205 protein-coding genes, 2 pseudogenes and 1 riboswitch (2 of these 208 only partly in view) are annotated in these 224516 nt (G+C 71.9%); of the genes and pseudogenes, 99 read left to right on the forward strand and 108 right to left on the reverse strand.

The annotated features are described in order from the left end of the window. A protein-coding gene (locus ACQP2Y_RS29485; protein ID WP_360824521.1) for a LacI family DNA-binding transcriptional regulator crosses the window boundary here: on the reverse strand, positions 1-835 show its 5' portion. The gene continues 179 nt to the left of window position 1, outside the view; only the first 835 of its 1014 coding nucleotides appear in the window; its start codon is at positions 833-835; its stop codon lies beyond the left edge, outside the window. Between the two features lie 131 nt (positions 836-966). Here ACQP2Y_RS29485 and ACQP2Y_RS29490 point away from each other — a divergent pair, with 131 nt between their 5' ends. Then, positions 967-2397 (forward strand): DUF2252 domain-containing protein, encoded by a 1431-nt coding sequence (locus tag ACQP2Y_RS29490; RefSeq protein ID WP_433718351.1) that lies wholly within the window; start codon positions 967-969, stop codon positions 2395-2397. After that, on the forward strand, positions 2394-2828 hold the full coding sequence (locus tag ACQP2Y_RS29495) for a pyridoxamine 5'-phosphate oxidase family protein (RefSeq protein ID WP_433718353.1): 435 nt from the start codon (positions 2394-2396) through the stop codon (positions 2826-2828). Before ACQP2Y_RS29490 ends, ACQP2Y_RS29495 begins: the two co-directional genes overlap by 4 nt. On the opposite strand, the gene ACQP2Y_RS29500 is transcribed toward ACQP2Y_RS29495, so the two are convergent. After that, positions 2794-3711: a hypothetical protein gene (locus tag ACQP2Y_RS29500; protein WP_433718355.1), complete on the reverse strand. Its 918-nt coding sequence runs from the start codon at positions 3709-3711 to the stop codon at positions 2794-2796. The genes ACQP2Y_RS29495 and ACQP2Y_RS29500 overlap by 35 nt on opposite strands. 129 nt (positions 3712-3840) lie before the next feature. Between ACQP2Y_RS29500 and ACQP2Y_RS29505 the strand changes: the two genes are divergently transcribed. The 4 genes from ACQP2Y_RS29505 to ACQP2Y_RS29520 all read left to right on the forward strand — a co-directional run bounded on the left by ACQP2Y_RS29505 (position 3841) and on the right by ACQP2Y_RS29520 (position 12446). Beyond that, a complete protein-coding gene (locus tag ACQP2Y_RS29505) occupies positions 3841-5181 on the forward strand; it encodes an acyltransferase family protein (protein ID WP_433718357.1) in 1341 nt (446 codons plus the stop codon). Positions 5182-5190: 9 nt separating this feature from the next. Next, entirely contained in the window at positions 5191-6135 is a 945-nt protein-coding gene (locus ACQP2Y_RS29510; RefSeq protein ID WP_433718359.1) for a pirin family protein, read from the forward strand. Between the two features lie 106 nt (positions 6136-6241). Further along, positions 6242-6679, forward strand: a complete 438-nt coding sequence (locus ACQP2Y_RS29515) for a hypothetical protein (RefSeq protein WP_433718360.1) — start codon at positions 6242-6244, stop codon at positions 6677-6679. Positions 6680-7766: 1087 nt separating this feature from the next. Next, complete coding sequence (locus ACQP2Y_RS29520) at positions 7767-12446, forward strand: hypothetical protein (protein WP_433718361.1); 4680 nt, start codon at positions 7767-7769, stop codon at positions 12444-12446. Here ACQP2Y_RS29520 and ACQP2Y_RS29525 read toward each other — a convergent pair. Genes ACQP2Y_RS29525 through ACQP2Y_RS29545 form a run of 5 tightly spaced genes read right to left on the reverse strand, consistent with a single transcriptional unit; the run spans position 12418 to position 17657 of the window. Then, a complete protein-coding gene (locus ACQP2Y_RS29525; protein ID WP_433718363.1) occupies positions 12418-13491 on the reverse strand; it encodes a diguanylate cyclase in 1074 nt (357 codons plus the stop codon). The two genes, ACQP2Y_RS29520 and ACQP2Y_RS29525, sit on opposite strands and share 29 nt — an antisense overlap. Positions 13492-13541: 50 nt before the next feature. Next, positions 13542-14423: an EamA family transporter gene (locus ACQP2Y_RS29530; protein ID WP_433718364.1), complete on the reverse strand. Its 882-nt coding sequence runs from the start codon at positions 14421-14423 to the stop codon at positions 13542-13544. After that, on the reverse strand, positions 14420-15604 hold the full coding sequence (locus ACQP2Y_RS29535; protein ID WP_433718365.1) for an ABC transporter permease: 1185 nt from the start codon (positions 15602-15604) through the stop codon (positions 14420-14422). Before ACQP2Y_RS29535 ends, ACQP2Y_RS29530 begins: the two co-directional genes overlap by 4 nt. Further along, positions 15601-16308, reverse strand: a complete 708-nt coding sequence (locus ACQP2Y_RS29540; protein ID WP_433732114.1) for an ABC transporter ATP-binding protein — start codon at positions 16306-16308, stop codon at positions 15601-15603. The genes ACQP2Y_RS29535 and ACQP2Y_RS29540 overlap by 4 nt, the downstream gene beginning before the upstream one ends. A gap of 5 nt (positions 16309-16313) precedes the next feature. Next, positions 16314-17657: an efflux RND transporter periplasmic adaptor subunit gene (locus tag ACQP2Y_RS29545; protein ID WP_433718367.1), complete on the reverse strand. Its 1344-nt coding sequence runs from the start codon at positions 17655-17657 to the stop codon at positions 16314-16316. Between the two features lie 279 nt (positions 17658-17936). Between ACQP2Y_RS29545 and ACQP2Y_RS29550 the strand changes: the two genes are divergently transcribed. Continuing rightward, positions 17937-18125, forward strand: coding sequence for a hypothetical protein (locus tag ACQP2Y_RS29550; RefSeq protein ID WP_360833394.1), 189 nt, complete (start codon positions 17937-17939; stop codon positions 18123-18125). Positions 18126-18196: 71 nt separating this feature from the next. On the opposite strand, the gene ACQP2Y_RS29555 is transcribed toward ACQP2Y_RS29550, so the two are convergent. Continuing rightward, on the reverse strand, positions 18197-18952 hold the full coding sequence (locus tag ACQP2Y_RS29555; RefSeq protein ID WP_360833396.1) for a L,D-transpeptidase family protein: 756 nt from the start codon (positions 18950-18952) through the stop codon (positions 18197-18199). Positions 18953-19087: 135 nt separating this feature from the next. Further along, positions 19088-20005 carry a CAP domain-containing protein gene (locus ACQP2Y_RS29560; protein ID WP_433718370.1) on the reverse strand — a complete coding sequence of 306 codons (918 nt, stop codon included), beginning with the start codon at positions 20003-20005 and terminating at the stop codon, positions 19088-19090. A gap of 289 nt (positions 20006-20294) precedes the next feature. Between ACQP2Y_RS29560 and ACQP2Y_RS29565 the strand changes: the two genes are divergently transcribed. After that, complete coding sequence (locus tag ACQP2Y_RS29565) at positions 20295-22247, forward strand: acyltransferase family protein (protein ID WP_433718371.1); 1953 nt, start codon at positions 20295-20297, stop codon at positions 22245-22247. A gap of 204 nt (positions 22248-22451) precedes the next feature. Here ACQP2Y_RS29565 and ACQP2Y_RS29570 read toward each other — a convergent pair whose 3' ends face one another. The 5 genes from ACQP2Y_RS29570 to ACQP2Y_RS29590 form a co-directional block, all read right to left on the reverse strand. After that, on the reverse strand, positions 22452-23390 hold the full coding sequence (locus ACQP2Y_RS29570) for a M64 family metallopeptidase (protein ID WP_433718372.1): 939 nt from the start codon (positions 23388-23390) through the stop codon (positions 22452-22454). Between the two features lie 85 nt (positions 23391-23475). Continuing rightward, entirely contained in the window at positions 23476-24126 is a 651-nt protein-coding gene (locus ACQP2Y_RS29575) for a response regulator (protein ID WP_433718373.1), read from the reverse strand. A 67-nt stretch (positions 24127-24193) separates the two neighbouring features. After that, positions 24194-25510, reverse strand: a complete 1317-nt coding sequence (locus ACQP2Y_RS29580; protein ID WP_433718374.1) for a sensor histidine kinase — start codon at positions 25508-25510, stop codon at positions 24194-24196. Between the two features lie 20 nt (positions 25511-25530). Continuing rightward, a complete protein-coding gene (locus tag ACQP2Y_RS29585) occupies positions 25531-27990 on the reverse strand; it encodes an ABC transporter permease (protein ID WP_433718375.1) in 2460 nt (819 codons plus the stop codon). A 1-nt stretch (position 27991) separates the two neighbouring features. Then, entirely contained in the window at positions 27992-28723 is a 732-nt protein-coding gene (locus tag ACQP2Y_RS29590) for an ABC transporter ATP-binding protein (RefSeq protein ID WP_433718376.1), read from the reverse strand. A 336-nt stretch (positions 28724-29059) separates the two neighbouring features. On the opposite strand from ACQP2Y_RS29590, the gene ACQP2Y_RS29595 reads away from it, so the two are divergent. From ACQP2Y_RS29595 to ACQP2Y_RS29615, 5 genes and pseudogenes are all read left to right on the forward strand, one after another. Further along, positions 29060-29533, forward strand: a complete 474-nt coding sequence (locus ACQP2Y_RS29595; protein WP_360543635.1) for a chemotaxis protein CheW — start codon at positions 29060-29062, stop codon at positions 29531-29533. After that, a complete protein-coding gene (locus tag ACQP2Y_RS29600) occupies positions 29530-30930 on the forward strand; it encodes a CheR family methyltransferase (protein WP_433718377.1) in 1401 nt (466 codons plus the stop codon). Before ACQP2Y_RS29595 ends, ACQP2Y_RS29600 begins: the two co-directional genes overlap by 4 nt. Further along, positions 30927-31466 carry a chemotaxis protein CheW gene (locus tag ACQP2Y_RS29605; RefSeq protein ID WP_433718378.1) on the forward strand — a complete coding sequence of 180 codons (540 nt, stop codon included), beginning with the start codon at positions 30927-30929 and terminating at the stop codon, positions 31464-31466. The genes ACQP2Y_RS29600 and ACQP2Y_RS29605 overlap by 4 nt, the downstream gene beginning before the upstream one ends. Positions 31467-31471: 5 nt before the next feature. Continuing rightward, on the forward strand, positions 31472-32938 hold the full coding sequence (locus ACQP2Y_RS29610) for a methyl-accepting chemotaxis protein (RefSeq protein ID WP_433718380.1): 1467 nt from the start codon (positions 31472-31474) through the stop codon (positions 32936-32938). Further along, positions 32938-33162: pseudogene (locus tag ACQP2Y_RS29615) on the forward strand (Hpt domain-containing protein); the annotation flags it as partial. The gene ACQP2Y_RS29610 and the pseudogene ACQP2Y_RS29615, both read left to right, overlap by 1 nt. Before the next feature lie 291 nt (positions 33163-33453). On the opposite strand, the gene ACQP2Y_RS29620 reads toward ACQP2Y_RS29615, so the two are convergent. Beyond that, positions 33454-34257: a hypothetical protein gene (locus ACQP2Y_RS29620; RefSeq protein ID WP_433732429.1), complete on the reverse strand. Its 804-nt coding sequence runs from the start codon at positions 34255-34257 to the stop codon at positions 33454-33456. Between the two features lie 45 nt (positions 34258-34302). On the opposite strand from ACQP2Y_RS29620, the gene ACQP2Y_RS29625 reads away from it, so the two are divergent. The 3 genes from ACQP2Y_RS29625 to ACQP2Y_RS29635 all read left to right on the forward strand — a co-directional run bounded on the left by ACQP2Y_RS29625 (position 34303) and on the right by ACQP2Y_RS29635 (position 39102). Further along, positions 34303-35871 carry a response regulator gene (locus tag ACQP2Y_RS29625; RefSeq protein ID WP_433732116.1) on the forward strand — a complete coding sequence of 523 codons (1569 nt, stop codon included), beginning with the start codon at positions 34303-34305 and terminating at the stop codon, positions 35869-35871. Between the two features lie 67 nt (positions 35872-35938). Continuing rightward, positions 35939-37021, forward strand: coding sequence for a chemotaxis-specific protein-glutamate methyltransferase CheB (gene cheB, locus ACQP2Y_RS29630; protein WP_433718381.1), 1083 nt, complete (start codon positions 35939-35941; stop codon positions 37019-37021). Next, positions 37018-39102 (forward strand): response regulator, encoded by a 2085-nt coding sequence (locus ACQP2Y_RS29635; protein ID WP_433718383.1) that lies wholly within the window; start codon positions 37018-37020, stop codon positions 39100-39102. The genes cheB and ACQP2Y_RS29635 overlap by 4 nt, the downstream gene beginning before the upstream one ends. A gap of 2 nt (positions 39103-39104) precedes the next feature. On the opposite strand, the gene ACQP2Y_RS29640 is transcribed toward ACQP2Y_RS29635, so the two are convergent. After that, positions 39105-39755, reverse strand: a complete 651-nt coding sequence (locus ACQP2Y_RS29640; protein WP_433718386.1) for a GNAT family N-acetyltransferase — start codon at positions 39753-39755, stop codon at positions 39105-39107. Between the two features lie 326 nt (positions 39756-40081). Then, on the reverse strand, positions 40082-40573 hold the full coding sequence (locus ACQP2Y_RS29645) for an AAA family ATPase (protein WP_433718388.1): 492 nt from the start codon (positions 40571-40573) through the stop codon (positions 40082-40084). A 54-nt stretch (positions 40574-40627) separates the two neighbouring features. Here ACQP2Y_RS29645 and ACQP2Y_RS29650 point away from each other — a divergent pair, with 54 nt between their 5' ends. Next, a complete protein-coding gene (locus ACQP2Y_RS29650) occupies positions 40628-41374 on the forward strand; it encodes a TetR family transcriptional regulator (RefSeq protein WP_433718389.1) in 747 nt (248 codons plus the stop codon). Beyond that, positions 41371-41670 (forward strand): antibiotic biosynthesis monooxygenase family protein, encoded by a 300-nt coding sequence (locus ACQP2Y_RS29655; protein WP_360820131.1) that lies wholly within the window; start codon positions 41371-41373, stop codon positions 41668-41670. The genes ACQP2Y_RS29650 and ACQP2Y_RS29655 overlap by 4 nt, the downstream gene beginning before the upstream one ends. Here ACQP2Y_RS29655 and ACQP2Y_RS29660 read toward each other — a convergent pair. From ACQP2Y_RS29660 to ACQP2Y_RS29670, 3 genes are all read right to left on the reverse strand, one after another. After that, positions 41655-42656: an alpha/beta hydrolase gene (locus tag ACQP2Y_RS29660; protein ID WP_433718390.1), complete on the reverse strand. Its 1002-nt coding sequence runs from the start codon at positions 42654-42656 to the stop codon at positions 41655-41657. The two genes, ACQP2Y_RS29655 and ACQP2Y_RS29660, sit on opposite strands and share 16 nt — an antisense overlap. 294 nt (positions 42657-42950) lie before the next feature. Continuing rightward, positions 42951-45512 (reverse strand): ABC transporter permease, encoded by a 2562-nt coding sequence (locus ACQP2Y_RS29665; protein WP_433718391.1) that lies wholly within the window; start codon positions 45510-45512, stop codon positions 42951-42953. Then, positions 45509-46297, reverse strand: a complete 789-nt coding sequence (locus ACQP2Y_RS29670) for an ABC transporter ATP-binding protein (protein ID WP_433718392.1) — start codon at positions 46295-46297, stop codon at positions 45509-45511. Before ACQP2Y_RS29670 ends, ACQP2Y_RS29665 begins: the two co-directional genes overlap by 4 nt. A 149-nt stretch (positions 46298-46446) precedes the next feature. On the opposite strand from ACQP2Y_RS29670, the gene ACQP2Y_RS29675 reads away from it, so the two are divergent. Beyond that, a complete protein-coding gene (locus ACQP2Y_RS29675; protein WP_433718393.1) occupies positions 46447-47622 on the forward strand; it encodes a sensor histidine kinase in 1176 nt (391 codons plus the stop codon). Then, entirely contained in the window at positions 47619-48257 is a 639-nt protein-coding gene (locus ACQP2Y_RS29680; RefSeq protein ID WP_212989301.1) for a response regulator, read from the forward strand. The genes ACQP2Y_RS29675 and ACQP2Y_RS29680 overlap by 4 nt, the downstream gene beginning before the upstream one ends. Positions 48258-48259: 2 nt before the next feature. On the opposite strand, the gene ACQP2Y_RS29685 is transcribed toward ACQP2Y_RS29680, so the two are convergent. From ACQP2Y_RS29685 to ACQP2Y_RS29705, 5 genes are all read right to left on the reverse strand, one after another. Continuing rightward, entirely contained in the window at positions 48260-48796 is a 537-nt protein-coding gene (locus ACQP2Y_RS29685; RefSeq protein WP_433718394.1) for a GNAT family N-acetyltransferase, read from the reverse strand. Positions 48797-48821: 25 nt separating this feature from the next. Next, entirely contained in the window at positions 48822-49310 is a 489-nt protein-coding gene (locus ACQP2Y_RS29690) for a MarR family winged helix-turn-helix transcriptional regulator (RefSeq protein WP_360816019.1), read from the reverse strand. Positions 49311-49357: 47 nt separating this feature from the next. After that, positions 49358-49900, reverse strand: coding sequence for a DUF305 domain-containing protein (locus ACQP2Y_RS29695; RefSeq protein ID WP_433718395.1), 543 nt, complete (start codon positions 49898-49900; stop codon positions 49358-49360). A gap of 71 nt (positions 49901-49971) precedes the next feature. Next, positions 49972-50718 carry a lytic polysaccharide monooxygenase gene (locus ACQP2Y_RS29700; RefSeq protein WP_360543672.1) on the reverse strand — a complete coding sequence of 249 codons (747 nt, stop codon included), beginning with the start codon at positions 50716-50718 and terminating at the stop codon, positions 49972-49974. Between the two features lie 220 nt (positions 50719-50938). Further along, on the reverse strand, positions 50939-51892 hold the full coding sequence (locus ACQP2Y_RS29705; protein WP_433718396.1) for a hypothetical protein: 954 nt from the start codon (positions 51890-51892) through the stop codon (positions 50939-50941). A 114-nt stretch (positions 51893-52006) separates the two neighbouring features. On the opposite strand from ACQP2Y_RS29705, the gene ACQP2Y_RS29710 reads away from it, so the two are divergent. The 4 genes from ACQP2Y_RS29710 (at position 52007) to ACQP2Y_RS29725 (ending at position 55053) form a co-directional block, all read left to right on the forward strand. After that, on the forward strand, positions 52007-53266 hold the full coding sequence (locus ACQP2Y_RS29710) for a sensor domain-containing phosphodiesterase (RefSeq protein WP_433718397.1): 1260 nt from the start codon (positions 52007-52009) through the stop codon (positions 53264-53266). Between the two features lie 83 nt (positions 53267-53349). After that, positions 53350-54183 carry a polysaccharide deacetylase family protein gene (locus ACQP2Y_RS29715; RefSeq protein WP_433718399.1) on the forward strand — a complete coding sequence of 278 codons (834 nt, stop codon included), beginning with the start codon at positions 53350-53352 and terminating at the stop codon, positions 54181-54183. 76 nt (positions 54184-54259) lie between these two features. Then, complete coding sequence (locus ACQP2Y_RS29720) at positions 54260-54445, forward strand: hypothetical protein (RefSeq protein WP_433718400.1); 186 nt, start codon at positions 54260-54262, stop codon at positions 54443-54445. Then, entirely contained in the window at positions 54442-55053 is a 612-nt protein-coding gene (locus ACQP2Y_RS29725; RefSeq protein ID WP_433718402.1) for a hypothetical protein, read from the forward strand. The genes ACQP2Y_RS29720 and ACQP2Y_RS29725 overlap by 4 nt, the downstream gene beginning before the upstream one ends. 21 nt (positions 55054-55074) lie before the next feature. On the opposite strand, the gene ACQP2Y_RS29730 is transcribed toward ACQP2Y_RS29725, so the two are convergent. Both ACQP2Y_RS29730 and ACQP2Y_RS29735 read right to left on the reverse strand, forming a co-directional pair. Next, complete coding sequence (locus ACQP2Y_RS29730; RefSeq protein WP_433718404.1) at positions 55075-56445, reverse strand: MFS transporter; 1371 nt, start codon at positions 56443-56445, stop codon at positions 55075-55077. Continuing rightward, positions 56442-56921, reverse strand: a complete 480-nt coding sequence (locus tag ACQP2Y_RS29735; RefSeq protein ID WP_433718405.1) for a cupin domain-containing protein — start codon at positions 56919-56921, stop codon at positions 56442-56444. Before ACQP2Y_RS29735 ends, ACQP2Y_RS29730 begins: the two co-directional genes overlap by 4 nt. A 72-nt stretch (positions 56922-56993) precedes the next feature. Between ACQP2Y_RS29735 and ACQP2Y_RS29740 the strand changes: the two genes are divergently transcribed. Beyond that, positions 56994-57470, forward strand: a complete 477-nt coding sequence (locus ACQP2Y_RS29740) for an RrF2 family transcriptional regulator (RefSeq protein ID WP_433718406.1) — start codon at positions 56994-56996, stop codon at positions 57468-57470. Between the two features lie 23 nt (positions 57471-57493). Here ACQP2Y_RS29740 and ACQP2Y_RS29745 read toward each other — a convergent pair whose 3' ends face one another. Next, a complete protein-coding gene (locus tag ACQP2Y_RS29745) occupies positions 57494-57670 on the reverse strand; it encodes a hypothetical protein (protein WP_433718408.1) in 177 nt (58 codons plus the stop codon). 131 nt (positions 57671-57801) lie between these two features. After that, on the reverse strand, positions 57802-59253 hold the full coding sequence (locus tag ACQP2Y_RS29750) for a helix-turn-helix domain-containing protein (RefSeq protein WP_433718410.1): 1452 nt from the start codon (positions 59251-59253) through the stop codon (positions 57802-57804). Between the two features lie 111 nt (positions 59254-59364). On the opposite strand from ACQP2Y_RS29750, the gene aceA reads away from it, so the two are divergent. From aceA to ACQP2Y_RS29765, 3 genes are all read left to right on the forward strand, one after another. Next, positions 59365-60654 carry an isocitrate lyase gene (aceA, locus tag ACQP2Y_RS29755; protein WP_433718412.1) on the forward strand — a complete coding sequence of 430 codons (1290 nt, stop codon included), beginning with the start codon at positions 59365-59367 and terminating at the stop codon, positions 60652-60654. Next, a complete protein-coding gene (gene aceB, locus ACQP2Y_RS29760; protein WP_433718414.1) occupies positions 60654-62255 on the forward strand; it encodes a malate synthase A in 1602 nt (533 codons plus the stop codon). The genes aceA and aceB overlap by 1 nt, the downstream gene beginning before the upstream one ends. A 181-nt stretch (positions 62256-62436) precedes the next feature. Further along, positions 62437-63915, forward strand: a complete 1479-nt coding sequence (locus tag ACQP2Y_RS29765) for a mannitol dehydrogenase family protein (protein ID WP_433718416.1) — start codon at positions 62437-62439, stop codon at positions 63913-63915. Here the strand turns inward: ACQP2Y_RS29765 and ACQP2Y_RS29770 are convergent. Then, a complete protein-coding gene (locus tag ACQP2Y_RS29770) occupies positions 63869-65053 on the reverse strand; it encodes an MFS transporter (RefSeq protein WP_433718417.1) in 1185 nt (394 codons plus the stop codon). The two genes, ACQP2Y_RS29765 and ACQP2Y_RS29770, sit on opposite strands and share 47 nt — an antisense overlap. Positions 65054-65135: 82 nt before the next feature. On the opposite strand from ACQP2Y_RS29770, the gene ACQP2Y_RS29775 reads away from it, so the two are divergent. Continuing rightward, positions 65136-65951 (forward strand): pectate lyase, encoded by an 816-nt coding sequence (locus ACQP2Y_RS29775; protein WP_433718419.1) that lies wholly within the window; start codon positions 65136-65138, stop codon positions 65949-65951. A 308-nt stretch (positions 65952-66259) separates the two neighbouring features. Beyond that, a complete protein-coding gene (locus tag ACQP2Y_RS29780) occupies positions 66260-68572 on the forward strand; it encodes a non-reducing end alpha-L-arabinofuranosidase family hydrolase (protein WP_433718420.1) in 2313 nt (770 codons plus the stop codon). A gap of 139 nt (positions 68573-68711) precedes the next feature. On the opposite strand, the gene ACQP2Y_RS29785 is transcribed toward ACQP2Y_RS29780, so the two are convergent. Beyond that, on the reverse strand, positions 68712-69272 hold the full coding sequence (locus ACQP2Y_RS29785) for a hypothetical protein (protein WP_433718422.1): 561 nt from the start codon (positions 69270-69272) through the stop codon (positions 68712-68714). 10 nt (positions 69273-69282) lie between these two features. Next, complete coding sequence (locus ACQP2Y_RS29790; protein WP_433718423.1) at positions 69283-71526, reverse strand: glycoside hydrolase family 9 protein; 2244 nt, start codon at positions 71524-71526, stop codon at positions 69283-69285. Between the two features lie 351 nt (positions 71527-71877). Between ACQP2Y_RS29790 and ACQP2Y_RS29795 the strand changes: the two genes are divergently transcribed. Next, positions 71878-72441, forward strand: a complete 564-nt coding sequence (locus ACQP2Y_RS29795; protein ID WP_433718425.1) for an NUDIX domain-containing protein — start codon at positions 71878-71880, stop codon at positions 72439-72441. Positions 72442-72522: 81 nt separating this feature from the next. Beyond that, on the forward strand, positions 72523-75225 hold the full coding sequence (locus ACQP2Y_RS29800; RefSeq protein WP_433718427.1) for an Hsp70 family protein: 2703 nt from the start codon (positions 72523-72525) through the stop codon (positions 75223-75225). Here the strand turns inward: ACQP2Y_RS29800 and ACQP2Y_RS29805 are convergent. Further along, the gene (locus tag ACQP2Y_RS29805; protein ID WP_433718428.1) at positions 75207-75782 is read right to left on the reverse strand and encodes a GNAT family N-acetyltransferase; all 576 of its coding nucleotides are present in this window, start codon (positions 75780-75782) and stop codon (positions 75207-75209) included. The two genes, ACQP2Y_RS29800 and ACQP2Y_RS29805, sit on opposite strands and share 19 nt — an antisense overlap. A gap of 132 nt (positions 75783-75914) precedes the next feature. Here ACQP2Y_RS29805 and ACQP2Y_RS29810 point away from each other — a divergent pair, with 132 nt between their 5' ends. Next, positions 75915-76712, forward strand: coding sequence for a hypothetical protein (locus tag ACQP2Y_RS29810; RefSeq protein WP_433718430.1), 798 nt, complete (start codon positions 75915-75917; stop codon positions 76710-76712). A 10-nt stretch (positions 76713-76722) separates the two neighbouring features. Here the strand turns inward: ACQP2Y_RS29810 and ACQP2Y_RS29815 are convergent, their stop codons facing one another. Next, positions 76723-77112, reverse strand: coding sequence for a YccF domain-containing protein (locus ACQP2Y_RS29815; RefSeq protein ID WP_433718431.1), 390 nt, complete (start codon positions 77110-77112; stop codon positions 76723-76725). Between the two features lie 190 nt (positions 77113-77302). Between ACQP2Y_RS29815 and ACQP2Y_RS29820 the strand changes: the two genes are divergently transcribed. After that, entirely contained in the window at positions 77303-80083 is a 2781-nt protein-coding gene (locus ACQP2Y_RS29820; RefSeq protein ID WP_433718433.1) for a BTAD domain-containing putative transcriptional regulator, read from the forward strand. 6 nt (positions 80084-80089) lie between these two features. On the opposite strand, the gene ACQP2Y_RS29825 is transcribed toward ACQP2Y_RS29820, so the two are convergent. Genes ACQP2Y_RS29825 through ACQP2Y_RS29835 form a run of 3 tightly spaced genes read right to left on the reverse strand, consistent with a single transcriptional unit; the run spans position 80090 to position 84369 of the window. Beyond that, on the reverse strand, positions 80090-81514 hold the full coding sequence (locus tag ACQP2Y_RS29825; protein ID WP_433718435.1) for a dynamin family protein: 1425 nt from the start codon (positions 81512-81514) through the stop codon (positions 80090-80092). After that, positions 81511-83274 carry a dynamin family protein gene (locus ACQP2Y_RS29830; RefSeq protein WP_433718436.1) on the reverse strand — a complete coding sequence of 588 codons (1764 nt, stop codon included), beginning with the start codon at positions 83272-83274 and terminating at the stop codon, positions 81511-81513. The genes ACQP2Y_RS29825 and ACQP2Y_RS29830 overlap by 4 nt, the downstream gene beginning before the upstream one ends. 27 nt (positions 83275-83301) lie before the next feature. Continuing rightward, positions 83302-84369, reverse strand: coding sequence for a TDT family transporter (locus ACQP2Y_RS29835; protein ID WP_433718437.1), 1068 nt, complete (start codon positions 84367-84369; stop codon positions 83302-83304). Between the two features lie 71 nt (positions 84370-84440). Between ACQP2Y_RS29835 and ACQP2Y_RS29840 the strand changes: the two genes are divergently transcribed. The 3 genes from ACQP2Y_RS29840 to ACQP2Y_RS29850 all read left to right on the forward strand — a co-directional run bounded on the left by ACQP2Y_RS29840 (position 84441) and on the right by ACQP2Y_RS29850 (position 89932). Further along, positions 84441-85340 carry a LysR family transcriptional regulator gene (locus ACQP2Y_RS29840; protein ID WP_433718439.1) on the forward strand — a complete coding sequence of 300 codons (900 nt, stop codon included), beginning with the start codon at positions 84441-84443 and terminating at the stop codon, positions 85338-85340. A 214-nt stretch (positions 85341-85554) separates the two neighbouring features. Beyond that, complete coding sequence (locus ACQP2Y_RS29845) at positions 85555-88509, forward strand: Ig-like domain-containing protein (RefSeq protein ID WP_433718441.1); 2955 nt, start codon at positions 85555-85557, stop codon at positions 88507-88509. Between the two features lie 133 nt (positions 88510-88642). Continuing rightward, positions 88643-89932: a helix-hairpin-helix domain-containing protein gene (locus tag ACQP2Y_RS29850; protein ID WP_433718442.1), complete on the forward strand. Its 1290-nt coding sequence runs from the start codon at positions 88643-88645 to the stop codon at positions 89930-89932. An 88-nt stretch (positions 89933-90020) separates the two neighbouring features. Here the strand turns inward: ACQP2Y_RS29850 and ACQP2Y_RS29855 are convergent, their stop codons facing one another. Beyond that, positions 90021-91946 carry a S8 family serine peptidase gene (locus ACQP2Y_RS29855; protein ID WP_433718444.1) on the reverse strand — a complete coding sequence of 642 codons (1926 nt, stop codon included), beginning with the start codon at positions 91944-91946 and terminating at the stop codon, positions 90021-90023. Between the two features lie 254 nt (positions 91947-92200). On the opposite strand from ACQP2Y_RS29855, the gene ACQP2Y_RS29860 reads away from it, so the two are divergent. The 6 genes from ACQP2Y_RS29860 (at position 92201) to ACQP2Y_RS29885 (ending at position 100881) form a co-directional block, all read left to right on the forward strand. Further along, positions 92201-92929, forward strand: coding sequence for an alpha/beta hydrolase (locus tag ACQP2Y_RS29860; RefSeq protein WP_433718446.1), 729 nt, complete (start codon positions 92201-92203; stop codon positions 92927-92929). Positions 92930-92938: 9 nt separating this feature from the next. Beyond that, complete coding sequence (locus tag ACQP2Y_RS29865) at positions 92939-94567, forward strand: acyl-CoA dehydrogenase family protein (protein ID WP_433718448.1); 1629 nt, start codon at positions 92939-92941, stop codon at positions 94565-94567. A gap of 74 nt (positions 94568-94641) precedes the next feature. After that, positions 94642-96885, forward strand: a complete 2244-nt coding sequence (locus tag ACQP2Y_RS29870; protein ID WP_433718451.1) for a putative bifunctional diguanylate cyclase/phosphodiesterase — start codon at positions 94642-94644, stop codon at positions 96883-96885. A 46-nt stretch (positions 96886-96931) separates the two neighbouring features. Further along, the gene (locus ACQP2Y_RS29875; RefSeq protein ID WP_433718453.1) at positions 96932-99172 is read left to right on the forward strand and encodes a putative bifunctional diguanylate cyclase/phosphodiesterase; all 2241 of its coding nucleotides are present in this window, start codon (positions 96932-96934) and stop codon (positions 99170-99172) included. Positions 99173-99181: 9 nt separating this feature from the next. Then, positions 99182-100411, forward strand: coding sequence for an MFS transporter (locus ACQP2Y_RS29880; RefSeq protein WP_433718455.1), 1230 nt, complete (start codon positions 99182-99184; stop codon positions 100409-100411). Then, a complete protein-coding gene (locus ACQP2Y_RS29885; protein ID WP_433718457.1) occupies positions 100408-100881 on the forward strand; it encodes a GNAT family N-acetyltransferase in 474 nt (157 codons plus the stop codon). The genes ACQP2Y_RS29880 and ACQP2Y_RS29885 overlap by 4 nt, the downstream gene beginning before the upstream one ends. Here ACQP2Y_RS29885 and ACQP2Y_RS29890 read toward each other — a convergent pair. Beyond that, a complete protein-coding gene (locus ACQP2Y_RS29890; protein ID WP_433718459.1) occupies positions 100856-102313 on the reverse strand; it encodes an ATP-binding protein in 1458 nt (485 codons plus the stop codon). The genes ACQP2Y_RS29885 and ACQP2Y_RS29890 overlap by 26 nt on opposite strands. 154 nt (positions 102314-102467) lie before the next feature. On the opposite strand from ACQP2Y_RS29890, the gene ACQP2Y_RS29895 reads away from it, so the two are divergent. Next, a complete protein-coding gene (locus ACQP2Y_RS29895; RefSeq protein ID WP_433718461.1) occupies positions 102468-104453 on the forward strand; it encodes a metallophosphoesterase in 1986 nt (661 codons plus the stop codon). Here the strand turns inward: ACQP2Y_RS29895 and ACQP2Y_RS29900 are convergent. Next, positions 104416-104760: a helix-turn-helix domain-containing protein gene (locus ACQP2Y_RS29900; RefSeq protein WP_433718463.1), complete on the reverse strand. Its 345-nt coding sequence runs from the start codon at positions 104758-104760 to the stop codon at positions 104416-104418. The two genes, ACQP2Y_RS29895 and ACQP2Y_RS29900, sit on opposite strands and share 38 nt — an antisense overlap. Positions 104761-104875: 115 nt before the next feature. On the opposite strand from ACQP2Y_RS29900, the gene ACQP2Y_RS29905 reads away from it, so the two are divergent. Next, entirely contained in the window at positions 104876-105361 is a 486-nt protein-coding gene (locus ACQP2Y_RS29905; protein ID WP_433718464.1) for a GNAT family N-acetyltransferase, read from the forward strand. Between the two features lie 61 nt (positions 105362-105422). Here ACQP2Y_RS29905 and ACQP2Y_RS29910 read toward each other — a convergent pair whose 3' ends face one another. Next, positions 105423-106568 (reverse strand): cellulose-binding domain-containing protein, encoded by a 1146-nt coding sequence (locus tag ACQP2Y_RS29910; protein ID WP_433718465.1) that lies wholly within the window; start codon positions 106566-106568, stop codon positions 105423-105425. Next, positions 106562-107944 carry a glycoside hydrolase family 6 protein gene (locus ACQP2Y_RS29915; protein ID WP_433718466.1) on the reverse strand — a complete coding sequence of 461 codons (1383 nt, stop codon included), beginning with the start codon at positions 107942-107944 and terminating at the stop codon, positions 106562-106564. The genes ACQP2Y_RS29910 and ACQP2Y_RS29915 overlap by 7 nt, the downstream gene beginning before the upstream one ends. Positions 107945-108043: 99 nt before the next feature. Here ACQP2Y_RS29915 and ACQP2Y_RS29920 point away from each other — a divergent pair, with 99 nt between their 5' ends. Beyond that, the gene (locus tag ACQP2Y_RS29920) at positions 108044-108460 is read left to right on the forward strand and encodes a nitroreductase/quinone reductase family protein (RefSeq protein WP_433718467.1); all 417 of its coding nucleotides are present in this window, start codon (positions 108044-108046) and stop codon (positions 108458-108460) included. Positions 108461-108466: 6 nt separating this feature from the next. Here ACQP2Y_RS29920 and ACQP2Y_RS29925 read toward each other — a convergent pair whose 3' ends face one another. After that, positions 108467-109150: a response regulator gene (locus ACQP2Y_RS29925; protein WP_433718468.1), complete on the reverse strand. Its 684-nt coding sequence runs from the start codon at positions 109148-109150 to the stop codon at positions 108467-108469. Beyond that, entirely contained in the window at positions 109147-110340 is a 1194-nt protein-coding gene (locus ACQP2Y_RS29930) for a sensor histidine kinase (protein ID WP_433718469.1), read from the reverse strand. Before ACQP2Y_RS29930 ends, ACQP2Y_RS29925 begins: the two co-directional genes overlap by 4 nt. A 174-nt stretch (positions 110341-110514) precedes the next feature. Between ACQP2Y_RS29930 and ACQP2Y_RS29935 the strand changes: the two genes are divergently transcribed. Both ACQP2Y_RS29935 and ACQP2Y_RS29940 read left to right on the forward strand, forming a co-directional pair. Then, the gene (locus tag ACQP2Y_RS29935) at positions 110515-112716 is read left to right on the forward strand and encodes an MMPL family transporter (RefSeq protein ID WP_433718470.1); all 2202 of its coding nucleotides are present in this window, start codon (positions 110515-110517) and stop codon (positions 112714-112716) included. Between the two features lie 60 nt (positions 112717-112776). Continuing rightward, positions 112777-113712, forward strand: coding sequence for a phosphatase PAP2 family protein (locus ACQP2Y_RS29940; protein WP_433718471.1), 936 nt, complete (start codon positions 112777-112779; stop codon positions 113710-113712). A 13-nt stretch (positions 113713-113725) separates the two neighbouring features. Here the strand turns inward: ACQP2Y_RS29940 and ACQP2Y_RS29945 are convergent, their stop codons facing one another. Next, entirely contained in the window at positions 113726-114256 is a 531-nt protein-coding gene (locus ACQP2Y_RS29945) for a hypothetical protein (RefSeq protein WP_433718472.1), read from the reverse strand. A gap of 158 nt (positions 114257-114414) precedes the next feature. Here ACQP2Y_RS29945 and ACQP2Y_RS29950 point away from each other — a divergent pair, with 158 nt between their 5' ends. Continuing rightward, a complete protein-coding gene (locus tag ACQP2Y_RS29950) occupies positions 114415-114978 on the forward strand; it encodes a dihydrofolate reductase family protein (protein WP_433718473.1) in 564 nt (187 codons plus the stop codon). Between the two features lie 25 nt (positions 114979-115003). On the opposite strand, the gene ACQP2Y_RS29955 is transcribed toward ACQP2Y_RS29950, so the two are convergent. After that, positions 115004-115570 (reverse strand): LysE family translocator, encoded by a 567-nt coding sequence (locus tag ACQP2Y_RS29955; RefSeq protein ID WP_433718474.1) that lies wholly within the window; start codon positions 115568-115570, stop codon positions 115004-115006. A 142-nt stretch (positions 115571-115712) separates the two neighbouring features. Here ACQP2Y_RS29955 and ACQP2Y_RS29960 point away from each other — a divergent pair, with 142 nt between their 5' ends. Then, positions 115713-116864: a DUF2786 domain-containing protein gene (locus ACQP2Y_RS29960; protein WP_433718475.1), complete on the forward strand. Its 1152-nt coding sequence runs from the start codon at positions 115713-115715 to the stop codon at positions 116862-116864. A 52-nt stretch (positions 116865-116916) separates the two neighbouring features. Here ACQP2Y_RS29960 and ACQP2Y_RS29965 read toward each other — a convergent pair whose 3' ends face one another. Then, positions 116917-118407, reverse strand: coding sequence for a M1 family metallopeptidase (locus tag ACQP2Y_RS29965; protein WP_433718476.1), 1491 nt, complete (start codon positions 118405-118407; stop codon positions 116917-116919). A 146-nt stretch (positions 118408-118553) separates the two neighbouring features. On the opposite strand from ACQP2Y_RS29965, the gene ACQP2Y_RS29970 reads away from it, so the two are divergent. Further along, on the forward strand, positions 118554-119297 hold the full coding sequence (locus ACQP2Y_RS29970) for a sugar phosphate isomerase/epimerase family protein (RefSeq protein ID WP_433718477.1): 744 nt from the start codon (positions 118554-118556) through the stop codon (positions 119295-119297). Between the two features lie 71 nt (positions 119298-119368). Here the strand turns inward: ACQP2Y_RS29970 and ACQP2Y_RS29975 are convergent, their stop codons facing one another. Then, positions 119369-119602, reverse strand: a complete 234-nt coding sequence (locus ACQP2Y_RS29975; RefSeq protein WP_360823652.1) for a TM2 domain-containing protein — start codon at positions 119600-119602, stop codon at positions 119369-119371. Positions 119603-119932: 330 nt separating this feature from the next. Between ACQP2Y_RS29975 and ACQP2Y_RS29980 the strand changes: the two genes are divergently transcribed. Beyond that, the gene (locus ACQP2Y_RS29980; protein WP_433718479.1) at positions 119933-120337 is read left to right on the forward strand and encodes a hypothetical protein; all 405 of its coding nucleotides are present in this window, start codon (positions 119933-119935) and stop codon (positions 120335-120337) included. A 219-nt stretch (positions 120338-120556) separates the two neighbouring features. After that, positions 120557-121705: a Fic family protein gene (locus ACQP2Y_RS29985; protein ID WP_433718480.1), complete on the forward strand. Its 1149-nt coding sequence runs from the start codon at positions 120557-120559 to the stop codon at positions 121703-121705. Between the two features lie 83 nt (positions 121706-121788). Here ACQP2Y_RS29985 and ACQP2Y_RS29990 read toward each other — a convergent pair whose 3' ends face one another. Genes ACQP2Y_RS29990 through ACQP2Y_RS30010 form a run of 5 tightly spaced genes read right to left on the reverse strand, consistent with a single transcriptional unit; the run spans position 121789 to position 127301 of the window. Beyond that, a complete protein-coding gene (locus tag ACQP2Y_RS29990) occupies positions 121789-122892 on the reverse strand; it encodes a hypothetical protein (protein WP_433718481.1) in 1104 nt (367 codons plus the stop codon). Beyond that, positions 122886-124154, reverse strand: a complete 1269-nt coding sequence (locus tag ACQP2Y_RS29995; protein WP_433718482.1) for a glucarate dehydratase family protein — start codon at positions 124152-124154, stop codon at positions 122886-122888. Before ACQP2Y_RS29995 ends, ACQP2Y_RS29990 begins: the two co-directional genes overlap by 7 nt. Beyond that, entirely contained in the window at positions 124151-125032 is an 882-nt protein-coding gene (locus tag ACQP2Y_RS30000; protein WP_433718483.1) for a carbohydrate ABC transporter permease, read from the reverse strand. Before ACQP2Y_RS30000 ends, ACQP2Y_RS29995 begins: the two co-directional genes overlap by 4 nt. Further along, a complete protein-coding gene (locus ACQP2Y_RS30005; protein ID WP_433718484.1) occupies positions 125032-125979 on the reverse strand; it encodes a carbohydrate ABC transporter permease in 948 nt (315 codons plus the stop codon). The genes ACQP2Y_RS30000 and ACQP2Y_RS30005 overlap by 1 nt, the downstream gene beginning before the upstream one ends. Further along, the gene (locus ACQP2Y_RS30010; RefSeq protein ID WP_433718485.1) at positions 125976-127301 is read right to left on the reverse strand and encodes a sugar ABC transporter substrate-binding protein; all 1326 of its coding nucleotides are present in this window, start codon (positions 127299-127301) and stop codon (positions 125976-125978) included. The genes ACQP2Y_RS30005 and ACQP2Y_RS30010 overlap by 4 nt, the downstream gene beginning before the upstream one ends. A 125-nt stretch (positions 127302-127426) precedes the next feature. Here ACQP2Y_RS30010 and ACQP2Y_RS30015 point away from each other — a divergent pair, with 125 nt between their 5' ends. Next, positions 127427-128239 (forward strand): IclR family transcriptional regulator, encoded by an 813-nt coding sequence (locus ACQP2Y_RS30015; protein ID WP_433718487.1) that lies wholly within the window; start codon positions 127427-127429, stop codon positions 128237-128239. A 4-nt stretch (positions 128240-128243) separates the two neighbouring features. On the opposite strand, the gene ACQP2Y_RS30020 is transcribed toward ACQP2Y_RS30015, so the two are convergent. Continuing rightward, positions 128244-129068, reverse strand: coding sequence for an NAD-dependent epimerase/dehydratase family protein (locus tag ACQP2Y_RS30020; RefSeq protein WP_433718488.1), 825 nt, complete (start codon positions 129066-129068; stop codon positions 128244-128246). 157 nt (positions 129069-129225) lie between these two features. Between ACQP2Y_RS30020 and ACQP2Y_RS30025 the strand changes: the two genes are divergently transcribed. Together ACQP2Y_RS30025 and ACQP2Y_RS30030 are read left to right on the forward strand one after the other, a co-directional pair. Beyond that, complete coding sequence (locus tag ACQP2Y_RS30025) at positions 129226-130113, forward strand: 2-hydroxy-3-oxopropionate reductase (RefSeq protein WP_433718489.1); 888 nt, start codon at positions 129226-129228, stop codon at positions 130111-130113. Then, a complete protein-coding gene (locus ACQP2Y_RS30030) occupies positions 130106-130864 on the forward strand; it encodes an HpcH/HpaI aldolase family protein (RefSeq protein WP_433718490.1) in 759 nt (252 codons plus the stop codon). The genes ACQP2Y_RS30025 and ACQP2Y_RS30030 overlap by 8 nt, the downstream gene beginning before the upstream one ends. Positions 130865-130942: 78 nt before the next feature. Here the strand turns inward: ACQP2Y_RS30030 and ACQP2Y_RS30035 are convergent, their stop codons facing one another. Next, positions 130943-131377 (reverse strand): MarR family winged helix-turn-helix transcriptional regulator, encoded by a 435-nt coding sequence (locus ACQP2Y_RS30035; protein ID WP_433718492.1) that lies wholly within the window; start codon positions 131375-131377, stop codon positions 130943-130945. 76 nt (positions 131378-131453) lie between these two features. On the opposite strand from ACQP2Y_RS30035, the gene ACQP2Y_RS30040 reads away from it, so the two are divergent. The 3 genes from ACQP2Y_RS30040 (at position 131454) to ACQP2Y_RS30050 (ending at position 133474) form a co-directional block, all read left to right on the forward strand. Continuing rightward, positions 131454-132098 carry a maleylpyruvate isomerase family mycothiol-dependent enzyme gene (locus ACQP2Y_RS30040; RefSeq protein WP_433718493.1) on the forward strand — a complete coding sequence of 215 codons (645 nt, stop codon included), beginning with the start codon at positions 131454-131456 and terminating at the stop codon, positions 132096-132098. 79 nt (positions 132099-132177) lie between these two features. Continuing rightward, entirely contained in the window at positions 132178-132381 is a 204-nt protein-coding gene (locus ACQP2Y_RS30045) for a hypothetical protein (RefSeq protein WP_360543819.1), read from the forward strand. Between the two features lie 250 nt (positions 132382-132631). After that, a complete protein-coding gene (locus ACQP2Y_RS30050; protein ID WP_433718494.1) occupies positions 132632-133474 on the forward strand; it encodes a DUF1028 domain-containing protein in 843 nt (280 codons plus the stop codon). A gap of 8 nt (positions 133475-133482) precedes the next feature. Here ACQP2Y_RS30050 and ACQP2Y_RS30055 read toward each other — a convergent pair whose 3' ends face one another. Continuing rightward, entirely contained in the window at positions 133483-134070 is a 588-nt protein-coding gene (locus ACQP2Y_RS30055; RefSeq protein ID WP_433732118.1) for a LuxR C-terminal-related transcriptional regulator, read from the reverse strand. Positions 134071-134111: 41 nt separating this feature from the next. Next, on the reverse strand, positions 134112-135350 hold the full coding sequence (locus ACQP2Y_RS30060; protein ID WP_433718496.1) for a sensor histidine kinase: 1239 nt from the start codon (positions 135348-135350) through the stop codon (positions 134112-134114). 111 nt (positions 135351-135461) lie between these two features. Between ACQP2Y_RS30060 and ACQP2Y_RS30065 the strand changes: the two genes are divergently transcribed. From ACQP2Y_RS30065 to ACQP2Y_RS30115, 11 genes are all read left to right on the forward strand, one after another. Next, on the forward strand, positions 135462-136208 hold the full coding sequence (locus ACQP2Y_RS30065; protein WP_433718497.1) for an ABC transporter ATP-binding protein: 747 nt from the start codon (positions 135462-135464) through the stop codon (positions 136206-136208). Next, the gene (locus ACQP2Y_RS30070) at positions 136205-138517 is read left to right on the forward strand and encodes an FtsX-like permease family protein (protein WP_433718499.1); all 2313 of its coding nucleotides are present in this window, start codon (positions 136205-136207) and stop codon (positions 138515-138517) included. Before ACQP2Y_RS30065 ends, ACQP2Y_RS30070 begins: the two co-directional genes overlap by 4 nt. Before the next feature lie 90 nt (positions 138518-138607). Then, positions 138608-140155, forward strand: coding sequence for a long-chain-fatty-acid--CoA ligase (locus ACQP2Y_RS30075; protein ID WP_360825412.1), 1548 nt, complete (start codon positions 138608-138610; stop codon positions 140153-140155). A 170-nt stretch (positions 140156-140325) separates the two neighbouring features. Beyond that, positions 140326-141648 (forward strand): hypothetical protein, encoded by a 1323-nt coding sequence (locus tag ACQP2Y_RS30080; protein ID WP_433718500.1) that lies wholly within the window; start codon positions 140326-140328, stop codon positions 141646-141648. Next, a complete protein-coding gene (locus tag ACQP2Y_RS30085; protein ID WP_433718501.1) occupies positions 141648-142604 on the forward strand; it encodes a glutamate ABC transporter substrate-binding protein in 957 nt (318 codons plus the stop codon). The genes ACQP2Y_RS30080 and ACQP2Y_RS30085 overlap by 1 nt, the downstream gene beginning before the upstream one ends. A gap of 6 nt (positions 142605-142610) precedes the next feature. Then, positions 142611-143810 (forward strand): hypothetical protein, encoded by a 1200-nt coding sequence (locus tag ACQP2Y_RS30090; protein WP_433718503.1) that lies wholly within the window; start codon positions 142611-142613, stop codon positions 143808-143810. Then, positions 143807-146026, forward strand: coding sequence for a tetratricopeptide repeat protein (locus tag ACQP2Y_RS30095; protein ID WP_433718504.1), 2220 nt, complete (start codon positions 143807-143809; stop codon positions 146024-146026). Before ACQP2Y_RS30090 ends, ACQP2Y_RS30095 begins: the two co-directional genes overlap by 4 nt. A 52-nt stretch (positions 146027-146078) precedes the next feature. Then, positions 146079-147053 carry a PP2C family serine/threonine-protein phosphatase gene (locus ACQP2Y_RS30100; RefSeq protein ID WP_433718506.1) on the forward strand — a complete coding sequence of 325 codons (975 nt, stop codon included), beginning with the start codon at positions 146079-146081 and terminating at the stop codon, positions 147051-147053. 10 nt (positions 147054-147063) lie between these two features. Further along, positions 147064-148329, forward strand: coding sequence for a VWA domain-containing protein (locus tag ACQP2Y_RS30105; RefSeq protein WP_433718508.1), 1266 nt, complete (start codon positions 147064-147066; stop codon positions 148327-148329). Then, positions 148326-148973, forward strand: a complete 648-nt coding sequence (locus tag ACQP2Y_RS30110; RefSeq protein ID WP_433718510.1) for an FHA domain-containing protein — start codon at positions 148326-148328, stop codon at positions 148971-148973. The genes ACQP2Y_RS30105 and ACQP2Y_RS30110 overlap by 4 nt, the downstream gene beginning before the upstream one ends. Positions 148974-149044: 71 nt before the next feature. Then, complete coding sequence (locus ACQP2Y_RS30115; RefSeq protein ID WP_433718512.1) at positions 149045-149497, forward strand: DUF1707 domain-containing protein; 453 nt, start codon at positions 149045-149047, stop codon at positions 149495-149497. A 6-nt stretch (positions 149498-149503) separates the two neighbouring features. Here ACQP2Y_RS30115 and ACQP2Y_RS30120 read toward each other — a convergent pair whose 3' ends face one another. Then, positions 149504-150295, reverse strand: coding sequence for an inositol monophosphatase family protein (locus tag ACQP2Y_RS30120; protein ID WP_433718515.1), 792 nt, complete (start codon positions 150293-150295; stop codon positions 149504-149506). Continuing rightward, a complete protein-coding gene (locus ACQP2Y_RS30125; protein ID WP_433718517.1) occupies positions 150276-151193 on the reverse strand; it encodes an RNA polymerase subunit sigma-70 in 918 nt (305 codons plus the stop codon). Before ACQP2Y_RS30125 ends, ACQP2Y_RS30120 begins: the two co-directional genes overlap by 20 nt. A gap of 35 nt (positions 151194-151228) precedes the next feature. Here ACQP2Y_RS30125 and ACQP2Y_RS30130 point away from each other — a divergent pair, with 35 nt between their 5' ends. Then, positions 151229-151609, forward strand: coding sequence for a VOC family protein (locus ACQP2Y_RS30130; protein ID WP_433718518.1), 381 nt, complete (start codon positions 151229-151231; stop codon positions 151607-151609). A gap of 188 nt (positions 151610-151797) precedes the next feature. Continuing rightward, positions 151798-153126, forward strand: coding sequence for a pectate lyase family protein (locus tag ACQP2Y_RS30135; RefSeq protein ID WP_433718519.1), 1329 nt, complete (start codon positions 151798-151800; stop codon positions 153124-153126). A gap of 47 nt (positions 153127-153173) precedes the next feature. Here the strand turns inward: ACQP2Y_RS30135 and ACQP2Y_RS30140 are convergent, their stop codons facing one another. Next, on the reverse strand, positions 153174-153992 hold the full coding sequence (locus ACQP2Y_RS30140) for a phytanoyl-CoA dioxygenase family protein (RefSeq protein WP_433718521.1): 819 nt from the start codon (positions 153990-153992) through the stop codon (positions 153174-153176). A gap of 74 nt (positions 153993-154066) precedes the next feature. On the opposite strand from ACQP2Y_RS30140, the gene ACQP2Y_RS30145 reads away from it, so the two are divergent. Further along, on the forward strand, positions 154067-155089 hold the full coding sequence (locus tag ACQP2Y_RS30145; protein WP_433718522.1) for a LacI family DNA-binding transcriptional regulator: 1023 nt from the start codon (positions 154067-154069) through the stop codon (positions 155087-155089). On the opposite strand, the gene ACQP2Y_RS30150 is transcribed toward ACQP2Y_RS30145, so the two are convergent. Then, entirely contained in the window at positions 155072-155536 is a 465-nt protein-coding gene (locus tag ACQP2Y_RS30150) for a YfbM family protein (RefSeq protein WP_433732120.1), read from the reverse strand. The genes ACQP2Y_RS30145 and ACQP2Y_RS30150 overlap by 18 nt on opposite strands. Before the next feature lie 29 nt (positions 155537-155565). Continuing rightward, complete coding sequence (locus tag ACQP2Y_RS30155) at positions 155566-158364, reverse strand: DEAD/DEAH box helicase (protein ID WP_433718523.1); 2799 nt, start codon at positions 158362-158364, stop codon at positions 155566-155568. Positions 158365-158450: 86 nt separating this feature from the next. Here ACQP2Y_RS30155 and ACQP2Y_RS30160 point away from each other — a divergent pair, with 86 nt between their 5' ends. Then, on the forward strand, positions 158451-159197 hold the full coding sequence (locus ACQP2Y_RS30160) for an HAD family hydrolase (protein WP_433718525.1): 747 nt from the start codon (positions 158451-158453) through the stop codon (positions 159195-159197). Between the two features lie 94 nt (positions 159198-159291). Here ACQP2Y_RS30160 and ACQP2Y_RS30165 read toward each other — a convergent pair whose 3' ends face one another. The 7 genes from ACQP2Y_RS30165 to ACQP2Y_RS30195 all read right to left on the reverse strand — a co-directional run bounded on the left by ACQP2Y_RS30165 (position 159292) and on the right by ACQP2Y_RS30195 (position 164240). Continuing rightward, entirely contained in the window at positions 159292-159486 is a 195-nt protein-coding gene (locus ACQP2Y_RS30165) for a hypothetical protein (RefSeq protein WP_433718528.1), read from the reverse strand. 68 nt (positions 159487-159554) lie between these two features. Then, a complete protein-coding gene (locus tag ACQP2Y_RS30170; protein ID WP_433718530.1) occupies positions 159555-160454 on the reverse strand; it encodes a diacylglycerol kinase family protein in 900 nt (299 codons plus the stop codon). 24 nt (positions 160455-160478) lie between these two features. Beyond that, positions 160479-161441, reverse strand: a complete 963-nt coding sequence (gene tatC / locus ACQP2Y_RS30175; RefSeq protein ID WP_433718532.1) for a twin-arginine translocase subunit TatC — start codon at positions 161439-161441, stop codon at positions 160479-160481. Positions 161442-161447: 6 nt separating this feature from the next. After that, the gene (gene tatA / locus ACQP2Y_RS30180; protein WP_360815992.1) at positions 161448-161813 is read right to left on the reverse strand and encodes a Sec-independent protein translocase subunit TatA; all 366 of its coding nucleotides are present in this window, start codon (positions 161811-161813) and stop codon (positions 161448-161450) included. Between the two features lie 159 nt (positions 161814-161972). Continuing rightward, positions 161973-162251, reverse strand: coding sequence for a hypothetical protein (locus ACQP2Y_RS30185; protein ID WP_360815989.1), 279 nt, complete (start codon positions 162249-162251; stop codon positions 161973-161975). 10 nt (positions 162252-162261) lie between these two features. Beyond that, a complete protein-coding gene (locus ACQP2Y_RS30190; protein ID WP_433718534.1) occupies positions 162262-163248 on the reverse strand; it encodes a helix-turn-helix transcriptional regulator in 987 nt (328 codons plus the stop codon). After that, a complete protein-coding gene (locus ACQP2Y_RS30195) occupies positions 163245-164240 on the reverse strand; it encodes a helix-turn-helix transcriptional regulator (protein ID WP_360815983.1) in 996 nt (331 codons plus the stop codon). Before ACQP2Y_RS30195 ends, ACQP2Y_RS30190 begins: the two co-directional genes overlap by 4 nt. A 152-nt stretch (positions 164241-164392) precedes the next feature. Here ACQP2Y_RS30195 and ACQP2Y_RS30200 point away from each other — a divergent pair, with 152 nt between their 5' ends. Continuing rightward, positions 164393-165388: a cation diffusion facilitator family transporter gene (locus ACQP2Y_RS30200; protein ID WP_433732122.1), complete on the forward strand. Its 996-nt coding sequence runs from the start codon at positions 164393-164395 to the stop codon at positions 165386-165388. Between the two features lie 10 nt (positions 165389-165398). Next, positions 165399-166481, forward strand: a complete 1083-nt coding sequence (locus ACQP2Y_RS30205) for a DUF3866 family protein (RefSeq protein ID WP_433718536.1) — start codon at positions 165399-165401, stop codon at positions 166479-166481. Between the two features lie 597 nt (positions 166482-167078). Here ACQP2Y_RS30205 and ACQP2Y_RS30210 read toward each other — a convergent pair. The 3 genes from ACQP2Y_RS30210 to pafA are packed head-to-tail and all read right to left on the reverse strand — an operon-like array spanning position 167079 to position 169199. Then, complete coding sequence (locus ACQP2Y_RS30210; RefSeq protein WP_433718538.1) at positions 167079-167585, reverse strand: O-acetyl-ADP-ribose deacetylase; 507 nt, start codon at positions 167583-167585, stop codon at positions 167079-167081. A 10-nt stretch (positions 167586-167595) separates the two neighbouring features. After that, on the reverse strand, positions 167596-167817 hold the full coding sequence (locus ACQP2Y_RS30215) for a hypothetical protein (protein ID WP_433718540.1): 222 nt from the start codon (positions 167815-167817) through the stop codon (positions 167596-167598). A gap of 23 nt (positions 167818-167840) precedes the next feature. Next, on the reverse strand, positions 167841-169199 hold the full coding sequence (gene pafA / locus ACQP2Y_RS30220; RefSeq protein WP_433718542.1) for a Pup--protein ligase: 1359 nt from the start codon (positions 169197-169199) through the stop codon (positions 167841-167843). Between the two features lie 128 nt (positions 169200-169327). Between pafA and rfbB the strand changes: the two genes are divergently transcribed. Beyond that, a complete protein-coding gene (gene rfbB, locus ACQP2Y_RS30225; RefSeq protein ID WP_433718544.1) occupies positions 169328-170302 on the forward strand; it encodes a dTDP-glucose 4,6-dehydratase in 975 nt (324 codons plus the stop codon). 302 nt (positions 170303-170604) lie between these two features. Here the strand turns inward: rfbB and prcA are convergent, their stop codons facing one another. The 6 genes from prcA to arc all read right to left on the reverse strand — a co-directional run bounded on the left by prcA (position 170605) and on the right by arc (position 176773). Then, on the reverse strand, positions 170605-171462 hold the full coding sequence (gene prcA / locus ACQP2Y_RS30230) for a proteasome subunit alpha (protein WP_360815969.1): 858 nt from the start codon (positions 171460-171462) through the stop codon (positions 170605-170607). 61 nt (positions 171463-171523) lie between these two features. Beyond that, a complete protein-coding gene (gene prcB, locus ACQP2Y_RS30235) occupies positions 171524-172363 on the reverse strand; it encodes a proteasome subunit beta (RefSeq protein WP_433718547.1) in 840 nt (279 codons plus the stop codon). Next, the gene (locus ACQP2Y_RS30240) at positions 172282-172956 is read right to left on the reverse strand and encodes an endonuclease VII domain-containing protein (RefSeq protein WP_433718549.1); all 675 of its coding nucleotides are present in this window, start codon (positions 172954-172956) and stop codon (positions 172282-172284) included. The genes prcB and ACQP2Y_RS30240 overlap by 82 nt, the downstream gene beginning before the upstream one ends. A gap of 34 nt (positions 172957-172990) precedes the next feature. Further along, complete coding sequence (locus ACQP2Y_RS30245) at positions 172991-173206, reverse strand: ubiquitin-like protein Pup (RefSeq protein WP_106124861.1); 216 nt, start codon at positions 173204-173206, stop codon at positions 172991-172993. A gap of 95 nt (positions 173207-173301) precedes the next feature. After that, a complete protein-coding gene (gene dop, locus ACQP2Y_RS30250) occupies positions 173302-174819 on the reverse strand; it encodes a depupylase/deamidase Dop (protein ID WP_433718552.1) in 1518 nt (505 codons plus the stop codon). 175 nt (positions 174820-174994) lie between these two features. Then, positions 174995-176773 carry a proteasome ATPase gene (gene arc / locus ACQP2Y_RS30255; RefSeq protein ID WP_433718553.1) on the reverse strand — a complete coding sequence of 593 codons (1779 nt, stop codon included), beginning with the start codon at positions 176771-176773 and terminating at the stop codon, positions 174995-174997. Positions 176774-176948: 175 nt separating this feature from the next. Between arc and ACQP2Y_RS30260 the strand changes: the two genes are divergently transcribed. Beyond that, positions 176949-177242, forward strand: a complete 294-nt coding sequence (locus ACQP2Y_RS30260) for a ferredoxin (RefSeq protein WP_212989209.1) — start codon at positions 176949-176951, stop codon at positions 177240-177242. Positions 177243-177299: 57 nt separating this feature from the next. Here ACQP2Y_RS30260 and ACQP2Y_RS30265 read toward each other — a convergent pair whose 3' ends face one another. The 3 genes from ACQP2Y_RS30265 to ACQP2Y_RS30275 form a co-directional block, all read right to left on the reverse strand. Continuing rightward, positions 177300-177890 carry a hypothetical protein gene (locus tag ACQP2Y_RS30265; protein WP_212989208.1) on the reverse strand — a complete coding sequence of 197 codons (591 nt, stop codon included), beginning with the start codon at positions 177888-177890 and terminating at the stop codon, positions 177300-177302. Between the two features lie 75 nt (positions 177891-177965). Further along, a complete protein-coding gene (locus ACQP2Y_RS30270; protein ID WP_433718555.1) occupies positions 177966-178916 on the reverse strand; it encodes a tRNA (adenine-N1)-methyltransferase in 951 nt (316 codons plus the stop codon). Positions 178917-178945: 29 nt separating this feature from the next. Further along, positions 178946-180016, reverse strand: a complete 1071-nt coding sequence (locus tag ACQP2Y_RS30275) for a M50 family metallopeptidase (protein ID WP_433732124.1) — start codon at positions 180014-180016, stop codon at positions 178946-178948. A gap of 171 nt (positions 180017-180187) precedes the next feature. Here ACQP2Y_RS30275 and ACQP2Y_RS30280 point away from each other — a divergent pair, with 171 nt between their 5' ends. After that, positions 180188-181291 carry a RecB family exonuclease gene (locus ACQP2Y_RS30280; protein WP_433718557.1) on the forward strand — a complete coding sequence of 368 codons (1104 nt, stop codon included), beginning with the start codon at positions 180188-180190 and terminating at the stop codon, positions 181289-181291. A gap of 443 nt (positions 181292-181734) precedes the next feature. After that, the gene (locus ACQP2Y_RS30285) at positions 181735-182364 is read left to right on the forward strand and encodes a LuxR C-terminal-related transcriptional regulator (RefSeq protein WP_433732126.1); all 630 of its coding nucleotides are present in this window, start codon (positions 181735-181737) and stop codon (positions 182362-182364) included. 14 nt (positions 182365-182378) lie between these two features. Here ACQP2Y_RS30285 and ACQP2Y_RS30290 read toward each other — a convergent pair whose 3' ends face one another. Further along, entirely contained in the window at positions 182379-183176 is a 798-nt protein-coding gene (locus ACQP2Y_RS30290) for a DUF4097 family beta strand repeat-containing protein (RefSeq protein WP_433718558.1), read from the reverse strand. 29 nt (positions 183177-183205) lie between these two features. Then, positions 183206-183694 (reverse strand): hypothetical protein, encoded by a 489-nt coding sequence (locus ACQP2Y_RS30295; protein ID WP_433718559.1) that lies wholly within the window; start codon positions 183692-183694, stop codon positions 183206-183208. Between the two features lie 191 nt (positions 183695-183885). On the opposite strand from ACQP2Y_RS30295, the gene ACQP2Y_RS30300 reads away from it, so the two are divergent. Both ACQP2Y_RS30300 and ACQP2Y_RS30305 read left to right on the forward strand, forming a co-directional pair. Further along, positions 183886-184653, forward strand: a complete 768-nt coding sequence (locus ACQP2Y_RS30300; RefSeq protein ID WP_433718561.1) for an ABC transporter ATP-binding protein — start codon at positions 183886-183888, stop codon at positions 184651-184653. Further along, on the forward strand, positions 184653-187202 hold the full coding sequence (locus tag ACQP2Y_RS30305) for an ABC transporter permease (RefSeq protein WP_433718562.1): 2550 nt from the start codon (positions 184653-184655) through the stop codon (positions 187200-187202). The genes ACQP2Y_RS30300 and ACQP2Y_RS30305 overlap by 1 nt, the downstream gene beginning before the upstream one ends. Before the next feature lie 199 nt (positions 187203-187401). Here ACQP2Y_RS30305 and ACQP2Y_RS30310 read toward each other — a convergent pair whose 3' ends face one another. After that, positions 187402-188049: an HAD family hydrolase gene (locus ACQP2Y_RS30310; RefSeq protein WP_433718564.1), complete on the reverse strand. Its 648-nt coding sequence runs from the start codon at positions 188047-188049 to the stop codon at positions 187402-187404. Positions 188050-188152: 103 nt separating this feature from the next. Next, positions 188153-188875, reverse strand: a complete 723-nt coding sequence (locus tag ACQP2Y_RS30315; protein WP_433718566.1) for a neutral zinc metallopeptidase — start codon at positions 188873-188875, stop codon at positions 188153-188155. Between the two features lie 187 nt (positions 188876-189062). On the opposite strand from ACQP2Y_RS30315, the gene ACQP2Y_RS30320 reads away from it, so the two are divergent. Together ACQP2Y_RS30320 and ACQP2Y_RS30325 are read left to right on the forward strand one after the other, a co-directional pair. Beyond that, a complete protein-coding gene (locus ACQP2Y_RS30320; RefSeq protein WP_433718568.1) occupies positions 189063-189611 on the forward strand; it encodes a hypothetical protein in 549 nt (182 codons plus the stop codon). Positions 189612-189676: 65 nt separating this feature from the next. Continuing rightward, the gene (locus ACQP2Y_RS30325) at positions 189677-190423 is read left to right on the forward strand and encodes a YqjF family protein (protein ID WP_433718570.1); all 747 of its coding nucleotides are present in this window, start codon (positions 189677-189679) and stop codon (positions 190421-190423) included. On the opposite strand, the gene ACQP2Y_RS30330 is transcribed toward ACQP2Y_RS30325, so the two are convergent. From ACQP2Y_RS30330 to ACQP2Y_RS30355, 6 genes are all read right to left on the reverse strand, one after another. Next, entirely contained in the window at positions 190420-190872 is a 453-nt protein-coding gene (locus ACQP2Y_RS30330) for an SRPBCC family protein (RefSeq protein WP_360821278.1), read from the reverse strand. The two genes, ACQP2Y_RS30325 and ACQP2Y_RS30330, sit on opposite strands and share 4 nt — an antisense overlap. Further along, a complete protein-coding gene (locus ACQP2Y_RS30335; RefSeq protein WP_433718572.1) occupies positions 190869-191204 on the reverse strand; it encodes an ArsR/SmtB family transcription factor in 336 nt (111 codons plus the stop codon). Before ACQP2Y_RS30335 ends, ACQP2Y_RS30330 begins: the two co-directional genes overlap by 4 nt. 78 nt (positions 191205-191282) lie before the next feature. Beyond that, entirely contained in the window at positions 191283-191837 is a 555-nt protein-coding gene (locus ACQP2Y_RS30340; protein ID WP_433718575.1) for a hypothetical protein, read from the reverse strand. 9 nt (positions 191838-191846) lie between these two features. Then, complete coding sequence (locus ACQP2Y_RS30345) at positions 191847-192560, reverse strand: spermidine synthase (RefSeq protein WP_433718577.1); 714 nt, start codon at positions 192558-192560, stop codon at positions 191847-191849. Between the two features lie 161 nt (positions 192561-192721). Beyond that, entirely contained in the window at positions 192722-193699 is a 978-nt protein-coding gene (locus tag ACQP2Y_RS30350; RefSeq protein ID WP_433718579.1) for a CDP-alcohol phosphatidyltransferase family protein, read from the reverse strand. Between the two features lie 136 nt (positions 193700-193835). Further along, a complete protein-coding gene (locus ACQP2Y_RS30355) occupies positions 193836-194615 on the reverse strand; it encodes a hypothetical protein (protein WP_433718581.1) in 780 nt (259 codons plus the stop codon). Positions 194616-194764: 149 nt separating this feature from the next. Between ACQP2Y_RS30355 and hpt the strand changes: the two genes are divergently transcribed. From hpt to ACQP2Y_RS30370, 3 genes are read left to right on the forward strand one after another with little or no spacing between them, the layout of a single operon-like run. Next, positions 194765-195319 carry a hypoxanthine phosphoribosyltransferase gene (hpt, locus tag ACQP2Y_RS30360; protein WP_360834934.1) on the forward strand — a complete coding sequence of 185 codons (555 nt, stop codon included), beginning with the start codon at positions 194765-194767 and terminating at the stop codon, positions 195317-195319. Beyond that, positions 195316-196011 (forward strand): HAD family hydrolase, encoded by a 696-nt coding sequence (locus ACQP2Y_RS30365; protein WP_433718583.1) that lies wholly within the window; start codon positions 195316-195318, stop codon positions 196009-196011. The genes hpt and ACQP2Y_RS30365 overlap by 4 nt, the downstream gene beginning before the upstream one ends. After that, on the forward strand, positions 196002-196517 hold the full coding sequence (locus ACQP2Y_RS30370) for a pyridoxamine 5'-phosphate oxidase family protein (RefSeq protein WP_433718585.1): 516 nt from the start codon (positions 196002-196004) through the stop codon (positions 196515-196517). The genes ACQP2Y_RS30365 and ACQP2Y_RS30370 overlap by 10 nt, the downstream gene beginning before the upstream one ends. A gap of 114 nt (positions 196518-196631) precedes the next feature. Here the strand turns inward: ACQP2Y_RS30370 and ACQP2Y_RS30375 are convergent, their stop codons facing one another. Next, complete coding sequence (locus ACQP2Y_RS30375) at positions 196632-197246, reverse strand: LysE family translocator (RefSeq protein WP_433718587.1); 615 nt, start codon at positions 197244-197246, stop codon at positions 196632-196634. Positions 197247-197278: 32 nt separating this feature from the next. Here ACQP2Y_RS30375 and ACQP2Y_RS30380 point away from each other — a divergent pair, with 32 nt between their 5' ends. Continuing rightward, positions 197279-197761, forward strand: a complete 483-nt coding sequence (locus tag ACQP2Y_RS30380) for an AAA family ATPase (RefSeq protein ID WP_433718589.1) — start codon at positions 197279-197281, stop codon at positions 197759-197761. Here the strand turns inward: ACQP2Y_RS30380 and ACQP2Y_RS30385 are convergent. Beyond that, complete coding sequence (locus ACQP2Y_RS30385; protein ID WP_433718591.1) at positions 197758-198282, reverse strand: hypothetical protein; 525 nt, start codon at positions 198280-198282, stop codon at positions 197758-197760. The two genes, ACQP2Y_RS30380 and ACQP2Y_RS30385, sit on opposite strands and share 4 nt — an antisense overlap. A gap of 102 nt (positions 198283-198384) precedes the next feature. On the opposite strand from ACQP2Y_RS30385, the gene ACQP2Y_RS30390 reads away from it, so the two are divergent. Beyond that, positions 198385-199080 (forward strand): hypothetical protein, encoded by a 696-nt coding sequence (locus ACQP2Y_RS30390; protein ID WP_433718592.1) that lies wholly within the window; start codon positions 198385-198387, stop codon positions 199078-199080. Here the strand turns inward: ACQP2Y_RS30390 and ACQP2Y_RS30395 are convergent. Next, complete coding sequence (locus ACQP2Y_RS30395) at positions 199068-199361, reverse strand: hypothetical protein (protein ID WP_433718594.1); 294 nt, start codon at positions 199359-199361, stop codon at positions 199068-199070. The genes ACQP2Y_RS30390 and ACQP2Y_RS30395 overlap by 13 nt on opposite strands. Positions 199362-199687: 326 nt before the next feature. Then, positions 199688-199750, forward strand: a riboswitch (guanidine-III (ykkC-III) riboswitch). Positions 199751-199761: 11 nt separating this feature from the next. Between ACQP2Y_RS30395 and ACQP2Y_RS30400 the strand changes: the two genes are divergently transcribed. After that, a complete protein-coding gene (locus ACQP2Y_RS30400; protein WP_360543941.1) occupies positions 199762-200076 on the forward strand; it encodes a DMT family transporter in 315 nt (104 codons plus the stop codon). Between the two features lie 6 nt (positions 200077-200082). On the opposite strand, the pseudogene ACQP2Y_RS30405 reads toward ACQP2Y_RS30400, so the two are convergent. Next, positions 200083-200253: pseudogene (locus tag ACQP2Y_RS30405) on the reverse strand (haloacid dehalogenase); the annotation flags it as partial. Between the two features lie 46 nt (positions 200254-200299). Between ACQP2Y_RS30405 and ACQP2Y_RS30410 the strand changes: the two are divergent. Next, on the forward strand, positions 200300-201037 hold the full coding sequence (locus ACQP2Y_RS30410; RefSeq protein WP_433718595.1) for a phosphotransferase family protein: 738 nt from the start codon (positions 200300-200302) through the stop codon (positions 201035-201037). A gap of 93 nt (positions 201038-201130) precedes the next feature. Further along, positions 201131-202222: a hypothetical protein gene (locus tag ACQP2Y_RS30415; protein WP_433718596.1), complete on the forward strand. Its 1092-nt coding sequence runs from the start codon at positions 201131-201133 to the stop codon at positions 202220-202222. A gap of 278 nt (positions 202223-202500) precedes the next feature. Here the strand turns inward: ACQP2Y_RS30415 and metH are convergent, their stop codons facing one another. Next, on the reverse strand, positions 202501-205968 hold the full coding sequence (gene metH / locus ACQP2Y_RS30420; protein WP_433732128.1) for a methionine synthase: 3468 nt from the start codon (positions 205966-205968) through the stop codon (positions 202501-202503). Positions 205969-206192: 224 nt separating this feature from the next. On the opposite strand from metH, the gene ACQP2Y_RS30425 reads away from it, so the two are divergent. Beyond that, positions 206193-207062 (forward strand): PAC2 family protein, encoded by an 870-nt coding sequence (locus tag ACQP2Y_RS30425; protein ID WP_360543951.1) that lies wholly within the window; start codon positions 206193-206195, stop codon positions 207060-207062. Positions 207063-207171: 109 nt separating this feature from the next. Here ACQP2Y_RS30425 and ACQP2Y_RS30430 read toward each other — a convergent pair whose 3' ends face one another. Continuing rightward, positions 207172-208488, reverse strand: coding sequence for an FtsX-like permease family protein (locus tag ACQP2Y_RS30430; protein WP_433718597.1), 1317 nt, complete (start codon positions 208486-208488; stop codon positions 207172-207174). Further along, positions 208485-209240 (reverse strand): ABC transporter ATP-binding protein, encoded by a 756-nt coding sequence (locus ACQP2Y_RS30435; protein ID WP_433732131.1) that lies wholly within the window; start codon positions 209238-209240, stop codon positions 208485-208487. The genes ACQP2Y_RS30430 and ACQP2Y_RS30435 overlap by 4 nt, the downstream gene beginning before the upstream one ends. Positions 209241-209372: 132 nt before the next feature. Between ACQP2Y_RS30435 and ACQP2Y_RS30440 the strand changes: the two genes are divergently transcribed. After that, entirely contained in the window at positions 209373-210296 is a 924-nt protein-coding gene (locus ACQP2Y_RS30440) for a TetR/AcrR family transcriptional regulator C-terminal domain-containing protein (protein WP_433718598.1), read from the forward strand. A gap of 13 nt (positions 210297-210309) precedes the next feature. On the opposite strand, the gene ACQP2Y_RS30445 is transcribed toward ACQP2Y_RS30440, so the two are convergent. Beyond that, positions 210310-210657: a hypothetical protein gene (locus tag ACQP2Y_RS30445; RefSeq protein ID WP_360824773.1), complete on the reverse strand. Its 348-nt coding sequence runs from the start codon at positions 210655-210657 to the stop codon at positions 210310-210312. 10 nt (positions 210658-210667) lie between these two features. Beyond that, entirely contained in the window at positions 210668-211471 is an 804-nt protein-coding gene (locus tag ACQP2Y_RS30450) for a class I SAM-dependent methyltransferase (protein WP_433718599.1), read from the reverse strand. A 115-nt stretch (positions 211472-211586) separates the two neighbouring features. On the opposite strand from ACQP2Y_RS30450, the gene ACQP2Y_RS30455 reads away from it, so the two are divergent. Next, positions 211587-212378: a GntR family transcriptional regulator gene (locus ACQP2Y_RS30455; RefSeq protein ID WP_212994099.1), complete on the forward strand. Its 792-nt coding sequence runs from the start codon at positions 211587-211589 to the stop codon at positions 212376-212378. Between the two features lie 88 nt (positions 212379-212466). On the opposite strand, the gene ACQP2Y_RS30460 is transcribed toward ACQP2Y_RS30455, so the two are convergent. Then, positions 212467-213720, reverse strand: a complete 1254-nt coding sequence (locus tag ACQP2Y_RS30460) for a hypothetical protein (protein WP_433718601.1) — start codon at positions 213718-213720, stop codon at positions 212467-212469. A gap of 334 nt (positions 213721-214054) precedes the next feature. Between ACQP2Y_RS30460 and ACQP2Y_RS30465 the strand changes: the two genes are divergently transcribed. Both ACQP2Y_RS30465 and ACQP2Y_RS30470 read left to right on the forward strand, forming a co-directional pair. After that, complete coding sequence (locus tag ACQP2Y_RS30465) at positions 214055-215020, forward strand: sensor histidine kinase (RefSeq protein WP_433718602.1); 966 nt, start codon at positions 214055-214057, stop codon at positions 215018-215020. After that, complete coding sequence (locus ACQP2Y_RS30470) at positions 215017-215673, forward strand: response regulator (protein WP_433718604.1); 657 nt, start codon at positions 215017-215019, stop codon at positions 215671-215673. The genes ACQP2Y_RS30465 and ACQP2Y_RS30470 overlap by 4 nt, the downstream gene beginning before the upstream one ends. A 16-nt stretch (positions 215674-215689) precedes the next feature. On the opposite strand, the gene ACQP2Y_RS30475 is transcribed toward ACQP2Y_RS30470, so the two are convergent. Beyond that, positions 215690-216442 (reverse strand): class I SAM-dependent methyltransferase, encoded by a 753-nt coding sequence (locus ACQP2Y_RS30475; RefSeq protein ID WP_433718607.1) that lies wholly within the window; start codon positions 216440-216442, stop codon positions 215690-215692. Positions 216443-216505: 63 nt separating this feature from the next. Here ACQP2Y_RS30475 and ACQP2Y_RS30480 point away from each other — a divergent pair, with 63 nt between their 5' ends. Continuing rightward, entirely contained in the window at positions 216506-218254 is a 1749-nt protein-coding gene (locus ACQP2Y_RS30480; RefSeq protein WP_433732133.1) for an MOSC domain-containing protein, read from the forward strand. Here the strand turns inward: ACQP2Y_RS30480 and ACQP2Y_RS30485 are convergent. The 6 genes from ACQP2Y_RS30485 to ACQP2Y_RS30510 form a co-directional block, all read right to left on the reverse strand. After that, complete coding sequence (locus ACQP2Y_RS30485; RefSeq protein WP_433718609.1) at positions 218251-218589, reverse strand: hypothetical protein; 339 nt, start codon at positions 218587-218589, stop codon at positions 218251-218253. The two genes, ACQP2Y_RS30480 and ACQP2Y_RS30485, sit on opposite strands and share 4 nt — an antisense overlap. Before the next feature lie 205 nt (positions 218590-218794). Then, positions 218795-220033 (reverse strand): cysteine--1-D-myo-inosityl 2-amino-2-deoxy-alpha-D-glucopyranoside ligase, encoded by a 1239-nt coding sequence (mshC, locus tag ACQP2Y_RS30490; protein WP_433718611.1) that lies wholly within the window; start codon positions 220031-220033, stop codon positions 218795-218797. 55 nt (positions 220034-220088) lie between these two features. Next, on the reverse strand, positions 220089-220838 hold the full coding sequence (locus ACQP2Y_RS30495; RefSeq protein WP_433732135.1) for an SCO1664 family protein: 750 nt from the start codon (positions 220836-220838) through the stop codon (positions 220089-220091). A gap of 62 nt (positions 220839-220900) precedes the next feature. Continuing rightward, positions 220901-221500: a DUF3090 domain-containing protein gene (locus tag ACQP2Y_RS30500; protein WP_433718612.1), complete on the reverse strand. Its 600-nt coding sequence runs from the start codon at positions 221498-221500 to the stop codon at positions 220901-220903. 109 nt (positions 221501-221609) lie between these two features. Continuing rightward, complete coding sequence (locus ACQP2Y_RS30505; protein WP_433718613.1) at positions 221610-222299, reverse strand: histidine phosphatase family protein; 690 nt, start codon at positions 222297-222299, stop codon at positions 221610-221612. A gap of 2 nt (positions 222300-222301) precedes the next feature. Then, positions 222302-223354 carry an LLM class F420-dependent oxidoreductase gene (locus ACQP2Y_RS30510; RefSeq protein ID WP_433718616.1) on the reverse strand — a complete coding sequence of 351 codons (1053 nt, stop codon included), beginning with the start codon at positions 223352-223354 and terminating at the stop codon, positions 222302-222304. Positions 223355-223520: 166 nt separating this feature from the next. Between ACQP2Y_RS30510 and ACQP2Y_RS30515 the strand changes: the two genes are divergently transcribed. Continuing rightward, positions 223521-224516, forward strand: partial view of an aldo/keto reductase gene (locus ACQP2Y_RS30515; protein ID WP_212994108.1) — the 5' portion only. 21 nt of this gene lie beyond the right edge of the window; only the first 996 of its 1017 coding nucleotides appear in the window; the start codon lies at positions 223521-223523; the stop codon falls past the right edge of the window.

Here is a 224516-nt window from a genome sequence, read left to right on the forward strand (position 1 = left end):
CGTCGTCGAAGCCGACCACGCTCACGTCGTGCGGCACCCGGCGGCCGTGCTCACTGAACGCCCGCAGCAGACCGAGCGCCTGGTGGTCGTTGGCTGCGAAGACCGCGGTCACCTCGGGCATCCGCGCCAGCATCCGGCCCGCGTCGTAGCCGGAGGCCGCCGACCAGTCGGCGTTCACCAGCGGCGGCACCTCGGCGCCGGCTTCGTGCAGCGCGGCCCGCCAGCCCTCGATGCGCCAGGCCGCGTCGTACCACTCCGGCGGGCCGGAGATGTGCCAGACCGTACGGTGCCCGGCGGCGAGCAGATGCCGGGTCGCGGCGCGCGCCCCGGCCGCCTGGTCCACGGTCACCAGAGTGTGCGACCGCTGCGGATCACCGTCGATGGTCACCAGCGGCACCCCGGCGGGCATGCCCTCGAGGGCGTCGTCCGCGGACTTCACCGGCGCGATCACCACCAGGCCGGCGACCCGCTGGTCCAAATGCCGCTCGACGGCTCCCGCGATCGACTCCCGGTCCAGCCGTCCGACGCTGCCCACGCTGACCGCGAAGCCCGCCTCGGCCGCGGCCTGCTCGAAGGCCGCCAACAGCGAGGCCGGGCCGTAGAGGGTGCTGTTCTGCGCGACGATGCCGATCAGCTGGGAGCGGCCGGTGACCAGGGCCCGGGCCGCCCGGTTGGGCCGGTAACCCAGCTCGGCGATGGCCGCGCGTACCCGCAGGCGGGTCTGTTCGCGCACATTCGGATGGTCGTTGAGGACCCGGGAGACGGTCTGGTGCGAGACTCCGGCCAGCCGGGCGACATCGGTCATGGCGGGGCTGCGCGCCGCGTGCACATCCATCGCCGCACCTCGTCCCGTCGCGCACCACCATGGGCGTGGGTGTCCCGGAGGGTGGACCCGACGGTCATTGTTAGCGATAACAAGACCCTCGTCAACAGCCGGACCGGTGCGGACCCGTACGCTCGGCGGTGATGGAAGCAGCACCGGTTTCCCCGCCACCGGCCGGCCACGTCGTGCTCGACACCCGTCGTGACCACGGCTTCGCCTCGCTACGCAAGTCCGCACCGACGCGCGCGGAGCGGTACGAGCTCGGCCGCTCCCTGCGCGAGCGTTCGCCGCGTTCCGACCTCGCCCACTGGACCCCGGCGCCGGACCGGGTCGACCCCGTCCAGCAGATCGTCGACGCGCACGAGGGGCGGCTGCCCTGGCTCGTCCCGGTCCGCGTGGGCCGGATGATCGCCTCGCCGTACGCGTTCCTGCGTGGTTCGGCCAACATCATGGCCGACGACTTCGCTCCCCTGCCGCACACCGGCATCACCCCGGTCATCTGCGGCGACGCCCACCTGGGCAACTTCGGCTTCTACGCCTCCCCCGAGCGCGAGCTGGTCTTCGACCTCAACGACTTCGACGAGGCCCACCCCGGCGCCTGGGAATGGGACCTGCGCCGGCTGGTCACCAGCGTCTGGGTGGCCGGCCGGCAGAACGGCTTCCGCGAGCACGCCTGCGCCGACGCGGTGAAGCACTGCGTCGAGGAATACCGCGAGCAGATCGGGCACCTCGCCGAGCTGCCGCTGCTGGCCCGCTCGTTCGCCGCCCTCGACGTGGACGACCTGCGCAAGGCGGCCACCAAGCCCGGCTTCCGCGACGAGATCGAACGGGCCGCTCGCCGCGCCCGCCGGCGCACCAGCGACCGGGCGCTGCCGCGCTTCACCGAGCACCGCGACGGCACCGTACGGCTGGTGCAGGAGCCGCCGCTGATCACCCGGCCCAGCGACAAGGAGCTCGACCACCTCGCCGCGGCGCTGGACGGCTATCTGAACACGCTGCCACCGCACTGGGCGCGCATCCTGGCCGGCTACCGGATCGTCGACATCGCGCACAAGGTGGTCGGCGTCGGCTCGGTGGGGCTGCGGGCGTACGTCGCGCTGTGTGAGGGCAGCAGCCCCGACGACGTGGTGTTCCTCCAGCTCAAGCAGGCCCGCAGGTCGGTGATCGCGAAACACCAGCACGGCTCGGTGGCCTGGCACCGGCACCAGGGCCAGCGCGTGGTGGAGTACCAGCAGGCGCTGCAGACCGTCAGCGACCCGCTGCTGGGCTGGGCCACCGTGGGCGAGCTGCAGTTCTACGTGCGGCAGTTCCGCGACATGAAGGGCGCGATCCTGGTCGAGGACATCAACGCGGGCGCGCTGGCCGACTACGCCGGCATCTGCGGTTACCTGCTCGCCAAGAGCCACGCCCGGACCAGCGGCGCGTCCATGATCGCGGGCTACATCGGCAGCAGCGACAAGCTCGACGACATGCTGTGCAAGTTCGCCCGCGCGTACGCCGACCAGGTCGAGAGCGACCACCAACGCCTGGTCGCCGCGGTGCGCCAGGGTCACCTACCGGCGGAGCAAGCATGAGTGGTCGTTTGTCCCTGTCAGCCCCGGCAGTTCTGGAGTTCTGGACCGAGCGGCACCTCTGCACCCTGACCACGCTGCGCGCCGACGGCTCGCCGCACGTGGTGCCGGTCGGTGCCACCGTCGACCCGGCGGCGGGCCTGCTGCGGGTGATCGCCTCCGGCGGCTCGGCCAAGGTCCGCCAGGTCCGCGCGGGCGGTGACCGGGTGGCGATCTGCCAGGTCGACGGTCCACGCTGGAGCACGATCGAGGGCCGGGCCGTGGTCCGCGACGACCCGGAGTCGGTGGCCGAGGCCGAGCGCCGCTACGCCGAGCGCTACCGCCAGCCCCGGCCCAACCCGCAGCGGGTGGTCATCGAGGTCACCATCACGCGGGTGCTGGGCTCGGCCGGCCTGGGCGCTACTGGAAGCTCACCAGTTCGGGAACGGGCTTGAACTTGAGCACGTCGGCCGCCCGGTAGCGCTTGACGTCCTCGTCGTAGAACAGCTTGTAGCCGAGGTGGAACTGCTGCGGGCGGCGCAGCCTGTTCCAGGTGGCGTTCTTCTCCGAGCGGGTGCCGAAGCCGTCGACGTGCTGCACCAGGGCCAGCCCGGGCTGCTTCCTGATCCGGGTGATGTCCGGCAGCATCGACGCCCGGAACTGGTGCAGCACGAACAGCTTCTCCGGCAGCTTGTGCGCCCGGACCAGGCCGGACAGGTAGGCCGAGACGCGGTTGACCTCAGCGGCGCCGACCCGGCCGATGGTCTTGCCGGGCACCTTGCCCTTGGGCATCCGCCATTCCGGGTCCAGGGCCAGCCCGACGTGCGGCTGCACCAGGAAGCGTTCCAGCCGGCGGGCCTGCGGCAGGAAGTCGCCGCGGCCCGGCTGCAGGTCCAGGATGAGCAGGACCTTGTGCCGGCGGGCGTGCTCGACGTACTGCTGGATGCGGCTGAGCGGGATCATCCGGCTGTAGTTGCCGTCGGCGCCCGGGCCGGCCTGGGCGACGCTCGCGATCAACTCGTACGCGGGCTGCACCTTGCGGCCACCGGCGAACGGTTTCGCCGCGGCCCGCAGCTTCGGCAGCATCTTGTCCGGGCTGCCCTCGCCCAGCACCCCGAGCGTGCTGTTGCCCGCCGTGCCGTAGTAGGCGACGACCCGGTACGCCGGGAAGATCTTGGTACCGCCCTGCGGCAGCTGCGCCGGCGCCACGGGCCGGGCCGAGGATGTCGGCACGGCACTCGGTGCCGCGGCGCTGGGCGGGCTTTCCACGGGCTTCGGCTTGTCGGCGCTGCAACCGGCGAGAGCCGCGACGAGCAGGGCAGCGAGTACGGGACGCACGTCGACCTCCTGGTCCTGAAGCAGCGGCCACCGTACTGCCGGCAGCACCCGATGTCAGCGCCGGTACCCGGTCCGAGTTGAGTACGCGCACCCATCCGCCCAGGTCACCGCCCCGGCAGGGTATCCGGCATGACCTCCACCACCGTGCCCGGCGCCTCCGCCGCATCCCTGGCGGCCGCGACCCCGCCCGGCCGTGACCGCTACGTCGACCTGCTCCGCGTCGCCTCCCTCGGCGTGGTGATCGCCGGGCACTGGCTGATGGCCGTACCGGTGACCGGCGCCGACGGCGGCACCCGCGTCACCAACGTGCTGGCCCTGGTCCCCCGCTTGCAGCCGATCACCTGGCTGCTCCAGGTGATGCCGGTGTTCTTCCTGGTCGGCGGCTTCGCGCACGCGACCGCGCTGGCCTCGATCCGGCGCCGCGGCGGCGGCTACGCGGACTTCACCCGATCCCGTACGGCCCGGCTGCTGCGCCCGACCGCGGTCTTCCTCGCCGTCTGGCTGGCCCTGGCCCTCGGCGTGGCGCTGGCCGGCCAGGACCAGGGTCTGGTCCGGGTGGCGCTGCGGACGGCGGTGCAGCCGCTGTGGTTCCTCGCCGTCTACCTGGGACTCGTCGCGCTGGCACCGGCGATGTGGCGGCTGCACGAGCGCTTCGGCGCCAAGGTGCCGGTGCTGCTGCTGGCCGTGGCAATCGCCGTGGACGTGCTGCGCTTCGCCGGGCACCCGCAGATCGCCGTCCTGAACCTGCTGGTGGTCTGGGCCGGTGTGCACCAGCTCGGCTTCTTCTACGCCGACGGGACGCTGCAGCGCGGGGGCCGGCGGCTCGCCCTGCTGCTGGCCGGCGGCGGGATCGGCGCGGTGCTGCTGCTCACGACGGTGGGGCCGTACCCGGTGTCGATGGTCGGGGTGCCGGGCGAGACGGTGTCCAACATGTCGCCGCCGACGGTGGCGCTGGCCGCGCATGCGGTCTGGCTGATCGGTCTCGTCCTGCTGGTACGCAAGCCTGCTACCCGGCTGCTGAGGCGGGCCCGGGTGTGGCAGGCCGTGGTGGCGGCGAACGGGCTGGCCATGACGGCGTTCCTCTGGCACCTGACCGCCGCGTTCGTCGTCCTGGTCGCGGCCCGTGGCCTGACCGCCGGAGCACCCGGGTCGGCCGGTTGGTGGGCGACCCGGCCGCTCTGGCTGGCCGCTGCCGCACTGGTCACCGCCGTCCTGGTGCTGGTCTTCCGCCGCTTCGACACACCCCGGCCCACGGAGATCACCGCAGGATCGGCCGCGCGGGCCGCGGTCGGAGCGACGATGTGCACGCTGGGCGTCCTCGGCGTCTCGGTCGTCGGGTTCGGCGGGCTACTGGAGGGCCGGACGGCGACGCTGCTTGTCGTGCCAGTCACCGCGCCGCTCGCCCTGGCCCTGGTGGCGCTGGGCGCAAGCCTGCTGCGAGCCGCTCCGCTGAGCGCGGGACGGCGGTAGCTTTCAACGGTGAGCATTCCTGAGGCGACGACGTCCCCGGCCGGGGTGGAGATCCTCGAAGGCACCCCGGTCGCCCTCGGCGGGCCGCGCGGGCTGGAGGTGACCCGGACGCTGCCCAGCAAGCACCGGCGGATGGTCGGGGCGTGGTGTTTCCTGGACGCGTACGGGCCGCACCGGCTGGAGGGTTCGGCCGGGATGCGCGTCGGCCCGCACCCGCACATCGGGCTGCAGACGGTGAGCTGGCTGGTCGCCGGGGAGATCGTGCACCGCGACAGCCTCGGCAGCCTCCAGGAGATCCGGCCGGGCCAGCTCAACCTGATGACCGCCGGGCGCGGCATCTCCCACTCGGAGGAGACCCCGGGCACCAACAGCGGCGTACTCCAGGGGGTTCAGCTCTGGGTGGCCCTGCCGGACGCGACCCGCGGCGGACCGCCGGCCTTCACCCAGCACGCGGAGCTGCCGGTGCTCACCGACGGCGGCCTCACCGCGACCCTGCTGATGGGCGACCTGGCCGGGGCGGTCTCCCCCGCCCGCTGCGACACTCCCCTGCTGGGAGCGGAGATCACCCTGACTGCCGGGAGCACGGCCGCGCTGCCCCTGAGACCCGATTTCGAGTACGCGGTGCTGGTCATCGACGGCGCGGCGACCGTGGCGGACGTGCCGGTCGAGCCGGGACCGCTGCTCTACCTCGGCGAGGGTCGCACCGAGCTGCGCCTGGCCGCGGGACCGGCGACCAGGCTGATGCTGCTGGGCGGCGAACCGTTCACCGAACGGCTCGTGATGTGGTGGAACTTCGTGGGCCGCGACCACGACGAGATCGTGACGGCCCGCCAGGCCTGGGAGGACCGCGCCGGAGGAGGACCGTTCGGCGTCGTCCGCGGCTACGACGGCCCCGACATCCCGGCGCCGCCGATGCCGATCACCCGCCTGGTGAGCCGCGGCCGCACCCGCTGACCTGCGGAGATCCACTTCGGGCGTCGCACAAATCCGGCTTGACGGTGGTTGCGGGCGGGCGGATCGTCAGAGAGGTATCCATGCACGCGGGCTGAAGGAGCGCACCGTGAGCCTGCTCGACGTGGGGAAACTCGCCCTCATCACCGTAACGCCGACCCTGATCGGCGCGGTCGTCATCTACTCGCCGCGCTGGTGGGCTGCTGTGTCGCAGTCCTGGCCCGGCCGCCGGGCGGAACAGCCGCAGCCGCTCGGGCCGCCGATCGAACAGCTGGCCGCCGACCTGCGCCGGTTGCTGCGGCTGCACGAGGAACTGACCCGGTCGGCGCACATCGCGATGCTGGCCCAGCGGTTGTGGGCGGTCGAGGCGGCGATCGGGGCGCGGGCTGTGGAGGCGGCGCGGGCTCTGGACGTGCCGCATCGGGAGCCGGAGCAGTTGGAGATTCTGACTCGGGCGGAGCTTTCGCGGTTGCTGCACGATCTGTGCCGGGCGGGGTTGGCGTTGCCGGCGCTCACCGCACCGTTCAATAAGGACGGCCGCCTCTGAACGGCGGCAGTCGGCGGCCGACCTTTGCCGGTCGACTTTGAGCGGGCCACGCTCGGCGGCCGATCTCGAAGGCATGGCACCTCGCGGCGGCCGATCCTGATCGGCCGGCTTCGGATGGCCGACCGTGTCGGCGGCTGAGTCGCGGCCGCTGGGAGCAAGCGGACCGGCTCTCTCGTCGGCTGGCTTCTGAGTCCCACTTGGCCCACTTGCGGCGCGGGTCCGGACCGGATACGCCCGGGCGGGCAGGTGGGGGATCGAAACGGCGGCGGGTGCACCCGCCGCCGTTCCTGGGCCCCGGCGGGTGGCGGCTTAACGGGGGCGTCGGCCGCCGGCCGGGGAGTTCATCGTGGACAGGGTCCAGGAGTCCAGGCGGCGCAGCGCCACCCGGCAGGTGGCGCGTACGGCGCCGAGGTCGAGACGCGGCATGATCCGCTCCCCTTCGTTCGGTGTCGTGTTTCTGTCACTTCGCGGTCGCGCCGCCGGGATGGGTGGCGCGCCACGGGCCGGCACAGCGCCGGGCCGGCCCGTGCTTCCAACCGTGACATCCGGGGCGGCCATGATCCGTGGATACGCGACGTGTCCCTCGCCACGGTCACAGTGGGTGAGGACAAGATCGACCAGCGTCGGGCCATTCTTCGTTGCTTTCCTCAGCCAGCCATTAAGAATGGCTTAAATTCCGTGGCCGGCCACATCGCGGAAACAATGAGAGCGGTTCATGAATGGGGAACCGCCGCGCCGGCCGTCGTCACTCAACGTCAATTACCAAAAACCTTCTGTTTGCCCGCGCCGGAGAATGAACCGCTGGGCGTCCGCGTCCGTACTGTCTGTCGATGGAACTCTTCCGGCGGGCCGCGGCGCCGGGACGGCTCCCGGGGTCGGGGGACCCCCAGGGTCGGATGAAGCGCTCCCGCGGGCGGTAGCGCGCTACGCAAATCCGTGGTTAACCTTCCAACTCGTACGGCGGGGAAGGGCTACCGGGCGCGGGTGGGCGTGCGCGGCGGCGAGGACGGGGGGCACGGATGCGACAGCGGGCCGGCTCGGCGCAGCCACTGTCGTGCCCCTCCGCGGGTCGTGCCGGGGTGACCCGATGAGCTTCGAGGACGACGAATACTGGGAATCGGAGTACGACGACGACCCGAAACGGCCGTACGCGGACACCACCGCGACCGCCCGGGACCCGTACGCGGATGCAGTCGCGGCCCGCTGGGGCGCTGATACCCGCCGTCCCCCGACCCGCGCCCGATACGTCGAAGAAGACGAATTCGACGACATTCCGGAACCCCCGCAAAAGCCAGTGAACGCCCTCGATCCGGGCATCGACGAGCTGGCCGAACGCCGCCGCCAGCGCCGCCAGGACGGCTACCAACGGTCACCGAACCGCGACAAGCGCATCAAGCAGGCCTTCGACAGTGAGCGCCCCAGCTGGCTCGACGACCCTGAGTTCGCCCCGGCCGACCTCGACGCCACCCCCGTCTCACCGCCCGGCGCCGAGGGCTGGCAGCGCCGCAGCCTCGACTTCGACGAACTCGAGTACGACGACCGCGACTTCGACGAGCGGGACTGGGAGGAGCAGCAGCGCTACACCGCGTCCCGCCGCTCCCGGGTCATCGAGAGCTGGGACGACGCGCCGATCGACGAGCCGGTGCGCCGGGGCCGCCGCGACGACATGCCGCAGCCGGTCACCGGCCGCGCCCGGGTGTCGCCGCCGGTGCCGGCCGAGCCCGAGGAAGAGGTCGTGGCTGACCTCTACCGGCCGCGGCGTGATCAGGACTTCGACCCGCTCGTCGACGACCTGCGCGAGGAGGACCTGCTCCCGTACGAGCGTCGTCCGGTCCCGGGGCGGGACCGCCGGCCGTCGCGGACCACGTGGGATCTGCCGGCTGCGTCCGTACCGGATGAGGAGTCGCGGATCGCCCCGGCCGAGCCGTGGTCCGATCGGCCCGCCGCCGAGGCGCCTCGGCCGGCTGCGGCGGCCAAGGCCGAGGAACCGCAGACACCGGATGACGGCGAGGGCCCGCGGGTGCTGAGTAAGGCGCCACCGCCGGTGCCGCCGCGCGTGCTCAGCAAGGCCAAGCCGCCCGCGCCGCCACGGGTGATCAAGAAGGCTGACCCGCCGGCTACGCCGCGGGTGGTGAAGGCAGCGCCGTCGACGGCGACGCCTCGGGTGGTGACGCCGGCGCTGCCGAACGTGCCGAAGGCGCCGGCGGCTGCCGGGCCGGGTACGCGACGGCAGGGTGCGGCGCCGGCTGCGTTCGATCAGGGGCGGGCGGCGGGTCACGGCCAGGCGCCGGCTGGGGGTACGCGGAAGCCGCGGGTCGGGTTTGTCTCGCCGTCCGGGGTGACGGATGAGGCTCCGGGCAGTTCGGCCGCGCAGGGTGTCGCGGGACGGGCGCCAGTCAGTCCGGCCGCATTTGATTCCGCGCCGGGTGTCGCCGGGCGGGCGCCGGTCAGTCCGGCCGCGTTCGATGGCGCGCCGGGGGCCGCCGGGCGGGCGCCGGTCAGTCCGGCCGCGTTCGATTCCGCGCCAGGTGTCGCTGGGCGGGCGCCGGCAAGTCCGGCCGCGTTCGATTCCGCGCCGGGTGTCGCGGGGCAGGCTCCGACCGCGTTTGATCAGGGGCGGGATGCTCCCGGTGGTGCCGGGCGGGCTCCGGTCAGTCCGGCCGGGCCGGTTCCTGACGGTTTCCGGCCGGGGGTGATGCCCCCGCCGGATCGGCGCGCTGCGGAGGCGCCGCCCGTCAGTCCCGCTGGGCCGCGGAACCGGCCGCCCGTCATGCCGGCCGCTGCGCCTCCGCCGGTTCCGCCGTCCGCGCCCACGCCGATCCGGCGCCCTGCGGTCGGTGAGTCGCCGCAGAGCCCGGCGGCAGCGCAGGCTCCGGCGGCCTTCACCCCGTGGGCCAATGATGATCAGGCGCACGATCCTCGCGTCGCGTCCTCGCACGGCTTCCCGGCCGGGACCGATCCGCGTGGCGTTCCGGTGCACGATCCCCGGTTCTCGCCGCCGGGAGACCCGCGGGGTGCTGTGCCGGGGCAGGACCCGCGGCTCTTCCAGCCGCCTGCTCAGGACGCCTGGGCCGCTCAGCAGCCTGGGCAGGACGCCCGGCTCGCGCCGCCGCAGGGTGCCGACGCGCGGCTCGCGTCGCCGCAGGCGTTTCCGGCGGGCACGGATCCGCGTGGTGTGCCGGTGCACGATCCGCGGTTCTCGTCGCCGCAGGACACCGATCCGCGCCTTGCCGCACCTCGCGGTCGTCGTGGTGGGCCGGCTGCCCCGCCCGCGGCCAACGCTTCGCGCGGCCGGGCGTCGTTCGACGACGGGTCGACCGCTGAACGGCCGATCGTCGGTGGGCCGCGGACCGCGATGATTCTGTCCACGGGTACGCCGACCGCCGTGCCGCCTTCGCAGCGGCCGCCGTCTCGTACTGCTCCGACCGTTGGTTCGCCGCAGCCTGGGGTCACCGCGTACGACGTTCCCGCCCAGGTCCGGCCCGTTACGGGCGTGCCGGCCGCGCTCGAGGGCGAGATTCTTCCGGCCCGGCACGGCGCCGATGGCCCGGTTACCGGTGAACTGCCGCTCATCAGCCCTCAGCCGGAGATGCCAACGGTCGGCATGGTCCGGCCGGGTTCTCCCGCGCCCACCGGCGGCGAGCCGGTGGCCTACGCCGACGTACCGGGGCAGCACCGCAGCCCTCAGCAGCCTCCCGTCGACCGGGCGATCCAGGTGCCCGCTCAGCGGCCGGGCGAGGCGGACGGTTCGGGACAGGTTGCCCAGAGCTATCTCGCCGATCCCGGCGTTCAGGGCCGGCCGGGTCAGCCGCGGCACGGTGGTCCGGCTCAAGCGGAGCCCGTGCTTCCGGTGCGGCCGATGGGCGTGCCCGCGCAGCCGCGTCACGGCGATCCGGCGGATCAGCACCGGTCGGAAGAGGCAGCTCGGCGGGCCGCGGCACAGCAGGCGGAGGCTGCCCGCCAGGCCGAAGCCGCCCGACAAGCCGACGCTGCCCACCAAGCTGAAGCCGCACGCCAAGCCGAAGCCGCACGCCAAGCCGACGCCGCACGCCAAGCCGACGCCGTACGCCAAGCTGAAGCCGCCCGGCAGGCCGATGCAGCGCGCCAGGCGGAACAGGCTCGCCAGGCGGCAGCCGCGCGGCAGGCTGAAGCCGCCCGCCAAGCCGACGCCGCCCGCCAAGCTGAGGCCGCACATCAAGCCCAGCTGGCTGCCAGGCAGGCCGAGGCCGCCCGCCAAGCCGAAGCAGCACGCCAGGCCGAAGCCGCACGCCAGGCCGACGCCGCCCGCCAAGCGGAAGCCGCGCGGCAGGCCGAAGCGGCGCGCCAGGCAGAGATCGCAGCCCGCGAGGCTGAAGCGACCGCCCGCCAAGCCGAAGCCGCACGCCAGGCCGACGCCGCCCGCCGCGCCGAGGCCGCACGCAAGGCGGAGGAAGCCGACCGCCAGGCCGAAGCGACCCGCCAGGCAGCAATCGCAGCCCGTCAGCTCGAAGCCGAACAGCACGCCGAAGCAGCCCGGCAGGCCGAAGCCGCACGCCAGGCGGAAGAGGCCCGCCGCGCCGCGGAGCTAGCCCGCCAGGAACAAGCGAAGCAACTCGCCGAGGCCGCCTTCCGCACCGGCGGAGTGCCGACCACGCGGCCCACCGAAGCGCAGCAGGCCGCCGCCGCCCCCGCGGAGGCCAAGCCGCAGCACAGCCCGAAACCCGGCGCCGGCAGTGCCACGCCGATCTCCCCCGTTCCGCCGGCCACCCGGCCCGGCCCGAACCCCGCCGCGAATGCCGCGCCGATCGGGCGGCTGATCACGTCGGGGCCGTCGGAGCCGCGCAAGTACGCCGACTCGGATCTCGGGCCCACGTGGTTCGGGGGCAAGCCGAAAGCGGCCCAGGAGAGCACGGACGAGGCGAAGGCCGACGGGGTCGTGCTGAACCTGGACATCACCGGCCTGATGAACGGGATCGCCGGCGCCACGACCACGATGTCACCGGAGGAGGTCGCCGCCCCGGATCAGCCCGAGCCCATTGACGCTCAGCCGACCAGCGGCGCACCGGCACCTGGTGAGCCCTCGGAACTCGACGAGAAGGCCGAGGCTCTGCTCGTACCCGGGCCGGAGCCCACCGAGATCAAGCCCGCCGCCCCCGGCCGGCCCAAGCCCCTGGGTCCGGAGGATCTGGCCGCGATCCGGTGGCGGCTGGACGGTGCCACGCTGCGCGAAGTCGTGGATGACCGGGACGCGTTGCGGGAGCTCGGTGAGCGGCTCGACGGGCCGCTGGCCGACGAGCAGGACAACGTCGCCCGGGCCGGGCTGCTCAGTGTGCGGGCCGAGGTGTACCGGCTGCTGGACGAGCTCGGGATGGCTGCGGCCGCCAGCCGGCTGGCGCTCGCTCACGCCGAATCGGCTGGGGATGTGCAAGCCACCGTCATCGCGCAGGCCGAGCTGGCGCACGTGTTGCGGTTGCGGGGGGACTACGCCGAGGCCGATCGGCTGTTCGAGCAGGCCGCCAGTTCGGAGGCGCCGGAGCTGCTCCGCAGCGTTGTGCATGAGAACGCCGGTCGCAGTGCCTTTGATCAGGGGCGGCACATGGAGGCGCTCGATCACTTCGCCCGGGCTGTGCGGCTCGGGCTGGCTGATGATCAGGAGCTGGCGCAGCGGATCGAGGTGGCGCTCGAGGCGATCTACATCCATGTGTTGCGGGACGGCTGGGGCCCTTACCCGCGGATGCGCCGGGAGATTCTCGGGCTGGTCAAGGCCGCGGGTCCGGAACAAAGCTAGGCACCTGGTCGACGTTGTGCCGTTCGCCGGCGACGGACACCCGGCCGCGGCCCGACGTCTTCGCCTGGTAGAGCGCCGCGTCCGACGCCGCGACCAGGTCTTCCACCGTGCCGGCGTCGCCGGGCAGCACCGCGATGCCGATGCTCACGCCGGGCGGGCCGCCCAGCAGGTCGGTGCGGTCGGCGATCGCGGAACGCAGGGCGTCGGCGACGCCCACGGCGGCGCGGCCGCCCATCCGTAGCAGCATGACGAACTCGTCGCCGCCCAGCCGGGCCGCGACGCCGGTTTCGCCGACGACCTCGCGCATCGCGTCGGCGACCGCCTGCAGCACCCGGTCGCCCTCGGAGTGGCCGAAGGTGTCGTTGATCGCCTTGAAGTGGTCCAGGTCGACCGTGAGCAGGGCCAGGGAGCCGTCGGTGCGTCGGGCCCAGGCCGCCTCGGCGACCAGCGCGTCGTCGAAGTAGCGGCGGTTGGCCAGGCCGGTGAGGTGGTCCGCGTTCGCCTGCCGTTCCAGGACGTCGCGCAGCCGGTCGGCGCGGACCCGCAGGCTCTGCACCACCGTGGCGGCCATCGTCATGGCGATCACCATGGCGACCCAGTCGGAGGCGCCGCGCTGGGGTCCGAGGACGGCGAACACGGTGGCCGCGTCGCCTGCGTACACCAGGAGCAGGTTGAGGTAGAGGACGCGGCGGCTGAGGAAGTTCGCCGCGTACAGGATGGGCCAGAGGTAGAAGAGCTGCGAGCCGGTGGACGCGTCGTGGGTGGCGAAGTTCAGGCCGGCCACCACTGCGGTGGCCAGGATCGGGGCGACGAACCAGCCCGACCGGGGTACGGCGGTGGGCCGGCGCCAGCACAGCACACCCGTGAACGCCATCAGGACAGAGATCGCCGCGGACACGACCAGCGTGATCAGGTTGACGCCCGGGTCGATGTACGACGTCACGAACACGTAAGGCGACGCGGCCAGCGTGAGGTACGCGACCGCACGAGACGCTCCGTGCAGGTCGCGTAGCTCGTATGCGGGAGCGTGGACCCTGAGCGACACGTTCTTTGTTCGGCCTCCCGGGCCCGGACATGAGGTTTTGGCCGCGCCGGTCACGCCGGTGAGGTGGGTGGGGGTGCCGGTTCGCGCTGGGCCAGAGTGACGCCCAGGCTGGCCAGGCTCACCAGCAGCAGCGCCACGACCGCACGCAGGCCGAGCCGCTGGTGCAGCACCACGAGCCCGGCGATGGCCGCGGCGGCCGGCTCCAGGCTCATCAGGATGCCGAAGACCCGGGTGGGCATGCGCCGCAGCGCGTTGATCTCCAGGCCGTAGGACAGGACCGACGACAGCAGCGCGACCGCGGCCGCGCCGGCGAGCAGAGACGGATGATCCAGTACGGCGGAAGCACCGCTCGCGCCGAACGGCAGCACGAGCACCGCCGCCACCGCGAGCGCCACCGCCAGCCCGCCCGTGCCCGGGACCAGCGTGCCCAGGTGCGCACTCGCGAGGATGTAACCGGCCCAGCAGAGCCCGGCCGCGAACGCCAGCAGCAGTCCACCCAGCGGCGCCGTGAACCCGGAGCCGACGCCGAGCAGGGCGACTCCCCCGGCAGCCAGCAGGGCCCACAGCAGGTCGACCAGCCGCCGGGTCTGCACCAGCGTGAGCAGCAGCGGCCCGAGGAACTCGACCGTCACGCCGACGCCGAGCGGGACCGTGCGCAGGGCCAGGTAGAAGAGCAGATTCATGCCCGCCATGGCCACGCCGAGCAGCACGGCGGCCCGCCACGCGGCGGCGGACCAGCCACCGATCCGGGGCCGGAACACGACGCCGAGGATGACGGCCGCGATCAACAGGCGCAGCAGCGTGACGCCGGCCGCGCCGAGGTCGTCGAACAGCGTGCGGGCGACGGCGCTGCCGACCTGGACGGAAGCGATGGCGGTGAGGACGAGCAGGGGAGCCGGCACGGTGCGGCGCTCGCGGACGGTCGTGGTCATTCGGTCCGCAACGCGACGACGGGATCGAGGCGGCCGGCGCGTTGCGCGGGCACGACGCCGAAGACGATGCCGACCAGCGCCGACACCCCGAACGCCAGGGCCAGCGACCACCAGGTGACGGCGGCCGGCACCGGGGACAGCCGGTCGACGAGCAGCGCGGCGGAGATGCCCAGCGCCATGCCGATGACGCCGCCGATCGTGGTGAGCAGGACGGCTTCGAGCAGGAACTGCACGCCGATGTCGCGAGGCCGGGCGCCGACCGCCTTGCGCAGGCCGATCTCCCTGGTGCGTTCCCGCACCGACACCAGCATGATGTTGGAGACGCCGACGCCGCCGACCAGCAGGCTGATCCCGGCGATGGCGGCCAGGACGCCGGTCAGCACGCCCAGGATGTCGCCCAGCACGCCGAGGATCTGCTCCTGGGTGACCGCGCTGAAGTCGCTCTCGGGGTGGCGCTTGCTGAGGGCCGCGACGATGTCGGTGCCGAGGGTGTCGATGCGTTCCCGGTCGGGCGCGCGGATCGCCAGGGCGTCGATGCGGTCGGTGCCGAGCAGCCGCTGGGCGGCCGTGACGGGGATGTGCACCTCGCTGTCGCGGTCCACGCCGAGGCTCTGGCCGAGCGCCTCGAAGGTGCCGATCACCCGGAACCGGACACCGCCGATGGTGATCTGCCGGCCGATCGGATCCCGGTCGCCGAAGAGCTGGGTGGCCACGCCGGCGCCCAGGACCGCGACCCGGCGGGCGGTGTTGACGTCCGAGCGGGTCAGGTAGGTGCCCCGGTCGAGGCGCCGGACGAAGACGCTCGGGGTGGTCTCCAGGACGCCCTGCATGCTGGCGAACGAGCTGCGGCTGCCCGCGCGTACGGTCTCGCCGGAGGCCACCGTCACCGCGACCCGGTTGCGGTCGCCGACGACCCGGGAGACGGCGTCGACGTCGTCGAGCGACAGCGTCGACACCGACGGCGCGGAGCCGGCCTCGAGCCGGCCCGGCACGACGATGAGCAGGTTGGAGCCGAGGCCCTCGACCTGCTGCTCGATCTGCTGCTTGGTGCCCGTGCCGATGGCCACGAGCGCGACCACCGCGGCCACGCCGATGACCACGCCGAGCATGGTGAGCACGCTGCGCAGCCGGTTGGCGCGCAGCGCGTCGAGGGCGACCCGCCAGGCCTCGGCCACTCTCACGCGGGGCCGTCCCCGGGATCCGGCGCGGCCGGGGCGGGCTCGACGATCAGCCCGTCGCGCATCACGATCTGCCGGTGGGCACGCACGGCGACCTCCCGGTCGTGGGTGACCAGGACGACGGCCACGCCATCGGCGTTCAGCGACTCGAGCAGGGCCAGCACCGACTGGCCGGTGGTCGTGTCGAGATTGCCGGTGGGCTCGTCGGCCAGCAGCACCGACGGGCCGGTGACCAGCGCGCGGGCGATGGCCACCCGCTGCTGCTCACCGCCGGACATCTGGTTGGGCCGGTGGTCCATCCGGTGGGCCAGGCCGACGCGTTCCAGCATCTCGCCGGCCCGGGCCCGGCGTTCCCGGCGGCCGATGCCGCGGTAGACCAGCGGCAGGGCCACGTTGTCCCGGGCCGTGGTGCGGGTGAGCAGGTGGAACGACTGGAAGACGAAGCCGATGGTCTCGTTGCGCAGCCGGGCCATCTCGGGCGGCGACAGCGTGGCGACGTCGCGGCCGCCGATGAGCAGGGTGCCGCCGGTGGGCCGGTCGAGCCCGCCGAGCAGGTGCATGAGGGTGGACTTGCCGGAGCCGGACGTGCCGACGATGGCCAGGTAATCGCCGTCGTTCACGGTCAGGGAGACGCCGCGCAGGGCGGCGACGGAGACGCCGTCCAGCTCGTACGTGCGCGAGACGTCCGTGGCCACGATGGCCGGGATGTCGCTCACGGCACGGTCTGCCCGGGACTGACCTGGTCGGCACCGCCCACGATGATCTGCTGGCCGGCGCCGATGCCGGAGACCACCTGCACGACGTCCTCGCCCTGGACCCCGAGCGTGACCGGGACCCGCTCGGCCTTGCCACCGCGGACGGTCCAGATGGTGTCGCGGCCGTCGGCGGACACCACGGCGGACGCCGGCACGGTCACCGCGTCGTCGGCCTGGCGCACCTGGAGCCGGACGATGGCGCTCATGCCCGGCCGCGGCGTGGGCGCGGGCCGGCCGTCCGCATAGCGACCCTTGCCCAGGGTGAGCCGCACGCGGTAGGAGACGCCGCCGCGCGCGGAAGTGGTCGGCAGCAGGTCGACGGCGCGCACGCCGGCCTCGTAGGTCGCGCCGGTAGCGGCGTCGAGCTCGGCGGTCGCCTTGCCGCCGGCCTGCACCAGCAGCACGTCGGTCTCGTCGACCTCGGCGGCCAGGCCGAGCTTGCCGGTGTCGACGATGGTGAGGATCGGGGTGCCCGCGCCGACCGTCGCGCCCTGCGGCACGGCCGGATCGACCCCGGCCACGGGCGCCTGCGCCGGCGCACCGGCGGCGGCAGCCGAGGCCGGGTCGGCGAGCAGATCGGTGAGCGAGGACGTGCCGCCCGAGGCGGTGCCGCCGAGCTGAACGACGCCGGAGACGGGGGCGCGCAGGGTGAGCGCGTCGACGGCGGCCTCGGCCAGGTCGTATGCCTGCTGGGCCTGGAGCCGCTGTGCCGTGCCGAGGGCGTTGACCGCCTGGCCGAGGCCGGCGACGCCGCGCTGCACCGAGCGCAGGGCGGCGCCGGCCGCGTCCGAGGCAGCCTCGTATTGCTGCTGGGCGGCCTTCACCTGGGCCAGCAGGGCGGTTTTGAGCTCGGCGTCGGTGACCTTGTCGGCGGCTTTGCGGGCGTCGGTGAACGCCTTGTCGGCTCGCTGGTCGGTGCGGTGCTGGGCGGCGGTGAACGCCGCGGTGCCCCCGGTGGACGGCACGCCACCCGAGGAGGCCGCGTCGAGGGCCTGGGCGGCTTGCTCCAGGCGGCGCTCGGCGGCGGGTGAGTCGACCACGGCGACCACCTGGCCCTTGCGGACCTGGTCACCGGCGTCGAAGCGCAGCTCGGCAAGGGTGCCCTCGGCCGGCGAGGTGACCGTGGCGGCGGCGCGGGCGGTCACCGAGCCGGAGGCCTCGACGATCTCGGCGACCGTGCCCATCGCGGCGGCGCCGACCGTGAGGCCGGACGGCTCGTCGCCGCAGGAGGCCGCGGTCAGGGGTGGCAGCAGGACGAACGCGACCAGCAGGGTGCGGGCGCGGCGGTGGGGGCGGGACACGAGCGCCACTCTATGCCGGGGCACCGACGAAAAACCCGGGCCGATCGGACAGCTGATCTATATCGGTCGGAACGATTTGATACCAGGTGGGTGTCGGTAATCCGCCCGACGGCCGACCTGTGGTCGACTGCGCAGGTCAACGCGAGGCGCGAGGCTCAAAGACAGGCCTGGTCAATGGGCCTGCCGGAAGGCACAATCGGCCGACGGATTGAACCGGGGGCCTCACGGCAGCCGTAATCCAGGTCACGTGCCCCATCTGCGTACGCGAAGGACGGGACCATGCTCCGCGCCGACGAACTGACGATCGTGCACCACGACGACACGGTGAGCCACTTCACCGACGTCACGTACACGCTGACCCGGCAGGGCCTGCGGGTGTTCACCGCGACCGGCGACGAGAAGGCTTTCCCCGGTCACGACGTGCTCACCACGCACGCCCGGACGAGTCACCAGGAGCTCGCGGCCTGACCCCGTACCGGAAGAAGAAAGACGGCCCACCGGCTCATGCCGGCGGGCCGTCTCTGTGCTTGCCTACCTGATCAGGTGCCCGACCGACGGCCGATGACCTTGACCGTCATGCCGATCTTGCCGATCTTGTAGTACTTCTTGGCGTCCGCCGGCAGCAGGTTGACGCAGCCGTGCGAGCCCCGCCACGCATCGTGGATGTACGTGGTCGTCTGGTGGAAGCCCCGGCCGCCGATGAAGCGCTGCCAGTACGGCAGCCACACCTCGTACGGGTCGGACCATTCCTTCTTGGTGCGCTTGTTGATCTTGAAGGAGCCCGACGGCGTGCGGTACCCCTTCATGCCGGTCCGGGTGACCGTCGGCTTGGCGTAGACCTTGCCGTTCTTCATCACCCAGGTCGTCTGGTTCGTCAGGTCCACGCAGAACGTGTAGCCCGACTTCTTGGCCTTGCACTTCGACGTCTTCGTGGCGGCGAGCCGCTTGGCCACTCCGTACGTCGTCGGCCCGGCCAGGCCGGCGGCCGGCTTGATGCCGAAGCGGACCTGGAACTTCTTGATCGCGGCGCAGTCCTTGGCCGACTGCTTGCCGTCGACCGAGACCGTGCCGTAGCCGCCGATCTTCTTGAGGTAACCCTCGACCTGCTTCTGGTACTTGCCCGTCGAGCACGAAGCCGCGGCGGCCTTCGTGACGACGACGGCGGTAATCGGTGTGGCGCTGACCGTCCGGGTCGCGGCGCCGGCCGCGCCCGGGGACAGCACCACAGCGCCGAGCCCACCGCCGACCGCCACCGCCAGCACGGCGGTCGCGAGGCGTGCGGAAACCCGCTGCACTCCCAAAATCGTCCTCCCCAGGAGATGTGTCCGCACATCGAAGCACATCCGTGCACCTGGGAAGGTCCGCCGACCGACTGTGGCATCAATCCGGGACGTCAAACACAGGGGTCGTCGCTCAACGCTTTCTCACGGTCACTGCGGGGTCGCGAAGTCCTGCACCCAGTACGGCGTACGGTCGGCACTGAAGGCCAGCCCGACGCCCACCTCACGCAGACCACAGTCCATGATGTTCTCGCGGTGCTCAGGGCTCTTCATCCAGCCGTCGACGACCTCGGCGACGCTGTCCTGGCCGCGGGCGATGTTCTCGCCGTAACGCGACCACTGGTAGCCGGCGTCCTCGACCCGGTCACCGGCCCGCTGCCCGCGCGAGTCCTCGTGCGCGAAGTAGCCGCGCCGCGCCATCTCGGCGGCGTGCCGGTTCGCCGCCACGATCAGCCGCCGGTCGACGGTGAGCTTGTCGCAGCCGCCACGCCGCCGGTTCTCGTTGACCAGCGTCAACGCCTGCTGCTGGACGCTGCCGCCGGGGTCGGTGGAGAGGGCCTGGCTGGTGGTCACGTCCCGCTGGGCGGCCGAGAAGGCGTTCGGCTTGCCACCGCGGGTGGGCTTGTCGGCCGCCGGCTTCTCGTCGGCCCGGTCGTCGGCCTTGACATCGGGCTTGGCCGCCGCCGGGGCGCCGGCAGGCGGCCGGGTCGCCGCATCCGCAGCCGGGCGGGCAGCTGTGGTCGCAGCGCCGGGCGCGGCCGGCTGGTCCGCCGCCGGCTTCGCCGGATCGACAACACCCCCGGGCCGGGCGGGGGCATGAGCGCCGGAGGTGGGCGTCAGCTGACCGGCGGGAGCAGCCGGATCCCCGGGTACGGCGGGCAGCCCGGCAGTCGCGGGCACGCCACCGTCGGCCGGAAGTTGCGGGATGGCCGGCAGGTCGGGCAGAACCATCGACGGCGCCGCCGGCGTGGCCGGAGTCTCCTCCGCACCCGCGGTGGTGGCCACCATGATCCCGCCGGCCAGCACCGCCGAGACCGCGGCGGTCACTACGACAGCAGGCTTGCGCATCCCGTGTGTCTCCCTTTGCCTCGTGCGCCGCGCCTGTGCACGCCGCCTCCGAGGTGGACCAACGCCGGCACCACCCAACGGTGACTACCGCAAGTTTCGGCCAGTTCTCCCCCACAACCCGGCGACAGGCGTCCTGACCTGGCCTTTCGCGGCTCCGGACAGATCACCGGCGACGCACAATCGCACTGACAATCTGGACACTTCACCCCTTCGGGGTAACCCGCCCGGGCGTACTTGTGGACCGCTCCGGAGGTGCTGGAAGGGAGGTGGGCATCGCTAGCGTGCTCCGGTGCGCAACCGCTATCTGGACCTGCTCCGCGCCGCCGCCATCGTCCGGGTGATCGTCTACCACCTGTTCGGCTGGCCGTGGCTGTCGATCCTGCTGCCCGCGATGGGCATCATGTTCGCCCTGGCCGGATCACTGACGGCAGCCTCCCTGGACCGGCGCTCGGCGGGCTCGGTGATCACCTCGCGCCTGCGCCGGCTGCTGCCGCCACTGTGGCTGCTGGCGGTGATCGCGGTGCCGGCGATGCTGTACCTGGGCTGGACCGACGAGGACGGCGGGGACGAACCGCTGAGCTGGAAACTCGGCCTGTGGCTGCTGCCGATCGGAGACCCGCCGGGCAGCGAGAAGGGCATCGACGTCTGGGAGCCGCTCTGGTACATCCGGGCGTACCTGTGGTTCGTGGTGCTGTCGCCGTTGCTGTACCTGGCATACAAGAAGATCGGCTGGGCCGCGGTGGCGGCGCCGATCGTGCTGATCGCGGTCCTCGACAAGACGGACTTCTCGCTGCCGTTCGGGCGGGCGGACGCGGCTATGTGGGATTTCGCGACCTACGGCGCGTGCTGGATCGCCGGCTTCGCGCATCACGACGGCCGGCTGGCCCGGATCCGCCCTGGCCTGGTGGTCGCGGCCTCGGCGGTCATGGGGTTGGCGGCGTTGTACTGGCTGCGGGGGCACGCTTCGGAGTCGGGCTGGGACCTCAACGAGGTGTCGGAGTCGCAGGCGTTGTGGTCGCTGGCTTTCGTTCTGCTGGCGTTGCGGTGGCAGCCGGACATGTCGTGGCTCGAGCGTCGGCCGCGGGTGGACGGGGCGGTCAATCTGTTGAACGCGCGGGCGGTGACGATCTATCTGTGGCACAACATTGCGATCGCGGCTATCTGGCCGGTTCTGACGGTGCTGGCGCTGGATGATCTTGGGGAGTTGGACGGGCCTACGGATCTTGTTGCTTCGCTGGGGTTGACGTTGTTGGCGGTGGTGGCGTTCGGGTGGGTTGAGGATTTGGCGGCTCGGCGACGGCCTCGGTTGTGGCCTGTGGGGGGTGGGCGCCGGGGGGCTGCTGGGGGTGGGCTGGGGTCTGGGGCCGGGGCTGGGCTGGCGTCTTCGTCTGAGGTGGCGTCCGGGTCCGGGTCCGGGGCTGGGCTCGGCTCGCGGTCCGGGTCCGGGTCTCAGGAGCGGCCTGGGTCTGGGCTGGGATCTGGGTCTGGTTCCGGGCTGGCGTCTTCGTCTGAGCTCGCGACCGGGTCCGGGCTTGAAGCGGGCTCGCGGTCCGGGTCCGGGCTTGAGCCGGGCTCGCGGACCGAGTCCGGGTTGGACCAGCGGTCTCGGTCTGAGCTGGGGTCTGGGTCTGGGCTCAGGTCCGAATCCGGGCTGGAGTCCGGGTCTGGGCTGGAGTCCGAGTTTGGGCTGGGGTCCGGGTATGGGTCTGTCGTTTCGGATTCGGAGTTCGCTTCGCAGCCTACGGGTGATCTTTCTATGCCGGGCCAGGCCGGTTCGGGGTTGTCGGTTACTCGTCCTGCTTCTGGGTTCGGCGGCGGTGAGGTGCCGTGGGGGTCGGCCGGAGCCGCACCTGTCGTGGTGGGTGACGCGGGGTTCGGGTCTCGGCGGCGAGAGTCCGTGGCCGAATTCCCTGAGGCCGAGGTGTCATTCGGGTTGCCGGAGGTTGGGCGCGGATTCGGTGACCGGGAGGAGATTGCGGACGCCGGGCGGCATGCCGCCGTGTCTTCTGCGATAGCTCCCCCTCGTTCTCCTTCTCCTCCCCCTTCTGTCGCTAGGCCAACTCCCCCAGGTACCGACCTGACTTCCCCAGGTGCCTCGCCAACTTCTCCTGTTGCCGGGCCGACGCCGCCGGGGCCTTCTGCGGCAGGGCCTTCTGCGCCGGCGCAGGCGCGGAGGCACGGCGACGATGACCATGCGCCGGCCGGCTCGTGGTTCGGCGGGGAGCACGACGAACCGAAGTGAGGCAGTGCGTGCGGGCGGGCCTGCTCTCCCAGGCCCGCCCGCGCCCCACTCGCCCGCTGCCGCTCACACCCTCGTCCCGCTCTGCTCGCCCACTGCCGCTCACACCGTCGACGCGTCCTGCTCGCCCACCGCCGCTGACACCCGCGCAACGGCTTGGATCGGCCGCCATTTAGCCGCCCAAGACCTGTCACCAGGCCAGCCCGGTCAGCCGGTCTTGGCGAGGATCGCGGCGGTCAGCTGGTCGATCCCGATCAGGTTGAACTCGTTGCCCAGTGATCGCATCATCGAGTTCTCGCTCGGCCTGTACACGCCTCGGTCGTAGTAGGCGGCGCCCTCGAAGGTGCCGATCACGCCGCCGTCCGGGGTGGGTTTGCCCAGGTAGCTGAACCATTTGAGCCGCTGGGCGCGCATCGTCGCCTCGTTGGCCACCGAGGTGTTGGGCTCGCCCGGTTCGCCGCCGGGGTAGACGGTCGGGTCGCCGCCGTACTCGTCGGCCAGGCCACCGATCGAATGGCCCAGTTCGTGCACCACAATGTCGCCGGACAGCGCGTTGCCGCCGCTGGACACCGTCACGCTGCCGCCCGAGCCGCCGTAGGTGGTGCTGTTGACCAGGATGAGTGCCTGGTCGGCGCCCGGCGCCAGTTGGGCGTACTGCTCGGCCACCGTTTCGTCGACGCAGACCAGCCGGTCCAGGCCTCCGCACCAGAACTCGCCGTCGAGGGCGGTGTCCTTCTCGATGCCGAGGGTCGGATCGTTGTCCGATCCGGACTGGGCCGAGATCGCGTTGACCTGCCACACGTTGAAGCTGTTCTTCAGCGTCCGGAACGGCTCCACCGCACTGAGCTGGGCCCAGCGGGCGAGGACCTGGCTGTGGAACAACTCCTGCTCCGCGGCGGTGTAGCCGTCACCGACGAAGACGAGGTCGTAGCGGCTACCCGGCGCGCCGGTCTGCTGGATTGTCACCACCTCGGCCGTGACGTCGACAGACTTGTCGGTCCGCGGGAGATCGGCCACCCGGACGTTCTCCTTCCGGATCGAGCCGTTCGGCGCGAACACCTCCCGCACTTCCGTCCTGGTGTCCGCGGACGCCGGCAGCTGCACCAGCCCGTAGATCACCGCGGTCATCGCGACGGCTGCCGCCACCAAAGCCGCCCTTCGGCTTCGCACTCGTATCACGGGCGCCTCCTCGATCTCGGCAATGGAGGAACCAGGCTACATCTACCTTTATCTATGCTTTGGGTCGGACCAGACCGCTTTCGTAGGCGAGCACCACCGCCTGTACGCGGTCCCGCAGCTCGAGCTTCCCGAGAATCCGGCCGACGTGGGTTTTCACGGTGGTCTCGGCGACGTGCAACCGCTCAGCGATATCGGCGTTCGACCGGCCCTGAGCGACCAGCAGAAACACCTCGCGTTCACGCTCGGTGAGGGTCGCCAGCCGCTTGGCGGAGCTGTGCACCGCCGGGACCGCGGGCACCAGTTGCCCGGCGAAGCGATCGAGCAGCCGTCGGGTGACCCGGGGCGCAACAATGGCATCGCCGGCGGCGATGGACCGGATCGCCGAGAGCAGCTCGGCGGGCGGAGCGTTCTTGAGCAGGAAGCCACCGGCCCCGGCCTGCAGCGCCGCGAAGGCGTTCTCGTCGGTGTCGAACGTGGTGAGCGCGAGCACCCGGGCTCGGTTTCCCGACGCCACCAGCTCCTCGGTGGCGGCGACGCCGTCCATGACGGGCATCCAGATGTCCATCACCACGACGTCCGCGTCGACGTCCCGCAGCACCCGCAGTGCCTCGGCCCCGTCGGCGGCCTCACCGACGACCTCCATGTCGTCCTGCGCGGACAGAATCGACCGGAAACCGCGCCGGACGAGCTCCTGGTCGTCCACGACGACAACTCTGATCACCCGCCACCGCCCCGGGCACTGGCTGCGCCGTTCACCGTGTCGCCCCCGTTCATGCCGTGCTCTTTGCCGTCATCGTTCCACTCGACGTCCGTGGGATGGTCGCCACCACGCGCCAACCGCCATCCTCTCGCGGCCCGGCCTCCAAGGTGCCACCGTGCAGGGCGGCCCGTTCCCGCATCCCGGCCAGGCCGTGACCCGGCCGAGCCGTGACCGCCGTCGTGACTTGTTGCTTCCCCCCTCCGTCGTCGCTCACCTCGACACGCATGAACTTCGGCGTGAAGGCGAGACGCAGGGTCACCGCGGAGTCGGATCCGGCGTGCCGCAGGGTGTTGGTCAGGGACTCCTGGATGATCCGGTACGCCGCAATCTCCTGCGCCCGGCTGAGGCGACCCGGCGCGCCCGTGGTCTCGCGCACCACGTGCAGGCCGGACCGTGCCACAAGTCCGTCGATCTCCCTGAGCCCGATCGCTCTGCGCTCTGTCCCGTCGCCATTCGCGCGGTCCGCCTCGGCCAGTAGACCGTCGAATGCGGCGCCAGGACCTGCGCCATGTTGCCGTCGTTCCAACCTTCGAGCCACGGCAGCCCAGGATCGATCACTCGAATGCACTACGGGCTCGACCACTGCTTCGGGTGCCGGCAGCGACGCGCCACGTAACAGCTGGATCACCCGGCCCATGTCGTCGAGCGCTTCGCGGCCGGTCGAGGCGATCGTCTCCAAGGCTTCGCGGGCGGGCGTCTCGGATCCTTCGAGCGTGAAGCCGGCGGCATCGGCCTGGACGATCATCACGCTGAGGCTGTGCGCCACGACGTCGTGGATCTCCCGGGCGATGGCTGCCCGTTCTTCGGCAACGGCGAGCAGGGCCAGGTGGTCGCGCTCCCGTTCGAGGGTGGCGGCACGTTCCTCGAGCGTCTGCACGTACAGCCGCCGGGTGCGTACCCCGTAGGCGGTAACCCATGTCGCCACCGTCACCGCGCCCACGACCCAGAACACCACCCAGAAGTTGCCGGAACGGTTGTTCTCCACGAGCGCGGCGACCAGTACTGCGACGCCCGCACCGGCTCCGGCGACCACTCCCCAGCGGAGCTCGGGCCTGTACAGCACCGCGGCGTACATGGCGATCAGAACAGCGACGTCGAACATCCGCACGTAGCTGCTCATCAACAGGTGCAGCGGCGCCAGCAGATAGACCACGGTCACCACGAGCATCGGCAGGTGCCGCCGCCAGATCAGCGCGAGCGCCATGGCCAGGCCGCAGATCTTGATGGGCCACGGCAGGCGGTACTCGAAGAGGGTCAGGGCAGCGACGAGCCCCGCCACGGCTCCGTCGAACAGCCAGGGTCGGATCCACGCGCCGATGCGCCACACGACCACCACGATAGAAGGCCTCATGCGTCCGCCATGGCGCCGACGACAGAAGCCCGGGCCGCTCGGCGTGAGGGCAGCACCGCCGCACCGGCTCCGGCCACTGCTGCGATGATCACGAAGCTCAGGAGCTGCCCGCCCGGAACGGTCAGCAGCGCGTCGGTGGGACCGAAGGCCGCCTCCGACGCCAGCCAGCCGTAGAGCACACCGAACGCCACTCCGACGACGGCGCCGGCTGACGCCATCAGCAGGGCCTCGACGAGCAGGGTCGCGCGCAGCTGACCCCGGGTCAGACCGAGCGCGCGGACGAGAGCCGACTCCCTGGTGCGTTCCAGGACGGAGAGGGACAGCGTGTTGGTGATGCCGACCAAGGCGATGACCAGCGCGAAGCCCAGCAGGACCGCGATGATTCCGAGGATCTGGCGGATCGCAGCACCGCGTTCGGCACGGACCGAAGCGAGGTCGTCGACCTGCACCAGCGGATGCGCGGCCAGGGCGGCATCGATGCGTTGCCGTGCTGCTGAGGTGTCGATACCGGGTGCCGACCGGACCAGGATCAGACTGTCGTCCCGCTGCGACGGGTAGAGCGCCGCGAAGTCGCTGGGCCACAGAATCACGTCGCCGACAAGGCTGGAGGCCTCCACCAGCGCGGCGATGCGCACCGTCTGCTTGCGCCCTGCGGCCGAAACCGGCAGCTCGTCACCGACCTTGCCCTGGCCCGTCGCCACGAGCGCTGAGCCGGGTCCGAAGTCAGCCAGCCGTCCGACTGTCACCTCGGGCCGGTACGCCGTACCGATCGCCGCGCTGTCCAAACCGGCGACTGTCACCGTGTCGCCGGCTACCCGCCCGTCAGCCTGTTTGACCGCCGCGACAAGGTCGAACGTCCGGTCACCGGTGAGGCCCGCACCGACCGCCGGCGAGATGCCCCGCTGGCCTTCGGCCGGAGTGAGCAGATAGTCGACCGGGTACGCCTCGTTGAGCTGAGCCTCCGCCGTGCGGTCCACGGTGGCGGCGATGGTGCTGCCGCCGGCCATCAGTCCCACACCGACAAGCAACGCGGCAGTGGTGGCAGCCGTACGGCCGGGGTTGCGCCGAGCGTTGGCGACCGCCAGCCGTGCGGGCACCCCGAACAGACGACTAGGCAGCCACCCCAGCGCGGCGACGAGCCTGCCGATGACGAGAGGCGAGATCAGCAGCAAGGCCAGGAAGTTGCCGATGCCGCCGGCCACCACCAGGATCATCGCCGCTTCGGGCTGGTCCAGTCGCAGCCCCGCCACCGTCGTCAGCGTGCCGGCCAGCGCCACCAGAGCCGCGGCGACGATCAGCATGCGCCGCGATCTGCCGGTAGCGGGCACCACCATTCGCAAGGCGGCGACCGGCGGGACGCGGGTTGCCCGGGCCGCGGGCACCACAGCGGAGACCATGGTCACGAGCGGCCCGAGAAGGAGTGACACGAGCAGAGGGTAGGGCGTGAGAACGAGGCCGCCGGCCGGCAGCCGGACCCCCAGCGCCGCCGAGCCCTCCAGCAGCCCCCACGCGACCGCGTATCCGAGCAGGATGCCCAGCATCGCACCGGCGGTGCCCACCAGAGCGGAGTCGGCGAGCAGAGAACGCAGGATCTGACCCCGCCGCGCGCCGACACAGCGCAGCAACGCCGTCTCCCGTTGCCGCTGGGCGACGAGGATTCCGAACGTGTTCGCGATGACGAATCCGGCCACCAGCACCGCCACTGCGGCGAACAGGTACAAGCCGATCGCCAATCCGTTGATCTGCGCGAACGCTTGCTGGGCGAGATCGTGGCGGAACTGATCGCCGGTGCGGGCCGACGCCGCGGCCGGCACCGGCAGGCGATCGCGAACCGCTTCCGGATCGACTCCGGCTCTGACGGTGGCCACCACGTTCCGGTAGCCGGTGGCGTCGGTGAGCCGAGTGAGGGCGGCACGGGTGACCACGGTGGTGGAAACGTCGCCGGTGATCGCGACGATGCCGACGATGCGCAGTGTGCGGCGCTGCTCCGAGGCGTCCAGAACAGTGGCGGAGTCACCGATCCGGTAGCCCGTGGTTTCCGCTGTCTTGCTGTCTATCGCCGCCTCACCGTCGGAGGCGGGCAGGGATCCCTCAGTGAGGTCGTACGACCGCAGGGCCGGGTCGTCACCGACGTCGATGCCGTAGCCCGGAGTGCCGAAGGTCGCTACGAGGCGGCCGTTGCGGTCGAGCAGCGGCAGCCGCTCCCGCATGCGACCGGTGGCCGACGCGACGCCGTCCGTGCGGCGCACGGCATCCAGATCGGCCGGGGTGAGCCGGCCGCCCGACGCGGCGGAGACCACCACGTCGACGTTGCGTGCCGCCCGGGCGAACTGGTCGACCAGGGCACTCTTGGCGCTGTCACTGAAGATCATCGTGCCGGCCACGAACGCGACGGCGAGCACGATCGCCAACCCGGTCGGCACCAGGCGGCGCGGGCGTAATCCGGTCCGCCGCACGTCAGGCCCCCAGCCGCTGGAGTCGGTCGGCGACACCGTCCGGGGTGGGCGCCCGGAGGTCGTCGACGATGCGCCCGTCCGCCAGCACGACGACACGGTCCGCGTATCCGGCGGCCATCGGGTCGTGGGTCACCATCACGACGGTCTGACCCCATTCCCGGACACTGCGCCGCAACAGATCGAGTACACCGGCGCCGGTCCGGGTGTCCAGGCTGCCGGTCGGCTCGTCAGCGAACACCACGTCCGGACGGCTCATCAGCGCCCGCGCACAGGCGACCCGCTGCTGCTGGCCGCCGGAGAGCTGGGCCGGGTAGTGGTGCAGCCGGTCGGCGAGACCGAGATCGGCCGCGACCTGCGCGAGGCGCTGACGCTCCGGGCGACGCCCGGCGAGCTCGCCGGGCAGCAGGATGTTCTGCTCGGCGGTGAGCGTCGGCAGCAGATTGAACGCCTGGAAGACGAACCCGATGCGGTCGCGGCGGAGCACCGTGAGGTCGCGGTCGGCCAGGCCGGTCAGCTCGACGCCGCCGATCAGGATCGAGCCGGACGTCGCGGCGTCGAGACCCGCCAACAGGTGCATCAGGGTGGACTTGCCGGAGCCGGACGGGCCCACGATCGCGGTGAACTGCCCCGCGGGGAACGTGACGCTCACCCGGTCGACGGCTGTCACCGCTGTCTCGCCCTCGCCGTACACCTTGACGAGCTCGTCCGCCCGCACGGCGTGCGTGGTGGTCATCTCGGCCTCCTGTTCCTGTGGTCGGAGGCGAATCTATGGATGAACGGGCATCGGCCGCGTCGTCATCAGGAACGGTCTTGGCGTACTCCTCAAGGAGGACACGAGCGCGGCGCGTCCTCCTGAAGTCCACGACGGGATCGTCGCGCGGACGGACGACACGGGATGCGTACGAGTCGAAGCTGAGCGGGTGCAGTTGCCACGGCCGGCTGCCGGATGGTCCGTCGTCCGGCTGTCCCGAAGTGACATATGTGCCGCACGGGACCCAGCAGACTGAAACATTCTCGCTAATGAGGGAGAAATGACCGCTAGCCTGAGCGAATGGTGCAGCCCGGACAAATGGCGCCACCTGCAGAGGAGCCTGCGGGGGACAGCTCGCTCGTCTTCCGAGCCGGGCCGCTGCTCTGCGCCCTTCGCCTCGACGAGGTCATCGAAACCATGCGGCCCCTGGCCACCCATCCCCTCGCCGGCACTCCCGCGTTCGTGAAGGGCATCTGCATCATGCGGGGCATCCCCACCCTGGTGATCGACGTGGCCCGGCTGCTCGGCGGGGCCGACGCCGAGGTGTCGCGCTTCGTCGCGGTGCGGACCGAGCGTGGCCCGGTGGCGTTCGCGACCGGTGAGATCCATGGCGTGCGGCCGGTCAGCACCGGCACCGAAGGGCGCCATGAGGCTCTGCTCGGGGACGCGCCCGCCCGTCTCATCGCCGCCGTCGGCACGATCGACGCCGCGCCGGTGCTGCTGTTGCAGAGCATGCGGCTCGTACCCGATGAGGTCTGGGCTGCCGCAGCCTCCCTGGCGGTGACCTCATGAGCGCTTCCGCCGAGGTCACGATGTTCCGAGGCCTGCTCGCCACGAAGCTCGGCTGGACGTTCGACGACAACGACACCTCCCAGCTGGCTGAGGTGCTCGGAAAGCGGTCGGAGACGCACGGACTCAGCCGCTCCCGATATCTGGGCCGGCTGGCCCGGGAGGACTGGGACGACGAGCTGACGACGCTGGCCGAGGACCTGACGATCAACGAGACCTATTTCTATCGCCACGGTGAGCAGTTCCGGGTCCTCGCCGAGGTGGCGCTGCCCGAACGGATCGAGGCCCGCTCGACCCAGCGGGTGCTGCGGATGTTGTCGGTGGGCTGCTCCTCCGGCGAAGAGGCGTACACGATGGCGATCGTGGCGCGCGAGACGCAGCCCGGCCCGGACTGGATCATCTCGGTGCAGGGGCTGGACGCGAATCCCGCCGTGCTCCACCGGGCCAGGACCGGCCGGTATTCGGCCTGGTCGCTACGCGAGACCCCGGACGCGGTGCGGCAACGCTACTTCCACGCGAACGACGGCGATTTCGAGCTGGACGCCGGCATCCGCTCGGCGGTGCGCTTCCAGCAATACAACGTCGCGACGGACGACGAGGTGCTGTGGCGCCCGGATCAGTACGACGTGGTGTTCTGCCGGAACCTGCTGATGTATCTGACCCCGCAGGTGCAGGAGTCCCTGATCCAGCGGATGACCAGAGCGCTGTCGCCGGGCGGATACCTGTTCCTCGGGCACACCGACTCGCTCGGCAGCCGTCCGGACGGGCTCGAACCGCAGCACACGCACCACACGTTCTACTACCGTCGGCTGCAGCGCTCGGTTTCCTCCGCCGGCGCAGTGCCGGCCTTCGCCGCGCCGGCTCGCGGTCACGTACCCGTGCCGCCCGGACCGGTCGAGTCCAGCGTCCATGACCGTGCGATGCGGCTGCTGCTGGACGAGCGCTTCACCGAGGCGCTGCGGCTGATCGAGGCCGAGCCGACAGACGGGCGCGCTCCGCGTGACGTCCTGCTGCACGGCGTTCTCCTGGCCCACGCCGGCCGCCTCGAAGAAGCCGAGATGCTGTGCCGGCGACTGCTCGACGTCGACGGGCTCTACGCCGACGCCCACCACCAGCTCGCGGTGTGCCTCGAGGGCGGGGCTGCCGTGGATGTGGCGATCGGGCACTACCGGCTCGCCGCGTACCTGGATCCGGACTTCGCCATGCCCCGCCTGCGGCTCGGCCTGCTCGCCCGGCGCCGGGGCGAGAACCGGATCGCCATGCCCGAGCTGGACCGGGCGCTGGGCCTGCTCCGGCGGGAACGCGACGAGCGGATCGCACTGTTCGGCGGCGGCTTCGGCCGGATCGCCCTGACCACGCTCTGCCGTGCGGAGCTCGACGCGTGCGGGGCGTACCGATGAGCCCCAGCGACGTGAAGAACCGCCTCGCCGAGTTGCGCGACGACTTCGATCGGTCCTTCACCGAGCCGGCGCGCCAGCACGACGCCGAGTACGCCGAGCTGCTGGCCGTCCGAGCCGGCGGCCGCCCGTACGCGTTGCGCCTCTCGCAGGCCTCCGGGGTGCACTCCGACCGCCCGGTCACGCCGTTGCCCGGACCGCAGGCGGCGCTGCTGGGCGTCGCCGGATTCAGTGGCGCGATCGTGCCCGTCTACGACCTGGCGTCATTGCTGGGGCATCCCGTGCCGGACCGTCCGCGCTGGCTCGTGGTCGCCGCGGGGGCTCCACCGCTCGCGCTGGCGTTCCACGATCTCGACGGTCACGTCCGGGTGCCGACCTCGATCATCGTCGACGAGGCCGACGGCAACACCGGACGCGACGTGTTGCGCGGCATGGTCCCACTGCCGGGCGGCATCCGGCCGATCGTGGACCTGCTGTCGGCCCGCGCGGTCGTCCATCAGCTGACCGGACACACCACGTACAACACCGAGGAGCGGTGACGGGCATGGCCAAACGTACATTCGGCAACAAGCTCGGGCTCGGATTCGGGCTCACCGTGGCCCTGACCCTGATCATGGGCGCGTCCTCGGTGGCCGCGCTGTCCATCGTCGTGGACGCGAAGGACGACGCGATCCGGGAAGCCGTCGAGGATCTGGTCAGCGCCGAGCACCTGACGACCAAGGCGGAGAGCCGGATCAGCGACTATCGGGCGTACCTGCTGAACGGCAACGAGGAATATCTGAACCTCACCACGCAGGACCGGGAGGAGTTCCTGGGGCTGGTGGTGCAGTTGCGCGGCACGCTCACCGATCGCGCCGCGATCTCCCTGCTGGAAGCCGTCGCCACCGCCGAGGCGCAGCATGCGGCGGTCCTGCTTCCGGTCATCGAGAAGCGCAAGACGATCACGAACCTGCAGAACATCAGCCAGCTCAACGCCACCGAGGTCGGGCCGGCCCGCAAAGCACTGCAGGAATCGATCTCTGCCCTGACGGCGAAGGTCCGCGCCGACGTGGAGACCGCCCGGCGCGACTCGTCGGCCCGAGCCACCCAGGGCATCGTCCTGATCATCGTGCTCGGCCTGCTCGCAATGGCCTGCGGTGCCTACATCGCCTGGCGTCTCAATCGCGACCTGCGTCGGGAGGTCGGCGCCGCTGTCGGGCACATCCAGAGTTCGTCGGCCGAGCTCGAGGCGGCGGCCGCCCAGCAAGCGACCGGCGGGCGCGACCAGGCGAGCGCGATGAGCGAGATCACCACAACGATCAGCGAACTGCTGATCACGTCGCGGCAGATCGCGGAGAGCGCCCAGCGGGTGTCGAAGATCGCGGAGGACACGGCTGACGCTGCGCAGACCGGCGACGCCACGATCGACCAGACCCGGGCCTCGATCTCCGCCATCCGTTCCCAGGTGGACCAGATCGTGCAGCACATGCTGGCGTTGGGTGAGAAGTCCCAGCAGATCGGCGGCGTCGTCGACCTGGTGTCCGAACTCGCCGAGCAGACCAACATCCTGGCCATCAACGCGACCATCGAGGCCAGCGGCGCCGGCGAGTGGGGGCGGCGGTTCGCCGTGGTGGCCGAGGAGATCCGCAAACTCGCGGACCGTACCGCCGGGTCGGCCAAGGAGATCCGCGCGCTGATCGACGACGTCCGCGGGGCGGTCAACACCACGGTGATGGCCACGGAAATCGGCGCCAAGAGCGTGGATGCGGGTTCGCGGCAGTTCGACGACGCCACCAGTTCGTTCCGGCGCATCGCCCAGCTCGTAGCGACGACCAACGACGCCACCCGCGAGATCGAACTGTCGACGAAGCAGCAGACCACGGCGGTCGAGCAGGTCAACGTGGCCGCCTCCGACACCGCGCGGGTGACCCGGGAGACGGAGGCGAGTGCCGTGCAGACGAAACAGACCGCCGCGCACCTGTCGAGTCTCTCCGGCGACCTGCTCGACCTGGTCGGCACCGGTCGGCGCTGATGAGCCAGGATCCGCTGCGGTACTTCCGGGTCGAGGCCCGCGAACTGATCGACCAGATCAGCGCGGGCGTGCTCGACCTGGACCAGCAGCCCGGGCCGGACCTGGTCGCGCGTCTGCTGCGCTTCGCGCACACCCTGAAGGGCGCCGCCCGGGTGGTACGCCAGCAGGAGATCGCCGACCGGGCGCACGCCTTCGAGGAAGTGCTCGTGCCGCACCGCAGCGCCGGCCAGCCACTGCCCGCGGACCAGATGCGGGAGTTGTTGCGCCTCAACGACGAGATCGAGGAACGGGTCGCCGCGCTCGAGCCGCAGCGACCGCAGGCGCAGCCACCCTTGCGGTTCCCGCCGGGAATGACGCCGGGGGGAGCGAGCCCCTCCCCCGGCCTGCGGGCTCCTGGCGATCGGGGTGCGGGACCTGGGCGAGCCGCGGAGCAGGAGGTGGAGCTGCGGAGGAAGGCTGGTGGCCACGGTCCGCAGGATCGCCAGCCGGCGTCCGCCGGGACAGCCGGGACAGCGTCAGAGCTGACGGCGGCAGGCACCCAGCAGGCCGAAGGCGGACCAATGAGCGGGAGCGGACGACAGCTCAGCGGACCAGGGCAAGCCAGCGGACCAGGGCAAGCCAGCGGACCAGGGCAAGCCAGCGGACCAGGGCAAGCCAGCGGACCAGGGCAAGCCAGCGGACGGCAGATCAGTCAATCCGATTCCGGCGCCGGACAACAGAAGGATGAGTCCCGGACAGGCAAGACGCGGCTGCACGAGAGTGAACCAGGAAGCCTCGGCGCGCAACAAGATGACGGCGATCCAGGACGCCCGATCGGGGGCCGAGCTGACGGCACGGCGGCCATCAGCGGGCACCAGGCCGAAGAGGCTGTCGGAGCGCTCGGCGGGTCGCAACACGACGACGAACGTCGGATCCAGGAACCGGATGTCCATGATGGACACCATCAACAGAGCAACCAGCCGCAAGGCGCCGCACCGCAGGCCGACAGCGGCCAAGAAGATGTCGACAGGTCTGAGACCGAGAGGCGCCAGGCGGCCTATCCGTCCGCGGCCGGCAGCAGAGGCGAGATCAACACAGCTGCGGCGTCCGTATCTCAGCCAGCTCCGGTCAACGGGCCGGACGATCACCGGCCGAAAGCAGGCGGCGGCACCACCCTCTCCGAAGAGGGTCGGTCCGCGGCAGGCGTTCCTGGCGGTGCCGAAGCAACGGCGAAGAGCGAGGAAGCCGCCAAGACCCCCTCGCATCCCGATGCCGCGCCCGCCGCGCGCGGTGCGACGGCCGATGTCGATGAGCTCCTCGATGCCGTCGGTGAGGCCCACGCTCGCTTCGCTCCGTTGCGTACCGGGGGGCATGCTCTTGATCAGTTGACCCGTTCCGCGGAGGCCCTCGCCGACCAGCTCCGCGTCGGACGCACCGCGGCGCATACCGATGCGGCCCGGGTTGTCGCCGCCCGTCTCGCCGCGGACCTCGGTGCGCTCGGCAGGCGGATCACCGACACCGTCGAGCAGGTCGAGCGGGAGCTGGACGAGGTGCGGGGCCGGGCCGAGCGGCTGCGGCTGGTGTCCGCCTCGAGCATCTTCACCGGCCTGCACCGCGCGGTTCGCGACGCTGCTGACGCCCAGGGCAAGCGGGTGCGGTTCGAGGGCCGGGGCGGCGACCTGCGACTGGATCCGCAGGTGTTGACGCTGGCCAACAACGCTTTGCTGCACGTCGTTCGCAACTCGGTCGCGCACGGCATCGAGCCTGACGCGGACCGCCTGGCGGCCGGCAAGCCCGTCGAGGGCCGGGTGGTCGTGGAGGTCGAGCGCCGCGGACGGTACGTGGCTTTCCGGTGCACGGACGACGGCCGGGGCTTCGACCTCGCTGCGGTCCGGCGCACCGCGGAGGCCCGAGGACTGCTGATGCCCGGTGGGACGCCGCCTGACGAGCAGACGCTGGTCGAGTTGGTTCTGCGCGGCGGTATCAGCACTTCCCCGACGGTGACCGAGGTCGCCGGCCGGGGCATCGGGCTCGATGTCGCCCGGGACGTCGCCGACCAGCTCGGGGGCGATGTATCCGTGCGGACCGAGGCCGGCCGGGGCGCCGCTGTGGAGCTGGTGCTGCCGCTTGCGCTGATGTCGATGCACGGGCTGATTCTCGAGGCGGCCGGGACCATCGCCACTGTGCCGCTCGACTGCGTACGCACGTGCGTACGGTTGCTGCCGGAGCAGGCCACGGCCGCGGCCGTCACCGGAAAGATGGCGCACGACGGGGAGGCCGTGCCGTTCCTTCCGCTGGCTCGGGCGCTGTACGCAGGCACGACAGTCCCAGAGGGCGGCGGGCCGACCGTCGCCGTCATCGTGGGCACCGACGACCAGGCCGTGGCCGTCGGCGTCGACCGGCTCGCGGGCACCTCCACGCTGGTCGTGCGGCCGCTACCCGACCTTGCCCCCGCGGCATCGGTCATCGGCGGCGTGTCGATGGATCTCGATGGCAATCCGCGGCTCGTGCTGGACGCCCAGGGACTCATTGCGGAGACCTACCGGCTCGGCGCGGGCGGCACCGCGCCGGCCGAGCCACCCCGGCGCCTGCCGATTCTTGTCGTCGACGACTCGCTCACCACCCGGATGCTCGAGCGCAGCATTCTCGAGTCGGCCGGGTACGAGGTCGACCTCGCCGCCTCCGGAGAGGAGGGCCTGGACATGGCCCGGTCGCGCCGTTACGGGCTCTACCTCACCGACATCGACATGCCGGGCATCGACGGGTTCACCTTCGTCGCCGAGACGCGCGCTGATCCGGAGTTGTCCGAGGTGCCCGCGATCCTGGTCAGTTCCCGGGCCAGCGCCGAGGACCGGCAGCACGGCGCTGCCGTCGGGGCCAGCGCCTACGTGGTCAAGGGCGAGTTCAACCAGGAGGAGTTGCTCGCTCACATCCGCCGGTTGGTGCCAGCATGAGCGTGAACAGCCGACGCACCGGGAGCAGGGACATTCGTCGGCGGGCCATGCGAAAGGGGAACCACGCATGATCCGCGTTCTGGTGGTCGAGGATTCGGCGACCATGCGCCACGCCCTGCGCGAGGCGCTCGCGACTGATCCCGAACTGCAGGTGGTCGGCGAGGCACTCGATGGCGGACAGGCCGTCGAACTGGTCGGGCGGCTGCGGCCCGACGTGGTCACGATGGACATGATGCTCCCCACGATGAGCGGACTCGTCGCCACCGAGCACATCATGGCCGAGTTCCCCACGCCGATCCTGGTCGTCTCCTCCGCCGATCGGCAGGAGCTGTTCAGCACCTACAACGCGCTCGCCGCCGGCGCGGTGGACGTGCTTGAGAAGCCGCGCGGGGACGATTCCGACGCTGGGTGGGCGCGCCGGCTGTGCTCGACCGTACGGCTGGTGTCGCGGATCCGCGTCATCACGCACCCGCGGGCGCGCCTCGACGGTCGCAGCCGTACGACACCCGAGCCGGCCGTGCGCCCACCGGTCGCTACCCCACTGCTCACCGCCGATGAGCCGCGGATCAAAGTGGTCGCTCTCGGGGCCTCGACCGGTGGGCCCGGGGCGCTGACCGAGTTGCTTCGCGCGCTGCCGGCCGGTTTCGCGCCGCCGGTGCTGTGCGTGCAGCACATCGCGGCCAGTGAGCCGTTCGCCGTGGCTTTCTCCGACTGGCTCGCCGGGCAGACCGGGCGCAACGTCAGCTATGCCGTGGACGGGATGTCCATGCGGGTGCTCAACGGCCGGATCCTGCTGGCGCCGCCCGACCGTCATCTGCTGGTTCGCGATGGTCACTTACGGCTCAGTGAGGGACCGCCCCGGCATTCCTGCCGGCCGTCCGTCGACGTGCTCTTCGAGTCCGTTGCCGCCGAGTACGGCCCGACGGCAGCCGGGTGCCTGCTCACCGGTATGGGCCGGGACGGTGCCCTGGGTCTTCTGCAGATGCGCGCGCGGGGCGGGCACACGTTCGCCCAGGACGAGGGGAGCTGTGTCGTCTACGGCATGCCGCGGGAGGCGGCGCTGCTCGGCGCGGCCGGGTTCATCATGCCGCCCTCGCGGATAGCCGGGCGCCTCGGCGAGCTGTCGTCCGACGTGGGGGTGCGGCGATGAGCCATCCGACCCACGAGGCGGTCGGCCGGCTCGCCCAGCCGTCCACGTCCGCAACCACCGTTCATCAGGCCGATCGCGGCACAGAAGGGCGCCGCGACACCGGCATCGGGCCGCCGGTGGACAAGCACACGGTGCTGATCGTCGATGACAGTCTCACCGTACGGATGGATCTGCACGAGGCTTTTGAAGCCGACGGCTTCCGGTCGATTCTCTGCGCCAACGGCGCCGAGGCGCGGGCGGCGTTCGCCGGTGCTCATTTTGATGTCGCGGTGCTCGATGTGTTGCTGCCCGATGCCGACGGGGTCGAGCTGCTGCGGGAGTTGCGGGCCCATCCCGGCCGGAAAGGCACGGTCACCGTGCTGCTCTCCAGCGAGGCGGAGGTCGCCGATCGGCTGCACGGGCTGCGGACCGGGGCTGACGAGTACGTCGGCAAGCCTTACGACGCCGGTTATGTCGTGGCGCGGGCGCGGCAGTTGCTCGGCGACGACCCGTTCCGCATCGACGACCGCACCACGGTGCTGGTCATCGACGACAGCATCACCTTCCGGGAGAAGCTGCGGGAGCTGCTGGAGCCTGAGGGGTACGCCGTCATCACGGCCAACTCCGGCGAGGAGGGCCTGCGCACGGCGGCCGACCGCAGGCCGCAGGCCGTCATCGTGGACGGGGTCATGCCGGGCATCGACGGCGCGACCGTCATCCGGCGGCTGCGGCTCGATCCGGCACTACGGGACATTCCGTGTTTGTTGATGACCGCCTCAGACGACTACGCGACCGAGGTGCAGATGCTGGAGGCGGGCGCCGACGCGTTCGTCCGCAAGCAGCAGGACCTCGCCGTCGTGCTCGCCAAGCTCGCCGCCGTGCTGCGGACCAGCGCCGAGCAGCTGCCCATCGAGGTCACCGGGAGCCTGCACGGGCCGGGCAAGGTCCTCACCGTGACGTCGGACCGGCAGCGGCTGCTCGCGCTGGGCGATGCCCTGCGGGATGACGGGTACGACGTCGTGCCCGCCGGCACCGCCGACGACGCCCTGGATCTGCTGGCGGCGCAACCGGTCGACTGCATCGTGCTGAGTCTCGACGGCGCCGGTGCCGACGCCCGGGAGATCTGCCGCCGGATCAAGGAGGTTCCGCAGATCGGCGACACCCCGGTCATCATGATCGGGGATCACGACGACGCCATGCTGGACTGCCTGGCCGCTGGGGCCGACGACTACGTGCGCGCCGCCGACGGGCCGGAGACGCTGCGGGCCCACGTACGCGGGCAGATCCGCCGCAAGCAGTCCCTCGACGAGAGCCGGCGCATCCGCGAGGAGCTGATGCGCCGCGAGCTTGACGCGGCCGGTGAACGGGCGGCGCGGCAGCTCGCGGAGACCCGGGCGGCGCTGGTCGAGGAGCTGGAGTGGCGCAACCGCGAGCTGGAGGCGTTCAGCGGGTCGGTCTCGCACGACCTGCGCGGCCCGTTGCAGGTGATCAGCAGCTTCGCGGAGACCATCCTGGACGAGGACGACGAGCCGCTCAGCGATCAGATCCGGCACCGGGTGGAACGCATCCACGCGGCGGCCGGGCGGATGGCGGATCTGGTGGAGTCGCTGCTGATCCTGGCCCGGGCCAGCCGCGGCGAGCTACGCCGGGAACGCTTCGACCTGACCGCGACGGCCTGGCAGGTGATCGGCGAGGTCACGGCGCGGGAACCAGGCCGGGAGATCCGGTTCACGGTCGCCGACGACATGACCGCCGACGGTGACGAGGGGCTGGTCCGGGTCATCCTGGAAAATCTGATCAACAACGCCTGCAAGTTCACCCGGCGGGTGACCGACCCCTTGATCGAGGTCGGCTGGAGCGGGCCGGGTGAGAGCCCGAGGTACCACATCCGTGACAACGGGGCGGGCTTCCCATCCGGGAAGGCGATCGAGCTGTTCCGGCCGTTCGCCCGGCTGCACAACGCGGCCGACTTCCCGGGCACCGGCATCGGCCTGACAACTGTGCACCGGGCCGTGGAACGCCACGGCGGCGAGATTCACGCCGAGGGCGAGGACGGGCGGGGCGCGACTTTCTGGTTCACTCTCCCACCGGCGCACCGATGAGGTCAGCGCAGCCCGAACCACGGCAGGCACGGCGTGAGACCATCGACGGTCACCTCGGGCCGGGCGCCAGGGTGGGCCGCCGCGGCCCGCCAGGCGTCCACGGTGAGCCGGAGGTTCCGTAGCTCACCCACCTCGCCTCCGGGGACGACGATCAGGCCGACCCCGTTCTCGGCGTAGCCGATGCGGCGCGACACCCCGAGCGACGCCGCGTTGCCAGCCACGGCTGACGACACCGCCGCGACCGCGCCCAGGTGGTCGAAGGCGAGGCTGAGCACTGCCGTCCGCATCGCCACCCCGAGCCCACGCCCGCGCACGCCCGGCACCAGCCAGGACGCTGAATCCACGGTCCGCAGCACCGGGAAATTCTCGGCCTCCAGGGTCTGCACCCCGACGAGCTCGTTCCGGTACGTGACCGCGAAGTGCAACACCCACGCCGAGGGTGACCACGTGCCGAGCGACTTCCAGTAGCCCTGGTAGAAGAGCCGGCGCTGGTTCGCTTCGGCGCTCAGGCCTGGGAAGAGTTCGAGGCGTGGGTCCTGCTCGAAGTCGGCGGGAAGGATCGCGGCCAGTGTCGGAAGGTCTACCTCGCGGACCGGCCGCAAGGAGACCTCGCGGCAGGTCAGCCGCAGCTCGGCAAGTGGCCAGTCACTCACGCCGACCCAACTCCCCTCGTCAGGCGACCAGTCGCCCCTATTGCCAGGATCCCGGCCGAGCCCGGCCTCCCGGCCATGGGCCTCCGGGCCGAGCATGGGCTTCCAGCCCGGCCATCACGTGGTCCGGCCTCGCAGCGAGCCCGGGCAGGCAAGCCAGGCGAGGACGCGTTCAGGCTAGTGGGCGCCGACGTCGACCCGTCCTACCGCCCGCCGGAGCGGCAACGGATGGGACCGCGCCTCCTTCGAGTACGTGACGCGGGTGGTGTGGGACGCGACCGGGTTGCACAGCCGACACACCCCGCAACGACCCGTGGCCGCTGCGTCCGTCACGGCGTGAGTCCGGTGTGGCGGGCCACATCGGCCTGGCACTCGCTCAACGGCCGGGTCGTGTCGACAATCAGCCGCTCGTCGGTGCGCGGCTCATAGGCGTCCACCGTCAGCGGGACGAGCAGGTCCGGCTCGCGCTCGGCGATCCGGTCGAGCCGGGCCGCGTCCGGGCACGACGTCTCGATCACGACGTGCCGGGCCTGCACCGACCGGGCCAGGTCACGCCAGCCGAGGCGGGCCGCGTCCACCGGGTTCACCGCGTCCGCGATCACCGTGAGCCCGCGCCGGAGGTGGCTCGCCGCCACGTCGTGGGCGACCGAGTACGCCGCCACCCCGGTCTGGCCCGCTGTCAGCCCGTTGCGTCGCATCGCGCCCTCGATCTCGTCGATGCGCAGCCACACCGCGCCGCTGCGGTCCGCGAGATGAGCGGCCAGTGTGGACTTGCCGGTGCCCGGGAGCCCGCCGAACTCGATCAAATTTCCATTCGTCATACAGCGTGTATAGTGACTCGCTATACACGGCGTCAAGCGTTTGGGGGATCGACGATGCGGCGAGCCGACGCCACCGCAGCGACCCGGCAGGCGGTCATCGCCGCTGCCCGCGAGCTGCTTGCCACCGTGCCGTGGCGGGAGTTCACCCTCGAAGCCGTCGCTACTCGGGCCGGGGTCACCCGGGTCACCGTCTACAACCAGGTGCGCAACAAGGCCGGGCTGCTCGACGCGGTGCTCACCGAGCTGACCAGCCGGGCCGGCATGGATCAGCTGCTGACGGCGTCACGAGAGCTGGGCCCCGACGAGGCGCTGGCCTTCGTCGTGGAGCAGACCTGTCGCTTCTGGCACGGCGAGCGCGCGGTGCTGCGGCCACTCTTCGGGCTGGCCGCGGTCGACGCCGGCATCGCGGCGCATCTGGCCGGGCGCGAGGATCGGCGGCGCGAGCAGTTCCGGCGGTTGCTGCCCGGGCAGGGCGAGGCGGTGCTGCCCGGGCAGGGCGAGGCGGTGCTGCCCGGGCAGGGCGAGGCGGTGCTGCCCGGGCAGGGCGAGGCGGTGCTGCCCGGGCAGGGCGAGGCGGTGCTGCCCGGGCAGGGCGAGGCGGTGCTGCCCGGGCAGGGCGAGGCGGTGCTGCCCGGGCAGGGCGAGGCCGTGCTGGCCGGGCAGGGCGAGGCGGTGCTGGCCGGGGTGGTGGCGGCGACGTCGTTCCCGGCGTACGACGCGCTCGGGGTGGTGGGTGACGATCCGGCGCTGGCCGCGGGGCTGGTCCTGCGGATGGTGCACGGCCTAGTGTCGAACGGGTGATCGCACGCATGTGGCGTGGCTGGGTCGCCACCGACCGGGCCGCCGAATACGTCGCCTACATCGAGGAGACCGGCATGGCCGCCTACCGCGGCACGCCGGGCAACGTCGACGCGCAGATGTGGACCCGGGATCTGGGTGACGGCCGCACCGAGGTCGTCACGCTGAGCTGGTGGGAGTCGATCGAGGTGATCCAGGGCTTCGCGGGCTCGGACATCTCCCGGGCCGTCTTCTATCCCGAGGACGACGAGTTCCTGATCGGCCGCGAGGACACGGTCGCGCACTACACGGTGACGTAGGGCCTGGTCTGGAGGATGCGCTTCAGCCATCCGACCCGCGCGGCCCGGGCCTCACCGGAGATCTGCGCCTCCGGGACCAGGTGGTCGAACGCGTGGAATCCGCCTGCCCACACGTGCAGGTCGGCCCGCCCTCCTGCCGCCCAGATCCGTTGGGTGAAGGTCACGTCCTCGTCCAGGAAGATGTCGGCCGTGCCCACGTCGATGAAGGCCGGGGGCAGACCGGACAGGTCGGTGGCGCGCGCCGGCGCGGCGTAGGGCGGGACATCCGGGCCGCCACGGGCGGCCCCGAGCAGGGCGGTCCATCCGGTCCGGTTCGAGACCGAGCTCCACGTGTCGTACGGGCGCACCGGCGCGTCCACCCTCCGGTCGTCCAGCATCGGGCACATCAGCAGCAGCCCAGCCAGATCCGCACCGCCGCGGTCGCGGTGCAGCAGCGCTGTCCCGGCTGCCAGTCCACCGCCGGCACTGGTGCCGGCCAGCACCACCCGGCCGTCGATGCCCAGCTCGTCCAGGTGCGCCAGGGTCCAGGTGAGCGCGGCGTGACAATCCTCGACGCCGGCCGGGTACGGGTGCTCGGGCGCCAGCCGATACGCGACCGAGACGACCACGACGCCGACCTGCTCGACCCACTCCAGGACCCCGGGCAGGTCACTCCGCTCGTCTCCGGCGATCATCCCGCCGCCGTGCAGGTAGACGACCCCGGGCAGCGGCCCCTCCATCCCGGCGGGCCGGGCGATCAGCACACTGGTCTCCCCCGCTTGCCGGGTCTCCAGCGTGATCCGGCCGTCCCGCGACAACAACTCGTCGGTGGGCCGCAGCTCGGCGCCGAGCGCCCGCCGGGCCGGCAACACGTCGAGGGTCAACGGCCGCGGAGTCGCCGCCATGATCGTCGGCAGCGGCTCGCGCAGCTCGGGATCCACCGCCGCGAGATCCGCGTGATCAAGTGGCACGGTCTCGGCGGGAAGGTCTGCGGGCTGATCGGTCACTCCGGAAATCTATCCGCCGGGTACGACAAGAACGAGGCCACGAACGCCCGAAGTCGCCGCGGACATCGGCCGGTAAGACCGGCCGACGCAGCGGGCGCGAAGGGGGCGAAGAGGGGCAGTAGCGGAGAGCGGCGATAGCGGAGAGCGGCGGTAGTGAACAGCGGCGCAGTCGAAACGGCACAACAGACCGGAACAGCAGGCGAAAAGGCCGGCATAAAAGGCCAGGAAGCACCCGGAACAAGGGCCACCCCCGGCGTCAACAAACCGCCGAGGGCGACCCCCGATCCCGCCCAATCAGCCGTCAGTAGCCAGCGCAGCAACCGGACTGACCCGCGAAGCCCGCCGAGCCGGCAACACCCCAGCCACCGCCGTGAACAGCACCAGCGTCACGAACACCGCCGCCAACTGCCACACCGGCAAGGCCAGCGGCGCATTCACCCCCAGCGCCTTGATCGACAGCCACGCGTACGGCACCCCCAGGACCAGGCCGATCGTCGCGCCGATCACGCCGTAGAGACTTGATTCCGCGGTCAGCATCGCTCGCAGCCCGCCGCGGGACAGGCCGACCGCCCGCAACAGGCCCGATTCGCGGACCCGTTCCACCACCGACAGCGCCGTTGTTGTGCCCACGCCGACCACTGCGATCAGCACCGTCAGCCCGACCAGGCCGATTGCCACGGCCAGGACGCCGTTCAGGATCAGGTTGAACTGGTCCCGCTGGTCGGCCAGGACCGTGACGCCCAGGCCCGTGCGGCCCTGGACCAGCTGCTGCATGGCCTTCTGTCCGGCGGTACGCCCGTCCTCGCCCGACTTTGCCGCGTCCGCCAGCAGCCCGGAGTAGGTCGCCGGCGCTCCGAGCTTGCTCAGGTCGTTCGGGTCCAGCAGCAGGGACGACTGCAGCGGCCCGGTGTCCGGCAGGACCGCCGCGACCGTGACCTGGAGCTTCTTCTTGCCGCTGGTCAGCGTTGTGGTGTCGCCGACCGCCAGCCCGGACAGGTCCGTGGCGAAGCCCGAGATCGCCACCGCGCCGGGTTTGATGCCGGCCAGCGTGCCGGCCGACACGTCGATGTTCTTCATGGTCGGCAGCGCGTCCATGTCGAGGTCGGTGGCCTGCAGCTGCGACTCGTCGCCGCCGATCGTGACCGTGTCGAGGCGCCGGTACGGCGTCACGTGGGCCAGGTCGGGGCTGGCTTTCGCCTGGTCGACCAGGGCGGCCGGGACCCGCTCGTCGGCGTTGGCGGCGAGTTCGTAGTCGGCGGGTACGGCCGAGGCCATCTCGCGGTCGGCGAGCACCCGGACCGAGGCTCCGGTCACCACGACGCCGGCGATCAGGGTGACGCCGAGCGCCACCACGACCGACACCGCTGCGGCTCGCCGGGGCGCTCCGCCGACTCCTCCCACCGCGAGCCGGCCTACGGCGCCGAGCCGGCGCAGCGGCCAGCCCACCGTGGCCAGTACCGGGCGGACCAGGACCGGGCCCAGCGCCATCAGGGCGAAGAAGGCCAGCGCTCCGGAGATGACCACCGTCAGCAGCATCGGTGCGGGCGTGTAGTTCTTCGCGTCGCGGTCCGGCAGGTTGACGATCACGTACGCGGCCGCGCCGGCCGCCATCAGCGTGAGCAGCAGCCCGAACGCCCACCGCAGCTTGCCGATGTCGCGCCGGCCGCCGGTGGTGCTCGCCGAGCGCAGCGCCTCCAGCGGGGCGACCTTCGCGGCCGAGAACGCCGGGGCCAGCACGGCCAGCACGGTGATCAGCACGGACAGCAGGATCACCCCGGCCGCGGGCAGCACCGGGACACCTGGCGAGGACACCGCGACGTCGAAGGCGCGCAGCACCGGTGGCAGGACGTGGCCGACGGCCAGGGCCCCCAGCACGCCGACCAGGCCGGCGACGAATCCGGTCAGGGCACCTTCGGCGGCCAGTGCCCGGCTGATCGAGCTGCGTCCGGCGCCGACCGCCCGCAGCAGCGCCAGCTGGCGCATCCGCTGGGCGAACACGATGCGGAACGTGGAGGTGGCGACCAGCCCGGCGGCGACCACGGCGATGGCCACGAACATCCCGACGACGGCGAACAGCTCGTTGAGTTCGGAGGCCGCGCGGTTCGCCTCGTCGGTGCGCACGTCCGCGCCGGCCCGGATCAGCGCGCGTTCGGCGCCCTCGGGCGGGGCCGGCATGCTCTGCACGATCCGGTCGAGCTCCGCGCGGACGGCGGTGGCGTCGGCTCCCGGGGCCAGGCGCAGGTCCACCTTGAACAGGGTGGTGTCGGGGCTCAGCGCCAGGATGGTGGCCGTCGGGGCGTACGCGGTGAAGCCGTAGTCGTCGCGGGCGTCGGCCAGACCGGTGACCGTGAGCCGCACGGGCTTTCCGGGCTTGCCGTCGTCGTCCCAGCTGGTGATCAGTGAGACCGTGCTGCCCACGGGCAGGCCCATCCGGTCCGCCGTGCGCGGGGTCACCGCGATCTCGCCCGGTGCGGACGGGTACCGGCCCTGGGTGACGTGGGCGACGGCCAGCGGGCCGCTGCCCGGGTCGGCCGTGATGTTCAGGTAGTCGCTGCCGGTCTGGCCGCCGAACTCCGTCCGGCCGGCCGCCTCGGCGACGCCGGGCACCGCCTGGAGCCGGGCCAGGTCGGCGCGGGTGATGGCCGGTATGTTGCCGGTGTCCGATTCCCCGCCGACGACGAGGTCGACGGCGGCGGGCGTGCCGCTGAGGCCGTCGAGCATGGTGCGCTCGGTGATCTGCTGGGCCAGCACGGTGGCGTAGACCACGAAGGACGCCACGAGCATGGCCAGGCCGGTGAGCAGCAGCCGGGCCGGGCGCCGGGAGACGCCGGCCAGCTGGGTACGGAGCACGTTCATCGGTAGGTCCCCAGGTGCTGCAGGGCGTCAGCGATCGACGCGCGGTCGGGCCGGTCCAGCTCGCCGGCCACCTTGCCGTCGGCCAGCAGCACGACCCGGTCGGCGTACGCGGCGGCGCCCGGATCGTGGGTGACCATGACGATGGTCTGGCCGAGTTCGCGCACGGAGTTGCGCAGGAACGACAGCACCTCGGCGCCGGAGCGGGAGTCCAGGTTGCCGGTCGGCTCGTCGGCGAAGACGACCTCGGGGCGCGAGACCAGCGCCCGGGCCAGCGCGACCCGCTGCTGCTGGCCGCCGGAGAGCTCGCTGGGCCGGTGGGTGAGCCGCCCGTTGAGGCCCAGAACGTCGGCGAGGTGGGCGAACAGCCCGGACTCGGCCCGCCGGCCGGCCAGGTCCAGCGGCAGGGTGATGTTCTGCTCGGCGGTGAGCTGCGGGAGCAGGTTGAACGACTGGAAGACGAAGCCGATCCGCTCGCGGCGGACCCGGGTGAGGACCTTGTCGCTGAGCACGGTCAGGTCGGTGCCGCCCAGCAGCGCCCGGCCCGAGGTGGCCGTGTCGAGCCCGGCCAGGCAGTGCATCAGCGTGGACTTGCCCGAGCCGGACGGTCCCATGATGGCGGTGAACTGGGCGCGGGGGAAGCCGACCGTCACGCCGTCGAGGGCACGGACGGCGGTCTCCCCGCTGCCGTACACCTTGACCAGGTCCACGGCGGCGACGGCGGTCATGCCGTCGTCGGGGCCGGCCATCGATGTCGTCGGCGCCGCGGCCGGGGACTGCGTTCTCATCAGGGATCCTCCAGTAGTCGGTGAAGCTGGGAGCAGCCTGATGGTCGGGTGGCACTGCGCACATCAGCCCGCAGCGGGGATCGGCGGCCGCGGCGGATCTGTCTTTCGGCCGATGGAGGCGCGTTGAGCAGCGGTTACGCTGGGTCACGATGTTGACGCGACCGAACTTGATCCGCCGGGGCGCCCAGCTCGCCACCCTGTTGCTGATGGCGATGCTCGGGCTGATCGACCTGGCCTCCGGCGTGTCCGCGGGCGGGCCGGTCCTGGGCCTCGCCCTGTTCATCGGCGCGCTGTCGACGGCCGCCGTCTGGCTGCCCGCCCACCGGCAGGGTTCGGCCCGGCTGCCCAAGGCGGCCATGCTGCTGGCGGGGTTCTCCCTGGTGCTGACCATCGGGATCGGCGGTGCGTCGAGCGGCGTCGGGGGCAGCTTCGGCCTGGCCGAGTCGGTCGGACTGCTCGCGGTCCTGTTCGTGGTGTGCCGCCGGGGCGACAGCCGGTGGGCGGTCGGTGCCGTGCTGCTGCTCGGCATGGCCATCGGGTTCATGCCGATGCGGGCCGGCACCGGCGACGACTACGTCATCGCCGGCCTGGCCCTGGGGCTGGTCGCGACCGCGGTGATCGCCCTGGCGGTCTACCTGCGCATCATCGAGTCGACCCGGGTACGCGCGATGGACTCGGTCCGCGCCGAGCAGCGCGCCGAGTTCGCCCGGGACCTGCACGACTTCATCGCCCACCACGTCACCGGCATCGTCGTGCAGGCGCAGGGCGCGCGGTTCATCGCCGAGCAGGACCCGAAGCGGGTGCTGCTGGCGCTGGAGCAGATCGAGGCGGCCGGCGCCGAGACGATGGCCTCGATGCGCCGGATGGTCGGGGTGCTGCGTGATCCGGACGCCCGGCCGGACGCGCCGCTCGCGCCGCTGGCCGGGGTGGACGAGCTGGCCCCGCTGCTGGAGCAGTTCAGCAACGCGGGTGAGGTGCTCGCCCGGTTGCACGTGGACGGCAGCACGGCGGGGCTCCCGGTGGAGGTGTCCACGTCGGCGTACCGGGTGGTGATGGAGGCGCTGACCAACATCCGGCGGCACGCCAAGGACGCCCGGGTCGCGGACGTGTGGGTGCGCCGTACCGCTGACTGGTTGCTCGTCCGGGTGGCGAACGACGGCGCGGCGCCGCGCGCCGCGATGCCGCGCGAGGCGCCGGGGTACGGTCTCGTGGGCCTGACCGAACGGGTCCGCGCGGTCGGCGGTCGCATCACCGCCGGGCCGGGCATCGACGGCGGCTGGGTCGTCGACGCCGCCCTGCCGCTCGACCAGGAGGTGACGCGGTGATCCGCGTGATGATCGCCGACGACCAGGCGATGGTACGGACCGGCTTCGGCATGATCATCGGTGCGCAGCCCGACATGGAGCTGATCGGCGAGGCCGCGGACGGCGTCGAGGCGGTGGCGATGGCCCGCAAGCTCAAGCCGGACGTGGCGCTCTTCGACATCCGGATGCCCCGGATGGACGGCCTGGAGGCCCTGCGGCTGCTGGCCGGGCCGGGCGTCGCGGATCCGATCAAGGTGGTCGTCGTGACGACCTTCGACCTCGACGAGTACGTGCACCAGGCGCTGCGCAACGGCGCGGCCGGCTTCCTGCTGAAGGACTCGGGACCGGCGCTGCTGGTGGAGGCGGTGCGCGCGGCGGTGTCCGGGGACGCGCTGATCAGCCCGTCGATCACCGTACGGCTGCTGGAGCATCTGTCCCCACCGGCCCCGACCGGCGACGACGGCGGCCTGTCCCCGCGCGAGCTCGACGTGGTCAAGCTGGCCGCCCGCGGGCTGACCAACGCGGAGATCGCGACGCAGCTGTTCATCTCGGTCGGCACCGTCAAGACGCACCTGGGCAGCGTGCAGACCAAGCTCGGGGCCCGCAACCGGGTGGAGATCGCCGCCTGGGCCTGGGAACGCCGCCTGGTCGGCTGAGGTCAGGTGGCGCGCGGGAGGGTGATCCAGTAGCGGCGCAGCCGGCCGATCTCGGTGTCGCGGATGTCCTCCAGCTCACCGCCGTTGCGCTCGATCGTGCGGCGGGAACCCTCGTTGGCCACGTTGCAAGTGACCAGGACGCGTGGCAGGCCGAGCTTGGCCGCGTACGGCCGGACCTCGCCCAGCGCGAACGATGCCAGGCCGCGGCGGCGCGCAGACGGCCGTACGCCGTAACCGATGTGCCCGCCGGCCCGCAGCAGGAAGTCGTTGAGCTCGTGGCGCAGCGCGATCGCGCCGAGCACCTCGTCGTCCTCGACGATCCACCAGTACGTGCAGTGGACCAGGCCCTCCGGAACCGGCACGGCCGGGTCGGCCTCGCGCAGCAGCCGGCGCACCCAGGCGGCGAACCCGTCCGGACTGTCCACGTCGTCCCCGGGCCGCAGGCCCGCACCGTCCTGGTGCACGCCGCGACCCCAGTCGTCGCGCGAGCGCAGCCAGGATTCGTGCAGCCGGGCGGTGGGAGCGATGAGGTCGGCCATGCCGCGACATTATCGGGCCGGTTGATCAGCCGGGAAAGGCATTCCGGGCGTCGCCCGGCTCCAGTCGCTCGAGCAGGCGCCGGGCCATGGCGCCGAGCTGGTCGAGCTCCTCCGGGGACAACGCGTCCAGCACCAGTGTGCGGACGGCTTCGACGTGTCCCGGCGCGCTGGCCAGCACCTTTTCCCAGCCGGCGTCGGTGAGCACCGCGTTGGTGTAGCGGCCGTCCGACGGGCAGGCCTTGCGCTCGATCCAGCCGCGGGCCTCCAGGCGCTTGACCACGTGCGAGAGCCGGGACAGTGAGCCGTTGGCCAGCGCGGCCAGGGCGCTCATCCGGCGGGTCCGCTCGGGGGCCTCGGAGAGGTTGGCCAGCACGAGGTATTCGAAGTGGCTCAGGCCCGAGTCGCGTTGCATCTGGGCGTCCAGGGCGGCGGGGAGCTTCAGCAGCAGGCCACCCACGGGCAGCCAGGCCCGCAGCTCGTCGGGGCTGAGCCAGCGTGGCGGTTCGGCGGTCACCAGCCCATCCTACTGCTGGTTTGAAGCTTCAATCAGGGCCGGACGGCTCATGCGGCCAGGGCGAGCATGGCCTGGATCTGCGACTGCCGCTGGGTGGTCATCGTCTCGGCGAGGGCCTTGGCGGGCGGGTACTGCCCACCGGTCACCTCCATCCGGGTCACCTCGACACAGTTGTGCAGGTGGCCCAGGAGCAGGCTGACCGCCGTACGGTCGAAGTCGGCGCCGCGGGCGGCCTCGAGCTCGGCGATGTCGGCGGGCCGCAGCGAATGCAGGTCGCCGTGCCCGGCGTGGGCGCCGGCGGCCGGGTCGGCCGACGGCGGCTGCTGCCAGCCGGTCAGCCAGCGGCCCATGGTGGCCGCCTCGCTCTGCCACTGCCCGCCCAGCTCGTTGATCAGCGTGCGCACCTCGGGGTTGGTGGCCCGCGGCCCGGCCAGCGCGACGACCTGCTCACCCTGGCGGATGTAGTCGAGGCTCATCTGCAGGAACATCACGTCGGTGCTGTTGTACGCCGGCGGTGGCGGCTGCGCCGGTTCGGCGGCACAGCCGGCCAGCGTGATCAGCATCAGCAGGGCGGTGGCCAGACGACGCACGGTGACACCTCCTCCGGTGCCGGACGGACGGGTCCACGCCGGTGGCCGTGGACCCGTCCGCGGGGCGTGGATCAGATGCGGGACCAGAGAGCCGGTACGTTCGGCGGCTCCCAGCCGGCCAGCGCGGTGTGCGCCTGCCGGCAGCTGTACGAGGCCCCGCCGTAGGTGACGACGTTGCCGGGCGAGTACGCGGTGCCGGCCCGCCAGGTGCCACCGGCCGGCGGCTGGGTCGTCGGCGGCGGCGTCGTGGGCTGGGTGGGCGGCGTGGTCGGCGGCGGCGTGGTGGGCGGCGGGTTGCCGCCACCGCCACCGATGTTGACGTCCACACAGGAGTAGAACGCGTTGACCGTGTCGGCGATGTTCCACCGGGCCAGCACGGTCTGCCGGCCGGTGAAGCCGCCCATGCTGACGGTGTGCGACTTGGTGGCGCCGGGCTGCGCGCCGCCGTCGTTGAAGGAGGCCAGCCGGGTGCCGCCGATGAAGTACTCCCACGTGCTGGTGGAGTGCCGGGCGGTGAGCACCCAGTTGAACGTCACGGACGAGCCGACGCTCGCGGCCGGCCAGTTGCGGCTGTTGTCGTTGAGGACGGCGAAGCGGCTGCCACCGCCGTTGCACTGCGTCGAGCCCTTGGGCGCCTCGACGCTCTGCGGCTCGTAGATGATGTCACCGCAGTTGGCCACCGCGCCGCGGGCGCAGTTGGCCTGCCGGCTGGGCGGTGAGGAGATGTAGCCGTGCGCCGAGGCCGGCGCGACGGCGACGAACAGTGAGGCGCCGACCGTGGCGACGGTCAGCAGCGGCAGAGTGGTTCTTCTTCTCATGAAGCGCTCCTCTTCATGGGGGCGGCAGGCCGGAGTTTGGGGGAACCCGGCCTGCCGCGGGCACGCCGGTACCGCGCCGGAGAACCCGGTCGGTATCGACGATGCCCGATGGATGGAAGCTCCGTCGGCGATACGCTCAACGTAAGTTAAAGCTTGTTAACAGTAAAGAGAGCCAACGAAGTTTTTCGATACCATCGGTAAAGGGAGCGCTCTCTGAGCGTCAGCCGGCGCGCGCGATGCAGATCCGGGCCTGCAGACGCGGCCCGGCCTCATAGAACATGTACGGCGTCCCGCCGTCGGTGCCGAACGACGGCGCGGCGGCGCGGCCGTTGTCGGAGGCGATCGGGCTGTAGAAGACACCCAGGTGGTTCTCCCGGTCGAAGGCGTTGCCGACCTCGGTGATCCGCATCTTCCCGTCGTTGCCGTGGTACGCCACGTACGTCGTGTTGTTGCGCTTGACCAGGGCCGGCGCGGCGATGTCGGTGAGGCCGTCGCCCTCCGGGTTGACCAGCGGGGTGGGACTGAACTGCCACTGGTCCCAGCCGTTGGGTGACCAGCCGTAGAAGATCCGCCGCCCGCTCTTCACGCCCATGAACACCATGACGTACTTGTTGCCGCGTCCGGGCAGAGTGTGCTCGAAGACCCGGGCGTACGAGGTCTCCGAGGTGCCCGGCACCAGCCGCGTGCTCAGGATCGGCGTCTCGTCCCGGAAATTGATGCCGTCCGCGGAACGGGCCACCCGGGTAGTTGTGTTCTCGCCGTGGAAGTAGCAGAAGAACTGCCGGGTGGCGGCGTCCCAGATGACGTGCGGAGACGACACATGACTGACCGTCGTACTGGGCAGGACATTGTCGATCAACGGGTTGGCGGAGTATTCGGTGAACGGGCCGGCGAGCGAGTTCGCGTACGCGACACAGATGCCGCCCGGCTTCTCGTGCGGCGCGTAGTAGAGGTAGTACCGGGCCCGCGCGCCGCTGATCTTGTCGTAGACGCCGCGGATGCAGGGGAAGATGAACTCCCCGGTCGGGTTGTAGTTCAGCGGCATGGTGAGCGCGTCGCGGAGGTAGGTGTAGGTCGGCATGCCGGCGGGCAGGGCGGCCCGGGCCGCGGCGGGGGCGACGGCGGTGCCCGCCAGTCCGGCAGCGGCACCTTTCAACAGGGTGCGTCGATTCATGTCCGTGACGCTAAGCGGCCATCGGCTGCTAATAGAACCACTGATAGTAAGGTAATTCGTATTAACATCGATCCAACTCCTCAGACATCCGCCCGGGCCGCCGATGTCGAAGACGTGCGGAACATTCACAACGTCATCGACGGCCGCGCCGTGACCTCCGCCTTCCAGCCGCTGGTGGACATCGCCACGCGGCGCGTGCTCGGCTACGAGGCGCTCAGCCGGGGCCCGGCCGGCAGCCCCTGGGAGTCGCCGGTGACGCTGTTCGCCGCGGCCCGCGCCGCCGGACGCGACAACGAGCTCGACTGGGTGTGCCGGGCGTCGGCGTACCGGGCCGCGCTGGACGCCGGCCTGGAGCAGACCCTGTTCGTCAACATGGAGCCGACGGCCTGGCACACACCCTGCCCCGACGATCTGGCCCCCATCGTGGCCCGGGCGCAGAGCCGGCTGCGCGTGGTCACCGAGATGACCGAGCGGGCGATCGCGGCGGACCCGGCCGGGCTGCTGTCGGCGACGGCGAGCTGCCGGGCGGCGGGCTGGGGCGTGGCCCTGGACGACGTGGGCGCCGACCCGATGTCGCTGGCGCTGATGCCGTTCGTGCATCCGGACGTCGTCAAGCTGGACATGAGCCTGCTGCACGCCCCGCAGGATCCGCACACCTCGCACGTGGTGGCCGCCGTCGCGGCGTACGCCGAGGCCAGCGGGGCCACCATCCTCGCCGAGGGGGTGGAGACGGCGGAGCACGAGGCGATCGCCCGCACGATGGGCGCGACCGTCGGCCAGGGCTGGCTGTACGGGCGCCCCGGTCCCCTGCCGCCCGTCCCCGCGCCGCCGGGTGCCCACCTGCCGTTGCTGCGGCCGGCGATGGGCGGTCCGACGGGCGGGACGCCGTTCGAGATCGTCGCCGCCCAGCGCCCCACCGTGGTCACGACCAAGTCGACGCTGATGCCGATCAGCAAGCACCTGGAGGCCCTGGCCCGCGACAGCCACCAGCCGCCCGTGCTGCTCGCCTGCTTCCAGGAGGCTCGGCACTTCACCCGCGCGACCGCCCGCCGGTACGCCGCGATCGCCGAGCGCAGCCCGATGGTCGCGGCGCTGGGCACCGGCCTGAGCGACGAACCGGCACCCGGCGTCCGCGGCGCCCACTTCACCGCCGGAGACGCACTGCGCGGCGAGTGGAACGTGCTGGTCGTGGGCCCGCACCAGGCGGCGGCGCTGGTCGCTCGCGACCTCGGTGACACCGGGCCCGAGGCGGAACGGCGGTTCGTGTTCGCCACGACGTACGACCGGGCGCTGGTGATCGCGGCGGCCCGCTCGCTGCTGCACCTGCTGGCCCCGACCGACCCGGGCCGGATCCCCCACCTGCTGAGCGTCTGACCAGCCAGGATGCCGTGTCCGCGACGCCCGGGTCACCGTGTGCGGTTGCGGGCGTTCTCTAGCTTGCCCATGTGATCTTGCCGATGTCCCGACGAGCCCTCGCCACCGCTGTCGTCTGCCTGCTGGGGTTGCCCCTGGCTGCCTGCTCGGCCGGCTCAGGCGCGCCGGAGGTGCTGCCCTCGGCCTCGCCGCCGGCCGAACACCTGATCACAGCGCCGGCGACACCGACGACGCCGACAAGCCGGCCCGCGGCGCCGACCGGGGGCAAGGGCTGGACCTCCGCCGACATACCCGTCTTTCCACCGGCGCCGCCGCCCGTGCCGATCACCCTTCCGGCGTCGGGCAGTGTGCCGTACCTGTCGCGGGTCCCGACGCAGCAGCCGGTCGCCTTCATCACCATCGACGACGGCTACCTGAAGGTGCCGGAGGCGCCGGCGTTGCTGGCGGCCGCCGGCATCCCGGTCACGCTGTTCCTGACCACCGACGCCATCCACGACGACGAGGCGTACTTCGCGCGCCTGCAGGAGCACGGCGCGGTCATCGAGGCGCACACGATCACCCACACCGAGCTGCGCGGCAAGTCGTACGCGTTCCAGCACCGGGAGATCTGCGGCTCGGCGGACCGGCTGGGTCACCGCTACCAACGCCGGCCCGTGCTGTTCCGGCCGCCGTTCGGCACCAAGGACGCCACCACACTGCGAGCGGCGCGCGACTGCGGGATCAAGGCCGCGTTCATGTGGAAGGAGACGGTCCACAAGGGCAAGGTGCGCTACCAGGAGGGTCACCGGGTCCAGCCGGGCGACGTCATCCTGATGCACTTCCGGCCGGCCTTCGTACGGGATTTCCTGGCCGCGCTGCGCGCGATCCACAAGGCCGGACTGACGCCGGCCCTCCTGGAGGATTACCTCCCAGGCTGAACACGAGCGGATCAACGACTCAACGCGCAGGAAACTTGCCCGACGCGCGCATAGTGATCACGAGGAGATGGTCGCTATGAGGTCCGGTGTGATCCGTCTGCCCAGAGGCCGGCGGTGGCTGCGACAGCACGTGACGGTGGTGGCCGAGCCGGGCAGCCGTACGGCGGTGGTGACCGCGCGGACCACCGCTCCGGAGATCGCCATCTCCGTGCGCCGGCACCCCGCGGCGGGCCGGACGACGATCGAGGCGGCGGGATCGTGACCGGCCACCTGCGCGACTTCCTCGGCGCCGACGACGCGACGCTGACCCGTCAGCTCACCGAGGGCGGTCCGGTGGAGGCCGCGGTCGATGCGATCCCCGGCCGCCTGTCCGGCCCGGCCCGGGCAGCGCTCGGTGCGGAGCTCTCCGCGGCGGCCGGCGGCCTGCTCGAGGAGGACCTCGGCTCGATCCTGCTCTCCGGGCTGATGGGCTACCACTGCCTGGTCGACGCCGCGCGGGAGACCGCCGCCGACGCCGACGTCACCCGGCTGGTCACGCTGGACGACCACCTGGTCCGGGTCACCTACGACCCGCACCTCGACGTGCTCGTCGACCAGGAAACCGTGTACGAGCTACGGCTGTGCCTGTCCGTGACGTTCACCGTGCAGGGCCTGGCGGCCACCGTACGGGCCGGCCGTCTGGCGCACGTGCGGGTGGCGCGCTGCTCGGCCGACGTCCGGCTGTCGTGGGAGGAGCACACCCTGCTGGAGCACAGCGACCTCGTCGACGCTCCCCTGGTGATCCGGCTCGGCGCCGGGATACCGGTGTCCCAGGCCATCGTGCCCGCACAGGCGCGCGGCACCGCCCGCGTCGCCCAGCGCCGCGCCTGAACCCGGCCGAGCGGGTCATGCTCAGCAAGGTCGCATGAGGATCGGTGGCCGGGACTCGGCGGCCGCCGGTCGCAGGACCCACGCGACCAGCATCGTGAGCACGATCCCGGCCGCGACCGTCAGGACCGCCGCGCGGATGCTGTGCTGGGCGACGAGGACCAGGACGGCCAGGCCGAGCGCGGCGCCGACCCCGGATCCGGTGGAGGCGAGCCCCGAGGCGATGCCCTGCTCCCGGTCGCTGACACCGGTGGCCACGGCGATGAACATGGCGGTGAAGACCACCCCGTCGCCGATGCTGAGTGCGACCAGTCCGGGCAGCAGTGCCGCGTACGAGCTGTCCCGCGTCATCGCCAGACCCAGCGCCGCGGCACCCGCCGCGCCCACCACCAGCGCCGCGACGAGGGTGCGGCGCAGGCCGAAGCGGGTCACCACCTGGCCGGCCACCGTGGAGCCGGTCACGACCACGGCGGTGGGCACCAGGAAGGCCAGGCCGGTGCGCAGGGAGTCGTAGCCGCGGACGTCCTGGAAGTAGATCGACAGGAAGTACAGCACCGAGCCGAAGGTCGCCGCGAACATCGCCGCGAGCCCGACCGCCGCGACGACGTTGCGACGCAGCAGCCCTGGCGGCACCAGCGGGTCGGCGGCCCGCCGCTCGATCACGACCAGCGCGGCGAGCAGCGCCAGCCCGGCCGACGCCGGGCCGAGCACGACCGGCGAGGCCCAGCCGGCCTCCGGCCCCTTCACCAGCGCGAACACCAGAAGCGTGATGCCGCCGGTGGCGCTGAGCGCGCCCAGCAGGTCGAACGACCGCCCCTCGGCGCGCCGGGCATCGGCCGGCAGCAGCGGGAACGCCAGCAGCAGCGCCGCGGCCGCCAGGGGTGCGTTGATCAGGAACACCGCCGGCCACCCGAACGCGCGCGTGAGGACACCGCCGAGCAGGACGCCGAGGACCAGGCCGGCCGCGCCCGCGCCGCCCCACACGCCGAGCGCGCGGTTGCGGGCCCGGCCCTCCGGGAAGGTGACGTTGACCAGGGCCAGCGTCGTCGGGAAGACCAACGCACCGCCCAGGCCCTGGACCGCGCGGGCGCTCAGCAGCATCTCCGGGCTGCGGGCCAGACCGCCGGCCAGGGCCGAGGCCGCGTACAGCGCGAGCCCGGTGACCAGGACCCGGCGCCGGCCGAGCAGGTCGGCGGCGCGGCCACCGAGCAGCAGGAAACCGCTGGACGCGACGGCGTAGGCGGTGACCACGGCCTGCAGGGTCTGAGCGGAGAAGCCCAGGTCACGCCGGATGTCCGGGAGCGCGACCACCACGATGTACTGGTCCAGCGAGACGATCAGCATGGCGAACGCCAGCAGCGCCAGGGCGGCCCGGCGACGCCCGGGGCCGGTCATCGCCCGGCCGGTTGCCGACGGGCCGCCCATACCGGGCTGTCCACGTAGTGGTTGTCGAAGCGGTCCTGCGTCTCGCCGACCTGCGACCAGGTCGCCTCGCCGCGGTGCACCTCGTCGAGCAGCCGGTAATAGTCGAACCGCGGCTTGCCGGGCGTGATGACCACGAGGAAGTCGGCGTCCTGGCCGTCGGCCGGGGCGAAAGCGTGCGGAGTGCCCGGCGGGACGAACAGGGCGTCGCCCTCGTGCAAGGTCTGCAGCTCCGTGCCGACGAGCACCTCGAGGGCGCCGCCGAGCACGAAGAACAGCTCGCCGGACAGCGTGTGCTGATGCGGCGGAGCGCCCTCGGTGCCGTGCTTGAGCAGCGTGCGGTTGCTGGTCAGGGCGCCGCCGGTGTGCTCGGGGTCGAGCAGCAGGGTGATCACGCTGGCCGGGTCGCTGTCGAGGACCTCTGCCTGGGCTGCGTGTACCAGTGTCATGGTCGTTCCCCGTTCCTGGATGTTGGAGGTCCAGGATAGGCACGAGATTCTGGACATGTAAAGTCCAGGACCATGCGGATGAGTCAGGGCGTCGAATGGGCCCTCCACACGTGCCTCAACCTGAGCTGGCTCGACACGCCGGTGCCGACCGGCACCCTCGCGGCGTTCTACGAGCTGCCACCGGCCTATCTGAACAAGCAGCTCCAGGCCCTGGTCCGGGCCGGGATCCTGACGTCGGTCTCCGGCCCGCGCGGCGGCTTCCGGCTGGCCCGGGACCCGGACGCGGTCTCGCTGCTGGACATCGTGGCCGCGATCGAGGGGCCGGAGGAGCTGTTCCGCTGCGACCAGATACTGCGCAAGGGCCCGGGCGTGCACACGGGCGTCGACTATCGGCAGTCGTGCACCCTGGCCCAGGCGATGCGCGGTGCCGAGCTGGCCTGGCGGCGGGAACTGGCCGGCCGGACCGTGGCCGACATCCGGGCCGACGTCGAGCGCCTGCACCCCGACTCCCCGGCGGACACCCGGGCCCGGATCGCCGAGCTGCGCTGAGCCACCCCCGCGGACTTCCGCGTCTACCGCAAACCGCTCGACCTGCCCTGACTGCGTCGCACCGTTCGCACCACAAGGACGATCGCGCCGATCACGAGCAGGGCGCCCAGCAGTTGCAGACCTGGGGAGTCGTCGGCTCCGCCGTACACGAATGCGGCGGCACCGAGCAGAACGGCGACGACGGCCAGAGCGTATTTCATGGGGTCTCCTTCCGGGGCGGCGAGTGCCGACGGTGCGATCTCATCACCGGCCCGGCCCGTCAGCGACCGCCCGGGTCGACTCCGCACAGGATCTCCACACAACGCACACGAATGCCGGACGGCGGCCGCCGTCACTGGGCGCGGCGCTGCAGGAACTCGTAGACGTCCTGGGCGTCGACGCCGGGGAAGGTGCCGGGCGGCAGGGCCGCCAGCAGGTGCGAGTGCACCCGGGCGCTGGGCCAGGCCTGACCGCCCCAGCGGTCCACCAGCTCCGTGGGCGGCCGGCGGCAGCAGGTCGGGTCCGGGCAGGTCGACACGGTACGGCGGGTGGTGTCACCGCCGCGGAACCAGCGGGCATGCTGGTACGGCGTCCCGACCGTCACCGAGAACTCGCCCGAGCGGGTCGACTCCACGTGCACCGTGCACCAGTACGTGCCCTTGCCGGTGTCGGTGAACTGGTAGAACGACGAGTACGGGTCCTCGGCCGCGAACACCGTGCGTGACGCCCATTTGCGACACACCGGCTGGCCCTCGATCGCGCCGGTCACGTCGGTCGGGAAGCGCACGTCGTCGTTCTCGTAGGCCTTGTAGACCGTGCCGCTCTCGTGCACCCGGGCGAAGTGCACCGGGATGCCGAAGTGGTGGGTGACCAGGTTGGTGAAGCGGTGCGCCGCGGTCTCGTAGGAGACCCCGAACGCGTCGCGGAAGTCGTCGATGGCCAGCGCCCGGTCGGCCTTGGCCTCGCCCAGGAAGTCGGTGGCGAACTTCTCCGGCATCAGCAGCGCCGCGGCGAAGTAGTTGACCTCGACCCGCTGGCGCAGGAAGTCGCCGTAGTCGGCCGGGTCGTTGTGGCCGAGCACGAAGTGCCCGAGCGTCTGCAGCACCACCGCGCGCGGGTCGTGGCCCTTGCCGCTGGCCACCTGCGGCAGATAGATCTTGTGGTTCTTCAGGTCGGTCACCGAGCGTGCGGAGCCGGGCAGGTCGTTCACGTAGTGCAACGAGAAGCCGAGGTGGGCGGCGATGTCGAGGATGCCGCGCTGGGACAGCGGGCCGGTCGTGTGCCGCACCGACTCCAGCACCTTGGCCGCGGCCTGCTCGATGTAGTCGAAGTAGTTGTCGCGCTCGCGCATCTCGACGCGCAGCTGCTGGTTGGCCCGGCGGGCCACCTCCGGGGTGGCGCTCTGCTCGGTGAGCAGCCGGGTCAGCTCGCGGTGCAGGCCGATCAGCGATTCCAGGGCGTCGGCGGGCAGCCGCCGGCCACCGCGGACGACCGGCAGGCCCAGTGCCGTGTAGGCCGGTTCCCGCTGAAAATGGGCCAGCTCGATCTCCAGCCCGGCGCGCCGGCTCGGCGCTTCCGGCCGGAGCAGCTCCTGCATCGGTACGCCCAGAGCACCCGCGATCGCCTGCAGCACGCTGAGCTTCGGCTCCCGTTTGCCGTTCTCGATCAGCGAGAGCTGCGAAGGAGCCCGGCCGACGGCGGCGCTGAGCTGGTCGAGGGTCATGCCCTTGGCCCGGCGCTGGTGCCGCAGCCGCTGCCCGAGGGTCACGAGGTCCACGGTCGCGTCGGTCGGTGAAGCCGTCATGGGTTTTGACGCTAACAGAATTTCTTCACTTCTTCTGCTCACAAATACCTTCAGGAGGGGTTGCGGCCTCGGCAACAGTGAAGTTCTGCCGTAACGGAAGGGCTTAACACCATGACTGATCAGCTGACCGAAGTCAGGGGCGGTACCGCCGCGGACCTCACTCGGGCGTGGGCCGGCGATCCCCGTTGGCTGGGCGTGACCCGCAGCTACACGGCGCACGACGTCGTCAAGCTGCGCGGCAGCGTCCAGGAACAGCACACCCTGGCCGAGCGGGGCGCCCGCCGGCTGTGGGACCTGCTGCACGACGAGGAGTACATCAACGCGCTCGGCGCCATGACCGGCGGCCAGGCCGTGCAGCAGGTGCGGGCCGGGCTCAAGGCCATCTACCTGTCCGGCTGGCAGGTCGCCGCCGACGCCAACCTGTCCGGGCACACGTACCCGGACCAGAGCCTCTACCCGGCGAACTCGGTGCCGGCGGTGGTGCGCCGGATCAACAACGCGCTGCTGCGGGCCGACCAGATCGACACCGCGGCGGGCAAGCACGACCGCGACTGGCTGGCGCCCATCGTCGCCGACGCCGAGGCCGGCTTTGGCGGGCCGCTGAACGCGTTCGAGCTGATGAAGGCCATGATCGCGGCGGGTGCGGCCGGCGTGCACTGGGAGGACCAGCTCGCCTCGGAGAAGAAGTGCGGCCACCTCGGCGGCAAGGTGCTCATCCCGACCGCCCAGCACATCCGCACGCTCAACGCGGCCCGGCTGGCCGCCGACGTGGCCGGGGTGCCCAGCCTGATCATCGCCCGCACCGACGCGCTGGCCGCCGACCTGCTCACCACCGACGTGGACGAGCGTGACAAGCCGTTCCTCACCGGCGAGCGGACAGCCGAGGGCTTCTTCCGGGTGCGCAGCGGTCCGGAGGCGGCCATCGCCCGCGGGGTCGCGTACGCCGACTACGCCGACCTGATCTGGTGCGAGACCGGCAAGCCCGACCTGGAGTTCGCCCGCTCGTTCGCCGAGGCCGTGCACAAGGTGCACCCGGACAAGATGCTGGCGTACAACTGCTCGCCGTCGTTCAACTGGAAGCGCAACCTGGACGACGCCACCATCGCCCGGTTCCAGAAGGAGCTCGGCGCGATGGGCTACAAGTTCCAGTTCGTCACGCTGGCCGGCTTCCACGCGCTGAACCACTCGATGTTCGAGCTGTCCCAGGGCTACGCCACCGAGGGCATGAGCGCGTACGTGCGGCTGCAGGAGGCCGAGTTCGCGGCCGAGGCCAACGGTTACACGGCGACCAAGCACCAGGCCGAGGTCGGGACCGGCTACTTCGACGCCGTCTCCACGGCGCTGAACCCCGACAGCTCCACCACCGCGCTGTCCGGCTCGACCGAAGCGGAGCAGTTCTGATGGAAGAAGTCACCGTCTCCCCCTCCGAGTACGACGAAGTCCTGACCCCCGAGGCGATCGAGTTCGTGGTGGCGCTGGACCGTGAGTTCGGCGCCCGCCGGGTCCAGCTGCTGGACCGCCGCCGGCGCCGCCGGGCCACGCGGACCACCGAGCTGGACTTCCTGGAGTCCACCCGGCAGATCCGCATCGACGACACCTGGACCGTGGCACCGCCGGCCGAGGACCTGATGGACCGCCGGGTGGAGATCACCGGGCCGCCGGAACGGAAGATGACGATCAACGCGCTGAACTCCGGCGCCAAGGTCTGGATGGCCGACTTCGAGGACGCCACCGCGCCGACCTGGGACAACGTCGTCTCAGGCCAGCGCAACCTGCGGGCCGCGCTGGACGGCACCCTGGACTTCACCGCACCGGACGGCCGCGAGTACAACATCGGCACCGAGCTGCCGACCATCATGGTCCGGCCCCGCGGCTGGCACCTGCCGGAGTGCCACGTGCGCATCGGCGGGCGGGCGGTCTCGGCGTCGCTGTTCGACTTCGGCCTGTACCTGTTCCACTGTGGGCGCAAGCAGATCGAGCGGGGCAGCGGCCCGTACTTCTACCTGCCCAAGCTGGAGAGCCACCTCGAGGCCCGGCTGTGGAACGACGTCTTCGTCTTCGCGCAGAACCTGCTGGGCATCCCCCGCGGCACGATCCGCGCGACGGTGCTGATCGAGACGATCACGGCGGCCTTCGAGATGGAGGAGATCCTGTACGAGCTGCGCGAGCACTCGGCGGGACTCAACGCCGGCCGCTGGGACTACCTGTTCAGCATGATCAAGAACCGGCCGGACGTGGTGCTGCCGGAGCGCTCGCAGGTGACGATGACGGCGCCGTTCATGCGGGCGTACACGGAATTGCTGGTCAAGACCTGTCACCGGCGCGGCGCCCACGCGATCGGCGGCATGGCCGCCGTCGTGCCCAGCCGGGACCCGGTGGCCGCCAAGCGGGCGCTCAACCAGGTCCGCCAGGACAAGCGGCGCGAGGTCGGCGACGGCTTCGACGGCTCCTGGGTGGCCCACCCGGGCCTGGTGCAGACCTGCCGGGAGGTCTTCGACCAGTGGCTCGGCTTCGAGCCGCACCAGATCGTGCGCAAGCGCGAGGACGTGCGGGTCACCGCCAAGGAACTGCTGGACGTCAAGTCCAGCGCCGTCACGGTCAGCGAGGTCGCGCTGCGCACCAACGTCAGCGTGGCGCTGCGGTACGTCGCGGCGTGGCTGGGCGGGCGCGGCGCGGTGGCGCTGGGCGGGCTGATGGAGGACGCGGCGACCGCGGAGATCTGCCGGACCCAGCTGTGGCAGTGGATCTCGACGGGCACCCCGACCGACTACGGCGTGCCGGTGACCGCGGGCCTGGTGACCCGGATGCTGCGCGAGGAGCTCGACGTGCTGGCCGAGACCGGGGCGCTGGACGAGGAGTCGGCCCGGTGCTTCGGTCAGGCCCGGACCCTGCTGACCGTGCTGCTCTCCGAGCGGACCTGCCCGGAGTTCTTCACTCTGCCCGCGTACCTGCGGCACATGACCGGTGGCAGCCTCAAGCCGGCAGCGGTTCTGCCGGTCTGACCGGGAGCATTGGGACGGCCCGGTGGCGATCCGCCACCGGGCCGTGCCCGTTTGTGCGGCGCGTGTGCCCGTGTTGACGGACGGTGAGAAAGCTGCTGCCGCGCCGGGCCCGGCAACGGGCCTCCCGGGATGCCATGCTGGGGCTCCGAGCCCGTCAGAGCAGCGCTGGGAGGACATGCCGATGCTGCCCCTCAATGCCCAGAACTTGTCGTCCCTGCCCGCCGAGCTGCCGGTCCCGTCCTACGACCGCGGCGCGCTGCGGACCGGGATCGTGCACTTCGGCGTCGGTGGCTTCCACCGGGCGCACGAGGCGATGTACCTCGACCGGCTGATGGGCGCGGGCCGGGCGCTGGACTGGGCGATCTGCGGGGTGGGCGTGATGCCGGCCGACCGGCGCATGGCCGAGGTGATGCACGCCCAGGACGGCCTCTACACGCTGGTCGTCAAGGCGCCGGACGGCACCCTGGAAGCCCGGGTCGTCGGCTCGATCAAGGAGTACCTGTTCGCGCCGGACGACCCCGAGGCCGTCATCGAGAAGATGGCCGGGCCCGAGGTGCGCATCGTCTCGCTGACCATCACCGAGGGCGGCTACAACTTCAACGCCGTCACCGGCGACTTCGTTGCCGACAACCCGGACGTGCGGCACGACCTGACGCCCGGCAACCCGCCGCGCACCACCTTCGGGCTGATCACCGCGGCGCTGGCCCGGCGGCGTGAGCGCGGGGTGCCGCCGTTCACGATCATGAGTTGCGACAACATCCAGGGCAACGGGCACGCCGCCCGGCGCAGCTTCGTCGCCTTCGCGACCCTGCTGGACCCGGAGCTGGGCGAGTGGGTGCAGCAGCACGTCGCCTTCCCCAACAGCATGGTCGACCGGATCACCCCGGTGACCACGGACGACGACCGCGCGGAGGTCCGCAAGCGGTTCGGCGTGGACGACGCCTGGCCGGTGGTGTGCGAGCCGTTCACCCAGTGGGCCCTGGAGGACGCGTTCCCGCTGGGCCGGCCCCCGTTCGAGGACGCCGGCGTGCAGGTGGTCGCCGACGTCGAGCCGTACGAGCTGATGAAGTTGCGCCTGCTCAACGCCAGCCACCAGGCGCTCTGCTACTTCGGCTACCTGGCCGGCTACCGGCTCGTGCACGACGTCGCCCAGGATCGGCTGTTCGCCGACTTCCTGCTGGCGTACATGGACCGCGAGGCCACGCCGACCCTGGAGCCGGTGCCCGGCATCGACCTGGACGAGTACAAGCACCAGCTCATCGACCGTTTCTCCAACGACCAGGTACGCGACACCGTGGCCCGGCTCTGCGCGGAGAGCTCCGACCGCATCCCCAAGTGGCTGCTGCCGGTGATCCGGCACAACCTCGAGACCGGCGGCGAGATCCTGCGATCCACCGCCGTGGTGGCCAGCTGGGCCCGGTACGCCGAGGGCGTCGACGAGCAGGGCAACCCGATCGAGGTGGTGGACCGGCTCAAGGACACCCTGACCGCGGCGGCCCAGCGCCAGAGTGCGGACCCGCTGGCCTTCATCGCCGACCGGGACCTGTTCGGGGACCTGATCGACAACGAGCGGTTCGTCTCGGCGTACCGGTCGGTGTTGTCCTCGCTGCACCTCAAGGGAGCGCGGGCGACACTCGAGGAGCTGGCCGGCGCCTCCTGAGCAGCGCGGCGCCGAGCCCGCCGGCCAGCAGCTGGCTGGCCGCGACGGCGAGCAGCAGGACGGTCGTGCCGTGGCCGGTGGCCAGTCCCGCGAGGGCGACCCCGGCCGCGGCGGCGGTCACCTTGAGCCCGGCCCCGATGGTGAAGACCTGGGTCCGCGCCTCCGGTGGCGCCTCCCGGTCCCGGACGACCAGCAGGGACGCGAACAGCGGCCCGTTGATCAGGCCCGCGACCACGAACAGAGCCAGGGTCGGCCAGCGCCCTGCGGCCAGCGGCAGCACCGCGAACGGCACGCTCATGGCGACCAGCCCGGCCAGCATGAGCCGCTCGGGCCGCAGCCGGCGCACCGGCAGCCGGGCGTAGGCCAGCGAGCTGACCAGGTTGCCGGCCGCGAACGCGGACAGCGTCAGGCCGGTCATCGCCGGATCGTGCAGGCCCGCGGCGAGCAGCGCGGCGACGATCGGCAGCGCGCCGAAGCCGAGCTGACTGACGGTGCTGGCCGCGGTGACAGCGGCCAGCGGAGGCTCCTGCCACAGTGCCTTGAGCGCCTGCCCCCGCCGTCGCGGGGTGCTCGGCCGGGTCCGGTCCGGCACCGGCAGCGACACCACGATGGCCGCGGCGAGCGCGCACGAGACCGCGAGTACGGCCACCGCCCACAGTGCCCCCGCCCAGCCCGCGACGACCGCGGCCAGGGCCGGGCCGACGATGCCGGCCAGGCTGTAGGAGGTCGCGTCGAGACCGAACGCCCGCGGCAGCCGATCGCCGGCGAGCTCGCCGAGCAGACTGGACAGACCGCCGATCAGCAGCGGCGCGCAGCAGCCGGCCAGTATCGCCGCCACAAACGCCGCGGCCGGGGCCGGCTCGGCCAGCAGCGCCGCACCGGTGAAGCCGGCCGCGAAGCCGAGCAGCCCGCCGACGTAGAGCGGCCGGCGCCGGCGGACAGCGTCGGCGAGTGCCCCCACCAGCGGCGCCGCCAGCACATGCGGCACCATCAGCGCGCCGATCAGCAGGCCGCCGAACGCCGCGCCCCGCCCGACTGCGAGCACATGCAGCAGCAGCGCCACGCGGCTGCCCTCGTCGGCGAGCCGCGCCAGGGCGGCCGCGGTCGTGTATCGGGTGAGGACGCCGGGCGCAGCCATGTCCTCGGCCTACCCGCGGAACCGGCGAAGAAATCTTGCGACGCACGGCAACCTCCCGGGTGCCCCCGGCCACTGGACGGGTATGGAAACGTCCTCCCCCACATCTCCAGAGAGTTCCCCCGGCCGGTTCCGGCGCTGGCGGGGCACTGCCATCGCGGCCGTCCTGGCCTGCGGTCTCGGCGTCACCGCGGTCGCCTTCACCCAGAACGCCTCGGCCGCCACGGCCTGGCCGTCCGCCAAGGGCCTGGTCAAGGTCAGCGCGACGACCAACGTCTCGGGCACCTTCGACGGCGGCCTCAAGCGGTACTTCGGCATCGGCGACGGCGGCCAGGGCGAGAGCCAGGACCCGATGTTCAAACTGGCCGACGGCGCCACCCTCAAGAACGTCATCATCGGCGCCCCGGCCGGTGACGGCGTGCACTGCAGCGGCTCGTGCACCCTGGTCAACGTCTGGTGGGAGGACGTCGGCGAGGACGCCGCCACGTTCAAGGGCGGCACCTCGGCCCGCTACACCGTTGACGGCGGCGGCGCCCGCTCGGCCTCGGACAAGGTCTTCCAGCACAACGGCGGCGGCACGCTGACCGTCCGCAACTTCCAGGTCAGCGACTTCGGCAAGCTCTACCGCTCGTGCGGCAACTGCAAGACGCAGTACAAGCGGACCGTGGTGCTGCAGAACATCACCGCCAGCGCGCCGGGCAAGTCGCTGGCCGGCATCAACACCAACTTCGGGGACACGGCGACGTTCTCCGGCATCACGATCGTCGGGGACAGCAAGAAGAAGCTCGCGATCTGCGACCGCTTCACCGGCAACAACACCGGCGCCGAGCCGCCGAAGACCGGTTCCGGAGCGGACGGCAAGAACTGTTTCTTCAGCGCCTCGGACATCACCTACAAGTAACCGCCACCGCACCGGATCAGCCGGGTCGGCGCCTCCCCGCGCCGACCCGGCCCCTGGCTTTTCGCAGCCGTCTGCCGCATTATCGGCAGACGGCCTTTTTCGTGCCGTCAGCACCGCCCCGACCTGCGGATATGACCTTTGCTTTTCCTTAAATGTGTTTCGCCGGAAGCCGTTTCGAAGTCGCCGTTCAACCATTCTTTTCGGTCCGATAAATGGCTCACCGGTTGATATTCGGCGATTGGCGTGGCAGCATTCCGACCGCGCGATCATCCCTTTTCTTCGCGCCATCCCTTCCCGAGAGGTACGTTATGACTGCGTCTGTTCATCCACCCGCCCATCGTCGAGCCCCGCGACGGCGGATCGTGCTGGTGGCCGCAGGCATCGCCGGCCTGGTCGCCGCCGGGCTGAGCGTCGTCTACACCCAGTCCGCCGACGCGGCCACGACGCTGGGCGCCTCAGCCGCCCAGAAGGGCCGCTACTTCGGTGCGGCGATCGCGGCCGGCCGGCTGGGTGACTCGACCTACACCCGGATCCTGAACAGCGAGTTCAACGCGGTCACGCCCGAGAACGAGATGAAGTGGGACGCCACCGAGCCCTCGCAGGGCCGGTTCACGTACACCAACGGCGACCGCATCCTCAACCAGGGCATCTCGATGGGCGCCAAGGTGCGCGGCCACGCTCTGCTCTGGCACGCTCAGCAGCCCGGCTGGGCCCAGTCGCTGTCGGGCACCGCGCTGCGCAACGCCGCGATCAACCACGTCACGCAGGTCGCCACCCACTACAAGGGCAAGATCTACGCCTGGGACGTGGTCAACGAGGCCTTTGCCGACGGCGGCAGCGGCGCCCGGCGCGACTCGAACCTGCAGCGCACCGGCAACGACTGGATCGAGGCGGCCTTCCGTGCCGCCCGCGCGGCGGACCCGGCCGCGAAGCTCTGCTACAACGACTACAACACCGACGGCGTCAACGCGAAGTCGACCGGCATCTACACCATGGTCCGTGACTTCAAGTCCCGCGGCGTGCCGATCGACTGCGTCGGTTTCCAGTCCCACCTGGGCACCGGCATCGACTCCACGTACCAGGCGAACCTGCAGCGTTTCGCCGACCTCGGCGTCGACGTGCAGATCACTGAGCTGGACATCGCGCAGGGCGGCAACCAGGCCAACATCTACGCCACCGTCACCAAGGCCTGCCTCGCGGTGGCCCGGTGCACCGGCATCACCGCCTGGGGCATCCGCGACAGCGACTCGTGGCGTCCGGGTGAGAACCCGCTGCTGTTCGACGGCTCCGGCAACAAGAAGGCCGCCTACACCTCGGTGCTGAACGCCCTCAACGCCGGCGGCACGACGACCCCGACGACCTCCCCGACCACTCCGCCGGCCACCGGATCGGGCAGCTGCACCGCGACGCTGACCCCCGGCACCGCCTGGGGCGACCGCTACAACTCCACGGTCACCGTGACCGGAGCCAGCGATTGGAGTGTCGTGGTCACCTTCACGGCGCCGCAGAAGGTCTCCTCTGTCTGGAGCGGCACCGCGACCTGGGACGCCAGCGGCACCGTCATGACGGTGAAGGCCAACGGCTCCGGCAACGCGTTCGGCTTCACCACCATGTTCAACGGCAACACCACCGCCCGTCCCCGGATCACCTCGTGCAACGGCTCCGGCGGCGGCACCACCACCTCGCCGACCACGCCCACCACGACCCCGGCCGCCTGCGCGCTGCCCTCGTCGTACCGGTGGAACTCGACCGGCTCGCTGGCCAACCCGAAGTCGGGCTGGGTGTCGCTCAAGGACTTCACCACCGCGCCCTACAACGGCAAGCAGCTCGTCTACGCCACCACCCACGACACCGGCACCTCGTGGGGCTCGATGAACTTCGGCCTGGTCAACAACTTCTCCGAGCTCGGCTCGGCCGCCCAGAACAAGATGAACGCCGGGACCGTCGCGCCGTCGCTGTTCTACTTCGCGCCGAAGAACATCTGGGTGCTGGCCCACCAGTGGGGCCCGACCGCGTTCTCCTACCGCACGTCGACCGACCCCGCCAACGCCAACAGCTGGTCGGCGGCCCAGCCGCTGTTCACCGGTTCGATCAGCGGCTCCGACACCGGACCGATCGACCAGACCCTGATCGGTGACGGCACGAACATGTACCTGTTCTTCGCCGGCGACAACGGCAAGATCTACCGGGCCAGCATGCCGATCGGCAACTTCCCCGGCAACTTCGGCTCGACCTCGACCGTGGTCATGAGCGACACGAAGAACAACCTGTTCGAAGCACCCCAGGTCTACAAGCTCCAGGGCCAGAACCAGTACCTGATGATCGTCGAAGCCATCGGCGCGAACGGCCGCTACTTCCGGTCCTTCACGGCCAGCAGCCTGAACGGCTCGTGGACGCCGCAGGCCGCGACGGAGAGCAACCCGTTCGCGGGCAAGGCCAACAGCGGGGCGACGTGGACCAACGACATCAGCCACGGTGAGCTGATCCGCACCAACGCCGACCAGACGATGACGGTCGACCCGTGCAACCTGCAGCTGCTCTACCAGGGCCGCTCGCCGAGCTCCGGCGGCGACTACGGGCTGCTGCCGTACCGGCCGGCGCTGCTGACGCTGCGACGCTGACCAGAAGAGACGCCATCGGCGGGTCCGGCGTCTGTGCCGGGCCCGCCGTGGCGTTTCCCGCCCGCCGTGGCCGGGGTATCCGTCAGGCGTGGGCACGGACGAACCGTGGCGGTTCCTGGAGCAGCACCCGGTCTGATGGTCAGTCCGGCGACTGGCGGTGGCGGCCCGCGACGCGGCGGGTCGGCAGGCGGCGTCCCTCGGCGAACTTCTCGATCAGGTGCAGGTCGGCCGGTTGCAGGCCCCGGTTGGCCCGCGGGGCGATCAGCAGCGCCCGACCGCCCGCAGTCAGCTCGTCACGCGCCGGACCGGGCGCGGGCAGTGCCTCGTCGTCGGTCCAGATGAGCCGGCGGCCCTCGGCCAGCACCTCCCAGGCCGCCGCCAGCTTCAGCGGCCAGCACTGCGCGCCGCGGGGCATCGGGTCGGCGTCCAGGGCCCGCACCAGCGCGGGCAGGTGCCACAAGTCCTCCAGGCGTTCCGCCTCCGGGCACCAGGTCGTGCACCAGCGGACCTCGACCCGGCCGTCGGTGTGCAGCGCCCGGATCCGGTCCACCAGCAGCGGGGACCAGCGCAACACGTACGACGTGTTGTCCGCCCCCGACCACACCAGCGACTTGCGCGGTGCGGCGCCCCAGCCGGGCTTGATCGTGTTGATGACGCCGTCGACGTCGAGAAGCCACACGGGCTTCTCGACGTCGATCACGCCATGGAGTCTAGTTCTGGTCCGCGATGTAGGACGCGACCCAGGCCAGCGGTGCGTTCCAGTTGATGGTCAGCTCGTTCGTCGACCAGGACTGGATGTCGTCGATGTAGCAGAACTGGCCCACGCAGCCGGTCAGCTTGCTCTGGGCGTACGGGTCCTGGATCGAGGAGTTGGGCCCGCCGGCCAGGGTGCCCCGCGGCGGGTTGGGCAGGGCCGGGTCGAGCTGGTGGGCGTACCAGCGGCTGTGCTGGTTGTGCGAGCTGATCTCGCCGTAGCCGGTCACGTAGGACTGGTTGAGGGCGTTGCGGCCGAAGATGTAGTCCATGCCCTCGTAGACCGCGTTGCGGAACTTGTCGCGGCCGGTGATGTCGTAGGCGGAGGCCACCACGACCAGATTGTTGAGGATGGTGCTGTTCGAGCCCCAGTCCCACATGTTGTTCGCCGGGGCGTACGCGACGCCGTACGGGTGAGCATTCTGGATCTTGAGGTACTTCTCCGCGCCGGCGACGACCGAGGCGCGGACCTTGTTGCGGCCGGGCAGCTTGTTCGGCAGCAGGGCCAGGTCCATGCGGCCGGCCGCGGCCGTGCTGGCCCAGTCGAAGGCGCCGCTGCCGAAGATGTCGGCGGTGTGGACCGGTGAGGCGAGGATGTCGCGGGCGTACTTCTTCTCGCCTGTGGTGATGTAGAGCTCGGCGGCGGCCCAGTAGAAGTCGTCGTCGACCTTGGTGTCGTTGTAGGCGCCGCCGCCGACCCCGTCGGACTCCGGAGCGAGCCGGTCCGGGTTGGCGAGCGCGGCGGTGTAGGCGGCGCGAGCGGCGGCCAGGGCCTTGGCGGCGAACGCCTTGTCGTAGCGGCGGTAGATGCGGGCGGCCTGGGCGGCGGTGGCAGCCAGGTTCAGCGTCGCCGCGGTCGAGACCGGGTGCAGTTCACGCTGCTGGGGGTCGAGGTGCGGCAGCAGCGGCAGCCCGGTCCAGTTGGCATCGTGGATCTTGTGGTGCACCATGCCGGCGAGCGGCTGCCCGGCCGGCGCCTGCATCTTGAGCATGAACTCCAGCTCCCAGCGGGCCTCGTCGAGCAGGTCCGGGACCTTGTTGCCGCTCTCCGGGATGGCCAGCGTGCCGTCGCCCAGCTTGCGCGGCTCGGCGGTGCGCTCGTACTGGTTGAGCAGCTGCCAGGTGGAGATGCCGCCGTTGACGACGTACTTGCCGTGGTCGCCGGCGTCGTACCAGCCGCCGGTCACGTCCAGCTTGTAGTCGCAGACACCGGCCTGGCAGGGCACCGAGCCGTCGCCCAGATTCGGCGGGACGTCGACGTGGCCGGCCGGGCGAGCGTACCCGGGCCGCAAGTCCTCGCGGATTTCGATGCCGCTGCGCTGGGTGTAGTAGAACTTCAGCGCGTCGGCGCGCAGCTGCTCGTAGACGGCGGCGTCGATGTCGAACGGCCGGCTGGTCTCACCGTCGGCGACCAGCGTGTAGCCGGTGCCGCGCTTGTGGTAGCGGCTGAAGTCGATCGTCTGCACGTTCTGCCCGGACGACACGTCGACCCCGCGCGGCACGGTGGTGCCCCGCGCGACGGTGGCGCCGGCCGCGTTCTTCAGCTGCCAGGGCAGCTTGGTGGTGGCCGCGGTGACCAGCGTGGCCTTCTTCGGCCCGCGCGGCAGGTAGGCGACCTGGTTGACCCGCACCCGCGGCCCGGTGTCGGGCACGTAGACCTCCGGCGGCACGCCGCCGACCAGCGAGACGTCGTCCAGGCAGAGCCGCCAGGGGTCGGCGCTGCCGCCGACCTGGAGCGCGACCTGCGCCTGGGCGGTGGTCACGGCCGAGGTGAAGGTGTACGAGTACGTGTCGCCCGAGACGGTCAACGCCGGCGACGCCTCGAAGTACGTGTCGTACGGCGAGACTGCCAGCCCCACGATCGCCCGGGCGACATGCCCATCGGGATCGCCGCTGGCTGTGAACGAGTACCGGTAGGTCTCGCCCGCGACGAGATCGATGTCGTTCTGACCGACGGCGACGTCCCACCGGTTGCTGGTGCCGCCCGGCACGTCCATACAGGCCTTGCCGTCGGTCAGGGTCAGCGGCCCGGGATTGCCCCACCATGGGTCGATGCCGGTGGTGAAGCCGCCGTTGACGACCTGCTCGACCTCGTCGGCGGCAGCGGCCGGACCGGCCGGTACGGCGGTGAGGCCGGCCACGAGCAGGACGGCGGCGCCGAGGGTTCGGATCACAAAAGGTCTCCTTGGGAGCGCTTCCATCAGTCAGTTCAGATATGTTGATCCCCTGGGTAACGAACTGTCAACAAGGCTGAAACGTTCAGTAATTCAGCTGCGTGACCTGGGCGCTCTCGGCACGATGTCCGCTGTGCTGATCCGTGCGTATGACGACAGTGACTGGCCCGCCCTCTGCCGCATCCACGACGCCGCACGCCTCGACGAACTGCGCGACTCAGCCGGCCTCGACACCTTCCTGACTCTGGAACGAGGGCTTCGTCGTGCGAGAAACCCGGACCGGCCCGCTGGCCGGCAACGAACGCTTCACCGCGACCGGCCACATCATGCAACGCCGGCCCGGCTGAGCACTCGCCGCCGGTTGCCACGATCGACGGGATGGAACAGACGAGCACCCGCGTGGTGTACCGCAATCCCTGGATGACCGTCCGCGAGGACACGATCCGCCGTCCGGACGGCACCCCCGGCGTCTACGGCGTCGTTGAGAAGCCGGACTTCGCCCTGGTACTCCCCCGCTGGGAAGGCGGCTTCTGGCTGGTCGAGCAGTACCGCTACCCGGTCGGCCGGCGGGCCTGGGAATTCCCGCAGGGCAGCTGGGGGCGCGGCGCCCACGGCACCTCCGCTGAGCTGGCCCGCAGCGAGCTCGCCGAGGAGACCGGCCTGCGGGCCACCGAGCTGATCCACCTCGGTCACCTGTACGAGGCCTACGGCTTCTCGACCCAGGGTTTCGACGTGTACCTCGCGACCGGGCTGACGCCCGGTGAGCCGGACCGCGAGCCCGGCGAACAGGACATGGTGCACCGCCGCTTCACCGACCAAGAGGTGGACCGCGCGATCCGCACCGGACTCGTCGTGGACGCGCCTTCGCTGGCGGCACTGACGCTCTACCGCCTCGCCGTACCCCGTACGGATGACTGGCCCGGCCCGTCCGCGGCGGGGTGAGCTGCGGAGAACCACCCGCGACACCGCCCGTCCGGCGGTGCCGGGGCTGGCGCGTTGCCCCTAAGGTCTCTAGCTGTGGCGATGCAGTACGGCTTGGGGATCGATCTCGGTACGACCCAGACGGCGGCGGCGGTCCGCGTCGACGGGCGCACCGAGGTGGTCCGGCTGGGCGGGCGCCGGGCCGAGATCCCGTCGCTGGTGTTCGTGCGCCCCGACGGCGGCCTGCTGATCGGTGAGGCCGCCGAGCGCCGCGGTCAGGCCGAGCCGGCCCGGCTGGCCCGCGAGTTCAAGCGCCGCATCGGCGACCCGGTGCCGATCCTGGCCGGTGGCGTGCCGTTCTCGGCGCACGCGCTGACCGCCAAGCTGCTGCGGCACGTGCTGGACACGGTCATCCGGCTGCAGGACGGGCCGCCCGCGGTGCTGACCGTGACGCACCCGGCGAACTGGGGACCGTACAAACGGGAGCAGCTGGACCAGGCGTTGCGGCTGGCCGACACCGGGCCGGCGCTGCTGCGCACCGAGCCGGAGGCCGCGGCGCTCCAGCACGCGACCGCCCGCCGGATCGGTCCGGGCGAGACAGTGGCCGTGTACGACCTGGGTGGCGGCACCTTCGACGCGGCGGTGCTGCGCCGTGAGGGTGAGGGCTTCCAGGTGCTCGGCGAGCCCGAGGGCATCGAGCAGCTCGGCGGCGCGGACTTCGACGAGGCGGTCTTCGGGCACGTCCTGGGGGTGCTCGGCGACCGGGTCGAGGGCCTGGACCCGAACGAGCCCGACGTGGTCACCGCCCTGGCCCGGTTGCGCCGCGACTGCGTGGAGGCCAAGGAGGCGCTGTCCTTCGACACCGAGGTGATGATCCCGGTGGCGCTGCCCGGCGTGCACACCCGGGTCCGGCTGAACCGCTCCGAACTGGAATCGATGATCGCCCCGGCGCTGGCCGACACGGTCGCGGCGATGCACCGGGCGCTGCGCGCGGCCCGGGTGGCGCCGGCCGAGCTGGACGCGGTGCTGCTGGCCGGCGGGTCGTCCCGGATCCCGCTGATCGGGCAGCTGCTGGCGACGGCGTTCGACCGGCCGGTGGTGGCCGACCCGCATCCGGAGCACAGCATCGCGATGGGCGCGGCGGTGGCTACGGCGTTGGTCACCGGCGGGGTGTCGCCTTTCGACGACGCGGTGGCGCCGGCGCCGGTCGCCGTGGCCGGTCCGGAGCCGGTCACGCCCGTCGCCGCCGACGCGACGGCGGCCGGGCAGGACCCGGAAGCCGGGAACGACGCCCTGCTCGAAGCGCCGGCTTCCGCGGGGTTCCCGCAGGACCCGTGGTCGGCCGCACCCCACGACGCCGAATCTACGCACGCCACGCCGGGCAACGGCACCGCACCGCACGACAACGCCGGCGCACCGACGCACGCCGCGGCGGCCAAAGGCACGGCCACGCACGACGCCGGCGCATCGACGCACGCGGCGACAGGCATCAACACTGGGCCGCACGACGACGCCGGATCCACGCAGCTCCTGCCGGGCAGCGGCCACGGCAACGGCAACGGGAACAGCAACGGGAACGGGGCACAGGTCGCGCCCGGGGGCGCAGCAGCCACCCGGATCATGCCCGGCGATGCGGTGCAGGCCGACAGGCCGGTCAGCGGCGGGACGGCGCCCGGCCCGGTGGCCTACTCGCGCGGCGCTGCCTCCGTACCCTCGAACCGGCAGCCTTCCGCGGCCGCGACCCGCACGTTCCCGCAGCCGGCGAGCCCCGCCCCGCCGCCGCCGGTGCACTACCCGCCGGCACCGACCGGCGGCGACCGGCGGCCGGCCAAGCGCAACGGCAAGCTGCTGGTCCTGGTCGGCGCCCTCACCCTCGCGATGATCGCCGGGACCACGGTCCTGGTCGCCCTGGTCCGGCGCGGTGACAAGGACCGGGACACGGCCGCGCCGCCGACCGCCTCCCCGTCGGTCAGTGCGCCGCTGATCTTCCCCACCGCCGGGATGTTGGTCCAGGTCGACGCGGGCGGTGACCAGCGGCCCGAGCTCAAGTCCAGCGCCTACCTGCTCACCCCCGGCAAGCCCGGCCGCACGGCTGTCGCGGACACCGGCGGCGACGGGCTGCCCGAGTGGTCCCGCAACCGCAAGAAGATCGCAGTGATCCGGTACGGGGCGGACGGCAGCAACGCGATCTGGGTGATGGCCGCCGACGGCAGCAAACCGCAGAAGGTCGTGGAGAACGCCACCGGTGGCCGGGTGTCCTGGAATCCCGACGGCAGCAAACTGGCGTTCCTGCGCGAGGTCGACGGCAGCCCGCAGATCTTCACCATCAAGATCGGTGACTCGAAGCCGACCCAGCTGACCTGGGCGGACGGCATGAAGGACGATCCGGCCTGGTCGCCCGGCGGCGGGGCGATCGCCTACTGGAAGCTGGTGCAGGGTGAGCGGCAGATCTTCATCCTGAATGCCAACGATCCGGAGGAGCCCGGCCTGCAGGTGACCGAGGGCGACAGTGGCCCCGGTGTGGACCCGAACTGGTCACCGGACGGGATGCGGATCGCCTACACCCGTGACCCGGGCGACGCGGGGGACATCTGGACGATCAGTCCCGACGGCAAGAACCCGAAGCAGCTGACCAAGCACGAGGACCGGGAGATGGATCCGTCCTGGGCGCCGGACGGCAGCTGGCTGGCCTTCACCCGCGGGCCGGTCAACCAGCCGAAGATCGTGGTCGCCAAGGCGGACGGCTCCGCGGAGCAGGTCCTCACCGAAGGGGACGCCCGCGAGGGTCATCCCTGCTGGTCCTGACCCTTCCAGTCGTCGGCCAGGATCGCCATGACCGTGGCGTCCACCCAGCCCTGCGGCGTGCGCAACGCGTCCCGCAGGACCCCTTCGGCGACAAAACCCACCTTCTCGTACGCGCGGCGGGCGCGCGGGTTGAACGCGTACACCTCGAGGGCGATGCGGTGCAGGCCGAGCTGCTCCAGGCCGTACCCGACGAGCAGCCGGGCCGCCTCGGTGCCCAGCCCCCGGTCCCGCCCCTGGGGTCCGAACATGGTCCGGAAGTTGCAGCTGCGGTTGGGCGGGTCCCACTCGTTGAGGACGACCTCACCGACCCAGGCTCCGGTGGCCCGCTCCTCCACGGCGAGGTCGAGACGGTCGGGGCGGTCGGCGCGGGTGCCGTACCACTCGCGCAGCCGCTGCTCGGCGGCCTCGTCCCAGACGATCGGCTGGCTGCCGGTGAGCCGGACGACCTCGGGATCGCGCAGCGCGTCCCGGACGGCCGGGAAGTCACCGGCCCGGAACGGGCGCAGCACGACGCGGGGGCCGACGAGGGTGGGCTTGACGGAGAAATCGGCGGCCATCGGGCGATGATCGACGAACCGCCCCGCCCGGGCAAGCACATTCGCCCGATAAGGACAGTCGAAAGTCGCACCCGGCGACCGATCGATCACGAGAGGTAGCCCGCGGGGTGTGCCGGTGACTATCCTCACCCGATGCTCGACGCCGAGGCACGCCTGTTGCTCGCCCCCCATCTGGCAGTCTTCCGCAGCGTGACCGGCGCCCTCGACGCCGATCAGCGGCGGCTCGAGCAGACCACGGCCGAGCTGGCCGGCCGGCCTGCTCCCGGCCGGTTCGGCGGTTCGCTCGGTAAGCACATAGCCACGGTCAAACGGATCCGGGAGCTACGGCGCAGCCAGCAGGAGCTGACCGTCCGCATCGACCAGCAGCAGGCCCGGGCGGAGCATCTGGCCGAGCAGATCGACGGTCTGGTCGAGCCCGCCCTGCGGCTCAACGACGGCCTCTATCAGCGGCTGGTCGTGGTGACGCTGCTCTTCACCCAGGCGCTGGGACATTGCGAGGAGGCCGGCCGGCACCTCGGCGCGGCCGTCGGGGCGGCGGGCACGGTGATGCGGGCCGTGATGGGCAAGACCATGGGGTCCGCCGACCAGTTCCGGTCGGAGTGGTCGGCCCGCGACTATGACAACCACATCCGCGACGCGGCTGCGGGCCTGCGGGCCCTGCCGGGCCAGATCTCGTACGCCGAACGCAGAGTGGCCGAGCTGACCGGGATCACCGTGCCGCCCGCCCGGACGCCGGATCTCGCCTTGCTGGACGAGGTGCCGCGGACCCTGGCGAGTGCCGGGGCGCGGTTGCGGCTGGCGGAGAGTCGCGTCCCGCTCGGCGCCCTGCAACGGCAGCTGCGGGCCACCACTGAGGTGATCGAGCAGCGGCGCCAGCTGGCCGACAAGAAGCGGCATGCCGCGCTGCGGGCCGCCTACAGCCGCCTCTGACCCTCGCGGCTCAGCCGGCGGCTTCGTCGAGGTCGACGACCTCTCGGCCCAGCGGCCAGAACGCCGCCGGGACCAGTTTGAAGTTGGCGATGCCGAACGGGATGCCGATGATCGTGACGCACTGGGCGACGCCCGCCACCACGTGACCCAGCGCCAGCCACCAGCCGGCGATGACGACCCACAGCACGTTCGCCACGCCCGAGGCGACGCCCGCGGAGGGCCGGGTGACCAGCGTACGGCCGAACGGCCACAGCGAGTACGACGCCAGCCGCAGCGACGCGACCCCGAACGGGATGGTCACCACGAGAGCGAAGCAGAGCAGCGCGGCCAGCCCGTAGCCCAGAGCCAGGACGAAGCCGCTGCCGAAGATGAACCAGAGGACGTTCAGGATGAAGCGCACCTGATCAGCATGACGCGGGCGCGCCACTGGCCCGTCCTCGCGGGCGCGGACCCGGCCATTCGGCGCCCCCGAATCGGCGGGATGCCGATCACCGAAGGGCCGCGTCCGACGCTCGGAGGCGATGGCGGTGACCTCCGATGAGGACAGTGCCAGACGGCGCTTGCGGGATTCTTGTGGTTCGATCGACGGCTTGGGCTACGAGAGGTCGGGCGTGGGGGATTTCCGGTTGCTGGGTCCGGTCGAGGTGTGGAACGGCGCCGAGCGCGTCGACGTCGGGCACCCGCGGCAGCGGACCGTGCTGGCGGCTCTGCTCGCCGACGCCGGCCGGTCCGTGCCGGTCGCCACGCTCATCGACCGGGTCTGGGGCCAGGCCCCGCCACGGTCCGCGCGGCAGTCGCTGCACGCGCACCTCACCCGGGTCCGGCAGGTCGTGCAGCGCGCCGGTGTGCCGGGCTCTCTGGTGCTCACGTCGGACTCGTACCGCCTCGAGGTCGACCCGGCCACCGTGGACGTGCACCGGCTGGGCGAGCTGACTGCCCAGGCCCTGCGACCCGAGCACACCGCCGAGCAGCGGGTGGCCCTGCTGCGGCAGGGCATGGCGCTGTGGCGCGGCGAGCCCCTGGCGGGCCTCGGCGGGGAGTGGGTCGCGCAGACCCGGCAGCTCTGGCGCCGGCGGTACGCGGACACCGCCGTGGCCTGGGCCCGGGCCGAGCTGGCAGTCGACAACCCGGGCGAGGTCATCCGGGTCCTCGCTGACCTGGCCGCCCAGTTCCCGCTGCACGAGTCGCTGGCCGCGGTGCTGATGCGGGCCCTGGTGGCGGCGGGACGCCCGGCCGAGGCGCTGGCCCACTACGCGGCCGTCCGCCGCTATCTGATCGAGGAGCTCGGCGTCGAGCCGGGCGCGGACCTGCAGGACGTGCACCGCTCGGTGCTGCGCGGGGAGGCATCAGGTGGCGTCCGCTCCGGCCCGGCGCAGCTGCCCGCGGACATCGCCGGCTTCGCGGGCCGGACCGCACATCTGGCACAGCTGGACGCCCTGCACGACCGGGAGTCAGCGCGGGCCGTGGTGGTGTCCGGGATGGCCGGCGTCGGCAAGACCGCCCTCGCCGTGCACTGGGCGCACACCGTGGCACCGCGGTTCCCCGACGGCCAGCTGTACGTGAACCTGCGCGGCTTCGACCAGGACGAGGCGGTCCTGGCCCCGGCCGACGCGGTCCGCGGTTTCCTGGACGCGCTCGGGGTGCCGGCCGACCGGCTGCCTCCGGGCCGCGACGCCCAGCTCGGCCGCTACCGCACCCTGCTCGCGGACCGGCGGGTGCTGGTGGTGCTGGACAACGCCCGCGACGCCGAGCAGGTCCGTCCGCTGCTGCCGGCCGCCCCGGGCTCGCTGGCCCTGGTGACCAGCCGGCACCAGCTCACCGGCCTGCTGGCCACCGCCGACGCCCAGGCGCTGCCGCTGGACATCCTCACCGACGACGAGGCCCGGGAGCTGCTGGTCCGCCGGCTCGGCCGGGACCGGGTGGACGCCGAGCCGGCCGCGGCCGAGGAGATCGTCGCCGCTTGCGCGGGCCTGCCGCTGGCGCTGGCGATCACCGCCGCCCGGGCCCGGCAGTCGCGTTTCCCGCTGGCCGCGCTGGCCGCCGAGCTGGCCGAGGAGGGCCACCGGCTGGACGCGCTGGACACCGGGGACGTGGCCGGCCGGGTGCGGTCGGTGTTCTCCTGGTCGTACGACGCGCTGAGTGCCCCGGCGCAGCGGGTGTTCCGGCTGTTCTCCCTGCATCCGGGGCCGAGCGCGGCGACCGCGGCGGTGGCGAGCCTGACCGGGCTGCCGCCGTCCGACACCCGGCGGCTGCTGGGCGAGCTGACCCGGGCCAGCCTGCTGACCGAGCAGCTCCCGGGCCGGTACGTGAGCCACGACCTGCTGCGGTCGTACGCCGCCGGCCTCACCGCTGATCTTGATCCGGCCGCCGATCGGGACGCCGCTGTGCGCCGGCTTCTCGACCATTACCTGCACACCGCGTACGCCGCCGACCGGCTGCTCGATCCGGCCCGGGGTGCCATCGAGCTGCCCCTGGCTCCCCCGGCGGCCGACGCCCGTCCGGAGCAGCTCGTCGACCGGCAGGCTGCGACGGCCTGGCTGGCCACCGAGCACCCGGTGCTGCTGGCCACTGTCACGTACACCGCCGAGACCGGGCATGACGCGTACACCTGGCAGTTGACCTGGTCGTTGAGCACCTATCTGGACCGGCAGGGCGACTGGGCCGGGCGGGCCGCCGCCTGGCAGACGGCGCTGCGGGCCGCCGAGCGGCTCGGCGACCGCACCGCCCAGGCGCGGGCGCACACCAGCATCGCCCGCACCCACACGCTGCGCGGCAGCTACGCCGACAGCATCGCCTCCCTGCAACAGGCTCTCGACCTGTACACCGCGATCGGTCACCGGATCGGTCAGGCGCACACCCACCGCAACTTCGCCCACCTCTGGGGCCATCAGGGCCGTTACGACGCCGCGGTGGACCACGCCCGGCGGGCCCTCGCGCTGTACCGCGACGCGGCCGACGAGCGCGGCCAGGCCGACGCGCTGAACCAGGTCGGTTGGTACCACGCGATGCTGGGCGAGCACGACAAGGCGCTGGAGTGCTGCCGGCAGTCGCTGGCGCTGCACGAGCGGCTCGGCAACCGGGCCGGACAGGCGCACGTCTGGGACAGCCTCGGCTACGCCCACCACCACCTGGGCCGCCACGACGAGGCGATCGAGTGTTACGGCCACGCCCTGCGCCTCGCCCGTGACCTCGGCGACCGGTACAACCAGACGCAGGCCCTCACCCACCTCGGCGACGCGGAACTGGCGGCCGGGCGCGTCCCGCGGGCCGAGCGGGCCTGGACCGAAGCCCTCGCCATCCTGACCGAGCTGGGCCACCCCGACGCCGAGGCCGTCCGCCGCAAGCTCGCCGCCCTGCCGTCCGAGGGGTGACGAGGGTCAGGCGACGCCGGCCAGCAGGCCCTCGCAGCTGCGGGTGACCGCGCGGGCCGCGGTGCGCAGCTCCCGGGCGGAGAACGGGTGCTCGGCCAGCGTCTGCCAGCGGGCCAGGGCCTCCCGGGCCGCCGCGGCGATCTGCTCCGGCGACGCGTCGGCCGGCAGGCCCAGCCGCAGGTACGCGGCCCCGCCCGCCCCGCCGAGCAGCAGATCCATCTCGGCCAGCTGCGCCTGCGTGCCCGGCAGCCGGCCCGAGCGCAGCAGGTGCAGCAGCCGCAGCTCGACGAACTCGTGGGCGCTGGCCCGGATCCGCTCGGCCTGCGCCGCCAGCGCCGAGCCGGGGTCGATGAACTCGTCCAGCACGGCCAGCGCGGACCGAGCCTTGAGCACCTCGCTGCGCCCGACGAACTGGGCCGCGAAGACCTCCCGCAGCCGGTCGATGCCGCTGTGCGCGGTCAGCGCGGCGGCCAGGTCAGCCGAGTCGTGCACCTTCTGCTCGCGGATGAGCCGCACCGACAGCCGCACGCCGAACAGCCCCAGCCGGCCCAGCGCCTCCCGCCGCCCGGGTGCCGAGCCGCCGAAGCGGTCGGCGGTCAGCAGCAGCTCCACCACGTCGGCCATCGGCAGCGCCGCCACCGCGGCCAGGGTGCGGAACTCGTCCTCGCGCAGGGTCGCCCCGGCCGCGCCGAGCAGGCCGGCCACCGGCACGACGACGGGGCAGAGCCGGCGCAACCGGTCGTCGGCGGCGTAGCGGGCGGCGACCCGGGCGGCCGCCTCCATCGCGTCCAGCCGGGCGCCACCGATCTCGTCGGCCCGCGAGAGCACCCCGACGGTGTTGACCGGGGTGCCGCTGGCCAGGTCGTCGCCGTGGAAGGACTCCAGGAAGCGGACGTCGTCGGCGTGCATGTGGCGCAGCAGGTAGATGACCGCGTCGGTCTGCGCGGGGCGGTCGGCCTCGGCGTCGAGGAACGCGGTGGTCCGCAGGGACACGTCGGTGGACAGCGACGCGATGCCGGGCGTGTCGATCAGGGTGTGCCGGCGCAGCCGGGCGCTGGGGACGCGTACCTCGAGGTGGTCGATCTGCTCGGCGGGCCGGTCGAGGGTGATCCGGACCGCGCCGGCGACCCGGTGGAACGGCAACGGCCGGGTGCTGCCGTCCCGCAGGTGGGCCGTGACCGCGTACGTCGGGCCGTCGGCGTACCAGGTGACGATGCGGGTGCACTCCCCCGCGTCGGTGGGCGCCAGGCCCTCACCGACCAGCGCGTTGAGCAGGGTGGACTTGCCCGCCTTGACCTTGCCCGCGATGGCCACCCGCAGCGGCTCGCCCAGCCGGCGCCGGGCGTCGCCGATCGCCGCCCGCACGGCCGGGTCACCCGTCTCGGCCAGCGCCCGGTCCAGCAGCGCCTGCACCTCCGCCAGCAGAGTCATGCCAGCTTGTCCAGTTCCGCGCGCTGGGCGGCGAGCTGCCGGGCCCGCGCCGCACGCTGGTCCGCCGGCAGCGCGGCCATCTCGCGGACCGCGGACGCCGCCTCGGCCGTCGAGCGTTCCACGGCGGCGGCCCGGGCGGTGAACTCGTCGCGCAGCAGCCGCTGGGTGCGCCGGACCGCCTCGCGGGAGTCGCGGCCCACGTGGAAGGAGACGTCGTCGACGTAGCGGCGCAGCTCGGTGCGGGCCTGCTGGCGGCGCTGCTGGATCTGCCGCTCGCGTTCCTGCTTGACCAGCCGGCGGCCCAGGGTGAGCCCGGCGATCAGGCCGATCGGGGCGGCGATGAACACGTTGAACATCGCGCCGATGGCACCGAGCATGTAGAAGCCGCCGTAGGTGATCCGGGCGGCGGTGAACGCGCCGAGGAACTGCTGCATGCCGGAGCGGTGGAAGTCCACGTCGAGGCCGCCCACCTTGCCCAGCCCCTGCTCCGGGGAGGGCAGGTCCAGGTCGAGGCCCTCGTACTCCAGGTCGAAGCGGGCGGCCACCTCCTGGGCGAGCTGGTCGCTGCGCTGGGCCAGCAGCATCAGGTTGTCCACCGCGGCCGCGGACGCCTCGCGGGCGGCCCAGGCCTGGAACTCCTGCCAGGTGTCGCGCGGGTCGGACTCGTTGAGCAGCTCCTCCCCGGAGCGCAGCATGGTCCGCAGGCGTTCGCGCAGGTCGTGGTCGACGTCGGCGGTGAGGTCCTGGATGCCGTCGCCGAGCACGGTCTGCCAGGAGCCCAGGCTGCGGGTGCGGCGCTGCTTTTCGGCGTACCGCTGGACCAGCGTCTCCGCCGCCGCGGGTGAGCTCGCCGCGGCCTGCTCGGCCACCACCCGCTCGCGCAGCTGGGCCACGACGAACGCCAGCTCGGCGCGCGCGCCCGAGCGGGCCCCCGCCCGGGCCGCGTCGAGCACGTCCCGGCGCAGCAGCTCGACCAGCAACGGATAACCGGACTCGGTGTTGAGTTCGGTGCTGTCGCGGGCCTGGGCGCGCAGCCGCAGGAACGACGAGACGGCCACCACCGGCACGTCGAGACCGGCGGCGGCGAGGTGCCCGGCGTCGAGCTCGACGATGCGCCGCCACTCGCCGTACAGGTCGGTCTTGGTGACGACGCAGTAGGCGGCCGGGCAGCGCTCCAGCACCCGGCGCAGGAAGTCGACCTCGGCGGCGGTCAGCTCCTGGGACGCGTCGGTGACGAACAGCGCCGCGGCGGCCCCGGTCAGCGCGCCGAGGGTCAGGTTGCCGTGCGCGGAGTCGAGGCCGCCGACGCCCGGCGTGTCGACGAAGGACAGCCCGGCACCGAGCAGCCGGCGGTCGAGGCGGACCTCCACACTGCGCGGCGCCCGCGCCCCGGCCGCCGGAGCCGCGCCGGTGACATGCCCGCTGAGCTGGTCGAACGGCACGGCGACGGAGTCCACCGAGCCGTCCTCGGCGGGCACGTGCAGGGTGACCGAGGGCTCGGTGCCGTAGCGCAGGACGGTCGGCACCGCGGTGACGACGTCGGGGTCCACCGGGCACACGTCGGTGCGCAGCAGGGCGTTGACCAGCGTGCTCTTGCCCTGCTTGAACTCGCCCACCACCGCCACGGTGACGTCGCCGCGTTGCAGCTGAGCGGTCGCGCGGTCCAGCCGTTCGGCGAGGTCGGGCCGGTCGTGGGCAACGGCCAGGCGGCGTGCGCCGGCCAGCTCGGCGAGCAGGTCCGTGGCCAACGACTCCCTCACTCATCTCGACGCAGCCCTGCTCAGAGGCTACGCGGGCGGTGCCGGCCGGATGAGGTCGCCCCGGCGCACCGCGCGCAGCGTGCGGACGGCGACGACCGACCAGGCGGCCAGCAGCATCGCATAGAGCGCCACGGCGAGGGCGGCCGGCAGGGCCGACGGGATGCGGGTGGCGAGCCCGCTCGCCCCGGTCACGACCGTGCCGACCGGGAACGTGAAGCTCCACCAGGCGAGCGAGAACGGCAGCCCGGCCCGGGCGGTGCGCACGGTGATCACGGCGGCCAGGGCCGCCCAGCAAAGGGCAAAACCGAGCGCCGGTACGCCGTAGAGCAGCACCAGCACCTGCGCGGCGGTGGCGTACGGCTCGCTCAGCACACCGTCGGCGGCCCGGCCCAGCAGGTGCACGGCGGTGACCGACTGACCGACCGGCCCGAGCACGATCCACCACGTCGGCACCATCCGGGCGGCGCCGGGGCCGTACGAGACGAGCCGGCGCCACAGCCGGACGAACACCAGCGCCGCCGCGACCAGGCTGAGACCGGCCATCGCGTAGCAGGCCGCCAGCAGCTCGACGGGCCAGGGAACGTGCGGCACGAGCAGCGCGCCGGTCGCCGCCGACACCATCGGCGACACGACCGGCATCAGCCGGCCACCGAAGGCCGTGCCCGGTCCCGGCCGGTGCCGGGTGACCATCCGGTACGGGATCACGACAGCGACCGCCAGCCCGAGCAGGGTCCCGGCCGTCCAGAGCACCACGTCCACCGCGACGGCGGCGGGCTCACCGATCCAGTCCCGGCCCAGCAGCAGCGTCCCCGCGCCGACGGTCAGCAGGGCCATCGGCGGCGCGCCCCAGAACTGTTCCGAGACGACGTCCCCCGCGTACGCCCGCCGGTGCCGGACCGCGGCGGCGACCAGGACGACCAGCAGGACCGACGCCAGCGCCCAGACGACGGTGGCGAGCGCCCGCAGCCCCGGCACGTGCAGCGGCAGCGAAGCCGCGGCCGTGGCGACGATGCCCGTGCCCATGACACCGGCGAACCAGTTGGGGCCGATCACGATCGGGGCCGGGCGCACGGGACGTTCGAGCAGGACGGTCATGATCTCCACTCTCGGGCTCCGCCCGGATCCCCGGTAGCCGCCGTCCGCCTGTGGGGTCATAAGCTGGGCTTATGCCTCTGCCGCCGGCGTTCGCCGACCTGACCGGCTTCGACCTGCTGCTCAGCGTCGCCCGGCTGGGCAGCGTGGGCCGCGCGGCGACGGCACACCACATCTCCCAGCCGGCCGCGAGCTCCCGCCTCCGCGAGCTGGAACGCCGCCTCGGGCTGACCCTGCTGCACCGCTCCCCGCGCGGCTCGACCCTGACCACGACCGGCGCCCTGGTCGCCGACTGGGCCCGCGCCGCCGTGGACGCGGCCGACGCCCTGGCCACCGGCGTCGCCGCGCTGCGCGAGACCCACGAGAGCCGGCTCGCGGTGGCCGCCAGCCAGACCGTCGCGGAATACCTGCTGCCGGCCTGGCTGGTGGCCCTGCGCACCGGCCACCCCGGGCTCAGCGTGACCCTGCGCGCGGCCAACTCGGCCGACGTGGCGGCCGCGGTGCTGGCGAACGAGGTCGACCTCGGCTTCGTCGAAGGCCCGGAAGCGCCGGCCGGCCTGCACGCCGAGACCGTCGCCACCGACCGGCTGGCGGTCGTCGTGGCCCCCGGGCACCCGTGGTCGAAACGGCGGCGCGGCGTGATCCCGGCCGAGCTGGCCGGGACCCCGCTGGTGTCGCGGGAGGCCGGCTCGGGCACCCGGCGGGCGTTCGAGCAGGCCCTGGCCCCGCTGACGGCGGCGGCCCCGCTGCTCGAGCTGTCGTCGACGACCGCGATCAAGCACGCGGTGGCGGCCGGCAGCGGGGCGGCGGTGCTCAGCTCGCTCGCGGTCACCGCGGAACTGGCGGCGGGCACGCTGGTCGCGGTGCCGACGGCCATGCCGCTGCAGCGGCAGTTGCGGGCGGTGTGGCCGGCCTCGGGGCAGCTGATCGGCCCGGCCCGCGACCTGTACGCGATCGCCCGCCGCCGCCGCTGAACCAGCGCCGATCTGTACCGGGTGCGGGGGATCCGCTCGATGATCGGCGCTTACGGGCGCTCTATCCGTTCACGCCCTGCGGTCGGAGCGCGACCATTCGGCCCGGCCGCCCACCTGCGCGAACACCGCAGACAGATTGCTGACAGCGGGCGCCGTACCGCCGCCGTGCCAGGCTGCCGCCAGGCCTGCTGGGGGGCCGGTCTGGGGGACCAACATGCGCCGTCGTCTGTGGACAGTCGCCGTGGCGGCACTCGTCGCGCCGTTCGCCTTCGTGGCACCCGCGCACGCGGCCGTCACCCCGGTCGCGAAGGTCAATTTCCAGCCGGCCGCCGCGGCGGTCCCGGCCGGCTACACCGCCGACACGGGGCTCGGCTTCGACGCCACGCGCAGGTCGGGCTGGGTGGCGGCCGGCACGCACGACCCGCTGGACCTGAGCCGCAACACCCGCGACCGGGCGCGCGCCGGGATCGACGCGCGGCTCAACACCGTGATCCACCTCCAGTACGGCGACGTCGGCGGCACCAGCGGCGTGCTGACCCCCGGCGCCTGGGAGTACGCGCTGTCCCCGGGCTCGTACCAGGTGACTGTGTCGGTCGGTGACCAGCCCGCGTACGACAGCGCGCACACGATCCGGGTCGAGGGCGTGACCGCAGTGTCCGGCTTCGTCTCCACCACCGCGGCCGAGTTCCGCACCGCCACCGTGACCGTGCCGGTGAGCGACGGGCGGCTGACCGTCGACGCGACCGGCGGCACCAACACCAAGCTCAACTACCTGGAGATCGCGCGGGTTGGCCCACCGGCCGCACCCACCGGAGTCACCGCCAGGCCGGGCGACGCCCAGGTGGCACTCGCCTGGACAGCGTCATCCGCTGCCGATCTGGCCGGCTACCGGGTCTACCGCGGCGGCACGCTGATCTCCGGCGCGGCCCCGCTGACCCGGGCGGCCTGGCTGGACACCACCGCCCGCAACGGCACCGCGTACGGCTACACCGTCACCGCCGTGGACAACACCGGCACCGAGTCACCGCCGTCGGCCACCGTCACCGCGACCCCGGCGGCGTTCGCGCTCAAGGTGAACTTCTCCGACGCCGCCACCGCACCGCCCACCGGCTACGTGCGCGACTCCGGCGACGCGTTCGCCACCGCTCGCGGCTACGGCTGGGTGCAACTGGGCACCACGACGCCACTGAGCCTGGCCGGCAACGGCCGCAACCGGAACCCGGACGCCGCCCAGCCCGACGTACGACTGGCCACGCTGATCCACGCCCAGCTGCCGGCCGGCTCCACCGGGGTCACCACGCCCGGGTCGTGGGAGGCCGTCGTGCCCAACGGGACCTACACGGTGACGGCAGCGGTCGGTGACGCGGGCACGGCCGTGAACAGCGTGCACTGGCTCAGCATCGAGGACCAGAACGCCGTCGCCGCGTTCACCGCGACCGCGTCCGTCAAGCACGCCACGGCGACCCGGACGGTCACCGTCACCGACGGACGGCTCACGCTCAGCCCGGCCGGCGGCACCAACACCAAGCTCAACTACGTGGACGTCGCCAGTGTGCCGGGGGCGGGGGCGATCCCCGGCGTACGGACCAGCACGCCGGCCAACGGGGCCACCGGGGTGTCGCCGACCGGCAGCGTCGTCGAGGATCTGGTGCTACCCAACGGTGGCGTCGACCAGGCCACGCTGACCTCGGCGACCGTGACCTTGACCCGGGTCAGCGACGGCGTGGCGGTGCCGGCCAACGCCATCACGAGCGGCGGCGGAGACGTCGTCAACCTCTCCCCGACCGCGGCGCTCGCGGCGAACACCGCGTACCGGTTCGGCCTGACCGCCGGGGTGAAGGATGTGAGCGGGCGGGCCTTCACGCCGTACTCCATCGTCTTCACGACCGGGGCCGGCACCGGCCCGGGCGGCCCGGCCGCCTTCGACAAGGTGGTCGGCGTCGCGACCGGCGCGTCCTTCACGACGGTGGTCGAGGGCCCCGGCAACCGCCTGTACGCGGGCACCCTCGACGGGCGCATCTTCCGCTTTCCGATCAACGCGGACGGCACCCTGGGCACCGCCACGATCATCACCGCCGTCCGGGACAACGCGGCGGCCCTGGCACTGCCCGGCGCGCCCGCTCGCACAGTGATCGGCATGGCGTTCGACCCGGCGGGCAACCTCTGGGTCACCGACAACTACGAGTTCACCGGCCCGCTGAACGTGCCCGACTGGTCCGGCCGCATCGGCCGGCTCAGCGGCACCGACCTGGGCACCTACACGCCGGTGGTGGTGAACCTGCCCCGCTCGGTGAAGGACCACGAGACCAACTCGCTCGCCTTCGGACCCGACGGCGCGCTGTACGTGTCGCAGGGCGCCAACAACGCGATGGGCGCGCCGGACTCGACCTGGGGCAACCGCCCCGAGCAACTGCTCAGCGCGGCCGTGCTGCGTCTCGACCCGGCGGCGTTCACCGGTACGCCGATCAACGTGAAGACCGCGGACGGTGGCAGCTACAACCCTTACGCGGCCGGGGCTCCGGTGACCCTGCACGCGACCGGCGTCCGGAACGCGTACGACCTGGTGTGGCACCGCAACGGCCACCTGTACGCGCCGACCAACGGCTCGGCGGCCGGCGGCAACACTCCGGCGACTCCGGCACCGCTGCCCGCGTCGTGCGCCCGTCGCGGCTACACGGGTCCGACGGTACCGGCGCTGACGTCGGTGCCGACCGCCGAGACGGACTACGTGTTCGACGTGAAGGCGGGCCGCTATTACGGGCACCCGAACCCGCAACGCTGCGAGTGGGTGCTGGCCGGCGGCAACCCGACCGCGGGCACGGATCCGTTCCAGGTGGGCGCGTACCCGGCGGGCACCCTGCCGGACCCGAACTTCGACCTCGCCGGAACCTACGACGCGGGCCTGCACGCCTCGGCGAACGGCGCGATCGAGTATCGAGGCGGGGCGCTCGACGGAAAGCTGCTCGTGGTCCGCTACTCGGCGGGACAGGACATCGAGACCTTCGACGTGGCGGCGAACGGCACGCTGAGCAACCGCACGACCGGCATCACCGGACTGACCGGATTCAGCCAGCCACTGGACGTGACGCAGGACGTGAGCACCGGCAACCTGTACGTGACCGAGCTGGGCGCGAGCCGGATCACGCTGCTCAAGCCCCGCCCTCTCTAACCCCGGGCACTTGACCGGCTCGTGGGGAAATCACCCGTCCGGGGTCACGAAAACGGCACGCCGCGACCTGACCGGTATCGAGATGTGCGAAGCTGCGCGCCTACATCTCGACCCTCGTCTTCGGAGGCATGCCGTGGCATCGCTCCTGTCCATCGTTGCCGCCCTCCTGGTCGGCCTGCTCGCGGGCTGGCTGATCTGGGGCCGGATCCTCGTTTCCCGGCGGTCCGCAGCCGCGGAGGCCGCCCCGGCGGCTGCCGTCGCCGCACCCGTCGGGACAACCGAACCAGAGGCCGCTGTGCCGGCCGAGGTGGATTCGGCAGCTGCTGAGCCCATCGTGGAGAGCCGGGCGGAGACCGAGGCTGTTGCTCCGGCCGAGCCCGTTGTCACGGCCGCGCCCACCACCGAGACGGAGACCGTCGAGCCGGCCGAGCCGGTCGTCACCGCCGCACCCGCCGAACTCGTTTCCGTCTCCGACGGCGGGCCGTCCAACGCCGGCACGTCGGATGCCGAGCCGACCGCCGTCGGCACGCCGGATGTTGAGCCGGTCGAGACGGAGCCCGTTGCCGCGCCCACCGCGACGAAGCCTGTCGCTGAGACGGAGCCCGTCGCTGCACCCGAGCCCGTGGCGGCGCCCGAGCCGATCGCAGCGCCTGCACCCGTCGCGGTCGCGGACGCGCCGGTCGACGCCGAGCCGACGCCGGTCGAGCCGACGCCCGCCGCGCCGGTCGGGGCCGCTCGCCCGGCCGACAAGCTGACCCGGATCGAGGGCATCGGCCCGAAGATCGCCGCCACCCTCGCCGCCGCCGGCATCAGCACCTACCGCGACCTCGCCGACGCCGACCTCGCCTCGCTGCGGGCCACGATCAAGGCCGCCAAGCTGCGCCTCTCGCCCAACCTGGCGACCTGGCCGGAGCAGGCCCGCCTGCTGGCCGAGGGCGACCAGCGCGCCTTCACCGCCCTCGCCGACGACCTGGCCGCCGACCGCGAACCGGGCGTCGAGCCCATCACCGCCGCCGACAGCGCACCAGGTGCCGAGCCCATCGCCGCCACCGAGGCCGTGCCCACCGCCGCAGCCAGCCCGGCCGGCCCGGATTCCGCCGTGAGCCCCGACACCGCCCCGGCGCTCGGCAGCACGACGGCCGACGAGACCGTGCCCGCCGGTTCCGTCGCTGACGCCGTACCGGCGCAGCGCAGTGCCGAGACCACCGCGCCGGACGATCTCACCCGGGTCGAGGGGATCGGCCCGAAGATGGCCGGCGCGCTCGTCGCCGCCGGCATCACCACCTACGCGCAGCTGGCCGCCACGGACGAGGCCGGGCTGCGGGCCGCGATCGCGGCTGCCGGCATGCGTTTCTCGCCCAGCCTGGTGACCTGGCCGCAGCAGGCGAAGCTGCTGGCCGACCGCGGCGTCGTGCGGAGCTGATCCGAACGACCCCGGACAGCAACGAAGGCCCAACCCCCGTGCCGGGGGTTGGGCCTTCGTCGTCAGTGCCAGGAACGCGGACCGGCTGTCAGCGCTTCCAGGTACGGGCCGAGGTCGTGGCGGAGTTGCCCGCCTTGTCGACCGAGCGGACCTGCACCTTGATCTTCTTGCCGTACTTCGAAACCTTGATCTTGAACGAGTAGCCCGACGTGGTGTCCTTGGCGACCACCTTGCCGTTGATCAGCAGCTCGACGCGGGCGATGCCCGACGAGTCGCTGGCCGAGGCCTTCAGCGTCACCGTGCCCTTGACCTTCGCGCCGTTCTTGGGGCCGCTGGTGATCTTCACCGTCGGCACCTTGTTGTCGGCGATCAGGGTGCGGTTGTAGACCGCCGAGTTACCCGCCCGGTCGTACACCTTCCACTGGAACTTCACCGCACGGTTGAGCCGGCCGCTGTTGTACTTGACCGCGTACGGCGTCGTGGTGTCCCGGCCGACGTACTTGCCGTCGGCGTAGAGCGCACCGTACGACATGCCCGCGCCGCCGGTGTCGGAGACGCCGGTCGCGCCCACCGTCACCGTGCCGCGGAACTTGGCCGACTGCGCCGGCGTCGCCCCGGTGATCTTCGGCGCGGTGGTGTCCACAGTGGTCACCGCCGTTGCCGCCCGCACCTCGCCGAACGCCGTGAAGTCCGTCGTGACGGTCTGCTTGGCGGTCTTGGTGAGGCTGTTCTGGAGCGACCACACGGTCGCCCCCGGGTAGCGCGACTTCACCAGCGCCGCTATGCCCGACACCAGGGGTGCGGACGCCGAGGTGCCACAGAAGTACCCGTAGTTGTCCTTGCCGACGTCCTCGCCACCGCTGTCGTTGGCGAAGCCGGCCAGGTTCGGCGCGTACGTGCACCAGGGTGCGGCCACGTCGACCCAGTCGGCGCCCCAGTTCGAGCCGTAGAAGCCCGTGGCCGGGTCGTAGTCGAGGAACCAGTCACCGTTGATGTCTGTGCCACCGACGGCGAGCGCGTCCGCGTACGCGGCCGGGTACAGCCGGTCGCGCAGCGCGTCGTTACCCGCGGACGCCACGACCAGGATGCCTTTGCCGCGGGCGTACGTGACCGCGTCCTGCAGCACCGTGCTGCTCGAGTAACCACCGAGCGACACGTTGATGATCTGCACGCCGCTGTCGGCCGCGTACTTGATGCCGGCCGCCACAGTGCCCAACGTGCCGTTACCTTCGGAATCGAGCACCTTGACCGGCAGGATCTGGCACTGCCAGCAGACTCCCGCCGTACCGGCGCCGTTGTTGCCCCGCCCGGCGATGAGGGCGGCAACCGCGCTGCCGTGCCCCTCGTCATCGGCCGGGTTGCTGTCGCCGTTGACGAAGTCCCAGCCCGGCAGCAACGCGTCGCCGAGCTCGCCACCGAGGTTCGTCACACCGGTGTCCACCACGGCAACCTTCACCGCGGCCGATCCGGTGGTCAGGTCCCAGGCACCCGGCACGGTGATCTGGGGCAGCTCGATCTGGTCCGCGTAGTGCGTGTCGTCCGGCGTGACCGCCGTGGCCCGGGCGATGCCGTCCTTCTCCACGTACGCCACGTCCGGGTCGGCCCGCAGCTTGGCGATCGCCTCGGCGCTGGCTGCGGCCGGGACAGTCACGCGACGGGCGTTGAGGGACGCCAGGGCGGCGTCCGTCTTGGCCCGCAGGCCGGCCGCACCGAGGGACTGGGTGGCCACGGAGGCCTCGACCCCCGGCTTGAAACCGACCACCAGGTGCACGGAGCCGTCGCCGACGTCCGCCTTCTTACGGGCTGCGGATTTCTCCGCGGCGGCCTTGGCCGCCGCCAGCAGCTTCTTGTCACCGGCGGGAGCTTTCCCGTCGGCCGCGGCCCGCTTGCGGGATGCCACGTCGGTGCCCGTGTCATCCGCCGACGCGGAGCTCGCCAGGATTCCCGCCGTCGCGACCATGGCCACGCAAGCGAGCCCGGCTGCGGCGCCGCGCACTTTCCGTTGTTTGAACACGTGCCTCCCCCATTTCGACCCGCATGTGCACGCGGGCCGGGTCATCCTAAGAGGACGGCACACGGGCCGTGGGGCGGCATTTCGGACCAACACCCGCGATTACGCCTTAACGATCGGGCAAGTTCGAACGGCCTGCCGCGCGTGGGCACCCGAGCCGTCGCACAGTCACTGCACGCGTACCGTGCGACGGGTTTCGCTGTGGGCGTCACGCGCTGCCCTGGCCACGCCGGCCCGTTTCCGGAAACGTGAGCGTCATGGACGCCGTTTTCGTACTGGTGCACAGCCCGTCGGTCGGACCGGGCACCTGGCAGCCCGTCGCCGATGAGCTGCGCGCCCGGGGAGCCACCGTCGTCGTGCCGTCGCTGGCCGGGGTGGGCGACGCGGGACCGCCGTTCTGGCCCCGGGTCGTGGAGCTGGTCGGTGCGGCCGTCGCCGGGCTGCCGGCGGACCGGTCGGTGGTGCTGGTGGCGCACAGCAACGCCGGGCTGTTCGTGCCGGTCATCGTCGCGGCCGCCACCCGGCCGGTCGTCGGCTGCCTGTTCGTCGACGCGGCCCTGCCCGCCCGGCACGGGCCCACCCCGGTCGTCCCGCCGGAGGCGCTGGCGTTCCTGCGGGCCAAGGCCGTCGACGGCATCCTGCCGCCGTGGACGACCTGGTACGACGAGGCCGAGGTGGCGCCCATGCTGCCCGACGCCGCCGTCCGCGCGTCCGTCGAGGCCGAGCAGCCGCGGCTGCCGCTGAGCTACTACGAGCAGCAGATCCCGGTGCCGGCGGGCTGGGACGCGCAGCCGTGCGGCTATCTGCTGTTCGGGCCGCCGTACGAGCAGGTCGCCAACGAGGCCGCGGCGCGGGGCTGGGCCGTGGAGCGGATCGCCGGCCGGCACCTGCACCAGGTGGTCGATCCGGCCGGAGTGGCCGGGCGCATCGCCGCCATGGCGGCCACCTGGTCCCCGCCCTCGTCACCGGCCGGTGCGGCGGCCTAGATTCGGGGCATGCCACTCACCCACGAGGTCGTCAACCAGCCGCCACCCCTGGCCGGGCACGACATCGCCGCCGACGCCGCCCTGCTCGAAGGCCTGGCCCGGGAGGGCGCCGGCTGGGCGGCCGAGGATCTGCACCGGCTGGGCAAGCTGGGCGGGCAGCCAGAGGCCCAGCGCTGGGCCTCCGACGCCAACCGGTACGAGCCGCGCCTGCTCACCCACGACCGGTACGGCCACCGCATCGACGAGGTCGAGTTCCACCCGGCCTGGCACAACCTCATGGACGTCGCCGTCGGTGCCGGGCTCGCGGGGGCCCCGTGGTCGGACGGCCGGGCCGGGGCGCACGTCGCGCGGGCCGCCGGCACGTTCGTGTGGAGCCAGGTCGAGGCGGGCCACTCCTGCCCGGTCTCGATGACGTACGCGGTCGTCCCGGCCCTGCGCAACGCCCCCGAGCTGGCCGCCGTCTACGAGCCGCTGCTGACCGCGCGGGTGTACGACCCGGGGCTGCGTACCCCGACGACCAAGCGCGGGCTGCTCGCCGGCATGGGCATGACCGAGAAGCAGGGCGGCTCGGACGTGCGGGCCAACTCGACCACGGCCACCCCGGCCGCCGACGGCACGTACAGGTTGCGCGGCCACAAGTGGTTCACCAGCGCGCCCATGTGTGACCTGTTCCTGGTGCTGGCCCAGGCCCCGGGTGGGCTCTCCTGCTTCCTGGTGCCGCGGGTGTTGCCGGACGGCGCCCGCAACCCGTTCCGGATCCAGCGGCTCAAGGACAAGCTCGGCAACCGCAGCAACGCCAGCAGCGAGCCGGAGTTCGACGAGACGGTGGCCTGGCTGGTCGGCGAGGAGGGCCGCGGGGTGCGGACCATCATCGAGATGGTCGCGATGACCCGGCTGGACTGCGTGACCGGCTCGGCCTCGGGGATGCGCGCCGCGCTGGTCCAGGCCGTGCACCACGCGCGGCACCGGGCCGCCTTCGGCGGGCCGCTGATCGGCAAGCCGCTGATGCGCAACGTCCTGGCGGACCTGGCGGTGGAGTCGGAGGCCGCGACGGCGCTGGCTCTGCGGCTGGCCGGGGCCGTCGACCGGGGGGTACGCGGTGACGCCGGCGAGCGCGCGTTCAGCCGCCTGGCCATCGCGGTCGGCAAGTTCTGGGTGTGCAAGCGCCAGCCGGCCGTCGTCGGTGAGGCCCTGGAGTGTCTGGGCGGCAACGGCTACGTCGAGGAGTCGGGCCTGCCCCGGCTCTACCGCGACGCCCCGCTGAACTCGATCTGGGAGGGCTCCGGCAACGTCCAGGCGCTGGACGTGCTGCGGGCCCTGCGCCGCGACCCGGCCGGGCTGGACGCGTTCCGGGCCGAGGTGGGCGCGGCCGCGGGCGCCGACTCCCGCCTGGACGCCGCCACGGCCGAGCTGACCGCGCTGCTCAGTGACGGCGAGGATCTGGAGTCGGACGCGCGCCGCGTCGTGGAGCGGATGGCGCTGGTGCTTCAGGGCTCCCTGCTGGTTCGCCACGCACCGGCGGCCGTGGCCGACGCCTTCTGTGCGAGCCGGCTGGGCGGGGACTGGGGCCACTCGTTCGGCACGCTGCCCCGGGGCGTGGACACCGCGGCGCTGATCGACCGGGCTCTGCCGGCCTAGCCTCCGTTCCGGCGGCTGCACCCGCGGGTGTGCCGAAGTCTCAAGTGCCGGGCGCCGGTGCCGATGGCCCCGTCGTGCGGACAATTGCGGTCGACCGGAGGGTCACGGCGTGGACGGCGGCCGGGCTGCTGATCTGCGTCGCGTACCCGCTCCTGGGCGACGGCACGCCGGCCGGGGCGGTCCTGTACGACCTGTTCGAGCTGCTGACGCTCGTGGTGGTGCTGGTCCGGGCCCGGCGCAACCGGCCCGAGGACCGGCTGGGCTGGTACGTCTTCGCCGCCGCCATCGGGTTCCGGCTGACCGGCGACGTCACGTACGAGATCTACCGGCAGGTCCTGCACCAGTCGCCGTTCCCCTCCCTGGCCGACGTCTTCTACCTGGGCAGCTGCCCGCTGCTGGTAGCCGGCACGCTGCTGCTGGCCCGGAGCCGGATCGGCCGCGACCTGGCCGGCCTGCTCGACGCCGCGATCATCGCCACCGGGCTGGGCCTGGTCTGGTGGGTCCTGGCCATCGGCCCGATCGCCGGTGACGGCTCCATCCCGCTGCTGGAGCGGCTGCTCGGCGCCGCGTACCCCGGCTGCGACCTCGTGCTGCTGGCGCTCGTGGCCCGGGTGCTGACCCGCTCCGGACGCCCGGCGGTCAGCGTGGGCCTGCTGATCACGGGCACCGGCACGATGCTGGCCGCCGACGTCGGTTTCCAGTTCGTCACCGCCTACCGGCCGGAGCTCGAGGGTGTCGTCTCGGTCGGCTGGCTGCTCTCCAACGTCGTCTGGGGTGCCGCGGCCCTGCATCCGTCGGCCGCCGCCCCGGCCCCCGTCCGCACCGGCGGGCGCCGCGTCGGGCCGGGCCGGCTGGTCCTGCTGACCGGCAGCACACTGCTGGTGCCGACCCTGCTGTTCGTCCAGGGCGCCCTGGGCTTCCCGCACCTGAGCTGGCTGTCCATCGGCGTCGGCGCGGTGCTGCTGTTCGTCCTGGTCCTGCTGCGGATGTCCGGTTTCGTGACGCAGGTGCAGCGGCAGGCCCGGCAGTTGCAGGACCTCGCCATGCGGGACGACCTGACCGGCCTGCCCAACCGCCGCTTCTTCGAGGAGCGGCTCGCGGCCGCCGTGGCCGCCGGTCCGGCCCAGGTGGCGATGCTCGACCTCAACGGCTTCAAGGACGTCAACGACCGCTTCGGTCACGCCGTCGGGGACCGGCTGCTGGCGGTCGTGGCGCAACGCCTCGCGGACCGCCTGCGCGGTGACGACCTCGTGGCTCGGATGGGCGGCGACGAGTTCGCCGTCCTGGTCACCGGCGCGTCGGCCGAGGCCATGGCCGGCATCGTCGACCGGCTCACCGACGGCCTGCGCCGGCCGGTGGAGGTGGCGGGCCAGGAGCTGCTGGTCGGCGCCAGCGTCGGCATCGCCGACGCCGAGGGCACCGACGACCCGTACGAGGTGCTGCGCCGGGCCGACACCGCCATGTACGCGGCCAAGGACCAGTGCGGCAGCCACGTCCGCCGCTACGCCGTGGAGTTCGACGAACGGGCCCGCGCGGAGGCCCGGCTGGGGGCGGAGATGCGTACGGCGCTGGACACCGGCCAGTTCCGCCTCGTCTACCAGCCCATCGTCTCGCTGCCCGACGCCCGGATCGTGTCGGTGGAGGCCCTCATCCGCTGGCACCACCCCGAGCGTGGCCTGGTCAACCCGGTGGACTTCATCCCGGTCGCCGAGCAGAACGGCCTGATCGTCGAGCTCGGTGCCTGGATCCTGCGGACCGCCTGCGCCCAGGCCGTCGCCTGGCACGCCACGCACGGTGCGGCCGCCCCGGCGCGGGTCAGCGTCAATGTCTCCGCGCGTCAGCTCGCCGAGCCGGACTTCGCCGATCTGGTGGCCGAAGTACTGGCCTGGACGGGCCTGAGTGCGCACAATCTGATCATCGAAGTCACCGAGACCGCCGTCTTCCGGGGCGGCCAGAGCGTGCAGACCGTCAAGGACCTGCACCAGCTCGGCGTACGCATCGCCCTCGACGACTTCGGCACCGGCCACTCCTCCCTCGGCCTGCTGCAGACCGTGCCCGTCGACACCCTCAAAGTCGACAAGAGCTTCGTCGACACCATCACCATGGCCGGCCGGCACGCCGTCATCGCCACCGCCCTGATCCAGGTCGCCGACGGCCTCGGCCTCACCGCCGTCGCCGAAGGCGTCGAGACCGCCGAACAGGCCACCGAACTGCACCGCCTCGGCTACCGGCTGGCCCAGGGCTACCACTTCGGCCGGCCCGTGGCCCAGCCCGACTTCCACGACGCCGTCAGCGGCACCGAGACAGTGGCGGTCTGACCCGGTGGAATCCTCAGATGAATACGCCGGCGACCGATTGCCCTCCGTGCGACAGAAACGACTCTGGTGGTGGTGGCTGACCCTCGGCGTGCTGGCCGTGGGCGGTTACTACCTGCTGCCGCACGACGGTTTCGCCGCGAACGCCGTCTACAACGCCATCGGGCTGGTGTCCTGCCTGGTGATCCCGCTGGCGGTGCGCCTGCACCGGCCCGAACGGCCGGCGATGTGGTACTGGTTCGCCGCCGGGCAGATCACCTGGGTGGCCGGTGACTTCGTCTGGGAGTACTACAAGTACGTCCTGCACGAGGAGCCGTACCCGTCGGCGGCCGACTACTTCTATCTGAGCGCGTACCCGATGCTGGTCGTCGGCTTGGTCCTGCTCAGCCGCGGCCGCCGCCGCGGCGGTGATCTCGCCGGGCTGGTGGATCCGGCGATCGTGGCGATCGGCATCGGCCTGGTCTTCTGGGTGTTCGTGATGCACCCGATCGCGGCCGGTTCGACCGCCTCGACGCTGGAACGGGTCATCGGGGTGGCCTATCCCGCCGCCGACGCCCTGCTGCTGGCCATCCTGGCCCGGTTCTTCACCAGCTCGGGGCAGCGCTCGGCCAGTGCCCGGCTGCTGAGCCTGGCCGCGTTGCTGCTGCTCGTCGCGGACATCGCCTACTCGCTCGTCTCGCTCTACTCGGAGGACGACGGCGGCAGCCTGCTCGACGCGGGCTGGCTCCTCTCCTACATCGCCTGGGCCGCGGCGGCCCTGCACCCCTCGATGCGCTGGACCGGCACGACCACCAACCGGCCCAGCGACGCGCGGGTGGGCCGGTCCCGGCTGGTGCTGCTGGCAGTCTGCTCCCTGCTGGCCCCCGCGCTGCTGTTCGTGCCCGGCATCGGCGGTGACCCGGTGGACCGGCTGGCGATCGCCGTCGGCGCCGTGCTGCTGTTCGTCCTCGTGGTCCTGCGGATGTCCGGCTTCGTGGCCCAGGTCCAGCAGCAGGCCGATCAGCTGGAGGACCTGGCGATGGCCGACGACCTGACCGGGCTGGCCAACCGCCGCCGGCTGGAGCAGGGCCTGACCGAGGGCCTGGCCGCCGGGCCGCTGCAGGTGGCCCTGCTCGACCTGGACGACTTCAAGGAGGTCAACGACGCGCTCGGGCACGCCGTCGGGGACCGGCTGCTGATCGGCGTGGCCGAGCGCCTGTCCCGGGCCGCCGGACCCGGCGCCCTGGTGGCCCGGATGGGCGGCGACGAGTTCGCGGTCCTGCTCACCGGCGCGGACGCCGCGGCGGCCGACGCCGTGGTCACCCGGCTCGCCGGCTCGCTGCGCGCACCCGTGCACGCCGGCGGCCACGAGCTGCTGATCGGCGTCAGCATCGGCGTCGCCGACGGTACGGGCACCACCGACCCGGTCGAGGTGCTGCGCCGCGCCGACGTCGCCATGTACGCCGCCAAGTCCGTCGGCGACACCCACCGCCGCCACACCGCCGACCTCGACGACACCGCGGACGAGCAGGCCCGGCTGGGTGCCGAGCTGCGCACCGCACTGGACACCGGCCAGTTCCGGATGGTCTACCAGCCCATCGTCGAGCTGCCCCACGGGCGGCTGCGGGCGGTCGAGGCGCTGGTCCGCTGGGACCACCCGGAACGCGGCATGATCTCCCCCGACCGGTTCATCCCGGCGGCCGAGCACAACGGGCTCATCGTCGAGCTGGGCGAGTGGATCCTGCGGACCGCGTGCGCCCAGGCCGTCGAGTGGCAGGCCGACTGGGGTGCCCGCGCGCCCCAGCGGATCAGCGTCAACGTCTCGGCCCGGCAGCTGGCCCAGCCCGGCTTCACGGCCGTGGTGGCGCGTGCGCTGGCGGACACCGGGCTGCCGGTCGGCAAGCTCACCGTCGAGGTCACCGAGACCGCGGTGTTCGGCGGCGGCCAGGCCGTGCAGACCCTCAACGAGCTGCACGAGCTGGGCGTACGGATCGCCCTGGACGACTTCGGCACCGGGCACTCGTCGCTCGGCCTGCTCCAGACCGTGCCGGTGGACGTCCTCAAGGTCGACAAGTCCTTCGTCGACAACATCACGATGGCGGGCCGGCACGCCGTCATCGCCACGGCGCTGATCCGGGTCAGCGAGGGCCTCGGCCTGACCGCGGTCGCGGAGGGTGTGGAGACGGCGGAACAGGCCGAGGAGCTGTACCGGCTGGGCTACCAGCTGGCCCAGGGCTACCACTTCGGCAAGCCCCAGGCCGAGCCCGACTTCGCGGCGTACGCCGTGCGCGAACCGGCCCCCAGCCCGTAAGGTGCGCCGGTGGACTTCCGCCGGCTGTGGGCCGCGTACGCGGTCAGCGAACTCGGCACGGCGCTGAGCCTGGGCGCCCTCCCCCTGATCGCCACGCTGGCGCTGCACGCCTCCGTGCTGCAGGTTTCGCTGCTGGCGGCGCTCGGCGGGGTGGCCGGCGCGGCTCTGGCGCTGCCGCTCGGCCCGTGGATCGAGGTCCGGCACAAGCGCCCGGTGATGATCGGCGCGGATCTGCTGCGGTGTGCTGCGCTGGGCAGTCTCCCGGTCGCCGCCTCGCTCGGTGCCCTCACCTACACCCAGCTGTGCCTGGTGGCGGTGGCCCAGTCGGTGGGCGGCATCGCTTTCCAGGCGGCGAGCGGCGCCCATCTCAAGGCGCTCGTCCCGCCGGACCAGCTGGCCGTGGCCAACGGCCGGTTCGAGGCGACATTCTGGACGGTCAGCACGGCGGGCCCGCCGCTGGGCGGGGTGCTGATCGCCGCCGTCGGGGCGACGGCCACAGTGGCCCTGGACGCGGTCAGCTTCCTGCTGTCGGCGCTGGGCATCCGCCGGTTGCGGGGCCCGGAGCCGCCACCGCCCGCACCGACCGGTGAACGGCACCGGGCGGCGCAGCTCACGGCCGGCTGGCGGTACATCCTGCGGCACCGCGACCTGCGCCTGCTCTACTTCAACTCGCTGGTCTTCGGCGCCTGCGTGATGGCGACGGCTCCGCTGCTGGCGGTCCTGATGCTGCGCGAGCTGGGCTTCGCCCCCTGGCAGTACGGCCTGGCGTTCGGCATCCCCTGCCTCGGCGGCCTGCTCGGCGCGCTGGCCGCCCGGCCGCTGACCCGCCGGTACGGCCGGCGCCGGGTGCTGCTGGTCTCCGGGGCCGCCAAGGCGCTGCCGCTGGTCCTGATCCCGCTCGCCCCGGCCGGCGTGGCGGGGCTGGCGTCGATCACGCTGGGCCAGTTCCTGCTCGTCGCCTGCGCGGGGGCGTTCAACCCGACCTTCGCGACGTACCGGATGCAGGCCACCGAGGACGGCTACCTGGCGCGGGTGTTCGCCGCCTGGTCGATCAGCTCGCGGGTGGCCCAGCCGGCCTGCATCGCCGCGAGTGGCCTGCTGGCCGCGGCGACCAGCGTGCGGACGGCCCTGTTCGTGCTCGCCGGGGCGGTGGTCACCAGCGCCGCCCTGCTGCCGTGGCGCACGCCCGCGGCGGACGCGGCACCGGCGGCCGGTGAGCTGACAGACTCGCGGTCATGACCGGGGACGTGCGCCTGCGCGACACCACGCCGGCGGATGTCGAGATCTTCCACAGTCACCGGCGGCAGCCGGAGGCCGCGCGGCGGGCGAACATCGCGGCCCCGGACCGCCAGGTGTACCTGAACTACTGGGCCGAGCACGTGCTCGGTGACGACACCGTCCTCGTGCAGACGGTGCTCGTGGACGGCGAGGTCGCGGGCAACCTGCTGGCGTGGTGGCGGGACGACCGTCGTTACCTGGGCGGCTGGTTCAGCCAGGACTTCTGGGGGCGCGGGGTCGGCGGCCAAGCCCTGCGGATGTTCCTGGCCCGTGAGCCGATCCGCCCTCTCTACGCCGACACCGACATCGTCAACACCGCGTCCCAGCGCCTGATGGAACGCTGCGGCTTCGAACGGGCCGGGATCCAGGAGACGAGCGTGGAGTACGTCCTGCGCTCGGCCCCGGTCAGCGGGGGCCGAGCAGGTCGTTGATGCTGGTGATCAGGTCCTGCTGGCTGATCGGGTCGACCAGGCCGCCGGTGCGGGCGTCCTGCATCGCCTTGGCCAGCTGGACCCGGCGCAGGATCTCCTTGATGTCCGCGCCGGTCATGCCGTGGCTGAGCCGGCCCAGCTCGGCCAGGTCGATGCCGTCGGCGAACATGGTGAAGCCCGGCTCCTCGTGCACCGCCGCCAGCTGGGCGATCATCTTGCGGAAGATCTCCGCCCGGCTGACCTCGTCCGGCTTGGGCACGGAGATCTTGACGTCGAAGCGGCCCGAGCGGATCAGCGAGTCGTCGACCCGGTGCGGGAAGTTGGTCGTCGCCACCACGATGACGTTCGGGTTGGCCTCGATCAGGTCGTTCATCTCCTGCTTGAAGATGCCGGCCACCGCGTTGATCGCCTGGCTGGCCGCGTCGCCGCCGGAGCCCGCGTAGCTGATGATCGAGTCGAACTCGTCGAACAGGATCAGGGTCGGCACCCGGTAGCGGCGGGCGTCGCGGAAGATCTGCTTGATGTTGCGCTCGGACCCGCCCAGCCACTTGTCCAGGATCTCCGGCGTGCGGATCTCGCGGAAGTCGGCGCCGATCTCGTTGGCCAGCGCCCGGGACAGCATGGTCTTGCCGGTGCCCGGCGGGCCGTACATCAGGATGCCCTGCGGCCGGCGGGCGCCCCACCGGGCCATCGCCTCCGGATGCCGGAACGACACCGCGATCTGGCGCAGCTCGGCGACCAGGTCGGCCAGGCCGCCGACCTGGTCGAGGGTGACCGTCTGGGTGGTGGGGGCGACCCGCGGGATGGTCTCGCGGCTGACCACGTACCGCCGGCCGGCCAGCGGCAGCTCCCCCGCCTCCGGACCGAGCAGCTCGACCACCGCCTGCAGGGTCAGCTTGACCATGGCCTCCAGGTGGGCGGGCTGGACGTCGTCGCGGGCGACCTCGGCCCGCAGCCGCACGACACTGCCGTCCTGGTCGTAGGTCACCGCGGCCTGCAGCCCGGCGGCCGCGTCGGCCAGGACCGCGGCGCCCGGCTCCCGCTCGGCCGCCGGCCCGGAGGGCCGATCCAGACCGAGCTTCTTGTACGCCGCGACGGCCGCCGCCCCCACCCCGTCCACGATCTTGGTGGCCACCGGGTCCCCGGCGGCGATCCGCTTCGCGAGCAGCGTCCCGACGGGGTCGTTGCCCAGCACGACCGCCCGGATCCGCTCCCGCTGCGGCACGTCGTCATCGTTGGTGCGGATCTCCGCGACGAACACGTGCACCGGCCCGGAGGCGGTGTCCGCGCTGGTCACGGTCAGGGTGGCCCGGCGCACCGGGGCGGGGAAAGTGGCTCGGCGCAGCAACTCGACCGGGTTGACCCGGGCAGCGGCAAGAATGGTGGCGGCATCAACGATCTCGACCGTGGCGCCCGCATACTCGAAGGACATGACGGCCCCCTCTCCCGACCAAGAGTGACACGACCCTCCGACATTCCGCCCGGCTCGGCCCGCCGGAAGACACCGGGGACCTCTTTCGTCGGGTTTTCCGGCCGGGCCGGGCGTGTACGGCCCGGGAACGGACCGGGCCGACCAGGATGGCCGCGTGAAGTTGTCGAAGGGTAGCCGTCCCGTCACGGTGGACGAGTGCACCGAGTGGAACGCCCAGGAGCTGGCCCGGCAGCGGGTCAGCCGCCGCTCGATGCTGAAGGCCGTCATGGCGGGCGCCGGCGGGTACGCGTACGCCCAGTTCCAGGTGGCCGATGCGGCCTTCGCGGCCGGTGGGGGCAAGGCGGGCAAGGCCGGGGTGGTGGTCTCCGGCCGGCACCTGTCGTTCGTGCCGGCGTCCGACGGCCTGCTGCGGCCGGCGATGGCCGTGACCGCGCAACTGGTCAGCAAGACCGGCAAGCTGCCGCACAAGCTGCGGGCGTTCGTCGACGTCGGCGACGAGCCGGGCCGGTACGGCCACCGGACCGAGGCGGAGATCCAGCACCTGGTCGGCCAGTACGCGATCCCCGGCGGTCCGATCGGGAGCCAGTTCTACCTCAAGGCCACCGTGGACGGGCTGCGCGCCGACACGGTGTACCACTACCGGATCCGGCTGTCCGACGGCACGGTCAGCGGCGACGCGCACTTCAGCACGGCTCCGGCCCGGCACTCCGGGGTGGCCGCACCGTTCACGTTCACCGCCTTCGCCGACGTCGGCACCAACACCGCGCCCAGGGACCCGAAGTACGCCTGGGGTCAGAACCCCGCGTCCGTCACCGCGGCCGGCGGAAAGTGGCCGTCCGGGATCTTCGACGACAACTCGTACCTGCCGGACGATCCGGTGGCCGGGCCGCACGGCACCGACAAACGTCCCGCACTGACCCAGACCATGCTCATGGCCACCCAGCAGCCGGCCTTCACGCTGCTGGCCGGCGACATCTGCTACGCCAACCCGTCCGGCTCCGGTCTGCCCGCCGACGACACGACGGCTCTGACCGGTGTCGCTCCCCAGGGCCGCAACCTCTACAACCCGTACGTGTGGGACGTCTTCCTCAACCAGATCGAGCCGCTGGCCGCGTACACCCCGTGGATGTTCACCACCGGCAACCACGACATGGAACCGCTGTACGGCAACACCAAGTTCCTCGGCGACAGCCCCACCCACGGTTACGGCGGGCTGGTGTCGCGGCTGGACTTCCCGGCCAACGGCCCGAAGAGCTGCCCGTCCGTCTACCGCTACGTGTACGCCAACGTGGGCGTGATCTCCGTCGACGCCAACGAGCTCTCGGCCGAGCTGCAGACCAACACCGGCTACTCCGGCGGGGCCCAACTGAGCTGGCTCAAGCACACTCTGCGCAAGTGGCGGACCGAGCTGGCCGGGGACATCGACTTCGTGGTCGCGTTCCTGCACCACTGCGCGTACTCGACGACGAACAACCACGCCTCCGACGGCGGCGTCCGCGACGCGCTCGATCCGCTGTTCAGCCGGTACCAGGTCGACCTGGTCGTGCAGGGTCACAACCACCTGCTCGAACGCACCGACCCGATCCGGTACGGCAAGCGGACCCGGTCCGCGCCGGACGGCTCGACGATCCATCCGGCCAAGGACGGCGTCACGTACCTGTGCGTCGGCTCGGGCGGCCGGCCGCGCTATCCCTTCCGGCAGGCGCCCAGCCCGGCCGCGCCACCGCCGCCGGGGATCACCCCGACCGGGCCGCAGAAGCTGCCGGCGGGCCAGCGCTACCGGGGCTACCAGCCGCCCGGCGGCCCGAACGAGGTGGAGAACAACACCGAGAACATCGTCAACAGCTACGTCTGGTCGAGGCAGGACAGCAAGATCAAGGCGGCCGGTCACCTGGGCGGCAGCCGGGTTCCCGAGGTGGTCGACTGGTCACAGGTGCGCTACGACGACTACGCCTTCATCGCTGTCGACGTCGTGCCCGCTGCTCGCGGCGCGCGCACCACGATGACCGTACGCAGCCTCGCCGACGCCCTGCCGGGCAACAAGCAGCCCTACACGGAGATCGATCGCATCACGCTGGCCCGTACCGCCGGCCACGCGGCGATCAGCACGCGCGAGGATCCGGGGCCGTCCGGGGCCTGACCGTGCGCTGGCCCTCCGGGTAGACCTTGTGGAACGTGATGAGCCAGCGGATCTGCTCCCGGGGCGGCACTCCGCAGCCGCGCAGGAAACCCACCAGGGAGTCCTGCCGGGGAGTGCTGGCGGCGGTGATCAGGTTGTGGACCGTGGCGCGGGAGATGGGGGTCCCCGCGTCGCGGCTCCGCTTGGCGACGCTGTCCAGCGAGCGTCTGCGCATGGCCATCAACGCACGCAGGCGTCCTGCGAACTCGACCGGTGTGGCGGCGCCGGTGGGATCCGGCGGTACCGCCGTCGTGGTGGTGGCGTTCATCAATCCTCGCCCTCGTCTGGACCGTCCGGACACCGCCGATCGTGGTGGGGGCCCCTGCCCCGAACAAGAACGCAGTTGCGTACGAGTTGGCGGGGGCGGCCGGTATCGTCGTCGCGTGCCCGAGCTGATCACGCCCGCCGTCCACCTGCACCAGGCCTGGCTGGAGGCACACGCGGAGTGGGGCCCGGGAGCGCACGAGGACGGGTTCGGGCTGGGCCCCGCCGACGAGGTCGGCACACCGGCCGGCTTCGCGGCCTGGCTGGCCCGGCTCTCGCAGGACCACTGCACGTACCGCTGGATCATCGAGAGTGATCACGTGCTCGGTGGGATAGCGCTGCGCCACGGCGACAGCGACTACGTACGGTGGGCCGGCCACCTCGGGTACGGCATCCGGCCGTCGGCGCGCCGGCGCGGGCTGGGCGCCTGGGCGCTGGCCCGGATGCTCGACGAGGCGCGCGGGCTGGGCCTGGAACGGGTGCTGGCTGTCTGCGCGCCCGGCAACGTCGGCTCGATGCGCACGATCGAGCGGGGCGGCGGCGTCTTCGAGGGCATCGGGGAGACCCCGTTCGGTCCCGCCCGGCGGTACTGGTTCGAACTCTGAGGTGTCCCGGTCACCTCGGGTGGCGGCGCAGAGGTCGCGCCGCCACCCGGGTGCCGGTGACTCAGCAGCCGACGCGGGCGGTTCCCACCGCGACGTCGTCGTACCAGAGGGTGTCGGCGCCCTCGCCGTAGCTCTCCCAGCCCAGGCGCAGGTCGGCCAGAGCCGGTCGCCAGGTGCGGTTCAGCCACTGGCTGTCGATGTCGTGCGTGGGCACACCGTCCTGCAGCAGCCCGGGCACCGACGTGCCGTTGAGCCAGGTCTGCATGGTGCCGTTGCCCTGGTCCACCTTGAACTCCACGCAGTTCCAGCTGCCCGTCGGCAGCGGCGCGGACAGCGCCACCCCGGCCGGGCTCTGTTCCGGCAGCGTGGCGTCATCGGAGGCCCGGTTCCATTGCAGGGCGCCGTTCTGGCCACCGAAGCGCAGGTCCCGGTTGCCGTCGTTGGCGTCCCGCAACGCCACCGCCGTGGTGTGCGCCGCCGGCAGCGCGGTGGTGTGCCGCACCCAGTAGCGGACGAACAGGGCGGAGGCCCCCGCCGGCAGCAGCGAGGTGTTGCGCATGAACACGTGGTTGCAGTAGCCGGCCGTGCCGTCGACGCGCAACGACGTGCTGCCGCTGTGCGCGACCGCGGTGTCGAACGCCGCCTTGCCGGTGCCCGAGCAGTCCGGATAGGTCGCCGCCCAGTCGGCCTGGGTGCCCTCGAAGCCGTCGCAGCGGGCCCCGGAACCGCACCCGGCCTGCGGCGGGGTCGAGGTCGGCGGGGTGCTGGGCGGGGTGCTGGGCGGCGTACTGGTCGGCGGGGTGGAGGTCGGCGGGGCGTCGCCGTTGCAGGAGACGCCGTTGAGGGCGAAGGACGCCGGGGCCGGGTTGGTCCCCGAGTACGTCGCCTGGAAGCCGAAGCTCGCCGACGCCCCGGTGGCCAAGGCGGTGTTGTAGCTCGGCGCCGCCGCGGTCACCGCGCTGCCGGACTGGGTCAGCTGCGCGTTCCAGCCGGAGGTGACCCGCTGGTTGCCGGTGAACGTCCACGTCACGACCCAGCCGTTGATCGGCGCGCCGTTGTTGGTGACCCGGACATCGGCGGTGAAGCCGGTGCTCCACTGGTTGGCGGTGTAGGTGACATCGCAGGCCGTGGCGGCGGCCGCGGGGCTCACCGCGGTCAGGACCGCGCCGATCAGCAGGGCGCCGGCGGCCGCCAGTCGGATCAACATGGCGTGCCGTTCAGCGCGAAGTCGGTCGGGCTGGCCGGGGCGGCACCGGTGAAGGTGGCCTGGAAGCCCGTCGAAGTGGTGGCGCCGGTGGCGAGCGAGCCGTTCCAGGCCGCGTTGCGGACCGTGACCGTGCTGCCGGACTGCGACCAGGTGCCGCTCCAGCCGCTGCTGAGCGTGACGTTGGCCGGCACGCTGAAGGTCAGCGTCCACGAGGTCAGCGCGGCCCCGCGGTTGGTGATCCGCACGTCGGCGGTGAAGCCGTTCGACCAGGCGTTGGCCGAGTAGGCCACCGAGCAGGTGCCGGTCGGCGGCGGGGGCGTCGAGGGCGGCGGGGTCGTCGGCCCCGGCGTGCTGGGTGCCGGGGTGCTGGGTGCGGGCGTGCTCGGCGTCGGCGAGGTCGTGACCGGCGGCGGGCTCACCGGGCCGGCCGCGATCGCCAGGTCGTAGGCGCGCTGCGGGACGAACTGTCCGGCACCGGCGATGCAGCCGTCGGCCTCACCCGGCAGCTTGATCCACAGGTACGCGTCCAGGATCGGGTCGGACACCGCGTTGGTGCTCGGGATGCCGATCGCCCGCCCGGCCGGGTCGCACCACTCGCTGCCCAGCGGGCCGTTGCCGTTGCGGCTGGTGTCGATCACACCCTTGAGGCGCGAGATGCCGGTGGCAGCGATGACGTTGCGGATGTAGGCGGTCGAGTCCGCCGTGGTGCGGTAGTTCGAGACGTTGACCGAGATGCCGTCGGCGCTGTTGGCGATGTCCGCGCGGACCAGCCGGGCGGCCATCTCGGCCGGGGCCAGCCAGGCGGCGTGCCCGGCGTCGAAGTAGACCTTGGCGGCGGACGAGGCGGCCTTGAGCGCCTTGCCCGCGTACGCCATGGAGGCATAAACCTCCTGCTGCTGGGCCGCGGTGAGGCAGCTTGTCATGATCGGGAGCACGTCGGGCTCGAGGATGATCGCCGCCGCCCGTCCCTTGAGCCCGGCGGCCACCTGGTCGATCCACTGCCGGTACACGGTGTGGTTGGCCAGCCCGCCGGAGCTGGCCCCGCTGCAGTCACGGTTGGGGATGTTGTAGACGACCATGATCGGCGTCTTGCCGGCCGCGGCGGCGGCTCCCACGTAGGCGTCCACCTCGGCGGCGACCGTGGCGGTGTTGTTCTGGGTGTACCAGCGGCCCTGCGGGACGTTGGCGATCCGGTCGCGGATCACGGCCGCCCGGGAGTCGCCCGGGTTGGCGGCGACCCAGCGGGCGGCACTGGCCTGCGGATCGACATAGAAGGGGGACTCGGCGGCCGAGGCGGCACCGGGCCAGAGCACCGCGGTGCCGGCGACCACGGCCGCGGCGGCCGCCGTGGTGGAGGCGAGGGATCTCAAGCGCATTCGACAACTCCTGGGGATGAGTATGGGAGCGCTCCCATGCATCGACCACGGTAGTTGTAACAAGGTGGAAATCTCAAGGCCACGCGCGATGATGTCCGGATGACGATGCCTGAGGACGTGCTGGCCTACAACCGCACCTTGATCGAACAGTTCCGGGCCGACGGCGGAAAATCGCTCGGGAACCGGCCGCTGCTGCTGCTCAGCACGGTCGGCCGCCGCAGCGGCCAGGAGCGGACCAGCCCGATCATGTACGTCCGCAGCGGCGACCGCCTCCTGGTGATCGCCTCGAACAACGGGGCCCGCGAGGACCCGCAGTGGTACCGCAACCTGCTGGCCGACCCCGTGGTCACGGTCGAACTGCCCGGCGAGCGGTTCCCGGCCCGGGCCGAGCCGTTGTCCGGCGACGACTACGACCGCGAGTGGGCCACGATCAAGCAGAGCTTCCCGTTCTTCGCCGAGCACGAGGCCCGCGCCGGCCGCCGCATCCCGGTGGTGGCCCTGACCAGGCCGGCCTGAGCGCGGCTATCCGGTGGGCAGCTGCTCGCCCGGGCGGACCAGGCCGCGCTGGTAGGCCAGCACCACCAGCTGCGCCCGGTCGCGGACGTCGAGCTTGGTCATCGCCCGGTTGACGTGCGTCTTCACGGTCAGCGGGGAGACGTACAGCCGCTCGGCGATGTCGTCGTTCGACAGGCCGTGGGCGACCAGCACCAGGATCTCGCGTTCCCGGTCGGTGAGGCCGGTCAGCTCCACCGGGACCTTCCCGGCACCGCCCTCGGGCTGGCTCAGGAACCGGCTGACCAGCCCGCGGGTGGCCCGGGGAGACAGCAGCGCCTCGCCGTCGGCCACCACCCGGATGGCGTGCAGCAGGTCCGCGGGCGCGACGCTCTTGCCCAGGAAGCCGCTGGCGCCGGCCTGCAGGGCGAGCACCACGTTGTCGTCGTTCTCGAAGGTGGTGAGGACCAGGACGCGTACCCCGGCGAGGTTGTCGTCGGCGCCGATCCGGCGGGTGGCCTCCAGCCCGTCCATCCGCGGCATCCGGATGTCCATCAGCACCACGTCGGCCCGGGCCGTACGGGCCAGCGCCACCGCCTCGCCGCCGTCGGACGCCTCGCCGACCACCTCGAACTCCGGCTCCGAGTCGATGATCATCTTGAAGCCGGCCCGGATCAGCGTCTGGTCGTCGGCCAGCAGCACGCGGATGGTCACCGCAGGCAGCCCTTCGCCGGGGCGTCCTCGGTCGGCAGCACGGCGTGCACCCGGAAACGGCCGTCGCCGAGCGGGCCGGCTGTCACGGTGCCGCCCGCCGCGGTGGCCCGTTCGCGCATGCCGAGCAGGCCGTAGCCGGTGCCCTCGGTGTCCCGGTCGGGCCGGATGTCGTTGGTGACCTCGAGGATGACGCCGCTGGGGGCGTACTCGACGAGCAGCACGGCCCGGCCGTCGCCGTACCGGTGGGCGTTGGTCAGGGCTTCCTGCACGATCCGGTACGCCGCCAGGTCGACCATCGCCGGCAACTCCCGCGGGTCGCCGCGCAGCTGGTTCCGTACGGTGAAACCGGCGGCCTGCAGGGCGCCCAGCAGATCCGGCAGCCGGGACAATCCCGGGGCCGGCTCGGTGTTCGCCTGCTCGTCGGAGTTGCGCAGCACGCCCACCACCGACGAGATCTCCTTGAGCACCAGGTCGGAGGCCTCGCGGATGTGCGCCAGCACCGGGCCCACCTGGTCGGGCCGGCGCTCCAGCACGTGGGTGGCCGCGCCCGCCTGCACGCTGATCACCGCGATGTGGTGGGCGACCACGTCGTGCAGCTCCCGGGCGATCCGCAGCCGCTCGTCGATCACGCGGCGCTGCGCCTCCTGCTCGCGGGTCTGCTCGGCGCGGTGCGCCCGGGCCTCGACCTCGGTGACGTAGGCGCGGTGGCTGCGGGCGGCGTCCCCGACGGCGGCGGCCATGAAGATCCAGGCGAAGACGGCCAGGACGTCCGGGCGCCAGCCGGCGGAGACGATGACGGCGGACGCGTAGACCACCGTGGCGGCCGCCAGCGCGCACGTCCAGCCGTCCCGGCGGTTGCGGTGGGCCGCGATGGAGTAGGTGATCACGCCGAGCACCACGATCAGGCCGGGGTTGCTCACTCCCTGGGTGATGCCGCCGACGGTGGCGCAGGTGGCGATCACGAGGGCGGCCCGCGGGCGGCGCCGGCGCTGCAGGACAGCGAGGAACGCCACGACGGCGACGAGCACGTCGCCGATCGTCACGGTCTCGGTGAGGTCGGAGCTCGGCTCCAGCACCGCCGACTTCAGCACGAACCCGGCCAGCACGACGGCGAGCAGGGCATCGACCAGCAGCGGGTGCCACTGAGCGTCGGACCACCGCTTCATCCGCATCACGCCGGTCTCCTCCATCACGCTGACCGTACGCGGGCGGGCGGGACCGGGTCGTCGTCTCGTCGCAGTAGCCGGGGCCGGCCGGAAATACCACGGCGATGGTATGTGACGACTGCACGGGGACGACGCGCCGGGACCGGGATTCATTGATCGTTTCAAGGGTCACCTGACGACGCGATCCCGGGAGTACCGATGGCCACCTACCTCTACCGGCTGGGCCGGTTCAGTTTCCGCCGGCGCAGATTGATCCTCGCGCTCTGGCTCGCCGCATTGGCGTTACTCGGCGTGGGCGCGGCCACGCTGTCGGGACCCACCTCCGACGAGTTCAAGATCCCGGGCACCGAGGCCCAGGAGGCGATGGACCTGCTCGGTCAGCGCTTCCCCGGCGCCGGTGCGGACGGCGCCCAGGCCCGGGTGGTGTTCGCGGCCCCCGCCGGCGAGAAGCTCACCGACGAGCGCAACCGGGCGGCCGTGGCCGAGACCGTCGCCCAGCTCAAGACCGGCGCGCAGGTGGCTGCGGTCTCCGACCCGCTGCAGGGCACCATCAACCAGGCCGGCACGGTCGCGTACGCGCAGGTCACGTACAAGGTCGCCGCCACCGCGCTGACCGACGCCGACCGCGAGGCACTCACCGAGGCCACCGACGCGGGCCGGGATGCCGGCCTGGCCGTGGAGGCCGGTGGTGACGCGGTCCAGGAGCAGGGCGGGCCGGGCAACTCCGAGATCCTCGGCATCCTGGTCGCCGCGGTGGTCCTGGTCATCACCTTCGGCTCGCTGGTCGCCGCCGGGCTGCCGCTGCTGACGGCCATCCTCGGCGTCGCCGCGGCCGTGCTCGGCATCCAGATCGCCTCCGGCTTCGTCGACCTGGGCAGCAGCACCTCCACGCTGGCGCTGATGCTCGGCATCGCCGTGGCCATCGACTACGCGCTGTTCATCGTCTCCCGCTACCGCCACGAGATCACCATCGGGCGCCGCACCGAGGAGGCGGTCGCCCGCGCGGTCGGCACGGCCGGTTCCGCGGTCACCTTCGCCGGGCTCACCGTGTTCATCGCCCTGGCCGCGCTGACCGTGGTCAACATCCCGGTTCTGACCCAGATGGGGCTGGCGGCCGCTTTCGCCGTCGTTGTCGCGGTGCTCATCGCCCTGACCCTGCTGCCCGCCCTGCTCGGCTTCGCCGGCAAGCGCGTCATCAGCCGCCGGGGCCGTGACCCGGAAGCGGGCGCGGCCAAGCCCTCCGCCGGGCTGCGCTGGGCCCAGTTCGTCACCCGCCGCCCGGTGGCCGTCCTGGTCGCCGCCGTGCTGGGCCTGGTCGTGCTCGCGATCCCGGCCCTCGACCTGCGGCTGGGCCTGCCCGGCGACAACATGGCCGGCACCGAGACCACCCAGCGCAAGGCGTACGACATGCTGACCGACGGCTTCGGGCCGGGCTTCAACGGCCCGCTGACCGTGGTGGTCGACGCCGCGTCGAGCCCGGACCCGCAGAACGCCGCGGCCACGGCGGCCGGGACGATCAAGGGCCTGGCCGGGGTCGTCACGGTCAGCCCGCCCACCCTCAACCCGGCCGGTGACACCGCGATCCTGCAGGTCATCCCGGCCACCGCACCGGACAGCGCGGAGACCGAGGCGCTGGTGCACGCGATCCGCGACCAGAACGACGGGCTGCGGGAGCGTACCGGCGCGGACCTGTCGGTCACCGGCACCACGGCGGTCGACATCGACATGTCCGACAAGATGGGCAGCGCGCTGGTGCCGTACCTGGCGGTGATCGTGGCGCTGGCCTTCCTGCTGCTGACGCTGCTGTTCCGGTCGATCCTGGTGCCGATCAAGGCGATCGCCGGCTTCCTGCTCTCGGTGATGGCGACCTTCGGCGCGGTCGTGGCCGTCTTCCAGTGGGGCTGGCTGGGCGGGCTGTTCGGCATCGACCAGGCCGGCCCGGTGATGAGCATGCTGCCGGTGTTCCTGATCGGCATCGTCTTCGGCCTGGCCATGGACTACGAGGTCTTCCTGGTCAGCCGGATGCGCGAGGAGCACGTGCACGGCACGCCGCCGACCCAGGCGGTGGTCAACGGCTTCGCGCACGGGGCCCGGGTGGTGACGGCCGCGGCGATCATCATGGTCAGCGTCTTCTCCGGCTTCATTTTGTCGCCCGAGTCGTTCATCAAGTCCATCGGCTTCGCGCTGGCGGCGGCGATCCTGTTCGACGCGTTCGTGGTCCGGATGACCATCGTGCCGGCGGTGATGACCCTGCTCGGGCGCCGGGCCTGGTGGCTGCCGCGCTGGCTGGACCGGGTGCTGCCGGACATCGACGTGGAGGGCGAGAAGCTGCGCGTCCCGCCGGACGAGGTGAGCGAGCCGGAACACACCGGCTCGGATCTGGTCACCGCCGGCCGATGAGAGTGGCCCGGACCGCCCCGGCGGTCCGGGCACTCACCCCGCGAACAGAGGTGACCCGCGATGACGCTCGCCGACGACCGTACGGCCCGAGCACCCGTGGCCGTACCGCGGACCCGGCCGGCGCCGCTGCGCGAGCTGGCGCTGATCGTGGCGCTGTGGGCCGCCTACAGCCTGGGCCGGCTGGCCGCGGACGGCCACGTCGCCACGGCGATGGCCAACGCGGGCAGGGTCTGGGACCTGGAAAGACTGCTGCGCCTGCCCGGCGAGACCGGCCTGCAGCACCTGCTGCTGCGCTCCGGCGCGGTGGTCGAGGCGGCCAACAGCTACTACGCGTACGTGCACTTCCCGGCCACGATCGCCTTCCTGCTCTGGGTCTACCTGCGCCGCCCGAGCCACTACCGGCCGGTGCGCAACACGTTGGCCCTGCTCACCGGCGCGGCACTAATGGTGCACCTGATCTTCCCGCTGGCCCCGCCCCGGATGCTGGCGCGCACGGGACTCATCGACACCGGGCAGCTGTTCGGGCCCAGCGTCTACGGCTCCCCCGGCACCGACACTGTCACCAACCAGTACGCGGCCATGCCGTCCCTGCACGTGGGCTGGTCGCTGCTGGTGGCGTTCACGCTGATGACACTGACGCGCGGCCGGTGGCGCCGGCTGTGGCTGCTCCACCCGCTGTTCACGCTGCTGGTCGTGGTCGGCACCGCCAACCACTACTGGATCGACGCCGCGGTTGCCGCCGCCCTGCTGGCCGTCGCGATGCGCCTGACCGGGCTCGGCCTCTCCCCCTCGGTCCCTGCACCACTCGTTCCCACGCCGCTGGTTCCCACGCCGCTGGTTCCCGCGCCGCGCCAGGTTCTCTCCGCCCGCGAGCCGGCACCGCACGGCCTCCCTCGGCGCAGTCCGACCCGGCCTCGCACCACCCGGCCCGGTCCGGCCCGGCGGGGCCCCGCACCCCGCGGCCCGATACCGCACGGCCGCACACCGCGCACTTGAGCGCCAGGTAGATCTACACCGCTCCGGCGTGCCGGATGATGACTCCGAGCTTCTGCCCCAGGACGGCCACCCCGACGGCAACAGCCACAGCCAGGACAGCGGCTGACGGTAGCCCCTTCGCAGCGACCAGCACCCCGGCAAGAACCGTGGCCAGGGCGGTACCCATGAACAACGCCCGGCCGGCCATGGTGATCGCGACCACGAATCTCATGCCTGCCCCCGACGCCTCATCGGTCACGACCGACCGGTACGCCACGGCAGCGCCGATGACATAGAGCAACAGCGAAGCGCTCAGCCCCAGGACGGCCACGAAAACAGGTACGGCGATCAGCGTGCCGCTCACTGCCGGCTTGGCGGTCCAGGCACAGGCGACCAAGGCGCCGACCAGGAGCACCGAGGACAGGGCCGTGACCAGCAGACACGTTTGCCTGTCGGCCGCACGGGACGCGCTTCGTCGAGCCTCGGCCAGAGCGGACCACCGTTGGGCTTCACCCTTGATGGCGGCCATGGCGTCAGCTATGTCTTCGTCCGTCGACCCCGACATGTCATGCTCCTCGGAGTCAGACCTCGCGCAGGCATTCGCCACCCTATCGTGGGGGTGCCACCTCGCCCGGTGACCGAACCGGCCCTCGACCGATGAGGTTTCGTCGCGGACGCCGTCTCAATGTGGGTACGAGCGAATCAGCGCACCGGGAGGACGGCATGAGCGACTTCGAACCGCAGACCGCGAACGGCAAGGTCCTGTGGCATTTCACCATGTCACTGGACGGGTTCGTGACCGGGCCGGACCACGACATGGACTGGATGAGCACCGGAATCTCCGAGCGGCCCGGCTTCATCGACCAGTACGTCGAGACGACGGGTGCCGTGCTCGGCGGCCGGCAGGGCTGGGACCGGTTCCCCGCCGCCGGCACCATCTACGGCGGCGCCTGGACCGGGCAAGTCTTCGTGCTGACCCACCACCCCGAGGACGCCAAGCCCGCCGAGCGGGTCACGTTCCTCGACTGCGACGTGGCCGAGGCGGTACGGATCGCCCTGGCGGCAGCCGACGGCAAGAACGTGGAGGTGCTGTCGGCGGACATCGGCCGCCAGCTCCTCGAGCGTGGACTGATCGACGAGATCGACCTGCACATCGCGCCGGTGCTGCTGGGGGACGGCATCCGGCTCTACGACCAAGTCGGCGGCCGCCCGATCTACCTGCACCGCGTCTGCGCCGACGACCCGACGGCCGAGGTGGACGTGCGCTACCGGCCGGCGGCCGCGTAGGGCACCGGAGTTCGGTGGCCGAACGTCACGAGCGGACGAAGGCCAGCCGGGCGCCCAGGCCGAGCAGCGCCGCGCCGCTCAGCCCGTCGAGCGCCCGGCGCACCCCGGACCGGTCGAACACCCGCCGGAACACCGCCACCAGATTCGCCACCGTGCAGAACCACAGCAGCGTGACCGCGACGGCGAGCAGCGAGAGGGTGAGCGTGTCGAGGGTGCCGGGATGCGCGGGCAGGAACTGCGGCAGCAGCGCCAGGAAGAAGACTGCCGCCTTCGGGTTGAGGGCGTTGCAGAGCAGCCCGTCCCGGAACGCCCCGCCGGTCGACCCCGGCACGGCGCCCGGACCGGTCGCGGTGGGACGGATCGCTGCCAGCAGGGCCCTGATGCCCAGGTACGCGAGGTACGCCGCTCCCGCGTACCGGATGGTCGTGAGCACCACCGGGACCGTCGCGACCAGCGCGGCCACCCCCGCGGCCGCCGCCACCGCCCACAGGAAGACGCCGGTGGCCACGCCCGTGGCCGCGGCCATGCCATCCGCCCGTCCGCGCAGGGCCGCGCGGCGCACGACCACCGCGAAGTCCGGGCCCGGCGACATCGCCCAGGCCCACCACGCCGCAGAACGCCATCAGCTGAGCAGCTGTCGTCATGCGGCCCACGGTACGACCACCGGGGTGACGTGCGCCGCCCGGCGGGCCCGCTGTGCGTGATGTCCGGGCCCGACCAGGCATCATGGCCGCGTGGAAACGGTGCGGGAGACGGTCGGGGCGATCGTCGGCGGGCGGACGGGGTACGAGGACGGCCTCGACGCGCTCACCGTCGCGCCGGCCGCAGAGGTGGATCCGGCGCTGGCCACGGCGCTGTTCGACGCCACCGCGCGGCTGTGGCGGGGTGGCTGGCAGCCGGCCGAGCTGCACCGCCTGGTCACCCGGCGCGGCACCGGGATGCAGCCGCTGCTCATCGTCGACTCTGTCGCCGCGTACCTTCGCGGTTTCCGGCCGAAGACGGTCGACCAGCGCTGGCGGGACCAGGCCGCCGAGCTGGACGCCCGCCCGTGGTGGGGTGACGACGCCGACTACCTGCGGCAGGTCACCACCCACCGCCGCATCGACCGGGTCACGCTGATCGACTCGATGCTGAGTTTGGTGACCCTGCTCAACGGGCTGCCGCCGATCGAGGTGCTCGTGCCCCCGCCCGGGCAGGCGACGCCGGTGCGGCGGGCGCCCGGCAATGACGCCAAGCTGGAACGGGTACGGGCGTTGCTGGCCAAGGCCGAGGCGACGACCTTCCCGGCTGAGGCCGAGGCGTACAGCGCCAAGGCGCAGGAGCTGATCTCGCGGCACAGCATCGACGAGGCGCTGCTGGCCGCCGGGGGTGAGAGCGCCGTGGTCCCGTACGCCCGGCGGATCGGGGTTGATCACCCGTACGAGAGTGAGAAGGCGTCGCTGCTGAACTCCGTGGCCCGGGCCAACCGCTGCCACGTGGTCTGGTCCTCCGAGTTCGGCTTCGCCACCGTCTTCGGCTTCGACGCCGACATCGACGCGGTGGATCTGCTGCACACCTCGCTCCTGGTGCAGGCGCACCGGGCGATGGCGCGCACCGAGCCGCGTGGCAAGGCGGGCCGGTCGCGGCTCAAGAACTACCGGCAGTCGTTCCTGGTCGGCTACGCGGTGCGGATCGGGGAACGGCTCGCCGAGGCCAGCCGGGCCGCGCTGGACCAGACCGCCGATCCCGCGGCGCTGCTGCCGGTGCTCGCCTCGCGGGACGTGCAGGTGCGTGAGGCGCGGGACCGTTCGTTCCCGAGCACCACGCGCGGGCGCGGCTTCCGGGTGGCCAGCCTGGAGGGCTGGGAGTCGGGCCGCGAGGCAGCCGACGAGGCGAAACTGCACTGAGAAACTGCACTGGGGGCCCGACCGTCTCCGGCCGGGCCCTCAGCGGGACGGATCAGTGTGCGTGCAGCAGTTCGTGGGTCTGCTGGATCTTCGCCCACGACTTCGGGGCCTGCGGCGCGGCCTTACGGGCCAGCGCGGAGACGCCCTCGATCGCCGGCTTGGACGGCGTGTAGAGCCAGGCCTGGAACAGCTCGTCGAGCTGCTGACCGGAGATCTTCTCGGCGAGCGCGATGAACTCGGCGGTGTTCGCGTCGCCGTCCTTGTGCTCGGCCGCCCAGGTGCGCAGCAGCTCGAAGAAGTCCTCGTCACCGATGGTCAGGCGCAGCTGGTGCAGCGTCATGGCGCCCCGGTCGTACACCGGGTTGCTGAAGATGTCGGCCGCGCCCGGATCGCCGGGTTCGATGGTCCAGAAGTCGGCCGGCTGGGTGGCGTACAGGTAATCGAAGATCTCCTGGGTCGTGCCCTCGCCCTGCTCCTCGGACCACAGCCACTCGGCGTAGCTGGCGAAGCCCTCGTTGAGCCAGATCTCCTTCCACTGCTCGACCGAGATGCTGTCGCCGAACCACTGGTGGGCGTTCTCGTGCACGACCACCGACATGTTGGCGCCGCTGCGGAAGAAGCCGGACGAGTAGACCGACCGGGTCTGCGTCTCCAGAGCGAAGCCGAGTGCGCCCGGCGGCCCCACGACGCCGCCCTGCGCCTCGAACGGGTACGGCCCGAAGACGCCGCTCTCCCACTCGACGACCTCGGCGGTGCGCTCGACGCTGGCCTTGGCCGCATCCTCGAAGTCCTGCGGCAGCAGCTCCGAGTACGCGTTGATGACCTGCTGGCCGTCGACGGTGGTGTCGCGGGTGATCTCGTACTGCCCGATGGCCAGGAACGCCAGGTAGGTGGCCTGCGGGTGCAGCGAGCGCCAGCTCCACCGCTTCCAGCCGAGGATGTCCTGGGTGGGGTTGCGCGGCATGACGCCGTTGCTGAGCACCTCGACGCCGTCGGGCACGGCCACGGAGACGTCGAAGGTGGCCTTGTCGCTCGGGTGGTCGTTGCTCGGGAACCACCACCAGGCGATCTCGGGCTGGCCGACCGCCAGGGCGCCGTCGGCGGTGCGGGTCCAGGCGGTGTAGCCGGCCGCGACCTTGTTGGAGGGAACGCCGGAATACTGCACCACGACGGTCATCGTCTGACCCTGGCTGACCGACCGCGGCGGCGTGACGACCAGCTCGTGGTCGCCCTCACGGGTGAAGGTGGCGGCCCGGTTGTTGACCTTCACGGAGGCCACGTCGAGCACGAAGTCGAGGTGGAAGGAGCTGAGATCCTGCGTCGCCGCGGCCAGGATCGTGGTGGTGCCGGTGAGGCGGTCCTCGCCGGGGTAGTAGCGCAGCCGTACGTCGTAGTGCGAGACGTCGTAGCCGCTGTTGCCGTAGTCCGGGAAGTATTCGTCGCCCAGCCCGGCGCCGCCGGGAGTGGGTGCGGCCTGCGCCGGGAGAGCGGTCCCGGCCAGGGTCAGTGCGGTGGCGAGCGTTGCCACCAGCAGTCGTCGCACGGTCGAACTTCCTTCCGTCGCGGACCGGGTCACGGTCCGGCGTGGAGTGGTCAGCCCGAACCTATCGAAGTATCTCGACGCCTGCCGTCCCCGGGTGGTCCGGGATAGAGTCGTCCTCATCTATGGCAGACATCCGCATCCTTGTCATGACGAAGCCGTTCGGGGATCTTCCGGCCGGCCGGCTCGCCGCGACCCTGGCCGCGCTCGGAGCGGACGGGGCCGAGCTGGTCGTGCGCGACGGCCAGACCGTGACACCGGGCGAGCCCACCCGGCTCAGGGACGTCGCCGCCGAGCTCACCCGCCACGACCTGCAACTCGGCGTGGTCACCACCGACCTGGTCCGGGCCGACGACACCGCCGACACGATCCTCGGCCTGTGCGCCGAGCTGGGCGTGCCCCTGGTCCGCCTCGGCTGGTGGCGGTACGACGCCGCACTCGGCTACCAGCGCATCCTCGACACCGCACGGCGTGACCTGGCCGCGCTGGCCGGGCTGGGCCGCCGGCACGGCGTACGGGTGGCCCTGCAGTTGCACCACGGCACGATCCACCCGTCGGCGGCGCACGCCCTGCGCCTCACGGAGGAGTTGCCCGTCTACCTCGACCCCGGCAACCAGGCGATGGAAGGCAGTGAACAGCTGCCGATGAGCCTGGACCTGCTCGGTGACCGGATCGCCTGCGTAGGCGTGAAGAACGCGGCCTGGCGCGGCGCCGGTCTTGCCTGGCAACCGCTGGCCGACGGCGGCGGGGTCGTCGACTGGCCCGCGACGCTGAGCACGCTGCGCGAGCGCGGATGTGCCGGCCCGTTGTCCCTGCACGCCCACTACCCGATGGCCGACCCGGTCGCCGCCGTCGGGCGGGACCTGGCCCACCTGCGGACATTGAGCGCCTGAACGAACCGATGCCCGGTCGTGCCGCCGCTTGACTCGCGCGGGGGCACAGCCGGGCATCGCGGAGATACGGGTCAGCGCGAGAGCGCGAGCCCCTGCTTGTCCGTGAACTTCCCGACCGCGATCATGATGAAGTCGATCAGCGCCCAGAGGCCGAACCCGCCGAAGGTGATCAGCATGAGAACACCCGTGCCGATCTTGCCGACGTAGAAGCGGTGGATGCCGAGCACGCCCACGAAGAAGCTGAGCACCAGCGCGACGACCCAGGACTTCGAGCCCGTACCGATGGGGGTCTGGGTAGCAGTCATTCTCTTTATGTCTCCTGTCAGAGATACGTCAAAGCCGGTGCACGGTAGCGGGACAGGGCATCCGCAAGCAAGATCAAAGTCAAAAATTGGTGCATACGGGAACCGCCCCTGACGCTGGACGGAGGCCTCCCCAACCCCGAATGCACAATCGGTTCCGGGTTACTCGGGATACTGGCCACAGTCAGAAACGATCCCAGCATTGCAGCCAGTCCGTTGATCTTGTCATCCTCGACGAAGGCATAGCCGGACCCGGCAAGACAGTCAGGAACCGCAACACGGTGGAGATATCTATACCCTTCAGACCTGGCCGTCGATGGCCAAGATGGAAGCATGCGAATTCGGGTGTCAACCGGGCTGGCAGTGGTGCTTCTGATGTTCGTCGGAGCGGGCTCATTCTGGGCGGGCCGGGTGACGGGCGCCGAGCCGCGGCCGGCGGCCGATCGAGGGTACGACGCCGGACATGCCGACGGCCTCCGCGAGGGCCGCGCTGAGCAGGCCACGTTGAACCTGCCGACGACCGACAAGTCGATCTTCGAATCTGGCTACGCCGCCGGGGCAACTGACGTCTTCGCCGGCTACGACGGTGGCTGGGACCACAACGCCCCGTACGTCATCGTGCTGGCACCGGGCGGCCCCGCCGTCACCTACCGCTTCGAATCGCGAACGCGTCTGAAGCCGGGCGTGGACTACTACCTCTGCCCCGACGGCCATAAGCTGTGCCGGCGGCCGCGCTGACCGGGCGCCGGCGATGACGCGGCCGCGAGACAGCGCCGAACCGCCGATCACCACTTTGAGCGACCCGCTACCAGGACGTTTGACCAGCTCACGGACCTTGCGGTCGTCGTCTCACGAGAATCGCGGTGGGCCGTGTGACCGGATGTTCGATGTTGCTATGTAGCTAACGAAGCGACAAGTTGGCTAATATGTTGCTATGTTAAAGACATCGACCGCATCATGATCTATGACAATCCATCCCTGACCAGCGAGGATCAAAACGTCCTTGCCGAGATCCACGACATGCGGCGACAGCTGGCCAGTGCGCTCCGGGCGCCTCGACGCTGGCAAGGCGGACTTCGACGCACGATGCTCGCGCGTGCGATCCGTGGATCCAACAGCATCGAAGGTTATGTGGTCGACGAGGACGACGCGGCTGCCGCCCTCGACGACGAGGAACCGCTCAGCGCCGACGAGCGCACCTGGGCGGAGATTCGCGGGTACCGGCAAGCACTCGGTTACGTCCTCCAGATGGCCGGCGATCCGCACTTCGTCATCGACACCTCAGCGATGCGGAGCATGCACTACATGATGCTCGCGCACGACCTCGCCAAAAGCCCCGGCCAGTATCGAAACGGCCCGATCTACGTCCACGATGAGAAGCGCGACCTCGTCGTCTACGAGGGCCCCGACGCCGGACGCGTGCCCGCGCTGATGGAGGAACTTGCCACCAGCCTGCGCGCCGACCTCGACGTCGATCCGCTCGTCCGGGGCGCCATGGCCCACCTGAACCTCGTCATGATTCATCCGTACCGCGACGGCAACGGCCGGATGGCCCGCGCCCTGCAAACGCTGACCATCTCCCGGCAAACCATCGTGGAGCCGGCATTCTCGAGCATCGAAGAGTGGCTCGGACACAACACGGACGACTACTACCACGTTCTCGCAGTCACTGGTCAGGGCAGCTGGCGGCCCCGTCCCGACGCCCACTTGTGGGCCGCCTTCAACATCCGGGCTCATCATATGCAGGCCCAAACTGTCGCTCAGCGAATGGACGAAGCGTCCGAGATCTGGAAGGAGCTCGACGAACTCATCGGCGCCTATCACCTACCCGAGAGAATGACCGGAACGCTCTACGAAGCAGTTCTCGGCTACCGGGTTCGTCGGCCCGGCTACATGAAGATGGCTGGCGTCGAGAAGCACACCGCCACCCGAGACCTCAGCCGCCTTGCTGAACTCCAGTTGCTGCACCCCCGAGGTGAAACCCGAGGCAGGCACTACCTCGCCGGCCAGCGTCTCCGCGAACTGCGCGAAGAGTGCCGCAAACGCCGTCGCGCCATGATCGACCCATACCCCTGGATGCAAACCCGACTCGCGGAAGCGACATGACGACCCCGACGACATGGCACGCCGGAGCAGCTCCCACTCAGGATGACCGTGGGGCGTGCGGGACTCGAACCGCGACCGAGGGACTACCCGTCCGCCGCGGCGGCGGCCGCGGCAATCCTTAGCAACTTCTGGCGGTCCGGGCCCCCCAGACCGAGATGATACAAGCTGATCCGAGCCGCGCCCGCCGCCCGCAGCCGAGCCACGTGCCCGGGTACGGCGTCCGCCTCGGCAGGCGGCAACACCGTCACGTAGGCGTCCACCGGCAGCCCCGTCGCGGCAGCCCGGCGCACCAGCTCGGCGGAGGCGTCAGTGGTCGGCCACGCCGGCACCAACAGCGCGTCGACGTCAGCCGCGACACTCGGGGTGAGACCCGGCGACGGCCCGGTAGCCCAGGGATCGGGGTTGGCGTGGAACGTGATCGGCACCCCAGGCGCCTGCTCACGGACAGCGGCCAGCACCTCGGAACGCAAGGCATCAGTGTTCGCGTGCCGATTCGCCAGCACCGCCGCCAGCACGTCATCGGACACCGAACCCGCGCGCAGCCCAGCCACAACCTCATCGGACACAAGACCCGCAGCCTGCCAACCGGAACGGCACGAAGCACAACAGCAGACGGACAGCAGCCGCACCTCCGCGGCGGTCCAGGCACCGTCGGTCTTCTCATGGTGTCCGAGGTGGACAAGACCGAGCTGCCCGCACGCCTCCAACGAAATCCCGTCCACGGCCACATCCCGGACGGCTTCACCGGCCAAGGTCGCCGCATACGCGCGGACCTCCGGATGCGCCGGGCACAACGCGTACGGGTAGCGCTCGCCGAAGCAGTTCACCACCGCGGTCTCCGGGTGTTCCAGGCCGAGCCGGGTGTTGTGGGTCAGCACGATCCACGCGTTGACCGCCAGCCCCGCCGCCCGAAGGGTGCTTGCCGCCGTACCGAAAGGGTCTTTCTCGGTCATCCAGTCCGGGCCCGCGGCCCGCAGCGGCCGGCCGGCCCAGGCCGCGGCCCGGATCGGCCGGTAGAGCGCGGCGTAGCGGGCGTCGACGACCCGCCGCGACGGATGCAGCGGGGTCGCGGCCCGGACCGAGTGGTACGTCGCGGCCAGCGTCACCGTGTCGACGGCCTCGGCCGCCCGCCCGGCGAAGGCCGGATCGCCCAGCACATCCCACGGGTACGCGTGCCCGCTCACCATCGTGGCCTCCGCTTGGTGTAACCCGGCTCGAACAGCCGCATGTACGCGGTGTCGTCGCGTTCCCGGATCCCGCACGTCAGATAGTTCTCGTGCAGCCGGGCCAGCGCGTCCTGGTCCAGGCTGACGCCGAGCCCCGGCGCGTCCGGGACGGTGACCGATCCGTCGATGAAGTGCAGCGGCTCGGCCACCACGTCGACGCCGAGCTGCCACGGCATGTGCGTGTCCACCGCGTACGTCAGGTTCGGCGTGGCCGCCGCCAGGTGGGTCATCGCGGCCAGGCTGATCCCCAGGTGGCTGTTCGAGTGCATGGACAGCCCGAGCCCCCAGGTGCGGCAGATGGTCGCCAGGTGTGCCGACGCGGTGAGCCCGCCCCAGTAGTGGTGGTCGGCGAGCACGATGCCCACCGAGCCCCGCGCCACCGATTCTGGCAGGTCGGCGAAGCGCACCACGCACATGTTGGTGGCCAGCGGCATCGGGGCCAGCGCGGCGACCTCGGCCATGCCGGCCAGCCCGGCGGTCGGGTCCTCCAGGTACTCCAGCAGGCCGGCGGTCTCCTCGGCGACCTTGACCGAGGTGTCGACGGTCCACGCGCAGTTCGGGTCCAGGCGCAGCGGCATGTCCGGGAACGCCACGCGGAGCGCTCGGATCGCGTTGATCTCCTGCTCCGGTGGGAAGACGCCACCCTTGAGCTTGATCGAACGGAAGCCGTACCGGTCGATCATGCGCCGGGCCTGGGCGACGATGCCGGCCGGGTCGAGCGCCTCGCCGTACTCGTCGGGCTCGGCCCCGGGGTGCCCGGCCCACTTGTAGAACAGGTACGCCGAGAACGGGACGGTCTCCCGGACTTTGCCGCCGAGCAGCGCGTGCACGGGCCGCTCGGTCACTTGTCCCTGGAGGTCGAGCAGGGCCACCTCGAACGGCGAGACGATCCGGGCCAAGGTCTTCTCGGCGCTGGAGCCGCCGGTCAGTCCGTGCCGGTCGGGGGCGTCCACCACCCCGACGGCGGCGGCGATCCGGGAGCGCAGCCCGGCCAGGTCGAAGACATCCAGCCCGGCGAGCGCCCCGGCGGCCCGGCCCAGCAACGCGAGATGCGGGGCATCGCCGTAGGTCTCGCCGAGCCCGACCAGTTCGTCACCACAGTGGACCTGCACGATCGCGCGCAGCGCCCAGGGCTGGTGCACCCCGGCGGAGTTGAGCAACGGCGGATCGGGAAAAGCAATAGGCGTGATCGTCACGGCGATGACGGGCAGCGAGGTGGTCATCCCTTTATGGCTCCTGAGGTCAGGCCGCGCATGAACTGTCGTTGCATGGCCAGGAAGGCCAGCACCGAGGGCAGCAGCGCGAGCAGCGCGGCCGCGAGCAGCACCCCGAGGCCCACCTGATCGTCGCTGCGCAGGGTGCGCAGCGCCAGCGGCAGGGTGAACTTCGCGGCGTCGTCGGCGACCAGCAGCGGCAGCATGTACTGGTCCCAGATCATCGTGAAGCCGAAGATGCCGATGACGCCCAGCGCCGGCCGGCACAGCGGCAGCACCACCGACCAGAAGATCCGCAGGTCGCCGGCGCCGTCGAGGCGGGCCGCCTCCTCCAGCTCGACGGGGATCTCCTTCATGAACTCGGTCATCACCAGGATGGAGAAGGCCCAGGCCCCGACCGGGATGATCATGCCGGCCAGGGTGCCGATGAGGTTGACGTGCAGCACCGGCACGTCGGCCAGCACCAGCGACAGCGGGATGGCCAGGATCTCCTCGGGCAGCATCAGGGTGGACAGGATCAGCAGCAGGACCAGCTGCATGCCCGGGAAACGCTTACGGGCCAAGGCGTACGCGGCGGAGACGCTCACCAGGATCTGCAGCAGCAGGCCGCCGCCGACCACGATGAAGGAGTTCGCCAGGTAGGTCAGCACATCGCGGTCCACGGCCGCGGCGAAGTTGTCCAGGGTCAGACCGCGCGGGATCAGCGTCAGCCGGGTCGGGTCGGTGACCGGGGTGAAGGCGCTGACCAGCAAGGCGATCAGCGGCCCGGCGAAGACCGCGACCAGCACCAGGTAGAGCAGCACCCGGGCGGCGAAAGCGACCGGGCCCGGCGCGGCACCCCAGCCCAGCGCGGTGTCCAGCCGGGCACCCACGTTGCGGCGGCCCATCACGCGGCCGCCCGCCGGCGCGAGGCCCGCACGGCGACGGTCAGCACCACGGTGGCCAGCAGCAACAGCACCGAGCCGGCCGAGGCGATGCCCAGCTCATTGCGTTCCAGCCCGAGTTTGTAGACCAGCGTCATGACCACCTCGGTGGAACCGTTCGGCCCGCCGTTGGTCAGCAGGAAGATCTCGGTGAAGACCCGCAGGCCGCGGATCGCGGCCAGGGTCAGCAGGATGGTCAGCACCGGGCGCAGCGCGGGCACGGTGACATGCCACAGCCGCCGCAGCGGCCCGGCGCCGTCGGCGGCGGCCGCCTCGTAGAGGGCGCGGTCGACGCCGACCAGGCCGGCCAGAAAGATCATCATGTCGTACGGTGCCCCGCGCCAGATGCCGACGCCCATGACCGACCACAGGGCCGAGTCGGCGGAGTTGAGGAACTGCGAGGGCCCGGCGCCGAACCAGCCGAGGATGCTGTTGATCGCGCCGTCGCCGACCGGGTAGTAGAGGATGCGCCACAGCTCGGCGACCACGGCCATCGCGGCGACCGTGGGCAGGAAGACGGCCGTGCGGACGAACCACAGGCCCCGCGACGAGCCTTCGAGCAGCAGCGCGAGGACGAAGCCGAGCACGAGCGAACCGAGGGTCTGCCCGAGGGCCAGCACCACGGTGTGACCGATGGCCGAGGTGAACGACGGGTCGGTGAGCACGTCGTGGTAGTTGGCCAGGCCGACGAAGCGGTCGCCGAGGTACGGCCGTACCTCGTGGAAGCTCATCTCGACGGCCCGGACCATCGGCACGAACTTGAAGACCGCGAAGAGCAGCAGGGCCGGGGCCAGGAACAGCCAGGCCGGCAGGTGCCGCCGCAGCGCGAGGCGCAGGCGGCTCCGCCGGGCCGGCGCGGCGGGCGCGGGCGGCGCGCCCGTCCGGGCCGGCACGGCGGGAGCCATTGTCATCCCTTGACCCCCTGCTTGGTCAGCTCGGCGTCGAACGTCTGGGCCAGCTTGTCGAGCTGGGCCTTGGTGTCCGAGCCGCAGTCGGCCACGATCGTGTTGATCGTCTCGGCGGCGGCCTGCCGGAACGGCGTCCAGTCCGGCACAGCCGGCACGTAGCGGCCGGACGTCTTGAAGACCTGCTCGAAGGTGGCCCAGCGGGTGTCCTTGCGGACCGTGGACAACTGCACCCCGGTGTTGACCGGCAGCCGGACGATGCCGCCGTCGGAGTCACCGGCCATGCCGATGGTCTGGCCCTGCACCGAGACGGCGAACTCGGCGAACTTCTGCTGCCCGGTCTCGTTGGCCGAGCCGGCCATCAGGTAGACGTTCTCCCCCTCGGCCAGCGACTGGGCCTTGCCACCGGGACCGGCCGGGAGCGCGACGATCTCGTACTTGTCCTTGCCGAGGTTCTTGTCGAAGCGGGCCATGTTGTACGGCCCGGTGAAGTAGATGCCGCCCTTGCCGGTCTCGAACAGCGGGTGGGCCTGAGTGGTCTCCAGGGTGACCGCACCCGGCACGACGTCCTTGTCGGTGCAGAACTGCTTCTTGAAGCCGTCGACCACGGCGACCGACTGCGGGGTGTTGACGGCCGTCGTGAACTTGCCGGTGTCGCCGCTGAGGAAGTCGCCGCCGCCGGACCACAGGAAGCTGGTCAGGTACCAGGCGGTGTAGCCGCGCTTGGTCGAGCCGGGGACCACGTAGCCGTACGTGTCGGCCTTGCCGTTGCCGTCCGGGTCCTCGGTGGTGAACGCCTGGGCCAGCGCGTCGAGCTCGGCCCAGGACTTCGGTTGCGCGGCGCCGACCTTCTCGCGCCAGTCCTTGCGGATGAACAGCGCGAAGGACTGGGCCGAGAACGGGACCCCGTACGTCTTGCCGTCGGCGCCGGTGGCGGCGTCCCACGACGTCGGGCTGAGGTCGGCCCCGCCGGCCAGGGCGGCCTTGTCGACCTCGCGGACCAGGCCCTGCTTGACCAGCGTGCCGAGCTGGGCGGTGTCGTTGATGACGATGTCGGGCAGGTCCTTCTGGGCGGCGGCCTGCTGCAGCTTGGTCTCGAAGTCCTCGAACAGCGCGGTGACGGTGGCCGGAGTGCCGGTGGCGGCGGTGAACCCGGCGGCGATCGCCTTGGCGGTCTTCTCGGAGTTGGAGCCGGGGGGTTTGCGGATCCAGATGTCCAGCGCGGCGTTGGCGTCCTGTTCGGGGGCGCCGTCGTCGCCGCAGGCGGTGAGTCCGGTCGCGACCAGCATCGTGGCCATGACCGTCGCCAGCAGTCTCCTGGTAGACATGGGGATGCCTCCTGTCTACATATGTGGAAGCGTTTCGAGCTTGTGGAAGGCAAGTACGCACAAGCTAGCTTTCGGTACTATGGCCGTCAACAGTCCGGAAACAATCGACCGCGATGGTGGCTGACATGGCTCTAGCTCGATCCCGCCCGGTCGCCCACCCATCCACCGGGGCCAATGACTCGTCGCCGGTGAAGTCCGCGGAGCGCACGGTCAAGATCCTGGAGACGCTCGCCGCCTCCCCGACGAAGCTGACGCTCTCGGAGCTCCAGGAGCGGATGGGCTACCCCCGTTCCAGCCTGCACGCGCTGGTGCGCACGCTGCGCGAGCTGAAGTGGGTGGAGGCGGACGAGAGCGGCTCCGCCTTCGGCGTCGGCCCGCACGCCCTGCTGTCCGGAACGGCCTATCTGGACCGCGACCCGGCCCTGCGGTACGCGTACGAGACGCTGGAGGATCTGCGCACCGAGGTCGGCCACACCATCCACTACGCCCGGCGCGACGACACCCACGTGCTGTACCTGGCCAGTCGCGAGTCGCGCGAGGCCGAACGGGTCATCTCCCGGGTCGGGCGCCGGCTGCCGGCCCACGTCACCGGGCTGGGCCAGGCGCTGCTCGCCGACCTGACCGAGGCCGAGGTGGACGCCCTGCTGCCGGACACCCTGGAGGCGTTCACCCCGCACTCGATCACCGGGCGGGCCGCGCTGCACGCCGAGCTGGACGCGGTCCGCCGGCGCGGCTGGGCGTACGAGGTCGAGCAGGGCACACCCGGGGTGGCGTGCGTCGCCGTCGCGGTCGGCTACCGCATCCCGGCCACCGACGCCATCTCCTGCTCGATGCCGGCCGACCTGGCCCAGGGCGCCCACCTGGACAAGGTGGTGGCGGCGGTGACCGCGCACACGAACGCCCTCGCCGCGACACTGCGCCGCGAGGGCATTCGCTGACCGCTCACATCGGTTCGCCGAGCGGCAGGTCGCACCACCAGGAGCCGACCCGGTTCAGCAGCGGGTCGTGCGCGAAGTCCGGCTCACCGAACTCGGCGATGCGCCGCTCGGCGTAGATCTCGGCGTCGTCCTTGGGGAAGTAGCCGATCGCCTCGCCCTCGGCCAGCGACCACCAGCGGCGGGTGTTGCGGCTGACGCCCCAGATGATCCGGTAGCCCGGGCTCTCGGCCGCCACGCAGGCCTCGACCAGCCGGGCGCCGTCGTCGGGCGAGAGCCACAGGGCCAGGCCGCGCAGCTGCGGCGGGGTCGGGAACCACAGTCCGATGCGGACACAGATGACCTCGAGGTCGAAGCGGTCCACGTAGAGCCGGCCGAGGGACTCCACGGCGGCCTTGCTCCAGCCGTACAGGGTGTCGGGGCGGGGCGGGAGGTCGGCCGGCAGCCCGTCGGGGTAGCGGTCGTCGTCGCGCGGGTGGAAACCGGCGGCATGGCTGGACGAGGCGAGCACGACGCGCCGGACCCCGCTGCGCCGGGCCGCTTCGAGCAGGCAGTACGTCCCGTACGCGTTGCGCCGCAGCACGTCCTCGGCGCCGGCCTCCTTGCTCTGCCCGCCCAGGTGCACGATGGCGTCCACGCCGTCGCACGCCGCCACCAGGGCCTCCTGGTCGTCCACCGACGCGATGACGACCTCCTCGGCGCCACCGCCCTCGACCGGCGCCGGCTCCACGATATCGAGCAGCCGCAGGGTGCGGCCCGCGGCGGCGAGGCGGGGCCGCAGCAGCCCCGCGACCTTTCCCGCGCCGCCGGTGATGAGGAGTCGCTGAGCCATCGGGGAACCTCCACGTTCATGACCGTCGTCGATGCGACGGAACCCTAACATCCGGTTCCCATACATATTGCTTGCTTGACCGGTCGACAGGCCTCCTCTAGTTTGGGTCGCATTCAGCACCGCAACAGGCATCCATATATGTGGACGGGGTACGTGCATGCCAGACGCCATCGGCTTCATCGGCCTGGGGATCATGGGCTCGCCCATGGCCGCCAATCTCGTCAAGGCGGGCTACGACGTCGCGGGCCACTCCCGCGGCCGGGCCGGCCTCGACCGGCTCGCCGCCGCGGGTGGCCGTCCGGTCCGGGACGTCGCCGAGGCCGTGGCCGGCGCGGACGTGGTCATCACGATGCTGCCCGACTCCCCCGACGTCGAGCAGGTCGTTCTCGGTCCCGGCGGGGTCCTCGCCCACGCCCGGCCGGGCACGCTGCTCATCGACATGTCCACCGTCCGGCCGCAGACCGCCCGCACGGTCGCGGCGGCCGCGGCCGACCGGGGCGTCCGGGCCCTGGATGCCCCGGTCTCCGGCGGTGAGCAGGGGGCCACCGAGGGCACGCTGTCCATCATGGTCGGCGGGGCCGAGGCTGACGCCGAGTCGGCCCGGCCCGTGCTCGAAGCGCTCGGCACCACGATCGTGCACGTCGGACCGGCCGGCGCCGGCCAGACGGTGAAGGCCGCCAACCAGCTCGTCGTCGCCGGCACCATCCAGCTCGTGGCCGAGGCGATCGTGCTGCTGGAGGCCAGCGGCGTCGACGCCGGGGCCGGCCTGCGGGTGCTGGCCGGCGGCCTGGCCGGCAGCACGGTGCTGGACCGCAAGGCAGCCGGCATGCTCGCGCGCAGCTTCGCCCCCGGCTTCCGGGTCGACCTGCACCACAAGGATCTGGGCATCATGCTGGAGGCCGCCCGCGAGGCCGGCGCCGTCGTCCCGGTCGGCGCCCTGCTGGCCCAGCTCATGGCCGCATTGCGGGCCCAGGGTGACGGCGCGCTGGACCACACGGCGCTGCTGCGGATGGCCGAGCGGATGGCGGGCCGGGCCGATGGCTGACCTGCGGGACCGGCTGCGGGCCGGCGAGCTGCTCTATGGCACGTTCCTCGGGCTCGGCTCGGCGCTGGCCGCCGAGGCCTGCGCGGTTGCCGGCTTCGACTGGCTGCTGGCCGACCTCGAGCACGGCGGCGGGGACGAGCCGGCCCTGCTGCACCAGCAGATCGCCGCCGAGGCGCACGGGCTGGCCATGGTCGCGAGGGTCGAGTCGGCCGAGCGGATCCGCACCGGCCGGGTCCTCGACGTCGGCGTCACCGGGGTGATGTTCCCCCGGCTGGAGACGCCCGAGGAGGTCACCGCGGCGGTCCGGCACCTGCGCTATCCACCGGCCGGCGACCGCGGCGTGGCCACCTACAACCGGGTGTACGACTTCGGACTGCGCCCCGAAGGCCTGGAGACCGCCAACGACGGTGTGCTCGGCATCGTGCAGGTGGAGAGCCGGCGAGCGCTGGCGTCGATCGCCGAGATCGCCGCCATCCCCGGCGTCGACGTGCTCTTCGTCGGCCCCCGCGACCTGTCGCACGACCTCGGCGTGCCCGGAGCCTTCACCCACCCCGACTTCCGGGCCGCGCTCGACGAGGTGCTGGTCGCGGCCAAGAACGCCGGAATCACCGCCGGCATCCTGGCCGGCCACGCCCGGCAGGCCCAGGAGTACGCGGACCTGGGCTTCCGCTTCGTCGGCGTGGGCTCGGACGCGTCCCTGCTGGCCCGCGCCGCCCACGACACCGTCCGCTACCTGCGCGACAACGACTGACGCACGACCTCCGGTGGCCCCGGGCCGGGCGGGAAAGCGGGGTGGGCCGCTCCCCGCCCGGCCCGGGGCCACCGGCCGTCACCGGTACGGATCGGTGATCTCCCGCAGCTCGGTCAGCGCCCGCCGTAGCTGGGCCGTGCCGCGCTTGCCCAGATGCCGGCTCCACGTGGCCTCGATCCGCACCTCGGCCTCCCGCGCGACCGCGACCGCGGCCTTGCCCCGCGGGGCGAAACGCACCAGCCGGGCGCGCGCGTCGGACGGGTCCGGCACCCGTTCCACGTAGCCCGAGCGCTCCAGCTGGTCGACCAGGAAACCGGCGGTCTGCTTGGTCACCCCGGCCTGCTCGGCCAGCTCGGTCACCCGGCTCCCGGCCGGCCCGATCCGGGCGGCGATCCGGCCCTGAGCAGCGGTGAGGTCGCCGTATCCGGCCGCCTCCAGCGCCTCGAGCACCCCGCTCTCCATCGCCCGGTACGCGATGTAGCAGAGCAGGCCGAGATTCAACTCGTCACTCATACGGCCCCTTGACTTGGACAGATTCCCTGACGACTATTGGTCAGAGAAGCTTACCAAATCAGGTGGGAGGGCCGGCATGGACCGCGACGAGGTGTGGCAGGCCATCGACGCCGAACGGCTGAGCCTGGCGGAGCTGCTCGACGATCTGGACCCGCAGGAGTGGGAGACGCCGTCGCTCTGTGCGGAGTGGCGCGTCCGAGATGTCGCCGCCCACCTGACGCTGTCCCAGACCGGCGTGCTGCCCGCGCTGGTGGCCGTGGTGCGGGCCCACGGCAGCCTCAACCGGATGATCCGGGACACCGCGTGCCACCAGGCCCGGCGGCCCACCGCGGAGTATGCCCCGCTGCTGCGCGCGATGGCCGGGTCGCGGCGTACCGCACCGGGGGTCACCCACCTGGAGCCGCTCATCGATGTCCTGGTGCACGGCCAGGACATCACCGTCCCGCTCGGCCGGCAGCGCGCGATGCCCGCGCAGGCATCGGCCGCCGCCGCGGCCCGGGTGTGGCCGAATCTGTGGCCGTTCCGGGCCGAGCGGCGGCTGCGCGGCTTCACCTTCGCCGCCACCGACGACGACTGGACGGCGGGCGCCGGACCGCGCGTCGAGGGCCCGATCGGGGCGATCCTGCTGCTGCTCACCGGCCGGCCGGCGGCCCTGTCCCGGCTCTCCGGTCCCGGCGTGGAGGCGTTGGCGACGCGGTTGTCATCCTCCCGGACGAAGTAACCGGTGGCCGGGGCACGTGTGGCGATCGTCGCTACGGGTAATCAGGAGGCGTACCCCCACCGGCGACGAGGAGACTCCGATGTTCTTCAACCTGATCAGGCGCTACGTGATCATGGCGATCGCCATTCCGCTGGCCGCGGCCGGCGCGCGCAAGCTCAGCGACGCCGTGGAGGCCAAGCGCGGACCCAGCCGCGGCACCAAGCTGCTGCGCCAGGGCGCGGACACCCTGCAGGGCCGCTTCGGCCGGCAGAAGAAGCGCTCCCGCTTCGCCTTCGGCCGCTGACAAAACGACGGGCGGGCGAAACTACGGGCGGGTCGGGAACCGGCAAGCACCGTCCCCGCCCGTAGCTCGAGGTCCGCACTGCGGGCTGCGCCGTTCCCGGCGCGGCCCGCGGACGGCGGACCATGGTCGGCCCCACCGAGGGCAGCGGCGGGCACGACAGTGATCTGACCAGCGGACGCCGCCGGCGAAGTCGCGCGGCACCCGGGCACAGTGTTCTCCTGTCTTGTTACGACTCGGATAACGTGCGCTCATGACCTTCTCTGTCGTGGCGCGCGCAGCCGACGGTGGCGCGCTCGGGGTGGCTGTGGCCAGCAAGTTCCTGGGCGCCGGCGCGGCCGTGCCCGCCGCCCTCGCGGACGTGGGTGCGGTGGCGACCCAGTCGTACGCCAACCTCGCGTACCGGCCGCAGGCCCTGGCCCTGCTGGCCACCGGCGTGCCCGCCGCCGAGACGGTCGCCGGCCTGATCGCCGCGGACGCCGGCCCGGTGGACCACCGCCAGGTCGGCGTGGTCGGCACGCAGGGCCCCGGCGCCACGTTCACCGGCTCGGCCTGCCACGACTGGGCCGGCGGCGTGGCCGGGGACGGCTTCGCCATCCAGGGCAACATGCTGGCCGGGCCCCAGGTGGTCGACCAGATGCGCAAAGCTTGGCTGGCCGGCACGGAACAAACCCGCTTGGCGTACCGCCTGCTCGACGCCCTGCGCGCCGGCGACGAGGCCGGCGGCGACCGCCGCGGCCGGCAGAGCGCGGCGCTGCTGGTGGTGGCCAAGGGCCAGGGGTACGGCGGCACCAGCGACGTCGTGGTGGATCTGCGCGTGGACGACCACCCGGACCCGGTCGCCGAGCTGACCCGGCTGCTCGAACTGCACACGCTCTACTTCGAACGCCCGGACCCGGCAACCCTGCTGACTCTCGACGGCGACGTGGGCGCCGAGGTGCGCGAGCGGCTCGCCGCCCTGGGCCACCCCGCGGGCCCGGCAGCGGTCGACCTCGACGAGGCGCTCGCGTCCTGGGCCGGCATAGCCAACCTGGAAGAACGCATCGTCGCCGGAAGGATCGACCCCCTGGTCCTGGATCAGCTCCGCAACGCCTGAGGAACGGATCAGCCGCGCAGGAAGGCCAGCACCGCCCGGACGCGGCGGTGGTCGTCGACGTCCGGGGGCAGGTCCAGCTTGGCCAGCAGGCTGCCGATGTGTTTGGCCACCGCCGCCTCGCTGACCACCAGCGTGCGGGCGATCGCGGTGTTCGAGCGGCCCTCGGCCATCAGCGCCAGCACCTCGCGTTCGCGGGGCGTGAGGCGGGCCAGCGGGTCGCGGCGCCGGCCCAGGAGCTGCCGGACCACTTCCGGGTCGACGACCGTACGGCCGGCGGCCACCCGGACCAGCGCGTCGACGAACTCGGCCACGTCGCCGATGCGGTCCTTGAGCAGGTAGCCGACGCCTGCGGTGTGGCCGGAGTCGAGCAGTTCGGCGGCGTACGTCTGTTCCACGTACTGGCTCAGCACCAGGACCGGCAGGTCCGGGTCGGCGGCCCGCAGCGCGATCGCCGCCTGCAGGCCCTCGTCGCTGAAGCCCGGTGGCATCCGCACGTCGGTGACCACCACGTCGGGCCGGTGCTCGGCGACGGCCGCGAGCAGGGCCGGCGCGTCGGCGACGGCCGCGACCACCTCGTGGCCGAAATGGCGCAGCATGCCGGCGATGCCCTCGCGGACGATGACGCCGTCCTCGGCGATCACGACCCGCACGGGATCTCCACGTGCAGCAGGGTCGGGCCGCCGGGCGGGCTGGACAGCGCCACCGTGCCGTCGACCGCGGCGACCCGGTCGGCCAGTCCGGTCAGGCCGGTGCCGCGGCCGGGGTCGGCGCCGCCGCGGCCGTCGTCGCGGATGTCGAGGTGCAGCCGCCCGCCGCGGATCCCGGCGGACACGGCGGCCCGGGTCGCCTCGCTGTGTTTGGCCACGTTGGCCAGGGCCTCCACCACCACGAAGTACGCCGCCACCTCGACCGCGTCCGGCAGCCGGGCGCCGAGCCGCAGGTCCAGGTCGACCGGCACCGGGGCGTGCCCGGCCGCGTCGCCGACGGCGGCGGCGAGGCCCCGGTCGGTGAGGATCTTCGGGTGCACGCCGCGGATCAGTTCGCGCAGCTCGGCGAGGGCTTCCTTGGCCAGTTGCTGCGCCGCGGTCACCTGCACCGCGGCCGGGGATCCGGCGGCCAGCTCCAGGCGGGCCAGGCCGAGCTGCATGCTGAGCGCGACCAGCCGCTGCTGGGCGCCGTCGTGCAGGTCGCGTTCGATGCGCCGGCGTTCGACGTCGAACGCGTCGACCAGCCGGGCCCGGGACCGGGTGAGCTCGACCAGTTTGGCGTCGCTGTCGTCGCTGCGCGGGGCCAGCAGCGCCCGGGCCATCGCCGCCCGGGCTCCGGCCCACGCGGTCACCGGGTAGGCCGCGACGGCGAGGATGGCCGGGGTCGACAGGGCGAGCGGCACGGTGAGCCAGAGCGAGTCCTCGCGGTTGTAGAACGGGCCGAACAGCACGGTCGTGGGCGCGAAGACGGCCGCGGCCACGACCACCGCGTCCATCCAGCACAGCACCAGCGCGGAGATCATCGTGTAGCCGAGCTCGCGCCAGGTGGCCTGCTCGCGCAAGCGGCACATGAGCCAGGGGCGCAGCCCGGGGGCGGCGGGCGCGCGGTGCGGGTCCGGCAGTTCCTCGCGGTCGACCAGGCGCATCCGCCACCGCTCCAGGCGGCCGACGGCGACCCCGGACAGGACGGTGGCCAGATACCCGGCGATCCCGATCACCACGACCGACAGCACCACGCCCGCGGCCAGCAGCAGCACGGTGGCCACGATCGTGGCGAAGCCGATCATCGCGCCGCCGGTGAGGTAGGCCAGCGAGCGCCACGGCCACGACGAGGTCAGGAAGTGGGTGGGCCGCAGGGTGAGCGCGTCGAGCGCGTTGCGGACCGGCATGGGCAGTCACGCTACCGGCGGACCGCACCCCGCTCGGTAGTGCTGGGTATACCTTCGATCCTCGCCCGCGGGGGAATGTGCCGGGCCCGGCGGGCCGGAAGGCTTTCGGCCATGACCATCACGACCATCGGCACGGCGGTGCGGCTGCGGGCCGTCTCCAGGATCTACGGTACGGGCGAGAGCGCGGTGACCGCCCTCGACGAGGTCGACGTGGACATCGCCCCGGCCACGTTCACCGCGGTGATGGGCCCGTCCGGGTCCGGCAAGTCCACCCTGCTGCACTGCGCCGCGGGCCTCGACCGGCCGACCAGCGGCGAGGTGACCATCGACGGGGTGAGCCTGACCGGGCTCTCCGAGCGGGCGCTGACCAAGGTGCGCCGCGCCCGGGTCGGTTTCGTCTTCCAGGCGTTCAACCTGATCCCGGCGCTGAGCGCGGAGCAGAACGTGGCGTTGCCGCTGCGGCTCGCGGGACGGCGGCCGGCGCCGGGCGAGGTCCGGGCGATGCTGGCCGAGGTGGGCCTGGCCGACCGGGCCCGGCACCGCCCGAGTGAGCTCTCCGGCGGCCAGCAGCAGCGGGTGGCGATCGCCCGGGCGCTGGTGACCCGGCCGGCGGTGCTGTTCGCCGACGAGCCCACCGGCGCGCTGGACACCACGGCGTCGCGGGAGGTGCTGCGGCTGTTGCGTACGGCGGTGGACCGGCACGCGCAGACCGTGGTGATGGTGACGCACGACCCGTACGCGGCCGCGCACGCCGACCGGGTGCTGCTGCTGGCCGACGGCCGGGTGGCGGACGTACTCGAGCATCCGGCGGACGCCCCGGAGATCGCCGTGCGCATGGCCCGGCTGGAGGAGCGGTGAGGCTCGCCTGGGACATGGTCCGGCACCGGTTCGCCGCGTTCGCCGGCACCTTCGTCGCGATCACGCTCGGCGTGGGCGTCGTGGCCGGCGCGACCACTCTCTGGGCGTCGTCGCAGCCGCAGACCCCCGAGCGGTTGTCCGCGACGCCGGTGCTCGTGCACTCGCCGTCGGTCGGTGACAACGACGACGGCTTCCCGGAGTACCGCTCGTGGACCACCGCCGAGGCGGCCGGGCTGACCGGGCGGCTCGCCGCGGTGCCCGGGGTCACCGCGGCGCTCCCCGACCCGTCCTTCTACGTGCAGGGGGTCGTCGGCGGCCGGCCCACCGGAGATCCGCAGACCGCGCTCACCGAGGGGCACGCCTGGTCGTCGGCGGCGCTCGGCGGATACCGGCTCAGTGCCGGCGCGCCTCCGGAGCGGCCCGGGGAGGTCGCGTTGGCCGGACACGCGCCGGGTTCGCGGGTCGACGTCTTGACCGCGCACGGCCCGGCGACCTGGACGGTGACCGGCACGACCGACGGCCCGGGCTTCTACGTCGCGGACGCCACCGCCGCCTCCCTGTCCGCCGGGGTCCGGCTCATCGGGCTGACTGTCAGCGGTGACGCCGAGGCAGTCGCGGCGGCGGCTCGCTCGGCCGTGGGCGCGAGCGGCACGGTCCTGTCCGGCGCGGCCCGCGACACCCTGGAGCCGGAGTCCGTGACCCGGATCCGCTGGCTGGGCGCGCAACTGCTGATCGCCATGGTCTCGCTGGGCTCCTTCGTGGCGATCTTCGTGGTCGCGTCCACCTGCGCGCTGAGCGCGGCGCAACGGCGGCGCGAGATCGGCCTGCTGCGCGCGGTGGGTGCCACCCCGGGCCAGGTGATCCGGATGATGTACGCCGAGACGCTGGTCGTCGCCGTGCTGGGTGGCGCGGTGGGCGTACCGCTGGGGGCGCTGGCCGCTCCCCTGCTCGCGCCGCCGCTGGTGGCCGCCGGGCTCGAACCGGCGGGGTTTGCCGTGACCTGGCAGCCGGCGGCCCTGGCCGGCTCGTTCACGCTCGGCATCGTGGTCGCGCTGACCGGTGTCTGGACCGCGGCCCGGCGGTCCAGCCGGGTGCCCGCCCTGGACGCCCTGCGGGACGCGGCGATCGAGCACCGGGCGATGACCCGGCCCCGCTGGATCCTCGGCGCGCTGAGCGTGATCGCGGGCGCAGCCCTGTTGATCGCGCTGCCCACCCTCAGCACCGACGCGCAGTCCTCGGCCATGATGGGCGCCGCGATGCTGCTGCTCGTCGGGGCCGCGCTGCTCGCCCCGGTGGTCATCGCCCCGCTGGTGCGGCTGACGACCTGGCCGTGGCGGCGCGGCGCGACCGGGATGCTGGTCCGTGAAGGCACCCTCACCGGTGCCCGCCGGGTCGCCTCGACGGCGGCACCGGTACTGCTCACCATCGGCTTCGCGGTGCTGCTCACCGGCACCGTCTCGACGATCTCCCGATCCGCCGGGGCCGATGCGGCGGCCGACGTGCCCGCCGCGCTGGTGGCCGCCCCCGACGGCACGCCGGGGTTGTCCGACGCCGCCGTGGCCGGCCAGCCCGGCGATTCCTATCTGAGCAGCCACGTGCTGGTGACGGTCGACGGCAGGACGACGCGCTACGGCGTGGCCGGGACGGCCGGTCAGGAGGGTGTCGTGCTGTCGCGTGAACTCACGGACCTGCCGCGACGGCTGGACGTCCGGTTCCCGGACGGCACCACCGCGACGCTGCCGGTCACCGCCGTCCGCGACGACGCGCCGGAGGCGATGCTGCTCCCCCGCGACCTGGTCCGGCGCCATGACCCCGGCGCGCTGACCGAGGCCGTCCTGCTCGACGGACCGGCCGTGCCGGCGACCGGGCTGCGGGTGCTCACCGCCCGCGCGTACGTGCAGCTCGACATCGACGAGGAGGGCGAGATCGTGCAGATCTTCCTGGCCGTGCTGCTCGCGTTGGGTGTCGGCTACACAGGTCTCGCGGTGGCCAACACCCTGCTGATGGCGACGGCGGCACGCCGCGAGGAATTCCGGGCGCTGCGCCTGGCCGGCGGCGGTACGTCCGACGTGCTGCGGGTGACCTCCGGCGAGGCACTGCTCGCGGTGGTGACGGGGACGCTGCTGGGCGGCACGGTGGCAATGTTCTGCCTGCTGGCGGCCCGGCGCTCGATCGAGGAGGAGATCGGGCAGGCGATCGAGCTGGTGGTGCCGTGGGGCCAGAACGCCGGCGTGGCGCTGGTCTGCGCCCTCGTCGCCGTCCTGGCCGCCGGCGTGCCGGTGCTGCGGGCGAGAGCTGGGTCTATGTGAAACAAAATCGAAACGGAGGGTTCTTCGACTGCCGTCGCCGTGTTGGGATTGAGACCGTCGTCACAGCGGACCTGTCGAGGAGACCCACGCATGCTCAACCTCTCCGTTTTCCTGGAGGACAGCGCCCGTCACTATCCCGAGCGGGCTGCTGTCGTCCTCGGCGACCAGCGCCTGACGTACGCGCAGGTGAACGCGGCGGCCAACCAGGTCGCCAACCTGCTGCGCTCGCGGGGCATCGGCCCGGGGGACAAGGTGGCCCTGTCGTGTCCCAACCTGCCGTACTTCCCGGTGCTCTACTACGGCATCCTCAAGGCCGGTGCGGTCGTCGTGCCGCTGAACGTGCTGCTCAAGGGACGGGAGATCGCGTACCACCTGACCGACTCGCAGGCCAAGGCGTACTTCTGCTTCCAGGGGACGCCCGAGCTGCCGATGGGCGCCGAGGGCCACGCCGGCTTCGCCCAGGTGGACGCGTGTGAGCACTTCTTCCTCGTCACCGCCGACCCGGCCGCCGAGTCGCCGATCGAGGGCGCCGAGACGCTGGGCCGGGCGCTGGCCGGGCAGTCGCCGGTCTTCGAGACTGTGCTGGCCGCCGAGACCGATCCCGCGGTCATCCTCTACACCAGCGGCACGACCGGGCAGGCCAAGGGCGCCGAGCTGAGCCACTCCAACCTCATCCTCAACGCGCTCACCTGCAACCGGCTGTTCCAGTCCGCTCCCGCCACCGACACCCACCTGCTGGTGCTGCCGCTGTTCCACTCGTTCGGCTCCACGGTCAACATGAACGCGGGCTTCTCCAGCGCCTCCACGCTGGTGCTGCTGCCCCGCTTCGAGCCGGCCGCCGCGGTCAAGCTGCTGGAGAAGGAGAACGTCACCTTCTTCGCCGGCGTGCCGACGATGTACTGGGGACTGCTCAACGCGCTGACCGACGACGTCGACGTGGAGAAGATCGCCCGCACCATGCGGCGCACGGTCAGCGGCGGCTCCAGCCTGCCGCTGGAGATCATCAAGGAGGTCCGCAACCGGCTCGGCTGGACCATCCTGGAGGGCTACGGCCTGTCCGAGACCTCCCCGGTGGCGACGTTCAGCAACCCGGACAGCGAGCCGCGGCCGGGCTCGATCGGCGTGCCGATCTGGGGTGTCGAGGTCAAGCTGATCGACGAGTCGTGGAACACGATCGAGGGCAGCGAGGAGATCGGCGAGATCGCCATCCGCGGGCACTGCATCATGCGCGGCTACTACAACCGGCCCGACGCGACCGCCGAGGTGATGAACAACGGCTGGTTCCGCACCGGCGACCTGGGCAAGCGCGACAAGGACGGCTGGTACTACATCGTCGACCGGGCCAAGGACATGATCATCCGCGGTGGCTTCAACGTCTACCCGCGCGAGATCGAAGAGGTCCTGATGACCCACGAGGCGGTGTCGCTCGCCGCGGTCATCGGGGTGCCGCACGAGACCCACGGCGAGGAGGTGAAGGCGTACGTGATCCGCAAGGAGGGTGCGACCGTCACCGAGGAGGAGCTCATCGCCTGGGGCAAGGAGCAGATGGCGGGCTACAAGTACCCGAGAGTGGTCACCTTCGTGGACACGCTGCCGATGACCGCGACCGGCAAGCTGCTCAAGCGCGCCCTGACCTGAGCGCTCCTGACCTGACCTGACGTACGCCGAACGCGCACCCGGAGGGGGACACTCCGGGTGCGTTTTCGTGCGTAGACTCGGCCGGCCGGGACGCTCCGAAGATCATTTGCGCGCGTGCGGCACAGTGAGCGGGTGAGCGCCCGACCACGCACGGCACCGACGGAGGAAGCTTGAGCACAGCACAGCTCGACCGGCCCGCGCCGGTCGTGGCGAACCCCTCCGGTGGCGTCCTGCACCGCGTCGCCCGGCTCCGGCGGACCTCCCCCGGCCGGCTGCAGCTCATCCTCGCCGGGCTCGTGACCCTGGGCCTGCTGACCGGCCTCGTCGCCGGCCTCACCGCGTCGGCCGCCGCGACCGGCACCGCCGATCTCGGCAACCGGGCCCAGCCGCTGCTGGTCGAGGCCGAGACGATCTACTCCGCGCTGGCCGACGCCGACACCACCGCCGCGCAGGCGTTCCTGGCCGGCGGGCTGGAGCCGGTCGACCTCACCCTTCGCTACGAGAAAGACCTGGACCGGGCCACCACCGCGCTGACCTCGGCGGCCCGCCGTACCCCGGAGACCGGCCGCTCGGCCGACGCCATCCGGCAGCTGTCCACGGACGTCTCCCGCTATGCGGCTCTCGTGGCCAGCGCCCGGGCCAACAACCGCCAGGGCCTGCCGATCGGCGCGGCGTACCTGTCCTCGGCGTCCGCTCTGAGCCGCGATTCGCTGCAGCCGCAGGCGCAGGCGCTGTTCCAGGCCGCGCAGAGCGAGGTCGGCGACGGCTACGGCGACGCCCGCAGCTCCTGGTGGACCGCCCTGCTGGTCCTGCTGCTGCTGGCGCTGCTCACCGCGCTGGTGCTGGCCCAGCGCCACCTCAGCCGCCTGACCCACCGCACGTTCAACGTGCCCCTGCTGGTCGCCACCGCGGTCGCCCTCGTGCTGGCGGTCGGCGTGGGCGGGGTGCTCATCGCGCAACGCGCGCACCTGACCGAGGCCGACACCGAGGGCTCCTGGCCGGTCGCGCTGCTCGCCGAGACGCGGATCGCGGCCCTGCGCGAGCGCGGCGACGAGGCGCTGACCCTGGCCGCCCGGTCCGGCGAGGGCGCCCTCGAGACCGACTTCGACCAGACCACCGGCCGGCTCAACAAGCTGCTCACCGACGCCGCCGAGGTCATGCCCGACGGCTCCGCCGGTGCGGACGTGCGGTCCGCGGCCCAGGCCCACCGCGCCTACGTCAGCGCCCACGACAAGGTCCGCGAGCTCGACAACACAGGCGACTACGACGGCGCCGTGGCGCTGGCCATCGGCCCGCAGACCAGCCGGACCTTCACCGGCGTCACCGCCGTCATCGACCGGGCGCTGGAGAGCCGCAAGGACGTGTTCCGCGACGAGATCGGCGCGGCCGGCCGCGGGCTGGGCCTGCTCACCGTGCTCGGACCGCTGCTCGCCCTGCTGATCTGCGGCCTCGCCGTCGCCGGCATCCGCGCCCGACTCGAGGAGTACCGCTGATGCGCGTCCGTGTCACCCTCGTCGCCGTCGCCGCGCTGTCCGTGCTCGCCGCCGCGGGCTGCGCCGGCGACTCGTCCCCGCTGCCCGGGCGCCCGAGCGCGTCCGCCGCACCCGCGCCGACCGGCCCCGCCGCCGCCGTCGACAAGTCCTGCAAGCCGCGCGCGAGCCTCAAGCCCGCCGGCGCGCTGCCCGCCCCGGGCCAGATGCCGGCCGGCACCTACATGGCCCAGATCTACAAGCGCGGCCGGCTGGTGCTCGGCACCAGCCAGGACACCCTGCTGTTCAGCTCGCGCAACCCGTTCACCGGCAAGGTCGAGGGCTTCGACGTGGACATGGGCCGGCAGATCGCCCAGGCCATCTTCGGCGATCCGGACAAGATCCAGATCAAGGTCATCGCGTACGACAAGCGGGTCAGCTCCGCGGTGGACGGCTCGGTCGACATCGTCGCCGACACCATGACCGCCAACTGCGCCCGTTGGAAGGACGTCAACTTCTCCACCATCTACTACGACGCCGGGCAGAAGGTGCTGGTCTCGTCGGCCTCGAAGGCCAAGAGCATCAAGGATCTCCGCGGCCAGAAGGTGTGCGCGGCCAAGGGCTCCACGTCGTACGACAACATCGCCAAGGATCCCGCCAAGCCGATCGCGGTGGACCGCCCCGGCTTCGGTGACTGCCTGGTCGCCTTTCAGCAGAACGAGGTCGACGCGATCTCCACGGACGACACCATCCTGGTCGGGCTGGCCGCGCAGGACCCGTACGCCAAGGTCGTCGGCCCCGCGTTCACCGAGGAGCCGTACGGCATGGCGATGAGCAACGACCACCCGGAGTTCACCCGCTTTGTCAACGCGGTGCTGGCCAAGAACCGGGCCGACGGCACCTGGAAGGCCACCTACGAGCGGTGGCTCGGTGACTTCGGCGCCGCCCCGAAGCCACCGGTCGCCGAGTACCGGGACTGACCCGCCGTGACCGCACCCACCCAGGATCTGCTCGGCCGCGCCGACAGCGAGCTGCTGCGCCTGGAGGCGGCCGCGGCAGCCGTGGCGGCGAACCTGGTCGACCTCGACGACAACACGGCCCGCAAGGATCTCGACAAGGGACCGCTGACCGGCCGGACGGCCGCCGCCTGGGCCGACGCGACCGCCGCGCTGACCCAGCTGTGGGACGGTTACGGCATGCTGACCGCGTTCATCACCTCGGCCCGGTCGGCGCGCAACCAGCGGCGGTTCACCGACACCGAGAAGACCGCGTACGTGCACCAGGTCCTCGGCCGCTCGATCACCCTCTCCACCACGACGGTGCCGCTGGCCCAGCGCGGCCTGCTCGGGGCCGGCCAGGTCAGCACCACGTGCACCCCGGCCGAGCTGCTGGCCGCGATGGAGGCCGCCTTCAAGACCGCGGTCGACGTGGCCGTCCGCGCCGGCGACGTGTGGCACCGGCTGATGCCGGAGGCCGCCACGGTCGCCTCGTCGCTGGCCCACCTGCGCGGCCTGACCCGCTCGGCGACCCTGGACGAGGCCGACCGGCTGCTCGGCGACTTCACCTCCGCCCTCGCCTCGGACCCGCTGGGCTGCGACGAGCAGGCTCTCGCGACCGTCCGCTCGCTGCTGGACCGGGCCGACGCGGAACGCACCTCGGCCGGTGAGCTGCGCGAGGCGCTCACCCAGCGCCTGGCCGACGCGCATGCCCTGCTCGACCAGCTCGCCGAGGCGGCCCGGGCCGCGGCGGTGGCCGAGCAGAACGCCGCCGGCCGCTTCGCCGACAGCGCCATCGCCGTCGTGTCCGGGCCGGACCTGCGGCCGGATCTGGCGGCGCTGGACGCTCTTGCCGCCGCCGGGCACTGGGCGTTGCTCAGTCCGCGGCTGGCCGAGTGGAGCCGCCGGGCCCGGGAACGGACCGCCGCCCTGCGTGAGGCCGCTGCCCGCAACGCCGGGATGCTGGCGGCCCGCAACGAGTTGCGCGGGCGCCTGGACGCGTACCAGGCGAAGGCCGGCCGGCGCGGGCTGTCCGAGGACCCGGCGCTCGCGCCACTGGCCGAACAGGCCCGCGACGCGCTCTACACCGCGCCCTGCGATGTCGACGCCGCCCGGGCCGCGGTGAACGCGTACCAGGACGCGGTGGCCCGGCTCACCGCCACGACGACTGCGAGGGACGGCCTTCTGTGAAATGCCAGCGCGACTGTCCCGGCACCATCCAGGACGGCTACTGCGACACCTGCGGCATGGCCCCGCTCAAGGGCGGTGCCGCCCCGACACCAAGCAGCGCCGCCGCGCCACCGAAGCCACGCACGGCCACTGCGCCCTCGGTGCGGACGGCTGCGCTCTCCACGCGTACCGGTGGCTCGGCCCGCACCGGCAGCGCCCGCACCGGATCCCGGCGCCGGCGCTTCGGCGGCGGCCTGGTCGACGTGGCGCCGCTGCCCGAGCGTGATCCCGCCACGGCGATCATGGCCGTGGCCGAGGTGCCCGAGGACAAGCGGTACTGCGCCAAGTGCGGCAGTCCGGTCGGCCGGGCCCGCGGTGACCGCCCCGGGCGCACCGCCGGTTTCTGCCCCTCCTGCGGCGAGGCGTTCAACTTCACCCCCAAGCTCGGCAAGGGCGACCTGGTCGGCGGGCAGTACGAGGTGATCGGCGCGCTGGCCCACGGCGGGCTCGGCTGGATCTACCTGGCCAACGACAAGCGCGTCTCGAACCGCTGGGTGGTGCTCAAGGGCCTGCTCAACTCCGGTGACGAGGACGCGCTCGCGGCGGCGGTGGCCGAGCAGCGCTTCCTGGCCGAGGTCGAGCACCCGAACATCGTCAAGATCTACAACTTCGTGGAGCACGAGGGCGCCGGCTACATAGTCATGGAGTACGTCGGCGGGGAGTCGCTCAAGGGCATCCTCAAGGACCGCCGTACGGCCAGCAACAACCAGCCGGACCCGCTGCCGGTGGACCAGGCGCTGGCCTACGTCCTGGAGATCATGCCGGCGTTCGGCTACCTGCACGACCGCGGCCTGATCTTCTGCGATTTCAAGCCGGACAACGTCATCCAGACCGGCGACCAGGTCAAGCTCATCGACCTCGGCGGCGTCGTGCACATCGACGACCAGGACGCCGCGCTGTACGGCACGCTCGGCTACCAGGCGCCGGAGATGGCCACGGCCGGCCCGTCGATCCAGTCCGACCTCTACACCATCGGGCGCACCCTGGCCGTGCTCACCACCGACTTCCGCGGCTACCAGAGCACTTTCAAGGACAGCCTGCCCGACCGCGGCGAGTTCGAGGTCTACCAGCGCCACGAGTCCTTCTACCGGCTGCTGCAGCGGGCCACCCGCACCGACCCGGCCGAGCGGTTCGTCGACGCCGGCGAGATGACCGAGCAGATGCTGGGCGTGCTGCGCGAGGTGCTCGCCGCCGACGGCGACCCCCGCCCGGCCACCTCCCGGCTGTTCACCGGCGAGCTGCGCACCGACCCGCGCAGCGACGAGCCGCAATGGCGCTTCCTGCCGGCACCGATGATCGACCTGACCGACCCGGCCGCCGCCTTCCTCGCCTCGGTGACCGTCACCGAGCCGCAGGAGGTCCTCATGCTGCTCGGCAAGGCCCCGGAGAACACCCTCGAGGTGCAGCTGCGGGCCCTGCGCGCGCTGATCGACCTGGGTGCCGCGGGCAACGGTCGGGACGCCTTCGCCGACGCGGCCCGGATGCGCGACACGATCGCGGCGAACGCCGGCGGGGACTGGCGGGTCGCCTGGTACGACGGTGTCCTGGCGCTGGCCTCCGGCGACCTGCCCCGGGCCCAGGAGCAGTTCGACGCGGTCTATTCGGCGCTGCCCGGCGAGCTCGCGCCCAAGCTGGCCCTGGGCCTGACGCTGGAGCTGGCGGGGCGTCCGGCCGAAGCGGCGGCCTACTACGACGTGGTGAGCCGCACCGACCCGGCGTACACGACCGCGGCGGCGGGACTGGCCCGGTGCCGGCTCGCCACCGGGGACCGGGACGGGGCCGTGGAGGCGTACAACCGGGTGCCGGGGACCTCGGCGGCGTACCGCAGCTCCCAGGTCGGCGCCGTACGGGCCCTGGTCCGCTCGCACCCGGCGGCAGCGGCCGACGTGGCCGCCCTCGCGGCCGCGGCCGCCCTGATCGACCGGCTGGAGATGGAGGCCGCGCAGCTGGCCGCGCTCCGCGCCGAGCTGCTGGAACGGGCGCTGAGCACGCTGACCGGTGGCACCCCCGTGCCGGGCGCGGTGCTGGGCACGCCCGGCGCCACGCACGCCGGGGAGCGGGACGTACGCTTCGCGCTGGAGGGCGCGTACCGGGAGATGGCCCGGGCCGCCCACGGGCCGGAGAAGATCCGGCTGGTGGACCTGGCCAACGCGGCCCGGCCGAGGACCCGCACGTGAGGTGGGGCATGACCGACTGCACCGAACTCCCCCGGCCGCGGCAGGGCACCGCATGAGCTCCGCACCCGACTGCGCGTCCTGCGCCGACGAGCGGGCCGCCGGGGCCGCCTTCTGCGAGAGCTGCGGCAAGCCGCTGGCCACCGGCGCCGGCAAGGCGATCGGCAAGGACTGCCCGTCCTGCGGCGCGGCGGGCGCGGTCGGCGACGACGGCTACTGCGGCAACTGCGGGCTGCTCGCGGCCCGGCCCCGCGACCACGTCGAGGCCGACGCCGGCCCGGTCGCCGCCGCGGTCACCGACCGGGGTCTGCGGCACCACCGCAACGAGGACGCGATGTGGCTGGCCACCCGCGGCGCCGAGGTCGACGTGGTGGTCTGCGACGGGGTGTCCGCGTCGTTCGACCCGGACGTCGCCTCCGGGACCGCCGCCGAGGTGACCGGCAAGGCCCTGCTCACCGCCGGAGCCGAGCTGCCGGAGAGCATCGCCGAGGCGATCCTCGCCGCCGGGACCGCGGTCGCCGCGCTGGCGGCGACCGGCGACCCGCGCCGGACCACGTCCAACCCGGCCTGCACGATCGTCGCGGCCTGCGTGCGCGGCACCGAGATCGGGTACGGCTGGGTCGGCGACAGCCGCGGCTACTGGGTGCCCGTCGAGGGCGAAGCCGTGCAGCTCACCGAGGACGACTCGTGGGCCACCCACGCCATCTCGCTGGGCGTCGACCCGCAGTCCGCCTGGAACGATCCCAAGGCGCACGCCATCACCGCCTGGCTGGGCGCGGACGCGGGCACGATCCGCCCGCGCACCGGCGCCTTCTTCGCCGAGACCCCGGGCCACCTGGTGCTCTGCAGCGACGGCCTGTGGAACTACCTGACCGAGCCGGCCGCCTTCGCCGACACCGTCCGGGCCGCGCTGCGCGACTCGGCGGGTCTGCTGGAGGCCGGTCGCGCCCTCGTCGACTTCGCCAACGCGGCGGGCGGCTCAGACAACATCACCGTCGCCCTCGTCCCCCTCAACACCCTCGACAGCTAAGGGAGAGCCCGTGCCGTACACCGCCGAGGCGTTCCAGAACGAGTTCCTCGCCCTGGGCGCGACCGAAGTCAACGCGATCGTCACCGTCGCCTCGTCCGGCGCGGAGGGCGGACGGCGCACGGCCGGCGCCACCGAGATCATCATCGTCGACTGTTCCGGCTCGATGCAGGCCGAGGGCCGGATGGTCGCCGCCCGTCAGGCCGCCAAGGCCGCGGTCAACTGCATCGACGACGGCGTGCGCTTCGCCATCATCGCCGGCGTGAGCACCGCCCAGCAGCTCTTCCCGGCGCCGGGCCAGCTTGCGGTGTCCACCCCCGAGACCCGGGCCCAGGCGGTCGGCGCGATCGACCGGCTCCAGGCCAACGGCGGTACGGCCATGGGCGCCTGGCTCAAGCTGGCCGGCCAGCTGTTCGCCCAGCGCCCGGGCGACATCACCCACGCCATCCTGCTGACCGACGGCGAGAACGGCGAGTACAAGGGCTACCTCGAGGGTGTGCTGCAGGAGCTCGGCGGCACCTTCACCTGCGACTGCCGCGGCGTCGGCACCAACTGGACCGTCTCCGAGCTGCGCAAGATCGCCACCGCGATGCTCGGCACGGTCGACATCGTCGCCCGCCCGCAGGACCTGGCTGCCGCATTCGAGCAGATGATGACCGCGGCGATGGGCAAGACCAGCGCCGACGTGCAGCTCAAGGTCTGGACCCCGGTGAACGCGACGGTGCGTTTCGTCAAGCAGGTCGAGCCGCAGGTGGCCGACCTGACCGGCAAGCGGGTCGAGGACGGTCCCCGGGCCGGGCGCTATCCGCTGGGCGCGTGGGGCTCGGAGAGCCGCGACTACCACGTCTGCGTCGACGTGACCGCGGGCGCGGCCGGTGACGAGATGCTCGCGGCCCGGGTGTCCGTGGTGGAGGGCGAGACCGTGCTGGCGCAGACCCTGGTGCGGGCGGTCTGGACCGAGGACTCGGCGCTGTCCACCCGGATCAACCGTCAGGTGGCGCACTACACCGGGCAGGCCGAGCTGGCCGACGCGATCCAGGCCGGCATCGAGGCCCGCAAGGCCGGTGACGACCGGACGGCGACGCTGAAGTTCGGCCGGGCCGCGCAGCTCGCCCACGAGAGCGGCAACAAGGCGACCGAGGAGCTGCTGGCCACGGTCGTCGACATCGAGGACGCGGCGACCGGCACGGTCCGGCTGCGCCGCAAGGTCGAGGCGGCCGACGAGATGGCCCTGGACACCCGCTCGACCAAGACCGTGCGGGTGGGACGGTCGTCATGACGACGTACGCCTGTCCCAAAGGCCACGCGTCCACGACGGACGACTTCTGCGACACCTGCGGCGCGAAGATCGGTGGCACGGCGGCGTTCACGCCGGGCGTCGCCCCGGCCGCCCCGCCGGCCTTCCCGAGCGGGGAGCCCTGCCCGAACTGCGGCACGCCCCGGGCCGGGGCGGGCCGCTTCTGCGAGGACTGCGGCTTCGACCACAGCACCGGCAAGGTGCCCGCGCTGGTCCAGCCCCCGGTGACCGGGCAGCCGGCGGCACAGTGGACGGCGACCGTGTTCGCCGACCGGGAGTACTTCGCGGCCAACGCCATCGAGGGTGTCGACTTCCCGGAGCAGCCCACCGAGCGCACGGTGACGCTGCCCGCCCCGCAGGTGCGGATCGGCCGCAAGAGCACGTCGAAGGGCACCGACCCGGAGATCGACCTGGCCGACGCGGACCCGGGCGTCTCGCACAGCCATGCCCTGCTGACCCTCAGCGTGGACGGTGTCTGGCTGGTCTCCGACCTGGGCTCGACCAACGGCACCTACCTCAACGACGAGCCGAAGCCCCTGACGGCCGGCCAGACCCGCAGCGTCGGCGACGGCGACCGGGTCCACGTCGGCGCCTGGACGACCATCCTGCTGCACGCCCCGGCCTAGCCGACTCGTAGCGGGGTGACTGTGCGGGTTTCGCCGCGCGGGGCGCCCGGCGCGCGATACGTTCGCCACCGATGAAGGACGAGCGCATCGGCACCGTGCACCGCACCCAGGTGATCGACCAGCTGAGTCAGGCCCTCAGTGAGGGCCTGCTGACCACCGAGCAGTACGACGGCCGGGTGGTCGCGGTCAGCACGGCCACGTACGCCTCGGATCTCATGGCCCAGGTGCAGGATCTGCCGCCCCGGTTGCAGTGGGACCCGCGCAACGCCGCGCCGCCGACCCCGCCGAACCGCAACGCCGGGCGGACCGCCCTGATCCTGGGCGTCATCGGCGTACCGCTGTCGTTCTGCCTGCTGGGCTGGATCTTCGGCATCGCCGCCATCGTCATGAGCACCCGCGGGCGCGGCGCGCACGGCGTCGGGCCGGCGCTGATCGGCCGCGTCCTGGGCATCATCAGCGTGGTGCTGTCCATCGGTGCGGTCGCCGCGCTGGTCTTCGCCTTGAACTCCAGCACCTCCCCGTAGCGCCGGTCAGGCCGGCCAGAGCACCTCGGCCGCGGCCTGCCACAGGGAACGGTTCGCGGCGAAGAGGGACACACCGGCACGCGGGCCGCGGATGCCGTCCACCCCGCCGTAGCAGCCGCCCGCCTCGGTGACGATCAACGAGGTGGCGGCGAAGTCCCACACCTCGCCGCGGGTCTGCAGGGCCAGGTCGAGGGTGCCGCCGGCGACGAGCAGGGCGGCGTGCACAGCCCACTCCACGGCCGGCGTCACGGCGGTCAGCGGCGCCGAGATGGCCAGGTCGGAGGGGTAGAGGTTCGGCGCGACCGGGATGACACCGAGCCGGGCGGCGCTCAGCGTGGTGCGGCGGTCGGAGACGTGGATGCGCTTGTCCGCCGTACCGTCGAGGTTTGTCTCATAGGCGCCGCCGCCACGACGCGCCCACCAGACCCGGTCCTGCGCGGGGACCGCGGCCACCGCGGCGACGATCTCGCCGGCCTCCTCCAGGGCGACCAGCACCAGCCACCGGTCGTCGCCCGCGACGAACTGGGCCGTCCCGTCGATCGGGTCGATGATCCAGCGCCGGGCGCCCGCGCCGGTCTCGCCGCCCTCCTCCCCCAGGATGGCGTCGTGCGGCCGGGCCTCGGCCAGCACGGCGCGGATCGCGGCCTCGGTGGCCCGGTCCGCCTCGGTGACGACGCTGCCGTCGGCCTTGAGCTCGCGCGGCAGGCCGGCGAGCTCCGCGAAGTACTTCAGGGCGACTGTCGCGCCGGCGAGGGCGGCTGTCCGGGCCAATTCACAATCACTCTGCACGCGTCCCATCCTGCCCCCATCGCGCGGGCGGCTCGTCGAGGAACGTGGTGATCTCCGTTATCAGGCCGTCCCGGGTCTCGAAGAACATCAGGGCGAACGGCTCGTACGCCCCACCCGGCCCGGTCGGCCGCTGCTGCCAGTACGCGATCGTGCCGTTGGCCGCGACCGGCACCATCCGCGCGTCCCGGCACGATCCGTCGCCGCCCAGCAGCACCTGCCGGATCTGCTCGCGCCCGCGCAGCCACCACAGCAACGGCGGCATGGTCATCGTCGCGTCCTCGTGCAGCAACGCCACCATCGCCGCCACGTCGTAGCGCTCGAACGCCCGGCAGTACCGTTCCAGCAGCGCCGCGGCATCCGGCTCCAATGGCTGCACCGTCCCGGCGCGGCGCACGGTGGCCCGGGCCCGCTGCAGCGAGCTGGTCACCGACGGCACCGACGTGTCGAGCAGATCGGCCACCTCCCGGGCCGGCCAGCTCAGCACGTCACGCAGGATCAGCACGGCACGCTGCCGCGGCGAGAGCCGTTGCAGGGCGGCGATGAAAGCCAGGCGTACGGACTCCCGACGCACCGCATGCTCGGCCGGATCGTCGGGTAGCACCCGCTCGTCGGCGATCGGCCGCACCCACGCCTCCCGCGGCAACGAGGCGCCCGGCTCCGCGGCCGGGCCCAGGTCGACGGCGTGGGCTCGCCGCTGGGCGCTGCGCAGCATGTCGAGGCAGACGTTGGTGGCGATGCCGTACAGCCAGGTGCGCAGTGTGCCGCGGCCGGGGTCGAAACGGCCGGCATGCTGCCAGGCCCGCAGCAGCGTCTCCTGCACGGCGTCCTCGGCCTCCGCGGCCGCGCCGAGCATCCGGTACGCGTACCCGGTCAGCTCCACCCGGAACTGCTCCGCCTCGAGCTGCACGCCTGGCACGGTACCGCGTTGTTAGCCTGGGCCCCATGCATCGCAGCCGCCTCTACGGTCTGTTCGTCGACACCCCGACGCCGGAGGCGCCCGCAGCCGCGGCTTTCTGGTCGGCCGCCCTGGGCGTCCCGGCGGTGCCCGAGCCGCACGAGGAGCAGTTCATCATGCTGCGTCGGGCGTTGCCGGCGCTGACGATGGGCGTGCAGGCGGTCGACGATGCGCCGCGCTACCACGTGGACATCGAGACCGACGACCACGAGGCGGAGACGGCCCGGCTGACGGCGCTGGGGGCGGTGGAGATCAACCGCTGGCTGGACTGTCACATCATGCGGGCGCCCGGCGGGCATCTGCTCTGCGTCGTGCCGGTGCACAGCGACCCGGAGCTCTTCGCCGCACACGCCACCGTCTGGCCCTGACGCCTGCCGGCCCTTCCGCCTGCCGGGCCCCGCCACTCGGCGGAGATCGATCACTGCAAACTTCCTGCACGTTCGCGGGCATTGACTCGTCGAAACACGCGTGTAACCGTTGCTCGGGGTAAGCGCTTTCCCACCCTCACCTGCGCTTTCCTCCCCCCACCTCGAGCATCGATTACCTGGAGCGCACCATGCGCGGAAGATCCCTTGCCGCGGCCGCCCTGGTCACGGCCATCGGTTTCAGCCCGATCCTGCCCGCCGAAGCCGCCGACACCCCGTCCGGCGCGTCGGCCGCGGCGCTGCGGCTCGCCCGGCAACCCCTTGCCGCCGACGACGGCTGGGCCGCCGCCGGCAACGGCACCACCGGTGGTTCGGCCGCCGACGCCGCCCACACCTTCGTCGTGCACAACCGCGCCGAACTCATCGCGGCCCTGAGCGGCGAGGCCACCCCGCGGCTGGTCCTGGTCGACGGCCGGTTCAGCATGAGCGTCGACGCCGACAACAAGCCGCTGACCTGCACGGACTATGCCGACCCGGCGTACAGCCTGGAGGCTTTCCTGCAGGCGTACGACCCGGCGGTCTGGGGCCGGGCGACCAAGCCCACCGGTCCGCTGGAGGAGGCCCGGGTCCGCTCGGCCAAACGGCAGGGCGACCAGATCAAGATCATCGTGCCGTCCGACACGACCGTCATCGGCATCAACGGCGCCCGCATCGAGCACGGCAGCATGGTGCTGCAGAACGTGCACAACGTGATCGTGCGCAACATCGAGTTCACCGACGCCGCGGACTGCTTCCCGGCCTGGGACCCCACCGACGGCTCGACGGGCAACTGGAACTCGCTCTACGACCTGGTGTCGCTGACCGGCGCGACCAACGTGTGGCTGGACCACAACACCTTCAGCGACGGCAACAACCACGACGCCGCCCAGCCGCTGTACTTCGACCGGCCGTACCAGGTGCACGACGGGGCCAGCGACATCATCCGCGGCTCCGACCTGGTCACCGTCTCGTACAACAACTACTACGACCACGACAAGACGATGCTGATCGGCTCGACGGACACCCCCGGCGTGGACGTGGGCAAGCTGCGCGTCACGGTGCACCACAACCGCTTCGGCAACGTGGTCCAGCGCGCCCCGCGGGTCCGCTTCGGCCAGGTGGACATCTACAACAACCTGTACGTGGCCACGGCCGAGGACTACGGCTACTCGCTGGGCGTGGGCTTCGAGTCGAGCATCTACGCGGAGAACAACTACTTCCTGCGCAGTGCCGATGTCGGTGACGGCGACCTGCTCAAGTACTGGAAGGGCACCAAGATCACCGCGAAGGGCACGCTCGTCCAGGTGGGCAGCCAGGCGCCGCGAGCGGTGGACCTGGTGGCGGCGTACAACGCGGCCTACGACCCGGACTTCGCCGCGGACGCGGGCTGGGTGCCGACCCTGCGCACCCGCCTCGACCCGACTGTCCTCGTACCGGTGATCGTGAAGGCCGCCGCGGGCTCGCGCCGCCTCGGCATCTGAGAAACCGATGAGCTCGGCCGGGCCGCTGTGCCCGGCCGAGTCGTTTCTCAGGCCTCGCCCATGACGAGCCCTTCGATGGTGTGCTTCTGCGTGATCGGGGTGAGCGTCTCCACGACCGGGCAGTGCAGGTGAGCCTTGACCTGCTCCGGCAGAGCCTCCCAGTACGCGCGGGTGACGGCGGTGTCGTGCCGTTCACCGTTGCCGGCGTCCGGCGCGTCCACGCCCAGCACCAGCACCGGCCGTGCCAGGTCGGAGTAGTTGCGGGTGCCCCGGTGGATGGTCAGCGCCGAGCGGGCCGAGATGTCGCCGCGCTTCGGGTACTTGCGGACAGCCCGCTCCTCGTACCGGGGGTAGAAGGACTTCGGCGGGAACATGCCGTGGCCGAACTCCGGCTCGTCGTCGAACTGGGTGCCCGGGGCGATCTCGAACGGCCCCATCTCCTCGGTGGTGTCGACGCCGGTGAGGTTGAACGCCAGCGAGTTGAGCCGCCGTTCCTTGCGGGTGACCTCGGGCATCGGGAAGTCACGGTGCCACGGCTGGTTGACCGCGCCGGCCAGCGGGACGTCGAAGCCGAGCTCGACGATCTCGTACTCCGGGCCCAGCACCGCCTCGCACACCGCGGTGACCCACGGGTGGGTGACCAGGTCGACGAAGCCGCGCAGCTGCTCGGGGTGGATCTCGACGTAGTAGCGGTGCGGGCCGCGGCCGACCGCACCGTCGGGCCGGGACCGGGCCTCGGCGAAGGCCTTCTCGATGTCCTCCCGCATGGTGTCGGCCCAGGCGACGCTGAAGGCGCCCGGACAAGCGGTGATCCCCTGGTCGTAGATGGCGTCGCGAGCCCGCACGCCGGCGTCGGTGTCAGTCATGCCCCTCACTTTGCAACGTTGCATGCAACGTGGCAAGTGGTAGCCGGTAGGGTTTGCACCATGGGAGGTCGATCATGACGGCGAGCCTGCGGCAAGTGGCGGAACGCGCCGGGGTGTCGATCCGTACGGTGTCGAATGTGGTCAGCGGCTTCGCCCAGGTGGCCCCGGAGACCCGGGCCCGGGTGCAGCAGGCCATCGACGAGCTCCAGTACCGTCCCAACGCGGCCGCCCGGCACCTGCGCGGCGGCCGGTCCGGACTGGTGGCGCTGGCCATCCCGGAGATCGCCTCACCGTACTTCGGTGAACTGGCCGGTCTGCTCGTCCGCGAGGCCGAGCAACGTTCGTGGATGCTGCTGGTCCAGCAGACCGACGGCGACGCCGATCACGAGCGCCGGCTGCTCGACGGCGTACGCGGCCAGGTCATCGACGGTCTCGTGCTGAGCCCGTGGGCCCTGTCCCCCCAGGAGCTGCGCCGCGGCCCTGGTGGCGTACCGGTGGTGCTGCTCGGTGAGCAGGACGCGGACGGCCTGCTGGACCACGTCGCGGTCGACAGCGTGGCCGCGGCCCGCGAGATCACCCAGCACCTGATCACTATCGGTCGCACCCGTATCGCCGCCGTCGGTCTGCAGCCGCATCTGGAGAACGGCACGGCGGCCCGCCGTCTGGAGGGCTACCGGCAGGCGCTGGCCGAGGCGGGCCTGGCGGCCGATCCGGCGCTGGAGATCCCGGTGGACCGGCTGCACCGGGCCGACGGTGCGGCGGCGATGAGCCGGCTGCTCGACGCCGGGCCGCGGGCGGATGCGGTGTTCTGCTTCAGCGACCAGCTGGCGCTCGGCGCGATGCAGGTCGCGCTGGCGCGCGGCCTGCGGATCCCGCGGGATCTGGCGGTGGCGGGCTTCGACGACGTCGAGGACGGCCGGTACGCGACCCCGTCCCTGACCACGATCTCCCCGGACAAGGAAGCGATCGCCCGGGAGGCGCTGAACTGTCTCGCCGACCGCCTCGGCACCCGTCCCCCGGACCGCCCGGCCCGCCGCATCGTGGCCGCACACCACCTGGTGATCCGCGACAGCACCGGGTCAGGTGATGGCCAGTAGGACCGCCTGCTTCTCCTCCGCGGCGGCAAGATAGAACGCTTGCAAGCTCAGGAAGTTCGGCAGCAGGTAGTTCGCGAAGTCCTCGTCATCCCAGACCTGCGGGTAGATCCCCTCCGCGAGCAGGGCGGCCGGATCGAAGCGGGCCCGCAGCGAGTCAGCGGTCACCTCGCGCAGGGTGGCGGCGACCAGCTGGACCCGTTCCGCCGGTAGGAGGCGGGCCGGGCCGTAACCCAGGTCGTCACCGACCGGATCGCCGCCGAGCACCGCTTCCCCGGCGCCCGGGGAGGTCTCCCAGGAGCTGCCGGTCAGCAGGAAGTGGATGCCGTGCCAGGCCTTGTCGAGATCGAAGACGTCATCCTCGCGGTCGAGGAGGCCGGCGGTCAGCGAGGGATCGGCGGTCAGGTCCGCCACCTGCTCGGCCGTCAGGTGTCGTCCTGCAAAAATCATGCCCACGCCGGGAGTCTGCCAGACCCCGCTCAGAGCGCCGTCTGGTACGCCAGCACCCCCCTGTTCACCGCGGTCATCGCCTTCCGCGCCGTCTCCCGCACCCCCGGCGTCGCCGCCGAGGCGTCCTTGAGCTGCGCCAGCAGATCCAGCACCTGCCGCGCCCAGCGCACGAAGTCGCCCGCCGGCATGTCCGTCTCGTAGTTGTTGCCGCTGGACAGCACCCGGGCCAGCGGCTCCCCGCGCGCCCACCGGTACATCGGCCAGACGAAGCCCGGATCCGGCTCCCGGGTCAGCGACAGCCCGTGCGCAGCCTCGTCGGACTCGATCTCGGCCCACAGCTTGTGACACGCGTCCACCGCCGCCGTCGTGGCGCCCTTGGGCACCGACGCGCGTTCGTCGCCCTCGCGGCGGGACTCGAACAGCACCATGGACACCGCTGCCGCCAGCTCCTCCGGGGCCAGCCCCTCCCAGACTCCCCGCCGCAGGCACTCCGCGACGAGCAGGTCGGCCTCGGTCCAGATCCGGCCCAGCATCCGGCCGGCCTCGGTCACCTCACCGTCGCTCGTCAGGTAGCCGCGGCCGGCGAGCACCGCGCAGACCTGGTCGAACGTGCGGGCCAGGGAGCCGGTGCGCCCGGCCACCTTGTCGCGCAGCGCGTCGGTGTCGCGGGACAGGCGGTGGCGGCGCTCGGCGAAGCGGGCGTGCTCCTCGCGGTCCGGGCAGGCGTGGCACGGGTGCTGGCGCATCTGCACCTTGAGCAGGGCGATCTCGGCGTCCTCGCCGGGTGCTGCCTTGCCCCGGCCGCGCCGGCCGTTGCCCGAGCCGTGCCGGTCGAGGCCGGTCGCGCTGACCGTGGCGGCCAGGTCGCGGCGGGCGCCCGGCGAACGGGGGTTGAAGTGCTTGGGCACCCGGATGCGTTCGAGCACGTCGACCGCGCCGGGGAAGTCGGCCGGGCTGACCCGGCCGGCCCAGCGGTCCTGGGTGAGCACCAGCGGGCGGGGCTCGCCGAAGCCGCCGGTGGGCGGCTCCAGGACCACCGCGAGGCCGGCGCGGCGACCCTGCGGCACCCGGATGACGTCACCGACCCGCAACTTCTCCAGGGAGGACACCGCGGCGGCACGGCGCTGGGCGGTGCCCTGGCGGGCGAGGGAGCGTTCGCGGTCCGCGATGGCGACGCGGAGGGCGAAGTATTCGTCGAAGTCACCGTGGTGGCAGGCGCCGTCGTTGTCGTACGTCTGCATGGTCTCGATGTTGCGCTGCACCTGCCGGGCCAGCCCGACCACCGACCGGTCCGCCTGGAACTGCGCGAACGACGACTCGAGCAGGTCGTGGGCCTTGTCCGCGCCGACCGAGCCGACCAGGTTGACGGCCATGTTGTACGACGGGCGGAAGCTCGAGCGCAGCGGGTAGGTGCGGGTCGAGGCGAGGCCGGCGACGTGCCGGGGGTCGACCTCGGGGCTCCACAGCACCACGGCGTGACCCTCGACGTCGATGCCGCGGCGCCCGGCGCGCCCGGTGAGCTGGGTGTACTCCCCCGGGGTCAGGTCGACGTGGGCCTCGCCGTTGAACTTGACGAGTCGTTCCAGCACCACGCAGCGGGCCGGCATGTTGATGCCCAGCGCCAGCGTCTCGGTGGCGAAGACCGCCTTGACCAGGCCGCGCACGAAGCACTCCTCGACCGCCTCCTTGAAGGCGGGCAGCATACCGGCGTGGTGGGCGGCGACCCCGCGCTCGAGGCCGTCGAGCCACTCCCAGTAGCCGAGGACGGACAGGTCCTCGCTGGGGATGTTGGCCACCTTGGCCTGGGCGATGCGGCGGATCTCGGCGCGCTCGTCGGCGCCGGTGAGCCGCAGGCCGCTGGACAGGCACTGCTGCACGGCCGCGTCGCAGCCGGCCCGGCTGAAGATGAACAGGATGGCCGGCAGCAGGTCGGCCCGGTCGAGCCGGTCGACGACCTCGGCGCGCGGTGGTGGCTGCCAGCGCCGGGGACGTCCGCCGCGGCCCTGCCAGCCCGGCCCGGCCGTACGGTCGGTGAGCTCGAGCCGGCGCAGCATCTCGCGGGTGTAGCGCAGCAGCTCGGGGTGCACGTCGTGCTTGCGGGCCGCGTCGGCGTCGTGGAACAGGTCGAACATCCGCTTGCCGACCAGCATGTGCTGCCAGAGCGGGACGGGCCGGTGCTCGCTGACCACGACCTCGGTCTGCCCGCGCACGGTCACCAGCCAGTCGGCGAACTCCTCGTAGTTACTGACCGTGGCGGACAGGGAGACCAGCGTCACAGAGGACGGGAGGTGGATGATGACCTCCTCCCAGACCGCGCCGCGGAACCGGTCGGCGAGGTAGTGCACCTCGTCCATCACGACGTACGCCAGGCCCTGCAGGCTCGCCGAGCCCGAGTAGAGCATGTTGCGCAGCACCTCGGTGGTCATGACGATGACCGGGGCGTCACCGTTGACCACGTTGTCGCCGGTGAGCAGGCCGACCTGGTCGGCGCCGTAGCGTTCCACCAGGTCGTGGTACTTCTGGTTGGACAGGGCCTTGATCGGGGTCGTGTAGAAGCACTTGCGGCGCAGGCCGGAGCCGTCCGAGCGCAGCGCCAGGTGCACGGCGAACTCACCGACCACCGTCTTGCCCGCGCCGGTCGGGGCGCAGACCAGCACGCCGCTGCCGCGCTCCAGCGCCTCGCAGGCCTGGCGCTGGAAGTCGTCGAGGTCGAAGCCGACGTCGAGCATGAAATCGTCGAGGGCCGGAAACTCGGCGGCCCGGGCCGCCCGGCGCTTCGAAGCCGCATACCGTTCGGCGGGGCTCACATCACCGGCGGGGCTTGTCATGAACACAAGGCTAATGCTTGCGTGTGACACAACGAAGGTCATGCCCCGCCGGGCGGTTGCCGACAGTTGCGTCGCAGCCGCTGGGTATGGTGCACGGCGTGCCGGATGCCGCCGATTCGACTGCCTTCCCGTCGCGCCGCCAGGTCGACGCGGTGCTCTTCGACTTCCACGGCACCCTCGCGCAGGTCGAGGAGCCGGTGGCCTGGGTGCTCGCCGCGGCCGCGGCCTGCGGGCGGGAGCTGGACCGCGGCAAGGCCACGATCCTGGCCGACCGCCTGGTCACGGCCGGGCGCGCCGGCGGGCCGCTGCCCTACCGGGTGCCGCTGCACCTGGCGGAGCACTGGGCCGACCGTGACCTGTACGAACACAGCCACCGTGCCGCCTACACGGGCCTGGCCGCCACCGTCAGCACGGACGTGGAGGGCCTCGCCGACGCCCTCTACGAGCGGTTGCTGGGCCCGGAGGGCTGGCTGCCGTACGCGGACACCGAGCCGACCCTGCGCATCCTGCACGACGCGGGCATCAAGGTGGCGGTGGTCAGCAACATCGGCTTCGACATCCGGCCGCACTTCGCCGCGTGGGGGCTGGCGGACCTGGTCGACGCGTTCGCCCTGTCGTACGAGGTGGGCCGCACGAAGCCGGACCCGGCGATCTTCCTGCGCGCCTGCGGGATGCTCGGGGCCGACCCGGAACGCACGCTGATGGTGGGCGACAGCCCGGCCGACGCGGGAGCGGTCCAGGCTGGTTGCGCGGCCCTGGTCCTGCCGGCGGCCGAGCCGGGCCGCGCCAACGGCCTGGGAGCGACCCTCGCCCTGGCCGGCTGCCCCGTCTAGCCCCGGCCGACCGCCGGCACCGGTATCCGGCTCGGCGCCGCGTCCGGCGAGCGCCGGCGCGCAGCCGGATCGAACGGCCACGCGGTGGAGTCGGTCAGAGGTAGGTGTCGACCAGCGTGCCGAGGGTCGTCGAGACGCTGCGGATCGGCTCCTGCGCGTCCGCCGCGGCCACGTGGTCCGCGATCGACGGGTTCTCGGCGTCCCGGGCCTTCGCGGCCTGTCCGGCCGTGTCGGCGGACGCCAGCGTGGCGGTGGACACGGTGCTCGAGCCGAGCGAACCGATCGACATGCTGCCTCCCGATGATCTGTGGCTTCACCTCTCCGTTCGGCCCGGGTCGGCGGCCGCTGATACCAGGATCACCGCAACAACCGGATCGCACCCGGCTCGCAGCTGATCACCAGCGGCAGGGCGGCGACGCGTTCCCCGTCCGCGTACCCGATGATGTCCGGCGCCCCGATCCGGACCTCCCGGGCCCGGTAGCTGCCCACCCGCGGGTCGGTGACGTGCGTGCCGCGGCGCAGGCGCGGCTTGAGCCGGGCCATGGCGCCGCGGCCCAGCGGCGCCGCGACGACCACGTCGAGCAGGCCGTCGGTGGGGTCGGCGTCGGGGCAGATCAGCATGCCGCCGCCGTAGCTGCGGCAGTTGCCGACCGCCACCAGGACGCCGGTGAAGCTGCGATCGACGCCGTCGAGTTCGAGGCTGTAGCGGCGCGGACGCAGCCGGGCCATCTCCAGCACGATGGCCAGGTCGTAGCGGCGCGGGCCGCGGGGCCAGCGCATCCGGTTGGCCCGTTCGTTGACGATCGCGTCGAAGCCGGCGGCCAGCACCGCCCCGTACCAGCGCACGTCACCCTGCCCGGTGATGACACGGGCGAGATCGACCGGGGTGCCGCGCCCGTCGCGGACCGCCTCGGCGACGGCGCTCGCGGCGGCCATCGGATCGGTGGGCACGCCGGTGCCGGCCGCGAAGTCGTTGCCGGTGCCCGCGGGCACCACGCCGAAGCCGACCTGGGTGCCGGCCACCGCCTGCACGGCCCGGTGCACGGTGCCGTCCCCGCCGACGGCGACCAGCGCGCCGATGCCCTCGGCGACAGCGCGGTGGCACGCCTTCTCGGCGTCCTCGGCGGTGTCCGCGCTGAGCAGCCGCACGCTGCGGCCGGAGGCGCCCAGCCGCTCCAGGACCCCGGGAAGCAGACCGCGGTGCCGGCCGCGCCCCGCCCGGGGGTTGGCCAGCACCGCGATGTCGTCGCTCGTCACAGCCGGAGGCTACCGGCTGCTCCGTCAGGTCATGTCGTCGAAGCGGCTCTCCAGCGGCAACGGTTTCGACACGGGCTCCGGGGCCTCGACCGGTGCGACCGACTCGGCCCGGCTGCCCGCGGTGACCGACTCGCGGTCGTCCTCGATCGGCGAGATCTCGTCGTCGTCCAGGCCCGCGTAGATCTCCTTGCCGCGACCCTTGCGCTTGTCGTTGATGAAGGCGACGCCGGTCGCGATCAGGTACAGCACGACCATGCACGCCGCGAGCAGGGTCATGCCGAACGGGCCCGGATCCGGGGTGGCGATGGCGGCGAACCCGAAGGACAGGAACACCACGATCCGCCACCAGCCCATCAGCTTCTTGGCGCTCACCACGCCGGTGAAGTTGAGCATCAGCAGGACCAGCGGGAACTCGAACGCCACCCCGAAGATCAGGATCATGTTCGTCACGAACCCGACGTAGGCCGTCACTTCGAGCTGGGTCGTCACGCCCAGGATGCCGGCTTCCTGGATGAAGGCCAGGCTGTGCTTGATGACGAAGAAGGCGAGCACCGCACCGCCGACGAACAGCGGCGTGGCGATACCCACGAAGACGTAGGCCCACTTGCGCTCGTGCCGGTGCAGACCCGGGGCGATGAACGCCCACAGCTGGAACATCCAGACCGGGGCACCGAGGATCAGGCCGACCCACAGCGCGATCTTGAGCTTGAGGATCAGGGGGTCGACGACGCCGAGCACGACGAAGTTGCAGACCCGTTCACCCTCGCCGTTGACGATCCAGGAGCTGTCGAGCGAGCAGTACGGCTGCTTCAGGATGTCGAAGACCCATCCCGAGATGATGAAGCCGACGATCAGGCCCGCGATGATGCCGAGTGAGGCCCAGAAGAGCCGGTTACGCAGCTCCCGGACGTGCTCGATGAGCGTCATGGAACCGTCGGAGGCCTGCTCGAACTTGCTCGGTCCCCGACGGCGTAGGGAGAGGGCCACGGCAGATCAGCGGTCGTTGGTGCGCTGCACCGGGTCCACGTACGGCTGGGCCGGCGGCTGCTGCGGCGGGTACTGCTGGCCGTTGGGCTGCTGCTGGTAGCCCGGCTGCTGGTATCCGGGCGGCGGCGCCTGCTGGTAGCCCGGCTGGCCCGGCTGGTGGATCTCGTTGGGCTGCAGCGGCTGGCGCGAATACTGCGGCTCAGCCTTCTCGGCGACGTTGTCGTTGTCGTCCACGAGGCCCTTGGTCTCGGCCTTGATGATCCGCAGCGACCGGCCGAGCGACCTCGCGGCGTCCGGCAGCCGCTTCGCGCCGAACAACAGCACGAGGACGACGACGAAGATGGCGATGTGCCACGGCTTGAGGGCGCCCATGGATAACTCCAGTCGATCGGATCAGGGTCCTGACGGGTGATGCGGGGTCCATCGTACGTGTGGTTGTCGGGAGCGGCCCATGCCGGAGCTGTTTGATTGCGATCCGGTCCGAGGAATTTTCGGACAACGCACGGGGAACGCCGCACGCTACCACGCGGGTCAGGCCTTCTTTAAGGAGTGTTTCCCGTCGGAGGCGCCCTGTCCGGCCTTGATGACGGCGAGCTGCGCCTGCATGATCTCGGCCCGTTGCTGCAGGCCGGCCACGGACTCCTCCAGGACCACGGCGCCCTGCTGGAGCTTCATCGCCTCGGCCTGCCGACGCTGCAGGCGCCGCGCCGCCCGGTCCAGCCCGTTGAGCCTGTTCAGCACGGAGAACACAGCCACGACCAGAATGATCAGTGCGAGCGCCACCACGGCGATCACGATCCACTTCACCATGGCGGACAGCTTAGGCGGTGACGGGTGGGGTCGCCGCGTACTGGTCCAGCGCGGTGGCGGCCTGTTCGCGGATCCGGTCGACGAGCTCGACCGGGCCGACCACGGTCACGTCCGGGCCCAGCCCCAGCAGCAGCCGCTGGGCCCAGCCCAGGTCGGTGACCCGCATCGTGACGATCCACTCGTCGCCGTCGCGCCGCACGTCCTCGCACGGGTAGTACTCGGTGATCCACCGGCTGCCGCGGCCCACCCGCAGCGTGACCAGCGGCAGGTCCTGCGACGGATGGAACACGCCATCGCTGACGTCGTGCGGCACCGCCTGGGCCGGCGGCGCCGAAGGCTCCTCCAGCTCGGTGAAGGCGTCGATGCGGTCCACCCGGAACAGCCGGGTGCCCTCGGCCCGGCGGCACCACGCCTCCAGGTAGGCCCGGGGACCGACCATCAGCATCCGCATCGGGTCGACCACCCGCTCGGTGGTCTCGTCCCGGGCCGGCGTGTAGTAGGTCAGGCGCATGGCGTGCCGCCGCTCGACCACACCGCGGATCGCGTCGACCCGTTCGTTGTCCGCGGGCAGCCGCACCGCGACCGGGGTGTCCGCGACGTCACCGGCCGCGTTCTCGATCTTGGCCAGGGCCCGTTCGACCGCGTCGCGCGACCCCGTGCCGGGCGTCTCGGCCAGCATCCGCAGGGCCACGACCAGGGCGAGAGCCTCGTCGGGGTTGAGCCGCAGCGGCCGGTCGATGCCCGCGTCGTAGGTGATGGTCACCCGGTCGCCGTCGAGCGCCATGTCGATCAGGTCGCCGGGGCCGTACCCCGGCAGCCCGCAGACCCAGAGCAGCTCCAGGTCCTCGCGCAGCTGCCGCTCGGTGATCCCGAAGGCCGCGGCCGCTTCCGCGACCAGGATCCCGGGCCGGGCCAGCAGATAGGGCACCAGGTTGAGCAGCCGGCCCAGGCGGTCGGCGGAGGCCTTGTTCTCCCGGGTACGGGGCTGAGGGGTCATCGCAGCACCGCGGGCTGCACCCGCTCGTGGCGGGCCACGACCTCCTTGAGCTGCTGGATGACGGCGTCGCGGAGCTCCGGCGGCCCGTCCGCGCGCACCTCGGCGCCGTAGCCGACCAGCCGCGAGGCCAGCCACTCGACATCGGAGTACGGGATGGTCAGGCGATCGCCGTCCGGACCGGGCACCGTCTCGATCGCCAGCCGGCGCAGCCCCGCGGCCCGGCCGGGCTGCACGAGCACGGTGGCCCGCCCGTTGCGCTCGACCGGCCCGGACCAGCGGGCGACGTGGCTGATCAGGTCGACGTTCTCCGGCGGGGTGAACGCGCCCTCGGAGCCGACCGGGCGGACCACTCCGACGATGCGGGACAGCCGGAAGCAGCGGGTGGCCCGCCGGTCCCGGTCGTGGCCGACGACGTACCAGCGGCCCTGCCAGCAGACCACGCCCCAGGGCTGGAGCCGGCGGGTGGACGGCTCGTCGACCTCGGGGACGCGGTAGGAGAAGGTGACCGCGCGGCGGGCCCGGGCAGCGGCGGTGAGCGGCCCGAACGCCGGGTCGACGGTCATCACCGGCTCCATGCCGAGGGTGGCCTGCGGGTCGACCTCGACACCGGCGGCGCGCAGCTTGGCCAGGCCGGAGGAGGCCGCGGCGGCGAGACCGGCGTGCTGCCAGAGCCGGGCGGCGATACCGACGGCGGCGGCTTCGTCCGGTTCGAGCGGGATGTCCGGCAGGGCGTACTCGCGGTGGGCGATCCGGTAACCGGACTCGGTGTCGAAGGCGCTGGCCAGGCCCGTCTCCAGCGGCACGCCCAGCTCGCGCAGCTCGGCCTTGTCGCGCTCGAACTTGCGCTGGAACGCCTCGTGGTCGCGGGGATCCTCGGGGTCGTGCTCGTACCCGGGCACGGTCGCGGCGATCTGCGCGGCGGTCAGGAACCGTCGCGTGGACAGCAGACAGATCACCAGGTTCACCAGGCGCTCGGTGCGGGTCCGCGACACGAGAGGAAACGCTAGCAGCAACGACGCCGCTGAGGTTATTCGTGACCGCCGGAGGGAAACCTGCACGCGTGCCAGAGAAGACGCCCACCGCCGGTCCCCCGCTCACCGAGCCCGACGATCACCTGCCCCTCGGCGTGGCCGGCGGCTCGGCCCTGCCCGCCCCGGCGGAGCCCGCCGACCCGTCGGAGTCGCCGGACGACGAGGGCAACGAGAGCGTCGGCACCGTCGTCGTCGCCGGCCTGGCCAACCTGGCCATCGCCGCGGCCAAGCTGGTCGCGGGCATGTTGTCGGGTTCGGCGGCCATGCTGTCCGAGGCCGCGCACTCGCTCGCCGACACGGTCACCGAGGTGTTCCTGTTCGTCGCCCTGCGCCGCGGCACCAAGCAACCGGACGAAGAGCACCCGTTCGGGTACGGCAAGGAGAGCTTCGTCTGGGCGTTCATCGCGGCCCTGTTCACCTTCGTCGGCGGCGCGGGCTTCTCGATCTACCACGGTGTGACGACCATCATCAGCGGCGAGCACAGCGGTGACTTTCTGGTGTCGTACATCGTGCTGGGCGTGTCGTTCCTGGCCGAGGGCACCTCGTTCCTCAAGGCGCAGCGGCAGGTGACCGGGGAGTCGAAACGCTGGGGCATCACCCGCCGGCGGTTCCTGCGGCTCACCTCGGACACCACGGTCAAGGCCGTCTACTTCGAGGACTCGGCGGCGCTGATCGGCCTGATCCTGGCGGCGGCCGGCATCGCGCTGTCCCAGATCACCGGCGCCGAGCTGTGGGACGGCCTGGCCTCGATCGCGATCGGCCTGCTGCTGCTGGTGGTCGCGACCGTGCTGGCCCGCGCCAACGTGTCGCTGCTGGTCGGCCGGGCGGTGCCGCGGCGTATGCACAACCAGATCGCCGACGACCTGGCCGGCATCCCGGTGGTGACGGCGGTCCCGACGCTGCTGACCATGCAGCTGGGCCCGGGCGCGATCCTGGTGGCGGCCAAGGTCGACTTCAACGACGACGTCAGCGGGGCGGAGATCGAGGCGGCGTCGGACGAGGCCGAGCGCCGGCTGCGGGCCCGCTACCCGGGCATCCAGTACGTGTTCCTGGACCCGACGCGAGGCCGGGCCGGACGCAACCACCGCGACGGCGGAGTGGACATATAGGGTCGCCGCCATGGTGCGCTGGCGATCAGGAACGGTATCCGCAGTACGACGCGAGTGGCGCGGCGCCGTCGAACTCGACGTGACGACGGACGAAGGCGCGCTGCGGGCGCTGGCCTACCCGGCCCTGACCGGTACGCCGGAAGTCGGCGACCGCGTCCTGCTGAACGTGGGCGCCCTGGTGATGGGCCTGGGCACCGGCGGTTACGCCCTGGTGGTGGCGCTCCCCGACCGGCTGCCACCGGACCCGCCGTCGACCGGCACCGACCGCGACGCGGGCCACCTGGTGAAGGCCCGCTACACCCCGCTGCAGCCGATCCTGCTGGGCGTGGACGAGGAGGCGTCCCCGCACCGTGAGGTAATGGCAACCGCGGAAAGCCTGGACGGCATGCCGGTGGTGACGGCGGACCTGCACTCGGCCCTGCCGGCGGTCCTGGCGGGCATCCACGCGGACCGCCCGGACGCGAAGGTCGCCTACGTGATGACCGACGGCGGCGCCCTCCCGGCGTGGTTCTCCCGCACCCTGGACGGCCTTCGCGACCACCTGGCCGGCACGGTGACTACAGGCCAGTCGTTCGGCGGCGACCTGGAGTCCAGCACCCTGCACACAGGGCTGTTGGCCGCCCGGCACATCTTGTCGGCGGACGTGGCGATCGTGGCGCAGGGCCCGGGCAACCTCGGCACGGGTACGCCCTGGGGCTTCTCCGGGGTGGCCTTGGGCGAGGCGATCAACGCGATCGTGGCCCTGCAGGGCACTCCGGTGGGCTCCCTGCGCATCTCGGACGCCGACGGGCGCGCGCGTCACCGCGGCGTCTCCCACCACAGCCTGACCGCGTACGGGAAGGTGGCCCTGGTTCCGGCGGATCTCGTGATTCCGGACGACCTGCCGACCGACCTGGCGAAGGCGGTGGAGGACGCCCTGGCGCCGCTGGCGACTCTGCACCGCCTGGTGCACGTGGCGACCGACGGCTTGGACGCGGCGCTGCTGGCCAGCCCGGTCCGGCTGTCCACGATGGGTAGAGGGTTGACGGAGGACCACGCCTACTTCGTGGCAGCGGCAGCGGCGGGACGCCACGCTGCCACTCTGATTCCTTGACCGTTCGCGACGCACAGGTCGTCGCGCACGGCTCGTGTCGCGGCAGCGCACTGCGACGCTCAGCGTGGCAATCGCGCGCCGCGCGGCTTGCGCCATGATGCGGTCCCCCGCAGGGCGACAGTCTCGCTCAGCGCGGCTTGCGCCGTGGCGTGGCTCCGCCCGCAGTGCGACAAACTCGCTCAACGCAGCGCGCAGTGGCACGGCTCCGCCCGCAGCGCCACAATCTCGCTCAGCGCGGCGCGCGCAGTGGCACGGCTCCGCCCGCAGCGCCACAATCTCGCTCAGCGCGGCGCGCGCAGTGGCACGGCTCCGCCCGCAGCGCGACAAACTCGCTCAACGCAGCGCGCAGTGGCACGGCTCCGCCCGCAGCGCGACAACTTTGCTCAGCGCGGCTTGTGTAGTGGTGCGGTTTCGCGCGTAGCGCGGGAGGGTGACTCCGCACGGATCTGGCAATCGGCGGGAGCGACGGTCAGCGCCATGCAACCACGCACGACCTGACCTTGATCTTCAAGAACTTGATCTTTCCGTTCTTGATCTTGAAGTCCTCGATCTTCTGGACCCTGCCCCGGCGGCCCCTGAACTGCCGACCCCTACCGTTCAGCTTGCGCTCAGCGCCGCCTGCAGGATCTCCCCTGCTTCGGCGTCGTAGGCGACCAGCCGGATCGTCTCCACCGCCGTCGGGGTGTCCTTGATCGTGCGGACCGCGATGCCCGCCGCTTCCTCCACCGGGAAGCCATAGACCCCGGTAGCGATCGCCGGAAATGCCACCGTGCGCGCCCCGATGCGGTCGGCTTCCTCCAGCGAGCGCCGGTAGCACGAAGCCAGCACCTCAGCCTCGCCCTGGTCGCCGCCCTCCCAGACCGGGCCGACCGTGTGGATCACATGCCGGACCGACGGCTGCAAATCAAAGGCCGGGGTGGCCACCGCATCGCCCGGATCGAGGGGTGCGAGCGCCGCTCCCGCTTCGGCGAGCTGCGGGCCGGCCGCTCGGTGCACGGCACCGTCCACACCACCGCCGCCGAGCAGGGATTCGTTGGCCGCGGTAACGATCGCGTCCACGGCTTCGCCGGTGATGTCCGCGACCACGATCTCGATCCGCGCCATGACCCCTCGCTCAGGCGGAGTAGATCAGGTAGAGCCAGCCCACCACGATCACGACCAGGATCGTTGTCAGCATCCAGGTCGGGACCAGGTGGTTACCGTGGCGGGCCTCGTGGATCTCGGCGCGAAGGCGTTCGCGGCGGCGTGCCACCAGGCTGGGTTTGACGTCCTCGATGGGCTCCTCCGGCTTTTCGCCGGAGGGGCGCTGGTCGGGCTCGGGCGCTGGCGTCGTCATGGCCCGACCAGCCTACCGTTCGCTCACATGCTGGCGATGAGGCGCTCCACCCGCTCGTCGTAGGCGCGGAACGGGTCCTTGCACAGGACCGTGCGCTGCGCCTGGTCGTTGAGCTTGAGGTGCACCCAGTCGACCGTGAAGTCGCGGCGCTTCTCCTGGGCGTGCCGGATGAACTCGCCGCGCAAGCGTGCGCGGGTCGTCTGCGGCGGCGTCTCCTTGGCCTCGAAGATCTCGAGGTCGTTGGAGATGCGGTCGACCTGCTTGCGCTTCTCCATCAGGGCGTAGAGGCCGCGGCCGCGGCGCACGTCGTGGTACGCCAGGTCGAGCTGCGCGATCCGCGGGTGCGACATCGGCATCTCGTGCTTGGCCTGGTAGCGCTCGATCAGCTTGTACTTCGAGACCCAGTCGATCTCGCGGGACACCGGGTCGAGGTCGCCGCTCTCGATGGCGTTGAGCACCCGGGTCCACAGCTCGATGACCCGCTTGGCGGTCGGGTCGCCGCCGCGGCGCTCGACGAACTCGGTGGCCTTGGCCAGGTATTCCTGCTGGATCTCGAGCGCGCTGACCTCTTTGTTGTTGGCCAGGCGGATCTTGCGGCGGCCGGTGATGTCGTGCGAGACCTCGCGGATGGCCCGGATCGGGTTCTCCAGGGACAGGTCGCGCATGACCACGCCGGCCTCGATCATCCGCAGCACGATGTCGGCGCTGCCGACCTTGAGCAGCGTGGTGACCTCGTTCATGTTGGAGTCGCCGACGATGACGTGCAGGCGCCGGTAGCGCTCGGCGTCGGCGTGCGGCTCGTCGCGGGTGTTGATGATCGGGCGGCTGCGCGTCGTCGCGCTGGAGACGCCCTCCCAGATGTGCTCGGCCCGCTGCGAGAGGCAGAAGACCGCACCGCGCGGGGTCTGCAGCACCTTGCCGGCGCCGCAGATCAGCTGGCGGGTGACGAGGAACGGGATGAGCACGTCGGCGAGGCGCCCGAACTCGCCGTGCCGGCTCACCAGGTAGTTCTCGTGGCAGCCGTACGAGTTGCCGGCCGAGTCGGTGTTGTTCTTGAAGAGGTAGATCTCACCGGCGATGCCCTCGTCGTGCAGGCGTTTCTCCGCGTCGACGAGGAGACCTTCCAGGATCCGCTCACCGGCACGGTCATGGGCGACCAGGTCGGTGACGGAGTCGCACTCGGGGGTCGCGTACTCGGGGTGGGAGCCGACATCGAGGTAGAGGCGGGCACCGTTGCGGAGGAAGACGTTGCTGGACCGTCCCCAGGACACCACTCGGCGGAACAGGTAGCGGGCCACTTCGTCCGGCGACAGCCGCCGCTGTCCCCGGTAGGTGCACGTGACTCCGTACTCGGTTTCGAGGCCGAAAATTCGCCGTTCCATGACGAAACACTAGCCGCACCGGGGGCATTCGCGGCAGTGACAACGCGCCCTTTCACCGGTGCTATCTGTCATGATCGTCTGTGAAGATCAACTCGCAGAGCCTGGACCTGCGGATACACTCCCGCTTGATGAATCTTCTGGTCACCGGCGGCGCCGGCTTCATCGGCTCCCACTTCGTCCGCGGCGCGCTCACCGACACCCTGCCGGGCCTGGAGGGTGCCCGGGTCACGGTCCTCGACAAGCTGACGTACGCGGGCAACTTCGCGAGCCTGGGCCCGGTCGCGGAGAGCAAACGCCTCGACTTCGTACCCGGTGACATCGCCGACGCGGCCCTGATCGACTCGGTGCTGCCCCGCCACGACGCGGTCGTGCACTTCGCCGCCGAATCCCACGTCGACCGCTCGATCCGGGCGGCCGCGGAGTTCGCGATGACCAACGTGGTCGGCACCCAGGTGCTGCTCGACGCGGCGCTGCGGCACGGCACCAGCCGCTTCGTACACGTCTCCACGGACGAGGTCTACGGCTCGATCAGCACGGGGGCGTGGACGGAACGGTCGCCACTGGCGCCGAACTCCCCGTACGCGGCCACGAAAGCGGGCGCGGACCTGCTGGCGTTGGCGTACCACCGCACCCACCAACTGCCGGTCGTGGTGACCCGCTGCGCCAACAACTACGGGCCGTACCAGCACCCCGAGAAACTCATCCCCCGGTTCGTCACGAACCTGCTGGAGGGCCGCACGCTGCCTCTGTACGGCGACGGGCAGCAGGTTCGGGACTGGGTGCACGTCGACGACCACTGCCGGGGGACGGCGCTGGTGCTGGCGGAGGGGAAGGCAGGCGAGGTCTACCACATCGGTGGGAACCGGGAGCTGACGAACCGGGAGCTGACCGGGATGCTGCTGGAGGCCTGCGGGGTGGGTTGGGACCGGGTGGAGATGGTCGAGGACCGCAAGGGCCACGACCGCAGGTATGCGCTGGACGACGAGCGGATCCGGCGGGAGTTGGGCTATCGGCCTCGGGTGGACTTCGAGGCTGGCCTGGCGGAGACGGTGCAGTGGTATCGAGACAACGAGGACTGGTGGCGCCCGCACGTCATCGACTGAGCCTCGGCCCGGCCCGCGCCCCTCAGCCGTGAGGCCTCTCTCGGCCCAGCAGTCACCTCGACATCAGGCCGGCCCGGGGTCGGGCCTTCAGCCCGACCCAGTAGTCAACCTGGCCCGGCCGTCCGGCCAGCCCTGGCCCGTGATTCCCCCGCGCCAGGGCAACCGGATCGCACGAATCATCAACGCCCGCTCGGCCGAGCGTCAGCCCGACGCGGCCGGGCCCAACCGCTCCCGGCCCGGCCGCTCCCCCCGAGCCCGGCCACCGCGGGCGAGGCTGGGGGTGCGGCCGGTAGCCAGTCAGGTCAGGAACCGTCGCCGTTGGTGTCGTCGGCCGGCTCGGCCGGGTCAGCCTCGGGCTTGCCCTCCAGATCGACCGAAGCGGCCGAAACAGTCGGCTTGTCCTCAGCGGGCGCCGGCGGTGCCACGTCACCCGCCTCGCCGACCTCCTTCTCCGGCTCGTCCTTGCCGCCCTCGAGCAGCGTCGTCAGCGCCGCGCCCGAGATGCGGCGGAAGGTGCGGCCCTTGCGGCTGCGGTCCAGGACCGCCACCTCCAGCTGGGAGGCGCCGAGCGTACGCGGGGTGCCGTTCTCCCCGCCGACGCTGGCCAGGCCCTCGACCGCCAGCGCCAGGGCGGTCTGCAGGTCCGCTGCGACGTCGTGGCGGGACTTGAGCACCGTGGAGATGGCCTCGGCGGAGCCGCCCATCGCCATGAAGCCGGGCTCGTCCTGCACCGAGCCGTCGTACGTGATCCGGTAGAGCTCGTCGGCCTCCGGCGAGGTGCCGACCTGCGCCACGCAGATCTCCACCTCGTACGGCTTCTGCGTCTCGGAGAAGATCGCACCCAGCGTCTGGGTGTAGGCGTTCGCCAGCGCCCGGCCGGTCACGTCCCGGCGGTCGTAGGCCAGGCCGTTGAGGTCGGCCATCCGTACGCCGGCCCGGCGCAGGCTCTCGAACTCGTTGTAGCGGCCGACCGCCGCGAAGCCGATCCTGTCGTACAGCTCGCTGATCTTGCGCAGCGAGGTGAGATTCTCGGCGACCAGCAGGACGCCGCCCTCGTAGGTGAGGACGACGGCGGAGCGGCCGCGGGCGATGCCCTTGCGGGCGTACTCCGAGCGGTCGCGCTGGACCTGCTCGGGTGAGGCGTAGAACTGCATGGCCACGGGTGGCAACTCCTTCGAAGACCGGATGGCGGGGTTCAGGTGCGCGAAAACCGGTGAGCGGTCAGCCGCCCGGGTTCTCCATCCGTCCGGCGACCACTTGCTCGGCCACCGCGTTGATCTCGGCCTCGGTCAGCCGGTGGGTGCTGTCCGCCGTCGCGGTCATCACCACCGGGTAGATCTTGCGGGTCAGGTCGGGGCCACCGGTCGCGGTGTCGTCGTCAGCGGCGTCGTAGAGCGCCTCGACCGCGAGGCGAATCGCGTCCTGGGTGCTGACGCCGGGACGGTAACGCTTCTTCAGCGCCGACTTGGCGAACAGCGAACCGGAGCCGATCGCGTCGTAGCCGGTCTCCTCGTAGAGGCCGCCCGCGACGTCGAAGCTGAAGATGCGCCCCACCTTCGACGGGTCGGACGGGGACAGGTCGAAGCCCGCGAACAGCGGCACCACGGCCAGGCCCTGCATGGCCGCACCGAGATTGCCGCGCACCATGGCGGCGAGGCGGTTGGCCTTGCCGTCGAGGGACAGCATGGTGCCCTCGATCTTCTCGTAGTGCTCCAGCTCGACCTGGAAGATGCGCATCAGCTCGATGCCGATGCCGGCCGTGCCGGCGATACCGATGAGTGAATACGCGTCGGCCGGGTGCACCTTCTCGATGTCCCGGCTGGCGATGAGGTTGCCCATGGTGGCGCGCCGGTCGCCGGCCATCACGACGCCGTCGGCGGTGGCGATGGCGACGATGGTCGTGCCGTGCGGCGCGATGTCGGCGGCCATCCCCGGCGGCAGCGGCCGGCGACCCGGCAGCAGCTCGGGGGCCGCTTGGCTCAGGAACTGCGTGAAGGAGGACGTCCCCGCATTGGTGAACACATCTGGAAGACGCCCGGATGGATCAAAACCCGCTGCCACGTGGTTCCTTTCAGATACGTAATAGCCTCGGCGAGGAACACCGGGTTGTCCCGGAACTGCCCCAGGCCGCCGTTGCAGTTGAAGCACAGTATCCCGCGAACCCAGCCGGTGCGGTGATCGTGATCGACGTGTTGGGGATCAGGGGCGCCGCAGATGGCACAGACTCCCCCTTGCTTAGCGAGCATCTCGTTGAACTCGACCTGACCGATGCCGTAGCGCCGCCGCAGGTGGTACTCGCGCGTCCCTCCGTGCAGTCGATCCTTCGACTCTTTGCCGCGAGCGTTGTGGCACGGCTTGCAGTACCGGCCGTAGCCACCGGTGTCGTTTCGGCTACGGGGAAACTCCGTCAGGAGGCGGACGGAGCCGCAGTCAGGGCAATAGCGGTGACCTTCCGGCACCACGCGCGGTGTCACGACAGCTCGGCCGTGGCGCTCCTTGATCCGCTTCGCGTAGCTCGCCTTGGACCTGACGTTGTAGCAGTCTTTGCAATAGCTGCCGCGTCCGCTCGGACGCTTGCTACCGGCGCAGAACTGTTCCAGCGGCTTCCACTCGCCACAATCACGGCAGCGTCGTTCACCATCGCGATCGTCCAACCCCCGTGGCATGTCCGAATTGCCCTTCTATGTCCTATTGGCCGCCTTTTTGCACGTACCCACGGACGAACTCCTCGGCGTTTTCTTCCAAAACCGAGTCGATTTCGTCGAGCAGGTCGTCGACGTCCTCGGTGATTTCGGCGTGGCGTTCGGCAACCTCAGGGTTGGCCTCGGTGGTGACGTCCTCGATCTCCTCGTCGCGCTTGCCCTTGCCGGACTGCGACTGACCGCCGGTGTCTCGCGTTGCCATGGCTGTCCCCCTTCATGACCCAACCGCTTCGGGTTGGGAAAAACTTACCTCGCGGGTCCGACAGAAACGCCCGTCGGCACACGGGCGTTTCCCCGTCAACGGCTCGTGATCACCTCGAGCAGGTCCTTCGCGGTGTCGCACTTGTCGAACAGGGCGCCGACGTGCTTCTTGGTGCCCCGTTCGGGCTCCATCATCGGGACGCGCACGAGCGATTCGCGGCCCACATCGAAGATCACCGAGTCCCAGCTGGCCGCGACCACTTCGGACGCGTACCGGGCCAGGCACTGGCCGCGGAAGTAGGCCCGGGTGTCCTCGGGCGGTTCCACCATCGCGCGGCGGGTCTCGTCGTCGTCCAGCAGCGTCTTCATCGAGCCGCGGGCGACCAGGCGGTGGTACAGGCCCTTCTCGGTCCGGACGTCGGAGTACTGCAGGTCGACCAGCTGGAGCTTGGGCGAGGACCAGGTGAGGTTCTCGCGCTCGCGGTAGCCCTCCAGCAGGCGCAACTTGGCCACCCAGTCGAGCTGGTCGGAGAGCTGCATCGGGTCGCGGCCGAGCTGGTCGAGGACGTCCTCCCAGCGCTGCAGGATGTCGGCGGTCTGCTCGTCCGTGTCTGAGCCGTAGCGCTCGTCGCAGAACGCCTTGGCGCGCTCGTAGTACGCCCACTGCAGGTCCAGCGCCGTGAGCTTGCGGCCGTCGCGCAGGCGCATGAGGTGCTTGAGCGACGGGTCGTGGCTGACCGCCTTGAGCTCGGAGACCGGGTCGGCGATGCCGAGCTCGCCGGTGAACACCTTCTCCTCGATCATGTTGAGGATCAGGGCGGTCGTGCCGACCTTGAGGTAGGTGGAGATCTCGGAGAGGTTGGCGTCGCCGATGATGACGTGCAGCCGGCGGTACTTGTCCGCGTCCGAGTGCGGCTCGTCGCGGGTGTTGATGATGGGCCGCTTCAGCGTGGTCTCCAGGCCGACCTCGACCTCGAAGAAGTCGGCGCGCGAGGAGATCTGGAAACCGGAGCCGCTGCCGTCCTGGCCGATGCCGACGCGGCCGGCGCCGCAGAAGATCTGGCGGGTGACGAAGAACGGCGTCAGGTGGGCCACGATGTCGGCGAACGGCGTCTGGCGGCGCATGAGGTAGTTCTCGTGCGACCCGTACGAGGCGCCTTTGTTGTCGGTGTTGTTCTTGTAGAGCTGGATGCGGTGGGTGCCGGGGATCGTGGCGGCGCGCCGGGACGCCTCGGCCATGACCCGTTCGCCGGCCTTGTCCCAGCGGACGATGTCCAGCGGGTTGGTGCATTCCGGGGTGCTGTACTCCGGGTGGGCGTGGTCGACGTAGAGGCGGGCGCCGTTGGTCAGTATCACGTTGGCCAGGCCGAGGTCCTCGTCGGCGAGCGCGTCGGCCGGGTCGTACGCGGCACCCGAGTAGGTGAATCCGCGGGCGTCGCGCAGCGGCGACTCCTCCTCGTAGTCCCACCGGGCGCGGCCGCCGCGGTTGAGCTCCGGTCGTGCTCCGTAGGCGTTGACCACCTGCGAGGAGGTGACCATCGGGTTGGCGCCGGGCTGCCCGGGCACCGAAATGCCGTACTCGACCTCGGTACCCATGATTCGTCGAACGCTCATGCTGCCACCCCACCCGCCACTGTGCTGCCGTTGCCCATGTATCGAGCCTAGACGCTTCTCTGTCCGTACTCGCACCCGCACGTGCGCACCAGAACACGCAGGGTAGAGATGCACAACGCGGACGAGGGGGCGCGTCGTAGCGCCTCCCCGCCCGCGTCGGGCGTTGCTCGGCTTCCTACAGGTACTGACCGGTGTTGCTGGCCGTCTCGATGGAGCGGCCGGCCTCTGCGCCCTTGCCGCCGGAGACGAGCGTACGGATGTAGACGATCCGCTCGCCCTTCTTGCCGGAGATGCGGGCCCAGTCGTCGGGGTTGGTGGTGTTGGGCAGGTCCTCGTTCTCCCGGAACTCGTCGACGCAGCTGTCGAGCAGGTGCTGCAGTCGCAGGCCCTTCTTGCCGGAGGTGAGGAACTCCTTGATCGCCATCTTCTTGCCGCGGTCGACGATGTTCTGGATCATCGCGCCGGAGTTGAAGTCCTTGAAGTACAGGACCTCCTTGTCACCGTTGGCGTAGGTGACCTCCAGGAAGCGGTTCTCCTCGGTCTCCGTGTACATCCGGAGCACGACCGCCTCGATCATCGCGGCGACCGTGACGTCCCTGTCGTTGCCGTGCTCGGCCAGGTCGTCGGTGCTCAGCGGCAGGCCGCTGAGGATGTACTTGGCGAAGATGTCCTTCGCCGCCTCCGCGTCCGGACGCTCGATCTTGATCTTCACATCGAGGCGGCCGGGGCGCAGGATCGCCGGGTCGATCATGTCTTCCCGGTTGGAGGCGCCGATGACGATGACGTTCTCCAGGCCCTCGACACCGTCGATCTCGCTGAGCAGCTGCGGGACGATGGTGTTCTCCACGTCGGAGGAGACGCCGGAGCCACGGGTACGGAAGATCGAGTCCATCTCGTCGAAGAACACGATGACGGGAGTGCCCTCGCTGGCCTTCTCGCGTGCCCGCTGGAAGACCAGGCGGATGTGCCGCTCGGTCTCACCCACGTACTTGTTGAGCAGCTCGGGACCCTTGATGTTGAGGAAGTAGCTGGTGTGCTTCTCGTCGCCGCGCCGCTCGGCGATCTTCTTCGCGAGCGAGTTGGCGACCGCCTTGGCGATCAGGGTCTTGCCGCAGCCGGGCGGGCCGTAGAGCAGGATGCCCTTCGGCGGGCGCAGCTGGTGCTCCCGGAACAGGTCGGCGTGCAGGAACGGCAGCTCCACCGCGTCGCGGATCTGCTCGATCTGCGAGTGCAGACCACCGATGTCGGTGTAGTCGACGTCCGGCACTTCCTCGAGGACGAGCTCCTCGACCTCGCTCTTCGGGATGCGCTCGTACGCGTACGCCGAGCGCGGCTCGATCATGAGCGAGTCGCCCGCCCGCAGCTTGGAGACCTGCAGCGAGTCGGCCAGATGGACGATCCGCTCCTCGTCGGCGTGCGAGATGACCAGCGCCCGGTCACTCGGACCGCCGGCGGGGTTCTCGAGGATCTCCTTGAGGAGGACGACCTCGCCGACCCGCTCGTAACCGAACGCGTCGACCACGTTGAGCGCGTCGTTGAGCAGGACTTCCTGCCCGCGCTTGAGATCCTCCACCACGAGCGACGGCGAGACCGCCACCCGCAGCTTGCGGCCCCCGGTGAAGACATCGACGGTGCCGTCCTCGTGGGCGGCCAGGAATACGCCGTAGCCGCTGGGCGGCTGGGCGAGCCGGTCAATCTCTTCTTTGAGAGTGACGATCTGGGATCGGGCTTCCTTGAGGGTCGCCACGAGCCGGTCGTTGTTCTCGGTCAGCCGGGCCAGCTGCGACTGCGTTGCCGCGAGCCGTTCCTCGAGCTGCCGGACGTGTCGGGGGCTCTCGGTCAACTTCCGCCGTACCAGAGCGAGTTCTTCTTGCAGGAACGCAACCTGGCTGGAGAGATCGTTGGCCTCTTTCTCCCAACGTGCGGCGCCTGACGCCTCGTCGCTACGTGCCACGTCCCACCTCCCCGGGGGCTCGAACGTCTTGGTGATAACACTAGCCGCTGCGGGCCGGATTTCGACCCATGCAACACCCTCGTCACTGAACCTTGATCGATCGGGCCTGTGGGGTGCACCGGGTGGTCAGGGGGTTCGGGTACCGTCGGAGCGGGCTAGTTGGGGGAGGTGAGCGGTGTCGACACAGACCGACACAGACGAGCTCGAGGTCTGGGTGGATCAGGACCTGTGCACCGGTGACGGGTTGTGCGTGCAGTACGCACCCGAGGTGTTCGAGTTCGACATCGACGGCCTCGCGTACGTCAAGGACAGCGCCGGTGAGCTGCTGCAGAGCCCCGGAGTGCGCACCGGGGTGCCGGCCCGGCTGCACCTCGAGGTGATCGACGCGGCCAAGGAGTGCCCGGGCGATTGCATCCACGTGGTGCGCTCGCGTGACGACGTGGAGATCGCCGGCCCGGACGCCGACTGATCGTTTTCCACCATCCCGCCGGGCCCGATGAGGATCGGCCCGGCGGAGCGGGAAATGTCACAGCGTCGGGCGACCGACCAAAGATGCGACAACCCGGGAGAATTCCTCCAAACGGGCAATCTGCCCGGGGCCGCCGTCGTCGAGGGTCTTGCCGAAGCGCAGCGCGTCGTGCCGCAACGCGGCCCGGCCCTCCTCCTCGGCCATGCCGGGCGGCGGCACCGCGTCGTCCACGGAACTCAGCAGCAGATAGACGTCGATGCTGTCGACCCGGGCCTGCCCGGTCGACGTCCGGGTGAGCCGCCGGCGGCACCCCACCTCGGTGACGGTCGACAGCGGCACCACCCGCAGCGACGAGGTCATCGAGCCGACCGGCCCGTCGCCGGGCGCCACGTCCTCGCCGTGCCACAGCACGAGCCGGCTGCCGTCACAGATGACGACCTCCTGCCAGACGCCGTTGACCTCGTTGACGAAGCGCTCCAGCGTGAAACAGAGCACCGAGGCCCCGCGCAGCACCCCGAACAGGGCGTCGAGCGCCACCTCGGGGTCGCGCAGGTAGGCCCGGGCGGCCGAGTCCAGGTCCTCGTACGGCGACCAGTCGGGAAAAACCGCCGGCATCTCGTTGCTGCCACCGAACGGCGGAGAACTCATTGCGCCCACCCGTTCCCTCCGCTCTGAGAACCCATCGAAACCCGCGACGGAAACTACCGGATCCGTCCCGGTCCGTCACACCCCGGTATCGTCATCCGTCTCCGCGCGTTCGGCCGCCAGCGCCGCCTGAGCGGCCCTGCGCAGCGCGTACGCCTCGGAGCCCTTGCTCGGCTTGCGGCGCCGCGGCGGTGCCGTCACGCCGGGGGCGAGTTTGCGGGCCGAGACCAGGAACGCGGTGTGCGCGATCATCCGGTGGTCCGGGCGCACGGCCAGACCCTCGGCGTGCCAGTCGCGCACCAGCGACTCCCAGGCCCGGGGCTCGGTCCAGCCGCCGCGCTCACGCAACGCCTCGACCAGCTCCGACAGCTGCGGGGTCGTGGCCACGTACCCGATGAAGACGCCGCCGGGGATCAGCGCCCGCTCGACCATGTCGAGGGCTTCCCAGGGGGTCAGCATGTCGAGGACGATCCGGTCGAAACCGGTCCCCTCGGCCTGCGCGACATCGCCGGAGTGCAGGTGCCACGCGGGGTGCGGACCACCGAAGAACGCCTCGACGTTCTTGCGGGCGATCGCCGCGAAATCGTCACGCAGCTCGTACGAGTGCAGCTCACCGCTGCTGCCGACCGCCCGCAGCAGCGAACAGGTGAGCGCGCCCGACCCGACGCCGGCCTCCATGACCTTGGCGCCCGGGAAGATGTCGGCCATGGCGACGATCTGCGCGGCGTCCTTGGGGTAGATGACCTGCGCACCACGCGGCATGGAGAGCACGTAGTCGGCGAGCAGCGGGCGCAGCGCGAGGTAGGCGGTGCCGCCGGCGGAGACCACGACGCTGCCGTCGGGCAGCCCGATGAGCGCGTCGTGCGCCAGGGCGCCGCGGTGGGTGTGGAACTCCTTGCCGTGCTCCAGCACGATCGTGTGCATCCGGTTCTTGGGATCCGTGAGCTGCACACGGTCGCCCTCGCGGAACGGTCCCCGGTGGGCGGGCACGGGCTCGTCGACGACGCTGGTGCTGTCTTGCACGGTCACTGATCGCTCTCTCATCTGCCGCGGACTGGCTATCGGGGTGCTGGCCGGCGGCTCGCGCGGCGCGGCTCCAGCAACTGGGCCAGGTCCGCGACGTGCAGCACGCCGACGACATCCTCCCCGGAGGTGACGACGTACTGCGCACCCGGGTGGGCCTGCACCGCCCGGACCACCTGCTCGCCGGTCAGTCCGAGCGGCAGGGCGGGCACCCGGCCGAGGTCCCGCGCGACGGTGTCGACCGCCACCCAGGGCCGTCGCTCGGCGGGCACGGCAGCGGCCCCGACGGCGTCGACCAGCGCGACCAGCCGGCCGCCGGCATCGGCAACGGCCAGGGCATCCCCGGCCCGGTCGGCGGCGCCGGCCCGGCGCTGGGCCTCGGCCAGCGGCGTTCCCGACGGTACGGCGAAAAGCGGCCGCGCGAGGGTCCGCAGGTCGACCAGGGGGAACCGCCGCGTCATCCGCGCGAGCCGGATCGACTGACCGGCGCCCTGCCACAACGTGAAGACCACCAAGAGGATGAACAACAGTCCGAAAACGGTCAGCAGGTTCAGCCAGTACAGGGTGAGCACGGCCATGGCAGTGAGCAGGGCGATGCCCCGCCCGGCCCAGGCGGCGAACTCGGTGGCCCTGTTCCGGTCCTTGAGCAGCGCCCACAGCCCCGCCCGCAGCGCCCGCCCACCGTCGAGCGGCAGGCCCGGCAGCACGTTGAAGACGGCCACGAGGACGTTGCTGACGGCGAGCTGGAAGGCGATCTCACCGGCGACAGTCCGGTCAGGCAGTGCGAACGCGGCGGCCGTGGCGGCGGCGCCCAGCACCAGGGAGACGGCCGGGCCGGCCAGCGAGACCAGCGCGTCGACCCGCGGCGAAGGGGCGTCACGGTCCATCTCCGTGTAACCGCCGAGCAGCTCCAGCGTGATCCCGCGCACACCGATCCCGTACCGCCGGGCGGTCAGGGCGTGACCGAGCTCATGCAGGAGCACGGACCCCAGCAGACAGACCACAAATCCAAAGCCGATCGCGTACGCGTACGGCGCGACGAGTCCGAGCTCGGCCTCCACGTACCCGCCGTACACGACGGTGACCAGCACCGCGAGCAGCAGCATCGAAGGGTTGAGAAAAACCGGGATGCCCAGCACCCGCCCGACCACCCGGCCCGGCCGCCGGGCGGGGCGGGTCTGCTGCACGCCGTCGTCCACACGTCGATGCTACGGACCGCGCCTGAGAGGTCCCTGCCGCGGCGGGTTTCGTCGTACCCCTCCCCTAGCCTTACCCCCATGACGGCAGACACGGTTTTGTCCCCTTCCGCGGATCCGCAGCCGCAGCCCGGCTCCGCTCCCGGCCGTGGGGAGCGCCACACGGGGCCGTCGCTGTCACCGTCGCGGGCGGCGGATTTCAAGACCTGCCCGCTGCTGTTCCGGTTCCGCACGATCGACCGGCTGCCGGAGAAACCGACACCGGACCAGGTGCGCGGCACGCTGGTGCACGCGGTGCTGGAGAGCTTGTTCGACCTGCCGGCGGCCGAGCGGACGCCGGCGGCTGCGGCGGCTCTGGTGGCGCCGTCGTGGGCGCGGCTGCTGGAGCAGGAGCCGGTGCTGGAGGCTCTGTTCGCCGAAGCCGTCGACGCCCTGCCAGTCGATGGCGCCGTTTCTGTCGGCGCGGCCGACGGCGGTGCCGTGTCGGTCGCTGCGCCGACTGCCGGAGCGCCGGCCGCGGGGGCGCCGACTGCCGAAGCGCCGACTGCCGGCGCAGATCCACTGCCGGGGCTTGAATCCGCCGGGGAGGCGGAGCGGATCGCGGCGTTCCTCGCGGGCGCGGGCGACCTGCTGGCCGGCTACTTCGCGGTCGAGGACCCCCAGCGCCTGGAGCCCGCCGAGCGCGAGAGCCTCGTGTCGACCCTGGTCGACGACGAACTGCTGATCCGCGGCTACATCGACCGGCTCGACATCTCCCCGGCCGGCGACCTCCGCGTGGTCGACTACAAGACCGGCGGCGCACCACGCGAGGCCTTCGAGGGCCGGGCGCTGTTCCAGCTGAAGTTCTACGCCCTGGTCCTGTGGCGCACCCGGGGCGTGGTGCCACGGGTCCTGCGCCTGCTCTACCTGAAGGACGCCGAGATCTGCGACTACAGCCCGGACGCGGCGGAGCTGGAACGCTTCGAACGCACCCTGGTGGCGCTGTCCCAGGCGATCGAACGGGCCAAGCAGGACAAGGATTTCCGCCCGAAGCCCAGCAAGCTGTGCGGCTGGTGCAGCCACCAGGCGTTCTGCCCGGAGTTCGGCGGCACCCCGCCGCCCTACCCGGAGCCCGAGCCGGAGCCGGTCGCCGCGCCCGAAGCGGAGGACGACACCATCACGCTGCCGGTCCCCCGCCAGTCCTGACCCCTTGGACCTGCGGCGCGGCCGCCCAGCGCAATTCACTCACCGGCCCGCCGGTCGCGGTCCGGACCCGCCGAGCGCGGCCCTGGCACGCCGAGCGCGGCCCTGGCACGCCCGGTCCGTCCTGCGCCGCGCCCAGCAGCAGCGCCCCGCCGAACGCCAGGAACGGCACGATCCACCGGCGGCTCCCCGAAGCGTCCCGTCACCGCGGAGCTACCCCGAGCACACCCGATGGCCGGCGCGTCCGAAGGATGACACGTCAGGGCCGTGATCACTGCACGATCCCCTAGGGTGGGCGCGGGGCCGGCCACGGCCCCGAGCAGAGCGGCCAGAAGCATCAAGGCCGGCTGAGCGGAGAGGCAAAAGCGGTGACGGGGGTCAACGGCACGGCTCCGGCCCTGGCGAACGGGCGGCCGGTGCGGGTCCTGCTCGTCGACGATCAGCCGATGCTGCGATCCGGCCTGCGGATGGCCTTCGCCACCAGCGGCGGCGTCACGGTTGTCGGTGAGGCCGGTGACGGGCTCGAAGCCGTCGATCTGTCGCGGCGCCTGCTGCCCGATGTCGTGCTCATGGATCTCCGCTTGCCCCGGCTGGACGGCCTGGCCGTGACGCGTGCGATCGTCGAGTCCGGGTTGCCGGTCCGGGTGCTGATCCTGACGACGTACGACGCTGACGAGCAGGTCACCGGGGCGGTGGCGGCCGGGGCGATGGGTTACCTGTGCAAGGACGTGCCGCCGGCCGAGCTGGTTGCTGCTGTCCGTACCGTTGCGGCCGGGGGCGCCGTGGTGGCGCCGGCGATTCTGGCCCGGCTGCTCACCCGGCTGGCCGAGGCTCTGCCCGCGCCGGCCACGACGGCGGCCGCGCCCGCGCTCAAGACGTTGACCGACCGGGAGCGTGAGGTGCTCGCCCACGTGGCCAAGGGTCACTCGAACGCGGAGATCGCCCGGGCCCTCACGGTCAGCGAGACGACGGTGAAGACCCACGTGGGCCACATGCTGACGAAGCTGGGCCTCCGCGACCGCGTCCAAGCCGTCGTCCTGGCCTACGAAACCGGCCTGGTCCGCCCCGGCGGCTGATCACCCCGGCAAGGTCAGGCGGCGGCGCGCAGGTCGCCCATCGCCCGGTGCACGTCGATGTCCCCGCTCGCGGTCCGGACCCGCAGCTCCAACGCCGCCTCCCGCACACCCTCCGCCGGCCCGCCGCCCATCGCGAGGTCGCTCGTCGTTGATCCCGAGGCCGTGTTCAGATCGAGCCAGACCCCGGTCCCCGCGGCCACCCCGACCGAGACGTCGCCGGATGCCGTCACCAAGCGGGTCTTGCCCTGCCTGACCACGCCCACCTCGACATCGCCCGATGCCGTGTCCGCTTGCAGCGACCCGCCGACCGATCGCATCTCGATGTCACCGCTTGCCGTATCAGCCTTGACGTCACCGGTGACGTCACCGACCTTCAGGTCGCCGGACGAGCTGCTGATCCGCAGCGACCTACCGACCCGGTTGACCGCCACCTCACCGCTCGCCGCCTTCAGGGACGCGTCCCCGGTCACCTCGTCCACGAACACATCCGCCGACGCCGCGTTCACTTGCGCGCTCGACCAGCGGCCGGTCGCGCGTACGTCGGCCGACGCCGACTTGGCCGCCAGCGCACTGTCCAGCGGCACCCGGACCAGGACCCGGACCTTCGGGGTACGGCGCCAGTCCCACGTCGACTCCGGCCCGTGCACGACCAGCGTGTCTCCTTCCAACGCCACCGTGAAGCGGTCCTCGGCGCCGTTCTCCGGCTCGATCTGCACCTGGATGTCCGGCCGGTTCTCGGCCAGCAGTTCCGCCGTGCCGCGCTGCACGCGCAGGGACACCGTCACGGGGGTGGAGCGGTCGAACTCGTACATGGTCTTTTCCCTTCGGTTGGAACAGCAGGTCAGGCTTGGGCGAAGCCGGTGATGCGCTTCCCGGGGCGGCCCCGGCGTGGTGGCTGGGCCGGGGTGCCGCTGGCCGCCGCGGTCACCGCGCGCACGAGCCAGGCGTTGACCGAGATGCCCTCGGCCGCCGCGGACTGCTCGACGTGGGTCTTGAGTGCTTCCGGCATGCGCAGGGTCAGCCGGGCGAGGTCACCGCCGTCGGGCGGTGGTGCCGGGGCCGGCTGCTCATCGAGGTCGGGTTCCGCCGCCGGCTCGGTGACCACCAGGTCCGCGTCGCGGCCGCGGAGGCGGACGTCCACCACCGGGCCGTGCAGGCGGGTGGTGATCTCCGCCGCCGCGTCCGACAGCGCCTGCAGCAGGGCCAGCCGGGCCGACGCCTCCAGGGCGTGGCCGAGCAGGTCCGCCGCCCGGGTGGTCTCCGGACCACCCGGGGCCGCTGCGGCATTGAGGTCGCTGCGGAGCGATTCGAGGTACGGCGTCAGGTCCATGACACCAATATGACGTCAGTTACGACGTCTGTCAACCGTCACTATGACGCCAGGGGGTAACCCTGAGCGTTGTCTGGGTGGCACCCCCACCGAAATCTCCGCGTCGGGCTACGCCGCTGGGCGGACGCTTCGGGCCGCTCGCGCCGAAAGACTGAGCCGGACCACATCGAGCACGTTCTCCTGGGGGCACAGTGACAAGCACGGATTCCCGCGAACCGGCGGCCGCACAGGCCGGCGAGGTCTGGAAGGTCTACGGCACCGGCGAGGCGCGGGTCGTCGCGCTGCGCGGCGTGAGCGCCGAGTTCGAACGCGGCAGGTTCACGGCCATCATGGGCCCGTCCGGCAGCGGCAAGTCGACCCTCATGCACTGCCTGGCCGGGCTGGACACGGTCGACCGCGGTGAGGTGCACGTCGGCGGCACCAAGATCACCGGCCTGGGCGACAAGGCCCTCACCCGGCTGCGCCGCGACCGGGTCGGCTTCATCTTCCAGCAGTTCAACCTGCTGCCCACGCTGAGCGCGCAGGAGAACATCCGGCTGCCGCTGGACATCGCCGGGCGCAAGCCCGACCCGCAGTGGTGGGACATCGTCATCGACACCGTCGGGCTGCGGGACCGGCTCAGCCACCGGCCCAGCCAGCTCTCCGGCGGCCAGCAGCAGCGCGTCGCGTGCGCCCGGGCCCTGATCGGCCGGCCCGACGTCATCTTCGCCGACGAGCCCACCGGCAACCTGGACTCGCGGTCCGGCGCCGAGGTGCTGTCGTTCCTGCGGGCCAGCGTGCGTGAGCACAACCAGACCATCGTCATGGTCACCCACGACCCGGTCGCCGCCAGCTACGCCGACCGGGTGGTGTTCCTGGCCGACGGCGCGATCGTCGACGAGCTCGCCGGCCCGACCCCGGAGACCGTCCTGGACATGATGAAGCGCCTCGACACGCACGCCGAACCGGTGATGCTCTGATGCTGCGCGCGACCCTGAAGAGCCTGCTGGCCCGCAAGCTGCGGCTCATCCTCTCCGGGCTCGCCGTCGTGCTCGGCGTCATGTTCGTGGCCGGCGCGTTCGTGGTCACCGACACCCTGAGCAAGTCGTTCGACTCGCTGTTCGCCAGCGCGTACTCCACCACCGACGTCGGCGTCACCGCCAAGCCCAAGGTCGAGGTCTCCGAGTTCGAGGGCGAAGAGGTCATCACGCCGCTGCCCGCGTCCGCCCTGGCCCAGGTGCAGGGCGTGCCCGGCGTGCAGAGCGCGACCGGGCTCGTCGACGCCGACGGCGCCCGGGTGATCGGCAGTGACGGCAAGGTCCTCACCTCGGTCGGCCCGCCGCGCATCGGCTCGGCCTGGACCGGCACAGACGACCTGCTCCAGCTGCGCGAGGGCCGCGGGCCCACTGCCGACGACGAGTTCGTGGCGAACGCGACCGTGGCCAAGGCCGCCGGCATCAAGGTCGGCGACCGGGTCGGCGTGCTCACCCTGGAACCGAAGAAAGAGTTCAAGCTGGTCGGCATCTACGGCTACAGCGGCAACCGGGACAGCCTCGGCGGCGTGCAGGAGGTGGCCTTCACCGAACCGGTGGCCCAGAAGCTGATGCTGGGGAAGACCGGGGTCTACAGCTCCATCCGGGTGCAGGCGGAGCCGGGCGTGACGCCGGAAGCGTTGCGCGACCGGATCTCGGCCACCCTCGGCGCCGGCTACGTCACCAAGACCGGGGACGAGCTCGCCGCCGACACCGCCGCCGACCTGCAGGCCGGGCTCGGCTTCTTCACCAACATCCTGCTCGGCTTCGCCGGTGTCGCGCTGTTCGTCGGGATCTTCCTGATCCTCAACACGTTCTCGATCATCGTCGCGCAACGCACCCGGGAGCTGGCGCTGATGCGGGCGCTGGGCGCGAGCCGCCGTCAGATGATCGGTTCGGTGCTGGTGGAGGCGGTGGTGATCGGCCTGATCGCCTCGGTGCTCGGCCTGGCGGCGGGTGTCGGGGTCGGCGCGCTGCTCGCGTACCTGTTCAATTCGTTCGTCGGTGGGGGCATGCAGCTCGGCACCGTGGGTGTGCCGGCCGCCGCCATCATCAGTTCGTTCGTGGTCGGGGTCCTGGTGACCGTGGTCGCTGCGGTCCTGCCCGCACTGCGGGCGTCGCGGATCGCGCCGGTCGCGGCCATGCAGGACGTCGCGACGCCGGACCGGCCGCTCACCAAGGTCAGCGTGGCCGGCGGCCTGGTGACCGCGACCGGCGCGACCGCCCTGGGCCTGGGCCTGTTCGCCGACATGGGCGACGCCACCCTCTGGACCATCCTGACCGGCGTACTGGTCTCGTTCATCGGCATCGCGCTGCTCACGCCGCTGATCAGCCGCCCGGTCGTGTCCGGCATCGGCCGGCTCTTCTCCTGGTCGCTGCCGGGGCGCCTGGGCCGGCTCAACTCGGGCCGTAACCCGCGGCGCACCGCGATCACCGCGGCCGCGCTGATGGTCGGCATCGCGCTGGTCACCGGCGTCACCGTGGTGATGGACTCGGCCAAGGCGAGCCTCAAGGCCGAGGCGGCCACGATCCTCAAGGCCGAGGTCGTCCTCAGCGGCGACCAGAACGGGCCACGGCCGCCGACCTACGACCCGGCGGTGCTGCGCGACGCGGCGAAGATCCCGGGGGTACGGGCGGTCGCCGGCCTCTGGAACTACCAGGTCACGATCAACGGCGAGAACCACTACGTGAACGCCACCGACAACTTCGCCGGGCTCAAGGACGCGTTCGGCAACACCGCGGTCGGCACGCCGGAGACTCTGCGCGACGACCAGCTGGCCGTCAGCGTCCCGGAGGCGCGGGACTACGGGTGGCAGGTCGGCACCAAGCTCACGATCCAGCCGGCGCGCGGTGATCCCCGCGAGTACACGGTCGCGGCCGTCTACCCGGAAGACAGCCTGCCGGGCAGCTACCTGCTGCCGGTCGCCGCGGCCAAGGACTTCGGCATCACGCAGCCGACGATGGGCTTCGTGCGCCTCGCCGACGGTGTCGCGGTCAGCCAGGTGCTGCCGCAGGTCAAGGCGCTGCTGGCGGACAGCCCCGAGGTGTCGGCGCAGGACGCGCAGGCGTTCGTGGACGAGCAGGCGGCCACCTTCGACACCCTGATCACGATGATCCAGATCCTGCTGGCGCTGGCCATCCTGATCGCGGTGCTCGGCGTGATCAACACCCTGGCCCTGTCGGTGCTGGAACGCACCCGCGAGCTGGGGCTGCTGCGGGCGGTCGGCCTGGGCCGGGCGCAGACGATGCGGATGGTGACGGTCGAGGCGGTGGTGATCTCCGTCTTCGGCGCGCTGCTCGGCGTGGTCGTCGGCGCCGGCATGGGTACGGCGGTGACCCGCGCCCTGAAGAGCGACGGCATCACCGAGCTGGTGCTGCCGTGGGAAAGGATGGGCACCTACCTGGTCTTGGCCGCCCTGGTCGGGGTGATCGCCGCGGTCCTGCCGGCGATCCGCGCCGCCCGCCTCAACGTCCTGGGCGCGATCGCCCACGACTGAGCACAACCGCCGAGCCCGCGCCGAACCCGGCGCGGGCTCGCGCGTTGCGCGGTGCTCAGGCAGAGCGCGAGGCTCGGGCAGAGCGCCAGGCTCGGGCAGAGCGCCAGGCTCGGGCAGAGCGCCAGGCTCGGGCAGAGCGCCAGGCTCGGGCAGAGCGCGAGGCTCGGGCAGAGCGCGAGGCTCGGGCAGAGCGCGAGGCTCAGGCGGTGGCGGAGGCGAACAGCGTCGCCAGGAAGGCCGGGTCGACGCCTTCCAGCGAGTCGCGCAGATGCACTCCGTCGGTCGGCGGCAGCTCCAGCTCGGCCGGCACCGCCAGCACCGCCGCCCCCGACGCCAGGGCGCTGGCCATGCCCGTCGGTGAGTCCTCGATCGCCACGCACTGCTCGATCCGTACCCCGAGCAGCTCGGCCGCCGTCCGGTACGGCGCCGGGTCCGGCTTCGGGGCCGACACCTCGTCGCCGCAGACCACGGCGTCGAAATTCTCCCGGCCCAGGGTGTCGAGCGCGACCTCGACGAGCCGGCGCCCGGTCGAGGTGACCAGCGCCGTCGGCAGTCCCGCCGCGCGGACCGCGCGGAGCAGCTCCAGCGCTCCCGGCCGCCAGATCAGACCCTTGGCGAACAGCTCCTCGACGCGGTGCTCGAGCCAGGCCACGTCGGCGGCCTCGTCGCGGTCCGGCTGGGCCAGGTCCTCGCGCAGGATCCGCATCGAGGTGGCCATGCTGCTGCCGATCATCGCCAGCCGGGCCGGCTCGGACAGCTTGCCGCCGGCGTGTTCGGCCAGCTCGTACAGCGCGACGTCCCAGACCTTCTCGCTGTCGACCAGCGTGCCGTCCATGTCGAAGAGCACCGCAGCCGGTTGTGTGCGTGTCAGGGCAGGCCTCCCGAGCCGTTCGTCAGATGTCCTGCCCATTGTCCCCGCCGGCCGGCCGTCACGGGCGCCGGTGTGACCGCTACGACACGTCGCAGGGGTCCAGGGAACGCCGGTAGCCATTGTTGAACGACTTGGTCCGCTGCTTGGCCGAGCCGTGCGCGCCCTCGGCGAACCACGGCTGCCCCGGGTCGTCGCCGACCGCCTCCAGGCCCCGAGCCAGCTCTTCGAGGTCACCGTTGTCGAGCCGGAGGGAGCCCTTGCGTTCGGTGTCGCCGATGTACGCCCCCGCCATGCAGTCGGCCTGCAGCTCCAGCTCGATGGTGAACTCCTTCTGGATGCCGAGCCGCCGCTGGATGGCGTGGGCGTACTCGTGGCCGAGCAGGTAGAAGATGAACGCGTCACCGATCTGGCGGAACGCGGCGAACGCCCAGTTGATGTCGTACGCGATGAAGTCACCGGCCGAGCAGTACGCCGCGTTGTTGAGCCCGAGCCCCTGCCCGCCGCACGCCACCTCGCCCTCCCGCTCGTACGGGATCACCTGCGCGATCGGCTCGAACTTCAGCCCGGACGCCTTGAACTGCGCTTTCCAGTAAGCCTCGGCGACCCGTTCGGCGTCTCCGACGTCGGCCTTGAACTCCTCCGGGGTGTCCGTGCCGTCCGGGTCCTCACCGGTGGCGGTGGTCCGCGGCGCAACGGGAGCCTGGCCAGTGCGCTCGTCGGGTGCGGAGACGCAGCCGAGGGCGATCAGCGCCACCACCACGGGGACCAAGGGAAGCAGGCGGGTGCGGCGCGGTACCGGCATGCGGGTCCTCCGAGGGGCTGGCGTGACCGGGATACACCAACGATACGGACGGGCCGCGGCGCGAGGATCAGTCTGTGTGGCACTGGACACTGCCGGATCCGGACCCGATCACGCGCCGGCCGTGTAAGCCGTCCTGCCCCGGGTAGCTCGCACAGGTATCCCACCTGCGCGAACTCTGGAGGACACCTTGGCACAGGACACTCTTTCCCGGTCCCTGCACGATGTCGGGCTCGCCGCTTGGTTCGGCGGCACCCTGGCCAACGCGGTGGCGCTCAACCCCGCCGCCGCCGAGACGGCCGACCCGGAGAGCACCGGCCGGGTCGCCAACACCGGCTGGAACAAGTGGACCCCGGTTAACGCCGCCGCGATCGGTGCGCACCTGGCCGGCAGCGTCGGCGAGCTGGTCGGCAACCGCGGCCGGCTGGCCGCCCAGGAAGGCGTCGCCACCATGTCGCTGGCCAAGACCGGCCTGACGGTGGCCGCGCTCGGTGTGACCGGCTACAGCCGGCTGCTCGGCCGCAAGGTCGCGAAGGACACCGCGGTGCCCGCCGCCTCGGGCACCGAGTCGACGGTGGACACCCCGATCGAGGTGGTGCGGGCGCAGAAGAAGCTGTCCGCGCTGCAGTGGGTGGTGCCGGCGCTGACCGGTGCGCTCATCGTGATCAGCGCCTTCGCCGGCGAGCAGCAGCGCCCGACCCAGGTGAAGAAGGGCATCCTCAGCCGCTTCACCAAGTGATGCGAGGCCGGCGCGGCGACGGAGAGCACTCCGGCGCCGCGCCCGGCCCCGGCATGATGGAGAGCGTGCGGATCGAGGACGTGACCCCGGAGACGGTACGGCCGGTACGCCGGTCGTTGCTGGTGCAGAGCTGGCACGACCTCGCGTTCCTGCACTGGGCCGTGCCGCCGGAGACCGTCGCGCCGTTCCTGCCCCGCGGCACCGTCCCGGACACCCTGGACGGGATGAGTTACGTGGGGCTGATCGGCTTCCGGATGGTGCAGCTCGGGGCGTTGCGCGGCCCCGGCATCCCGTACCTGGGCACGTTCCTCGAGACGAACGTGCGGCTGTACAGCGTGGACGCGCAAGGGCGCCGGGCCGTCGTCTTCCTGTCCCTGGAGGCCGAGCGGCTGTTGCCGGTGCTGACGGCGCAGGCCTCGCTGCGCCTGCCGTACAAGTGGGCGCGGATGCGCCTGGAGAAGGACGGCGACGTGCTGCGCTACACCAGCCGGCGGCGCTGGCCCGGGCCGCGCGGGGCGGCCAGCTCCATGACGGTACGCGTCGGAGCCCCGCTCACCGAGCCGTCCCCGGTGGAGCACTTCGTCACCGCCCGCTGGGGTCTGCACACCCACGCGTGGGGCCGCAGCCTGCACCTGCCCAACGAGCACCCGCGCTGGCCGTTGCACCGCGCGGAGCTGCTCGAGCTCGACGACGAGCTGATCACGGCGGCCGGCCTGCCCGCACTGGCCGGGCCGCCGGTGAGCGTGCTCTACTCCCCCGGCGTCCCGGTCACCTTCGGCGCACCCGACACCCTGGCCGGCACCGCCGGTTAGCCCAGCGTGCGGTCCAGCTTGGTGAACGAGCTGCCCCAGCCCTCGCGGGCCATCGCGACGAAGTCCTCGGTGTACGGCCCCTGAGTCAGCACCAGCCGGGTCTTCCCGCCGGGCTCGTCGTGGAACTCCAGCCGCATCCGCATCAGTGAGCCGGCGAACTCCGGGATCTCGGCCGCGTTCTCCTCGCCGACCAGCAGCTCGTTCTCGACGACCTCGACGAAGGTCACGTCGACCGGCGAGTTCTGGGCCGGGTCCTCGTCGTTGACCATGGTGAAGCGCTGGTGGCCGCCGACCTTGGCCTCGATGTCCACACTGTCGCGGGGCACCGACCAGCCGACCGGGCCGAACCAGGCGGCGAGCTGGTCGGGGTCGGTGAACGCGCGGTAGACCAGCTCCCGCGGGGCGTCGAAGATCCGGGTGAGGACCAGTTGGGTGGTGGCGTCGCTCATGGTTCTCTCTCCTCTTGCTGGATGCGGTGCAGGTGCGCGTCGAGGCGCGCGAAGTTGACGTCCCAGAACCGCCGGTAGCGCTCCATCCAGGCGGTCGCCTCGCGCAGCGGCTCGGCCTGCAGGCTGCTGGAGCGCCACTGCGCGGAGCGGCTCCGGGTGATCAGCCCGGCCTGTTCCAGCACCTTCAGGTGCCGGGAGATCGCCGGGAGGCTGATCGTGAACGGCTCGGCCAGCTCCGAGACGGTGGCGTCGCCCTCGGCCAGCCGGGCCAGGATCGCGCGACGGGTCGGGTCGGCCAAAGCCGCGAAGATGACGCTGAGCCGGTCGGTCATGCTGTTTAACACCTTCGTTAATTAACGGATGCGTTAAACATAGGGTCGCGGGCAGCCGGGGTCAAGACCCTCGCAGGCTCAGACCCGGGACGGGATGCGCCGGTGCAGCTCGGCGAGCAGCGTCCGGGGGCCGGGCGACATCAGGCCCACGTCGATCAGGAACGCCGGGCCGGACTCGCGGCGCAGCACCCGCGGGCGGCGGCCGGGGCCGGGCAGCTCGGTCACCGCGGCCATGTCGGTCGGGGTGACCACCAGCTCTGTGAACGGACCCCAGCGCCGCAGCCCGACCGAGGCGATCGACGCCCAGCGCAGGTGCACGCCGCGGCGGCCGGTCGCCGCGAACTCCAGGCCGTACACGGAGCTCTTCATCCAGCCCAGCCTGTTCCAGGCCAGCAGCATGACCAGGCTCGCCGTGACCACCGGGACGACGAGCAGGCTCTCCGCGACTGTCACCAGCTCACCGATGGGCGGCACGTCGCCGAGCAGCACCTGGACCAGGACGGACAGTCCGCGGCAGAGCAGCCACACGGCCGCGCACACCCAGAGCATCGTCACGAAGACCAGCCCGCGCGGCTGGAAGAACGTCGTGGCGTCCTCGCCGGGTTCGAGAGGGTGGTCGTCCACAACCGCCATTGTGCCCGTCTATGTGGCTACATATACGGTGTTGGCCGATTCTCCGCCGGTGAGCGGGTTGGGGAACGACACCACGTGCGCCGCCGCGGAGGTGAAGACCTCGGCCAGGACCGCCTCGAACTCGGCGTCCGGCGGGTCGTCGGACCACAGGGCGAAGACGCCGCCGGGCCGCAGGTGCGCGGTGAGCCGGCGCATCCCGTCGACGGTGTAGAGCGCCGCGTTGGCCGGGGCCAGCACGTGCCGCGGGCTGTGGTCGACGTCGAGCAGGATCGCGTCGAAGCGCCGGCCCGGCGCCGCGGGGTCGAAGCCGTCCGGCCCGGCCGCCATCGCGAAGAAGTCACCCTCGACCAGGCGGCTGCGCGGGTCGGTGACCAGCGGCGCCGCTTCGGGCAGCAGCCCGCGCTCGTGCCAGGAGATCACCTCGGCGACCGCGTCGACGACCACCAGCGACGCCACCCGGGCGTCCTCCAGGACGGCCCGCGCGGTGTAGCCGAGGCCGAGCCCACCGACCACGACGTCCGGGCGGGCCTCGGCGGGCAGCGCGGCCAGGCCGAGCCGGGCCAGTTCGATCTCGGCCACGGTGAACAGGCTCGACATCAGGAACTCGTCATTGATCTTGACTTCGTAGACCTCGACGCGCAGCCGCGGGTCGAGGCGGCGGCGCAGGCTGATCTCGCCGATCGGCGTCTCGCGCCAGGCGAGCTCCTCGAACCGGGCGCTCACTCGCCGCCGCCTTGCGCCGAGGCCGGCGCCACGGCTGGCGCCCGACCGACCCGGAAGGCGGGCACCGGCCACTCTGCCGGCGCGACGGTGCGCACCGCGGATACGTTCATGGCCGGTCAGCTTGCCACGCTGACCGGCCACTCGGTGGGACGCCCCGCCTCTCAGGCGGAGATGCGCTGCCCGGAGAGCTCGTCGTCGTCCTCGTCACCGGCCGGCGCACCGGCCGCGACGGCCGCCGCCTGGGCGTCGGCCTCGGAGGCGCCAATCTTGGCCAGCTCGCGGGTGTAGACCTTGGTGGCGCTGTAGAGCTTGTAGATCAGCAGCAGTTCGAAGCCGCCGAGCAGCACCGCGGACAGCACGGTGAAGAAGATAATCTGGTTGGTCAGCGGGCCCAGGATGAAGATGAACATCTGGAACTCGATGCCGCTGAACAGGTGCGCCCGGATGCGTTGCCGGGCCAGCGAGTTGCGGACCCGCATGAGCGGGCCCATCTTGGCGCGGAACTCGCCGTACACGTCGACGACCGGAGCCGCCTCGGCCGGGCCACCCGCCACCGGGCCGGCCGGGCCCAGGGGCTGCTGCGCGCTGGTCTCCTCGACGAACACTGGCCGGTCGGGGCCCTCGCCGCGGGCCGCCTCGAGGTTGCGCCGCATGTCCTGCTTGACCTTGCCCATCTGCAGGGCGTTCAGGTAGCGGAACATGTCGAGGAAGATGACCACGCCGGCCAGCCACAGGTAGATCACGTTGTCGGTCCTGGCGTACTGGCCGACCATCAGGGCGACCGCGCAGGTGACCACGCGCAGCCGGTCGAAGACGTAGTCGAGCCAGGCGCCGAACACCGAGCCCGTACCCTTGAGCCGGGCGATCTTGCCGTCCATGCAGTCGAGCACGAAGCTGATGTGGAAGACCACCGCGCCGGCCACCAGCCACGGGTAGTCGCCCTGCAGGAAGCAGTAGGCGGCCACGAAGCCGAGCAGGAACGCGCCCATGGTCAGCAGGTTCGGCGTGATCCAGCGGACCGGGGCCACGAGCCAGACCAGCCGCGACGCCAGCGGATCGACGAGCCACACGGTCCACCAGGCGTCGCGATCCTTGTAGGTACGGGTCCGGATCTCGTCCAGCGTGAACCGTTGTGCCATGCCACAACTCCACCGTCGTGATGAATACATGAATAGTGGGACGCGCGGACATTACAGGAGTCTTATTACGGTCAGTGAAAGCAGGCCGGGAATGTGGACAAACGGCGCCTGGATGCACCTGACCGGCCCGAGTCCGTCACGCTGTGCCATACAGCAGGAGAACGGCCAGCGCCGGCCCGCCGCCCAGCAGCAGGCCCCGGCCGAAACCGCGGGTCCGGGGCACGGCCAGGCAGGCGACCCCGACGACCAGCGCGCCACAGCCGGTGAGCAGCAGGGCCGGGTAGGCCGCGGACACAGCCGCGATCGCACACGGCACTCCCCCGGCCGCCAGTCCCGCCACGAACCCCCAGCGCCGGCCGGCCGGCGGAGCGACAGTCAGGACCGCGTCGCCGAAGACGCCCGGCCCGGCCCGCAGCGAGAACGCGTAGCCCTCCCCGTCGTACGCCCGCAGCGCCAGCGGTTCCGGCACCTCCTGCACCCGCAGGCCGGAGTCCCGCCACAGGTCGTGATAGACCCCGATCAGCTGTGGGTAGGCGATCGGCACGTCCCGCAGCAGCAGGCTGCGTTCCCGGCGTGGGCCGGTGTGCATCATCGGCGTCACCTTCAGCCGGGTCGACACCAACGCGCTGTGCAGCCTGTTCTCGACACCGCGGGCGACCGGGTCACGGGGCACGACCCGGCTCAGCCCGCGCAGCACGAAAGCGTTGAGCACGGCCAGCAGCGGCAGGGCGTACCAGCCGAGATGGTGCGGAACGAGGGCCAGCAGCGGCGACAGCAGACCGGCCGGCATGGTCAGCACCACCGCCACGAAGACCGCCAGATCCGCGTACGGCGACCCCAGCCGGCCCGCCAGTGTGAGCAGCGCCACGACGATCACGTAACAGGTCGCCACCGGGGCGAAACGGAGCCGGCGCATGATCGCAGTCTGCCGCCCGGCCAGGGCGGATGCCGGCGAAACGACGCGTCCGGCAGGGGCTGGACGCGTGTTGGCGGCCGGGGCCCCGCGTGTCAGGATTCCGGCGTGACCTCGCGGGGGGCTGCGAGGCGCGGCGACTTCTCAGGGGGATGACGGTGGACGCCGACCACGTCGCGGACGACCTCGAGTCCGTGCTGCTCACCGAGGACCAGATCCACACCCGGGTGAAGGGACTGGCCGCCGAGATCGGCAAGGACTACGCCGGCCGCGAGGTCGTGCTGGTGGGGGTGCTGGGCGGGGCCGCCACGTTCACCGTCGACCTGGCCCGGGCCCTGGAGAGCCAAGTGGAGATCGACTGGATGGCGATCCGGTCGTACACGACGAGCAAGCGCGCTTCTGGCTCCGTACGCCTGCTCAAGGATCTTGATCTGGACATCACCGACCGGGACGTGATCATCGCGGAGACGGTCATCCAGACCGGCCTGACCATGTCCTGGCTGATCGCGAACCTGCGGCAGCGCGGGCCCGCGTCGATCGCGGTGGCGGCGCTGCTGCGCAAGCCGGACACCCCGGAGCTCGGCGTGCCGACCTACATCGGCTTCGACGTGCCGGCGGGCCTGATCGTCGGGTACGGCCTGGACTACCGCGGCCACTACCGCAACCTGCGCTGCGCGGCCGTGCTCGCCCCGCACGCCGTGCGATGAAGGCCGTCGTCTTCGACTTCTTCGGCACGCTGACCGATCCGTCCGCCGAGGCCGGCCGCCTGGCCTCCTTCACCGCGACCGCAGCGGCCCTCGGGGTGCCGGCGGACGCCTTCGGCACGACGATGGCGGCCACCTTCCGCGAGCGGGCGACCGGCGCGTTCGGCGACACCAGAGCCACCCTTCAGGCCGTGGCGTTGCGCTGCGGCGTCACCCCGGCACCGGACGTCCTCGACGCGGCCACGGCGGTGCAGCTCGCCGGCGCGGCCACGGTCCGCACACCGCGGCCCGGCGTCCTGGCGGTGCTGGCCGCCCTGCGCGAGCGCGGCCTGCGGCTGGGGCTGATCTCCGACTGCAGCAGCGAGCTGTACGAGAGCTGGCCGTCAACCCCGTTCGCACCCCTGATCGACGCGGCGGTCTTCTCCTGGCGCGAGGGCTACCGCAAACCCGACCAGCGCCTCTACGCCACAGTGGCCGAGCGCCTGGGCGTCCTCCCGCAGCAGTGCTGGTACGTGGGCGACGGCGGCAGCCGCGAACACTGGGGCGCCGCCACGGCCGGGATGCGCCCGATCCTGGTGACCAACGCCGGCTATCCGTCGGCGGCGGCGTACCGCGACGACCCGGACACCCACGTGCCGGAGCTGGCGGTGGACGACCTCTCGACGCTGATCTGCCAAGATCACTCATGCCCGTGACCAACCCCTGGCTGGCCGGCCCGGCGCCCACCGCCCGCCTGGACCGGCCCCGCCTCGAGGAACGCCTGCTGAACCTGCTGTCGTCGCAGAACATGTGCGTGCTGGCCACGGCGGGACCGGGCGGGCCGCTGGCCACCCCGGTGCGCTACTTCCACCTGGACTTCACGCTGATGTTCACCGCGGCGGCCGGCTCGCCGAAGCTGCGCAACATCGCCGCCGACCCGCGGGTCTCGGTCGGCGTCTTCGCGCCGCTCGTGGGCCAGGCCAGCAGCCGCGGGGCGCAGATCTTCGGTCAGGCGCGGGTGCTGACCGAGTCGGACCCGGACTTCGCGCGGTACTGGCCGGCGGTGCGCTGGCAGTCGGATCACGTCGAACGGTCCCGCTCGCTGGACGACCCGCCGACGGGACCACTCGTGGTGATCCCGGCGGACCGCATCGTCTACACCGAGCACTGGCTGCGCCGGGACGGCTTCGCACCCCGCCAGGTCTGGCGGGCCGCGGCCTAGTCACACCGGTCAGGTGCTGCCGGGCTGCGGCTCAGTCAAACCGGTCAGGTGCTGGCGGGCTGCGGCTTGGTCAAGCCGGTCAGGTGCTGGCGGGCTGCGGCTTAGTCAAACCGGTCAGGTGCTGCTCAGGGCGAGCCGCAGCCCGAAAGCGGTGATGACGGTCCCGGTGATCCGGTCCAGCACGCGACGGGCCACCGGCCGGCGCAGCAGGGCGCGCAGCCGGTGCGCGAGCCCGACCAGGACGGCCGACCAGGCGGTGCCCAGAACGATGTGGACGCCGGTCAGTAGCACCCCGAAGGCGAACGGCGCCACATCCGGCGGGATGAACTGCGGCAACAGGGCGACGTAGAACGCGCCCATCTTCGGGTTGAGCAGGTTGGTGAGCAACCCGCGCCGAAACCCCGGCGCCTCCGGAACAGATTGCGGCTCGGCCTTGTGACGGCGGGCGGCCCACAGCATGGAGAGGCCCATCCAGATCAGATAGCAGGCGCCGGCCCAGCGCAGGACGTCGTAGGCGAGCCGCGAGGCGGTCAGCAGAGCCGTGATGCCGGCCGAGGTGAGCACACCCCAGACCAGGGTGCCGCTCTGGATGCCGAGGACGACACCCCAGGCGCGGCGCGGGGCGCCGACGGCAGCGGTACGCAGAATGAGCGCGGTGTCCATGCCCGGCGTCAGCGTCAACAACCCGACCACGACAACGAAGGACCCGAGACTGCTCAGCACCGTCACCGGCTCACGCTATCGCCTCGTACTCTCTGCCCATGACCCCGCGCCCCGCCGCCAAGATCCTGATCACCGGCATGTCGGGGACGGGCAAGTCCACGGCGTTGCGGACCCTCGGCGCGCGCGGGCACCGCACGGTCGACACGGACACCGACAGGTGGAGCCGCTGGGTGACGCTGCCGGACGGCTCAACGGACTGGATCTGGCGCGAGCCGGAGATGACGGAACTGCTCAGCGGCCCGGGCGACCTGTTCGTGGCCGGCTGCAAGTCCAACCAGGGCGAGTTTTACCCGAGGTTCGACCACGTCGTGCTGCTGAGCGCGCCGGCGGAGGTGCTGCTGGCCCGGATCGCGGCGCGCACCGACAACCCGTACGGCAAGAGCCCCGCGGAACGCGCAGCGGTCCTCGACCACCTGGCGCACGTGGAACCGTTGCTGCGCGCCACCGCGACCGCGGAGATCGACGCGACCGCCCCGGTCGACGAGGTCGTGCGGCAGCTGGAAGCGCTGCTGGGGGCCTAGTTCGAGGTGTCGCCGGCCCAGCCGGCCAGCTCGATGATCTCGGTGGCGAGGTCCGCCACCGGGCGCCCGTCGGTGGCGATCCGGTACACCCACTCCGGGCTCAGCTCCGCCAGCTCGCGCGCCGCGATATCGCTGCGTTCCACGTGGCGTTGCAGCGCGGTGCCGATCTCGCGCCGGGCCAGCCGCTGCCGCGCCGTACGGTCGTCGGCCGTGAGCAGGACGGCCGTGACCCGCGGATCGTCGCCCATCGCGGTCGTGAGCGCGCCGACGAAGCGGACGCTGACCGTGTTCATGTAGATCAGCCGCCGGTAGCCCAGGACGCGGTAGTTGGCCCACATGGCGGCCAGGTTGCGTTCGGCCAGGCCGTGCTCCCACGGCGGCGGATAGGCCAGGTCGAGGTTGTCGCCCTCGATGAGGCAGTGCCGAACCTGCCGCGCGGACAACTGCACATGGATCTCGGTGCCGACGCTGGTCTTGCCGACGCCGGCCCGGCCGCCGAGGAACAGCACTTCACTGCGCAAGGGACCTCATCCTGCGGTCAGGCCCCTTCCGCTCGGTGCCGGCCGAGCTGACCCGTCCAGGCTACTGCCACCCGGCGCCGGCACTGGGTAGAGTCCTGCGCCATGTCATACGACCTTGCGGTGTGGGAAGGCGACCGCCCGGCGAACGACCTGGCCGCGGCGGCGGAGTTCAAACTCCTGTACGACCGCTACGTGGGGTCGGCCGACAACACCGAGCCGACGGCGCGGATCGTGGCCTACGTGCGGGCCCTGCTGGACCGCTACCCGGATATCGGCACCGACGCGGGTGACGACAGCCCCTGGTCGACCGCGCCGCTGATGAACGAGGCCGGCGGCCCGCTGGTGTACTTCCCGATGGTGTGGCGCCGCAGCGAGGAAGTGTCGGCCTGGGCGGCCCGGCTGGCCGAGGAGCACGGGCTCAACTGCTACGACCCCCAGGCCAACCAATTGCGTACGGCGGCCCGCGAGGCTTGGCGGTTCGAGCTGACGTCCGCCCTGCAACGCCCCGTGCGGGACCCGGACGCCGAACTGGCGCGCCGGGTGCTGGTGCGCCTGTCGGCCGACAACCACTTCGCGGTGCTGAAGCGGGCAGACGGCTGGTACATCCAAGCGGGCTACGGTGCCCAGGCGGGAACCCGGCCGGGCTGGTACGTCCTGGAACGGCGCGACGGCGTACCGGATCAGCACTTCCGCGCGGAGGTGGTCAACATCGACGAGGTGGTCCGGGCCTTCGTCGCCTTCCTGGACGGCGACCCGACGCTCGCGGTCCGCTTCCCGTGGCAGCCCTACGTCGTCTGAGCTCTCAGTACGTCCCCGAGGCGCTGTTCGAGGCGGTGGCGGGCGAGGTCGTCACTGATGGGCAGGCCGGAGTCGCGCCAGGGCTGGACGACCTTGGCCGGGTCCGGCAGATAGCCGACGATGTCCATGACGTTCTCGTCAGGGCGCTCGCCGGTCCGGCGGCGACACGCGTGCACGAACCTGTCCCCGGCCTCCGCGCCGTGCAGCATCGCCAGGTAGGTGGGGGCGTGGGCGACGTCCAGGTCCGCCGGTCCCCACGAGGTCTCGACCCAGTCCACCACCCCGGTGATCCGTCCCCGGGACCAAAGTAGGTTGCCAGGTGGAAGTCCCGGTGCAGGAACGTGCCGGTGTAGGTGGGCGCAGTTTGTTCGAGCAGCTCGAATGGCGAGCAGTCCGGGTGCGTGCCGGCGCCACGGCTCCTTCGTCATCAGCCGGAGGACGGCCTGCTCGCCGTCTTCCCCGGTCAGGTGGAGCATGGTGGAGGTCCAGCCGCCGGTGAGACGCCGTACTCCGGTGACGCGCCGACGCCACACTGACGCGGCCCAGCGGGTTCCTGTCTCGGTTGTCACACCTACAGCACCATTCTGTCCCCGTATGTAGCCTGGAGGCAGAGCTCAGGTGAGCTCCCGGACGAGGGTGCCGTACCCGGTCAGCGACAAGACGGCGCGCGGGAGGACTTCCATGTCCTGGTTCATTCTTGTGCTCTCCGGCGTCTGCGAAGCGGTCTGGGCGACGGCCCTGGGCCGGAGCCAGGGCTTCGCCCGGCTCGGCCCGTCGGTGGTGTTCTTCGTCGGGATCATCGCGAGCATGGCGGGCCTGGCGTACGCGATGCGCACTCTGCCGATCGGCACGGCGTACGCGGTATGGGTGGGGATCGGCGCGGTCCTGACCGTCGCCTACGCCATGGTCACCGGCGAGGAGCCGGCCTCACTGCTGAAGTTCGTCTTCCTGACGATGATCATCGGTGGGGTGATCGGCCTCAAGGCCATCCACTGAAGCCGGCCAGCCTTCGGACGTGCCGACCACGTCCACGGGGAGGTCGAGAGCGCGCAGGGCCGCCTCAGGTCAGGCCCAGGAACAGTCACTGGTCTCTAAAGCGGCGAGGCACGCCGCAGCGTCAGGGTAGAGATCCTGTTCGCCGGCCGAATCAGGCTGACCGGCTGCTGCTCGTCGATAAACACGTGGCGGCGCCGGTGGTCATCCCACGACAATCGCCGGCGTGGAAGAAGTCAAGGTCGTCGTCGCCCACAGCGAACGCGCGACCCTGCGCGTCGGTGACGTGTTCCTGAAGATCGACGCCGACCGGAAGCGTACTGATGTCGAGGTCGAGGCGATGGCCCTGGCGCCGATCCCGACCCCGGCGGTCCTCTGGCGCAAGCCTCCCGTACTGGCGATCGCGGCCGTCCCCGGCAAGGCACTCGGCGTCCTGGGCGAACCGTCGACCGCGTCACCGGCCGCGTGGGCTGCGGCGGGTGCCGCCGCCCGTAAGCTGCACGACGCCCCGCTGCCACCCTGGCGCGGCCGGAAGGTCGACGACATCGCAGCTGACCTCGAATCCGAATGCGCATGGCTTCTGGCCAACGGTGTCCTCCCTACCGACCTGATCGTGCGCAACCGCAAGATCGCGGAGGCTGCGCTGCGGTCGTACACACCGAAGTTCGTCCACGGCGACTTCCAGATCACCCACGTGTTCGTGGACGGTGACGAGCTCACCGGGGTGATCGACTGGTCGGAGGCGGCGCAGGGTGATCCGCTGCATGATCTCGCGACGCTGACGCTTGGGCATGAGGAGCACTTGGCTGATGTCGTCGCCGGCTACGGCACGGACGTGGACCTCGACGTGATCGAGGCGTGGTGGTCACTGCGCAGTCTGCTGGCGGTCCGCTGGCTGGTCGAGCACGGCTTCGACCCGTCCTCGCCAGGCTGCGAATTCGACGTCCTGAAAGCCCGGATGTGAGACGCACCAGCTCGAGCGACCATCGTCAAAGGTCCGGTGCCGCCGAGACTCGGCTGTCATGATCCTTGAAGCTGAGGCGCTACGGGGGCGATCATGCTTGTCGAGGTTCTGCTGGACACCACGATCCACGTTCATTACGGGTTTCTCATCCTCGGGGCCATTGAAGAAGAGCGCCCTGGAGACCGCACGGACGGATACCGGGGCCAGGTCAACGGTCTCTGTGGTGCGGCCGTACCGGGTGTGCTCACCATGCATACCGGTCTGCACACCGGCAGGGTCGGCATGCGGATCGAGTTGCACACTGATGAGCCGGAACTCGGCGACGTCTGGCAGGACGTCGTGGAGGCGTACTTCGGTAGCCGGAGCGAGGAACTGCTGCTGTCGGCGTTCGACTCGGCCGAAGGGCCGGTCGACCTGCCACCAGGCTTCTACCGAGTGCGGTACTGCGCTCAGGACATGCAGCGCGGACACGACGTCGACACCAGGCCGGATGACGAACCGGTCGACCGGTACATGCTGCAGTTCTGGCCGGCCGTCGGGGTGGACCGCGTCGTACGGCAGGGCAGCGAAGTTGCCGGATACCGGCACCGCCACAGTACGGACCCCGCCCTGACGGGCGAGGAGTTGGCCGGACAAGTCGCTGTTCTCCGGCAGGACCGCGATGACCGGCTCGCGGAGGAAGCTGAAGAAGAGCTGCTGGCGATCTGGGACGGGCAGATCCCCGACGACCCGCGCCTGCGCGAAGGTGGCTGGGGTGCCGCTTCCTTGCGGCAAGTTGATCCAGCTCTTGCTCAGGCCCTGGTCGAAGCCGACGACGAACTGCGCCGTGCCGTGACCGTGTGGTGCGCCGAGCGGATCCTGGCCGCAGCCGGCCTCCTTGACCGATCCTGGACGCCGTCGATCTTGGCCGCCTTGCGGGAAGGCACGTCACCACCGAACCGCTTCGACGTCATTCACACGCTACCGTCCATGCCGATCATGCCCGGCCTCGGCGATGACCATGCCGCCGATCAAGACATCGCCGTGGAGATGGTCTTCAGCACCGTGGAGACGGTCTTCAACGCCGCGGTGGGCACCAGCACCCTCGCCACCGCGTGTGAGATGTGTGCCGCGGCCAGGGAGTACGGCGACTCCATGGACTTCACCGACGCTATCCGCACCACGTTCGGACAACTCTTCAGGTGATGAGGGGGCATCGCAGCGCCGACGACAAGCTCCAGGCCGGATACCCCAGCTGGATTCCGGGCTGGCAGCCCGAGTCGACGATCGCCGCCCCGGCTTTTACGCCTCCCGTTGGTCGCGGCGCCACGAAGAGCCGTCCGCGTACGGCGCGGACCCGATGGAGCTGACCGCCGCCATCGAAGCCTGGTCCCCATCAACACGTCGCCCGGCGAGATCGCACCACGGGAGACGCCCCCGCGCGCGGGGGCGTCTCCCGGTCCAGGCCGGGCCTTATGTGCCGCCTACTTGGCGTTGAAGTAGTTGGCGTCCGGGTGGTGGGTGATGATCGCGTCCGTCGACTGCTCCGGCTCCAGCTGGAACTCCTCCGACAGCTTCACCCCGATGCGGCCCGCGTCCAGCAGATCGACCACCTTCGCCCGGTCTTCCAGGTCCGGGCAGGCCGGGTAGCCGAATGCGTAGCGGCAGCCGCGGTAGTCGTTCTTCAGGATGCTCGCCAGGTCGGTCGGGTCGTTCGCGCCCACCGGTGCGCCGTTCGGGAGGGTCAGTTCTGAGCGGACCCTGCGGTGCCAGTACTCGGCCAGGGCTTCGGTCAGCTGGACCGACAGGCCGTGGACCTCCAGGTAGTCGCGGTACTCGTCGCGGGCGAACATCTTGGCCGTGTATTCGCTGATCGGCTGGCCCACCGTCACCAGTTGCAGGGCCACCACGTCCAGTTCGCCGTCGGCGCCGCGGGGCTTGAAGAAGTCGGCCAGGCACAGGCGCCTTTCCTGGCGCTGGCGGGGGAACGTGAAGCGGGCCCTTTCCGCTGCGCCGTTCTCGTCCAGCACCACCAGGGTGTTGCCTTCCGAGTACGCCGGGAAGTAGCCGTACACGACCGCCGCCTCCAGGACGTGGTCCGCCGCCAGGCGGTCCAGCCAGTAGCGCAGGCGGGGCCTCCCCTCGCTCTCCACCAGCTCCTCGTACGACGGGCCGCTGCCGCCGCGGGCCGCCTTCAGGCCCCACTGGCCCAGGAACGTCGCCCGCTCGTCCAGCATCGACGCGTAGTCCTTCAGCGGGATGCCCTTGACCACCCGGGTGCCGAAGAACGGCGCCTTCGGGATGTCGATGTCGGTGGCCACGTCGGAGCGGACCGAGGTGTCGTCCAGGGGCGGCAGGTTCTCCGAGACCATCGCGCGCTGCTTCTCGCGGCGGGCCCGGCGGGCCGCCAGCGCGGCCTCGCGTTCCGGGTCGATCACCGGGGCGCCGCCGCGCTTGGCGGTCATCACCTTGTCCATCAACGACAGGCCCTCGAACGCGTCCCGGGCGTAGTGCACCTCGCCCTCGTACTGCGAGCGCAGGTCGTCCTCGACGTACGCGCGGGTCAGCGCCGCCCCACCCAGCATGACCGGATACTTCGCCGCGACGCCGCGCGACGCCATCTCCTGCAGGTTCTCCTTCATCACGACCGTGCTCTTCACCAGCAGGCCGGACATGCCGATCGCGTCCGCCTGGTGCTGCTCGGCCGCCTCGATGATCGCGTTGATCGGCTGCTTGATGCCGATGTTGACGACCTCGTAGCCGTTGTTGCTCAGGATGATGTCGACCAGGTTCTTGCCGATGTCGTGCACGTCGCCCTTGACCGTGGCGAGCACGATGCGGCCCTTGCCTTCCTCGTCCTCGTTCTTCTCCATGTGCGGCTCGAGGAACGCCACCGCGGCCTTCATCACCTCGGCCGACTGGAGCACGAACGGCAGCTGCATCTGCCCGGAGCCGAACAGCTCACCGACCGTCTTCATGCCGTCGAGCAGCACGTCGTTGACGATCGCCAGGGCCGGCTTGGTCTGCAGCGCCTCCAGCAGGTCGTCCTCGAGGCCGTTGCGCTCGCCGTCGATGATGCGGCGCTTGAGGCGCTCCTCCAGCGGCAGCCCGGCCAGCTCCTGCGCGCGGGTCTCGCGGGCCGAGGTGACGTCGACGCCCTCGAAGAGCTGCAGGAACTTCTGCAGCGGGTCGTACCCCTCGCGGCGCCGGTCGTAGATCATGTCCAGCGCGACCTTGCGCTGCTCCTCCTGGATCTTCGACATCGGCAGGATCTTGCTGGCGTGCACGATCGCGCTGGTCATCCCGGCCTGCACGCACTCGTGCAGGAAGACCGAGTTGAGCACCTGGCGGGCCGCCGGGTTGAGGCCGAAGGAGATGTTGGAGAGACCGAGGGTGAAGTTGACGCCCGGGTACAGCTCGCTGAGCCGCCGGATCGCCTCGATCGTCTCCAGGCCGTCGCGCCGGGTCTCCTCCTGACCGGTGGCGATCGGGAACGTGAGGCAGTCGACCAGGATGTCGGACAGCTTCATGCCCCACGTGCCGGTGAGGTCGTCGATGAGCCGGGTCGCGACCCGGACCTTCCAGTCGGCGTCGCGGGCCTGGCCCTCCTCGTCGATGGTCAGGGCGACCACGGCCGCGCCGTGCTCCTTGACGATCGGCATCATCCGGGCGTAGCGGGAGCCGGGGCCGTCGCCGTCCTCGTAGTTGACCGAGTTGACCACGCAGCGGCCGCCGAGCATCTCCAGGCCCGCCTCGACGACCTGCGGCTCGGTGGAGTCCAGCATGATCGGCAGGGTCGAGGCGGTGGCGAAGCGGCCGGCCAGCTCGCGCATGTCCTGGGTGCCGTCGCGGCCCACGTAGTCGACGCACAGGTCGAGCAGGTGCGAGCCGTCGCGGGCCTGGCTGCGGGCGATCTCCACGCAGGCCTGCCAGTCGCCGGCCAGCATCGGCTCGCGGAACGCCTTCGAGCCGTTGGCGTTGGTGCGCTCGCCGATCATCAGCACGCCGGCGTCCTGCCGGAACGGCACCTCGTGGTAGATCGACGCGGCGGAGGGCGCGTGCTGCGGCTCGCGCGGGGCGGCCTTGAGGCCGCGGACGCGGCTGACGACAGCCTCGATGTGCGCGGGCGTCGTGCCGCAGCAGCCGCCGACCAGCGAGACGCCGTACTCGCGGACGAAGCGGTCCAGCGCCTCGGCCAGCTCGTCGGGGGTCAGCGGATAGTAGGCGCCGCCGGCGGCCAGCACCGGCAGGCCGGCATTCGGCATGACCGACACCGGTACGCTCGCCGACTGCGCCAGGTAGCGCAGGTGCTCGGTCATCTCGGCCGGGCCGGTCGCGCAGTTCAGTCCGATCAGGTCGATGCCCAGCGGCTCCAGCGCGGTCAGCGCCGCACCGATCTCGCTGCCCAGCAGCATCGTGCCGGTGGTCTCCACGGTCACGTGACAGATGATCGGCACCTTGCGCCCGACCTCGGCCATCGCCCGGTGCGCGCCGACCACCGCCGACTTGGTCTGCAGCAGGTCCTGACAGGTCTCGATGATCAGCGCGTCGGCGCCGCCCAGGACCAGGCCGGCCGCGTTCTCGTGGTACGCGTCACGCAGCGTGGTGTAGTGCGTGTGGCCGAGGGTGGGCAGCTTGGTGCCGGGACCGATCGAGCCCAACACGTACCGGGGCTGCTCGGGGGTCGAATGGGCGTCGGCCGCCTCGCGGGCGACCGCGGCACCGGCCTGCGACAGCTCCCGGATCCGGTCCTGGATGTCGTAGTCGCCCAGATTGCCGAGGTTGGCACCGAAGGTGTTGGTCTCGACGCAGTCCGCCCCCGCGGCCAGGTAGGCCTCGTGGACGCCGCGGACGACGTCGGGGCGGGTCACGTTCAGGATCTCGTTGCAGCCCTCGAGACCCTGGAAGTCGGCATCCACGTCGAGGTCGGCGGCCTGCAGCATCGTGCCCATCGCTCCGTCGGCGACGAGGATGCGATCGGTCAGCGCGGCAAGGAAGGAGTTCTGCACCTTGCAAGGCTAATGGCACATCCCCCGATCGCCGAGTATCGGTGTCCGACAGGTGGACTCACTGTGACCGGGCTCTCCAAGCGATGACGGGGGTCGGCGCGGCCGCCGGGTGGGATCAGACGCGGACACGTAGGCTTTGCGTACGTGAGGTACGAAAGGTTGGCACCGTGACAGAGTTCGACGGTCTACCCCTGCTGCGCTCCCCCGTGGCGATCGCCGCCTTCGAAGGGTGGAACGACGCGGCCGACGCGTCGACGGCTGCGGTGGAGCACCTCGAGCAGGTCTGGCAGGCCCGCGAGATCACCACCATCGACCCGGAGGAGTTCTACGACTTCCAGGTCAGCAGGCCGACGATCACCATGACCGAGGGTGAGACGCGCAAGATCGACTGGCCGACCACCCGGTTCAGCGTGGCGAGCCCGCCCGGCACCGAGCGTGACGTGGTGCTGATCCGCGGCATCGAGCCCAGCATGCGCTGGCGCACCTTCTGCGAGCAGATCCTGGAGGTCTGCCACAGCCTCGAGGTGAACCGCATCGTGCTGCTGGGGGCTCTGCTGGCGGACGTGCCGTACACCCGGCCCCTGCCGATCAGCGGCTCGGCGACGGAGAAGGAGGTCGCGGAGAAGTACAAGGTCGTCCCGACCCGCTACGACGGCCCGACCGGCATCGTCGGCGTGCTGCAGGAGGCGGCCGACCGGGCGGACGTGGACGCCCTGTCGTTCTGGGTGCACGTGCCGCACTACGCGAACAACCCGCCGTGTCCGAAGGCGACGCTCGCCCTGCTGAGCCGGCTCGAGGACGTGCTGGACCTGCCGGTGCCACTGGCCGACCTGGCGGAGGAGGCCGACGAGTGGGAGAAGCGCGTCCGGGCCGCCGCGGAGCAGGACACCGAGCTCGGTGACTACGTCCGCGAGCTGGAGGAACGGGTCGGCGACGAGGGCATCAAGCCGCTGACCGGCGACGAGATCGCCACCGAGTTCGAGAAGTACCTGCGCCGCCGCGGCGGCTCGGCCGGCCCGACCGCCGGCTCCTGGTAGCACCGCCGGCTCATCGCCGCGGAGGCGAAAGGCCGACAGCGCCGATCCCCCACCGCCGAAGTGGTGGGGGACGGCGCCGGCGGCCCCGCAGGCTGGAGGCGCCGCAGCGTCAGCGCAGGGCCGAGACGGCCGGGCCCCGGAGGGTACGGCGGGTCGTGCCGAGCAGCGACAGCCCGGTCAACGCGACCGCCACCACCACGATGATCACGTAGGCGACCGGCGTGGCGTCCGGCCACACCCGGTCGACCCGGGCCGCGCCGAACGGCAGGATCGTGAACAGTGACGCCGCCGAGCCCGACAGCACCCCCGTCGCCGTCACCAGCAGGCCTTCCAGCCCGACCATGGCCAGCAGCTGACCCCGCGTCGAGCCCGCCAGCCGTTGCTGGGCGAACTCGCGGCGCCGGTGGGTGGTCGCGGCGATCAGGGTGTTGACCAGCATGACCGCCACGAACACCGTGATCATGCCGACCACGACGTAGTTCAGGGTCTGGATGTCCTGGGCGTACGCGGGCTGGATCGTGCCCGCCGCCGCGTCGTCCTCGATGCCCTGCATGTAGACCGTGCCGGTGGCGATGCCGGTGAACAGGGCCACCGGCATCACCGCGCCTGCGAGCCGGCGGGTGCGTTGCCGTACCCCCAGGACCGCCAGCTCTGCCGCCGCGCCGCCGGCCAGCCGGACCGGGCCCGCCAGCACGGCCGTGACCAGGCGCAGCAGTTCCGGCGCGAACAGGGTCAGGCCGATCGACGCCCAGATGCCGGCCTGGCCGGCCGTCTGCATCGCGTCGATGCCCTTGCCGTCCATCAGGGTCGCGGTCAGCACCGAGCAGTTCGTGGCGATCAGCAGAAACACCACCCCGGCGATGCGGCGGGCCCGGGGGCGCTCGGGGCGGGCGCCGGCCGGTCCGGCCGTCCGCCGGACCGTCGCCACGGCCGCGACGACCGAGCCCAGCAGCGTGACGCCGAAGCCCACGCCCAGCGCGACCGGGCCGAACGCATAGCCGACCGCGGTGGCGACCTGGCCGGTGTCCTGCATCAGCGTGAGCAGCAGCCGGCCCAGAACCAGAGCGACCGGTACGGCCACCGCCGACGCCAGCAGGGCCACCGCGGCCGCCTCGCCGACGATCATCCGGCCCACTTGCGGACCGGTGGCGCCGAGCCGGCGCAGCAGAGCCGTCTGCTCCGCGCGGCGGCGCACCGCGAGGCTGAGCGTCGAGGTGACCGCGAAGATCACGATGATCAGGCACCAGCCGCCCGCCACCATCGCGGTCGTGGACAGGGATTCGGCACTCACCGAGTCTGCGTCCGCGGCCGTGTCGAGCATGGCCGCGAAGGTCATCAGCAGGGTGGCGCCGAGGAAGGCCGACAGGAACGTGGCCACGAAATTGCCCGGGCGGTGCCGCAGGCCACGCAGGGCGACGGCGATCATGCGACGGCCTCCGCACCGGCGCCGACCAGGTCACCGAGGTGGGCCAGGCGTTCCGCGACGGCCTCGGCGGTGGGCGCGCTCAGCGAGCCGGCCAGCCGGCCGTCGGCCAGGAAGAGCACCGAGTCCGCGTACGCGGCGGCGACGGGATCGTGGGTGACCATCACGACGGTACGGCCGTGCTGGTGCACCGCCGCCCGCAGCAGGGTCAGCACCTCGCGGGCACTGCGCAGGTCCAGGGCGCCGGTCGGCTCGTCGGCGAAGATCACAGCCGGTTCCCCGATCAGCGCCCGGGCGATCGCCACCCGCTGCCGCTGGCCACCGGAGAGCCGCTCGGGCAGGTCGTCGCGGCGGTCCAGCAGACCGAGGCGGTCCAGCACCGCACGGGCCCGGCCGTGGTCGGCGCGGCGGCCGGCCAGCCGGGACGGCAGCAGCACGTTCTGCTCGACGGTCAGCGCGGGCAGCAGGTTGTAGTCCTGGAACACGAAACCGACCCGGGTACGCCGGAACTTGGTCATCGCGGTGTCCTTGCCGGCCTGCAGTTCGGTGCCGGCCAGGAACACCCGGCCGGCGGTGGGGCGGTCCAGACCCGCCGCGCACTGCAGCAGGGTGCTCTTGCCGGAACCGGACGGGCCCATCACCGCGGTGAACGTGCCCGCGCCGAAGGAGGCCGTCACACCGTCGAGCGCGGTGACGGCGGTGCCGGTGTCGTCATAGGTCTTGTACAGCGTCTCGAGGCGTACGGCGTCGGTCATCATAGGCCTTCCTGTGGGCGTCTTTGTACACCGTACGAGCGCACTACTATGGCCTCAAGTGGTGCTAGCACCCGTATTCATTGGCGCTCACTAGTGCACTAGGGTGGAGCGCACTAGTGCAGAGGAGGGGTGATGAGCGCCGTACCGCCGTACCGCCGGATCGCCGCCGGGATCGCCGCCCGGATCGCCGCCGGTGAGCTCGCGCCCGGCGACCGGGTCCCGTCCACCCGGCAGCTGATCGCCGATCACGGCATCGCCATGGCGACCGCCACCAAGGTCATCGCCACCCTGCGCGAACAGGGCCTGGTCCAGCCCCGGCCCGGCGTCGGCACAGTCGTCGCCACCCCGGCCCACCCCCGGCTCGCCTCCGCCGAGCCCGACCAATCCCAGCCGGCCGAGCCGGATCGCGAGCGGGTGGTGCGCACCGCCGTCGCCATCGCCGACGCGGAGGGCCTCGGCGCGCTCTCCATGCGCCGTCTCGCCGGCGAGCTGGGCATGCCGACGATGTCGCTCTACCGGCACGTGTCCGGCAAGGAGGAACTGCTGCTGTTCATGATGGACACGGTCTTCGCCGGCGACGCCCTGCCCGGGCTCTCCCCCGGCACCGACGGCTGGCGCGCCTGCGTCGAGGCGCTGGCCCGGCTCCAGTGGTCCATGTACCGGCGCCACCCCTGGCTGGCCCAGGCGATCTCGTTCACCCGTCCGCTGCTCGCCCCGCGCGCGATGGCCCACACCGAGTGGACGATGCGCGCCCTCGACGGGCACGGCCTTGCCCCGGATGTGCTCTTCCTGGCGGCGGTCACCGTGGCGAACTACGTCCGCGGCACGGCCGTCAACATCGAGGAGGAGGCCCAGGCCGAGCAGGAGACCGGAATGAACGAGGAGCAGTGGCTGGACTCCCAGCAGAACAGGCTCGGCGAGATCCTCAGCAGCGGCCGCTACCCCTTCATGCACCGGGCCGTCAGTGACCCGGCGCTCGAGTTCGACGTCGACCGGCTGATGGAGTTCGGCCTGCAACGCCTCCTGGACGGACTCGAACCCGTCCTGGAGGGCTGATGCCGGCCGAGGGCTAGCGCCAGAAGGTGGCGACCGCGGCGTTGATCAGCGTCAGGGCGATGATGCCGATGAAGTGCCCGCGGTTGACCTCGGCGCGCTTGCGCGGCACGAAGACCATGATGAAGATCAGAATCGCGAGCACCAGCTTCACGGCCAGCTTCGCCGGGGCGGGCTCGTCGTCGCCGCCACCGCGCAGCGGCGCCGACAGCGCCAGGCCGGTCAGCACCTGGATGATCGAACCCCACAGCATCGCCGGGTTGATGCGCAGCTTCGCCGAGACGAACTGCGCGATCGCCCCACCGAGCAGCAGCGCGAAACCGATCAGGTGCGCGTAGCGCAGAATCAACCGCAGAGCCTCCACGGGGGACAGCTTAGGGGGCGGGCCGGCGGGCGATGGTCAGCAGGTGGCTGCTCGCGCCGAACAGGCTCGGCTCGTCCTCGACCCGGCGCAGCATGTCCAGCATGATGCCGGTCAGCCGCTCGTCGGCGAGGAACTCCGTCAGCCGCGTACCGGTCATCCACACCGGGCCCTCGACCGCCACCGTGCGCGTCCCGGTGAGCCCGGCCTCGGTCGCCTCGGCGGCCGGCTCCTCGGGCCGGTGGAAGTACGCGCTGGTGAACCACCGCGACTGCCCGCCCTCGTTGCGGTGCACGCCGTCGTCCAGCGCCCCCTGCACGATCGACACGAACTCGGGCTCGGCGTAGTAGCCCTTGACCACGCCGTCCAACAGCGACGCGAAACGGCTGATCACGGCCCCGATGACCACCCCGCCCGGGCGCACCACGCGGGCCGCCTCGCGCCAGGCCGCGACCCGGTCCGCGCGCTGAGGCAGGTGGTAGAGCGGGCCGAAGAGCAGCACGGCGTCGGCGCTCGCGTCGGGCTCGGGCAGCGCCCGCGCGTCGCCCAGGACGGCGGTCACTCCGGGCAGGGCGTCCGCGGCAGCCACGTGGTCCGGGACCGGATCGATCACCCGTACGGTGTGACCGGCTTCGGCCAGCGGGCGCGCGTAGACCCCGGTGGCCCCGCCGACGTCGACGATCCGGGCCGGCGCGGGTGGCAGCACCCGGGTGAGCACGTCCCAGGTGCGCAGGAACTCCAGGCGGCCGGTGCCGGCGGTCAGGCGCAACTGCTCGCCGCCGCGTTCGTAGTACTCGAGGATCTCGGGACTCAACATGCTGACCATGCTCGATGCCCGCGCCGCCGTGGTCGACCGACTTTTCCGCGTGTCGCTGTCCCGTGGCGCACGCTGCGTGAGTCATCCTAGGAACCTAGGGTCAGGAGGTACCGCCATGACGATCAATCCCGGCGCCGCCGAGTTCCCGCACCGGCAGATTGCCGCCCAGCTGCGGGAACGTATCCGCCGCGGGGACTGGAACCCCGGTGAGCGGCTCCCCTCGATCCCCGCCATGGCCGAGATGTTCGGCGTGGCCAAGCAGACCGTGCAACGCACCGTCGACCAGCTGCGCGTCGAAGGCATCCTGATCACCAAGCCGGGCTCCGGCACGTACGTGCGCGGCACCCGGCGCCGGCTCAACCGGCTCTCCCGCGGCCGCTACGGCGCCCACCGCGGCTACCACGCCGACCTGGCGGCCCGCTACCGCCAGCAGCTGGCCGGCGTCGGCCGCGAGGCCGCGCCGCCCGAGGTGGCGGACGCGTTCGGGGTCCGCGACGGCACGGAGATGCTGGTCCGGCGGCATCTCGTACGCGCCGACGACGCCACCGTCGAGGTCGGCGCCTCGTGGTTCCGGGTGACCGACGCGACCGGGACCTCGCTGGAACGGGCCGAGGCGTTCGGCCGGCCGCTCTACCAGGAGGCCGAGGAGGCGATCGGGCGGCGCTACGCGTCGGCGACCGACACCATCAGCGCCCGGCAGCCGAGCCGCGAGGAGGCGGAGATCCTGCAGATCCGCCCGGACACCCCGGTGCTGCACCTGCTGCACGTGGCGTTCGACGAGACCCGCAAGCCGATCGAGGTGGCCCAGGCGACCTGGCCGGGGCCGATGACCACGCTGACCGAGGAATACCGCATCCCGGCGCCGGTCCCCGAGCCAGACCCGGACCCCGGCCTCACTCTCGCGTGACGCTGCGCCTGGCCGCCGCCTGACCGACGCGGCTGAACGCCGAATGACCGGTGCCGCCCGGCAGCCCCCTCCGGCTGCCGGGCGGCCCTCACGCCGCGGCGGCGACCGCCGGGACCGGCTCGTCGGCGGTATCCCGCGGCCGGCGCAGATCGCGGCCGAGCAGGCCGAACGCGGCGAGCAGCAGCAGCGGACCGGTCACCCCGGCCGGACCGAGGGGTACGACGAGGAACATTGCCACCCCCGCGACTGCGAGCACCGGCACCCACCACCGGGTCAGCCGGTCCACCGCCGCGCCGATCGGCACCGCCATCAGGCCCAGCAGGCTCAGCACCATGCCCGGCAGCGCCCAGCCGAAGGTGAAGAACGACAGGCCACCGAGGGCGTCGGCCACCCTGTCGGCCGGGCCCTCCCCGAGCACCTGCCGCGCCGACAGGTCCGCGGTGTCACCCACCATGAGGGCGCTGAAATTGAGCAGGGCCACCACGGTGATCCCGGCCGCGACCTGGGTGAAGCGCCGGCCGCGGGACGCCACGACCAGCATCGCCGGGACGAACAGCAGCCAGCCCAGATGCAGCAGCAACGCGCTGACCTGGGTCTGCACCGGCTGCGCCACGTAGTCGCCGTCCGGGGCGGTCGCCAGGCCGGCGCCGAACACCACCGGTGCGGCGTACAGGCAGGCGAAGCCCGCGCGGCGGCGGAAGGCACCGAAGGAGTCCGGCTCAGCGGCCGCCGGCCGCGGCCGCAGCAACTGCCGGGCCGCCGCCGCATACGCGCCGACCAGCACCACCGGACCGAGCAGATTCACCGGTACGGGCGAGATGGCGAATGCGAAGTACAGCGCCGTACCCACCAGCGCGGCCGCCACCGTCCACCAATTGATCACCCGGGCCCGGGCAGCGGCGATCGGCACCAGCAGCAGGGACAGCGCCCAGCCCACCAGCCCGGGCCACTGCCAGCCGGCCACCGTCGGCAACTGCTCCTGGAACCGGGTCTCCACCGCGGCGACCTGCGCGTCCGGCAGGGTCTGCTCCAGCGCGAGCAGGAAGAAGTCGAACGCCATCAGCGCCGCGAAGGTGGCCAGGCCGAGCACCACCGCGACCCAGCCGATCCGGGCCAGGACCGCGCCCCGGCGCCGGATCGGCGCGAGCAGGCCCAGCAGCCCGGGCACGAACAGCACCCAGGCCCAGTGCAGCAGCAGGGAATGCCACTGCGTCGCCGCGGGATGCTGGCGGTAGACGCCGTAGCCCTGGTCGTCGCCGAGAGCGGGGTCGACGGCGGTCGCCACCGCCAGCAGGATCGGCGCCGTCACCAGACTGACGGCGGCAGCTCTACGCCACATCATGATCTCCTTGTCCTCACCGTTGTCGGCGGCAGACGTTACGAACGGCGGGGGCCGGCGTCGCCCGTACCGGGAGGGACTGCGCGTCCCCCGTGAGGTGGACGGCGTATCCGCCTCGAGGCGGTCTCCGGGACGGGGCTCAGCCCGTACGGTCAGGGGGTGTTCCGGACGCTCGCCGGGCGGCTGCGGCCGCTCGATCTCGCCCTGGCCGCGGCCTTCACGGTGTTCGCCCTCGTCGAGGAGTACGTCGTCCGGATGCCGGGCGCCTGGTGGCCGTACGCGCTGACCCTGTTCGCCGGGCTGGTGCTGCTGCGGGCGGCTGGTGCCGGTGCTCGCGATGGCGGCCAGCAGTGTCAGCGCGAGCTCGGTGTTCTACGACGACTCGCCGGTCAGCTACCGGCTGTGGCAGCTGGTGGCGATGATCATCGCGGCGTACACGGCCGGGCAGATCTTCCCGGCGCCGGACGCGGACCGCCGGGCCCGGCTCCGCGCCGCGGCCGCCGGGCTCTTCGTCTTCCTGACCGGCGTCGTCTACTGGGAGAACGACCGCACGGACCCCATGGCCGCGTTCTTCTTCAGCCTGGCGCCCTACGCGCTCGGCGTCGCGGTCGCCCTGCAGAACCGGCGGGTGGCCGACACCGCCGCGGTCCGCGCGTCGATCCGCGAACAGCAGGCCCGCGAGGCGGTCATGGAGGAACGGGTCCGGATCGCCCGCGAGCTGCACGACATGGTGGCGCACAGCGTCACCGTCATGGTCATCCAGGCCGGGGTGGTGCGGCGCCGCCTCGACGCCGGGCTAGACGTCGACCCGCAATTGCTGCACAGCATCGAGGTGTCCGGGCGCGAGGCGGTCGGCGAGCTGCGCCGCACCCTGGGACTGCTGCGCGGCGACGCCGCCGAGACGGCACCGCCGGCCGGGCTGGACCGGCTCGACGAGCTGGTGGCCCAGGTACGCGAGGCCGGGCTGGCGGTCAGCGTGCGGCGCGGGGGCGAGGCGGTGACGCTGCCACCGGCGGTGGATCTGTCCGCCTACCGGATCGTGCAGGAGGCCCTCACCAACGTGCTCAAACACGCCGGCGCCGCGAGCGCGAAGGTCACGGTCGACTTCCGGTCGGACGGGCTGCACCTGAAGGTGGAGGACGACGGCCAGGCGGCGCACTCCCCGTCGGGCGGGGGTCAGGGGCTGATCGGGATGCGCGAGCGGGTGACGCTGTTCGGCGGCGAGCTGACGGCCGGCCCGCGCCCCGAGGGCGGCTTCTCGGTGCGGGCGCGGCTGCCGGTGCCGGTGCAGGTGAGCCGATGACCATCACCGTGGTGATCGCGGACGACCAGCGGATGCTGCGGGCCGGGCTGCGCATGGTCATCGAGACCGAGCCGGACCTGACCGTGGTGGGCGAGGCCAGCGACGGCACTGAGGCGGTCAGCGTGGTGCGGCGCCTGCGCCCGGACGTCGTGCTGATGGACATCGCGATGCCCCGCCAGGACGGGCTCAGCGCCACCCGCACCCTGCTGGCGGCGCCGCACCCGCCCCGGATCATCGTGCTGACCACCTTCGACACGGACGAGAACCTGTACCGGGCGCTGCAAGCGGGGGCGAGCGGCTTTCTGCTCAAGGTGTCCTCCCCGGAGCACCTGATCACCGCGATCCGGGTGGTGGCCGGTGGTGAGGCGCTGCTCGACCCGGCCGTCACGACGCGGGTGATCTCGGCTTTCGCGGGGCGTCCGGGGCCGGCGCCGGCACCCGAGCTGGACGAGCTGACGCCGCGCGAGGTGGACGTGCTGCGGCTGCTGGCCCGGGGGATGTCCAACGCGGAGATCTCGGCGGAGCTGGGGGTGGGCGAGGCCACGGTCAAAACCCACGTGGCGCGAGTGCTGATGAAGCTCGGGCTGCGGGACCGGGTGCAGGCGGTGGTCTACGCGTACGAGTCAGGTCTGGTCCGGGCCGGTGGCCGTTGAGCGCTACGCCGGCCGGTCACGGGGCGGTGGCGGTGGCGAACACGCGGCGCAGGGATGCGAAGGTGTCCAGCGAGCGGCGGCCCTCGTCCTGCAGCGACCGTACCGCCGGGTCGGAGCCGTCCGCCGCGACCGCTTCCTGCCACAACATTCGCTCGGCCTCGCGCCAGTCGCGCTTTTCCTGGACCCGCACGTCGACGAAACCGGCCGCCGGCAGATCCCGCCGGAGGTCGACCGCCTGGATCCGCGGCGGGGCCTGCCGGTCTGCGGCTTCCCAGCAGGTCAGCGCCAGGCGGCCACCGGGTGCAAGGAGCCGGCGGAACTCGGCCAGGGCGGCGAGCGGCGGATCGCCGAACTGCACGGCGTCGACGCACATCAGCCCGTCCGCCGCTCCCGTGGGCAGTCCGGTCGCGACCAGGGTGCCGAGCCGGAACTCGGCCCGGCCGGCGGGGAGACGGCGGGTGCTCAACAACGCCGCCTGCTTCAGCGCCTCGGCAGAGAAGTCGACCCCGATCAGGCGGGCGCCGGTGCGGTGGGAGACCTCGATGCCGTAGCCACCACGGCCGCAGGCGATGTCGAGCAGCAGGCCATCCGTAGGCAGGCGTAGTTCCTCGGTCAGCTCGGTGACGGCCTGGCCCGGGAGGACACCGGCGAGCTGCAGTTCGGGTGGCAGCCCCAGGGCACGGGCGACGATGGTGTCGCGGGTGGGTGAGGCCGCCATGTCGGCGTACCACTGGTCGAAATATTCGGCGTCCCGCTTCGCTGAGGTCATGGCGGCATTGTCGCGGCCGTTGTTCCCTGCCGGACGGGACGGGTGCAGGATGGCAGAGTGGCGATGCTGCGCTCGGTCAACGTCGGTCTGCCCAAGGACGTGCTGTGGCAGGGACGGACGGTCCACACCGGCATCTGGAAACAGCCGGTCGGCGGCGCGGCCACGGTGCGCCGGTTGAACATCGACGGCGACGGGCAGGGCGACCTCGGTGGGCACGGCGGTGAGAACCGGGCCGTTTTTGTGTACCAGCTGGAGTCGTACCGGTATTGGCAGCGGTTGCTCGGCCGCGACGACTTCGGCTACGGCCAGTTCGGCGAGAACCTGACCGTTGAGGGGCTGCCGGACGACGAGGTGTGCATCGGTGACCGCTACCGGATCGGGACGGCGCTGTTCGAGGTGACCCAGCCGCGGGTCACCTGCTACCGGGTCGGGATCCGGCTCGACGACCCCCGGATGCCGGCGCTGCTCGTGCAGCACCACCGGCCGGGCTTCTACTTCCGGGTCCTGCAGGAGGGCGACATCCGGGCCGGCGACGAGATCATCAAGGTCACCGACGGCCCGGAACGGATGAGCGTGGCCGAAGTGGACGGTCTGCTGTACCTGCCCGGCCACCCCACCGACCGGATCGAGCGGGCGCTGCGGATTCCCGCGCTCAGCCCCGGCTGGCAGGGCTCGTTCCGGGCGATGGTGAGCCGGCCCGCGGCGACGACCGGCAACGCCGGGCTCGTCGCTGTCGCGCCGCCGCCGGCCTGGGCCGGATTCCGGCCGCTGCGGGTGACGGCGGTCGAGCCGGAGAGCAGCACGATCGCTTCGGTACGGCTGGCGGACCCGGACGGGCAGCCGGTCCCGGCCCCGCTGCCCGGGCAGTTCCTGACCGTACGGCTGCGACCGGACGACGAGCAGCCGCCGCTGATCCGCAGCTATTCACTGTCCGGGCCTCCTGACGGCAGCGACTACCGGATCAGCGTCAAGCAGGAGCCGCACGGCGTGGCCAGTGGCTACCTGCATGCGCGCGTCCACCCCGGTGACCTGATCGACGTGGCCGCGCCGCGGGGGACGTTCGTGCTGCGGCCAGCATCGACGCCGGTGCTGCTGATCAGCGGGGGCGTGGGGGCGACACCGATGCTGGCCATGCTGTACGCGCTCGCGGCGCAGCGGTCGGAGCGGGAGGTGTGGTGGCTGCAGGCCGCCCGTGACGGCGGGGATAGGCCGTTCGAGACGGAGACGGCCGGGTTGCTGGCGGGTCTCCCCCACGCTCGCTCCCATGTCTTTTACAGCCGGCCCCGGGCCGCTCTGGATCAGGTGGGCCGCGACTACGACAGTGCCGGTCGGTTGTCGCTCGACGCCCTTCGTGCGCTGGGCGTGCCGGTGGACGCCGACGCGTATCTGTGCGGCCCGGCTGGGTTCCTCAGCGACGTCACTGCGGCACTGGTGGAGGTGGGGGTGGCGGCTGACCGGGTCAGCACGGAGATCTTCGGGGCGGGGCCGGGGATCACGCCCGGGATCAGCGCGGTGGCTACCCGGGCGCCGCACCCTCCGGCGGGCGAGCAGGGGGACGGACCGGCGGTGTCTTTTGCGCGCAGCGGGCTGACCGTGCCCTGGGCCGATGGGCGTGGCAGCCTGTTGGAGCTTGCTGAGGCCTGCGATGTGCCGGTGCGCTGGTCTTGCCGGTCCGGGGTTTGCCACACCTGCGAGACGGGGCTGCTGGCGGGGGAGGTCGCCTACACCACCGAACCGGTCGATCCACCGGCGGATGGGGACGTGCTGATCTGCTCCTCGCGTCCGCGCGGGGCCGTCGTGCTCGATCTCTAGGACTGTCCCAGGGCCTTCATGCCGTTTCGGTAGGCCATCGACTGCATCCCTGCTTCCGTCCGCAGCTCGTCCAGGAACTCCGCGGAGAATTCCTCCGGCGCGCGCGCCCGGAAGCCGGCGATGTCGGCCTGGCTCCGAGCCTCGAACGCCGCCCACGTCTCATGCCCGCGCGGCGGGGGCACGGACGCTCGGTCCAGCTCTGCCGCCACCCGCAGCGCGTGACCGGTGATCCGGGCAAGGCCCGCAGGGTCTTCCGTCAATGCCCCGATCGCGTCCAGTGCCGCGGCCGCCACTCCGGAACCGGGCAGCTCTGACGCGCTGACCCGCTCACGCAACGAGGGCAACTCGGCCCGCAGGTGCGCGAGCAGCCCCCGGACTGCGTCATACCGCCCAGCTCACGCCACCTCAGGGCAACGCCCTGCCGTGGGTCGAACACATCGGTGTGCGCAAGGCCGTAGAGACGACCGAGGAAGATGGTCACCCCCGAGGAGACCCGTTCCGCGGTCGCCACGGAGAGGGCAAGCTCCCGCACGGTCGCGCTCAGAGGCGGATGCCGAGCAGGGCGTCCACTGTCCGGGCCATCAGCGCCGGCGCCTGCGCGTCGTCGCCCGCGCCGGACACCGCTGCCTCGGACCAGGCGTCGACCAGGGCCAGAGCCGCCGGCGTGTCGAGGTCGTTGTGCAGGGCCTCGCGGACCGCGGCCAGCAGGCCCTCGCCCGACGGGCCGGCCTGGGCCGCCGCGGCCTCGCGCCAGCGGGCCAGGCGCTGCTGACCTGCCTTGAGCACGTCGTCGGTCCACTGGCGGTCGGTGCGGTAATGATCGGCGAGCAGGCCCACCCGGACGGCCATCGGGTCCACGCCGTCCGCGCGCAGGCGGGAGACGAAGACCAGGTTGCCCTTGGACTTCGACATCTTCTCGCCGTTCAGGCCGATCATGCCGGCGTGCACGTAGTGCCGGGCGAACGGTGCCGTGCCGGTGAGGCGCTCGGCGTGTGCGGCCGAGCATTCGTGGTGCGGGTAGAGCAGGTCGTTGCCGCCGCCCTGGACATCGATCGTCTCGCCGAGCAGGCCGAGGGCGATGGTGGCGCACTCGATGTGCCAGCCGGGGCGGCCGGGGCCGAGGTCGCCGCCGTCCCAGGCCGGCTCGCCGTCGCGGGCGCCGCGCCACAGCAGCGGGTCGAGCGGGTCGCGCTTGCCGGGGCGTTCCGGGTCGCCGCCACGCTCGGCGGAGAGCACCAGCATCTCCTCGCGGGACAGGTTGGACTCGTAGCCGAAGTGCGGCGCCGCCTCGATCGTGAAGTAGACGTCGCCGGTGCCGTCCTCCAGGCGGTAGGCCGCGCCGGAGTCGAGCAGCTCGCGCACGTGCGCCGCGATCGCCGGGATGGACTCGACCGCGCCGACGTAGTGCGCCGGCGGGATCATCCGCAACGCCTCCATGTCCTCGCGGAACAGGGCCGTCTCGCGCATGGCCAGGACCACCCAGTCCTCGCCGTCGCGGGCGGCCCGCTCCAGCAGCGGGTCGTCGATGTCGGTGACGTTCTGCACGTAACGCACGTCGAGGCCGGCGTCGCGCCAGGCCCGCTGGACCAGGTCGAACGTGATCATCGTGGCCGCGTGACCGAGGTGGGTAGCGTCGTAGGGCGTGATGCCGCAGACGTACATCGTCGCGGCGTCGCCGGGGGTGGTGGGCTGCACCGACCGGCGGGCCGAGTCGTACAGCGCCGGCGGCGTCGCGGTCCCCGGCAGCTTCGGCACCTCGTGCCCGGTCCATGCGTCCATGGTCAGGAGCCTATCCAGCGCCACCGACAGAAATCCGCCCGGCGTGAGTAAAGCCTCAGACCGGCGGCCAGGGCACGGCCGGCCAGTCCTGCGGCGGCCGCGGGAAGCGGGGCGCGCGCAACAACCGGCGTACGCGCAGCCGGGCGTGCTGGACCTCGGTGAGGGTCAGGTGCTCCTCGAGGGCCGCGCCCAGCGCGCCGTTGAGCTGCTCGCCCAGCTTGGTCAGCACCTCGACGGAGTCGGCCGGGATCGGCTTGCCCGTCCAGCCCCACAGCACCGTGCGGAGTTTGTTCTCCACGTGGAAGCAGACGCCGTGGTCGACGCCGTGGATGCGGCCGTCCGGGGCGTACAGCACGTGGCCGCCCTTGCGGTCGGCGTTGTTGATCACCGCGTCCAGCACCGCGAGGCGGGACAGCCGCGGGTCGTCGGCGTGGGCCAGCGCGTACGCGTCGCCGTCCTCGTCGCGGGCCGAGGCGACCGCGAACCAGCCCGGTGGCACGTCGTACGCCGGGACGAAGCCGATCAGCGACTCGGCGTCCTCCGGCTCGTCGATCCAGAGCTGGCAGGCGCCGGGGCCGAGCGGTCCGTCACGCAGGATCGTCGGCGGCACCAGCCCCCAGCCGGTGGCCTGCGACACCAGGAACGCCGACACCTCACGCCCGGCGAGCGTGCCGTCCGGGAAGTCCCAGAGCGGGCGCTCGCCCTGCACCGGTTTGTAGACACAGCGGCGGGTCAGCCCGTCGAGGGTGATCTCGGCGCGCAGGGTCGTGTTGGAGGCGTCGACGAGCCGGCCCTCGAGCTCCATCTCGCCGCGGGCGAGCAGCTCGAGGGCGTCGTCCTCCGCGAGCACGCTGGCCGGCTCCGTCGTCACCGGTGATAGCCGTTGTGCCGGGGGCAGAGGTGGCCGGCCGGGTCCAGCGGCTGGCCGCAGAGCGGGCACGGCGGGCGGCCCGCCGCGACCACGCGCCGGGCGCGGTCGATGAACGCGCGGGTCGCCTCGGGGGTCAGCCGGACCCGCAGCCGGTCGAGGTCGTCGTCGGGCTCGTCGTCCTCGTCGTCGGCGATCGGGTCGTCGTCCTCGTCCTCGTCGTCCTCGCCGAGCTCGACCTCCGCGTCGCCCTCACCGGCCTCGATCGCCTCGATGACGACGGTGGTGGTGTCGACGTCGAAGGCGAGGCCGAGCGTGCCGACGCGGAACTCCTCGTCGACGGGGGTGTCCAGCGGCTCGTTGTCGTTGATCGCGAGCACGGGGGCCTCGGGCAGGTCGACGCCGAACCGCCGGCTGGCCTCGGTGAGCAGCTCCTCCAGCTTTTCGGCGAGCAGCGACACCTGGACCTTCTCCAGCGCCACGCTGACCACCCGGCCGCCACCGCGGGCCTGGAGGAAGAACGTCCGGTCCCCCGGCTCGCCCACCGTCCCGGCGACGAACCGCTCGGGCGGCTCGAAGGCATGCACCTGGTGGGTCATGGGTTCGACCCTATCCGCCCGCGTGCGTGAGCGCTCCGCCCACCGGCGGGGTTCGCCGAGGGCGCAACGCGTACGCACGCTGTGGTAACACGCCGGTTACCGGCCGTACTCATGCGCCGCCGCCCGCGCCACCGCCCACGGCCGCGTCGGACTCCGGGAGCGCGCCCTCGGCGGGCTTCGGCGGGATCAGCGCCGACAGGTCCGCAGTGTCGTTGAGCCGCACCAGGAACGGGCGGGTCGGGGTGTAGCGGATCACGCTCACCGACGCCGGATCGGCCACCAGGCGCTGGAACTCGTCGAGGTGCAGGCCCATCGCGTCGGCCACGATGGCCTTGATCACATCGCCGTGGCTGCACGCCAGCCACAGCGCCTCCGGGCCGTGCGTGGCGGTGACCTTAGCGTCCCAGCGGCGGATGGTGGCCACCGCGCGGGCCGACATGGCCGCCATCGCCTCGCCGTTGGGGAACACGGCCGCGCTGGGGTGCTGCTGGACGACCGGCCAGAGCGGCTCGCCGGTGAGCTCCTTGAGCGGGCGGCCCTCCCAGTCGCCGTAGCCGCACTCGATCAGGCCCTCGTCGACCTCCGGCACGATGTCCGGCAGGGCCAGCTCCAGGGTCTGCCGGCAGCGGATCAGCGGGCTGGTCACCACGGCGGCGAGCGGCAGCTTGCGCAGCCGCTCGCCGACCCGCTGGGCCTGGCCCCGGCCGGCCTCGTCGAGCTCGACCGGCAGCCGGCCGGCAAGCTCACCGGTGGCGTTGGCGGTGGTCCGCCCGTGGCGGAGCAGCAGGACGGTGGCCACGGCTACTCGGCCACGCCCGACGCCTCGTACGCCTCCGCGACGGTGCGCAGCGTGGCGATGCCGCTCTCCAGGTCGCCCACGTACGGGCTGATGGAGAGCGTGCCGACGCCGGCGGCGGCGTACTCCCGGATGCGTTCGGTGATCCGGGCCTTGGGCCCGACCATCGAGGTCCGGGTGATGAAGTCCTGCGGGATCGCGGCGGCCGCGTCCCGCGGCTTGCGGTCCAGGTAGAGGTCCTGGACCTCCTTGGCCGCGTCCGCGTAGCCCATCCGGACGGCGAGCTGGTTGTAGAAGTTCTGCTCGCGGCTGCCCATGCCGCCGACGTACAGCGCGGCGTACGGGCGGATCTGGTCGGCGCCGGCGGCGATGTCGTCGCCGATCACGACCGGGACGGTGGGCGCCACGTCGAAGCCGGTCAGGCCGGCGCCGCTCTTGGACCGGCCGCGCTCGACGTGCTGGAGATACTCCCCCGCGGCGTCGGGCGCGAAGAAGATGGCCAGCCAGCCGTCGGCGATCTCACCGGCCAGCTCGAGATTTTTCGGGCCGACCGCGGCCAGGTAGATCGGGATCTGCTCGCGCGGCGGGTGGAAGCCCAGCCGCAGCGCCTTGCCGGGGCCGCCGGGCAGCGGCAGCGTGTAGTGCTCACCGTCGTAGGCCACCGGCTTGCGGGCGATCGCCAGTTTGACGATGTCGACGTACTCGCGGGTGCGGCCCAGCGGCTTGCCGAAGCGCACACCGTGCCAGCCCTCGGAGACCTGCGGGCCGGAGACGCCCAGGCCCAGGCGGAACCGGCCGCCGGAGAGGGTGTCGATGGTCGCGGCGGTCATCGCGGTCATCGCCGGGCTGCGCGCCGGGATCTGCATGACGGCCGCGCCGACGTCGATCGACTGCGTCTGGCCGGCGATCCAGGCCAGCATGGTGGGCGAGTCCGAGCCGTACGCCTCGGCCGCCCAGACCACCGAGTAGCCGAGCCGGTCGGCCTCCTGGGCCATGGCGAGATGATCGGCGGGCGTGGTCCACGAGGTCTGGTATCCGAGGCTGAGTCCGAGCCGCACGGGTCCTCCCGTTTCTTCCGCGAGAGCACCGATGCTCCGCGCTACGAAGCCTAGGCGAACACGCTCAGTGATCTTCGCGGTGTTCGGTCGTCAACCCGACGGATCGCGGCCCTATTGAGCTGCCACGAGCGTTTCGCGGCCGGGCGCGGCTGAATAAGGTTCACCCATGCAACAACGACCGCTCGGCCGAAGCGGGCTGGCGGTCTCCCGGCTGGCCCTCGGCACCATGACGTGGGGCCGGGACACCGACCCCGACGACGCGGCCGACCAGCTGAAGCTCTATCTGGAGGCGGGCGGCACGCTGATCGACACCGCCGACGTGTACGGCGACGGCGACGCCGAGACGGTCATCGGCTCCCTGATCGACCACCTGGTGCCCCGCGACGAGGTGCTGATCGCCACCAAGGCCGGCCTCGGCGAGTACGGCTTCCGCCGCCGCGACAGCTCCCGCGGCCACCTGCTGCGCAGCCTGGACCAGTCGCTGCGCCGGCTCGGCACCGACTACGTGGACCTGTGGCAGGTGCACGGCTACGACCCGCAGACGCCGCTGGAGGAGACGCTGTCGGCGCTCGACCACGCGGTCAACAGCGGCCGGGTCCGCTACGTGGGCGTGTCCAACTTCGCCGGCTGGCAGACCGCGCGGGCCGCCGCCTGGCAGCAGGCGTTCCCGACCCGGGCCCCGATCGTCGCCACCCAGGTGGAGTATTCGCTGCTGGAACGCGGCGTCGAACGCGAGGTGCTGCCGGCCGCGGCGGCGCTGGGCATCGGGGTGCTGCCGTGGTCGCCGCTGGGCCGCGGGGTGCTGACGGGCAAGTACCGCAACGGCCGGCCGCTGGACTCGCGGGCCGCCACCGAGCACCTGGCGCCGTTCGTGCAGACGTACCTGGAGCCGCGCAGCTCCAGCATCGTCGAGGCGGTGGTGATCGCGGCCGGCGGTCTGGGCGTGTCGCCGCTGGAGGTGGCGCTGGCGTGGATCCGGGACCGGCCGGGAGTGGTCGCGCCGATCCTGGGCGCGCGTACAGCCGGGCAGTTGCAGGGCGCGCTGCAGAGCGAGGAACTGGTGCTGCCCGGCGAGATCGCCGACGCCCTCGACGACGTGTCGGCGGTGCCGGTCGGCTACCCCGAGAGAGAGGGCCTGACCGGCCCGGGGACTGGTGACATG

Source organism: Actinoplanes sp. CA-051413 (genome assembly GCF_050955795.1).
Classification (GTDB): domain Bacteria; phylum Actinomycetota; class Actinomycetes; order Mycobacteriales; family Micromonosporaceae; genus Actinoplanes.

Coding starts and splice junctions, on each gene's coding strand:
- ACQP2Y_RS29490 (WP_433718351.1), top strand. CDS start 967: ATGGAAGCAGCACCGGTTTCCCCGCCACCGGCCGGCCACGTCGTGCTC.
- ACQP2Y_RS29495 (WP_433718353.1), top strand. CDS start 2,394: ATGAGTGGTCGTTTGTCCCTGTCAGCCCCGGCAGTTCTGGAGTTCTGG.
- ACQP2Y_RS29505 (WP_433718357.1), top strand. CDS start 3,841: ATGACCTCCACCACCGTGCCCGGCGCCTCCGCCGCATCCCTGGCGGCC.
- ACQP2Y_RS29520 (WP_433718361.1), top strand. CDS start 7,767: ATGAGCTTCGAGGACGACGAATACTGGGAATCGGAGTACGACGACGAC.
- ACQP2Y_RS29530 (WP_433718364.1), bottom strand. CDS start 14,423: ATGACCACGACCGTCCGCGAGCGCCGCACCGTGCCGGCTCCCCTGCTC.
- ACQP2Y_RS29550 (WP_360833394.1), top strand. CDS start 17,937: ATGCTCCGCGCCGACGAACTGACGATCGTGCACCACGACGACACGGTG.
- ACQP2Y_RS29560 (WP_433718370.1), bottom strand. CDS start 20,005: ATGCGCAAGCCTGCTGTCGTAGTGACCGCCGCGGTCTCGGCGGTGCTG.
- ACQP2Y_RS29590 (WP_433718376.1), bottom strand. CDS start 28,723: ATGACCACCACGCACGCCGTGCGGGCGGACGAGCTCGTCAAGGTGTAC.
- ACQP2Y_RS29595 (WP_360543635.1), top strand. CDS start 29,060: ATGGCGCCACCTGCAGAGGAGCCTGCGGGGGACAGCTCGCTCGTCTTC.
- ACQP2Y_RS29600 (WP_433718377.1), top strand. CDS start 29,530: ATGAGCGCTTCCGCCGAGGTCACGATGTTCCGAGGCCTGCTCGCCACG.
- ACQP2Y_RS29605 (WP_433718378.1), top strand. CDS start 30,927: ATGAGCCCCAGCGACGTGAAGAACCGCCTCGCCGAGTTGCGCGACGAC.
- ACQP2Y_RS29610 (WP_433718380.1), top strand. CDS start 31,472: ATGGCCAAACGTACATTCGGCAACAAGCTCGGGCTCGGATTCGGGCTC.
- cheB (WP_433718381.1), top strand. CDS start 35,939: ATGATCCGCGTTCTGGTGGTCGAGGATTCGGCGACCATGCGCCACGCC.
- ACQP2Y_RS29635 (WP_433718383.1), top strand. CDS start 37,018: ATGAGCCATCCGACCCACGAGGCGGTCGGCCGGCTCGCCCAGCCGTCC.
- ACQP2Y_RS29645 (WP_433718388.1), bottom strand. CDS start 40,573: ATGACGAATGGAAATTTGATCGAGTTCGGCGGGCTCCCGGGCACCGGC.
- ACQP2Y_RS29650 (WP_433718389.1), top strand. CDS start 40,628: ATGCGGCGAGCCGACGCCACCGCAGCGACCCGGCAGGCGGTCATCGCC.
- ACQP2Y_RS29665 (WP_433718391.1), bottom strand. CDS start 45,512: ATGAACGTGCTCCGTACCCAGCTGGCCGGCGTCTCCCGGCGCCCGGCC.
- ACQP2Y_RS29670 (WP_433718392.1), bottom strand. CDS start 46,297: ATGAGAACGCAGTCCCCGGCCGCGGCGCCGACGACATCGATGGCCGGC.
- ACQP2Y_RS29675 (WP_433718393.1), top strand. CDS start 46,447: ATGTTGACGCGACCGAACTTGATCCGCCGGGGCGCCCAGCTCGCCACC.
- ACQP2Y_RS29685 (WP_433718394.1), bottom strand. CDS start 48,796: ATGGCCGACCTCATCGCTCCCACCGCCCGGCTGCACGAATCCTGGCTG.
- ACQP2Y_RS29700 (WP_360543672.1), bottom strand. CDS start 50,718: ATGAGAAGAAGAACCACTCTGCCGCTGCTGACCGTCGCCACGGTCGGC.
- ACQP2Y_RS29705 (WP_433718396.1), bottom strand. CDS start 51,892: ATGAATCGACGCACCCTGTTGAAAGGTGCCGCTGCCGGACTGGCGGGC.
- ACQP2Y_RS29715 (WP_433718399.1), top strand. CDS start 53,350: ATGTCCCGACGAGCCCTCGCCACCGCTGTCGTCTGCCTGCTGGGGTTG.
- ACQP2Y_RS29720 (WP_433718400.1), top strand. CDS start 54,260: ATGAGGTCCGGTGTGATCCGTCTGCCCAGAGGCCGGCGGTGGCTGCGA.
- ACQP2Y_RS29730 (WP_433718404.1), bottom strand. CDS start 56,445: ATGACCGGCCCCGGGCGTCGCCGGGCCGCCCTGGCGCTGCTGGCGTTC.
- ACQP2Y_RS29735 (WP_433718405.1), bottom strand. CDS start 56,921: ATGACACTGGTACACGCAGCCCAGGCAGAGGTCCTCGACAGCGACCCG.
- ACQP2Y_RS29740 (WP_433718406.1), top strand. CDS start 56,994: ATGCGGATGAGTCAGGGCGTCGAATGGGCCCTCCACACGTGCCTCAAC.
- ACQP2Y_RS29745 (WP_433718408.1), bottom strand. CDS start 57,670: ATGAAATACGCTCTGGCCGTCGTCGCCGTTCTGCTCGGTGCCGCCGCA.
- ACQP2Y_RS29750 (WP_433718410.1), bottom strand. CDS start 59,253: ATGACGGCTTCACCGACCGACGCGACCGTGGACCTCGTGACCCTCGGG.
- aceA (WP_433718412.1), top strand. CDS start 59,365: ATGACTGATCAGCTGACCGAAGTCAGGGGCGGTACCGCCGCGGACCTC.
- aceB (WP_433718414.1), top strand. CDS start 60,654: ATGGAAGAAGTCACCGTCTCCCCCTCCGAGTACGACGAAGTCCTGACC.
- ACQP2Y_RS29765 (WP_433718416.1), top strand. CDS start 62,437: ATGCTGCCCCTCAATGCCCAGAACTTGTCGTCCCTGCCCGCCGAGCTG.
- ACQP2Y_RS29770 (WP_433718417.1), bottom strand. CDS start 65,053: ATGGCTGCGCCCGGCGTCCTCACCCGATACACGACCGCGGCCGCCCTG.
- ACQP2Y_RS29775 (WP_433718419.1), top strand. CDS start 65,136: ATGGAAACGTCCTCCCCCACATCTCCAGAGAGTTCCCCCGGCCGGTTC.
- ACQP2Y_RS29780 (WP_433718420.1), top strand. CDS start 66,260: ATGACTGCGTCTGTTCATCCACCCGCCCATCGTCGAGCCCCGCGACGG.
- ACQP2Y_RS29790 (WP_433718423.1), bottom strand. CDS start 71,526: ATGGAAGCGCTCCCAAGGAGACCTTTTGTGATCCGAACCCTCGGCGCC.
- ACQP2Y_RS29795 (WP_433718425.1), top strand. CDS start 71,878: ATGGAACAGACGAGCACCCGCGTGGTGTACCGCAATCCCTGGATGACC.
- ACQP2Y_RS29800 (WP_433718427.1), top strand. CDS start 72,523: ATGCAGTACGGCTTGGGGATCGATCTCGGTACGACCCAGACGGCGGCG.
- ACQP2Y_RS29805 (WP_433718428.1), bottom strand. CDS start 75,782: ATGGCCGCCGATTTCTCCGTCAAGCCCACCCTCGTCGGCCCCCGCGTC.
- ACQP2Y_RS29810 (WP_433718430.1), top strand. CDS start 75,915: ATGCTCGACGCCGAGGCACGCCTGTTGCTCGCCCCCCATCTGGCAGTC.
- ACQP2Y_RS29825 (WP_433718435.1), bottom strand. CDS start 81,514: ATGACTCTGCTGGCGGAGGTGCAGGCGCTGCTGGACCGGGCGCTGGCC.
- ACQP2Y_RS29835 (WP_433718437.1), bottom strand. CDS start 84,369: ATGACCGTCCTGCTCGAACGTCCCGTGCGCCCGGCCCCGATCGTGATC.
- ACQP2Y_RS29840 (WP_433718439.1), top strand. CDS start 84,441: ATGCCTCTGCCGCCGGCGTTCGCCGACCTGACCGGCTTCGACCTGCTG.
- ACQP2Y_RS29845 (WP_433718441.1), top strand. CDS start 85,555: ATGCGCCGTCGTCTGTGGACAGTCGCCGTGGCGGCACTCGTCGCGCCG.
- ACQP2Y_RS29860 (WP_433718446.1), top strand. CDS start 92,201: ATGGACGCCGTTTTCGTACTGGTGCACAGCCCGTCGGTCGGACCGGGC.
- ACQP2Y_RS29865 (WP_433718448.1), top strand. CDS start 92,939: ATGCCACTCACCCACGAGGTCGTCAACCAGCCGCCACCCCTGGCCGGG.
- ACQP2Y_RS29885 (WP_433718457.1), top strand. CDS start 100,408: ATGACCGGGGACGTGCGCCTGCGCGACACCACGCCGGCGGATGTCGAG.
- ACQP2Y_RS29890 (WP_433718459.1), bottom strand. CDS start 102,313: ATGTCCTTCGAGTATGCGGGCGCCACGGTCGAGATCGTTGATGCCGCC.
- ACQP2Y_RS29900 (WP_433718463.1), bottom strand. CDS start 104,760: ATGAACGCCACCACCACGACGGCGGTACCGCCGGATCCCACCGGCGCC.
- ACQP2Y_RS29910 (WP_433718465.1), bottom strand. CDS start 106,568: ATGTTGATCCGACTGGCGGCCGCCGGCGCCCTGCTGATCGGCGCGGTC.
- ACQP2Y_RS29915 (WP_433718466.1), bottom strand. CDS start 107,944: ATGCGCTTGAGATCCCTCGCCTCCACCACGGCGGCCGCCGCGGCCGTG.
- ACQP2Y_RS29920 (WP_433718467.1), top strand. CDS start 108,044: ATGACGATGCCTGAGGACGTGCTGGCCTACAACCGCACCTTGATCGAA.
- ACQP2Y_RS29930 (WP_433718469.1), bottom strand. CDS start 110,340: ATGGAGGAGACCGGCGTGATGCGGATGAAGCGGTGGTCCGACGCTCAG.
- ACQP2Y_RS29935 (WP_433718470.1), top strand. CDS start 110,515: ATGGCCACCTACCTCTACCGGCTGGGCCGGTTCAGTTTCCGCCGGCGC.
- ACQP2Y_RS29940 (WP_433718471.1), top strand. CDS start 112,777: ATGACGCTCGCCGACGACCGTACGGCCCGAGCACCCGTGGCCGTACCG.
- ACQP2Y_RS29945 (WP_433718472.1), bottom strand. CDS start 114,256: ATGTCGGGGTCGACGGACGAAGACATAGCTGACGCCATGGCCGCCATC.
- ACQP2Y_RS29950 (WP_433718473.1), top strand. CDS start 114,415: ATGAGCGACTTCGAACCGCAGACCGCGAACGGCAAGGTCCTGTGGCAT.
- ACQP2Y_RS29955 (WP_433718474.1), bottom strand. CDS start 115,570: ATGTCGCCGGGCCCGGACTTCGCGGTGGTCGTGCGCCGCGCGGCCCTG.
- ACQP2Y_RS29970 (WP_433718477.1), top strand. CDS start 118,554: ATGACGAAGCCGTTCGGGGATCTTCCGGCCGGCCGGCTCGCCGCGACC.
- ACQP2Y_RS29975 (WP_360823652.1), bottom strand. CDS start 119,602: ATGACTGCTACCCAGACCCCCATCGGTACGGGCTCGAAGTCCTGGGTC.
- ACQP2Y_RS29980 (WP_433718479.1), top strand. CDS start 119,933: ATGCGAATTCGGGTGTCAACCGGGCTGGCAGTGGTGCTTCTGATGTTC.
- ACQP2Y_RS29985 (WP_433718480.1), top strand. CDS start 120,557: ATGATCTATGACAATCCATCCCTGACCAGCGAGGATCAAAACGTCCTT.
- ACQP2Y_RS29990 (WP_433718481.1), bottom strand. CDS start 122,892: ATGGTGAGCGGGCACGCGTACCCGTGGGATGTGCTGGGCGATCCGGCC.
- ACQP2Y_RS29995 (WP_433718482.1), bottom strand. CDS start 124,154: ATGACCACCTCGCTGCCCGTCATCGCCGTGACGATCACGCCTATTGCT.
- ACQP2Y_RS30000 (WP_433718483.1), bottom strand. CDS start 125,032: ATGGGCCGCCGCAACGTGGGTGCCCGGCTGGACACCGCGCTGGGCTGG.
- ACQP2Y_RS30005 (WP_433718484.1), bottom strand. CDS start 125,979: ATGACAATGGCTCCCGCCGTGCCGGCCCGGACGGGCGCGCCGCCCGCG.
- ACQP2Y_RS30010 (WP_433718485.1), bottom strand. CDS start 127,301: ATGTCTACCAGGAGACTGCTGGCGACGGTCATGGCCACGATGCTGGTC.
- ACQP2Y_RS30015 (WP_433718487.1), top strand. CDS start 127,427: ATGGCTCTAGCTCGATCCCGCCCGGTCGCCCACCCATCCACCGGGGCC.
- ACQP2Y_RS30020 (WP_433718488.1), bottom strand. CDS start 129,068: ATGGCTCAGCGACTCCTCATCACCGGCGGCGCGGGAAAGGTCGCGGGG.
- ACQP2Y_RS30025 (WP_433718489.1), top strand. CDS start 129,226: ATGCCAGACGCCATCGGCTTCATCGGCCTGGGGATCATGGGCTCGCCC.
- ACQP2Y_RS30030 (WP_433718490.1), top strand. CDS start 130,106: ATGGCTGACCTGCGGGACCGGCTGCGGGCCGGCGAGCTGCTCTATGGC.
- ACQP2Y_RS30035 (WP_433718492.1), bottom strand. CDS start 131,377: ATGAGTGACGAGTTGAATCTCGGCCTGCTCTGCTACATCGCGTACCGG.
- ACQP2Y_RS30040 (WP_433718493.1), top strand. CDS start 131,454: ATGGACCGCGACGAGGTGTGGCAGGCCATCGACGCCGAACGGCTGAGC.
- ACQP2Y_RS30045 (WP_360543819.1), top strand. CDS start 132,178: ATGTTCTTCAACCTGATCAGGCGCTACGTGATCATGGCGATCGCCATT.
- ACQP2Y_RS30050 (WP_433718494.1), top strand. CDS start 132,632: ATGACCTTCTCTGTCGTGGCGCGCGCAGCCGACGGTGGCGCGCTCGGG.
- ACQP2Y_RS30055 (WP_433732118.1), bottom strand. CDS start 134,070: ATGCTGCGCCATTTCGGCCACGAGGTGGTCGCGGCCGTCGCCGACGCG.
- ACQP2Y_RS30060 (WP_433718496.1), bottom strand. CDS start 135,350: ATGCCGGTCCGCAACGCGCTCGACGCGCTCACCCTGCGGCCCACCCAC.
- ACQP2Y_RS30065 (WP_433718497.1), top strand. CDS start 135,462: ATGACCATCACGACCATCGGCACGGCGGTGCGGCTGCGGGCCGTCTCC.
- ACQP2Y_RS30075 (WP_360825412.1), top strand. CDS start 138,608: ATGCTCAACCTCTCCGTTTTCCTGGAGGACAGCGCCCGTCACTATCCC.
- ACQP2Y_RS30085 (WP_433718501.1), top strand. CDS start 141,648: ATGCGCGTCCGTGTCACCCTCGTCGCCGTCGCCGCGCTGTCCGTGCTC.
- ACQP2Y_RS30100 (WP_433718506.1), top strand. CDS start 146,079: ATGAGCTCCGCACCCGACTGCGCGTCCTGCGCCGACGAGCGGGCCGCC.
- ACQP2Y_RS30110 (WP_433718510.1), top strand. CDS start 148,326: ATGACGACGTACGCCTGTCCCAAAGGCCACGCGTCCACGACGGACGAC.
- ACQP2Y_RS30115 (WP_433718512.1), top strand. CDS start 149,045: ATGAAGGACGAGCGCATCGGCACCGTGCACCGCACCCAGGTGATCGAC.
- ACQP2Y_RS30120 (WP_433718515.1), bottom strand. CDS start 150,295: ATGGGACGCGTGCAGAGTGATTGTGAATTGGCCCGGACAGCCGCCCTC.
- ACQP2Y_RS30130 (WP_433718518.1), top strand. CDS start 151,229: ATGCATCGCAGCCGCCTCTACGGTCTGTTCGTCGACACCCCGACGCCG.
- ACQP2Y_RS30135 (WP_433718519.1), top strand. CDS start 151,798: ATGCGCGGAAGATCCCTTGCCGCGGCCGCCCTGGTCACGGCCATCGGT.
- ACQP2Y_RS30140 (WP_433718521.1), bottom strand. CDS start 153,992: ATGACTGACACCGACGCCGGCGTGCGGGCTCGCGACGCCATCTACGAC.
- ACQP2Y_RS30145 (WP_433718522.1), top strand. CDS start 154,067: ATGACGGCGAGCCTGCGGCAAGTGGCGGAACGCGCCGGGGTGTCGATC.
- ACQP2Y_RS30150 (WP_433732120.1), bottom strand. CDS start 155,536: ATGATTTTTGCAGGACGACACCTGACGGCCGAGCAGGTGGCGGACCTG.
- ACQP2Y_RS30155 (WP_433718523.1), bottom strand. CDS start 158,364: ATGACAAGCCCCGCCGGTGATGTGAGCCCCGCCGAACGGTATGCGGCT.
- ACQP2Y_RS30160 (WP_433718525.1), top strand. CDS start 158,451: ATGGTGCACGGCGTGCCGGATGCCGCCGATTCGACTGCCTTCCCGTCG.
- ACQP2Y_RS30165 (WP_433718528.1), bottom strand. CDS start 159,486: ATGTCGATCGGTTCGCTCGGCTCGAGCACCGTGTCCACCGCCACGCTG.
- tatA (WP_360815992.1), bottom strand. CDS start 161,813: ATGGGCGCCCTCAAGCCGTGGCACATCGCCATCTTCGTCGTCGTCCTC.
- ACQP2Y_RS30185 (WP_360815989.1), bottom strand. CDS start 162,251: ATGGTGAAGTGGATCGTGATCGCCGTGGTGGCGCTCGCACTGATCATT.
- ACQP2Y_RS30190 (WP_433718534.1), bottom strand. CDS start 163,248: ATGACCCCTCAGCCCCGTACCCGGGAGAACAAGGCCTCCGCCGACCGC.
- ACQP2Y_RS30205 (WP_433718536.1), top strand. CDS start 165,399: ATGGTGCGCTGGCGATCAGGAACGGTATCCGCAGTACGACGCGAGTGG.
- ACQP2Y_RS30210 (WP_433718538.1), bottom strand. CDS start 167,585: ATGGCGCGGATCGAGATCGTGGTCGCGGACATCACCGGCGAAGCCGTG.
- ACQP2Y_RS30215 (WP_433718540.1), bottom strand. CDS start 167,817: ATGACGACGCCAGCGCCCGAGCCCGACCAGCGCCCCTCCGGCGAAAAG.
- pafA (WP_433718542.1), bottom strand. CDS start 169,199: ATGGAACGGCGAATTTTCGGCCTCGAAACCGAGTACGGAGTCACGTGC.
- rfbB (WP_433718544.1), top strand. CDS start 169,328: ATGAATCTTCTGGTCACCGGCGGCGCCGGCTTCATCGGCTCCCACTTC.
- ACQP2Y_RS30245 (WP_106124861.1), bottom strand. CDS start 173,206: ATGGCAACGCGAGACACCGGCGGTCAGTCGCAGTCCGGCAAGGGCAAG.
- dop (WP_433718552.1), bottom strand. CDS start 174,819: ATGAGCGTTCGACGAATCATGGGTACCGAGGTCGAGTACGGCATTTCG.
- ACQP2Y_RS30265 (WP_212989208.1), bottom strand. CDS start 177,890: ATGAGTTCTCCGCCGTTCGGTGGCAGCAACGAGATGCCGGCGGTTTTT.
- ACQP2Y_RS30275 (WP_433732124.1), bottom strand. CDS start 180,016: ATGCTGCTGCTCGCGGTGCTGGTCACCGTCGTGTACGGCGGGTACGTG.
- ACQP2Y_RS30280 (WP_433718557.1), top strand. CDS start 180,188: ATGACGGCAGACACGGTTTTGTCCCCTTCCGCGGATCCGCAGCCGCAG.
- ACQP2Y_RS30285 (WP_433732126.1), top strand. CDS start 181,735: ATGCTGCGATCCGGCCTGCGGATGGCCTTCGCCACCAGCGGCGGCGTC.
- ACQP2Y_RS30290 (WP_433718558.1), bottom strand. CDS start 183,176: ATGTACGAGTTCGACCGCTCCACCCCCGTGACGGTGTCCCTGCGCGTG.
- ACQP2Y_RS30295 (WP_433718559.1), bottom strand. CDS start 183,694: ATGGACCTGACGCCGTACCTCGAATCGCTCCGCAGCGACCTCAATGCC.
- ACQP2Y_RS30305 (WP_433718562.1), top strand. CDS start 184,653: ATGCTGCGCGCGACCCTGAAGAGCCTGCTGGCCCGCAAGCTGCGGCTC.
- ACQP2Y_RS30315 (WP_433718566.1), bottom strand. CDS start 188,875: ATGCCGGTACCGCGCCGCACCCGCCTGCTTCCCTTGGTCCCCGTGGTG.
- ACQP2Y_RS30330 (WP_360821278.1), bottom strand. CDS start 190,872: ATGAGCGACGCCACCACCCAACTGGTCCTCACCCGGATCTTCGACGCC.
- ACQP2Y_RS30335 (WP_433718572.1), bottom strand. CDS start 191,204: ATGACCGACCGGCTCAGCGTCATCTTCGCGGCTTTGGCCGACCCGACC.
- ACQP2Y_RS30340 (WP_433718575.1), bottom strand. CDS start 191,837: ATGGCGGTTGTGGACGACCACCCTCTCGAACCCGGCGAGGACGCCACG.
- ACQP2Y_RS30350 (WP_433718579.1), bottom strand. CDS start 193,699: ATGGCACAACGGTTCACGCTGGACGAGATCCGGACCCGTACCTACAAG.
- ACQP2Y_RS30355 (WP_433718581.1), bottom strand. CDS start 194,615: ATGCGCCGGCTCCGTTTCGCCCCGGTGGCGACCTGTTACGTGATCGTC.
- hpt (WP_360834934.1), top strand. CDS start 194,765: ATGACGGTGGACGCCGACCACGTCGCGGACGACCTCGAGTCCGTGCTG.
- ACQP2Y_RS30365 (WP_433718583.1), top strand. CDS start 195,316: ATGAAGGCCGTCGTCTTCGACTTCTTCGGCACGCTGACCGATCCGTCC.
- ACQP2Y_RS30370 (WP_433718585.1), top strand. CDS start 196,002: ATGCCCGTGACCAACCCCTGGCTGGCCGGCCCGGCGCCCACCGCCCGC.
- ACQP2Y_RS30380 (WP_433718589.1), top strand. CDS start 197,279: ATGACCCCGCGCCCCGCCGCCAAGATCCTGATCACCGGCATGTCGGGG.
- ACQP2Y_RS30390 (WP_433718592.1), top strand. CDS start 198,385: ATGTCATACGACCTTGCGGTGTGGGAAGGCGACCGCCCGGCGAACGAC.
- ACQP2Y_RS30400 (WP_360543941.1), top strand. CDS start 199,762: ATGTCCTGGTTCATTCTTGTGCTCTCCGGCGTCTGCGAAGCGGTCTGG.
- ACQP2Y_RS30415 (WP_433718596.1), top strand. CDS start 201,131: ATGCTTGTCGAGGTTCTGCTGGACACCACGATCCACGTTCATTACGGG.
- metH (WP_433732128.1), bottom strand. CDS start 205,968: ATGGGCACGATGCTGCAGGCCGCCGACCTCGACGTGGATGCCGACTTC.
- ACQP2Y_RS30430 (WP_433718597.1), bottom strand. CDS start 208,488: ATGATCGCCGTCGCCCTGCGTGGCCTGCGGCACCGCCCGGGCAATTTC.
- ACQP2Y_RS30435 (WP_433732131.1), bottom strand. CDS start 209,240: ATGACCGACGCCGTACGCCTCGAGACGCTGTACAAGACCTATGACGAC.
- ACQP2Y_RS30440 (WP_433718598.1), top strand. CDS start 209,373: ATGAGCGCCGTACCGCCGTACCGCCGGATCGCCGCCGGGATCGCCGCC.
- ACQP2Y_RS30450 (WP_433718599.1), bottom strand. CDS start 211,471: ATGTTGAGTCCCGAGATCCTCGAGTACTACGAACGCGGCGGCGAGCAG.
- ACQP2Y_RS30455 (WP_212994099.1), top strand. CDS start 211,587: ATGACGATCAATCCCGGCGCCGCCGAGTTCCCGCACCGGCAGATTGCC.
- ACQP2Y_RS30460 (WP_433718601.1), bottom strand. CDS start 213,720: ATGATGTGGCGTAGAGCTGCCGCCGTCAGTCTGGTGACGGCGCCGATC.
- ACQP2Y_RS30465 (WP_433718602.1), top strand. CDS start 214,055: ATGGCGGCCAGCAGTGTCAGCGCGAGCTCGGTGTTCTACGACGACTCG.
- ACQP2Y_RS30470 (WP_433718604.1), top strand. CDS start 215,017: ATGACCATCACCGTGGTGATCGCGGACGACCAGCGGATGCTGCGGGCC.
- ACQP2Y_RS30475 (WP_433718607.1), bottom strand. CDS start 216,442: ATGACCTCAGCGAAGCGGGACGCCGAATATTTCGACCAGTGGTACGCC.
- ACQP2Y_RS30480 (WP_433732133.1), top strand. CDS start 216,506: ATGCTGCGCTCGGTCAACGTCGGTCTGCCCAAGGACGTGCTGTGGCAG.
- mshC (WP_433718611.1), bottom strand. CDS start 220,033: ATGGACGCATGGACCGGGCACGAGGTGCCGAAGCTGCCGGGGACCGCG.
- ACQP2Y_RS30495 (WP_433732135.1), bottom strand. CDS start 220,838: ATGGAGCTCGAGGGCCGGCTCGTCGACGCCTCCAACACGACCCTGCGC.
- ACQP2Y_RS30500 (WP_433718612.1), bottom strand. CDS start 221,500: ATGACCCACCAGGTGCATGCCTTCGAGCCGCCCGAGCGGTTCGTCGCC.